We start from the raw sequence: 225983 nt of genomic DNA, 5'->3' as shown, positions 1-225983 counted from the left end.
TCTGGACGGCGGCGATCGGATGGACTTTGTGGGCGCGGCGGATCGTGGCGGCACTGGCTTCGGATAGCCCAAGAGCCTTCACCTTGCCCTGTTTGACGAGGTCAGCCATAGCGCCGACCGTATCCTCGATCGGTACGTTCGGATCGACGCGGTGCTGGTAGAACAGGTCGATCTGTTCGATGCCGAGCCGCCCAAGCGAAGACTCGGCGACAGCTTTCAGATGTTCCGGACGGCTGTCGACGCCGACCATGCGCGAGGGACCTTCGCCCTCATCGGCAATCTTGAATCCGAATTTGGTGGCGATCACAACCTTGTCACGGCGGCCTTTCATGGCCTTGCCGACGAGGATTTCATTGTCGAACGGCCCATAGACTTCGGCCGTATCGAAAAAGGTAACGCCAATGTCCACTGCACGGTGCAGCGTCCGGATCGCGTCGGCTTCATCCTGGCCGCCATAGGCAAATGTCATGCCCATGCAACCGAGTCCGACAGCCGAGACGCTGAGTTCCGTTCCGAGTTTGCGTTTTTCCATCACTGATCTCCTTCTGGTGTGGTGCAGCGAAGGTAGGTGGAGAAACGTTGTTCGATAATTGCCTTATATTTTCACAGCTTGTTCTATATGATAGATCAATGGATCGGTCCCGGCTTCCCCAATTGGCAATATTTGCCACCGTTGCTGCCTGCGGCGGCTTCCGTGGCGCGGCCAAGGAACTGGGCATTGCCCCTTCTGCCGTCAGTCATGCCATCTCCAGCCTCGAGCAAAGTCTCGGCGTGCGGCTTCTCGCCCGCACCACGCGAAGCGTTGCGGTGACAGAAGAGGGCGCGCTGCTGCTCAAGCGGCTTCGTCCCGCGCTCGGTGAGATCGACCTGGCGCTCGATGCGGTAAAGGAAGCGAACAACCGCATTGCCGGCAATCTGCGCCTGAGCGTTCCGCCCTTCGCGGCCCACTGGCTGCTGGCACCGCGCCTGGCTGACTTCAGTGAGATCTATCCCGGGGTCACGCTCGAATTGCGCGTCGAAGAACCCTTCAACGATATCGTCGCAGCGGGCGTCGATGCTGGCATGCGGCTTGGTGAAAGCCTTGAGCCCGACATGATCGCTGTGCCGATGAGCCAGCCCATCCGGGCCAGCATCGTGGCTGCGCCGGCCTATTTCGAAAGCCGTGCCGTGCCCTTGCATCCCCGCGACCTAGTGGAGCACCTTTGCATCCGCCGGCGCTTTTCCAGCGGCCAGGTCTACCGCTGGGAATTCGAAAAGGACGGCGAGGAGATCGTCATCGATGTGAATGGTCCGCTTATCCTTGGCGACGACCGGCTGGTTGTCGAGGCGGCGCTGGGCGGCGCAGGGATTGCGTTCCTCTTGCAATACATGGCGCTGGAAGCGATTGCGGAGGGCAGGCTGCGCCGCGTGCTCGAAGACTGGTGCGCGCCTTTCCCTGGAGTCTACCTTTATTATCCGAGCCGCCGCCAGATGCGCCCGGCCCTTCGCGCCTTCATTGATTTCTTCAGGTTTACGACCTAGGTTGCGCGGCGACGAGAAGGAGAAATCATCATGTTCCGTTGGGGCGTATTATCGACAGCAAAAATCGGGGTAACGGCGGTCATTCCTGCCATTTGTGACGCGGAGAATTCCGTGCTGTCCGGCATCGCCAGCCGCGATCTGATGAAGGCGCGGGCAGTGGCGGAACGCTTCGGCGCGCCGCATGCCTTTGGCTCATACGAAGCCATGCTGGCATCGAAGGACATTGACGGCGTCTACATCCCGCTACCCACCTCGCAGCACGTCGAATGGTCGCTGAAAGCGGCGGAAGCCGGCAAGCATGTCCTGTGCGAAAAGCCGATCTCGTTGCATGCAAGCGAGATCGCCGCACTGCAGCGTGCCCGAGACACCAATGGCGTGCTGATCTCGGAAGCCTTTATGGTTACCTATCATCCGCAATGGCTCAAAGTGCGTGAACTGATCGCGCAGGGTGCGATCGGCAAACTGCGCCGGGTGCAGGCCGCTTTCACCTATTTCAACAAGGATGCCGGCAATATGCGCAACCAGCTGTCGCTGGGCGGCGGTGCCTTGCCCGATATCGGCGTCTACCCGACCGTCGTCACCCGTTTCGTCACGGGCAAGGAGCCGGTCCGGGTAACAGCCACGGTGGAGCGCGATCCCGATTTCGGCACGGACCGCTATGCCAGCGTTCGTGCGGATTTCGATGGGTTCGAACTGACCTTCTACGTCGCAACGCAGCTTGCCGCCCGTCAGTCCATCGTGTTCCATGGCGATGAAGGCTATATCGAGGTACTCGCACCGTTCAACACCGGTAAATACGACCACGCCAAGATCACCCTGCACAACAGCAATCACAGCGGCGCCACGGAATACAACTTCAGTGACGTGAACCACTACCGGCTGCAGGTTGAAGCCTTTGCGCGCGCGGCCAAGGGCGAGGATGTGCCGGTTTTCACCCTGGAAAACTCTGTGCTCAACCAGAAGCTGATCGACGCCATCTATCGCGCCGATGAAACCGGTCAATGGGAAGCGGTCTGAGCCAGGGGCCTTACCAATACACGCCGCCGCGTGTGACATGCACGCGCGGCTTGCCGTCGGGCGTATAGAGGCTCTGGGCACAGGCCTCGCAATCCGCATCGGCGTCCGCCACCACCGGATGGGTGGCCTGGGTATTGATCAGCGACAGAATTTCCAGATTGTTGGAATTCCAGCGCCCATATTGCTGGCCAATCTGCGGAACCGACCTCGGCCGCGTGCGGATGTGCTCCTGCGGCTTGAGTGACAGCTCCGCGAGAATGTCGTCCGGCATCTCCTCGCCGCGCGCCGCAACAGCGCATGCCGCTTTCAACTCGTTCAGCCGTGCTACCCGGGCGTCTGTGAGTGGATGTGTCCGAAGAATCGAAGGGTCGGGAATGCGCCCTCCGGGCAGGATAAGGTTTTCCCAGACCCTGCCCTGCGCCTTTTCGAGTTTCACCAGTGCATGCGCCAGTCCATCCGGATCGCCGGTCAGCATCGCTGCGCCAAGATCGGCGTCGAATTCGCGGGTTCGCGACAATGCCATTTGCAAAAGACCGCCAATGGTTGGTGCAAACAGCAGTACGAGGACGCCAAGCCATGGAACCTGCGCAACGGAGCCACTGGCAAGCCAGGTGATATTGAACAATAGCGAAACAATGCCGATCGTCGACAACAGCGAGGTAAAGCGCGAGACCGTGTCGGCCAGTGCCATGACCTTGAGGTCTTCATTGCGGATATGGCTGATCTCATGCGCCAGCACGCCAGTGAGTTCGCGCGCCGTCAGGGCGCGAATCAGCTGGTCGGTGACGGCAACGACCGAGTCCTCCTTCCGCCCGACTGCAAAGGCGTTCATCATGCGCGAAGGGATGACATGCAGCTTCGGCGCCTTTGGCAGCCCGGCACGCCGGGCAAGTTCCTCGACGATCGCCAGTCCTTGCGGGAATTCGCCGCGCGTGACAGGCCTTGCCTTATACATAGTCAGCACCATTTGAGGGCTGATGCGTCTTATGGCAAAAAGGCTGATCCCGCCAAAGACGAAGGCATAGACGATGCCGGCGGGACCTGCGAGCGTCCAGGCACAGGCGATCAGCAGCACAAGACTGCCCGCCAGGAGCAGCCAGGTGTGCAGCATATTGATCAGCCGGCTTCGCCGGTGTCCGGGGATGTGGAGGTGAAGGCTGCTGTCGGTCATGGACGATATATGGGGCTAAAAAGGCCGTTTGCCGAGTCTTTTAAGGTGATTATGCATGCAAATGCTGCAGCTTCTGACTTGCATGGTAATTTCACCCTTCTTATATAGCCACCAACACTGTAAGTACCGTTCGCCTCGGCGGTCCTGAATTGTTGAAACCCCCTAGGGGCTGCTGAATGGAATGCTCGGCAGAGGTCCCAGCAGCCTGCTGAATGGAGATAGAGTAATGGCTAAAGTTATCGGTATTGATTTGGGAACGACCAATTCCTGCGTCTCTGTCATGGATGGCAAGAACGCGAAGGTCATCGAAAATGCGGAAGGTGCACGTACGACGCCTTCGATCATTGCTTTCACGGATAGCGATGAGCGCCTTGCGGGCCAGCCGGCCAAGCGCCAGGCCGTCACCAATCCGGAAGGAACCGTTTTCGCGGTCAAACGCCTTATCGGTCGCCGCTTTGACGACCCGACCGTGGAAAAGGACAAGAAGCTTGTTCCCTACCACATCGTCAAAGGCGACAATGGCGATGCATGGGTAGAGGTTCACAAGAAGAAATATTCCCCTTCGCAGATTTCCGCGATGATCCTGCAGAAGATGAAGGAAACGGCGGAAGCCTATCTTGGCGAAAAGGTCGAGAAGGCCGTCATCACCGTTCCGGCATACTTTAACGACGCCCAGCGTCAGGCAACCAAGGATGCCGGCAAGATCGCTGGTCTCGAGGTGCTGCGTATCATCAACGAGCCAACCGCTGCGGCGCTGGCCTATGGCCTCGACAAGAAGGAAGGCAAGACGATCGCCGTATACGATCTGGGCGGTGGTACGTTCGACGTGTCGATCCTCGAAATCGGCGATGGCGTTTTCGAAGTGAAGTCGACCAATGGCGATACGTTCCTTGGCGGTGAAGACTTCGACATGCGTCTGGTCGAGTACTTCGCGGCTGAGTTCAAGAAGGAACAGGGCATCGACCTGAAGAACGACAAGCTTGCCCTGCAGCGCCTCAAGGAAGCTGCGGAAAAGGCCAAGATCGAACTTTCGTCCTCGCAGCAGACTGAAATCAACCTGCCCTTCATCACCGCAGATGCTTCCGGTCCGAAGCACCTGACGATGAAGCTGTCGCGTGCCAAGTTTGAAAGCCTGGTCGACGATCTGGTTCAGCGCACTGTCGACCCCTGCAAGTCGGCGCTCAAGGATGCCGGCCTTAAGGCTGGCGAGATCGATGAAGTGGTTCTCGTCGGCGGCATGACCCGCATGCCGAAGATCCAGGAAATCGTGAAGGCGTTCTTCGGCAAGGAACCACACAAGGGTGTGAATCCGGACGAAGTGGTTGCCATGGGTGCTGCCATTCAGGCCGGCGTTCTGCAGGGCGACGTCAAGGATGTTCTCCTGCTCGACGTTACCCCGCTGTCGCTCGGCATCGAAACATTGGGCGGCGTATTCACCCGTTTGATCGAGCGCAACACGACGATCCCGACCAAGAAGTCACAGACCTTCTCCACGGCCGAAGACAATCAGTCCGCCGTGACGATCCGCGTCTTCCAGGGTGAGCGCGAAATGGCGGCCGATAACAAGGCGCTTGGCCAGTTCGATCTCGTCGGCATTCCGCCGGCACCGCGCGGCGTTCCGCAGATCGAGGTTACGTTCGATATCGATGCCAACGGTATCGTCAATGTTTCGGCGAAGGACAAGGGCACGGGCAAGGAGCATCAGATCCGCATCCAGGCATCCGGTGGTCTGTCCGACGCCGACATCGAGAAGATGGTCAAGGACGCTGAAGCCAATGCCGAGAGCGACAAGAAGCGCCGCGAGGCCGTCGAGTCGAAGAACCAGGCTGAAGCCCTGATCCATTCGACCGAGAAATCGCTGAAGGATTATGGCGATAAGGTCTCGGCCGAAGACAAGCAGGCGATCGAAACTGCTCTTGCCGAATTGAAGACGGCGGCGGAAGGCGACGACGCGGAAAGCATCAAGGCGAAGACGCAGACGCTTGCCGAAGTTTCGATGAAGCTTGGTCAGGCCATGTATGAAGCCTCTCAGGCTGCTGAAGCAGCTGAAGGCGGCGAGGCCGATGCAACCGCGAAGGCCGATGATGATGTTGTCGATGCCGATTTCGAAGAAATCGACGAAGACGGCAAGAAGAAGTCAGCCTAACGGCACACTCGATCTGCTGAAAAAAGCCCGGCCATGCGCCGGGCTTTTTTGTTTTCCGATTTTCTGCTCAGCATTCAACGAGACACATGGTCAGACTTTCGGATAATTGACGCTTGCACTGATAGAACATAAGAAGAACATGCATTGACGTTTTCAGGCTGGCATGGAAATGCAATATTTAGACTTGAGAGATTTTATCTTTATTTTTCAAAGGAATAGATTATGAGTATGGAATTCCACGTGCATGTGAACGAAATTTCCGACGATATTATCCCGGCAATGATCGCCGAGTTGAACAAGTTCGAAATGACCTGTGAGGTTTATCCGGGTTTTTCGTTCGTCACGCAATCCGGGTTTCTCCCCTTCAAGTTTCGATTGTCCCACCCGAAGATTGCAGTTCTGAAAGACAAGGACTTGATGAGTGGATTCGAGCTCGATGTCTATGACTTCGATCCGGAAGAGGCCGACTGGTTTAGTGAAGACGATCTGGCCAACTTGGCGAAATACACGAAGACAGTAACGATCAGATTCGGCGCGTTCGACAGCTTTCAACTCCGTTTTGCCGATCTGACGAGTGCGGTGATAGCAAAACTTACGGGCGGGCCTCGTTCATTTGACGAACAGGTCTGGTACGACAGTTCGTCGATCGTTGACGAGGCATGGGAAGGCGTAAAAAACTGGGAAAATTCGATCGCCGATGCCGATTGGAACTATCACGAGTTTGATGGTTGGCACTGAATCACGTGGCAAGCCAACACCACAATCGTGGAAGACTTGCCACACAATCGCAATAATGCGCAAATATGCGCCATTTCGAGCGAATCAATGTAAGTTGGCTATGGCATTCATGGCGACGAACACCTAAATACCGCCTTTAAACAGGCTTCTGAAGAAGCATTTGCGATTTTCTAGGAACGAGTGTCTGGATGAAGGCTGACTATTACGAAACCCTCGGCGTAGCGAGAAGCGCTGATGAGAAAGAGCTCAAGAGCGCTTTCCGTAAACTGGCGATGCAATTTCACCCAGACAAGAATCCGGGCGACGCTGATGCCGAGCACAGGTTCAAGGAAATCGGCGAGGCCTATGAAACGCTGAAGGATCCGCAGAAGCGTGCGGCCTATGACCGGTTCGGTCATGCTGCCTTCGAGAACGGCGGCATGAATGGCGGCGGCGGTGGATTTGGCGGTGCCGGCGGGTTTGCCGATATTTTCGAAGACATTTTTGGCGAGATGATGGGTGGTGGCCGCCAGCGCCGTTCCGGTGGCCGCGAACGCGGTGCGGACCTGCGCTACAACATGGAAATCACGCTGGAAGAAGCCTATACCGGCAAGACGGCGCAAATCCGGGTACCAACCTCGATTACCTGTGACGAATGCTCGGGAAGCGGGGCCAAGATTGGCACCTCCCCTGTCACCTGCACCACCTGTAGCGGCTCGGGCCGCGTGCGCGCCGCGCAGGGCTTCTTCTCGATCGAACGTACCTGCCCGACCTGCCATGGCCGGGGCCAGATCATCAAGGACCCCTGCTCGAAGTGCAGCGGCCAAGGCCGGATCACCGAAGAGCGCGCGCTTTCTGTCAACATTCCAGCCGGCATCGAAGACGGTACCCGCATTCGTTTGACTGGCGAAGGCGAAGCAGGCCTGCGTGGCGGACCGTCAGGTGATCTGTATATTTTCCTGTCACTGAAGCCGCATGAGTTCTTCCAGCGCGATGGTGCGGACCTCTATTGCAAGGTTCCGATCTCGATGACGACAGCCGCCCTGGGCGGACAATTCGAAGTGGCGACGCTCGATGGCACGCAGACGCGGGTTAAAATCCCCGATGGCACCCAGAACGCCAAGCAATTCCGCCTGAAGGGCAAGGGCATGCCAGTATTGCGCCAGCCCGCCATGGGCGACCTCTATATTCAGATCGCTATCGAAACACCGCAGAATCTGAACAAGCGTCAGCGTGAACTTCTCGAGGAGTTCGAACGCATGTCGTCGCAGGATAACAGCCCGCAATCGTCAGGTTTCTTTGCCCGCATGAAGGACTTCTTCGAGGGGCTAAGCGAGTAATTTTATTGAGGCTTTCGGAACGGTCGGCCTTGCTTCCGCCACTACTTGCGGCATAGACTTGTCTGGATGCGACGGAGGATGAGCATGTCACGACCATTGGGGAAGAAACTGGCCGAGAAGTTTGGCGAGGAAATTCGATTCTTCAAGGGATGGATGCATGGCCCGAAGGCTGTCGGCTCGATTCTGCCGACAAGTTCCATCACCGCGCGCCGCATGGCCAGCGTCGTCAATCCGCATTCAGGCCTCCCGGTCCTTGAGCTTGGACCTGGTACCGGCGTCATTACCCGCGCAATTCTGGGTCGCGGCGTTGCTCCCTCCGATCTTTACAGCGTCGAGTATTCCTCGGATTTTGCCGAGCATTTGCGCGAGGATTTCCCCGGCGTGAATATCATCGAGGGCGACGCCTTCAATCTGGATGCGACGCTTGGTGACAAGCGCGACCAGAAGTTCGATTCGGTCGTCTCTGCGGTTCCGCTTCTGAATTTTCCCGTCGGCGAGCGCGTCAAGATCATTGAGGACCTGCTCCGCCGCATTCCGCATGGCCGGCCCATCGTCCAGATCACCTATGGACCCATGTCACCGGTTCCGGCAGGTCGCGGTAATTACAAGATCGAACACCTCGATTTCATCATTCGCAACGTCCCGCCAGCCCGGTTGTGGGTCTACCGCCGGGTCGATTGAGCGCCTATAGTCCCCTCCAACGTTCCAAGTGTCGCAGAAGGGGCCTTAATGCTGCCGAAGATTCTCGTTTTTGCAGGTTCAAATCGCACCGGTGCCTATAGCAAACAGGTGGCCAATGTGGCTGCAAAGACCTTGGCGGATCTTGGCGCGGAGGTGACGCGCATTGCACTGATCGATTATCCGCTGCCGATCATGGATCAGGATCACGAAAAGGAAAAAGGCATCCCGGAGAATGCCATGAAGCTGGGCCGGTTGTTTGCTGCCCACAACGCCATTCTGATCGCATCACCGGAATATAACTCCTCCATCCCACCGCTGCTGAAGAACACCATCGACTGGGTCAGCCGCATCTCGAAGGATGGCGAGAAGCCTTTGAAGCCCTATGCCGGCAAGGTTGTCGCGCTGTGTTCCTCATCGGAAGGCAATTTCGGCGGGGCTCGGGGCCTCTATCATTTGCGCTCCGTGCTGATGAATGTCGGAACCCAGATCATCACCGAGCAATGCTCGGTCATCCACGCCCATGAGGCTTTTGCGGAGGATGGCTCCTTCCGGGACGAGCGCACCGCGAAATCGATGCAGCGGGTCTGCCAGTCGTTGATTGACCATGCCCGAGTGTCGATACTCCCCGCCTAATTGCGATTTCTGCCTCCGTTCCACCAATTGGTTATTTCCTAATGCGCCCTTCTGTGCGATTGGGGAACGATCAACAAAAAAAGGTGGTTTGTCATGACGGATGCGGCTTTGCGCGAGCGCCTGATCGTCGGCCTTGATGTGCCGACACTCAAGGCTGCGGAACAGGTTGTCAGCGAACTCGGCGATACGGTGTCGTTCTACAAGATCGGCTATCAGCTGGCATTCGCCGGGGGCCTTGGGTTTGCCAGCGAGCTCGCCAGCTCAGGCAAGAAAGTCTTTCTCGACATGAAGCTGCTCGATATCGACAACACTGTCGCCAAGGGCGTTGAGAACATCGTCAAGATGGGCGTTTCCATGCTGACCCTGCATGCCTATCCCAAGGCGATGAAGGCCGCGGTCGAAGCGGCGCGAGGGTCGGACCTTTGCCTGCTTGGCGTGACAGTCCTGACCTCGATGGACCAGCAGGACATGATCGATGCGGGCTATGAGCACGACCCGCATACCCTGGTCCTGATCCGGGCCGAACAGGCGCTTCATGCGGGGATGGGCGGGATCGTCTGTGCGGCAACCGAAGCCGCTGCGGTGCGCAAGATCGTTGGCCCAAGCCTGGCTATCGTCACTCCTGGCATTCGACCAATCGGTGCCGATGCCGGCGATCAGAAGCGTGTCATGACACCCGCCGATGCGCTGCGTTCGGGCGCCAGCCACCTGGTGGTCGGGCGGCCGGTCGTCGGTGCTTCAGATCGCAAGGCTTCCGCCGAGGCGATCCTCGCGGAAATGACAAACGCCTGAAGCCATATATCTGAAAGAAACAGCACGACTTTCGACGAAACTTGACGCGAATCGTTGAATCTCATGCAAGAATTGGCTGAAATGGGACAAGTTTTTCAACCTTGTCGGGTAATTTGGTTGTGAAAGGGTGAGTAGAATGGCCAAGGGATATTGGATTGCACGCGTCGATGTGAGGGATGCGGAACGCTACAAGGACTATGTATCGACGGCCAAACCTGCCTTCGAAAAGTACGGTGCCAACTTTCTCGCCCGGGGCGGGTCGTACCATGTGCTCGAAGGTCAGGCGCGCGCCCGCAACGTCGTCATCGAATTTCCATCGGTGCAAGCCGCGGTCGATTGCTACAACTCGCCCGAATATCAGGCGGCAAAGGCGATCCGCATCACTGTTGCTGATGCGGAAATGCTGGTTGTCGAAGGGGTCTGAATAGAGTCTCGATCAACTCAACCGCAATGCAACTAAAAATAGTGAACATTTTTCTGTTCTCTTAATCTTTTGTTGCATTGCAATATCGGTAGAACCCAGTAGGGTCACTGACCAATCAAGAATATTTTCACCTGTAAGGGTAATGTTCCTTGGATTGCTGTTGTGTTGATCGATCGGAAAATGGAATGTTCTACCAGCTTTATGAACTCAACCATGCCGCCCTCCAGCCATACCGGGCCTTCGCCGACGCAACCAAGTTGTTCTACGATAACCCACTGAATCCATTGTCTCAAACGGTGGTCGGGCGCTCGATCACTGCCATGTGCGAGCTGTTCGAACGCACCACGCGCGCCTATGGCAAGCCTGTCTTCGACCTGCCGACAACATTGGTTGACGGGGTCGAAACCGATGTGAAGGAAAAGATCGTCTGGTCGAAACCCTTCTGCAAGGTGATTCATTTCAAACGTTCTCTGGCTGCCAAACGCCCTGCCGATCCGAAGATTCTGGTGATCGCGCCGATGTCAGGTCACTATGCGACGCTGCTGCGCGGCACGGTAGAAGCGCTGCTGCCGCATGCGGAAGTCTATATCACCGACTGGGTCGATGCGCGCACTGTGCCGCTCAGTGACGGCGATTTCGATCTTGACGACTATATCGACTATGTCATTGAAATGTTTCATGCATTGGGCGAGGACACCCATGTTGTGGCTGTTTGCCAGCCCTCGGTTCCCGTGCTTGCCGCAGTTTCCATCATGGAGGCCAATGGCGATCATTTCGCACCCTCCAGCATGACGCTTATGGGTGGTCCGATCGATACCCGCAAGAATCCGACCGCCGTCAACAAACTGGCTGAGGAAAAGGGTATCAACTGGTTCCGCGACAATGTGATCATGTCGGTTCCCTGGCCGCATGCCGGTTTCATGCGGGATGTCTATCCCGGCTTTTTGCAGCTTTCCGGCTTCATGAGCATGAATCTGGATCGCCACATCACGGCGCATAAAGAGTTCTTCGGGCATCTGGTGGCGGAAGATGGGGATTCGGCCGACAAGCACCGCGAATTCTATGATGAATATCTGGCAGTGATGGATTTGACGGCGGAATTCTACCTGCAGACCGTCGATACGGTGTTCGTCCGGCAAGCACTGCCCAAGGGCGAAATGACCCATCGCGGCGCGCCGGTTGACCCCTCTGCCATCCGCAATGTCGCGCTTCTGACCGTTGAAGGCGAGAACGACGACATTTCCGGCGTCGGTCAGACCAAGGCTGCCCAGACGCTCTGCGTCAATATTCCGAAAGAGATGCGGATGCATTATCTGCAGCCAAAGGTCGGCCACTATGGCGTATTCAATGGGTCGCGTTTCCGCTCTGAGATTGCCCCGCGTATCGTCCAGTTTGTTAACGATCACGCACAGGTGAACCGCAGGAGCAACGTCACGCCCATCGGAAAACGCGCGCAAGGCTAAGCCTTGGGCCAGGTTAACGGGTTCCTTTGGCCTAAGCCATTCAATGTAGGTGTGTTAAAGGGTCGAACGGCCGGCTCACGCGGTCTTCCATCATCTTCCCTACCGGTATTTTTTCAAAAAAATATAATACAATCAATGATATGAGCGCCTTTTGAAGAAAGCGCTACGAGCCTGTTACTCATTGATTGGAAACACAGAATCGTCTGGCAGTCGACGGGTTCGAACTCTCAATAATATTGGGAAATCGCGAAACTTCAAATTTTAACCATATATTAACAATGGCGGGATCGTGGCGCCATTGTGATTGACTCATGTCCCCTCGCGCCGTTAACGTTTTGTTAACGATGGCTGATCGGGTTTGGAGTGGGGCATGTTCGGAGTGGCAAGGGTTTGGAAGTCCATGGGGATTGCCATGACGATCTTCGTGGTGGCGCTTGGCGCAAACTCCGCTTCGGCGTCCGAGGCATTCATGACCACCGGCGGCCTGACATCTCAGCCCATCGGCCACTACGAATTCTGCAAACGGCAGCCGGATGAATGCTCGATCCGCAGCCGCAATGTGATGCCGGAAAAGATGAACCATGATTTCTGGCAGCTGATTGTCAACGTCAACAGCAATGACAACCAGAAGATCAAGCCGTTGACGGACATGGAAATTTACGGCGTCGAGGAAAATTGGGCCTATCCGGACAAGGTTGGCGATTGTGAGGACTACGTTCTCTTAAAGCGCCGCGACCTCATGCAGGCGGGCATTTCTCCAGCCAATCTCCTGATCACCGTTGTTCGCAAGCCCGATGGCGAAGGCCATGCAGTCCTGACCGTACGTACCGACAAGGGCGATTTCATCCTCGACAATCTGGTTGATGGCGTGAAGAACTGGTCGGAAACCGAATACACCTACCTCAAGCGCCAGGCGACCAACAATACGGGCCGCTGGGTCAGCATCGAGGCTCCAACCAACATTCTGGTTGGCTCGGTTCAGTAGAAATTTCAACCTGAGCAGCTATGCCGGATCGAAGGATCCGGCCATAGCCTTTTCACGCCGCCTGGCTGGTTGTGTCCGCTGCCATGCGGTAGGAAATTGCTTCTGCGAGATGAATGCGTCCCACGGTTTCCTGCCCGTCGAGATCGGCGAGCGTCCGCGCCACCTTCAACACGCGATGATAGGCTCGGGCTGAAAAGCGCATCTGCTCGCTGGCTTGCTGCAGGAGCGAAAGACCGGGGCCATCCGGCTGCGCCACCTGTTCAATCAGGGAAACCGAGCATTGCGCGTTGGTGGTAATCGACGGAACGCCCAATTGTTCAAACCGCCATTTCTGGATGGTGCGCGCCCGCGCCACCCGTTCTGCAACGGATGCGCTACTCTCAGAAACAGAAGGACGAATGAGGTCGGTGGCGCTGACAGATGGCACGTCGATCCTGATATCAATGCGATCGAGCAATGGTCCGGATATCCGCGCCTGATAATCCTGCCGGCAGCGCGGTCCGCGGGCGCAAGTGTGGCCGGGTTCGCCTGCCATGCCGCAACGGCAAGGGTTCATGGCGGCGACAAGCTGGATCTGTGCCGGATAGGAAATGCGGTGATTGGCCCGCGCGATCATGCACTCCCCTGTCTCCAGCGGCTGACGCAGGGAATCGAGGACCTGCGGCGTGAATTCGGGAAACTCATCGAGAAACAGTACGCCGTGATGGGCGAGCGAGACCTCCCCCGGTTTGGCCCGGATACCGCCGCCCACCATCGCCGCCATGGAAGCTGAATGATGTGGGGCGCGAAAGGGGCGCCTGTCTGTCAGCTTGCCGCCCATCAGTTCCCCGGCGATCGAGGCAATCATTGAGACATCCAGGAGTTCGCGTGGCAGCAGCGGCGGCAGGATCGAGGGTAACCGCTGCGCCAGCATGGATTTGCCCGATCCGGGCGGCCCCATCATGAGCAAATTGTGTCCGCCCGCCGCTGCGACTTCCAGCGCCCGGCGGGCGCTCTCCTGCCCCCGTATGTCCGCCAGATCCGGCAGCCCAGTCGCACTGGCCTGCATGGCGGGCTCCGGGCGCGACAGGACCTGTGTGCCGCGGAAATGATTGGCGAGCCCGATCAGGCTGCGCGGCGCCAGAATATCGATCTCGGCACCAGCCCATGCCGCCTCGGGACCACAGGGAGCGGGACAGATCAATCCCTTCTCCTGCCGGTTGGCGGCAATTGCTGCAGGCAGCACTCCTGCGACGTGGGTAATCGTTCCGTCGAGGGAAAGCTCGCCAAGCACCACGTAGGATTGCAGGGCGTCGGCTGGCATGGCGCCGAGACCCGCCATCAGCCCGACCGCGATCGGCAGATCGTAATGACTGCCTTCTTTGGGTAAATCAGCGGGTGCCAGATTGACGGTGACCTTTTTCACCGGCATCGACAGACCTGAAGCATGCAGAGCGGCCTGAACGCGTTCGCGGCTTTCCGCCACGGCCTTGTCGGGTAGCCCGACAATGTGCATTCTCATTTTCCCTGGAGCGATCATTACCTGCACATCGACAGGCTGGGCTTCAATACCCTGAAAGGCGACCGTACGGACGCGGGTGACCATGAAATCTTCCTTGAAAATACGGACGTTTAAAATGAATAAGTGCCAATGACGCTACATCAGCACAATTCACACCGCATGACAAGAACATTAAGGGAACATGTCAGAGGGGAAGAGGGTCAGCTGCGCTTGGCTTCCACAGCATCCCAGAACAGGGCGGCGATGTCGGCACCACCAAAGCGCTTGACCTCGCGAATACCAGTCGGCGAGGTGACATTGATTTCGGTCATGTAGTCGCCGATCACGTCAATGCCGACGAGAATGAAGCCGCGCTCGCGCAAGGAAGGCCCGATACGCGCACAGATTTCACGCTCGCGCTCCGTGAGTTCGGTTTTCTCGGCGCGTCCACCGACATGCATGTTGGAACGGGCATCGGTTTCGGAGGGCACGCGGTTGATGGCGCCGACCGGTTCGCCATCGATCAGGATGATGCGCTTGTCGCCGGCACGCACATCCTTCAGATAACGCTGGGCAATGAAGGGTTCACGGAACATCTGGCCGAACATTTCCAGCAGCGATGTCAGGTTGCGGTCGCCATCGGCCAGATGGAAGACACCCGCACCGCCATTGCCGTATAGCGGCTTCAGAATGATGTCGCCGAATTCCTTGCGGAAGGCCGCGATTTCTTGGCTGTCCTTGGTGATCAGCGTTTCAGGCATCAGATCCGGAAATTCCGTGACGAAGATCTTTTCGGGGCTGTTGCGCACCCATGCCGGATCGTTGACGACCAGCGTCTTGGGATGAATACGCTCCAGAATATGGGTGGTCGTGATGTAGTTCATGTCGAACGGCGGATCCTGGCGCAGCAGCACCACGTCCATCTCGGACAAATCACGTGAAATCGGTTTGCCAAGCGTGAAGTGATCGCCTTCGATGTCACGAACGCTAAGTTCTTCCACGCGCGCCGAAACGACGCCATCGCGCATGCTCAGCCGGTCAGGCGTGTAGTGGTAAAGGTTGTGGCCGCGTTTCTGTGCTTCGAGGCAGAGCGCGAAGGTGGTGTCGCCACCGATCCGGATCGAATTGATATGGTCCATCTGGACCGCGACTTTCAGTGCCATGGAACGTTCCCCGACAGGATTAGGAATGCTCACATGGCGATGTCACGTTCAACGGTCAAGGTCAATGCTGTGACAATATCAAGATGGTACGAGGATTAGAGCCGGGCCATGCAAATGTTGGTGTGGCCTGCGCCAACAAAGCCGAGGCGGTTAGCTGCGCCCTTGGAGAGATCGATCACACGGCCCTTGATGAATGGCCCGCGATCATTGATGCGCACGACGATTGACTTGCCATTGCGCTGGTTTGTGACCTTGACTTTGGAGCCGAAAGGCAGAGTGCGATGCGCAGCGGTCAGAGCGGATGGGTTCATTCTTTCGCCCGATGCGGTTTTCGAATGAAGTGCGTACCAGGAAGCACCGCCACAGGCTGAACCGGCATTTGCCGATACTGCACCAAGCATCAGAAAGAGAATTGATGCAGAAAGTACCGTACGGATACTTGCAAGAGAGACCATATTGAAATTCGCACTTTTGATGGCCCGTGGCAGGACTGCCAGACTGAAGACACACGCGTCGGATTGATCCTGGGCAAGTAGATCGTAGCGTGGGCGAGTAGCCTCTTCTATTTTGGAGAAATGTGGCCTTGAGGTGTCTCGCCTTGAAAACACAGTCTGAATCAACGGGAAAGATGAGCCAAGTTACTCAAAAAACTTGTCTTAATATGATTCAAAATGTGATCTGAGATGCTTCAATGTCCGTAAGATATGCCTGTAGCAACGATGAACTATGGCGACAATGTGATCAATACTCATCGAATTACTGATGGCTGTCAGGCGTGACCGGAAAATCGACCGCTATATAGTTAATATGAGTTAATACTTTTGACGTAGAAAACCCCGTCCGCAGGGGAGCCGGGGTTCGTAAATTGGAAAAAGTGATCGGGGTTATGCGAGCGCGCGCGCATCCAGGGCATGGATGATACCACGCAGCTCTGCCAGGCCGCGCAGGCGGCCAATTGCAGGGTAGCCGGGGGTAACTTCCTTGTTCAGGTCGTCAAGCATGCGATGCCCGTGGTCCGAGCGGAAAAGAATGCTGTTTGCCTTGTCGCGCTTGCGGTCTTCAGCAAGAAGCTCGCGCAGCACGGCGACCATGTCGACATCCCCTTCCAGATGCGCTGCCTCATGGAAGCTGCGGCCATCGCCCTCGCGTGTCGTGGCGCGCAAATGTGAGAAGTGGATGCGTTCAGCGAAGCGGCGGGCAATCTTCGGCAGGTCGTTGTCGGCACGCACACCAAGGCTGCCGGTACAAAAGCACATGCCATTGGCGGGCGATGGCACGGCATCGAAAAGCGCCGCATAGTCTGCCTCCGTCGAGGCAATGCGCGGCAGGCCGAACAGCGAGCGCGGCGGATCATCTGGGTGCAAGGTCAGTTTGACGCCAAGATCCTCGACAACAGGTGTCACGGCTTCGAGGAATTCGATCAGATGCTGGCGCAGCCGGTTTGCATCAATGCCCGAATAGGCCTCGAGCTTGTCGCGGAATGCCGGAATAGTCAGCGGCTCGGTTGCCGAACCGGGGAGTGCACTGGCGATGTTGCGCGTAAGATCCGCAATTTCCTGGGCACCCATGGCGGCATAGCGATCGCCGGCGATTTCCCTGTCCGCTTCGGAATAGTCGTTCTCCGCGCCCTTGCGCTGCAGGATGTGCAGATCGAACACGGCGAATGTATTGTGGTCGAAACGCATGGCTGTCGAGCCGGTAGGCGTAACATAGTCGAGATCGGTGCGGCACCAGTCGACAACGGGCATGAAATTGTAGCAGATGACGCGGATATCGTTGGCCGCGAGCGCTTCCATACTGGCGATCCAGGCGGCGATCTCGTGTTTTGCCGCCCCACCAAGGCGCTTGACCGCATCCGGTATCGGGATGCTCTCGACAACGGACCATGTCAGCGGGGTGCGGCCCGCAGGTGTCGTTTCGATCAGGGATTTGCGTTCCCGCACCTGCGCTTCGGTCCAGGCCTCACCGATAGGCACCTCGTGCAGGGCCGATACAATATCGGTTGCCCCAGCCTGTCGTACATTATCGAGTGACACCCCGGCTCTCGGGCCAAACCATCGCCACGCCTGACGCATTCATTCCTCCGTCAATCTTTTCATTTCATCCCAGGATCAGACAAATGACTTGGGATGGCTCTTTCTCAACTCATCAATATCGGGAATGACGGCATTCAGATGCTGTTTCATCGCTGCGCAGGCGGCAGGCACGTCATGGGCTTCGATGGCGTTGCGAATGATCCTGTGCTCGGACAGAACATGTTCCATGCGGCCAAGCGCCGGCAATGTCATGCGGCGGGCACGATCGATCTGCACCTTCACCGGTTTCAGGTAATTCCAGATGCCCGGATGGCCGGAGATTCCGGCTATCGCCTCGTGGAAAGTCTCATCGGCCTCGTGGAATGCACTCATGTTCTGCCGGTCGGCAAAGAAATGCTGGCGCGCCAGGATTTCGTCCAGCAGTTCGATGTCTTTCGCTGTCGCTTTCGCCGCGGCGCGCTCGACCGTTGCACCCTCGAGCGCCTGCCGGATCACGACAGCTTCCGGGATCAGCGCGACCGGGATGCGGGCGACAAAGGTTCCCGATTGCGGAAAGACGTCGACCAGGCCATCCTCCACCAGACGGATAAGCGCTTCGCGCACCGGGGTACGACTGACGCCAAAGCGTTCGGTCAGGACTTTTTCGTTAAGCGGCGTTCCGGGAGTCATCTCCATGGACACGATGGCGGCATGAAGTTCGCGGTAGATGGCGGTGGCAGTGGTCACCCGTGCGACAGGAGTACCACGGGATACAGATCCGGCAGCGCGCACATCGCTGCCGCCTCCCAAAGTCTGCGCTTCACGCGGTGCCGCGACGGCCAAACTCTTTTCTCCCCGGTCTTGTGCTGTCATTCCAGCGCTCCATTTCCCCATGTCGGATATTGTCATCCTGAATGATGGAATTTTATACAAATTCAGAGTCCAAAGCCCTGCGCGATGCGATGATTCTAGACGCATTCAGATGCAGTTGACATACTAATATATTATTATCTACTCTTCGCCAAGATCATCGATGCCCAATCTTCACAGGCGGTAAAAATTGCCTGGCCAGCGGGTTCGCTTCCACTATCCGAAGCAGGTGATAACGATCAGTAACGCAGCAAGGACGCATGATGGCGCTTCATCCTGACCGACTTTTTCCCATCGAAGCCGATGCCCGCGGGATAGCTCGGCGTCTGTTCAGCGCGGTCGAAAGTTTGCCGATTGTCTCGCCGCACGGCCATACCGACCCGCTTTGGTACGCCAATGACGAGGCTTTTCCCGATCCTGCCAGACTGTTCGTGAAGCCCGATCATTATATTTTCCGGATGCTTTACTCGCAAGGTGTGAAGCTGGAAGAGCTTGGCGTACCGCGCCGGGATGGTGGGTCGGTCGAGATCGATGGGCGCAAGATCTGGCGGCTTTTCGCCAAGCACTGGTATCTGTTTCGTGGGACGCCATCGCGCCTGTGGTTCGAGCATGCGCTGGAGACCGTGTTTGGCATTGAGGAGCGCCTGAGCGAGAAGAATGCCGACGCTATCTACGACCGGATCGCGGAGCGCCTGACAGAACCGTCCATGCGGCCGCGTGCCCTCTACAAGCAGTTTGGCATTGAAGTCATTTCCACGACGGATGCGGCAACTGACGATCTGGCCGCTCATGACGCAATTCTGAAATCCGGCTGGAGCGGACGCGTCGTTCCGGCCTATCGTCCGGATGCCGTGGTAGACGCCTCGCGTGCGGATTTCGGTGCCAACGTCGAACAGTTCGTCGCGCTCGCCGGAACCAAACTGGAATATCAGGGCTATCTTGAAGCGCATCGCGTGCGCCGTGCCTATTTCAAGGCACGGGGCGCGACCTCCACCGATCATGGTCATCCCAATGCACGCACCGCCAATCTGTCTGCCTCGGAGGCATCAGCGCTGTTCGAACGTGTCCTGAAAGATCCCTCGGCTGAGGACGCTGATCTCTTTCGTGCGCAGATGCTGACGGAAATGGCACGCATGAGCGTTGAGGATGGCCTGGTCATGCAGATCCATCCCGGTTCATTCCGCAATCATAATCCTGCGCTCTTCGACTGGTTCGGAACGGACAAAGGCGCCGATATCCCGCGCGCGACGAACTACGTCGAGGAATTGAAGCCCTTGCTCGACGCCTTTGGCAACGATCCTCGTCTGACCCTTATTCTCTTCACACTTGATGAGACGAGCTATAGCCGCGAACTGGCGCCACTGGCGGGGCACTATCCGGCCTTGCGTCTGGGGCCGGCTTGGTGGTTCCATGACAGTCCGGAAGGCATGCGACGCTTTCGTGAGCTGACCACGGAGACGGCCGGTTTCTACAACACGGTCGGCTTCAATGACGATACGCGCGCCTATCTTTCGATACCGGCCCGTCATGATATGGCCCGGCGTGTCGATTGCGCATTCCTGGCGCGGCTTGTTGCCGACTATAGGATGGACGAGGACGAAGCGCATGAAATTGCGCATGACCTTGCCTACCGACTGGCAAAAGAAGCCTACAAATTTTGATAACAATTGCGGGCATATAGCATGACATCGACTGAACATGACCGTCTATCCACCGCGACGCTCCATCGTCTGGCAAAGAGCGTGGATCAACCGAAATATGATCGCGGCCGGGTCCGGCTCGGCATTGTACATCTGGGTATTGGCGCGTTCCATCGCGCGCATCAGGCGGTTTATACGGACAGCGTCCTCGCCAGCGGTGATAATCGCTGGGGCATTCTTGGTGTTTCGCTGCGCAGCAGCGACACGCGCGACGCACTGGAGCCACAGGACGGGCTCTATACGGTTGCCACACGCGATGGCAGCGGCGACAGCTTCCGCGTGATCGGCAGCATCGGAAAGGTGCTTGTCGCACCTGAAAATCCCGAAACCGTGCTTGCTGCGATGATTGATCCCGAGGTCAGGATTGTCTCTCTGACCGTGACGGAGAAGGGTTATTGCTACTCCCCCGCTTCGGCGTCGCTGGACGAAAACCACGTGGACATTGTCCATGACCTTGCCAACCCCGCTACGCCGCGCTCGGCTATAGGCTTCATCGTCGAGGCACTGGCCCGTCGCCATGCCAATGGTACGGAGCCCTTCACGTTGCTGTCCTGTGATAATCTTCCGGCCAATGGCGAAACCCTGAAGAGGGTCGTCACCCGCTTCGCCGAGCTGCGGGATGCCGGATTGGGGCAATTTATTCGCGCCACGGTCGCCTTCCCTTCAACCATGGTCGACCGGATCGTCCCGGCCACAACCGACGCAGATCGTACTGCAGTGGCCGATGCGACGGGACTGGCGGATGCATGGCCGATCATGACCGAGCCCTTTACGCAATGGGTGGTGGAGGACCATTTCCCTTCCGGCCGGCCGGAGTGGGAGAAGTTTGGGGTTACGTTCGTCGAAAATGTCGATGCCTTCGAGCTGATGAAGCTGCGGCTGCTCAACGGCAGTCACTCGACACTGGCCTATCTTGGCTACCTTGCCGGCCATGAGACCGTTTCCGATGTGATGAAAGCCGAGGGCTTCAATGCGCTTATCGAAGCGATGATGGACGAGGAGATATCGCCGACACTTCCGCCGCTGCCGGGCTTCGATCTCGATGCATACAAGGCCCAACTGCGCGAACGCTTCCGCAATCCGGCACTGCGCCATCGCACCTGGCAGATCGCCATGGATGGCTCACAAAAACTGCCGCAGCGCCTGTTGAACACGATCCGCAAGCGGCTGGAGCAGAAACAACCTTTCGACCGTCTTGCTCTCGGCGTGGCCGGCTGGATGCGGTACGCAACCGCCCTGGATGAGAACGGCAAGCCCATCGATGTGCGCGATCCGCTCGCCAATGAATTCAAACAGCGCACCGAAGGAAAGACATCTGCCGGCGAGCTGCTCGATGCCTATCTTGGCCTCGGGCAAATATTCGGCCAGGACCTACCCGGAAATATCGAATTCCGCCGGACTGTCGGCGATGCCCTGGAGAGGCTTCTAAAGGAAGGGGCGGCGCGAACCGTTGCCGGGACAAAGCTGTAGGGTGAAAGACCTTGCTATCTCGATCTGATAGATTAATATATTAAATCTCAATAGCGATCGGATATGGGAACCCGGTCATGCCTGAAAACAGGATATTGAGAATCAACAGGGAGGAAATCATGATCCGCATTACACGCAGACAAGCCATTGGCGGTCTGGCAGCTGTCGCCACGCTGCCGGCAACGCGTCTTTTTGCTCAATCCAGGCTGGCACTGCCGACGTCGCCTGTGGCGTTGAACGTGGCCGACGTGGCCGGCAATCTCGCCCTGACGCAGATGGCTATCGAAAACTACGCCAAGGCTAAGCCAGAACTCGTGTCGAAGATCACTTTCACCAAGGCGCCGGCGCCGGAACTTCCAGGCAAGTTGAAAGCCCAGCAGGCTGCGAACAGGCTTGATATCGACCTTGTTCTCACCGGCACCGACGCATTGTCCGCCGGCCTCGAGCAGGACCTTTGGGTCAAGCTGCTCCCCGACCACTCAGCTTCCCTGCCGGATCTTGCTGCAATCTATCAGGAGCCCGCGCATCGCATGCTGGCGCTTGGCAAGGACCATGGTGTCATCGTCACCTATTACCCGTCCGGTCCGCTCCTCGAGTACATGCCGGATCGCGTGAAAAAGGTTCCGACCACGGCAGAAGAGCTTCTTGCCTGGGCCAAGGAAAATCCGAACAAGTTCCTTTATGCACGTCCAGCCAACTCCGGCCCCGGACGTACCTTCCTGATGGGCCTGCCCTACCTTCTCGGCGACAGCGATCCGCATGATCCGGTGAAGGGCTGGGACAAGACCTGGGCCTACCTCAAGGAATTGCACAAATATATCGAGTACTATCCGACCGGTACCGGCGCGCTGATGAAGGAGCTCGGCGAAGGGACGCGCGACATGACGGTCTCGACGACTGGATGGGACATTAATCCGCGTGTGCTGGGCGTGGTTCCGAAGGAAGCAGCGGTAGCGACGCTCAAGGGTTTCCATTGGGTGGCCGACGCCCATTACATGTGTGTGCCGAAAGGCATCGCCGACGAAAAGCTTGCGGTTCTTCTCGACCTGATGAGCTTCCTGCTGACACCGGAACAGCAGGCCTTTACCTACGACAAGGGCTATTTCTATCCGGGTCCTGCCGTAAAGGATGTACCTCTCTCCATGGCACCGCAGGAAAGCCAGGATGCAATCGCCGAGTTCGGCCGCAAGGAATATGCGGACTGGATCGCCAACAACCCGGTGGAAATTCCGCTCGAGCCGTCTTCGATGGTCGTCGCGTTCCGCCGTTGGGATGAAGAAGTCGCGGGCAAGAAGTCCTGATTGGTGCTTGATATAACGCTATCCGGGATTGCCCCGGATGCGCTCAGCTATGAGGTTGCCAGATGCTGCTTGCGTCATCGCCATTCCATGAAATCCGCCTTGATCATATGAGTCGCGCCTTCGGCTCACATAATGCATTGAAGGATGTCTCGCTAAATATCCGCAAGGGCGAGTTCATCGCTCTGCTCGGACCATCCGGCTGCGGCAAGTCTACCGCGCTCAACTGCATTGCCGGACTGCTCTCGACGACGGGCGGCGGTATTTTCATCGACGACAAGCGTATCGACACGTTGAAGCCGGAGGATCGCGGCTTTGGCATGGTCTTTCAGAATTATGCGCTGTTCCCGCATATGACCGTGCGCCAGAACATCGGCTTTGGCCTGAAAATGCGCAAAGTGGCGAAGGCGGAGATCGACAGGCGCGTTGAAGAAGCATTGAGCCTTGTGCGTCTCCAGGGACAGGGTCACAAGCTGCCAGGTCAACTATCCGGCGGCCAACAGCAACGCGTGGCCATCGCCCGTGCCATCGTCATCGAGCCGCCGCTGGTGCTCATGGATGAGCCGCTGTCGAACCTCGACGCAAAGCTGCGTCTGGAAATGCGTGCCGAAATTCGCCGCATCCACAATCAGCTCGGCGCCACCACTGTCTACGTCACCCATGATCAGGACGAAGCCCTGTCTCTGGCCGATCGTGTCGTGGTGCTGCGGGACGGTGAAATCCGCCAGGTGGGCAAGCCCAGCGATCTCTACGAGCGTCCCGATCATTTGGACGTGGCCGAATTCATGGGGTATCGCAATCGTCTCACAGGCAAGGTCATTGCCAAGGAGGGCGACCGAACCACCGTTGCCGTCGGCAATGCCACATTGACGGGAACCGCCCGTGCCTCGCTGAAAGTCGGGGACACGGCCGTTATTGCTGCTCGCGCCGACGATGTCGTTGCTGGCACGCGCTCCGACCAGGCGGTGGAAGCTGTCGTCGAAACGATCGAGTATCGCGGCCGCGAATTTGTTGGAACCGCGCGTACGGCGGAAGGTCTCGAACTCGTGTTTCATGCCCCGCAAACCGCTGAGCTCGGCAGTGCCATCTGGCTGTCTGTCGACCCTGCGCGTGCGCTAGCCTTTGCAGCGTGATGGACATGGCAAACGTTACCTCAACCTCGTACGATTACGGCATATCGCTGCGTCAGCGTCTGGCGCTGCGCGGCATTGACGGTGTCACGCTTCTGGTGCTGCCAGCGGTGCTTTTCCTGCTGGCAGTGTTCATCTATCCTTTCATCTATGGCTTGATCCTGTCCTTTACGCCCAAGGAGGGCGGAACCTTAGCCAACTATCAGAAGTTCTTCTCCGACCCGTTTTTGTACGACACGATACTGACAACGCTCTGGCTGGCCGTGCCCGTGACGATCATCAGCATCGCCATAGCGCTGCCGGTTGCTTTCCGGGTGCGACTGATGACGCATCAGAGACTGCTGACGACGATCCTTGTCCTGCCCGTAACGCTGGGGACCGTGCTGGTTGCAGAAGGCCTGTTGAACTATCTCGGGCCGCAAGGCTGGTTCAGCCGAACCCTGATGCTGATCGGAATGATCGACCGGCCAGTCAAGCTGACCAATAATTACTGGGGCGTTTTTTCATCGCTGATCATTACAGGCTTCCCGTTCACCTTCCTGCTGATCCTGTCTTACGTGTCAGGGGTAGACCCCGCGCTTGAGCAGGCTGCCGCGACCCATGGCGCTGGAAGCTGGCAGCGCTTCCGCCATGTCATGCTGCCTCTGTTGGTTCCAGGCCTTGCCATCGCCTTTTGCCTGTCCTTCGTCCAGGCCTTTGCCGTGTTCCCCTCAGCGGTTCTGCTCGGCGCACCCGCGGGACCAACGCGTGTCATCTCGATTGCTGCCTATCAGGCGGCGTTCGAGCAGTATGATTATTCGATGGCGTCGGCGATTGCGATGATCATGGCGGTTGTTCAGCTGCTCATCGTCGTAGCGGTCCTTGGCATACGCAACATGTTCTATCGCGGCTCGACCGCTGGCGGGAAGGGCTGACAATGATCCGCGATACAACCATTGGCGCAAAGCTCTGGATCACTGCAGTCTGGGTCGTCGTTGCCTTCTTCGTCATCAATCTCCTGGCAATGATCGCGACCGTGATCATCTCCTCCGTTGCGACGCGCTGGCTTGGCACATGGCTGCCGGCGGGCTGGACAACAAACTGGTATTTCACCGCTTGGTCGGAATTCCAGCTCAGTGATGTTCTCATCGTCACCTTCCAGATAGCGTTCACCGTGGTTGCGCTTTCTGGGCTTCTGGGCGTGACCGCAGCCTACGCCCTGGCGCGACGTGACTTTCCCGGCAAGAAGCTGGTCATGCTGCTTTTCCTGCTGCCGCTGCTGGTGCCGCCGATCACCTTCGGTATTCCGCTAGCGACAGTGCTGTATCAGGCGGGTGTCGGGGGTACATTCTGGGGCGTCGTTCTCGCCAATCTGGTGCCGACGGTTCCCTTCGTGATCCTCGTCATGATTCCCTTCATCGAACAGATCGACCCGAAGGTCGAGGCGGCGGCAAGGGTGTTCGGTGCGGGCACGTTCCAGCTGTTCGTGCATGTGCTGCTGCCCATGCTGCTGCCGGGCATCCTCGCGGCTTTACTGCTTGTTCTGGTACGTACTATTGCGATGTTCGAGCTGACCTTTCTGACCGCCGGTCCAACCAGCCAGACACTTGTCGTCGCGCTGTATTATTCGGTGTTTGCCTCTGGCGTCCGCGCCGTGCAATCGATCGATGCCATGGCGGTGGTCTATATGGTAACAACGCTCATATGGCTGCTGATTGCTCTGCGCTTCGTCAACCCGACGCAGATCGTTGCCCGTGCTAAGCAGCAGACCACTGCTTGAGGCACAACAAAAGCAAACGGGAGCCGTGGGCTCCCGTTTTTATGTAGCGGCTGACCTGGCCTACATCGTCGCGCCGATCTGCCAGGGCACGAATTCTGCGTCGCCATAGCCGAGCTCTTCCGACTTGCTGCGCTCGCCCGATGCGACCTTCAGGATGCGCTCGAAGATCTCGCGGCCCTTGTCTTCGATCGACACGCCATCGAGAACGTCGCCGCAATTGATGTCCATGTCTTCGATCATCTGGTTGTACATCGGCGTGTTGGTGGCGAGCTTGATCGATGGAGTCGGCTTGCAGCCATAGGCCGAGCCGCGCCCTGTGGTGAAGGCGAGAACATTGGCACCGCCTGCGACCTGGCCCGTCGCCGAAACGGGATCATAGCCCGGCGTGTCCATGAAGACGAGGCCGTGGGCGGTCACCGGTTCGGCATAGCCATAGACCGCTTCGAGCGGCGTTGTACCGGATTTGGCGACAGCGCCCAGTGATTTTTCGAGGATGGTGGTCAAGCCGCCGGCCTTGTTGCCTGGCGAAGGATTGTTGTTCATCTCCATCTTGTTGCGGGCGGTATAATCCTCCCACCAGGCGATAACGGCCTGCAGCCGTTGCACCGCTTCGGGATTGGACGCCCGTTCGATGAGAAGGTGCTCCGCGCCGTAGATTTCCGGGGTTTCGGAGAGAATGGCCGTGCCACCTTGCTGCACCAGCAGATCGACGGCAGCGCCCAGCGCCGGGTTTGCCGTAATGCCGGAGTAACCATCGGATCCGCCGCATTGCAACGCAAGCATCAACTCGGATGCGGGAATGGTCTCGCGCTTCACATTGGCAGCCACCGGCAGCATGTCCCGCACGGCAGCGACGCCTGCTTCCATCGTCTTGCGTGTACCGCCCACCTCCTGGATTGTCAGGCTGCGGAATGTGTCGCTCTCGACAATGTTGTAGGCTTCTTTCCAGCGGCCGATCTGGAAGCCTTCGCAACCGAGACCGACCATCAGCACAGCGGCGATGTTCGGATTGGTTGCATAGCCCCACTGGGTCCGCTTCAGGACTTCGTAGCCCTCGCCCTTTACATCGAGCGCGCAGCCGCCGCCATGGACGAGGGGAATGATGCCATCGACCATCGGATAGTCATCGAGCAGCCCCGATTTCTGCACGGCTTCGGCGATGAAGCGGGCAACGGAAGCGGAACAATTCACCGAAGTCAGAACGCCGATATAGTTGCGTGTCCCAGCGCGGCCATTGGCACGGCGGAACCCTTCGAAGGTCGCACGCTCATGGGCCGGCAGAATGCCGTTGGCATAGATCGCATGGGCCGCATCCGGCTCGCGCACAAAATCACTATAGTTGAGATTGTGCTCATGTACCCACTCGCCCGGCTCGATCCGCTTCGAAGCAGAGCCGATGATCTGGCCAAACTTGCGGACGGGCTCGCCTGCGGCAATCAATCGGGATGCGAGTTTGTGCCCGCGCGGTACGCGATCCGTGACGGCCACCCCTTCAATGCTCTGGCCAATTTGAAATGTATCAACTGCCACAACGACATTGTCGCTGGCGTGAAGGCGCAGGTGCCTGGGTGGGTTAAGGGTGTCCATGGTGTCTCCAATTCGAATTAATATATTAGTTGACCGGAGCCAGGGTTGCAACGACGAACATGAACTCGATTTGTGGCAGCCTGGAACTCACTGGGGCTCCGGCGCAAAACTACCCGATCAACCGGCCCTCGGCAGGAAGCGCACATTCCTGTATGCAATCATAGATTGTATAACTTACGAATAATGCTAAGAGTTATACAACTAAAGTTGCGGATTGACTACAACTCTTGGGTTAATGTATTCAAATTGACAGCATAAGTTGCATATGTGTCAGTGATTCGTGTTCGTTTCTCTTTTTAATCGCGTCGTATTTCTGAAATAACTACCTGAAGTTGCATTTTTCGAATTTCGATTATGAATTTTCAGACTGGGTATTTTCAAAATGAAGACTTATTGCGCACGACCTGAAAGCACAGGCATATCCCGTTTCCAGAACATCCTTGCGCTCTTCCTTTTGCTGCTTCTGTCAGTCCTGGACGTTGCGCCGGCAGCGGCTGGCAAACTTGTTCTGGTAAATTTGCCTGATATCGTAGAAACGACAACCGTCGGCACTGGACAGGGCAAGCGAGCGATCTTCAAGAACGCCGGCTCTGTCGATGGGGCTGGCATCGATCTCGTCGCCAAACTCGTCATCGCAAACCTAGATCATACGTTTGGAGTCTCAGCTGGGAAGCCCAGCGAGTTCTCGGCCGGTCCCGACACGGCCTGGGTCGATTGGTATATCTACAAGGCGGGTACCTATAACCTCACCACCGATTCGGGCGGCGTCGCAGTTGGCATGCGTTTTGGCGAGGTGCGGCAACGACTGGATGAGGATCGCGGGGCCTTTTCCGACTGGGAAACCTCCACGGCCCACCTCGGAATCATCCGGGCGGATGTCAGTTTCATCAAGAGCTGGGATGCGCTGGTCGAAGGCCGGGTCCTCGCCATGCCGGAGGCCAAGACGACCGACTACGGCGCGCTCGTCGCGCTCTACCGCAATGTCGGCGATAACTTCAAGATCGGCGTTGGCTATAATTTCGGCTGCTTCTCCGACGACCTCAGAGACCTCACCCTTAACGACGAAGGGGTCTTCCTCAACGTCGTTGGCAAGTTCTGACGAAAAGCCGAAAATTCAACCGCCTGCATCAAAATTTCGCGCACAGGTTGATAAACTCGTCCCATTTTCGCAGTTTTTAGTATGAGAATCGGCAGAATTTCTGAAAAATTGACCATTCGTGTTTGAAGTCGTCCAAGAACCGGCATGCCCGTGTCGGATTTTCCCGCGAGGGCAGCCGCAATTGCCCTTGCAGCCATCGGTCCCGACAGCGAGACGATTGCACCGTACCATGCGGTACGGTAGGCCGCCGCACTTTGGCTTGCAGGAATGCCCCAAGCCCATTTTTGGCCCTCCGCCACGTCTGGTGGGAATTCGCTTCCATTGAAAAGTAACAATAATTTCAAGAAGAAAATAATTCAAATTTTGAAGTACATTGGCATTACATTTAAAGAATACTACGTAATCAAAATTTCATTTGGCTTGATGATTGTTTTGTAGTTCATTGCCGAACTATAGACAAATAAACAGTCCCGAATCTGTCCGAAATGGAGGCCTAAAATGGCGCTGACCGAAACCCTGCTTGAGCTCGTCGATATTCATCCAGGCAATGGCGTCGACCAGGTAATTATCGCCAGCGACGATGACGACCGGATCTTTGGCAGCAGCGCCAATGACTACATCGAGGGCAAGGGCGGTTCCGATCTGCTGTTCGGCGGCGATGGTGTCGACACGCTGGGTTACGAGAGTTCGCCCGAGGCGGTGTTCGTTCATCTTGGCGGTCTCAACGGGCTGGGTGTTCTCGGTACCTGGGGCGGCGACGCGGAAGGCGACCGGCTTGCCACCGGCTTCGAGAATCTCGTGGGTTCGGCCTTCGGCGACAGGCTGTCGGGCGACAGCGGCGACAATGTACTGGTGGGTCTTGCCGGCGATGACGGCCTGGCGGGAGGCGATGGCAACGACACATTGTCAGGCGGCGCTGGCACCGATTGGCTCGATGGCGGCGCGGGTGATGACACGCTCCTCGGTGGCGAGGGCGAGGACTGGCTCCATGGCGGCGACGGCAACGATACGCTTGACGGCGGTGCGGGCGAGGATCGGCTGAGCGGCGACGAGGGAGACGACAAGCTCCTTGGCGGCGCGGGCACGGATTGGCTGGATGGCGGAGCAGGCGCCGACTATCTCAATGGTGGTGCAGGCGATGATTGGCTGCGTGGCGGCGAGGGCAATGACACGCTCATCGGCGGTGAAGGCGAGGACCGGCTGAACGGCGGCGAAGGTGACGACCGGTTGAACGGCGGCGCGGGTGCTGACTATGTCGCCGGTGGTGCCGGCAGCGACTGGATGGATGGCGGCGACGGCGATGACCGTCTGGAAGGCGGAGATGGTGAAGACTGGCTCTACGGTGGCAACGGCAATGACACGGTTATCGGCGATGACGGTGACGACCGCTTGAACGGCGGTGCCGGCAACGATTCGCTCATTGGCGGCACGGGCACCGACTGGCTCGACGGCGGCGCAGGCGCGGATCAGCTGCTTGGCGACGACGGCGATGACTGGCTGCGCGGTGGCGATGGCAACGACACGCTCTGGGGCGGCAGAGGCGACGACAGGTTGAACGGCGGCACCGGCGATGACCATCTCCTTGGTGGTGATGGCAACGACTGGCTGGCTGGCGGTGCAGACGGCAATGGCGCTGACACTCTCGAAGGCGGCGCGGGCGATGACCACCTCGATGGCGGAGCCGGCGACGACATTCTCCTCGGTGGCGACGGCAATGATACGCTGTTGGGCGGTGCCGGGGATGACGTTCTGGCCGGTGGCAACGGCGATGACCTTCTGGTCGGTGGTGACGGTGCCGATATCATCGTTGGTGGTGCAGGTACCGACACGGTCGATTACACAACATTCGCAAGCGGGCTCACCATCGATCTTTCCACGGGCGAGAATTCGACTGGCGATACACTGGTCGAAGTCGAGAATCTGACCGGCAGTCAGTATGCCGACTTCCTTACCGGCAATGCGGGCAACAATGTCCTCGCTGGCGGATTCGGCTTCGATGTGCTGGCGGGCGGCGCTGGCTCCGACATCTTCCGCTTCGATCATGCCGAGCGGGGTGACCAGCAACACGATGGCCAGGCCTATGCCGATAGTATCGTCGATTTCAGCTCGGACGAAGGAGACAAGATCGATCTGAGCAGGATCGATGCCGATACCAGCGCGGCGGGCAATCAGGACTTTCACTTCATCGGCGGTGGCGACTTCACCGGTGCGGCCGGTGAATTGCGAGTCGTTGTTCCGGACAATGCCTCGCCCCAGGATTATGTGCACATCGAGGCCGACATCAATGGTGACGGCACGGCCGACCTTGTCATCCAGGTCAGCGGCGATTTCGATCATGATTGGTCGGCTAACGACTTTATGATGTGAGGAGAAAGCCCAGGAGGAGGAGATGGTTGATCAGGCTCGTTTCGAGCAGGACGACAGGCATTGGCATTTTGCCATGACCAGCAATGATACGCTCGCGGTTCCCGGAGACAATATTGCCGGCACCTCCGGCGACGATACGCTCCTGGGCGGTCCCGGTGACGACTGGATTTCCGGCTATGCCGGCAATGACATACTTGATGGCGCTGCCGGTATCGACCGCATGAACGGTGGCGACGGTGACGACCAGCTGCATGGCGGTGCCGATGGGGACTATATCATTGGTGCCGCGGGAAGTGACTGGATCGACGGCGGTCTTGGCGACGACCATCTCGATGGCGGTAACGGCGCCGAAGTCGGCGACAAGGGTGACTGGATCTATGGCGGCGATGGCAATGATGCGATTGCTGGAGGGGAAGGCGAGAACCGCCTGAGCGGCGGTGAGGGCAACGACACTATCACCGGCGGTTCGGGCGGGCGTCTGACAAATTGGATTAATGCGGGCGCGGGTTCCGATAACGTCTTTACCGGCGACGGCGATGATTGGGTACATGGCGGCGAAGGCCATGACTTCCTGCGCAGCGGTGCTGGCGTCGACCGTATGAGCGGCGGTGCGGGTAACGACAGAGTCAGCGGTGGTGCCGGCAATGACTGGCTATCCGGCGGTGATGGCAATGATACGATTACCGGGGGCGCCGGCAGTGACGTCATGGATGGGGGCAGCGGTATCAATACGCTATCCTATGCCGATGCCAGAGCCGGGGTGAGCGTCAATCTCGCCACTGGCGAAAATTCAGATGGGGACACCCTGTCAAACTTTCAGAATCTGTCCGGCGGCATTTACAACGACGTCCTTACCGGTGATGCTGGCAACAACGTCCTCGATGGCTATTTAGGCTATGATATGCTGACGGGTGGAGCCGGGGCCGACACGTTCCGTTTTAGCAATGCCGTGCAAGGCATTCAGGGAGGTCGGGAACCGCCTGCCGACACGATCACTGATTTCAATTTCGCCGAGGGCGACAAGTTCGATCTGAGGCCCATCGACGCCGACACATCCGTGAATGGCGATCAGGCGTTCCACTTTATCGGCAGCGGTGATTTCACCGGTGCCGCCGGAGAATTGCGGGTTGTCGTGCCGGATAACGCTCCCTCCCAGGACTATGTGCATATCGAAGGCGATGTCGATGGTGATGGCAAGGCTGATCTGGTGATCCAGGTCCATGGCGACTTCGATCACGACTGGAACGTGAATGATTTCATGATGTGAGGGTGATATGCCGAGAATAGCTGATCGGATCTATTCAGGACTCCTGCTGCCGCTTGACAGCGGGGACCTGCTGGATGGCGAACGGCTGAAAGGCGGACCGGGTGCCGATCATCTCGTCGGTGCCGCGGGCACCGACTGGATAGATGGTGCTGCCGGTGACGATCACATCTATGGTCAGGATGGCGATGACTGGCTCTATGGCGGCGATGGCAGCGATACGCTTGACGGCGGCACCGGCGATGACCGGTTGAATGGTGGCGCTGGGGCCGACACTCTGATTGGCGGCCTTGGCAATGACTGGCTCGATGGTGGTATCGGCCCCGATCACCTTCTCGGCGGCGACGGGGACGACTGGCTGCGTGGCGGCGACAACAACGATACCCTCGACGGCGGCACCGGCATCGACCGGCTGAGCGGCGGTGCTGGCGATGACCATCTTCTCGGCGGGGCGGGGAATGACTGGATCGATGGCGGCGACGGCCGGGACATCATCGACGGCGGTGAAGGCGACGATACGCTGCATGGCGCAGGCGGTTACGACCGGTTCATCGGTGTTCCGGGCCGCGATATTATCGACGGCGGCGACGGTATCGATTCTGTGGACTATTCGGCCAGTGCAGAGTCAGTCAATGCCAGCATCGACCGGATAAACCTTGCCGGCGACACACTGATATCCGTCGAGAGCATTTTCGGGAGCGCCTTTGCCGACATCTTCGACGGCAGCGCCAGCCTGACGCGGGTTTCCATCAACGGCGGCGACGGCTATGACACGATAAAAGGCGGTGACGCGGATGACACGCTGAACGGCGGTGACGGCCGGGACTGGCTGGAGGGCGGCGACGGCAACGACACGCTCATTGGTGGTCTGGACGTCGATTTTCTGCTCGGAGGCGCGGGAGATGATACATTCATTGCCAGCAGGGATGACTATTTTTGGGGCGGGGGTGGCAGGGACACTTTTGTCTATAACTCCGCGGCTGAGATCGGCACCACCATCGATGGTGTTGGCGCTGATGACATTATTGACCTCAGTACCATAGACGCGAATTCCGCTATCAATGGCGATCAGGCATTCCACTATGTCGGAGAGGCGCCGTTTTCAGGTGTTGCCGGTGAACTGCGGTTTGAATATTTCCTCGATCAATATTACGGATTTGTCGAAGGCGATCTGGACGGCGATGGCTGGACGGACTTTTCCATCCAGGTGTTGAATGTCATAGGCGCTGACTTGCCATCCGAATTTATTTTGTAAACCCGCTCAGAAATCGATGGGAATATCCTTTCAATCAGACTTTCGATCGCCGCTGCGCGCGATCCATGCGCTATCGGGCCAACCGCAATCAAGAGTTGCAACTGCTTTTGCCTGACGCAGTAAATGCAAGGTGAGCAAATTCCCTCCAATTGCCCACGTGGTGCCTCCATTAGAACACCATTGTCTTAGACTTTTGGCATGCCGTGCTTAGGCCGGCTCTCTGATCCGCCCCCGGGATGAGGATAAGCAGATGCATGATTTTACCCTGGTTCTGGCATTCTTTGCCATCATCGTTCTGGCCTACCAAGCGGAGGTTGATGACCGGCCCGCCGTCCGGGATGAAAATTGGGAGCTTACGGATTACGTCGATGCGGACTGACGGCGGACAGCCGGGGGCGATGAAAGCGGCAATCGTCCGTGAGACCGTTCGTCATGCCCGCGAAAAGGTTCTTCAATACAGGGTTGAAGCGCGAACGGCACCTGCCGAAAACCTCGGCCAGTTTCACTTTCGCAGCCCGCATATGCATTTATGATCGGCTCTAAATAGGCAAAACTTACGCTAGAATTGCTCGCTCGCGTAGCGCCAGTTGACAAGGTTGTCGAGAACAGCGCCCACATGTTCGGTACGGCGGTTTTCGTAGTCGAGATAATAGGCGTGCTCCCACACATCGATTCCAATGATAGGGACCTTGCCGACCGCGAGGGGAGTGCCTGCGTCCGGCAATCCAAGGACATCAAGTTTCTCATTGTCTTTGACGAGCCAGACCCAACCGGTGCCAAAAACCGTATCCGAGGTCTCAACGACTTTCTTCTTCAAGCCGTCCATCCCGCCAAAATCACGCTCGACGGCTTCTTTGAAACTGCCGGTTGGCGCCGCGGGCCCACCGTTGAATTGTGCCCAGTAGAAATCATGATTCCAGGCTTGTGCCGCCTGATTGAAAATCGGCTGGTCTTTCGCCGCGCTGGATTTTGTGACGATCTCCTCAAGCGACAAATCGGCATAGGCTGTGTTTTGCACCAGCGTGTTCAGTTTCTTGAAATAGCCGGCGTGATGTTTGCCATAGTGCAGGCCTACCGTCCGGGCAGAAATCGTCGGCGAAAGCGCATTCTCGTCGTAAGGGAGCTTTGTTTGTACAAGGGCGGTGGCGGCGAACGCGGATATTGCCGGTGAAAGAACAGTACCGGCAAGCGCCGCACCGGACGCTGCAATCAACTGACGGCGATTGACGATCATCATTCAACTCCTCGAAGATAGAAAACTGACTTGTTCATCGAACAGGTTGGTTGGCACAAAACACATGCCTGGCAGCTCTTGCCGTTCCTCCGATTCAGGAAAGCACGTAGGTAGTGTATTTGCCGATCCCCCTTATCTCCATCACTTTCTGGTGAGCATCCATGGCGTTCGCCCCGAGCGCTTCGAACGTGCTCTGCGATACCTGAATTCGTCCCGGAATTCCGTAGGATTCCATCCGGCTGGCAACGTTGACCGTATGTCCCCACACGTCATAGACAAATCGTTTCCGGCCGATCAGACCGGCGATCACCGGCCCGGTGTTTATTCCAATGCGCAGGGTAAGAGGAGGCTTCGGCCCCATGCCACTGGACATTTCGGCCAGCAATGCCTTGCCAAAGGCAACTGCGGCCAGAGCATGATCCGGGCGAGGGTCGGGCAGTCCGGCTGCGGCCATATAAGCATCGCCGATGGTTTTGATCTTCTCGACACCATATTGATCGGCAAGTTCGTCGAAACGTGAAAACAGATTACCGAGCCGTTGCACCAATGCCGCTGCCGGTGTTCGCGCTGCATACTCTGTAAAATTGACAATATCTGCAAAAATGATCGTGGCCGTCTCGATACGGTCGGCGATTACCTCTTCACCGTCAGCCAGCCGCCTTATCACCTGCCTTGGAAGAATTGCGTGAAGCAGTTCATCGGCCCGTTTCTTTTCGAACTCGATTTGAGACAGATATCGCCTTTCCCGTTCGCGCCAGCGACTGCGTTCAAGACAGGCGGTAATGCGCGCCCGCAACAGGATCGGATCGATCGGTTTTTGGAGATAGTCTTCGGCCCCCGCTTCAATGCAACGGATGACTGCGTCATGATCCTTCAGGCCCGAAATCATGATGACACGAATCTCGCGCAAACGCGCATCCGACTTCAGGCGGCCGAGCAGCTCGATGCCGTTCATGTCGGGCATCAGGATGTCGGCCAGCGCAAGGTCGAATTCCTGGGTCTCCAGGATTTTGAGTGCTTCTTCGCCAGAGCTTGCCGCAACAACGGTATGTCCCTCACGACCAAGACGCCTCGCCAGCAGATCGCGGTTTGAGGCGGAGTCATCAACGACAAGGATGCGGCCTGTCTCCTCAGGCCGCGCGGATGGTCCAGCCGCTATCGTTCGTGCCAGGTTAGCCGCGATCGTTGCATCGGTCTGGTTTCCCGGTTCTTCACCGCGATCAAAAGAGGAAATGTCCAGCCCAGCATCGATCTGCTCAAGTAGATTTCGGCCTTCATTGATAACCCTCGATATGTCATCTGCGATGCGTTGCGACAGGCTGTCGGCAAAATCCTCCAGGATCATTTCCGAATAACCGATTATCGCATTCATCGGCGTACGCAAATCATGCCGCAACATGGCAAGTCCGGTGGGGATGCCGCTGGCGTCGGACACTTCCCGATCGAGAAGCCGCTTGATCATGGCGTTCAATTCACGGGCTGCATGGAGCACTGTCTCCAGATCCGGCAGCGTTTCGGCAGGGCCAACCTCGCGCACTTCCTCCACGACCAGCTCCTGATAGCTCAGGATTGCCTGCGCGGGATCAACGATTTTCTCGACGATTCTGGTGACATAGGCGCGATAACCGATGTCAGGAGCTTGCGTCATGACGATTATCCTCCGGTCAGGCGGATGATTTTGTCGAGCAATCCAGGCAATTCGACCGGCTTGGTATCATAATCATCGCAACCGGCGTCGATCGCTTTCTTGCGGTCATCGGCCATGGCGTGGGCAGTAAGAGCAATGACAGGGATTGCCGCGGTAGCGGGATTCTCCTTGATCCGCCTCGTTGCTTCCCAGCCATCGATCACCGGCAGGCTCATATCCATCAACACCAGATCAGGCTTCGCTTCCATCGCCGCCTCGACGCCGGCGAGCCCATCGGTCGCGATGATCACCTCATACCCCCGCCGTTCCAACCGGCGGGAAAGCATGTCGCGGTTCATCTCATTGTCCTCGACGAGAAGAATTTTGACCATCCTGTTTCGGCTCCTCAGGCTTCCTCATTGAGTGGCACATGTCGCTTCAGGGCAGCGATAAGATCTGCGCGCCCTCTCGTTCCCTTTCTGATGACCTCGCTCGCGTGCACGCCAAGCCATTCCAGTTCCTCGTGCGTCAAGTCTTTCGACGTGACAATGACAACGGGAATATCGGCGAGGTCCGGCCTTTCCTGGATAGCCCGGAGCAGCCCGAAACCATCCATGTTCGGCATCATGAGATCGAGCACCATGACTGTTGGCCGCCCTGCCTCAAGCTGTTCGAGACCGCGCCGACCGTCGGTAGCCTCCCGAACGCGCCAGCCTTCGCGAACCAGCACCCTGCGAAAAAGTTCACGCGTCGCAGGGTCGTCATCGACGACGAGGACATCGTGTCGATCATTGCCCGCAACGGCATTCAACGTTTCGATCAGCTGCTGGGGATCGACTGGCTTGATCAGGTGATCCGCGGCGCCGAAGGCAAGCCCCATCTCGCGATCTGCCACGACGGTGGCAAGGATTACTGGAATATCGCGAAGCGCCTCGTCCGATTTGATTTCGCGCAACACTGACCAGCCGTCCTGTCCGGGCATGATCACGTCCAGGATGATCGCATCGGGCCGTGATTTGCGCATGCTGGCCATGCCCTGTTCGCCGCCCGCTGCCTCGACCACGTCAAACCCAGCGCCACGGATGACATCCGACATGAACTTGCGTGCCCGGGATTCATCGTCGATGACGAGGACGGTTCTCCGTGTCCGAACGCTCGATGCATCTTCCGGCGGAGAAATATTCTGTGCAGCCTGCGTTGCGTCGCTCGCCGGAATCCGGAAGCGAAAGGTCGAGCCCTTGCCAAATTCACTCTCTACTTCGATGGTTCCGCCCATCATCCTGATAAAATGCTGGGTAATCGCAAGACCAAGACCTGTCCCGCCGTAATTTCGGGTTGTCGATGCATCGACCTGTACAAATGCCTGGAAGAGCTTTGCCTGCTGCTCCTTGGTCATGCCAATGCCGTTGTCGCTGACGGAAAATTCGAGCCAGTCACCATTCTTATCTGCACGACGCTCGACCGACAGGCGGATCTCATCGTTTTCTGTAAATTTGGCGGCATTGGAGAGGAGGTTGAACAGGTTCTGCCGCAGCTTGGTCCTGTCCGTCTCAATTTCATCCGGCTCGACCGATCCCGTAACCGTCAGCCGGTTGCGATTCTTCGCGATCAGCGGAGCAACCGTGTTTTCAACATCGACAAGCAGCTGCTTCAGGCTGAGACGCTCAACATAGAGCTCCATCTTGCCGGCCTCGATCTTCGAAAGATCGAGGATGTCATTGATCAGGGACAGCAGGTGGCGACCGGACCCCATTATCTTGTTCAGATCACCGACAAAACCGGTATTGCCAAGATCACTCGCATCTTCGATGAGCATCTCGCTGTAGCCGATGATCGCATTGAGGGGCGTGCGCAATTCATGACTCATGGAAGCAAGGAACCGGCTCTTTTCTTCACTCGCAACTTCCGCGCCGCGCCTCGCCTCCTCCAGTTCCGCCTGGCGGAGTTTCAAATCGGTGATGTCCGTATAGACTGCCACAGTACCCCCCTCGGGAGTCTTGCGCTTGGCAATGCGAAGCCACGTCCCATTGGCGAATAGCCGTTCGACCATGCCTTGCTGCTCCCGGTGACGACGCATCGCCTCGTTCACCCAATTCTCCACGCCAGCGCTGCCGATCTCCGCGGTGCCCCGTTCCGCTTGCGCGCGAATGATTTCCTCGAATGTCCGGCCAGGGGTCATCAGATCCGCAAGCTCCGGGAATATTTCCAGATAGCGCTGGTTGACCAGGACCAGCTGGTCCTTTGCGTCGAAGAATGCGAAGCCGTCGGGAATGGTCTCGATTGCGGTCAGCACGGTGTTTCGCTGGCGCTCGGCGGCAGCTTCCAGAGAGCGGCGCTCGGTCTGGCTGTCGCGAAGCAGCCGCAGCGTCTTCGCAAGCCTCCCGAATTCATCGCGGCCTTCCGGCGGCAGTTCGACATTTTCCTGTCCGGCTGTCAGTTGGACCATGGCTTTGTCGACGCGCCCAAGCGGTACCAGAATCGACCGAAGCACCAGTGCGGTCATGATTGCGCCGGCGATCGTAATGAGCCCCACCGCAATCAGGGCGCGTTTATAGGTCCTTTGCGCCATGGTTGCGGCCGCGTCGCGCGCCTGGTCCGCCTCCATCTCAAGGCGCTCCCCAAGCGCCGTGAGAACGCCATCGATCTCGTCGCTATGGTTTCTGGCAGCGGCCAGTAGTGTATTCCCGATGACGCGGTTGTCATCCGTATAGGCATCTACCGCCTGCATTGCCTTGTCGTAATAGGCCTTCGAACCCTGCTGGATGGTGTTGGCAGCATCGGGCGCGAACACTTTGATGCGCGCCAGATCCTCCTCCAATGCGGTGCGAGCCGCCTCGGCCCGTCGCTCGGACAAGGTCAGCAGGCTGACCGACAGATCCGTGAGCCAATAGCGCACCTCGCCAAAATGCCGGTGCGCCTTGGCGGCGTCGTCGAACATGTGAAAGCGGGTGTTGGCCTCCTCCACGCGCCGCTGGTTCTCAAGCAGATCGTGAGTCATGAAGGCAACGCTTACCAGCAGGGCCCCGAGCAGTGCAGCCGAAAGACAGACAAGACGGATCGGGATTTTCCGGTCCGCCAATTGGCCGATACGGGTCCGGATGGCGTTGAACGCGCTCATTTGAACAGCGTGATGCTGATTGCACCTGCCAAATCGCCTTCAGCCGCTCCCTCTTTTGGGTAGCCGGTGACGTCGACCTCGCCTTTGGGCATGCCATGGCATGTCAGGCACGACGCGGAATAGTATTCGGGAATGAGCATGCGGAACGATGGGTGGCCATTCACTTCGACGGCTTCAACGAAGGACTGGCCCTTCGGCCAACCGGCAGACAGGAATTTCTGCTCGATGACACTCTGCTCCCAATTGTCGGGACTGGCCTTGCGATTGCGAACCAGATCCACCGGGGCGGTCACTTTCATTTTGGCCCGGTCCCCTACTTTTTCCTCAAAGCGTTCGTTGACCAGGCGCGCGAAAGTGGCAGGAATAAAGCCCTTGAAGCCAACGCCCTTGGTGTCGATCATTTTCTGGTGCTCGTCGACAACCTCGCGCAATGCCTCGATCTGGGCGTCAAACAGCTGTTTGTCAGCCTCAGTGAAGTTTCCGGCCGCCGCCGATTTTCCTTGGCGCCCGAACGTTTCAAGGGCCTCGGCTACGACACGTTGACCGGTAAGGTTCTTGTTTCCGATCGCAGGGTCATTGATAAGGTTTTGATGACTTGAGATGACGCTGCGACCGGCACGCAAAAAAGCAGCAAGTCGCTCCCCAGTCGCGATGTCCTCATTGTCGTCCGCCGCAACAATTCCTGCAAGCAAGCAATAAGCAAGCGCTGCCAGAAAGACTCCGCATCTCAGTCCGCGATGCATGATAGTCCCCATATTGTTGTGATTTTGGCAGCATTGTATCAGACGTATCCATAATACAAAATGCGTTATATTGGGCTAACTTTATCATCGCTGGCGTGCACCGGGGTTCGGATAGCCAGGCTCTCGGAGCACCATTGTCTTGTCCCGGTCGCCGCCGTATGGTTTGCTCGCTAAAAGCGAGGGAGAAAGTCCATGCCTGATTTGACCTTGTGGGGCCTGTTCGTCGCGGCGTCGGTGGTGCTGCTGCTCACACCAGGCCCGGCAGTACTTTATATCGTCGCGCGCTCGGTCGAGCAGGGACGGGCAGCGGGGCTGGTCTCGGTGCTTGGTATTCATCTCGGCACCATCGTTCACATCACCGCGGCGGCGGTCGGGCTGTCGGCCCTGATCGTGTCGTCGGCACTCGCCTTCGCGATTGTCAAATATCTTGGCGCCGCCTATCTTGTCTGGATCGGCATCCGCACCCTGATGGCCAAAGACCCCGATCCACGGGCGCCCGTCGTACCGGCCGAGCCGCTGCGCCGCATCTTCCGCGACGGCTTCGTCGTCAACCTCTTCAATCCGAAGACGGCGATCTTCTTCCTCGCCTTCCTGCCGCAATTTGTCGATCCCGCCCGTGGCGCGCTGCATTGGCAGATACTTATACTCGGGCTGACCTTTATGGCCCTCGGCATCATCAGCGACGGAATGTTCGCGCTCGTCGCTGGCGCTGCAGGCGATTTCCTCCGCCGCAACCGGCGGTTCCTGCGCTTACAGCGCTGGTTCGCCGGCACCTCCTTCATCGGTCTTGGGGTCACCGCCGCCTTGGCGACGCGCAAATAGTGCACAAACCGTTATACTCACGGCTCCAGGATATCATCAATAACACCATCATTGGCGTTGGATGCCAGGAGCCCCACACACACGCAAGTACACTCCAGACAACAAAAAGCCCGGAAAACCGGGCTTTTTGTTGTGTCTCTGGACCGTATTGGACGGTGTGAACCGGGAATTTGGCGCCGGTGCCAGTATGTCGTTCTTGTAACCGCCTTTTCTGATTTTGAACCATCGATCAGTAATGGCAATATCGTAAATGTTTGGCAGATGCCGCTTGAGGATGTCGGACCATCGGGACCGGACTTGGGTCATGCTGCGCTTTTCGAGTCTAACTCGATGGCGAGGGCCGGCCTCTCCTCGATGAGATGAAGGGATTGAAGAACTCGCGATGCAGGTCAAGCACTTATGCTATTGCAAGTGTACCGATCTCGGCCCGGGCCGCCTTTAGCGATACCTCGCGCTGCTGGGCGCTGATATTGACGCCGTCGGCAGTGATGACTTCAGGATCAACGATTCCGACGAAGGCGAACACGCTCTTCAAATAACTCAGCGTGTGCTCGAAACTCTCGGCGGGAGAGCCCGGTCCGTAAAAGCCGCCGCGCGCCAGCGCTATGATGACGCGTTTGCTGCCAAGCAGGCCTTCGGGTCCTTTTTCTGTGTAACGGAAGGTCTTGCCAGGGACCGCGATACGATCGATCCATGCCTTCAGCTGGCTGGGCACGCTGAAATTGTACTGCGCGACGCCGAGAACGACCGTTTCTGCGGTCAAAAACTCCTCTAGAATGCTTGTCCCAAGCGCAAGGTCCGCCTTTAATGCAGCATCCTGGCCCACTTCCAGACCCACCCGGACCACGCTCACGTATTTGCCCGACAGGTGCGGGATCGGTTGGGCCGCAAGATCGCGATAAACCACTTCAGTCATCGGATCGAGAGCTTGGAGCCGTGCGACCACCGCCGCCGAAAGCGCCCGGCTCACCGAGTTTTCCCCGAGTATGCTGGAATCGAGATGAAGAAGGGATGGCATCAATAACCTCATACGTTTGTAGCAGCAGGATTTCATAACAAACGGGCAATCGTCCGTTTTATCTCAATTGAACTTTTATGTCATTTCGACTAAAAGGTCAATGTGAAATGTCGGAAAAGGATAGCTAATGGCGAAGATTGATCTGGCACGGCGGGCAAAAATCGGACGCGACCGGCGGGAGAGGACACGCGCCCAAATCGTCAAAGCGGGAGCGACGCTGCTTGCGGAAGGGGCGGCACTGACCTTGGATGCCGTGGCAGAGGCGGCGGGCCTCGCCAAGGGCACGTTTTACTATCACTTCGGCAACATCGAGGAGTTGATTGCGGCGGTGAATGTGCAGCTGGAACGGAGCTTTGACGAGGTGCTGACACCACCTCCTCATGCCGGGTTGCGCAATCCGGTCGCGCGCCTGTCCTTCGCATTTGCGCAATCCCTGGAAAAGGCGGTTTCCGATACTGCCTGGGCGCGGCTGGTAGTTCAAACCTTGCAAAAGCCGAACAAGTTCGGCCGCGGAGTTCGCAAAAAGCTCACGGCCGATATCGCCGAAGCCATAAGACAAGGGCACATGGCCGTGCTGGACCCGGAACTCGCCACTGACATCTTCGTCGGAATTTGGCTGCAGGTGACACGAGGCACTTTCGAGCGAGCCCCAACGCCTGATTTGACTTGCAAAGCCCTCGAGGCGGCGCTTCGAGCACTCGGGAGCGCTCCGCCTGAGGGGCTGTCCGCATCGACATGATGACTATGCCCGGCCGGGCTATTCCTGAGACCCTCTTCATACGGAGTTTGTCCGCTGGATACTTGTTAGCTCGCCGTGGTTCGCAAGGACTTCACCATACCAGCAGCTGGCAGGCGCTTGAGCACCGATCCGGCCTGCTGGGGACTGAGGCCGATCGCGCGCAAGATAGCGCTGACGACAGCGTCAGGGTCGAACGAGGACGGCCTGTCTACACCGAGCACGCGCAACATGTGGAGCATGATCCCGACGACAATCTCGAGTTTCAGCTCCGCGGACGGCGGTTCCTCCGATAAGTGTTGGAGGTCCTCGAGGAGACGGCGGCGGATGTTCTCGCCGCTTTGCGGATTGGACGCTGTCATTCTTGCGGCCACTGCGGCCCATCGGGAGTCATTGAGCGCCTTGTCGATGAATGCTCTGCAGCCGAAGGCAATGCGTAGAGCAGGGTCGGTAATGGAGGCCCGGCCCGGCTGCAGCAGTTCATCGAACGACTGGACCAATTCCTCCGCGACCGCCGCGGTCAATGCTTCCAGGCTATCAAAATGAGTGTAGAACGTCCCCTTCGCGACGCCAGCCTCCTGAACCACGTCATCTACCGTGACAGATTCCACGGCCCGCCCGGCAAACAGCGCATTGGCAGCTTCAACAAGCTGCGCACGAGTTCTCACGCGCTTTTCGCGTCCAATTTCGGCCCGGCGGATCAGGTTGACGTTTGCCATTGCGTGATTCCTCAAATTCTACACACGAGTAGGTCATATTGACCTAAAAGTCCAGTCCGAAACGGAGAGACTTGCATCCATTCTCCTGCATGGCACCTATGCGCGTATTTCATATTGACTAAAAGTTCGAAATGACTTAATAGTCACGCAAATGATGAGCCGCCAACGGCAAGCGCGGATTCCTCACCACCATAAAAACTCGAACCCTCTCGCGGAGGCTGAGCTGCATGCCTGGCTCATACCTCTTTGGTTGCAAACCGTAATGGAGCAAAAAATGCAGGCTATACGTCTTATTGGAATCGGTTTCGCCTGCGTCCAGCTCGTCGCTTGCGAAGACAAAGCAGAGGTCGCGCTACCGCCGCAGCATGTCCGCGCCATTCACGCCTCGCTCGCCGAATATCAGCCAAAGGCTGAGATCACCGGCGAGGTGAAGGCGCGGATCCAGTCTGAGCTGTCGTTCCGCGTCAGCGGCCGGGTGATCGAGCGCTTTGTCGACGTCAGTTCGCCCGTACACGCCGGCGACATTCTCGCCCGCCTCGATGACAGCGAACAGCGTGCCGATGTGGAAGTGGCTCAAGCTGGGCTGCAGTCGGCGCAGGCGATTGCCAGACAGAAAGCGCTGACTTACGAGCGGTACGAGGCGCTGCTGCGCTCGCGGTCCATCTCGCAGGCCACCTTTGATGGGGCGGATAAGGAGCTGCGCACGGCGCAAGCCTCCCTGGAGGCTGCCGAAGCGGCTCTTGGGACGGCGGAGGATGCTCTTTCCCACACCAAACTGAAGGCCGACGCCGACGGGATCATCACCGCGCGGGACATCGAGGTGGGCCGGGTCGTGTCGGCGGCACAGGCCGCTTTCACACTTGCCCATAATGGTCCTCGTGACGCCGTTTTCAATGTATTCGAAGCCTTTTTCCTCGAAGGTCAACCGCTCCCCGGTGTGAATGTTGCGCCGATTGCGGACCGCACACCCGAAACGCGGGCGACTGTCAGGGAGGTCTCTCCCTTCATAGACACGAGAACCGGAACGATCCGTATCAAGGTGGCGCTGCCCGAAGATGCGCAATGGCCGCTCGGCACGCCCGTTGTCGGTGAATTCCGTTCCCCGCCGCACAAGGGAATTGTCCTGCCCGCGGGCGCTATCGCCTCTGCCAAAGGCGAGCCCGCCGTGTGGCGCGTCGCTCCCGGCACCGGCTCTGTCTCACTCCGGACGATCGCAGTCGCAAGGTATCGCGACGGCGACGTCATCGCGTCCGGCGGCATCGCTCCGGAGGATTTGATCGTCACCGAGGGAGGAAAGTTTCTCAAAGAAGGTCAAACCGTGGCCTGGGAGGATAAATAAGATGGCCCGTTACCGCTTTCGTTACTCGCTTTCGGGCCTCGCGGCAGTCGCACTTCTTGCCGGCTGCGGTCAGGACGCTGGCTCTGGCGAGCTGGCCGGGCCGCGACCCGTCAAGTCCGTGGCCGCCAGTGCCGCGCAGGCGCAGACAGTGCGCTTTCCTGGCGTCGTCCAGGCGGGAGTGCAAACCGATCTTGCATTCCGCACTTTGGGGCGCGTCGTATCACGCAAAGCGGGTGTGGGTGATCTCGTGCGTGCGGGCGACATCGTGGCCGGGATTGATCCGCTCGCGCTTGAGCTCGCGGTCCGCAGCGCCGTAGCCGATATGCGCAATGCCCAAGCGCAGCTTGAGAACGCCCTGCTAACGGAGGATCGCAAACGGAGGCTTGCCTCGACGAGCGCCTCGAGCGTCGCGGATCTTGACCTTGCCGAGCAGGCGCTGAAGTCGGCGCGGGCCAATATGGGAAAGGCAAAAGCCAGCCTGGATAAGACGCGCGAGCAGCTTGGATATGCCGAGCTGAGAGCCGAGTTCGACGGTGTCGTCGCGGCCACTTGGGTGGAAGTCGGGCAGACGGCGACCGCCGGTCAGCCGGTCCTCACAATCGCTCGCCTTGATCGGCGTGACGTGATCGTCGACGTTCCGGAGGCGCGTCTCAAATCCTTGCGCGTGGGGGATCGATTCGACATCGCCCTGCAGCTAGATGACACGCTGCGGACCTCAGGCGTCCTGCGCGAGATCGGCCCGCAGGCCGATGCCGGCACCCGCACGCACAGGCTGAAAATCGCCATCGACAAGGCACCGGAAGTTTTTCGTCTTGGATCGGTGGTCACCGCTACGCCGCCAAAGACGCAGCAGGGGCTACCCATCGGGCTGCCTGCAACGGCGGTCGTCAAGAGGGATGGCGCTGACCATGTCTGGGTGGTCGACCCGGCATCCCACACCGTTTCATTCAGACCCGTACGGCTCGACATCTCCCCGACCGGCGTCCGCTCCGTCCAGGTTCTTTCCGGTCTCAAGGACGGAGAAGAAGTGGTCGTCGCCGGCGTCAACCAGCTGGCCGAGGGACAGAGCGTGAAAACAGAACAGGAGCAGCGCCCGTGAACAAATTCAACCTTTCAGACTGGGCACTCGAGCATCGCTCGCTCGTCTGGTATTTCATGATCATCTTCGCAGTCGCCGGCGGGTATGCCTACATGGCTCTCGGCCGCGAGGAAGACCCGTCATTCACAATTAAAACGATGGTGATCCAGGCCCAGTGGCCCGGGGCGTCTGCTCAGGAAGTGACGCAGCAGGTCACTGACCGCATCGAAAAGAAGCTGCAGGAACTCGACAATCTCGAGCATACCCGCAGTATCACCACCGCCGGTCAGACGATCGTTTTCGTCGATCTGCTGCCGAAGACAAACGCGCAGGACGTGAAGCCCACGTGGTCGCGGGTGCGCAACCTGATTGACGATATCCGGCACGAGTTCCCCCAAGGGGTGGCCGGTCCCTTCTTCGACGATCAGTTCGGCGACGTCTACGGCAATATCTTTGCCTTTAGCGGCGACGGGCTGAGTCAGCGGGAGTTGCGCGATTTCGCCGAGGATGCCCGAACTCAGATCCTCAAACTGCCAGATGTGGGCAAGGTCGACATCGTCGGCGCGCAGGACGAGGTCATTTATCTCGAGTTCTCCACGCGCAAGATCGCTGCCCTCGGCATCGACCGCGCCGCGATCATCTCGGCACTGCAGGCGCAAAACGCCGTGACGCAGTCCGGATTCGTCGAGGCGGGTCCGGAGCGCATCGCCTTGCGCGTCGGCGGCCGCTTTCTCTCCGAAGACACCTTGCGCGGCATCAATCTGAGGGTAAACGACCGCTTCTTTGCGCTGACCGACGTCGCCAGCATCAGTCGCGGTTATGTCGATCCGCCAAGCTCGCTCTTCCGCTTCAACGGGAAGCCGGCGATCGGGCTTGCGATTGGCATGAAGACAGGCGGCAACCTTTTGGCCTTCGGCGAAGCGCTGGAAAAGACCATCACCGGGATCATTCAGGAACTTCCGGTCGGCGTTTCGGTCGAACAGGTCTCCGATCAGCCGGAAGTGGTTCACGAGGCAGTCGGAGGCTTCACAAAAGCCCTGTTCGAGGCGGTTGCCATCGTGCTTGCGATCAGTTTCATAAGTCTCGGATTCCGTGCCGGGCTTGTCGTGGCGATCGCGATTCCCCTCGTCTTGGCCATCACCTTCATGGTGATGCTCTATTTTGGCATTTCGCTGCAACGGATCTCGCTCGGAGCGCTCATCATCGCGCTCGGCCTTCTCGTTGACGACGCCATGATCGCGGTCGAGATGATGGTGGCGCGGCTGGAATTGGGTGACAGCCTCACCAAGGCCGCCACCTATGTCTACACGTCCACAGCCTTCCCGATGCTCACCGGCACGCTCGTGACCGTCGCGGGCTTCATCCCGGTCGCGTTCAACAAGAGCAGCGCCGGCGAGTTCACCTTCACCCTCTTCGTCGTCATCGCCGTATCACTCATCGTATCCTGGATCGTTGCCGTCGTGTTCACGCCCCTCATCGGCGTGACCCTGCTGCCCAAGTCGATGAAGAAGCATGCAGAACACAAGGGCTGGTCCGCGAAGGTATTTTCGCACTTGCTGCAATTCTGCCTGCGCTGGCGCTGGATGACGATCATCGGCACGGTTCTCCTCTTCGCCGGATCAGTCGTCGGCCTGTCCATGGTGCAGCAGCAGTTCTTTCCGAGCTCCGACCGTCCGGAACTCATCATTGACTGGAACCTGCCGCAGAACAGTTCGATTGCCGAAACGGGCCGTCAGATGGGTCAATTCGAGCGTGAGGTGCTGGCCGGCAACCCTGCGGTCGAGCATTGGTCGACGTATGTCGGACGGGGCGCGCCGCGCTTCGTTCTTTCCTTCGACGTCCAGCCGGCCGACGTTGCCTTCGGGCAGACCGTCATCGTCACCAAAGGGCTCGATGTCCGAGACAAGCTAAAGAAGGACGTCGAAGCTTACCTTCAGAAGACCTTTCCCGGAACTGACGCCTATGTGAAGCTTCTGGAAATCGGACCCCCGGTCGGCAAGCCGATTCAGTACCGCGTGTCCGGCGAGGATCTTCAGACGGTGCGTGATCTGGCACAAAAACTGGGAACTGTCGTAGGCACCCATCCTTCCCTCAAGAACCTTGCCTTTGACTGGAATGAACCGGCGCGCGTCGTGAAGATCGACGTGATGCAGGACAAGGCGCGCCAGCTTGGCGTCTCGTCCCAGGACATCGCCATGGCGCTCAACACCGTCGTTCAAGGGGACTCGGTAACGCAGGTCCGCGACGACATCTATCTCGTCGATGTCGTCGGCCGCGCCGCGGAAAAGGAGCGCGGCTCGATCGACACGCTGCTTGACCTGCAACTGCAAGCCAGCAGCGGCCAGTCGGTGCCGCTGTCGTCGGTCGCAACGTTCCGCTACGAGCTCGAACAGCCGACGGTCTGGCGGCGCGACAGGCTCCCGACGATCACCGTCAAGGCCGGGATCAGCGACACGACGCAGCCGGCAACCATTGTCAAAGCGCTCGGCGAGAAGATTGCGACGTTCGAAAAGACGTTGCCGGCAGGCTATCACGTCGAAGTCGCCGGTGCGGTCGAGGAAAGCGCCAAATCGCAGGGTCCGATCGCGAACGTGATCCCGGCCATGCTCCTCGTCATGGCAACACTGCTGATGGTGCAGCTTCAAAGCTTCCACAGGCTGTTCCTGGTGTTCTCGGTTGCTCCGTTGGCCCTCATTGGCGTCGTCGCGGCCCTGTATCTGAGCAGTGCCCCGCTCGGCTTTGTCGCCCTCCTTGGCGTGCTCGCGCTTGTCGGCATCCTCATCCGCAACTCGGTGATCCTGATCGTGCAGATCGAGGAATTGCGCGCGGAGGGAATGTCGCCTTGGAAGGCGGTGGTCGAGGCGACCGAACATCGCATGCGGCCGATCATGCTGACCGCCGCTGCGGCGACGTTGGCGCTAATCCCCATCTCGCACGAGATCTTCTGGGGACCGATGGCCTACGCAATGATGGGCGGCATCGTCGTGGGAACTGCGCTGACGCTTCTCTTCCTGCCGGCGCTCTACGTTGCCTGGTTCCGGATACCGCGTGAGATCGGGGAGCACTGAGATGGACACCAGAATGTCTCCCAACCCCTTTCGAAGCATGTTCGCCCTGCAAGGGATCGGCCGCTCGTGGCCGGCCCCGGCGACAGACCGGAAAGGCGCTCGTCAGCTGCTTTCCGTGGCGGTGCTGATGTCCCTCGCCATGACCGGCTGCGCGACCCGGGTGGAAAACGTCCTTCAGCCTCAGGTGGCCGTGGCCGCAAGCGACGCCAGCCGGGTGAACATGCTGGTAGCAACGACGCGCAAGTCATCGGACGATCCCGGTCGACTCTATTCAGGCGAGCGCGGAACGGCGATCTCGCTTAACAACGTCTCCGTCTCCATTCCTCCAGATCGAAACCGCAAGATCGGCAAGGTGCAATGGCCCTCACGCGTGCCGCCGAATCCGCAAAAGGAGTTTGCAGTCCTTGAAACCGGCAAGGTTGCGACGGAAGAGCAGGCTTTCAAATGGTTTCGCAAGAATCGCAACGCCAAGCGGCAGGTGCTCATCTTTGTCCATGGGTTCAACAACACCTATGCCGACGCGGTCTTTCGCTTCGCCCAGATCGTTCACGACTCGGGTACCGATGCGGCACCGATTCTCTTCGCCTGGCCATCGCGGGCGCGCGTTTTCGATTACCTCTATGACAAGGAGAGCGCCAATTACTCGCGGCGCGCCCTGGAGGATCTGATCCTTCAGGCGACCAGGAGCCCTGATGTCGATGACGTGACCATTCTCGCGCATTCGATGGGGACCTGGCTCGCCGCCGAGGCATTGCGCGGTGTTGCCATGCGCGAAAAGTCGATTCCGGCCAAGGTCAAGAATGTCATCCTTGCATCGCCAGACATCGATATCGATGTGTTTCGCCGCCAGTTCATCGAAATGGGGCCAAAGCGGCCGCATTTCGCGATCCTGACGTCGACACACGACAAGGCTCTGGAGGTCTCTGGATGGCTCTCGGGCGGCGTCGACCGTGTCGGTGGCGCAGATCTCAAACCATATGGCTCTGTGCTTGAAGAACTTGGCGTTTCCGTCATCGACACGAGCGCCACCGCCTCGAACGATCCGCTCGGCCACAATGCCTTTGCCGACAATCCTGAGATCGTACGCCTGCTTGGGAGACGGTTGGCCGGGCAATCGCTCGCGGGCAAAGAGGCGTCATTCGCGGATCGCGCGGGGGTGGCGGCCGCCAATTTCGCTGGGTCAGCAGCACGTGTAGCCGTTGCGACTCCGGTATCGGTCATCAGCGGCAAGGCCCGCGACGTATTGAAACGCGAGCTTTCCCCATCGACTGGGCAACTCGTCGACGGTCAGGTCTCGTATTGAAGTCATGTCCGATCTAAAGCAGCAGAACACCCTGGAGGTGATATGAACATTGATCCAGCCTTTCTCAATCCTGTCTTCGCGCTGCTGGGAGCGCTCTTGGGTGCCGGCGCTTCGCTGATGGCGGCAATTTACACGCATCGCGGTCAATATCGACTGCAGCGTGTCGCCGAGGAAATCACAAAGCGGGAGGGAGTCTACGTCAACTTCGTGATGTACGCGTCCAATCTGCTTCTGCGCGCTTACACGCGAGACGACATCGAGCTCAGCGGCGATGAACAACATCTGATCGGGCTTATCAACCGAATGCGGTTCTTTGCTTCATCCGATGTCATCGCCGCAGCGGAGGCCGCGCTCAGGGCTATCCTCGAGATATCCCTGAAGCCGAGAGTGGAACTTCGGCAACTCGCCACGGAAGCGCTGACCAAGAGTCTGGATCCCGATCCCCTCCTGGAATTCAGTCTTGTCTGCGCTGCAGACCTGGCGAGCTTGCAACGATCCATGGTCTGACGCGAACGCCTTCGGCCGACAAACAACCAATCAAGAGTCATCAAGCTGCCGTCGCACCATTAGAAGACGGCGAGAGGAATTCATCATGAACGAACATGTTCTCACGGATCGCAATCCAGTGTCGAAGCATCCTCAGCAGAGCGGACGACCGCCCTTCGAACGCATTGCGCTCTTGCTGCAAGGCGGCGGTGCCCTCGGCGCATATCAGGCAGGCGTCTACCAAGGCCTGGCCGAGGCTGGTCTTCATCCCGACTGGACCGCCGGGATTTCCATCGGCGCGATCAACGCTGCCCTCATAGCGGGCAATCCGCCCGAGGACCGGGTCGCGAAGCTGCGGCAGTTCTGGGAGCTTGTCACTTCAACCGATCTACATTGGCAGTTTCCGCCCAGCTCGACAGCCGACGGCAACGATACTATCTCGACGTTATTGGCGCAGTTTGACCCATCAAAGGGCGATGTCGTCCGCGCCTTGTCTAACCAATGGAGCGCAGCCCGGGCTTTGTGCCTGGGCGCGCCAGGCTTTTTCATGCCCCGCCTGCTGACACCTTGGCTTTGGCCGCATGGTTCCACGGAAGCCACCAGTTACTACGACACGCGGCCGCTCAAGGCGACGCTGGAGCGGCTGGTTGACTTCGATCGCATCAATAGCGGGGCCATGCGTTTCAGCGTAGGCGCGGTCAATGTCCGCACCGGCAACTTCGTCTACTTCGATACCGCAACTCACCGGATCGGTCCCGAGCATGTGATGGCGAGCGGAGCTCTGCCGCCCGGTTTTCCCGCGGTCGAAATTGATGGCGAGCATTACTGGGACGGCGGACTGGTCTCCAACACACCGCTCAGCTGGGTCGTTGATAACCTGCCGCACCGTGACACACTCGCGTTCCAAGTCGATCTCTGGTCAGCCCAAGGCGAGCTGCCGCGCAAAATGGCACAAATTCAGGCGCGCCAGAAGGAAATCCAGTATTCGAGCCGCACCCGGGCCGAGTTGAACCGCTTCCGCGAAATACAATTCCTGCGCGGTGCCCTTTCACGCCTGATCGAGAAACTGCCGGCAGAACTGGCGGCGAGCCCTGAAGTTGACATCTTACGCCCTGCTTCCGAGCCGAAGGTCTGGAATCTTGTGCAGCTCGGCTATTACTCGAAGAAATACGAGGACGACACGAAGGACTACGAGTTTTCGCGTCGGAGCATGGAGGATCACTGGCAGGCGGGATATCACGACACCATCCGCACGCTACGCCATCCCGAGGTGCTCGAGCGCCCCCGTAGTCCCGACGGTGTCTTCACCTTCGATATCGCCGAGCAAGGGCGCGCATAAATCCATCCACCGTTCACAAGATACATGAAACATGGAGTCTATCATGAAGGAAGGCCACGTGCGTGAGCGCGCGTTCTCAATGCCGCTCACCAGCCCTGCATATCCGACAGGTCCCTATCGGTTCTGTCAGCGCGAATATCTCGTCATCACCTATCGCACTGACCCCGAGAGATTGCGCGAGCTCGTACCAGGACCCCTCGAAGTGATCGAGCCGCTCGTCAAGTATGAATTTATCCGTATGCCGGATTCGAGCGGATTTGGCGACTATACCGAAAGCGGCCAGGTGATCCCCGTCTCATTCCGGGGAAAACAAGGCAGCTACACCCATAGCATGTTCCTCAACGACGAATCGCCGATTGCCGCCGGACGGGAGCTTTGGGGCTTTCCGAAAAAGTTTGCTCAGCCAACGCTTCGCGCCGAGACCGACACACTCGTGGGTACCCTTGACTATGGGCCCGTGCGCGTAGCCACCGGCACCATGGGTTACAAGCACAAACCCGCTGATGCGGCGGCGGTGCTCGCCTCGCTTGCCGAGCCCAACTTCCTGCTCAAGATCATTCCACATGTCGACGGCAGTCCGCGCATTTGCGAACTGGTTGAATACCACCTCGAGGATATCGACCTCCGCGGTGCATGGACGGGGCCGGGCGCGCTCGATCTCCACGCACATGCGTTGGCACCTGTCGCCGACCTGCCGGTGCTTGAGGTGGTCTCGACAATGCATTTCATCGCCGACCTGACCCTCGGTCTCGGCAACGTCGTCCACGACTATCTGCGCTAACCCCGCAACACAGGAGAATAAATTATGCTTCTTGATAACAAGGTTGCCATTGTCACCGGAGCGGCGAGCGGCATCGGTATGGAAATTGCCGCACTCTTCGTGCGCGAAGGCGCGCGTGTGACAATCGCTGACCAAGACCAGGAGCGCGCGAACGCAGTGGCCAACGAGCTCGGCGGACATGAACACGCGATTGGGATTGCCGTCGACGTGACCAACGAAGCCGAGGTCGAAGCCTGCGTCGCCAAGACTGTCGCCGCCTTCGGCAAGGTCGACATTCTCGTTTCGAACGCCGGCATCCAGACCGTGGCCCCGCTCCACGAGTTCGAGTTCGATCGATGGAAACAGCTTCTCGCCGTTCATCTGGACGGGGCTTTTCTCACGACGCGGGCCTGTTTGCGCGAGATGTACAAGCACGGCCGTGGCGGGAGCATCATCTATATGGGCTCGGTGCATTCCAAGGAGGCATCGATATTGAAGGGACCCTATGTCACGGCCAAGCACGGCATCATGGGACTGGCCAAGGTCGTCGCCAAGGAGGGCGCTGCACACGGTGTTCGCGCCAACGTGATTTGCCCGGGCTTTGTGCGCACGCCGCTCGTTGACAAGCAGATCCCGGAGCAGGCAAAGAAACTCGGACTCTCCGAGCAGGACGTCGTCCGGAACGTCATGCTGAAGGACACTGTTGATGGCGAGTTCACCACGGTAGAGGATGTGGCGCAGACCACCCTTTTCCTGGCCGCATTCCGTTCAAACGCACTAACGGGACAGTCAATCGTCGTCAGTCACGGCTGGGGTATGCAGTAACGTGGCTGCGGGCTCCGTTGATACGCGGACCAAACAGAGGCCGCCCTAAAAAGTAGCCCGCCATGATGCGTTGCACCCAGGCCTGTGGTCGTTTGTCCAGGCAGTCCAGCTCAACGGCGGCAGCGAGTTCTCTATGGCTCGTTGACAGCCTCGGTGCAAATCAGCGCGATCACTCGGCCGGCATTTGTAACTGCATCGACGACACCGCCGAACGTAGCAAAAGGGTTTCCTTTTTCAGTGACGAAAATCGATCGACCAACGGAGAATTCACTTTCTGTTTTCGCTCTTTTTCGATCTCGCCTCGTCGTTGCGATGGGTCCGTGCGGCGCGGGTGTCATCGAACTGCATATCAACTTCAGCGAGATAGATATCTCGACGATCGTGGCATGAGTCGGCTTTTCTCGTGGACCCAAAGTCCGCTGTGGGGCCAACAGCGGACATACCCGCTCGGTTCAACGACGGACCAGCAGTCTGGCTAGCGCTTCCCTGACAAGGGAAGGAATACGCTTAGGATCATCCAGGTAGGCGCTTTCCAGTAGACCGTCCGAAAGGACGACGAGGAGCGAGGCCGTGCCCGAAGGGTTTGGATCGTCATCCGCTGCCAGAAGTTGCCCGAGGACGCCGTGATACCACGCGCGGCGTGCATCGACAGCTTGGCGTACGGAGCTAGTCGGGTCGGGGTACTCGGCCGCCGCGTTGAGGAACGGACACCCCCGCCAACCTCCCGCGACCACGGCCTCGCTGATACGCCCCATGATCGCTGCGATCATTTCCCGTGGAGGCTGCTTCGGCAGTGCTGCCACTGCCGCCCGCCCGAGCCGGTCCTGCTCTTCGATGTAAGCGACGACGAGTTCCTCCTTTGACGGGAAGTGATTGTAGAACGTCGCCTTAGCCACGCCGGCTTCCGCGATGATGCGGTCGATGCCGACGGCATGGATGCCTCCTGCGTAGAAGAGCCGGGTTGCAGTGTCGAGTAGGCGGCGACGCGCGGGACTGGTCGCGGGGCCGCTATGAGAAACGCTCTTTTTCATCCCTTGACTCTACCAGACAGGTCTGTATGTTACAAGATATAGACAGACCTGTCTGGATAGGAGGTTATCATGCAATCGGACGAAACAGCTGAAATCATGCGCCAGTTCAACCAGGCGTTTCTCGAGCACGAGCCCGCGATCCTCAAAGACCTGATCGCACCGGATTGCGTCATGGAGTCGATCCAGCCGGCGCCGGACGGAACGCGATACGAAGGTTACGATGCTTGCCTCGCGTTCTGGCAGGCTATTGCTTCCGACCGCGTTGCCTATTTCGAGGTCGAAGATACCGTTGCGATGGGCGACCGCGCCATCATCCGCTGGCGTTTCAATTTCGGCGACGGTGGGTCGGTTCGCGGTGTCAACCTGATGCGTGTCCGCGATGGCCGGATCGTCGAAGCACTAGGTTACTCGAAATCACCGGGTCAGGCGGCCCCGCTGCCGGAGGTGGCCACTGCGTAGTGGCTCGTCCCACTACACCTCCCTCACGTTGTTGCCGCGGAACTGATCTGCGGAAACGCGAACCTACGGATTAGTGCCTGAAAGGAGAAACGCTATGATCATCATAGCTGGTTACTCACGCACCAAGAACATCAATGAGCGCGACACTGCGGTAGCAGCGTTCGCGGACATGGTCAGAAGGGCAAGAAGGGCCGACGGCTGCCTTGACGTGGCGATCAGTGCCGACTCGGTCGATCCAGAACGCATCAACGTCTTCGAATGCTGGCGCGATCAGCAGTCATTGAACGCATGGCGCAAAGTCGCGAAACCGCCGAGATTCGTTGCGCGGGAAACCCAAGTAAAGCTGTACCGAAGCGACAAGGCCGAGGAGCCATTTTGAAGCTGCGCACGGGACTGCCTTTACTCGTTCTCATGCAACCGCCGCTGCGGTCGAAATCCTCCCCGGGAGGCGTGTCCGCTTTTGGCGCAAAGCCGACTCTAGATTTCGCTGAATGATTGGCCGCTTAGGGCCAACTGCAGCCATCCAGCATCATCCACGCTCGTCAGAAACGGACGACCTTCCCATAAACCGACTGCATGTCAGACGAATGAAAAACAGTCGCATTAAAGCGGCGCCTCCTTGTTTCCGCCGCCAAAGGTTCATGAAGCCGGTATTGATTGGGACAGGTATTTTACGGATATGTGACAGCAACAGTTGTGAAACCAACACCGGGAACCGCCATGCGCATTAGAGAACTGCACGAAATCAGATACGAAGAAGAGACCGCAAACCTCAAGCTTTCGGGTCTCAATCCCTTTAAGCAGGCCAAGAGCGTCAATATCTCCATCGACAATCCCGAAGAATTCCTCAACGCCATCAAGACCGCGCTGGCAGATGCCGAAGGCAAGAGAATCAGAATTGGCAAGGCCAAATAAGTCTCGATGCATTCAACAAGCCCGGCGACAGGCTTTATCAAACAGCTATCGGCACGGGATGCCGGCTTTACAAGCGCTATGGCGAACCGCATCCGCTGCGCGATGCCGAGTAAAAATTACATTCCTTGTTTAAGCAGGGCTGCTCAGCAGGGCCAGAACGGTGCCGTCCGTTTGAACTTGCACCACCTGTCGTGCAGCCGGCCCGCTCCCGCAAGCTCCAGATGGCCCTGCCAGCCGGTCACCGCGCCGATGGCGCGGTGCACATCGGGACTGTCCGCACTTTGCCGGATCGTGGACAGCAAGGTTCGCGCGGTAATGATGTCATTGGCTTCGCCCAATCCATCCTGCAGCCGGGACAGTTGCTTGAGATATTTCCTGGTCGGCGCCCGCCCGGCATACAGCGGCAGGAAAAACTCCGCAGAGTAGCGCAGCTTTTTCAGGAGGATCCGCAGCTTGTGGCGCGCCTCTGGACGCAGATGGCGGAAGTGCCGGCCGCGCTTGAATGCCTTGCGCTCGAGACGGGTAAGGACGCGCGCCGCAAACTTTGTCAATGGCTCGGCCAATATGCCAAGGTCCTCGCTGGCGATATCGTTGCGCCAGCTTCTCTGCTCGATGGCGAGCCCCAGTGATAATAGAAAGCGGTTGGTTTGCGGGTCGGCAATACTGTCGCGCACCGCATGATGGCCCTGTTCCCGCAAGGGAGCGCCCGCGCCGCGCAACACAAAGAAATCAATGTCCGGCAGATTGGCCTTCTCGATATCGGCAAGTGTCGAGTCGAGAAACACATCCCAATTGCGGGCCGGTCCCAAGGCGCGTGCAAAGCCCTGTGCCTCGGCGTCCAGCGCCTGCAGCGAAGGTGCCGCCAGTTCGCGCCGCAGGAAATACAGGGCCGTGCGCAGTCGCCGCAAGGCCACACGCAATTGGTGGATCCCTTCGGGTTCACGGCCAATTGCCGGTGTCAGATTGGCGAGGACCTGCTGCTGACAGCCCGATAACAGCTTGGCGATCCCCTCGTCGACGGTGTCGTCCCGGCCAAGGCTCGACGAACCAGCCTTCACAGCCGCCGGGTTGATCTTCAGCGCCAGCGCATAGCCGCGGGCAGATTTGCTCTGCGTTTCCAGGCACAGCGGCGCGACATCCAGCAAACCGAGCCCGAACTGGTAAAGCGCCGCGGCCTTGCCTTGTTTCAGTTCGAGTTCGATCTCGGACAACGGTTCCTGCTCTGCCCCGGCCTCGATCACACCAACGTCGAACGCAACCTCGATCTGCCCATCCGGCACATCGAGGGTGATCAAATGCCGGCGTACCCTGGTGACAAAGATCGGCGTCAGTTGATTGACGGCGATCTTGTTGAAAATACCGTCAATTTCGCCGGTTGGCAGCGCGCCAAGGTCAGGCGCAAGCGCCGCGACAGGCGCTTCCCATTCCTCCCGCGTCAGCGGACCGTTGACCGCCAACCGCTTGATCGTTTGCGTAAAATGCTTGCCGCTGCGCCGCACCCGCAACGACAAGCCGGCGTCATACAGCTGACGATCGGCTGTATCGTAATAGGTCGCTTCCAGCCGGCGGATTGTCCCCTTGTTGCGGGCCGACTGCAGAAAGGCGGGGGAGGCTCGAACCTGATCGAGCGTACCGGGCGGGGCAAGAAGTTTGAGTTCGGTTTCAACGGGAGCAGGCCGGGGCGAAGCAACGGCATCGGTATTGTTTTTCTGTTCTTGGATGTTGCCAACCGATATTGTCATCCCTGATACTCCAGCTGAAAGCGCAGCCGAACATTTGTGTCGCCCCCACATTCAAAGCGGGGATAGATGACCACTTTGTGCCAACAGTGGAAATTAGCTGCTTCCCATCCGTTCACCCGGACTAGATGGGATTTCGCGACTGCGCTGTCACTTCTTTTTCAGTTGAGGCGATTTTCCGCAAAGAACTCCGCCCCTCGGGCCATAGCCAAAATCTGGTTCGAGTACAATCGCTGCCCCGTGATTTCCCGGCCCACCCAAACGGGCAGTGGAAATTCGTCGCTTTCGTCTTGCAGCTCGATTTCTGCAACAACGAGGCCACGATGCGCACCATCATAGACGTCAATTTCCCAAACAAACCCTCCGTAAACTACATCGTAACGAGTCTTTTCCACAACGATACCAATCCGGTGTCTTATGAGTTCCAGGGCCTCGCAATATGGGAGATCGTACTCAAATTCGTCTCGCGTCAGCTGGCCCGTACAGATTTTGACGGTGAGCGTTGCGCGCGTCGCGTCGATGGTTCTAATTCGCACCGTTCGGTCACCGGCGGCCATCATATACGCCTGACGAAAAACCGATCGGGTGGTCGCGTGCTTTCTCCAACGGTCGTTAGCGACAAGGTATTTTCGCTCTATCTCTATCTTCATGTACTCCTCCCAAACAAAGCCCGACTTCGGTGCCAAGGTAGAGCCCTCAGGGATGACACCGGGCCAACGTTCAGAGTTTAATCTAGCGTCTTCGGTCTGAACGATTCTCCGTTCGCACTCCTCAGAGCATTCTTGATAGCATTAAGAAATTTCTCCGGATCTTTGATTGAAATGTGGACGCGCCTGTGCTGTTCCGAGGAATCCAGCCCGGAAATCGTCAGGTCACAAGAATCTTCTTGATACCTTATTTCATGAAGTTGCCTTAGGTGCATCCGCACTGTTCCAATGCTGTCCTTCGACCCAAATATTCCAGTCTCTGATGCTAGCCGAACCGCTAGTAACTTTGGTACCTCGGCGGACAGCCAACACCATCGGTTCTAGAGCCGTAAAGGCACGACCCCTCGCTGTGAGATCGCCTTCTCAATTTCGCCGGCAAGGCGATTTGCCATTTCCGCAAATTCAGCGCGTCGTTCGGTACGGATCGGATCGGGCAGCTCCTCCATGGTTTTGATCGCCCGTTCAGCGGCTACAAGATCACTGCACAATTCTCGAAAGGTTTCGTCGCCAACATAGAGCTGCTGAATCTGTAAGGAGCATGCTGGGTACCTGCGCAAAGCCGCAGTTAAGTCATCCTGATCGTTAATACTTCCGGTCCGCGTGTTCATTGCTTCCTCCATTGAGAGGCAACTAGCCAATAGTATATTGCGTTTTATCCGCTAAAGGACGTAAAATACTGTAGAATACGGCGTCCGGTAAATGTGCCGAAGGTTGCTGTTTTTGGGAGAACGACGTGTTAGACGTTGTTCAAAACCGGGCATCGGTAGATTCGCAACCTCTACCTACAAATGCCGAAATCCTTGCGCAGCTTGATCGAATCCGATCGAGCAGTGAATTTGACGTGCCAGACCGTGCCAGGCAATTCCTCACTTATGTTGTAGGGGAAGCGCTTGCCGGTCGCGCAAATCGAATAAAGGCCTATTCAATCGCAGTCGAGGTCTACGGCAGAAGCGGTTCGTTTGACCCACAGATGGATCCAGTAGTTCGGATCCAGGCCGGACTGATCCGGCGAGGGCTTGAGCACTACTACCTCGTTTCCGGCCAGGATGACTCTATAGTCGTAACCATGCCCAAAGGCGGCTACGTGCCGGTTTTTTCGCGACGAGATGAGGCAATTCCTTCCCCCGCCGACGGTTTTACGACAACTCCTCCAAAGCAGTTCGCAGCCGTTCGGGGACGTGCACCACCCTGGCTGTGGCTAATTTTCGCTGTAGCGACTTTCATGGGATTGGCCCTGTTCGCTGGGAGCTTACTCCGCTTTGGTTGGCCCGATAGCTTTAGCGTCACGGGCGGGCAGGCTGGTCCCGACATTCCGAGATTGGTGATTAAACCGTTCGAGGACCTCTCCGGCACCCAGGATTCGGCGATTATAGCCCAGGGTTTGACAGACGAGGTCATTGGTCAGCTGGCAAAATTCAAGGAGATTGTCGTTGTTGCCGGCAACCCAAATGGCGTTTCGAGTGTCGCGGGAGATTTCCAAGCACTCTTTGCTCTGGAAGGACGCGTCCGTGTTCACGGTGAAAAGGTCCGGCTGAACGCAAGACTCATTAACCGAACGGACGGAGCTGTCGTCTGGACAAACAATTTCGATAGCATTGTCCAAGTCCAGGACCTGCTTCAACTCGAAGCCGACATAGCGCGGGCGGTAGCCACAGCACTAGCACAGCCGTACGGAATAATTTTCCAGACGGATGCCGCCGACCTTGCGCAGTCGCCGCCCGATGACCTGGAGGCATATAAATGTACACTGGCCTACTACCGCTACCGGACTAATCTCAACCCTCAGACGCATATGTCCGTGCAGAGTTGCTTGCAACGCGCGGTCGAGCGTTACCCCAGCTTTGCGACCGCCTGGGCCCTGCTTTCTTTGACCTATCTCGACGAACTTCGCTTTCGATACCGTCTCAATTCGACGACCCCATCGCTTGACCTTGCAACTGACGCGGCAAGACGGGCGATCGAACTTGATCCGCAAAACGTTCGAGCGCTTCAGGCCGAAATGCTGAGTCGCTTTTTCCGCGGCGAAATTGCGGCGGCATTGGAAGTTGGCGCACGCGCGCATGCCCTCAATCCCAATGACACCGAACTGGCGGGGGAGTATGGCCATCGGCTCGCCTTGTCAGGGCAATGGAAGCCAGGTTGCGAACTGATCGCTTCGACCGTCACCCGCACTCCTGGGCCGTCAGGGTATTTCGAGTCCGCGCTTGCTGTCTGCGCTTACATCGACAAGGACTATATAACCGCCGAGCGATGGGCGAGATCAGCGGACGTTCGTGTCAACCCAATTTATCATGTCATATTGACAGCCATTCTCGGGCAGCTCGGCAAAACCGAGGAGGCCCGCACGGAACAGCAATGGTTCGAAACGCATGCTCCGACCTTCCTCGACAATATTCGAAACGAAATCGCAGTTCGGCTCCTTCGCCGCGAGGATCAAATGCATTTCATAGATGGGCTGAAGAAAGCGAGGCTTTCAATCCCTGACGAGTGACACGCTTTAGCCGCGCAGCCACGTACAGTTGCGCTCCATGTATATTACATGATGCTACGGGTGCTCCACATCGGTACAGACTATGGTTGCTTCGTTGAAACGGTCGTGAGGAAAATTCTGCTGCGAATAAGCAGTCAGATCAGAACGTTTCGTGGAGCACGGACAAATGATAGTCGCCACAAGCCAGAGGTCCAAGCCATGACCTTGTCTATCCCCGTTTTCAGGAGCCTGAGGGGATATCGAGCCAGTTGGCTGCCGAATGATATTTCGGCCGGGCTTGCCGTGGCCGCAGTTGGATTGCCAAGTGCCATCGCCTACCCGGCGATTGCGGGCCTGCCTCTGGAGACTGGCCTCTATGCAAGCATAGCGGCTCCAATAGCCTATGCCTTGTTCGGCCCTTCACGGATTCTTATTGTTGGCCCCGACGCTGCGACCATGACCGTGCTGGCAGCGGCCGTAGCATCGATCATGGCGTCCCTGCCAGCGGACGCATTGGTGGACCGGACCACGATCGCATCTCTAATAGCCCTCGTTGTCGGGGGAATATGCCTGGCGGCGCGCCTGTTGCGTCTCGGCGTAGTGGCAACCTTCCTTTCGCGACCTATTCTTGTTGGTTTCTTCGCCGGCGTTTCCGTATCGATTATCGTTGGACAGATTAGCCGCCTGACGGGGGTGGCGATTCAATCGGAGGGGCTCGTAGCGCCATTCCTGGAACTCATCAACAAGAGCGCGACCATCCATTGGCCTTCGCTTCTGCTTGGGTTGTCCATGTTCATTCTTTTGCAGGGTGTCAGAGCTTCGCGCCTGCCCATTCCAGGTCCAGTCATTGTTGTCGTGGTTTCGGCCATCCTTTCGGTCCTTCTCAATTTCCGGCAGATGGGCATCGCCGTTGTCGGCGACATCCCCTTTGCGCTGCCATCCCTTTCGATACCCTCTGCAGCCGGACTTCCACTGGATCAAATCGTGCTCGGCGCAGCAGCCGTCTTTCTGGTGAGTCTTGGATCAGGCATTGTCGCGGCCCGCAGTTTCGCAGCACGATCTGGTGAACATGTCGACGCCAATCAGGAATTGATCGGGCTGGGTGCCGGCAACATTGCCGCTGGCCTCTTTGGTGCATTTCCGATCAGCGCGTCGGACTCTCGGACGGCGATCTGTTTATCGGCAGGTGGAAAATCTCAGGTGGTCGGGCTTGTCTCGGCTGCAGCTCTGATAGCTACGCTACTTTACTTTAATGAAGCGCTGCGGATTCTCCCCATCCCTGCACTTGGTGCTGTTCTTTTAGCAGCGGCCATCAGCCTAATCGATATTGCAGAGTTGAGGCACATCTGGCGCATCAGCCGCGCCGAGTTCATTTTTGCGCTTATCACAATGTGGGGAGCCATAAGCTTCGGTGTGCTTGCCGGGGTCGTCGTTGCTATCGCCGCCACGCTGATCCACCTGGTGCGCCAGATGATGTATCCGCGCGACGCGCTACTCGGCCGCATTAATGGTCATGACGGCCTTTATAAACTGCACCGCTTTCCTGATGCCCGCCCAATCCCAGGTTTCGCCCTCTATATGATCCAGGGCAGCCTCTTGTTTTTCAATGCCGACTACGTTCGGGAGCGCATACAAACCATTGCCGCAAGTTTACCTGCCGGAACCCGCTGGTTCGTTATTGACGCAAGTGCCATTGCCCAGATCGACAGCACTGCCGTAGCCATGCTCGATGATATTAGAGTGGACCTTGCAGCGGACGGGATGACCCTAAGCATTGCCGAGTTGCACGCGGAGGTGAAAACCATTCTCGAACGGAGCGGCGTGATTGAGCGCATTGGCGCTCAGTATGTTTTCGAAGATGTCGAGGATGCGATACGCGGCTTTGGTGCCGAACAGAATGGACTTTGCCAGCGGGCGACAGCAACGTCGGCAGAACTTCAAGTGCAGACACCAGAGGGAGGATATGATGAACAAAAACAATGATACATTGCGAGAAGAGGATCATGTCGAGTACGAGAAGCTCGGCAAGGACCGCTATAATAAGCAAATGAAAAAGCTTCAGATCGAGCTGGCGCATTTGCAGGCGTGGGTGAAGAAATCGGGAACTCGCGTAGTAATCATATTCGAAGGCCGTGATGCAGCTGGAAAAGGCGGCATGATTAAGCGGATCACAGAGCGGGTGAGCCCGCGCGTGTTCCGTGTTGTTGCCCTTCCTTCGCCAAGTGACCGAGAGAAATCGCAGATATTCATCCAGCGCTACATTCAATATATGCCCGCTGCAGGCGAGATCGTGATCTTCGACAGGAGCTGGTACAACCGCGCAGGCGTTGAGCGGGTCATGGGATTCTGTTCCGAAAAGAAAGCGCGACGCTTTCTTGAGGTCGCCCCCCGCTTTGAGGCAGCGATCGTTGAAAGCGGCATCATATTGCTGAAGTATTTCCTTACCGTCAGTGAGGATGAGCAGGAGCGCCGATTTCGCCGTCGCATCGACGACCCCTTGCGCCAGTGGAAACTCAGTCCAATGGATGTCACATCGTATCAACGCTGGTGGGACTATTCACGCGCTTACGACGAGATGCTTAGGATGACCGACAGTCCCAATGCGCCCTGGTGGATTGTTCCGTCCGACGACAAAGAGCGAGCGCGCATCAACTGTATTTCGCACATCCTCAAGTCGATCCCTTACGAACGAGTGAAGTTTGACGAGCCGGACCTCGGCAAGCGGCAAAAGCGGCCCGCCGACTATGTTGCTTCGGAGATTACCCCAAACGTGGTTCCTGACGTGTCTTAAAGGAGATACTTGCCAAACGTAAATAGTCCAAGAGAAGGATCAAGCAGATGCCAGAGAAGAAAGAAGGCCTGGATTTGAACGCGATGCCCCCAAGCGCAGAGGAAATACGCAAGGAAGTCATTCGGCGTGCGAGGGAGGAAGATGAAAAGAAAGAGAAAGCAAAGAAAATTCAAGAGAGTAAGGCTGCCGACTTCGCAGAAGATTTTCTCAAGAATCATGTCAGCGAAGCGGACGTTTTGGCGGTTCGCCGACGTGTGGCGAACGCTGTCGAGGCGGGGAAATTCGAGGCTATGGTCTATAGCTTTTCATCGGACCTTTGCTCGGACAGCGGTCGCGCAATAAACAGCGGCGACAAGGACTGGCCGGAAACGCTGCAAGGCAAGGCAAAGGAGTTTTATGATCGCTATCAAAAACTTGCCAAGCCGCAGGGTTTCAAGCTCAAGGCAATGATCATTAGTTTCCCTGGCGGAATGCCCGGCGACGTCGGCTTCTTCCTGAACTGGGGTTCCGATCACGTTTGAGTTTGGCACCCGACAAACTTGTGGAAGGAGCGCGCTATGCGGGTATGGACGCTATTGATAGTCTTCTTCATCGCGTCGCCGGCGAGTGCAATGACCGCAGCAGACCTCTTGGCCGCGGAAAAGCGCTTTGCGACAGGATACATTTTCGGAGCCATCGAATATCAAGTTGGCATACCAGTTAACGACAATTTTGCCAAACGTCGTGAAGAAATCCGGAAGTGTCTGCTCGACGGAAAATTCATGTCCGATGCCCTCTATACCAAAGTGACCACATTCATTCGACGTCACCCCGGAACACTTCCAAACAGTGCGATCGGAGCGATATTACAGGCAGTGAACGATATTTGCCCAGAAGCCGGGAGGTAGAAAATGCTGACCGTTGCGCTTGAGAAAACCAGTAAGAGGGAAAGCTCGAATCTAATGGTTTGCTTGGTTGGGTTATCGGTGGAAATAATTTCCACAAGAAGCCTGCTCATTCGGATAATCACTGCCTTGACCCTCGTCCTTAGCGCGGGCTTCGGTAACCTTGCGTTGGCAGAAGAGCCGACCTTCGCCAAACTTCAGGCCATGTGCAGAGACAGGAAAGTTGAGCTGAACCACGGTTTTTGCATCGGGTTCGTTCAAGCTATCGCCCTGCGTGTTGCAAACGAAAACAAGAATTGCACACTTCTTCAGGAATACATTGACAGCCCAAACGCAAATTTTGTGTTTGCCGATTTGATAGCCGATCTCAATCCGCAGGAATATTCCGGTAGCGCACTCACATCCGTGGAAAAATTTTTGCTCAACAGGGGGTGCACCTAAGTGATGGGAGAGTTGCCGATACTCATTGAATGTCCGTTTTGCGCCTCGAAGAAGGTGTTCAGTTGATTGCGAGCTACGCCCGAAAGCCGTCGTTCGTTCAGCTAAGTGGTCGCGGCCATGCGCATTCAATTCAAACGGCTGGAACGCAGTCAGAAAGCGCCGGCCCGGCCGACACATAAATATGTTGTAGGCGCATCCGATCTGGACGCATCGCCAGCCTCGCTCCAGCGATCAACGAGTATGGCACCTCTCGGGCGCACGCCGACGGCTCGACCAAGCAGCCTGCTTGATCTTCTTCGAAAGCTGCGGTCATTGAGCTAGGACACGCATTGCGGGGTGGTCCAAAGACGTCGCTGAGGGACCTAGCCGTCGCCTTGGGCAATGAGCGCGGCATGTACGGACGCGCGATCTAACGGCCATCGACGTCCCTCCCTGCTACAGGACCGCATGTGTAAAGAGGGCCTCCTTGTCAAGGTCGGCTATGACCTGTATCGCCCAGCTGCTTGCCGGGAAGTTTAGGCGATGCCCCGTCGGCTCGCATCATGCTGACAAAATCTGTCACTGCCCTGCGCTATATGTGTTTCATCCACTCAACAAAGGAGAAACACGATGAGCAATAACACTAGCCCCGCACTCCAGGTCGCTTTGGCCTATCACAACGCTTGGAAGAATCTCGACCATGCGACGGCCATGAAAGTCGTCGCAGACAACGTGGTCTCTGAAACTCCATTCGGCCCCATCGAAGGCGGCGCCGCACTGCACAAATCGGAATCTGAGTTCGCCGGCATGCTCAAAGGAGCAACGATGGTTGCCGCGTTCGGCGACGAGAAGACGGCGCTCCTCATGTACTACACCCACACCCATCCCGTCCCCAGCGTCCTCTCCGCGAAGTACTTCACGGTCGAGAACGGGAAGATCACAGGGATCAAGGCGCTCTTCGACAAGAGTGTGTTCGGGGCTCAGTGAACTGGTCCATCCGCGCTGAACTACACCTTTGAAGGAGAGTACCCCATGATTACCATTACTGCTGCGACGGGCCGCTACGGGCGGCTCGTCGTGGATGCCTTGCTCGGTCGCGGCGTTCCGGCCAACGAGATCGTTGCCGCCGTGCGCAACCCGGCGAAGGCGGCTGACCTGGCCGCCAAGGGCGTTCAGGTCAGCGAGGCGGATTACGACAGGCCCGAAACCCTGAAGGCCGCCTTTGCCGGCGCCGACAAGCTTCTGCTGATCCCGTCCGCCGACTTCGCCGAGCGATATCCGCAGATGGTACGTGCGGTCGAAGCTGCGATCGACGCCGGCGTCGGACTCGTCGCCTATGCGAGCTTCGTCAACACCGACACCAGCACGCTGCGACTCGGCGAAGCGCACAAGGCTGACAGAGGCCTTCATCCGCGATTCCGGCCTGCCCTACCTGATGCTGCGCAACGGGGCCTATATCGAGGTCTACGCCGGCGATCTGGGCGGCATGGATTATGCCCTGAGCACCGGCACGCTTATCGGATCGGCGGGCACGGGGAAGATTTCCGGTGCGAGCCGTGATGATCTGGCCGAAGCGGCTGCCGTCGCGGTGACAAGCAAGGATCAAGCCGGAAAAGTGTACGAGCTGGGCGGGACGGTATGGACGAAAGCCGATCTGGCCGCAGCAGTTTCACAACTCACAGGCAAGCCGCTCGTGTACCAGGATTTGCCTGTTGGGGCTTACGTTCAGGCGCTCACGGGAAGCGGCCTCCCGCGTTTTCTAGCTGAAATCATTGCTGACGCGGGCTTCGCTACGACGGCGACTGGTACACCGACAGCACTGACTTGCCGCGTTTTCTGGGACGGTCGAGCACGCCGCTGATCGATGTCGTCGCCGCCACACTAAAAAGGAACGGCCTGCTATGAAGCGGATTCAGTATCATCAATATGGCGGCCCGGAGACTATGAAGCTCGAGGATTTCGAGCTTCGCTCGCCGGGCAAGGGCGAGGTTGCCGTGAAGGTCAATTTCGCCGCCATCAATCCAATCGACTGGAAAGTACTCAACGGTCACCTGAAGATGGTGACTGGGAAAAAGTTTCCTCGCGCCTTTGGCAGCGACTTTTCGGGCACGGTGATTTCGGTTGGTCCAGGCGTTACCCGCTTCCAGGTGGGTGACACCGTGTTCGGGTCCGCCCAAATCAAGGATGGTGGCGCGCTAGGCGAGGCTGTGATGGCGCCAGAGACCTTTCTTGCCAGGAAGCCGGCCTCTGTGTCCTTCGAGGAAGCTGCGTGCCTCGGAACCCCTGGAATAACGGCGTGGAATGGTCTCGTTGACAAGGCGCACCTGCAGGCAGGCGCTCAGGTCTTCATCAACGGCTGCACCGGCGGGGTCGGCGAATCCGCCGTCCAGATCGCGCGGATGCTTGGGGCTAAGGTCTCGGGAAGCTGCGGTGCGCAGCAGATGCAACGTGCCCAGGAGATGGGGCTGTCCCGCATTTACGACTACCGAACGACCGATGTCTCCAAGATCAACGAGAGGTTCGACGTCGTGTATGACACCGCCGGAACCATGACGGTCGCGACAGGGCTCGGCTTGCTCCGCAAGGGTGGGGTGTATCTGGACATCAATCCGACGCTGGGCAAGTTTATTCGCGCGATCTTCAACCGAAGGCTCAAGCCAATCGTCTGCACCGCGAGGGCGGACATCCTGGACGGCCTTGCCCGCGCGGCAGGCGAGGGGGCGCTTCGGCTCCCGATCGCCGAGACCGTTCCGCTCAAGGATACAATCGCGCTGGTCACCGCCCTCGAACAGGGGCGCAAACTGAACGGCAAAGCTGTCGTGTCGATGCCTTGAGCAAGCCCCTGCCAAAATTTGTCATTGGCTGGTAGAATAGTCTCATGTCCAAGAGCAATCGGCTTTTCGATCTGATGCAGATGTTGCGCCGGCACAATGGTCCTGTGCCGGGCATTGATCTTGCGCGTGAGGCCGGCGTTTCCTTGCGAACCATCTATCGCGACATCGCCACCCTTCAGGCGATGGGAGCAGATATCGAGGGAGAACCAGGCTTTGGCTACGTGCTGAAGCCTGGCTTTCTGCTTCCGCCGCTCATGTTCTCCCAGGAAGAGCTTCACGCGCTGACGCTCGGTGCGCAGTGGGTCGGTCGCCAGACGGACGACGGCCTGGCCTTCGCCGCCCAGAACGCGATCGCGAAGATTGGTGCGGTGCTGCCAACAGAATTGCGGCACCTACTGACCGACAACGCTTTTCATGTCGGCCGCAACAGGCCCGAGACACCGGCCGTAGATCTGCGGATCGTCCGTCAGGCCATGCGCGAACAGTTCAAGCTTCAGATTGGCTATCGCGATCCAAAGGGCAACGAGACGTTGCGTGTCATCTGGCCGATCATATTGGGCTTCATCGAGTCGAAGCGCTTCGTGGCCGGCTGGTGCGAGCTTCGGGAGGATTTTCGGACGTTCCGAGCGGATCGGATCGAGCGCGCTGAACTCCTTGAACAGCGCTATCCGGGTCGGCGACGTGACCTCGCCAAGCGGTGGCGAGCGCAAGTAGCCGAGGAAGCCGCAAGATCGCCAAGCGTCGCTAAACCGGTCGGCTAGCATGTGGCCTTTCGCAAGGAGCAACGTTGGATCGAGGTGGGAAAAAATCGCGCGCTGGCGCGCGCTGCATCGCACCTTAGCGTTGAAAAGGCGTCAGCTTATGCGGACCGGCAAGAAGCCAGTCAGCGACCGATATTGGGTCGTTTGCCGAATGTCCGCTTCAGACAACTGTGTTTCGAAAGCGGACATGCTGCTTTCGGCCCCATTTGGCCGGCGAGATGACTGTGCACAATGGCCGCTTCTGGCGCAAAGCGGACATTCATTTTGATTGATTGTTGGCAATCCAGCTTGGTATGCGCTACTAGCAGCGCGGGCGCGACTGCCATTGGATTTAGAATGGGGTCGGGCGGGCGATTGACGTCTACCTCGCTGCCACGAACGAACGTGACCGCCCTCTGTTGCCCTGCGCCTTGGTGAAAAACTCAAGCTGAAAGCATGTCCACGCCAACCTGCGTAGCTCGCGGTCGGTCCCAAAGAAACCCTGAGTTCGAGACCGCCAATTTCGACGCAAGCGAAAGGTCGCGCGCGACAACGCCTTCGACCCCAATCCGGCCCGGGCTGAGTAATTCGACTACTGGCGCATGATCCGACTATCACCCGCTGGAGCTTCCATCGCCTCACGAAATTTCGCGACAGAACCTTTAAATCGGATTACCTTAGTTTGCGTAGGATATGTCGCGCTCAACTGGATTGAAACATCCGCGAGCTGCCCCTCCTCCATTCAGCACGAGATCACGGGGCGTCAAGTCCGGCGCTGGGGTTAAACCCCAGTTCTCAATCAATTGGGCGCCCCGCATCCGCAGACAAGGGAGGAACCAATGAAACCCATAAACCTGATCATAATCGGTGCACCCGCCGCGGCGACGACACTGGTCAAAGCGGCACTTCTCTCCGGCGTTCTCATGGCCTTTGCCCCCGGAATCGTTCTCGGGCAGCCGATCGAAAAGAAGGGGACCACGCCCTACGTGACGCACTTCATTTTTCGGCCTTTGATGAACATTGACATTGCCGACCTCGGTACGGCCACTGCGCTGGAGGCGGTCGGCACCACCGAAAACATGAAGGGAGAGAAGATGTTCGACAAGATGTCAGCCCATTGCACAGCGCTGAGCGTTGCGTCGGGCGACAAGAAATATATCGACGGCGCCTGCGTGCTGGCCGATAACGACGGTGACAAGATTTTCTCGACCTTTGATACTCGCGACGTTGACAAGTCGCAGCCAGATATGGGTTGTGGCACCCATATCATCACCGGCGGCACCGGCAAGTACGCGGGAATTACTGGTAGCGAGCCATTTGCTTGCATAGCCATGCCGGCACTGTCTGGTCCCGGAGGCTACACTGCGATGGACATCCCGCATAACACGACCTGGGAAATCAAATGACAGGAAACGCTATACCAGCGACGGACCGACCGCTGATGGGGCAGCGGTCGGGGTGCCGTGACCGGTCGAGAACCCGTGAAGCTCTTCCCCTGCACTCGGCGAGTATTCCCTGTTCCTAGGTCCGCCAGACAGCTAGCGCTGCGTACCCACGCAACCAACATGCTAGTCGATGGGGTTTTGGCGGAAGAATTCGCCAACAAGCCAACTGTCCAGATAGGCTCGCACTTCCACGATCCGGTTACCGGCGAAGCGGCAGACCCAACAGTAGCGATTGTCGAACCGCATGCCATTTTGTGCCCTGGCCATTGATCGCAACTCGACGATAGCCCAATCGCCGTCCATCAGCACATTCTTCACGGTGAGCTGCGTGCCTTCGGGTAGGACCCTGCCGAGTTTGGTAAACGTCCCAGCCAAAAAGTCTTGCTTTGAGTTATAGTGACCGGCAAGCGGATGCGTCCCCTCGACCGTCCAGTCAACATCGTCCGCGACCTGCTCGAAAAATTTCTCACCATCACCTTGTTCCAAATGGGCAAACAGCGCCGTCACTTCTTGCTTGTTCATCATCGTTCCCTCCCCCTCAGCAAAATTGCTGCACTGGCGGCCGTTGCAAACATTGAAATCGGTGACCAATCGTATCTTATCTAGTCAGCAATGGCTGCGCCAGGGCGCGATTGGCTCACACGACCGTCGAACTCTTTGATCAGGACTTCCGCGTACGGATGTGCTCGTATTTTTCTCCATCCAGATTACAAGGTTTTGTGCGTTGAATTACCGCTATTGGCGGCGCGAAGCGGGCATTGCGTCGGTCTTATGCCGCAGGGGTGAGTTGTCTCGGCTCGAACTCAACTGGCGTCATGCGTCCGAAGATATCAATCAGTGTGGCGGCCTCAGTCTATCTCGTCAACGCTTTGCAGCCCCGACTGAACACCGCCAACAAAACTGTGATTTTGCCGAAATGGGATTAGCGGTTAGGCTGGCTGTGCATCACAAAATCTAGGAGTTGGACGATGAGAACAATTCTCATACTTGCCGCTGCTTTCGGTTTTACCGTGTCGGCCGCCTCGGCCGACTGTTCCGGACATACCGCCTCTGTTGACAAAGAGATGACAACAGCAAGTGTTTCGAAAGACCAGACACCCATTCCTTCTGATGCCCAATCAGTCGAGAAGGAACTGCCGCAACAGGAAGCGGAATAGCTCGAGCTCCAAGGAATGTGACCCATAGGATGCGGTCGGTAAAACCGCGAGTTGCTGCAACTCAGATCATCCGGGAATGGCGGCGCAAAGGGGACATTTATGGAGGTCTTAAGCCGCGGGCTTGATCTGTCTCGGCTCGAACTCAACTGCAGGCGTCTCTACAAGTCGACTCGCCTTTTGATGAGATGGTCTACGAGGCGGGCCGCCTCGTCGGCGATTGCCGGTATTGTCCCCGATTTCCGCGTCGATCCGAAATCGAGGCCGGCAAAATAGAGGCCTGGAAGGACGCCCAAGCCATCCTCGTGAATGGGCTGGCCTGCCTCATCGAGGACGCCCGGGAGCTGGATCCACCGGAAGTCGCCTACGAAGCCGGTGCACCAAATCACCGACGTGATGTTGCTCGCCGCCCAATCGATCGAACGGATCGGCGGACTTGGGCGCCGCGGCTCAACCGTCTCGGCCGGATCATCCTCTGCCACCGGTGCATCGAGTCCAGTGCGTTCGATGTATTGATCAAGAAAGCGCTTGACGTTCGCGGAGGCTTCGTCGGCAAAGCGAAGATGCTCGTCCAATTCATCGCCAAACATGAGGTGGCCGTTCTCGACACCTCGGAACCGGCCGAGCAATACGACTCCTTGAGCGCTAAGCGACTGCAGGCTGATCGTATGGGTTGCGCCGAGCACGGCGCGCGGCGGCACTTTGCCAGACGGCAGCATGACTTCCTTCCGGCGCACGTCAAGAAAGCCAGATATTGTGAGCCAATTGAAGGTATCGCCACCGCGGTAGCGCCGCACCAAGCGGCCGGTGCGGCTGGTCGCCAGAAAGACGGAACGCCCGGCCCAAGCCAGATCCTCGGCGATCTGAACGCCTGATTGGCCGCTGCCGACCACCAAAACGCCCCCATCATCGAGTTCGGCCGCATTGCGATATGCCGAGCAATCGATCTGCCGAAGGGCTGACGGCAGGTTGGCGGACCATGGCGGGCGCACCGGGCAATTCAGATCGCCAATCGCGATTATTAAATTGCGTGCCCTGAACGTGCCGCGGGCTGTCGTCAAACGATAGGCACCGTTCTCCCTCGTCAGTTCCTTCACCGGAGTGTCGGTGCTCACCGGCAAGCGATTCCGCTTGGCGTAGTCTTCCAGATAGGCGACGAATTCATGCTGCGTGAAGGCACCCCAGGGGTCCGATCCATCGTAGGAGTCTCCGGGCAGCATGGAACGCGCGTTCGGTGTATTCAGTTGAAACGAATCCCATCGCTGCGTGCGCCACGTCTCGCCGATCCGGGAGCGTTCGAGCACCTCATGCGTTACGCCGTGCCGTTGCAGGAAGTAGCTAACGCCAAGTCCGGCGTAACCTGCCCCTATGACAGCGGCGTCCAGAATTCCGCTCATGTGACCCCACCCTGTTGTCAACTCTATTCTGGCAAGCTCGTTGCATTTTGGCAATGTGACAACGTTCATGAACCGCTGAATGCCCGCAACAGGTCGAATCCGGCCATTTGTTGCACCTGCTGTCAACGACTGGAATTGGCGCGAAGCGGACATTCATGATTGTCCGCAGTGTCACAAGTAACTTTGGTGGCGGTTGCTATCTAGGGTCAGGACTCACTAATCAGAGCCAGAAGATGACGGCCGCCGCTATGCATATGCTTGAGAAGAACGTGTGGGCGCAGCGGTCGTATCGAGTGTGAATGCGACGCCAGTCTTTAAGTTTTCCGAACATGTTTTCGATTTTGTGGCGTTGCTTGTAAAGCACAGCATCATGCGGGATTTGGACCTTTCTGTTGGCCTTTGACGGAATGCAGGCGGTGATTCTGCGATCAGCCAGCGCCTTTCGAAACCAGTCGGCGTCGTATCCCTTATCTGCAAGCATTGCTTTGGCCTTCGGTAAGGCTTTGAGCATGAGAGCGGCCCCTCTGCAATCGCTCATCTGCCCTTCGCTCAGCAACATGATCAAAGGTCGGCCCCGGCTGTCGCAAACCGCGTGTAGGAATTCACACCACCTTTGGTCCGCCCGATACGTCGGGGGAATATCCCCTTTTTTAGCAGGCTCGCTGCCGTGCGATGTGCTTTTAAATGGGTAGCATCGATCATCAATTGTTCCCGTTTGCCGCATCTGGCCGTGTGTTCGGCCAAGATTCGACTGAAGATACCGAGCCTACTCCAGCGGATGAAGTGATTGTAAATCGTCTTGTGAGGACCGTATTCCTTTGGCGCGTCGCGCCAGCGCAATCCGTCGCGAATGACGAAGATCATGCCACTTATGATCTTACGGTCATCTACTCGCGGAAAACCGCGGGATAATGGAAAGGCTTGAAACTGTCGTTCTTGGTGCAGCAAGGATCCTGGGAGAAATCCGGAATATTTGCATACAACGCAAGAGCGTTTCACCTGCCCCACCAATTTCGCTGGAGCGGCCCGGATACCGGCAGTGTGAGGGGCGGCAACCGATACCAATTCTATGGCCCGAGAATTCTTTTCATGGTGGCTCGCTGCATCGAACGCGGCGTCAGGCGATTTGAAAACGCAACGACGTTGTTCATGAACCCGGCGATCACGGACGCTTTCCCTTGTGATAACGCTCTCAGACCGCTTTCAGCGACTGGACGGGGCTTCATTGTCAAAAGGCGCAGCATGGGCGAGACAGGAGCGCCGGCCGCTGCATCGAAACCCGTTTCGGTGTGCCCTGGGCAAAGACTGGTGACGACCACACCTTGCGGACGAAGTTCGTCATGCAGGGCTTCTCCAAAGGCCAGCACATAAGACTTCGTCGCCGCGTACGCAGCAAAGGTGGGAACGGGCTGGAACGCCAAGAGACTCGCAATAAGAAGGATCTGGCCGGATCCCCGGGCTGCCATGTCACGCCCGAAAACATAGCTAAGCTCGGTGAGCGCCGTGATGTTGAGCTGAATCATGTCGGTGGTGCGCTCGAGCGGCGTTTCCAGAAATGCGCCGTGCAACCCGTACCCGGCATTGTTCACCAGGATGTCGATCTGTAGCGACCTTTCGTCCAAGCTGCTTTTTAAACAGGCAGCAGCCCCAGGAGCGGCAAGATCGATTGGCTCGACAACGATATCGACGCCATGTTTCCGGCGAAGTGCATCGGCGAGCTTTTCCATTGGCTCCTGTCGCCGGGCTGCGAGCACGAGATTGACCTTCTGTGCCGCCAGCAGTTCAGCAAATTCGAGGCCAAGGCCGCTTGATGCGCCTGTGATCAGGGCACGTTTTACGGGGGTGCCATCTAACTTTTCAACAACGGAGATTTGTGTTCCCGTATCGGCAGTGTGTTGCATTTGTTTTCCTGTCAATTAACTGGACCTTACCCCGATGCTGGATCGCCTTAGGGGTTGATGGCGAGTGAAGATATTCGAGCGTTTCACCGCAGCACGACATTCAGAATGCGTTCGGCCAGCTTTCCGAATGGCGGGCGGAGCAGTTTGACAATATTCCATCGACGCTGCTCATAGACGCCTTTGGCATGGCGCAAACGCCTGAAGCCTTCCACGCCGTGATAAGCACCTATGCCGCTTGCGCCGACGCCGCCGAAAGGCAAATCGTCCTGCGCGACATGCATGATGCCCCTACTCTGCAGCCAGTGCCGTCGGCGGATTCAGGTCTTCAATCACCTCTCCGTGGTGGTCATCTTTCGTTGGCTTGATCCGGAACCACACCGCGTACAGAGCTGGAAGGAAGAGCAGGATCATGACGGTGCCTGCAGCCGTTCCGCCAATCAACGTATAGGCCATCGAGCCCCAGAACACCGAATGAGTTAAGGGTATGAAGGCGAGAATGGCAGCCAGTGCAGTCAGGATGACAGGGCGCGTCCGCTGCACCGTCGCTTCAATAACGGCGTGATAGTCATCGAGACCGGCAGCTTGATTTTCCTTGATTTGTTCTGTCAAGATCAACGTGTTGCGCATGAGGATACCTGCCAATCCTATCAATCCGAGAATGGCGTTGAAGCCGAAAGGCTGATTGAAGAGAAGCAACGTCGGGACCACCCCGGCAAGTCCGAGTGGCGCAGTCAACATGACCATCGTCATCGTTGACAGGCTGCGAACCTGGAGGATGATGACGATCAACATCGCTGCAATCATGGCCGGGAATATCTTGACGAGTGCGACATTGGCCTTGAGGGATTCCTCGATGTTGCCGCCCATTTCGATGCGGTACCCGACGGGAAGCGATGCGATCAGTGGCTGAAGGGCCTTCATGACCTGCTGTGAGACCTCTGGGGGTTGTGTCGCCTCGTTGATGTCAGAGCGTATCGTGATCACAGGGGTGCGGTCGCGGCGTTTCAGGATCGGCTCCTCAAATTGGATCTCGGAATGGCCGATCTGATCAAGGGGGACCTGTCGGCCATCCCTGCTCATTAGCGAGAAATCGCCCAGCCTTGAAGGATCAAGCCGGTTGTCACCTGCGCTACGTGCGACAACGGGGACGTTGCGGATGTTGTCGCGCACCTGGGTGACAGGGATGCCGCTAAGCAGCAACTGCATCTGCTGAGCTGCCTCAGAGGGCGAGAGACCGATCAGATTTAGCCGATCCTGGTCCGGGACAAACCGCAGCACCGGAGTTCGGTTACCCCAATCCCGGTTGGCCTGTCGGACATCTGGAACACTTTTCATGATAGCAAGAGCCTGCTCGGAGATTTTGTAAAGTTCATCCGGATCCGGTCCCATGACCCGAAACTCGACCGGAAACGGCGTGTAGGGCCCAAAGACAAGCTGCGTTACGCGCACGGATGCCTCAGGAACAAGCCCGTCCGAAACGGCGGCTCGTAGGCGGTGCTTCAAAGCCTCGCGTGCGTGAGCATCGGGGGTGAGCACGACGACCTTGGCGAAGGCAGGGTCGGGCAATTCAGGTGCCATGGCAAAGAAGAAGCGGGGCGCACCCTGCCCTACATAGCTGGTGACGATTTTTGCTTCGGGCTGAGTTTGCAGCCAGCCCTCGACTTTCTCCACTGCGACTGTTGTGGTCTCGATACTTGTGCCTTCGGGCATGCGAACTTCGACCAGCACTTCAGGCCGATCCGATGTCGGGAAGAACTGCTGCTTTACACCTCCCATCCCCAAGACCGAGACAGCCATCGTGATGCCGACCACGGCGCATACCATGAATTTATGGCGAACCGCGAACTCGATGAGGGAGCGCAGGCGACGATAGCTCGGCGTATCATAGATGGCATGATGTCCACCTTCGACCGGCTTGATGTCAGGCAGCAACTTGACGCCGAGGTACGGGGTAAAGATCACTGCAACAAACCACGAAACGATCAGTGCGAAGCCCACGACCCAGAAAATGTTGCCGGCATATTCACCTGCAGTCGATCTTGCAAAGCCCACGGGCATCAGCCCAATGATTGTGACGAGGGTGCCGGACAGCATCGGCGCTGCCGTATGGCTCCAGGCATAAGCAGCCGCCTTGATGCGGTCCATGCCCTCCTCCATCTTCACCACCATCACCTCAATGGCAATGATGGCATCGTCCACGAGGAGGCCCAGCGCAAGGATCAACGCGCCGAGTGTGATACGATCGAAGAATCGGCCGGTTTCCAGCATGATGAGGAAAACGACAGCGAGCGTCAGCGGTACGGCAAGCGCGACAACGATGCCGACGCGCCAGCCGAGGGCAACCAAGCTCACGAACAGTACTACACCAAGCGCCATTTCGAACTTGAGCATGAATTCGCTGACCGCCTCGTCGATATTAACGGCCTGATCGCTGACTTTGGTGAGCGTCATGCCCAGCGGAAGTGTCTGCGCGATCGCGGCGGATCGCGCTTCAAGCGCCTTGCCGAGATCAAGACCATTCCAGCCCTGTTGCATTACGGCACCCAGCATGATTGTGGGCTCGCCCTCATGGCGGATGACGTAGGTCGCCGGATCTTCATACCCGCGCCGAATATCCGCCAAGTCGGAAAGTTTTAGAGTGCGTCCAGCCGCTACGATCGGCGTATCGGCAATCGCCTGCACGCTGTTATAGGCTCCGTCGAAACGGATAAAGACCTGTGGCCCACGCGTATCGATGGAGCCGGCGGGCGTGACTGTATTCTGTCTCTGCAAAGCCGCGGCGATATCGGTTGCCGATATTCCAAGTGTCGCGAGCTTGGCATAGGAAAATTCGACGAAGATCTGTTCGGGGCGCTCTCCGAGGATATTGATTTTCTTGACACCCGGAACGTGCAGGAGATCCTGACGGATGACCTCCGCCTGTCGCACGAGGTCGCGCATCGGCATCCCCTTCGCCTTCAGTGCATAAAGACCGAAGCTCACATCGGAATATTCATCGTTGACGAAGGGACCAATGACGCCTGGAGGGAGATTTCGGGCTTCGTCGCTAAGCTTCTTGCGAGCCTGATAGAACTCTTCGTCGACGGCGGCCGGTGGCATGCTATCCTTCAAAGTCACGGTGAGGAAGGCGTAGCCAGGCCGCGTTATCGTTTCGACACGATCATACCAGGTGAGTTCCTGGATGCGCTTCTCAAGTGGCTCAGCGACAAGATCCTGCATTTCACGCGCAGTGGCGCCCGGCCAGACTGAAGTGACCGTCAGGGTCTTGATGGTGAAAGAAGGATCCTCGGCGCGTCCCAGCTTGACGAAGGCGTAGACGCCTGCAGCCGCCAACAGAACGATAAAGAATAAGGTAACGGCGCGTTCGCGAACCGCGAGAGCTGAGAGATTGAAACTCATTATTTGGTTACCTCTTGCTGCGAGGCAAATCTGACGGCTGCGCCATTTTCCAGAAGATGTGCGCCCAGAGCGACAACCTTCTGACCAATGCCAATACCGGTGATAAATGCCGTCTCCTCGCTGATCCGTTTAATTTCGACTGGCGTGAACTTCACGGTGGAAGTGGCACCGTTGACAACCCAAACACCTGTCCGGCTACCGTCGTCCAGGATGGAACCTACCGGAACAGCGACCTCCGACTGCCTGTGCGCGTCGAGGATTTTAATCGTCACCGTCGAACCGAGCGGGGCAGAGGCGGCGGCCCCATCGAGAACATAGCGCGCCTCGTAAGTACGGGTTTGCCGATCGGCGGCATCGGAGATCTGTCGCAAGCGGGCCTTTCCGCTGAGACCGCCGCCTCCGTAGACACTTGCCAGCGCTTCGGATCCTATATCGGGCCGCAAAGTCTCAGGGAGCCAAACAACGGCTTCACGAGGACCAGCCTGCGCGAGTTGAACGACCGTCTGGCCCGCTGCCACGACCTGTCCGGGGTCTCCAAGCGTCTCGACGACTGTTCCATCCGAATCTGCAAGAAGAACCGTATAGGTGGCCGCATTTTCTGCGACCTTGGCGTCAGCCTCAGCCGCGGCAAGCTGGGCCGAAGCCGTGTCGAGGGCCGCTTTCGCCTGTTCATATCGCTGTGGGGTGGCAGCCAATCCATTCTTCACCAGCGCCGCATAGCGTTTCTCATCTGCTTGTACCTGGATCAGGACAGCCCGCGTTGCGATGACCGTATTGCGCTTCGCTGTCAGCGCGAGTTGGAGATCGGTTTCATCGATGCGCATCAGGGCCTGGCCTTGTCTCACCTGCTGACCCACATCGACCATCCGCTGGACGATCTTGCCCGGAACCCGGAACCCGAGATTGCTCTGTACTCGCGAAGCGACATTTCCGGTAAACGACCGTTCCGCCGTTCCAGTCTTTTTCGCCTCGGCCACCCTTACGAGCGGTGCAACCGTCCTCGGATCTGCGGCTTCGGCTTTCCGTTCAGTGGTTTCGGACACCAGGAAAAAGGCAGCGGCTGCCGCCACTCCCAGGAGACCCACAAAAGTCAGGACGTATTTGCGTTTCATTTTACATTCTCTACTTGACGAGCGATCTGCACAAATTAGATTGCGATCTAACTCTATTTAAGATATAGATGTCAAACGAAATCTAACAGGAGGTCAAAATGAGAGTGAGCCGCGCACGGGCTGAGGAAAATCGGGAAACCGTAATCAACGTCGCGAGCCGTCTCTTTCGAGAGCATGGCTTCGATGGGATCGGCCTGAAGGATCTGATGAAGGGTGCCGGCCTGACGCAAGGCGCGTTCTACAAGCAGTTCGCATCCAAGGACGACCTTGCTGCGCAGGCCTCCAGGCGGGCAATGGAAAGCGCCACGCGCAGATGGTCGACAGCAGCAGCGAAAAGCTCCGATCCTCTCGAAGCAGTCCTGGAGTTCTACCTCTCCCCGGGTCATCGTGCGGAAAAGGCAGACGGCTGCCCATTGGTAGCGTTGGGAGCCGACGCGGCGCGGCAAAGTGAAGAGGTCAGGCGTCCATTTGAGGATGGAATACGGGCTCACTTTCAGGTCTTGGATGAACTGATGGACGAAGCCAAGAGGTTCAATCCCAGCGGCAAGGCAATGGCGATATTGTCTCTGATGGTGGGTGCTGTCACGCTATCGCGCCTCATTAAGGAAGAGAATTTATCGCGAGGGGTTCTGGAAGCAGCCGCCGGGGAAGTCAGGCGTATTGCAAGCGGTGAAGATGTCGCCTGATAGGCGCAGCCGATTCGTTTATCTAGCGGCGGTCGTCGGCCTGGCACCCCGGCTCAGGATGGACCGCCCCTTCTGGTTCGCAGGAGACTTTCGTTGCCGCTTGGTTGAAAACCGGGGCTGAATGTCCAAATTGATGTCAAAAAAGGCTATATTGAGTAGCAATATCGTAGTGGCCAACCACCAGCGTTGGGAACTCGTAAACTTATGATCCGCTTGTGGCGCAAACCTGCCGCAGGTGTCCCATTCCGGCACGGAACTTTATCGGCATCCAATTTTGACCTCTTTGTGTATGAGGTTTAGCACTTGCCGGCCCGACGCAGGTCGGGGTTGCAGGGGGTCGGCAAGCACCGCGTGCTCGGCGGAACTGCGAAGATTCAATCAACATTCACCTTGAACGGAGCAATCCGGCAATTTTTACGATTGGCGGACGGAGGCACAATCAGGAAGTGTTAGACTCCGTCGGATTCGCGCAGAACAGCTCATGAGGCCCAGAATTATGCAGGTAACCCTGCCATCTTTCCGATCTCATCGGCCCACCACGCGGCCATTTTCAAGCGTTCGTCCCAATATATAGCACGGTGATAAGCCCGCCGGACTTCGTCTGCGCCCATATGGCCGAGTTCTGCTTCGATAGCGTCCGGGTTCCACAATCCGCTCTCGTTCAGCAGGCTGGAGGCGCTAGCGCGGAAACCATGGCCGGTCGCTTCATCTTGGGCGTAGCCGAGACGCCGCAAGGCGGCATTGATCGTGTTTTCTCGCTGATGGGTCGCTCCGCTGATCGCAGGGAGGGAAAGGCGAGCCGGCGGTTGCCCGAGTGACCGCGCAACTCCTCCAACAATTCGATCGTCAGATGAGCTAGCGGCTTTTTGTGCTCACGGCGCATCTTCGTCCGGGACGCCGGTATCGTCCAAACACCCTTTGCCAGATCGCATTCGCTCCATTCCGACAGGCGTAGTTCGCCGGGTCGTGAAAAAAAGAGGGCAAGCAGCTTGAGGGCGATCTGGGTTTCGATCGTCCCTTCATAAAACCAGATTGCTCTGATCAGCCTCTCAAACGCTGGGCGTTCCGTAACAGCGGCGCGATGGGTCGGTTTTGGTGTTATCAGTGCGCCCCTAAGTCCGCCGGTTGGATCATTCTGCGCCCGGGCACCCCACGCAGACGCAGGTAGACACCAGACAACAAAAAAGCCCGGAAAACCGGGCCTTTTGTCTGATTTCAATACCGTATTGGACGGTGTGAAATAGGAATATGGTGCCCAGAAGAGGACTCGAACCTCCACGCCTTGCGGCACACGGACCTGAACCGTGCGCGTCTACCAATTCCGCCATCTGGGCAGCGGGGTTTCATGTAAGGGGCGCGCCTGAGTCTGTCAATCCATTTGTCGGGGAATTGTCACACAACAGATTTGCTGCCCACGCCCGCCGCTATCAGCCCTCGAGCACTTCCTTCGAAGCCACGGTCGAATCAGCGTTGAGCTTGTAGATGATCGGAACACCGGTCGCCAATTCCTGCGCAACGATCTCCTCGCCGGTCAGCCCGTCAAGCGCCATGATCAGGGCGCGCAGCGAATTGCCATGCGCCGCGACCAGTACCGTTTCGCCCCGCAGCACATGCGGCTGCACCTCGTGCAGGTAGTAAGGCCAGACGCGCGCGCCGGTGTCGCGCAGGCTCTCGCCGCCGGGCGGCGAAATATCATAGGAACGGCGCCAGATGTGAACCTGTTCCTCGCCCCATTTGGCGCGGGCATCGTCCTTGTTGAGGCCCGCCAGATCGCCATAGTCGCGCTCGTTCAGCGCCTGGTCGCGGATGGTTTCGAGGCCAGTCTGGTCAACCTCTTCGAGAATGTGCTGCAGCGTTGCCTGGGCACGGGAGAGGACGGATGTATAGGCGATATCGAATTTGAGGCCCTTGGCCTTCAGCCGCTTGCCCGCATCGATGGCTTCCTCGTGGCCGAGCTCCGTCAGCCCCGGATCGCGCCAGCCGGTGAAAAGGTTCTTCAAATTCCATTCGCTCTGGCCGTGGCGGACAAGGACGAGGGTTCCGGACATTGCAATACTCCTGTTGGATCGAAATTTATTGATTGAGCCCAAGCACGTCGAGCATGGAATAGAGGCCGGGCCTGGCGCGCCTGCCCCAAAGCGCGGCCTTGACGGCGCCGCGAGCGAAGATCGTGCGGTCTTCCGCGTGGTGGGAGAGGGTGATGCGCTCACCCTGACCGGCGAGGATGACCGAGTGATCGCCGACGACCGAGCCGCCGCGCAGCGTGGCAAAGCCGATGGTTCCGTCCTCGCGCGGGCCGGTATGACCGTCACGCACGCGGACGCTGTGTTGTCCAAGGCCGATATCGCGGCCATCGGCTGCGGCCTCGCCGAGCAGCAGCGCGGTGCCCGAAGGCGCGTCGACCTTGTGCTTGTGATGCATTTCAAGAATTTCGATATCGAAATCCCCGAGCGCCTTGGCGGCCTGCTTGACCAGAACGCCGAGCAGATTGACCCCGAGGCTCATATTGCCGGACTTGATGATGACCGCATGACGGGCGGCGGCGCGGATCTTGGCGTCATCCTCGGGCGAGCAGCCCGTGGTTCCGATGACATGGACGATACGCGCCTGCGCGGCAAGCTCGGCGAACTCCACAGTCGCAGCGGGGGCGGTGAAGTCAAGGACGCCTTCGACACCGACGAAGACCGAAAGCGCGTCATCGGTGATGGATACCCCGAGAGGGCCGATACCGGCGAGTTCGCCTGCATCACGGCCGATATGCGGCGAGCCGGGCCGTTCGACAGCGCCGGCTAGAATGACGCCGGGTGTATCGTGAATGATGCGGATCAGCGTCTGGCCCATGCGGCCGCCAGCGCCGACAACGGCAAGTTTCATCGGCGTTGCGGGCTGTTCGGCATTCATGCGACTGGACCTGTAACTGCTGTTGACTGTAATTCGGTGTCGTCGATGATGGGCGAGTCTTCTTTGCCTTGCAACTGGTAGAACCGCGCATAGACGCCGTTGGGGAGGGCAAGCAAAGTTTCGTGCACGCCTTCCTCGACGACGCGTCCGGCTTCCATGACGACAATATGGTCGGCATTGACGATGGTCGACAGGCGGTGGGCGATGACGATGGTCGTCCGCCCCTGCATCACATGCTCGAGCGCCTGCTGGACACGCTTTTCCGATTCATTGTCGAGGGCAGATGTTGCCTCGTCGAGCAGCAGGATGGAAGCGTTGCGCACGATGGCGCGGGCAATGGAAAGGCGCTGGCGCTGGCCGCCGGAAAGCGTGACGCCGTTCTCGCCGACTTCCGTGCCGTAGCTCTGCGGCTGCTGGCGGATGAATTCGTCGGCATTGGCAAGTTTCGCTGCCTCAATGACTTCCTCGTCGGTGGCGTCAGGACGGCCGTAGCGGATATTGTCGGCGATCGTGCCTTCGAAGAGATAGGGCTGCTGCGAGACATAGGCGATCGATTGGCGCAGCGAACGCTTGCTGACATAGGCGATATCCTGCCCGTCGATGAGGATGCGCCCGGCGTCGATGTCGTAGAAGCGCTGGACAAGGCCTATCAGCGTCGACTTGCCCGCGCCGGAAGCGCCGACAATGGCCGTGGTCTTCCCGGCCCTGGCGGTGAAGCTGATGCCGTGCAGCACCGGCACGCCGTTACCATAGCTGAAGCGAACCTTGTCGAACTCGACCTCGCCGGTCGGCACCGTGATCGGCACCGAGCCGATGCTGTCTGCCTGGCGCGGCTCTACATCGAGGATCTCGAAGAACATGCGTGCATTGACCAGCGAGCGCTCCAGCCCAACCTGCACGCGTGCCAGCCGGCGCACGGGATCATAGGCAAGCAGAACGGCGGTCATGAAGCCGAACATGGCGCCAGGCGGCTCCACATTGTAGACGGCACGATAGCCCGTATAGATGATCATCGATGCGATGGCGACGCCGGCAATCAATTCGGTGATCGGTGTCGTGCGCTCCGAAACCCTGGCGATCTTGTTGGCGCGTTCCTCGGCACGGTGGATCAACGCGCTGATCTTGGCGCGCAGCTGATCTTCCATGGTGAAGGCCTTGACGATTGCGATGCCCTGCGTCGCTTCCTGCATCGCGCCGAGCAGGTGCGAGTTCAACGTGACGGATTCACGATGGATACTGCGCAGGCGCTTCGCCAGGTAGCGCACCGTCAGAATGACAGGTGGCCCAATGAGCAAGGCAAAAAGCGACAGGATGGGGTCGAGGAGGACCATCGTCACAATCAAGGCAATGAGCGTGGGAATATCCTTGCCGATGGTCGTGATGGTAATGTCCATGAGTTCGCGAACCCCGGCGACATTCTGGTTGATCCGCGCCGCAAGCTGCGCCGAACGCGTATCGGTGTAGAAATCGAGGCCGAGTTTCATCAGGTGATCGAAGATGCGATGCTGGTAGCGCGCAACGATATTATTGCCGATCTTCGCCATCATCACAGATTGCACATAGGTGGCGACGCCGCGGATGACGAAGGCCGCAAGGATGCCCAGGCTGATTGGCACAATCAGATCTTCGCGGCGCTGGTAGTAGATCTTGTTGATCACATCCTTGAAGATATAGGCAACGAACGCGGTTGTGCAGGCAACGGCCAGCATGGCGACAAGGGCGATGGCATAGGACGAGCGGTATTCGCGCAGGTTCTCGCCCATAACCCTGCCGATGACGCGTCTTGCCTCCGTCGTATCGATCTTTTTCTTCTTGGGTACACCATTCATGACAGACGGCAACTCGCTGGTACAAGAGCAACGGGGCAAGGAGTCATCCTTGCCACTCGAATTGTCCCTATAACCTTATTGATCCTGCTTGCCTATGGGTTTCAGCCACAGACCCTGCAGGCCAGCACCCGAGTGTTGCAATGACGCCCCTAGGCCGCAGGCTAGTCCCGGCGCCAACGGCGGCCTTCGGTGGAAACGCCGAAGCGGGTGGGCGTGCGGGAGAAGGCCGAGAGGCCGCTCAGCGCCGCAAGCGGGTGGGTGATGATATAGACCGGCGTCTCGCGCAGGATTTCCCCATGTGGTGCCTTGTCCTCGAACGCCTGGCGGAAGGACGGGTCCTTCAGCGGTGCGACGATCTTCTGGACAATGCCGCCGGCGAGATAGACGCCGCCGCGCGCCATGAAAGTCAGGGCAAAATCGCCGGCAAGGCGGCCGAGATAGATGACGAAAAGCGCCAGAGTTTCCTTGGCCTCGGCCGACTCACCGGAAAGTCCGGCGGCCGTGATGTCTGCGGGCGTCTGCAGGCTGGCTTCGGTGCCGTTCACCTTGCAGATCGCGCGATATATGTTCTGCAGGCCACGGCCGCAAAGCAGCTGTTCGCCGGAAATGCGGCCCTCGATATGTTCGAGATGCGGGAAGATTTCGAAATCGCGGGCGGTACGCGGGCCCATGTCCACATGGCCGCCTTCGCCGGGTACGGGCACCCAGCTGTTGCGAGAACGAACCATGCCGGCAACGCCGAGACCGGTGCCGGGTCCTAGCACGGCGCGGCTGCCATGCGGATCGCCCGCGCCGCCGCCGAGCTTTTCGAGATGCTTCGGCTCGAGCGAGACGACGGCAAGCGCCTGTGCCTCGAAATCATTGAGTACGGTGATGTCGGACAGGCCGAGTGTTTCCATCATCTGGCGCGGCTTGACCACCCAGGCGCAGTTGGTCAGGTCGATCTCGTCGCCTTCGACCGGCCCGGCAATGGCAAGTACCGCCGAGCGCGGCTGGATGGAGGTGTGGTCGAGAATAGCGTTCTGGATCGCCTCGTCGATGGTCGGAAAATCCGCCGTCTGGATGATGGGGAATTCCTTGGGTTCCGCATAGGCGTCGACCAGAATGGCGAAACGCGCATTGGTGCCGCCGATGTCACCGACCAGGATCGGAAATTTCATGATGTGGTCGGTATCTGCCTGTGTCACCATTGTCGCTTCCCCATTTTACCTGTTACTGCGTCCTTTGCGCGTCCTGGCGAACGCGCGGTGCAGTAAGTGTGTTTTCCGCTGCGTCATCGCGCAGCAAACCTCGCTTTTGCACCAGAACCTCGGCGGTTGCCCGGTTCAGTGCCATCGGAATATCGTAGACGCTCGCGAGCCGCATCAGCGCCTTGACGTCCACATCATGCGGCATCGGCGACAGGGGGTCGACAAAGAAGATCAATCCGTCGATCCGGCCTTCTGCAATCAGTGCACCGATCTGCTGGTCGCCGCCGAGCGGTCCGCGCTTGACGCGCGCGATCGTCAGCGAAGGACATGCGTCCTGGATCAGTCCGCCGGTCGTGCCGGTCGCCACGATCTCGCAGGGTGCCAGCAGGCTTTCATAATTGCGCGCGAACGCCACCATGTCGTCCTTTTTCTGGTCATGGGCAATCAGCGCGAGGCGAAATGGCTGTGTCATAAAATCTCTGTTTCGGGTTTGGCCCTAAATCGATTGAAACCCTATACTCAATTCATCGCAGCATGAAAAGACCGCAGGCAAAAAAGACCGCCCGCCGGTCCTATGGCTTCTGTCCGGGCACCGGCACGTCCTCGGGAACATCGTTGCCTTCCGGGGCGTAAGCCGTTGCCGGAACATCCGCGGCCGCTGGCTGCGCGCCCTTCGTGCCCACACCAAAGGTTACTTCATCAACGGATTTCGGTCCCGGGGCGTTCAGGATCTGGACGCAGAGTTTTGGCAGATCCGAGAGCATCATCACTTTCGGCTTGACGGGCTTGGCCGGTTCGGGCGCCTTTTTCCATGGCTCGTCCGTAAACCACCAGGCAAGTGATTTGCCGCAACCGTCATCGGCACCGATCGGTTCCTGCGGTTTGCAATTGGGCGAACCGGGCTGGCATTTGATGCGCACATGGAAATGGTAGTAGTGCCCCCAATAGGGACGGATTTTCGCCATCCAGCTGCGATCACCCTGCACACTGTCGCACAGCTTCTTCTTGATGCCGGGATGGACAAAGATACGTTCCACTTCGGGATAGCTGGCGGCGCGCTTCAACAGCGCCGTGCGGGCCGGTGTCCACTTGTCCGGGTCGACATAGAGCGTATCGCCCTTGAGCATTGACGCGGCAGAGACCTTCTCGCGCTCCTCGTCGGTAAAGCGATGTTTCGGCATGGGTGTCAGCCAGATATCGGCATCGAGCCCGACCTGATGCGAGGCATGGCCGGTCAGCATCGGTCCGCCGCGCGGCTGCGATATGTCGCCGACGAGCAAACCGGGCCAGCCATCCTTGGCGGCGGCGTCGCGCGCCAGCCTTTCCAGAAGCGCGATCATGCGCGGATGACCCCAGCGCCGGTTGCGCGACAGGCGCATCACCTGCCAGGCCGGTCCATCCACGGGTAGCGCGACACCGCCGGCGAGGCAACCCTTGGCGTAAAAGCCGGCCGATTGCGGCGCGCTCACTGTCGGCAATGTCTGGGCGCCGAACAATTGCTTGGCTGGGCCGTCTTCGGCAATGGCCTCAAAGGTGCTGGTGAACGCAATGAGTGCGCCGAGCGCCAAGCGCAACAGGGTTTTCGGTATCATGATCGATGTCCCACAAGTGATCGCGGCAATTTGCAACGCTGAACCGGGCTTTATGATGGCCAGATTCGCGGGAAAGTCGCAATATGCCCATGAAGTCACAACCCGATTCGAATGGAAGCACCGCCATGAAAGCAGTCATTTTCGAACAATTCGGCCAGCCGCCGCGCATCCAGACCGTGGAGGACCCCGCGCCTGCGGCGACGGGCGTGGTCATCAAGGTCGAGGCGACGGGGCTTTGCCGCAGCGACTGGCACGGCTGGATGGGGCATGATCCGGATATTGTTCTGCCACATATTCCGGGCCATGAGCTGGCAGGAACCATCCAGGCTATTGGCCGGCACGTCACGCAGTGGAAGATCGGTCAGCGCGTCACCGTGCCATTCGTCGGCGGCTGCGGCCATTGTTTCGAGTGCAATTCCGGTAATCATCAGGTGTGCGAACACCAGTTCCAGCCGGGCTTCACCGCTTGGGGTTCCTTCGCGGAGTATGTCGCGGTGGATTTCGCCGACACCAATCTCGTCGCCCTGCCGGACTCGCTGGATTTCGCCACGGCTGCAAGCCTTGGCTGCCGCTTCGTCACCTCGTTCCGGGCCATTGTCGATCAGGCGAAGGTCAAGCCCGGCGAATGGGTGGCGGTGCATGGCTGCGGCGGTGTCGGCCTTTCGGCGATCATGATAGCAACGGCCATGGGTGCCAATGTCGTCGCCGTCGACCTGACGGAGGGGAAGCTCGCCTTCGCTCGCGAACTTGGCGCAGTGGCAATGGTCAATGGCGGGCAGACGAAGGACATCATCGGAGCGGTCCGGGAAATTACCAAAGGTGGCGCGCATGTCTCGATCGACGCACTCGGCCATCCCTCGACCTGTTTCAACTCAGTCGCCAATCTGCGCCGCCGCGGCCGCCACGTGCAGGTTGGGCTGATGCTGGGCGACCATGCCCACGCACCGATCCCGATGGACAAGGTCATCGCGCATGAGCTGGAGATCTATGGCAGCCACGGCATGCAGGCCTTCCGCTACAAGGCGCTGATGGACATGCTGGAAACCGGCAAGCTCAAGCCGCAACGGCTGATTGGCAAGGAGATCGCACTGGATGACGCACCGGCCGCGCTGATGGCGATGGACCGGTTCGAAGGAACGGGGATTAGTGTGATTACGCAATTTTAGAGGCGGACTACCACGCCCCCGCCTTAAGGCGGAGCGCTTAACGCCAACTGCCGTCGCGCCACATGGTTGCAAAGGCCGTCCCGTAATCCGGGTAGCGGAAGGAAAAGCCAAGCGACTTGATGCGCTTGTTGGAAACGCGCTTGTTCTCGCCATAGAAAGAGCGCGCCATCGGTGTGAGCGGCGCCGACTCGAAGTCGGATTCTTCCGGCGGTTCCACGCCCATCAGTTCTGCCGCATAGGCGACCACATCCTGCGGCGGCGCCGGTTCATCGTCGGTGATGTTGAAGATACCGGCTTCATTGCGGGTCGAGAGAAAACGCAATGCCCCGGCAATATCGTCGACATGGATGCGATTGAAGACCTGACCCGTCTTGTTGAGGCGGCGTGCCGTGCCATTGGAGAGATTGACGAAGGCGTTGCGGCCCGGCCCGTAAATGCCGGCAAGCCGCAGGATGGCAAGGGGGACATCGCGCGCATTCGCCAGTTTTTGCCAGCCCTGTTCCGCCTCGACGCGCTCCACGGAACGGGCGGATACCGGATGGCAGGCGGTCGTCTCATCGACCCAGGCGCCGGCATGGTTGCCATAGACGCCGACGGTGGACAGGTAGCCGATCCACTGCAGTTTCGGCATGGCGTTGCGGATGGTTTCGCCGAACTGCGCCAGCACCGGATCGCCGGACTGGCCGGGCGAGGTCGAGATGACGAGGTGGGTGACGCGGGCAAGTTCGTCAACGATCTCCTGCGAGGCATGCGTGCCGTGGAAAAGGAATGGTGTAATCCCATCCTTCTTGAGGGCGGGAAACTTGGAACTGTCGCGTGTCGTCCCGCCGATGAAATCCGCTTGACCGGCAATGGCTCTGGCAAAGGCGCGCGCCGAATATCCGGCACCGAAGAGAAAAACGTTCATGATTGATTTTTCACAGCATTGCGCCATTCGGTCAAGACGTCCGCGTGGTTCTCCTGTGCGGCGTAGCGCATATGCAGGGCGGCGAAGCGATCTTGATCCATCAATTCACTCAACGCCCAGATGGCGGCGCCGCGCACCAGCGGCGAGGGATCGGAAAGGTGATTTTGTACGGCGTCGATCAGCGCCGTCTCGCCCGAATTGCCGCAGGCGATCAGCACATTGCGCAGAAAGCGGTCGCGGCCGATCCGCTTGATCGGCGAACCTGAGAAAAGCGTGCGGAAGGCCGCATCATCAAGGGTCAGCAGTGATGCGAGCGAAGGCGACCGGAGATCGTCGCGCGCCTGCAGCTTCGTCTCTCGCGCTGTTTCGGCAAACTTGTTCCAGGGGCAGACCGCCAGGCAGTCGTCACAGCCATAGATGCGGTTGCCCATGGCCTTGCGGAATTCGAACGCGATGGGTTCCTTGTGCTCGATGGTCAGGTACGAGATGCAGCGCCGCGCATCGAGCTGGTAGGGAGCGGGAAAGGCGTTGGTCGGGCAGACGTCGAGGCAGGCCCGGCACGAGCCGCAATGATCCGCCTCCGGGCTGTCGGCCGGAAGTTCCGCCGTGGTGAAGATCGTGCCGAGAAACAGCCAGGAGCCATGGCTGCGGCTGACGAGATTGGTGTGCTTGCCCTGCCAGCCAAGGCCGGCAGCTTCCGCCAGCGGTTTTTCCATCACCGGTGCCGTGTCGACGAAGACTTTCAGGTCTTCGCCAGCGGCGCGCGAGGCGAAGCGGCTGGCAACGCCCTTGAGCTTGCCCTTGATAATGTCGTGATAGTCGCGGTTCTGCGCATAGACTGAAATCGCTGCCTTGTCGCGCTGTGACAGGACAGCAAGGGGATCGCTGTCGGGGCCATAATTCATGGCGAGCACGATGATCGAGCGCACCTGTGGCCAAAGGGCTTGTGGACTGGCACGGCGCTCTTCCGTTTCCTGCATCCAATCCATGCTGGCGTGGCGGCCGAGCGCCAGATATTGGCGCAGGCGCTCTTCAGCCAGCGGGATGGCATCCGGCCGGGTGATGGCAACGAGTTCGAAGCCCGCCGCGCGCGATTCCTCAAGGATGAATTGTTTCAGCCGTTGCTGTTGTGACTGCTCGATAGACTGAGTCTTCGATTGTCCAATCATCTGCATAAACCTTATGCGTGGTTCGACAGGCTCACCATGAGGGGGTTAGTGGTTGCAACGACAATCACTAACGTTCCCAGTTGTTAGCTGCCTGCAGCACTCTACCTCCCTCATGGTGAGCCTGTCGAACCACGCACTCACATGAGTTTAAAAATCCAGGTCGCCATAATGCGATGACGGTGGCAGGCCGCGCACCCGGTCGGCGAGCAGCGGACGGAACGACGGACGGGATTTCATCCGCGTGTACCAGTCACGCGCCGCTTTATATTCGGCCCATTTGATCTCGCCGAGATAATCGAGAATCGAGATGGATGCGGCTGCGGCCATGTCCGCATAGCTCGGCGTCGGTCCGGCCAGCCAGTTGCGCGTTGCCGTCAGCCAGTCGATATATTTCATGTGCTGGGTGATATTGGCGCGCGCGGCACGGATGGCGGTGGAATCCGGCGCGCCGCCGCCCTGTTCGGCGGTCATGTGCAGCTTGAAGATGCGCTCGCGCGCCATGTGACGTGTCACTTCGTTTTCGAGCTTGGCGAGGAACCAGTCGACCAGGCGCCGCACTTCGGCGCGGCTCAGCGAATCCTCCGGGAACAGTCTGCGGCTGCGTTTCAGCGCGCCGCGCGTCTCGTCGATATATTCGGCGATCACCGAGGCGCCGGAGACCGGCACGTCGCCTTCCGCCAGAAGGACCGGGAGTGTTCCGGCAGGATTGAGCGCCAGAAACTCCTTGCGCCGCGCCCAGCTGTTCTCCTCGATCAGCTCTACTTCAATATCGTACTCGTTGAGAATGAGCCGGGCATAGCGCGAACCGGTGGACATGGGGTGATGGAAGAGCGTCAACATGGCAGATATGTAATTCTTTCAAACTGGTATTTTATCAGGCGCCGTCGTATTGCTCGGCGGCCCCTCACGCCTGCGCCAAACCTATAGGCGTAACCTTAGCATGAGACAAGTAAACAGGATTTCACCAACAGCCGGTTACCGCCCGGGTCGGCAGCAGCACGAAAGCGATAATCATGGAATCACAGACGATTGTCGAAGCCCTTTTCCTTGGATTGCTGGAAGGGTTAACAGAGTTTATACCGGTCTCGTCCACCGGCCATCTGCTGCTCGCCGGGCATTTTCTCGGCTTCGAATCGAATGGCAAGACCTTCGAGGTTTTGATCCAGCTCGGGGCGATCCTTGCGATCCTTACCGTCTATTTCAGCCGCCTTTTGAAGATTGCGCGTGACCTGCCAAGCGACCCGAAGACGCGCCGTTTCGTCACCGGCATCCTTGTCGCTTTCTTGCCCGCCGTGGTCATCGGCATTCTCGCCCATGACGTCATCAAGACCGTGCTGTTCGAATCGCCCATGCTGATCTGCGTGATGCTGATCATCGGCGGGCTGATCCTGCTTTGGGTCGACCGGCTGAATCTGAAGCCGCGTTATACCAGTGTCATGGATTATCCTCTGTCGCTGTGCCTGAAGATCGGCCTGATCCAGTGCTTCGCCATGATTCCCGGCACATCGCGCTCGGGTGCAACCATCGTTGGCGCGCTGCTGCTTGGTACAGACAAGCGCTCCGCAGCGGAATTCTCATTCTTCCTTGCCATGCCGACCATGGCGGGCGCCTTCGCCTATGATCTGTTCAAGAACCGCCATATCCTGACCTTCAACGACGCGTCGCTGATCGGCGTCGGCTTCGTCGCGGCCTTCATTTCCGGTGTTTTCGTCGTGCGCTACCTGCTCGACTATGTCTCGCGCCACGGATTTGGCCTGTTCGCCTGGTGGCGGCTGGTTGTCGGCACGCTCGGGCTGGTGGCGCTGATCCTCATGCGGTGATCGCCAACCTTACCCTAGAGTAAGAACGGCGATGAAGGTGCTTAAGCTCAAGTGGGGGTCTGGCTGGAATATTGTCCGTGAGCACGGAAGCGCCAGAGATAGGATGGCAGGATGGTTTCGATCGTCTGCGGATGAATGCCGAGGCCCTCGAGCGTGCGCTCCTCTTTTTTGGCGCCTTCGGAGACCACATTGTCCTTCTGCAAAAGGATAACCTGGTCCTTGGTCAGGGGCGGCTTCGGCAGATAGCCGAGAATTGTCCCCTGAATCTTCGCAACCCAGAATGGTATCGGCACGAACAGGCGCTTGCGCCCGATGACGCGCAGTACGGCTTCAAGGCACTGCTTGAAGGTCAGCACCTCGCCACCGCCGAGTTCATAGATCTCGCCGGGCTTCAGGGCGCCGTCCACTGATCGCGCGAAGACTTCGGCGACATCGCCGACATAGACCGGCTGGAATTTGGTCGTGCCGCCACCAATCAGCGGCAGGAATGGCGACAGCCGTGCCATGCTTGCAAACTTGTTGAAGAAGGCATCTTCAGGGCCGAACACGATCGACGGTCTGACAATGACTGCGTCGGGCAAGACGCTACGCACGGCGGCTTCAGCGCGGCCCTTGGTGCTGGCATAGGCAGAATGGGAACGCGCATCGGCGCCGATCGCCGACATATGGGTCAGCGGTACGCCGGCCGCACGGGCGGCTTCGGCCACCGCACGAGCACCAGACTCATGAACAGTGCCAAATCTCTGCTTGCCGCTTTCGAACAGAAGTCCAACGAGGTTGATGACGTGGTCCGAACCGGCGACAGCGCGATCCACCGACTCGCGAAAACGCAGGTTTGCCTGAACGGCCTGGATCTGGCCGACGCCGCCGAGGGGCTGCAGATGGAAGGCGAGATCCGGACGGCGCACGGCAACGCGAACGCGGTAGCCGCGCTTGGCCAGCGCACGCACCACATGACGACCAATAAAGCCGGAGCCTCCGAAAACGGTGACGAGTTTTGGCTTTGTGATTGTCATTGAGCTCTCCTATGGATCCAGCCAGGCATCCGCATGTTCCCATGCTGTTTAATGCCTTTTGCGCTGGAGGCAAAGGGTTGTTGGAGAGCAAATCTCGCGGCGCGTTGCCGCGCTGCGACGATCCGGTCAAGCAGACATGCGCAACATGATTTCGGCGTTGAGCAGAATTCGCGAATCCCCCGGCAATTCGATTTTCGAATCCTGATCTTCACCCAGCTTGTCGAACAGAAGCCCGATCGCGAGGCGGCCGATTTCATTGTAGTTCTGCGCGACGGTCGTCAGCGGCGGACACATATAGCGGGACAGCGGCTGGTCGTCGTGCCCGGCGACACGCAAATCGCAATCTTCGCCCCGTCCCACTTTCAAACCCGCCTGGAAGGCGGCGGCCAGAACACCGTAGGCGAGACGGTCATTGGCACAAAGCACGGTCTTGGTAGGAAAACCGCCCTCCCTCAGTATCTGCGCCGTTGTATCGAATGCGAACTTCTCGAATTCCCAATTGGCATGGGCTTCGGGCACAATGAAGCGGGGCTCGAGATTGAGGTTCTGCATGGCCGCGCTATAGGCTTCGCGGCGTTCGACCGCGTTGCTGTTGACGGGAGTCATGCCGAAATAGCACGGCTGATCGCCGGAGCGGATCAAATAATCGACAATCAGTTTGAAGCTTTGCCGGTTGTTTGTACCCACAAACGGCGATGTCGCGTCAAGCGGCGAGTCGATATAGACGAGCGGAATGGACTCGCCGAGCTTGGCCAATTTTTCATGGTGCGACTGCACGCCAAGGGGGCCGATGATGGCACCCGCGACATTCATGGACTTGAATGTCTCGATTGCCCGCTCTTCAAGCTCCGGCTTGCCATCCGAACTCAGGACAAAGGCGAGAAAGCCGGCCTGTTCGGCAATGCCTTCGATACGCCGCGTCAGCGACATGTAAAACGGGTCGGTCGAATTGGGAACAATAAGCCCAAGAATGTTGGTGCGGCGCCGATTGAGGTTGACCGCGAAAATATTCGGGCGAAAGCCGGATTGCTTGACGGCGGCGTCGATGATTTCGCGCGTCTTCTTGCGGACAGACGTGGGGTCATTGAAATATTTCGACACTGTGGGACGTGACAGTCCTACAAATGCAGAGAAATCTTCCATTGTCTTGATCGGCTTTTTCACCGCATGCATTCCTTTTTTAAGATTGCTCTGAAAATTCAGAAAAAACCGTTGCACCGGCAAAAAACCATTAAAGGACCATGTGCAATCATTGCTGAAAATTACGCCGGCGCAATACATCTCCTGATTGACATACGCCACTCCTATCGGTTGAAAAATTTACAGGGTGGGTGACATGCGTCAAGATTTTATTTAATCCGCAGCAACTCGATAGGGCTAATATTGCGGAAATTGTGGCGTCTCAAGCTGTTGTAATCATGGAGATTTCCCTATCGCATCGTTTAACTTTACGTGCGGAAACTTATGCGAAGCTGAATTTCGGATAAGGAAGGGAAATTGGCATTGCTTCTACACTCAAGTAGCATGGCCGCCGATTCCAGCCGTCCGGCAACAACGATGAGGAGTATGCAATGGAAGGCGGTATTCCGAACCCCGAAGTCTTCACCCATGTCCGGGTGATCATCGGCATCATTCTGGGTTTGAGTGTCTCACGGCTTCTGACAGGCATTGCCCGGATCATTCAGCATCCGCAGCGCAAGAATGTCTATGCGGTGCATCTCGGCTGGGTCTTCTTCGCATTTCTGACCGTCGTGCATTTCTGGTGGTTCGAATTCTATCTGCACCAGCTGGTTCTGTGGAAATTCGAGGTCTATCTCTTTGTCATTTTCTTCGCCAGCCTGCACTTCCTTGCCTGCAGCCTGCTGTTTCCCGACAGTATGGAAGGCTATTCGGGTTATGAAGACTTCTTCATGTCGCGAAGGGCTTGGTTTTTCGGCATCGTCATATCGATCTTCGTTTTCGATTTTCTCGACACGATGATGAAGGGGAGCGAGCACTTCCGTTCGCTCGGTCCGGAATACCCGCTGCGCAACCTGTTCCTGGTCGTGCTCTGCGCGCTCGGCATTTACGTTCGCCGGCAAAGGATACAGCTGATCCTGGTTGGCCTGGCGCTCGTCACGCAGGTGGCCTTCATCCTGATCCAGTTCGATACGATCTAGTTAAAGAAAAACCCGCCGGCTTGCACCGGCAGGTTTCGTTTGTTCGAAGGTTGGAAAAGAAACTTAGCTCTTTTCGCGGCCCTTCAGAGCGGCACCGAGGATGTCGCCGAGCGAAGCACCCGAGTCGGTCGAACCGTACTGGGCAACAGCTTCCTTCTCTTCGGCGATTTCCAGCGCCTTGATCGAGACCTGCAGCTTGCGGGTCTTCTTGTCGAAGGCGATGACGCGTGCGTCAATCTTCTGACCGACTGTGAAGCGTTCCGGACGCTGTTCGTCGCGATCGCGGGACAGATCAGCGCGGCGGATGAAGGTGTCGAGGTCGTGATCGACCAGGCGCACTTCGAGGCCGCCATCGGTGATGGCCGTGACTTCAACGGTGACAACGGCGTTCTTGCGCAGTTCACCCGAAGTTGCGGCTTCACCGACCTTGTCGCCGGTCAGCTGCTTGATGCCGAGCGAGATGCGTTCCTTCTCGACGTCAACATCGAGAACCTGCGCCTTCACAACGTCACCCTTGTTGTACTCTTCGATGACCTGTTCGCCCGGACGGTTCCAGTCGAGGTCGGAGAGATGGACCATACCGTCCACATCGCCATCGAGGCCAATGAACAGGCCGAATTCGGTCTTGTTCTTGACTTCGCCTTCGACGATCGTGCCGACAGGGAACTTGTCTGCGAAGGTCGTCCATGGGTTGTCGAGTGTCTGCTTGAGACCGAGGGAGATGCGGCGCTTGACCGGATCCACTTCGAGAACAACGACTTCGACTTCCTGTGTGGTCGAGAGCAGCTTGCCCGGATGCACGTTCTTCTTTGTCCAGGACATTTCCGAAACGTGGATAAGGCCTTCGATGCCCGGCTCGATTTCGACGAACGCACCGTAGTCGGTGATGTTCGTAACCGTACCGGTGATCTTTTTGCCGATCGGGTACTTCGCACCAATGCCATCCCATGGATCGCTTTCGAGCTGCTTCATGCCGAGCGAAATACGATGTGTTTCCTGGTTGATGCGGATGATCTGAACCTTGACCGTCTGGCCGATGGAGAGGATTTCCGACGGATGGTTGACACGGCGCCATGCCATGTCGGTCACATGCAGAAGACCATCAATGCCGCCGAGGTCGACGAACGCACCGTAATCGGTGATGTTCTTGACAACGCCTTCAACGACCTGACCCTCTTCGAGGTTCTGGACGATTTCGGAACGCTGTTCAGCACGGCTCTCTTCAAGAACGGTACGGCGCGAGACAACGATGTTGCCGCGACGCTTGTCCATCTTGAGGATTTCGAAGGGCTGCGGGTTGTGCATCAGCGGGGTTACGTCGCGGATCGGACGGATGTCGACCTGCGAGCGCGGCAGGAAGGCTACGGCGCCGTCGAGATCGACGGTGAAACCGCCCTTGACCTGATTGAAGATGACACCGTCGACGCGTTCGCCGCGGTTGAACTTCTCTTCAAGACGGACCCAGCTCTCTTCGCGGCGTGCTTTTTCACGCGACAGAACAGCTTCGCCGAGGGCATTTTCGATGCGCTCGACATAGACTTCGACGAGGTCGCCTGGCTTGAGCGAGCCGTCCTTGGCTTTTGCGCCGAATTCCTTCAGCGGAACGCGGCCTTCAACCTTGAGGCCGGCGTCGATGATCGCCATGTCTTTTTCGATGGCGACGATACGGCCCTTGACGACATAACCTTCTGCAAGGTCATTGGTGGCAAAGGACTCGGCGAGAAGAGCTTCAAAATCTTCGCGCGTTGGATTGGCTTCAGACATACATACTCCTGGAGTGTCCGGAATAGACATCGGACACAGCACCGGTGGTTCGTGTTACGGTTCACCTGCATGTCAACCCGCCCTTTGAAGGGCAATCCGGTGCGAGGGCTGACGGCAGATGCTGGTTGGGCTTCTAATGCTTGCTCTTGGCCAAAGCCTGGTCAATCAGGGTTTTGGCATTAAGAAACGCGGTCTCTATATCCATTTCCGTCGTATCTAGCAAGTGCGCGTCGGCAGCAGGCTTCAGCGGCGAGTCCGTGCGGCCCATATCGCGGGCGTCTCGGCGGGTAAGATCCTCGAGAATCTCCTCATACTGGGCGCCGCCGCCGTTGGATTTGATTTCATCATAGCGCCGTCTGGCACGCGCTTCGGGCGACGCCGTTATATAGAGCTTTACCGGCGCGTCGGGGCAGACGACAGTACCGATGTCGCGGCCGTCTAGCACCGCGCCTGGCGAACGCATGGCAAAACCCTGCTGCGCGGCAACCAGCGCCCGGCGCACGGCCGGCATGACCGCAACCCTGGAAGCCGCCTCGCCGACATCATGGGCGGAAAGCAAGGTCCGGTCGAGTTTGGACAGGTCGACCGTCCGGGCGGCCTTCTCGGCCAGGAACTCATCGTCGAGCGGCATGTTCTGGTCCATCAGTGCCTTGGCGACGGCGCGGTAGGTCAGGCCCGTATCGAGATGGTGATAGCCGTAGGCCTCGGCGATGCGGCGGGCCAGCGTGCCCTTGCCCGAGGCGGCGGGACCGTCGATCGCGATGGTGAAATGCGTCGGCGCCGCGGCATGGTCCTTTTCGTCCTTGTCGAAAAACCATTGTCCGAGCGCGAAAAGCAGATAGGCGGCGGCTAGAACCAGCGTGATGATCGGCGTGATGCCGATGGTGACGAAGGCGAAACCGCCGAGCGTCGTCAGCATCGATTCCAGCCAGTCCGGCAGGATCGCGGCAAGGTTTTGCAACAGGGCATCGATGGCCAGGATCAGCACGAACTGGAAGACGAACAGCCAGAACAGCAGCGCAAACAGGCCGAAGCGGACGCGCAGACCGATACGTTCGATCGCGTAGGGGACGGCGACGATGGCAATTGACATCAGCAGGAAAAACATCAGATGACCCTTCTCTTGCCCATGACGAAGCCTATGCCGTAGCCGGCGATCGATCCAAGTGCCGGCGGCAGCAGCAGAAACTGATAGGGCATCCATTGGCTGGTGCCTACCGTCTCCGCGTTCGATACACCGGAATTTGCGCTTTCAGAGACATTCCACGCATAGAGGAAGATGAGCAGCAAAGGAAGAAGCACGCGCATGATGGTGCTGAGGACGCCCGGCCAGGGTCGCGGAGCCTTGCTTGCCACCGTGCCGTCATAGGCGCCCCGTCCCGCCCAGACGATGAACGGCACGCTGGACATCGCATAGAGGAAATACACGGTGAGAACGGAAAGCATGCCTGGTATCTGTTCGTTTCAGTTTGCCGTGGTGCGTTCGGAAATCTCTGCGCCCATGCCTGTCATCATATCCATAAATTCCGGGAAGCTGGTGGCGATCATGGTCGAATCGTCGACGCTGACCGGTTTTTCCGCGGCAAGACCCATGACGAGGAAACTCATGGCGATACGATGGTCGAGATGGGTTTCGACCGTGCCGCCGCCAATGCCCTTGCCGTCGGGGCGCCCGCGAACGCTCAGGGTTTCCGGGCCTTCCGTGCAGTCGACCCCATTGGCCTTCAGGCCATTGGCAACGGCGGAGAGGCGGTCGGATTCCTTGACGCGCAGCTCTTCGAGCCCGTTCATCACCGTTTCGCCGGCGGCAAAACAGGCAGCGACGGCAAGCACCGGATATTCGTCGATCATCGATGGCGCACGATCGGCGGGCACGTTCACGCCCGTGAGCTCGGAGGCACGCACGCGCAGGTCGGCGACATCCTCGCCGCCGGCAAGACGAGCGCCCAGAATTTCAATATCGGCACCCATTTCCTGCAATGTGAGGATGAGGCCAGTACGCGTCGGGTTCATCAGCACGTTGCGGATGGTGATGTCGGAGCCTGGCACCAGCAGTGCGGCAACCAGCGGGAAGGCCGTGGAGGAGGGGTCGCCCGGGACGTCGATGGTCTGGCCGGTAAGCTTGCCCTGACCCTCGATGCGGATATGGCGGACATTAGCCTTGTCCGTTTTGACGGAAAGATTGGCGCCGAAGCCCTGCAGCATCTTTTCCGTATGGTCGCGCGTCATCACCGGCTCGATCACCGTGGTGATGCCGGGCGTGTTGAGACCGGCAAGCAATACGGCGGATTTGACCTGCGCCGAGGCCATCGGCACGCGGTAGGTGATGGGTGCCGCGACTTTTGGCCCGCGCAGCGTCAGCGGCAGGCGGTCACCCTCGGCGGCGGTGACCTGTACGCCCATTTCCCGCAAGGGATTGAGCACGCGGCCCATCGGCCGCTTCGACAGTGAGGCATCACCGACAAATGTCGTCTCCATATCATAGGTGCCGACAAGCCCCATGGTCAGCCGCGCGCCGGTGCCGGCATTGCCGAAATCGAGTGGCGCTTCCGGCGCAAGCAGGCAGCCATTGCCGGTGCCCTGGATGATCCAGACATCGCCATCCTTGGCGATTTTGGCACCCATGGCCTGCATGGCGCGGCCGGTATTGATCACATCCTCGCCCTCGAGCAGGCCGGTGATGCGCGTTTCCCCGGAGGCAAGGCCGCCAAACATGAAGGAGCGATGCGAAATCGATTTATCGCCGGGAATGCGGATATCGCCGGAGAGAGCCTTCGAGCGGCGGGCGGTGGCAGGTTTTGGCAGCACGGAGTGGGACATGGGCAGGGTCAATCGCAATAAAAAGCTGTGTTGGGGATACTCTTGACAGATCGGGCTCCTCGTAACACAGCTTGCCGGTGCGGTCATCTTGCAAATGCGAGCTTTTTCGCTTTGACAAATGCGCTGAATTGCGTTTATGGGACCACAAATCCATTTTGATGAGCGCTTGCATAAACGGATGGTCGGTGAGAGACCTGAATAAGCCGAATGCAGGCGCGGCCAGAAGACGAGGCAAAACGTGGCAAATCCAAAACTTGGCACCAAGCGAGTTGACCCGGAAACCGGGCAGAAATTCTACGATCTGAACCGCGATCCGATCGTTTCACCCTATACGGGCAAGAGCTATCCGCTCAGCTACTTCGATTCGACCGCTGCATCGGCGCGCGAGGAAGAGGAAGAGGTCGAGACGGAAGAACTGGATGTTGCTCTGGAGAAGCCGGAATTCGTTGCGCTTGAAGAGGCCGATGGCGACGTCGACAGCGATGTGCCGGATATCGGCGACGACGATGTCGAGGTCGATGATGCCGACGATGACGACACCTTCCTCGCAACGGACGAAGAAGACGAAGACGACGACGTCACCGATATTCTCGGCGGCGGCATTGGCGACGACGACGAGAATTGAGCTCGAACAGCGCATGATCCCAGGGGGCATGTGCCGAATAATCCTGTTCGCTGAAAATAACCCGCGAACAGGACTTGATCTTCACGGCGGCGGGAGATAAGAACCCGCCAACTTCGTGAAAGAAGGGCAAGGTTCCAGACCTTGCCGGACAGTTTGCCGGTTTACCCGGTCCGGCCTTTGCGGCCGATTGGAATGGGGCCATAGCTCAGCTGGGAGAGCGCTTGCATGGCATGCAAGAGGTCAGCGGTTCGATCCCGCTTGGCTCCACCAAATTTCCTCTTATATTTCAGTTACTTAAGTTTGTGAGGTCAGCGCAGTTTTTCGCTTGAATAGCTACGGGCACGGGCACTCCCGACCACGGTTTGGGGCTCTTTCTAAATTGCGAATAATCGCGCTGGTCGCTCGCGGACATTGGAGCAAAATGCGTTATATGTTAGGCTGTTCTTAAATTCGCTTCTGACGAAAGAGTGTCGTTCACTCCCCGAAGAAAAGGGCGCCCATGTCCCGCCTGAAACTGTTGCAGATCGCTCTGATTGCATTCGGTGTCGTGTTCTGTCTGGTCTATCCGATTGCGATTATCTGGCCGTCCGGTTGGGCCTGGCATGATGGCCCGCCCATGGCTTCGCACTATTTCATGATGATCGTAGGTATATACGCAACGCTTGGGATATTTCTAATCCGTGCGTCGCGCGACCCCATAGCACATCGGTCGCTAATCGACTTTACGATCTGGTCGAGTGTCGTGCATGCGCTGATCATGGCGATCCAGTCTTACAGCCCCGGCGGCGCGCATATGGGTCATCTGCTGGGCGACGTGCCCGCCTTGCTACTCGTGGCGGCGGTGCTCGGTGGGTTGACCTATTCCGGCGGCGCAAAGAACGAAGGATAACGAACTGCGGGGGGGGGAAGGTTCACAGAACCTGACGGCGAAACGCTGGGGAAACAGCGGCAAGAAAAACCCGTGTCGCAGCCGGGTTCACACCTTATACCGTTCATGCCGCTCAAACCCCAAAGGCCGGGCAGTACCCGTTACCTTGTAAAGGCCATTCCCTTCATGGTCGCTTCCTATGAGCACCCGAAGCGATTTCCCGTCATCTATGCTGTCGATTACGTCGTCGATCGCCAGTTTGATCGCTCTCAGCGTCTTTTTGACATTGCGTCGAAAGTCGGGCTGGCTCCTGTCGCGTGCGTAGAGATCGATTATGACGGTATCGTCCGATACGCCAATATCGCGGACGAGGACCACGGTTTCCAAAGTCGTGTCCGCGGCGAAGACTGTCCAAGGGTTTTCATCGAGTTGCATGGCCGTTCCTCCTTCCTGAAAAGCTACTCCTGGGAGGAAGGAGCCGCAACTGGGGTGTGCGCAGAGCCTCGCCTACCGCAACAGCGATCTCCGCGTCGGCGCCAATCGTGCAATCACCGGCGGGGCGATGAGATACCGCGAAAGCGCCTTCTGGGCGGACAGCCATGCAGAATTGCTCGCGAGGACGCTGGTGAAATCGGCTTGGGCGGCGACGCTGTCGAACCGCGAAAAGGCAACCACGACATTCTCGCCAAGGCGCACGGGCAGGCGCGTGAAGGTGTTCTCGCTGTGCTCGGAGGCGAAGAGGCCGATGCGGTCCTCGCCAGCCGTGTGAAGAACCGGTGCAAGTGCCTCCCTGTAAAAGGCGAGGAACCCTGCTTCGGCGGGTGACGCGAGCTTGTAGGTCACCGCCTGGATGATAGCGCGGGGCAAATCGCTGGAACCGAGACCAGGCCGCTCGCCCGGCAGCGTAAAGCCGCCCGCATCTTCTACCGGATGCAGCAGCAGGACGTCGTCCGAATCGATCATCGTGCCGTTGGCGGTATTGCTGTGTGCACCCCAGACAGGCCCGTCGTAAAAACGGGTCAGCGCTGCGTGGCGGGCCTGCATGTCATCGAAGCCACGCAGCCAGACAAAGGCATCGGGATCGTCCAGATCCCTGAACTGGCCGATGATCTTCATGCCGCAGGATTCCTGGCCTTCCAGGAAATGCGTGTCGAACAGGGCAATCAGATCATCCCGGCGCCCGGGGTGCAGCGTGTAGCGGCGCAATTCCGCGATCGGGCTGTAGAGCCGGGTTTCGTCGACTGGTGCAAGGTGGGTTTGCGGGGCTTTAACAGACATCAGTTCCTCCTCTTTATATAAAACAAACAGGTTGTCCTGTTTTGAATAAGACCGGTTGTCCTGTTTTGTCAATTTGCTATTCTGTGGCGAGGCGAGGTGAATGATGACTGAGGACAATCCGGTTAAACCCAAACGCACCAACAATCCGCAGGCCATGCGTTCGCGGATTCTCGATGTGGCGGCCGTTCTCTTCCAGCGGCAGGGCTACAACGCCACCAGCATGCATGATGTTGTGCGCGGGGCGGCAACGACCGGCGGTGCACTGCATCACCATTTTGCCACCAAGAAAGCGCTCGGTCTCGCCGTCATTGCCGAAAGGGTGGCGCCGGAGGTCGATGCAACGGCCATACAGCCCATTGCCACCGCTTCATCGGCGGCGGCTGGCATTCGTGCCGTGTTCAATGGTGTTGCCGATACGCTGGAGCGCAACCGGGCCGTGTCTGGATGCCCGCTCAACAATCTGGCGCTGGAGCTTTCCCTGTCGGATGCGGATTTCCGCGAGGCGGTCAATGGGGTCTTTGACCGGTGGCGGTCGGCTTTGTCGCTAAGATTGCACTCCGACAGGCCGGACATGGATGCATCGCGGGCGCACGATCTCGCCACGCTGGTGGTCGCGAGTTATTCCGGCGCCATGGCGATGGCCAAGGCCAGCCAGAGCGCCGAGCCGCTGCGGGCCTGCGCGGTGCAATTGGAGACACTGTTGCGCTAGGTCGCCACTCGGCCCGGAGCCTGAGCAAAAATCTCGGTGAGCCAGTCGGCGAAGGCGCGCACGCGCGATGAAAGCTGGCGGTTCTGCGGGTAGAGCACCGAGACGCTCATCGGAAGTGGCGGGCAATCGGGCAGCACCACGCGCAACGTGCCTTCCGCCAGCTCCGCGGCAATGCGGTAGCGCGGTACCTGTATGAAGCCGAGGCCGGCGACCGCCGAAGCCGTATAGACGTCTGCTCCCGTCACCGCGACAGGCCCCGCCAGCGTCACCAGCTTCAGGCCTTCGCTGGTGTTGAATTCGAGCGGGTAGGGCCTGCCCGTGGTGCTCGACACATAATTGACCGCAAGATGTCCGGCAAAATCCTTCCAGTCCTTCGGTTCGCCGTGGCGAGCGAGATAGTCGGGACTGGCACAGGTAACTTGCTCCATTTGCGCAACCCGGCGGCCAACCATGGATGAATCCTGCAGATCTCCAGCCCGCAACACGCAATCGATGCCTTCGCGCACCAGATCAACCAGCCGGTCGCCCTCGCCGATGCTGAGTTCAAGCGCCGGATAGCGTGCAAGGAAGGCGGGCAGGGCGGGAATGACGAAATGCCGGGCAAGGGTGCCCTGCAGGTTGACGCGCAGCAGGCCCTTCGGCGCGGCATCGCGAAACGAGCCTTCCGCCTCGTCCATATCCGCAAGAAGACGCAGGCAGCGATCGTAATAGGCCTCGCCATCAAGCGTTGGGTTGACCCGGCGCGTCGTCCGGTCGAGCAGCCGTGCTCCGAGGCGGTCTTCCATGCGCTTCATGGCGTTGGTGAGGGTGGCGCGGGGTATGTGCAGATCGTCGGCGGCCTTGGTGAAGCTGCGCCGCTCGATGATACGCACAAAGATCTGCATCTCCTGAAAGCGATCCATTGGTGAGACCCGTCTGATCTATTGTTGCCGAAATTCGAATAGTGATGCCAAATATTGACTAATTATCCCGAATTTCGTTTGGGACATAGTGTGGTCATTGTCAACACGAACACGGAGTTCAAAAACAATGACACAGGTTCAGAAGCAAGTTGCCATCATTACTGGCGCAGCCCGCGGCATTGGCGCCGCTGTCGCCCAGCGCCTTGCCGCCGACGGTTTTGCCGTGGTGGTCAATTATGCCAGCAGCTCGGGGGAGGCTGATGCGCTTGTCGAAAAGCTCGAAAAGGCCGGCCATACGGCGATCGCAGTCAAGGCGGACGTGTCGAAGGCGGACGATGTCCGCGTGATGTTCGACACCACGGAAGCCAAACTCGGCAAGATCGATGTGCTCGTCAACAATGCCGGCATCATGAAAGTCATGCCGCTGGCGGAGACAAGCGATACGGTCTTCGAGCAGACCTTCGCCATCAATGTGCAGGGAACATTCAACACATTACGCGAGGCCGCAACGCGCATGAACAATGGCGGGCGGATCGTCAATTTCTCCACCTCGGTCATCGGCACGAACCTGCCCGGCTATGCGGTCTATGCCGGTACCAAGGCAGCTGTCGAGACCTTCACCCACGTCGTCGCCAAGGAATTGCGCGGCCGCAACATCACCGTCAATGCCGTGGCTCCCGGGCCGATTGCCACTGACCTCTTCCTCACCGGCAAGAGCGACGAGCTGATCCAGCAATTCAGCAAGGCGGCGCCGCTCGAACGTCTTGGCCAGCCCGAAGACATCGCCAGTGTCATCTCGTTCCTTGCCGGTCCGGATTGCGGCTGGGTCAACGGCCAGATCCTGCGCGCTAATGGCGGCCTCGTTTGATCCCGGTCATTCCCTGAAAGGAAAGTCAGATGACAACGAACCATAACGCGTCGTCCTCGTCGCAATCCCCGCTGATGTCCGTGGCCTTCACGGCGACGGCCGCAGCCACTGCCGCTCTCGCCATTGGCGCGAGCGTGGCGCTGACCCTCCCGGCCTGGGCGGTATTCATTGGCTGGGTCGCGTTCTACACCCGCGGCCTCAGTGCAAGGGACGGCGCAGCCAATCTCGCCTGCGTACTGATCGGCATCGGCTTTGGCATGACCGCGGCGCTGGCAATAGGCAGTCTCGCGCCCTCCCTCGGCTCGCTTGCGCTGCCGCTGGTGGTGTTCGGCGCCGCCATGGTCGTCGTCTCCCTGCGCGCCGTACCGCCACTCAACAATCTGCTCTGCTACTTCCTCGGGATGATCGCCTTCTTCGCAGCGCACCTCGAACCCTCGCTTGTCGCAGCAGGTGAACTTGGCGGTGCCAGTGCCCTCGGATCATTTGCCGGCTGGGTCTCCCACATCTCGCAACGGCGCCTGCTGCAATCCGCGAACTGACCCCCCATTTCGCCAAATCCAAACACTGAAACCTAGAAGGAACAGGATCATGCAATCAGTTGTTCTCGTTACCGGCGCCGGAAGCGGCATTGGCAAGCTCACCGCTGAATCCCTGGCCGAAGCCGGTCATATCGTCTACGCCAGCATGCGCGACGTGGATGGCCGCAACAAGCAGCGTGCCGACGACGTCCGCGCCTGGGCCAAAGCCAGGAATGCCGATCTTCGCCCACTCGAACTCGATGTCCTTTCGCAGGAATCGGCCGATGCCGCGGTCGCAACCATCGTCAGTGAGCAGGGCCATCTCGATGTCGTCATGCAAAATGCCGGTCATCTGGTCATCGGCCCGACCGAAGCCTTCACACCAGAGGAAATCGTCAAGGTCTTCGATACCAACTTCCTTGGCGCGCAGCGGGTCAACCGGGCAGCCCTGCCGCAGTTGCGGGCGCAGGAATCCGGCCTGATGCTGTGGATCAGCAGCACGACGACCAAGGGTGGCTTTCCTCCCTTCATGGGCCCCTACGCGGCGGCAAAGGCAGCGATGGATTCGCTTGCGATCACCTTGTCCTATGAAATTGCGCGCTTCGGCATTGAAACCTCGATTGTCGTTCCGGGTGCCTTCACCAGGGGAACATCGCATTTCCCGACCGCCGGCAAACCTGCCGACGCGTCGCGCGCTGCCGCCTATGACCGCTATGACGGGATCATGGATCAGGTCGGTGAAAGGCTGAGCGCCCTGACACCGGACGACGCCGATCCCAAGGCCGTAGCCGACGAGATTGTCCGCATTGTCGGTCTGCCTGCGGGTTCGCGCCCAGCCCGTTCGGTCATCGACTTCGTCGGCGATGGCGCAAAGGAAGTCATCGAACTTGCCGAAGAGGTGCGCACCGATTTCGCCCGCCGCATCGGGATCGCCGATCTGCTGCAGGCCAAGGTCGTGCGCAAGGCCTGAATGTCACCTGCCGCGATCGAGAAAACAGGGCTGCCCATGCGGCCCTGTTTTCTTGCATTGAAGAAAAAACGCAATGGACCGCCGGGTTTTTCGCTTTCCGGCTGGATTGGCGGCGGAAAATGGCTCAAAGCAGTCGAAAAATATGCAATTTCAGGAAACGACTCCATGTCCACCGCCCCGGCAACGATTTTCAGCGCATCCGTACCCTCCGCCGCCCGCCGCGGCGTATTGCTGATGCTGCTCGGCATGCTGATGTTTTCGTTGAATGACGTCATGGGCAAATGGCTGGTATCGACCTATTCGGTCGGGCAGGTGGTGTTCATCCGCAGTGTCGCTGCCTTGATCGTTCTTGCACCGTTTCTATGGTTTGGTGGAGTGAAAAAACTTGTGCAGGTGGAACGGCCCGCCATGCAGGCTGCACGCGTCTTCATGTCCACGGCTGAAGTCTTTGCCTTCTATTTTGCCGTCTCCTACCTGCCGCTGGCCGATGTGATGACCTACTGGCTGGCCGTGCCCATCTATGTGGCGGCGATCTCGCCCTTCGTACTGAAGGAACCGGTCGGCTGGCGGCGCTGGAGCGCCATTATTGTCGGCTTTATCGGCGTGGTCATTGCGCTCGAACCATCCGCGCAGGCTCTCACACCGCAAGCGCTGATTTCGATCCTCGGCAGCATGACATTTGCCGCGATGCTGCTGCTTGGCCGCACCCTGCGTGGCACGCCGGACACGACACTGGTGTTCTGGCAGATTGTCGGCGCCGGGCTCGCCGGACTGGTTTCGGTGAGCCTCGAATGGACGCCAGTGAGCCTGCGCGACCTTTTCCTGCTGGGACTGCTTGGTGTCGTCGCCATGCTCGCCCACGTGCTGGTCAACAGGGCGCTGAAGCTGGCGGATGCGGCAACGGTTGCACCGCTGCAATACACGCTGCTGCTATGGGCGATTCTCTTTGGCTGGCTGGTTTTTGGCGACATCCCCCGGTTGCCGATGCTGATCGGCGCAGGCTTCATCGTTGCCTCGGGCCTCTTCATCCTTTTCCGCGAACAGCAGCTGAAGCGCCAGGGACGCATCAAGACCGCGGCGGAAACAGTGGTCACAGGTTCGGGGGATTAACAGGTCCTGACCCTAGTGCTGCCGCAGCGCAACACCAAGGCGGTCGAGCAATGCGTTGGTACCACGCTCGCGGAATTTGGGCTTGTCCTCGCCGTCAAGATAGGCGCCGTGTTCCGTCAGGATCAGCCGCGTACCTTTGCGATCGGGGCGGAATTCGACCGTCGTCAACGAAACGGATAGGCGCCGGTTTTTCATGAACATGTCATAGGTGTAGACGATGCGCTGGTCGGGAACGATATCCTGATAGAGCGCTTCGTAAGTGCAGATCGCCCCGCCCTTCACGGCACCGCGATTGATCTCCTTGCCTCCGACGCGGAAGTCGAGCTGGTACTGGCTGCGCCGCCAGCCGTCGGACCCGACAAACCAGTGCGCCTTCGCTTCCGGATTGGCCCAGGCCGCGAAGACGCGGGCGCAAGGGGCTGCGTACACGCGGTCGAGGATGAAAGTGTTGTGCAGCACTGAACGCTGCGTCATCGTCGGTTTCCTCAAGCGTTGACGGGAGCACCTTTCAAGGATGCGCCCAGGGCGTCGAGCAGATCTTCAGTCCCCTGCCTGCGCAGCGATGGATCGTCGAAATCGTCGAGATAGGCACCCTGTTCGGTGAAGATCAGCCTGGTGCCGGTACCTTCCGGTTTCAGCTCCATTGTGGCCAGAGAAACCGAGATACGCTTGTCATCCAGGTGCATGTCGTAGCTGTAGACGATGCGCCGGTCCGGCACGATATCCTGGTAGATTGCGTCGAACCTGTGCTGCGGCCCGTCTTTCGGCCCGCCTGTGCTCGTTTCGCGACCCCCGACCCGGAAATCCATTTGGTGCCCCTCGGGACCCCATTCTACTGGGCCCCGGAACCACTTCGCTTTCGCTTGCGGGTCGCTCAAGGCAAAGAAGACCCTGGAAGGGGCCGCTGAATAGCTGCGTTCAATAACAAAGGTGTCGTGCTTCACGGACCGTTTGGTCATTGATCTATCCCTTTTCCTGTTCGGCGAGAAAGTCGCCCAGCCTGTCGAGGCGTCGCTCCCAATTCTTGCGCCGGTCCATCATCCAATCCTCGGCCGTCTGCAGGGCTGCCCAATCGATGTGGCAGGTGCGAACACGTCCGACCTTTTCCGAGCGAACCAGCCCGCTAGCCTCCAGCACCTGTAAATGCTGCACCACCGCCGGAAGCGACATGGTGAGCGGCCTGGCAAGCTCACTGACGGAGGCCGGTCCGCGGCTCAGCCGTTCGACCATGATGCGCCGCGAAGGATCCGCGAGAGCCTGGAACATGAGGTCTAGTGGGGTCGTTTGGTTAAGCATATACTTAAGTATATTTATCCGAGGGAATTGTCAATCATCTTCATGCTGCCTGCCATTCCTAAACGGCTTCGTGCCTCGCATGAACAAGCGCGGCCTCGAAATGATTGATCGCCTTTTCGAACTTGTCGCGGCAGCCGGGATTGCAGAAGCCGACGACGGCGCCGTTGTAAAGGGTGAGGCTGTCCTCCTTGATCGGATCACCCGACCATGGACAGGTGGTGTTGATTGCATCGCTGATCTTGAGTTCCGACAATGTGTATCCTCCGCAGTGAGCAGGTTTCAGACCGGTTCAACTTCGATATGGGTGAGAACAGAATTGGCGATGAAACACTCTTCATGCGCGTCGTGGTGCATGTGCTCCTCGGTCTCGCGATCAGGCGCCGCGCCGGCATAGATCACATGCGGTTTCAGCGTCACGCGGCGGACATAGAGCTTACCCCGGTCATTCTTGGCGAGCTCGCCTTCCGCTGCATCCCTGTATTCGTCGATGACAAAGCCTTTCTTCGCGGCGCCTGCGAGAAAGAACAGCATGTGGCAGCTCGAAATAGAGGCTACATAGGCCTCTTCCGGATCGACATTCTCCGGCGCGGAAAAAGGCACGCGGACAATATGCGGCGAAGAGGAGGCCGGCACTTCCGCACCGCCATCGAACTGCCAGACATGCGCCCGGCTATATTTGTTGTCGGTGAAGGCTGTGCCTTCCGTCCGGGTCCAAAGCACTGTTGCACCGAATGTGGTCATCTCTTGCGTTTCCTGATTCTGATTTGTTTGGCGCGAGCTTGTCAAAGCGTACCGGAATTGTCGATAAGGGATCATCAGGATCATCATACAGGAATCGGCGAGGACATCATGGATCTGGGTATCAAAGGCAAACGCGCCATCGTCTGTGCGAGCTCAAAAGGGCTTGGCCGCGGCGTTGCAGAAAAGCTGGCGGAAGCCGGGGTTGATCTCACACTGAACGCACGCACCGAGGAAACCCTGCGTGCGACGGCCAAGGAGATTGCCGGCAGATACGGCGTCAAGGTGCAGATCGTTGCCGAGGATGTGACGACGGAAGCAGGACGTCAGGCGCTTCTGAGGGTAGAACCGCAACCGGATATTCTGATCAACAATGCCGGTGGTCCTCCTGCCGGCGTCTGGTCGGAATGGGGCGAGGAAGAATGGCTGAAGGCGATCAACAACAACATGCTGACGCCGATCCTTTTGATGAACGCCATCCTTCCGGGCATGATCGAGCGAAAATGGGGACGGGTGGTCAACATCACCTCGGGTTCAGTCAAATCCCCGATTGCGCAACTCGGGCTTTCCAATGCGGCTCGCAGCGGCCTGACCGGCTTTGTCGCCGGAACCGCGCGGCAGGTCGCCAAGCACGGCGTCATCATCAACAATCTGTTGCCAGGTTCGCACGATACGGATCGCACCAAGGGATTCATCGAACGGACCGCCAAGGAGAAGGGGATTTCCATCGAGGAGGCGCGGGCCGAAGCCCATTCTGGCAATCCGACCGGACGTTATGGTACGGCGGAAGAATTTGGTGCAGCCGCGGCTTTCCTCTGCAGCCAGTTTTCGGGCTTTATTGTCGGCCAGAACCTGCTGCTCGATGGCGGCGCATTCAATTCGACGTTGGGGTAGGCGAGTCACCCGGGCGGCTGCCAGCACCCCTCACTCCGCGATAAAACGATAACCAACACCGGCCTCGGTGCGGATGAACTGCGGATTGTTGGCATCGTCCTCGATCTTCGCGCGCAACTGGCCGACGAAGACGCGCAGATATTGCAGGTCTTCCACATGGGCGCCGCCCCAGACCGAGGCGAGAAGCTGGCGATGCGTCACCACCAATCCGGCATGCAGGACGAGGTGGACCAGCAACTGGTATTCCTTGCGCGTCAGGTGCACCTCTTCGCCATTGCGCGTGACAATGCGCTTGGTCATGTCGACGACAAGTCCGTTGGCCTCGAAGCGTGACGGGACGCTGGTACCCGCCACTTGCCGGCGCAGTGCAGTACGTACCCGCGCCAGCAATTCACCGATGCCGAAGGGTTTCTCGACATAGTCATTGGCGCCGAGATCAAGCGAAGCAATCTTCTCGGTCTCGCGGTCACGCGCCGACAGGACGATAATCGGCACGTCGGAAAAAGCCCGTACTGTCTCGATCACGTCCTTGCCATCCTTGTCGGGAAGACCGAGGTCGAGAATGACTAGATCGGGTGCGCTGGTGGCGATCAGCCGCTCGGCTTCGGCACCGGTCGAGGCCATGATGACCTCGTAACCCGAAGCGGTCAGCGCCGGATTGAGAAAACGCTGGATCTGAGGCTCGTCATCGACAACGAGGATGCGGTGCTGGTTCATGCCGATTTTGCCTCATCGTCGGGCGTGGCGGGAAGCCGGACGATGAACCGGGTTCCACGCTTGCGGATGGCGGGGCTTTCCGCCTTGATCGTTCCACCCATGGATTCAACGAAGCCTCGGGCGATCGACAAGCCAAGCCCTGTCCCCGGCGCGCGGCCATCACCTTTGGCGCGCCGGTAGAACTTGTCGAAAATCTTGTCGAGGTCCTTGGGCGGAATGCCCTTGCCCTGATCAGTGACGCTGATTGCAACTTCCGATTCATCCTGCCTTGCATAGATGGCGATGGGCCCATCTCCGGCATATTTGGCAGCATTGTCCAGCAAATTGAACAGCACCTGGCCGAGCATGGAGGGGTCGCCGCTCACCGTGGGAAGATCAGGAGCGATGCTGATCTCGATGGCGATTTCCGGTTTCAGTTTCTTCATTCGCTCGATGGACGAGGCAATGACGTCCGCCGCATCGACAGGCACATTCTTGACCTTGAGCGTCCCGGCTTCGATCCGCGTCATGTCGAAGAGATTGGCGACAAAACGTGTGAGACGCGCGGCTTCTTCCTCAATGGACAACAGGAGATCGTCGCGTGTGTCGGCTTTGATGCGGCTGCCAAGCTGGCGCAGGGTGGTCACAGCACCGGTGATCGATGCGAGCGGCGTCTTCAGGTCATGGGAGAGCGACGAGAACAGCGCGGTGTGAAGTTTTTCACTTTCCTGCAGTGCCGTGGTCTTGGCATTTTCCCGAACGAGCTGCGCGCGGTCGATCGCAATTGCTGTCTGATCGAGGATCGCGGTGAGCATGCGGTCTTCGTTCTCGGTCAATGGCGGATGGCGCTGCAAGGAGAGGCCCACTACACCGGCCACCCCATGCGAGGTGAGGATGGGGAGAAATTGCCAGTCGATCAGCGGCAATGTCGCCGTGTCATGGCCGGCACGTTCGTTTTTCTCATAAGCCCAGCGTACGGCGGTCATGTCCGTACCATCCAAGGTCATGTCCGGCGGCCATACGGCCTGTATCGCCAGGTCTTCGTCGTTTGGCAGCAGGATGGCGACGCCGGTTCCAAAGGTCGAATGCAGGTGCGTGGCCGTGGAAACCAGGACATCGTCCAGCCGCGCCGTACCGGAGAGCTTGCGTGAGAATTCGTAAAGCGCCTGAGTGTTCTTCGCCTGATTGCGCGAGCGGTCGACCTGGTCGCGCAATCGACCGGCAAGATCACCGATCATCAGGGCGACCGCCAGGAATATGATCAGCGAAAACAACTGATGTGGCTTGGCGATGCTAAGATCATGCAGTGGCTCGAGGAAGAAAAAATTGTACAGAAAAAAGGAGAGGCCGGCGGCGATAACGGCAGAAAGCCGACCGCTGATCATTGCCGAGAGGATCACGGCGACAAGAAACAGCATGGAAAGATTTTGCGGATGGACAATATTGCTTGCGCCGAGGCCAAGCAACGTTGTCACGCCCGTTGTAACAGCGGGAATCGCGATGGCGACCGCAAGTTCGCGGCGGGATCGCTTGCGCATTTTTGGCGGCACGTAGGGCGTACCCTGTTCTTCGCCGGTGACGATATGCACACCGATATCGGTAAAGCGCTTGATGATCTCGTCGGGCAGGGAACGCCGGAAGGGATTGGCAAATCGCCGCGACTTGGGACGCCCGACGACAATCTGGGTGACGTTTTCACGCCGGGCGATACGGAAGATTTCCTCGACGAAATCCTGTGCGATGACACGCCGTGTTTCTGCACCAAGCCGCTCCGCGAGATCGAGCAGTTCGTCGATGCGCCTGCTGGTCTCTGCGCCCGCATCATTGGTCTGGGTGAGTGAAACTACCAGCCAGCGGGCATTGAGCCCTGAAGCCAGGCGGCTGGCGGTGCGCACGACCTTGTCGGACAGGCTGTCGGGGCCGACGCAGACGAGCAGGCGCTCGCCGGTCGCCCAAGGTCCCTCGATGGCGTTCTGCCGCAACAGGTCGATCATCTGATCATCGACACGGTCGGCGGTGCGCCGCAGCGCCAATTCGCGCAGGGCCGTCAGATTGGCCGGTTTGAAGAAGCCTTCGGCCGCCCGTTCGGCATTGCCGGGCAGATAGACCTTGCCCTCCTTCAACCGTTCGATCAGTTCCGCCGGCGGCAGATCGACAAGCAAGACCTCATCAGCCCGTTTAAGGACCGTGTCGGGAACGATCTCGCGAACGGTAACCCCGGTAATGCTGGTGACCAGATCGTTCAGGCTTTCCAGATGCTGGACGTTCATGGCGGTCCAGACATCGATGCCCTGCCAGAGCAGTTCCTCGATATCCTGATAGCGCTTGGGGTGACGGCTGCCCGGCACATTGGTGTGGGCGAGTTCGTCGACCACGAGAATTTTCGGCTTGCGAGTTATCGCTGCGTCGAGGTCGAATTCTTCCAGCGAGCGGTCGCGATAGGTGACCTGCCGGCGAGGCATGACCTCAAGACCCTCCAGCAATTCCGCCGTCTCGGCGCGGCCATGGGTTTCGGCGAGACCAATGACGATATCGTCGCCATCTTCCTTCAGTCGGCGGGCGCGCAAAAGCATGGCGTAAGTCTTGCCGACGCCGGGCGCCGCTCCCAGAAAAACAGTCAGCTTGCCGCGCGTTTCACGGGCGGCAAGTTCCAGCAATTTATCGGGATCTGGTCGATTTTTTTGACCGTGATCGGCCATTTACGCCTCAAATTAATCATGCCGCCCGTCGATAACCGGCCGGGCACCAGAACGTTTAGCCCAGCTTGGCCGCAAATGCCAAGGGCAGACCCGCATCGTCGCTGAATTCATGCCTCTCATCAAGCTGCGACAGCGCATCTATTGACGGAGGGGGACTTCCTATGAAAAGTCCAGCGCAGTCAAATACAGCAGGAAATCAGAACGTGATCCGTCATATTGTATTCTTCAGCGCTCGTAACCCGGAAGACGTCGAGGCAATCGCCGCTGGCCTGCGGCGGCTTGGCGAAATTCCGCATTCCACCGTCTTTGAAGTGATGACGAACACCAAGACCGATCCGATCTCCGGTGAGATCGACGTGGTCGTCTATGGCGAGTTCAAGGATGCCGAGGCACTGGCTGCCTACAAGGCGCATCCGATCTACAGCGAGACGACAGCCGTCGTCCGCCCCTTGCGTGAACTGCGCATCTCCGCCGACGTGGTATCGACCCTGAGCTAACGAAAAGCCCGACAATTTGCCGGGCTTTCGAGAGCATACCTGGGAAGATGCGGTGCGAACTCAGCCTGCCTGGCTCATATCTGCTCCAGCGCTCAACTGACCTGCTTCCCAGCCGAGAATTGCCCGCTTGCGGGTCAACCCCCAGTGGTAACCAGTGAGCGCTCCGGACTTGCCGACCGCGCGATGGCACGGCACGACGAAGGAAACCGGGTTGGCCCCGACCGCCGCCCCGACAGCGCGCGATGCATTGGGCGAGCCGATATCAGCAGCAATATCCGAATAGGCGACGCATTTGCCCATCGGGATCTTGAGCAAGGCCTCCCAGACACGCAGCTGGAAGTCCGTTCCGATGGTGACGACCTTGAGCGGTCTGTCGGCACGCCATTCGGCGGGGTTGAAGATTCGGGCCGCATAGGGAGCGGTTGCGGCAAGATCTTCCACATAGGTGGCATTGGGCCAGCGGGACGACATATCGGCGAGCGCTTCACGCTCCTTTCCGGCGTCGGCGAAGGCAAGGCCCGCCAGACCGCGATCCGTCACCATGATCAGCGCCAGTCCGAATGGCGAGATGAGGAAGCCATAGCGGATGGTAAGGCCAGCGCCACGGGTCTTGTAGTCGCCCGGCGACATGCCTTCATGGGTGACGAACAGATCGTGCAGGCGACTTGGACCTGAAAGGCCCGTTTCATAAGCCGTTTCGAGCAACGGCATGCCCTCGTCGAGCAAGCGGCGGGCATGGTCGATGGTCACAGCCTGCAGGAAGCCTTTCGGCGAAAGGCCGGCCCAGCGGGTGAAGAGCTTTTGCAACGCTGTCGGCGACAGTCCGGTATCGCGGGCCAGCGTCTCAAGCGACGGCTGATCGCGGTAATCCTTGCTGATACGCTCGATGATATGGCTGACGATCGCATAATCGTCGCCGGTGGGGGTGATGTCCTTCTGAAGTATGGCCTGTGGTTTCATAGCTTTTAACCTCTCTATTGAGGATATATGACCACTCCAGTGCCGCTTCTGCCACCCGATTCTTGCAGGTAGCGAAACTATCGGCCCTTGGCCGTCGCGAGCGCCAGCTGAAACGCCGAAGCGAAGCTTTCGCGATCATCGGGATTGAGGAAGGAGCCGATGGTCACGGTCTTGCCCTGTCCCTCGACACGCATCGACGTGATGCCGATTTCCGCGTGGCGGGCGACGCTGAAGCGTGTCCAGAACGGATTGAACTCGTGGAGTTTTGCCCGGCCGGAGGGAGCAACCTGGCGAATCTGCAGTGCGATGCGCGAAACGCTTACCTCTTCATGGACCTTTCCGGAAGCATAGTTCATGCGGAAGGCGATGTAGACGATCAGCACATCCAGGCCGAAAAAGCCGAAGACTGGCCATGCACCGAGCGACAGGAAAAACAATCCGGTGAAGAAGCTGCTGACGCCAAGCGTGCCCATCAGAATGAGGAAACCTGTCTGGCCAAGCGACCTGTGTGGCACCAGAAGCGCGCGAAAGATTTCTTGCTCGTTCATGGCCGCAGGGTCAACAGGGTTCATTGTTTGGCTCATAGCGTTTGAGTATAGAGGGAGGATGGAAAATCCCAAGCGCAAAATTGATCAGATCAAAGCAACTCCAGGAAAAGTGGAAGCCGGTTTTCCGTCCGGAATTGCGGAAACACAAAGCGTGAGCATTGCCAAGCCCGCCAAGGCCCGGAACGTCACCGGTACACGGTATACGGCAGCGGAAATCCACGAAATCTTCCGGCGATTTTCGGTCCAGCGTCCCGAACCGAAGGGCGAACTGGAGCACGTGAATCCCTTTACCCTGCTGGTCGCCGTGGTGCTCTCGGCCCAGGCAACCGACGTTGGCGTCAACAAGGCAACGCGAGCCTTGTTCAAGGTGGCGGATACGCCGGAAAAGATGCTTGCGCTGGGTGAGGGGCAAGTCGGCGATTACATCCGCACGATCGGCCTCTGGCGCAACAAGGCGAAGAACGTCATCGCCCTGTCAGAAGCGCTGATCGATCGATATGGCAGCGTGGTTCCGGACGATCGCGACGAGCTGGTCAAGTTGCCGGGTGTTGGCCGCAAGACCGCCAATGTGGTGCTCTCTATGGCGTTCGGCCAGTCGACCATGGCGGTCGACACGCATATTTTCCGCATCGGCAACCGGCTTGACCTCGCGCCCGGCAAGACGCCGGAAGAGGTGGAAGCCCGGCTGATGAAAGTCATTCCATCAGAATATCTCTACCACGCGCATCATTGGCTGATCCTGCACGGGCGTTATGTCTGCAAGGCGCGCAAGCCGGATTGCCCTGCCTGTGTCATCGCCGACATTTGCAAGGCGGCGGAAAAAACCTCGGAAATACCCGCGCCGCTCGTGCCATTGCCGCCTCAAATTGTCTAGCCTACCGCGGCGCCCAGTTCCGACCGCGCTACCGCCTTGTGCAGGTGCACCATCATCGCGGCGGCGAACAGGGGTGTCAGCAGGTTCAGGATCGGGACTGCCATGAAGGCCGCGATAATCAGGCCGGCCAGGAACACCGTCGTTGAATGTTTGGAGCGCAGCGCCTTGGCTTCCATCTCGGGACGAAAGCGCATGGCGGCAAATTCGAAGAACTCGCGCCCGAGTAGATAGCCGTTGACGACGAAAAAAGCGATGATATTGACGCCGGGAATGAGCAGCAACAGCAATGCGACGATGTTGCCGGCAATGACCACACCCATGAATTTGACCGAGAGAACGAAAGACCGGATAGCGGCGAGAGGTCTGCCCTTGGGATCGAGCGGATAGTCCTCCTTTTCCACGACTTCGGCGACATCGTCGAGAAACAGTCCCGCCACGATTGCCGTAACCGGTGCGATCAGCAGTGCCAAGCCCAGGGCAAGCCCCAAACTGGCAAGAATGCCGGCAATGAGGCCGATCCATCCGGTCCAGGAGGGCAAATCCGGTACCATCTGATCGAAAAAGGGCAAGGCCAGAACTTCGAACAGTTCGCGCAGGCCGAACCACACGCCGATAAGCAGCAGGATAGTCAGTCCGATCGATTTCCACAGCACCGCGCGGAACTCCGGACGGAACAGATGACTGGCCGCGGCGCGGGCACTTTCTACGATCATTTGTCAGCTCGCTCTCCAGTGATACGAGTAACCGACATAGGGGCACGCACCGGACGAGACAAGGCAACGTGCGAAAGAAGGGGTAGTCAATCGACCGCTTACGCGCTAGAGCAAAGGCAAAACAACTGCCAACAGGTATGCGACCAGTTCAATCCCGGAGTTTTCATGTCCAGCTATGACGTGCTTTGCATCGGCAACGCCATTGTCGATATCATTGCCCGCACCGACGACGATTTCATCGTCAAGAACGGCATCATCAAGAACGCAATGAACCTGATCGATGCCGATCGTGCGGAATTTCTCTATGAACGCATGGGACCGGCGATCGAGGCTTCGGGCGGAAGTGCCGGCAATACGGCAGCAGGCGTTGCCAGTCTGGGCGGGCGCGCCGCCTATTTCGGCAAGGTGGCGGACGATCAGCTCGGCCACGTCTTTACCCATGATATCCGTTCGCAGGGCGTTGCTTTCGACACGCGCGTCTTGAATGCACCACCGCCCACGGCCCGCTCGATGATCTTCGTGACGCCCGATGGCGAGCGTTCGATGAATACCTATCTCGGCGCCTGTGTCGAGCTTGGACCGGAAGATGTGGAAAGCTCCAAGGTTTCCGAAGCCAAGGTAACCTATTTCGAGGGCTATCTCTGGGATCCGCCGCGGGCCAAGGAGGCAATCCGCCTTTCGGCAAAGATCGCGCATGAGCACAAGCGCGAAGTGTCGATGACGCTCTCCGATCCGTTCTGCGTCGACCGTTACCGCGAGGAATTCCTCGAACTGATGCGCTCCGGCACGGTCGATATCGTCTTTGCCAATGAGGCCGAGCTGAAATCGCTGTATCAAACGCATGATTTCGAAAAGGGCCTCGATCTGATCCGCAAGGATTGCAAGCTTGCCGCGATTACCCGCTCTGAAAAGGGTTCGGTTGTCGTATCCAGGGACGAAACGGTCGCCGTTCCGGCGATCGAGATTGCCGAACTGGTGGATACGACCGGTGCAGGCGACCTTTATGCGGCGGGCTTCCTGTTCGGTTACACCAATGGCCGCACGCTGACCGATTGCGCCAGACTTGGCTCGCTCACCGCAGGTCTGGTCATCCAGCAGATCGGGCCGCGCCCGCAGCTGAACCTCAAGCTCGCAGCAGAACAGGCCGGATTGCTATAGCAAGGTTCATTTGATTTTGACCGCCATTGGATGGGCGACCAGCCCACGATCAATCGTGACAAGGCGCAAGTCTTCCACTTGACATTGCGCCAGCAAGAGGCGGTCAAAAGGATCGCGTGTCAGCGGTTCGGGCTCAACTGCAATCAGAGTGTGGTGCTCGTTGATCGGAACGAGTTCGATCCCCATACTCGTTAGCAGGCTTGGCAATGTTTTGAGACCGGGAGTAAGTCGAAGCTTTCCCAGACGCCATTTGATGGCGATTTCCCAAAGACTGGCCACGCTCACATGGAACTCCCCTGCCGGGTCTGCGAGCAAGCCCCGAATGCCGGGAGTAAATTTTTCCAGCTGCTGCTCGATAATAGCCAACAGAATATGAGTATCCAGCAACACTCTCATGCGTCTGGTGGCAGCGGGTTAAGAAGAAAATCTTCCGGCAATGGGTCGTCGAAATCGTCCGCGATAAAGGGGACGATAGTCGTGATCCCGTGTATTTTCTTGAATTCGTCAATCGCCTCCAACCGCAGCCCCTTTCGGGGCTTGTGCGGTACAAGATCAAAAGCCGGACGACCATTGCGTGTCACCACAATGGTCTCGCCTTTTTCCACCTGGCGGGCGAGCTCCGTGAGGCGGTTCTTTGCGTCTCGGATCGATACAGTTGTCATATGTAGATAGTGGCCACATGTAGCCATTTTGTCAAGATAGATCTGCTGGCGCCGACCTTCAAGCGCCCAAGAGCAGATGGTGCTCAGCAAGTTCTACTCCGACCTGATATAGCCTTCGCGCTTGAGTTCCTCCGTCGTGCGACCGGGCTTGTGATAGGTCGGCAGTGCCCAGCCGAAATAAAGCGCGCCGCCGCGCACCGCAAAGGCGGCAAGCGCGGCGGGAAGCGCCGATAGCTCCAGCCCAACGGACAGGCCGTGCAGCAGGATGTAGACCAGCGAACCGGCGAGGGCGGCGGTCACGTAAATCTCTCGTCGCATCAGCACGGACGGTTCTCCGGAAATGATATCGCGCAGGATGCCGCCGAAGGTGGCGGTCATGATGCCGGTGACGACGGCGATAGTCGAATCGAAGCCCAGTGCCAGGCTTTTGGCAGCGCCAATGACGCTGTAGGCGGCAAGACCGACTGCATCGAGCCACAGCAGCACGCGATAGCGCGATTCCAACAGATTAGCGGAAAAGTAGACGAGGATGGCTGCAGCGGCGCAGACCAGCAGGTTGCCCGGGTCCTTAACCCAGAATACCGGCACGCCAAGGATAAGATCGCGCAAGGTACCGCCGCCAATGCCGGTTACCGCCGCGAGAAAGATGAAGGCGATGATGTCGAGCTGGCGGCGCGATGCCGCCAGGGCGCCGGTTGCCGCAAAGACGAATATCCCGGCATAGTTGAACAGCTGGATCATGGTCATCGGCAATTCCCCCTGCGCCCGAATAAAGGCACGATAGAGCATCACCCGCCAAAATGAAAAGAGCCGCATTCCATTGGCGGAATGCGGCTCTCAAACTCGATCTGCCGACCGGATTAGGCGTCTTTTTCCGCCTGCGGATTGATCGGGCCGGGTTCGGGTTGACCTTCACCTGCTGCAAGCTTGGGACCGCCCTTGGAAACGCCGACAAGCGCCGGACGCAGCATGCGGTCGCCGATGACGAAGCCTGCCTGGGCAACCTGCAGCACGGTGTTGTGCGGTACGTCGGCGTTCGGAATTTCGAACATCGCCTGGTGGAAGTTGGGATCGAACTTCTGACCCAGGGGTTCGATTTTCTTGACGCCGTGGCGTTCCATCGCCGTCATCAGCGAACGTTCGGTCATCTCGACGCCTTCGGCAAGCGCCTTGAAACCCGCATCGCCATTGGCCAGTGCATCGGCCGGGATGGCTTCCAGCGCACGCTTCAGATTGTCGGAAACCGAAAGAACGTCGCGAGCGAAATTGGCGACCGAATAGGCGCGTGCATCGTGCACGTCGCGGGCGGTGCGCTTGCGCAGGTTTTCCATGTCAGCCGCAAGCCGCAGCAACTGGTCCTTCAGGTCGCCGTTCTCGGCGCGCAGCCTGTCGAGCTCGGCCCAGTTGTTGGCCTGTGCTTCGATTTCGTCATCCTGAGCCATCGCATATTCTTCGGCCTTGCGCGATTTGAGAAAATCATCGGCAGCGCGCTTCAGCGCATCGCGATCGCGCGGATTCTTCAGGTCGCGCTGGTCGTGATCGGGTGTGTCGTGATTCTTCTTGTCTTCAGCCATGTATCCTGTCCGTTCATTATTCGTAAGTTGCGCTGGATATCGAGGTTTAGACCATAAAAATCAAGTGCAAATGACGTAGAGCATCGCACCGCACACGGCGCTCTAACGAAGCAGGCGTGACACAAGCTGGGCCGTATAGTCCACCATTGGCACGATGCGCGCATAATTGAGCCGCGTCGGCCCGATGACGCCGAGCGCGCCAATCACCCGCTGCTCTGAATCACGATAGGGGGCAATGACCAGCGAGGAACCGGAAAGCGAGAACAGCTTGTTCTCGGAACCGATGAAGATGCGCACTCCCGGTCCGGCTTCCGCCAGATCGAGCAATTGCAGCGTGCCTTCCTTGGTTTCGAGATCATCGAAGAGATGGCGTAGCCGCTCCAAGTCGGCCTCGGCACTGACCGATTCGAGCAAATTGCCGCGCCCGCGAACGATCAATCGCGCTGGTTGGCCGCCTCCGGCCCCGCCCCAGATGGCAAGGCCTTGTTCGACCAGAAGCTGCGACAAGGCGTCGAGTGCCTGCTGGGTTTCTTCCTTGAGCCGCGCGATTTCCTGCCGCGCCTCGGTAATGGTACGGCCCTGAATATGCGCGTTGAGGAAGTTCGATGCCTCGATCAATTGCGATGGCGTGACGCCAAGCGGCAGGTCGATCACGCGGTTTTCGATATCGCCGCTCTGGGTGACGAGCACTGCCAATGCCTTTGTCGGCTCGAGGCGCACGAATTCGATATGCTTGAGCGCACCTTCCGCCTTGCTGGCGAGAACCAGCCCGGCACCCCGCGACATGCCGGAGAGAATCTGGCTCGCCTGCGTCAGCACGCTTTCCGCGGACTGGGATTCGCCAGAGGCCCGCACCTGCGCCTCGATGGAATTGCGCTCGGCGGAAGAGAGATCGCCCACCTCCATGAAGGCATCGACAAAGAAGCGTAGTCCAAGCTGTGTCGGCAGACGTCCCGCCGAGACATGCGGGGCGTAGACGAGGCCGAGATGTTCGAGATCGCTCATCACATTGCGGATCGTGGCCGGGGAGAGCGACACAGGCAGGATGCGTGACAGGTTGCGCGATCCAACCGGCTCGCCATCGCCAAGATAGCTCTCGACGATCCGCCGGAAAATATCCCGCGACCGCTGGTCAAGCGATTGCAATGTTTCCGGGACAACAGCCTTGTTCATCGTACCTCATGCTTTGTTTCTGCGACGGATAGTATAGGGCCAGATATAAGCATTGTCCGGACAATCATCAAAGCCTTTGCTTCATCAACCGATCACGGCTAAAAGGCCGGGAAACATATCAACAAGAGGTTAGTCCATGCGTCCTTCCAAACGAGCCCCCGATGAAATGCGCGCCATTTCCTTTGAGCGCGGCGTTTCCAAACATGCCGAGGGCTCGTGCCTGGTCAAATTCGGCGATACCCACGTGCTGTGCACCGCCAGCCTCGAGGAAAAAGTGCCGGGCTGGATGCGCAATACTGGCAAGGGCTGGGTCACGGCCGAATATGGCATGTTGCCGCGCTCGACCGGCGATCGCATGCGCCGCGAGGCCTCTTCCGGCAAGCAGGGCGGCCGCACGCTGGAAATCCAGCGGCTCATCGCCCGTTCGCTGCGCGCTGTGGTTGACCTGCAGGCGCTCGGCGAAGTGCAGATCACCGTCGACTGCGATGTCATCCAGGCTGATGGCGGAACGCGCACCGCGGCGATCACCGGCGGCTGGGTGGCCCTGCATGAATGCCTGAGCTGGATGGAAACACGCCAGATGCTCAAGGTGGAAAAGGTTCTGAAGGATCATGTCGCAGCCATTTCCTGCGGCATTTCCGATGGCACGCCGGTTATCGATCTCGACTATCAGGAGGATTCGACGGCCCAGACAGATGCCAATTTCGTTATGACTGGCAAGGGTGGTATCGTTGAGGTGCAGGGAACCGCAGAAGGCGAGCCCTTCTCTGAAGAAGAGCTGCTCGCGCTGATGGGGCTTGCCCGCAACGGCATCACACGGCTGGTCTCGTTGCAGAAAATGGCCGTCAGCTAGAAGACAACGATCATGCAGCCATCCGGAATATTGGAAACAGCGCTTTATGTGACCGATGTCAAAGTGGCTGCGGGGTTCTACGCGGATGTGCTCGGGATGGAAGTCATCCTGCGCGCCGGTAATGAATCGGTGTTCTTTCGTTGCGGCCCAGGCGTGCTTATCCTGTTCAACGTTGAAAAGTTGAAGGAACGGCCAAAAGGCGGCCTGCCGATACCGTCCCATGGTGCAATTGGGCCGGGTCATGTGTGTTTTAGCGCGACGCGGGCTGAAATTGCCGGTTGGAAATCCCATCTGGAAGCGAACGGTATCGCCATCGAGAGTGAATTCGACTGGCCGAATGGCGCGCACTCGTTGTATTTCCGCGATCCGTCGGGAAATTCGATCGAGTTTGCCGAACCACAATTATGGAATCTGAAATGAGAACGCTTCAAAAGGGTAAGCTGCTGGTCGCCAGCCACAACCAGGGCAAGATCAAGGAAATGATCGACCTGCTCGGGCCGTTCGGCTTCGAAGTCGTATCGGCTGGCGATCTCGGCCTGCCTGAACCGGACGAGACCGGCACTACCTTCGAGGAGAACGCCTATATCAAGGCCTTTGCCGCGGCTAAGGCGACGGGTCTTGTGGCGCTCTCCGATGATTCAGGCCTCTGCGTCGATGCGCTGGGCGGAAATCCCGGCGTCTACACTGCCAATTGGGCGGAGCTGCCGGATGGCAAGCGCGACTTCGCCCATGGCATGGAGAAGGTCGAGAAAGCTTTGCAGGAAAAGGGTGCGAGCGCACCAGAGGATCGCAGCGGCCGTTTCGTTTCGGTTATCTGCCTGGCCTGGCCCGATGGCGAAGCCAATTATTATCGCGGAGAAGTGGAAGGCGAGATCGTCTGGCCGCCACGCGGCACGGCCGGCTTCGGCTACGATCCGGTGTTCAAGCCGCAGGGCTACGATACGACCTTCGGTGAAATGACCGCGGAACAGAAGCATGGCTGGAAGCCCGGCGACGCCGATGCGCTGTCGCACCGGGCTCGTGCCTTCCAGCATTTTGCCCGAGACTGTCTGGATGCGTATGAACCATCCTGATAAAGGCGAATCCGGCTTCGGCGTCTACGTTCACTGGCCTTTCTGCATGGCCAAATGCCCTTACTGCGATTTCAATTCGCATGTCCGGCATCAACCGGTGGATCAGCCGCGCTTTGCCGCGGCCTTTGCGCGTGAAATGGCAACGATGCGCCAGCGGACCGGCCAACGCACGGTTTCCAGCATCTTCCTTGGCGGCGGTACGCCGTCATTGATGCAACCGGAGACCGTGGCGTCGATCCTTAATGAAATCGGACGCAACTGGCATGTGCCGGATGATATCGAGATCACGCTCGAGGCCAATCCGACCAGCGTCGAGGCAGACCGCTTTCGCGGTTATCGCGCCGCGGGGGTGAACCGCGTCTCCCTTGGTGTGCAGGCGCTGAACGATCCCGATCTGCGCCGGCTTGGCCGCATGCACAGCGTCGATGAGGCGCTGATTGCGATCGGACTGGCGCGCGAGATTTTTCCGCGGCTTTCCTTCGACCTGATCTATGCGCGGCCGGAACAGACCATCGAAGCCTGGCGCGACGAACTTGCCCGCGCCATTTCCTATGCCGCCGATCATTTGTCGCTCTATCAGCTGACGATCGAGGAAGGTACGCCATTCTACAATCTCTGGAAGGCGGGCAAACTGATAACGCCTGACGGCGATCATGCGGCAGCGCTTTATGCTGAAACACAGGATGTGACCGCGCGGCACGGCCTTCCAGCCTATGAGATTTCCAATCACGCGGCGCCCGGCGCGGAGTCGCAGCATAATCTGGTTTACTGGCGCTATGGCGAATATGTCGGTGTCGGTCCGGGCGCGCATGGGCGCTTCATTGAAAATGGGACGCGCGCTGTGACCATCACCGAGCGTCATCCCGAAACCTGGGTGCAGAAGGTCGAAGCCGTCGGCCACGGGGTTGTCGAGGAAGAGTTTCTGAACGGCGAGCAGGAAGGCGATGAATTCCTGCTGATGGGGTTGCGGCTGGTCGAGGGCATCGATCTTGCCCGCTACGAACGGCTGACCGGACACAGCGTCAAGGAAAGCAAAGTGATTTCCTTGGCCGAGCAGGGGCTTATCGAATATATCGGCAATAGCCGTATTCGCACGACGCCCGAGGGCGCTATTGTGCTGAACGCCGTCATCGCCGATCTGGCAGCATAAGGGAAAAGTTTTGTCCGAGGGAGAAGCGCCAAAATCTACCGATAAAGAGCGCGGCTATCAGATCGGCAGCGCTTCATATCGCGCCCGCCCGCTGGAGCCGGCGCTCTACATCGTGGCGACGCCCATCGGCAATCTTGGCGACATGACGATACGCGGCATCGAAACGCTGGCGGCGGCAGACATTATCGCCTGCGAGGATACGCGGGTGAGCCGCGTCCTGCTCGATCGCTACGGCATTTCCCGCCGTCCCTATGCCTATCACGAACACAATGCCGACATGGCGGGCCCCAAGCTGATCGAGGCGCTGCTGGCCGGCAAGAGCGTCGCGCTGGTCTCCGATGCGGGCACCCCGCTGGTTTCCGATCCGGGCGGACGGCTGGTACCGGAAGCCAGGGCGGCGGGTATAAGGGTCGTTCCAATTCCCGGTGCATCGTCGGTTCTGGCGGCCCTTACTGCGTCAGGATTGTTCAAGGATTCATTTTATTTTGCCGGCTTCCTATCGTCGAAACGGGGGCAGCGCCGCGCGAAGCTCGAGCAGCTGAAATCTCTTGATGCGGCGCTGGTGTTCTTCGAATCGCCAAACCGCGCTGCAACCACACTGGCCGATATGGTCGAGGTCTTCGGCCCGCAACGGCAGGCCTCGCTGTGCCGCGAACTGACAAAGACCTACGAGACCGTCGTCACCTTGTCACTGAAGGACCTTGCAGCGGAATTCGATGGCGAAGACCGCATTCGCGGCGAAGTGGTGCTGGTGATTGGTCCACCACAAGAGGATGAGAATGTGCCACGCTCCGATGACGATATCGATGCGCTCCTGCGCGCGCTCGTCCTCGAAATGTCACCGGCCAAGGCAGCGGGCGAAGCCTCGCGCATGACCGGTCGGGCCAAGGGAGAACTCTATCAACGGCTTTTGGCATTGAAATAGGATCCGCGGGAAATGAGCGAATTGGGCAAGCGTCACAAGGCTTACCGTCGCGGCCATTCCGCCGAACGCCTTGCTGCCCTCGCTCTCATGCTGAAGGGCTACCGCATCGTTGATCGCCGCTATCGGACGAAACTCGGTGAAATCGACCTGATCGCAAGACGCGGCAACACCGTACTCATCGTCGAGGTGAAGGCGTGGGCAACGCTTGAACAGGCGATGGACTCGGTCAATGCCCTGACCATGCGCCGGATCGAGGCAGCGGCGGATCAATGGCTTGCGCGCCAGCCAGATCATGCCAGTCTGTCGCTGCGCTTTGATCTCGTCGCTATCCTGCCCTGGCGCTGGCCCGTGCATGTGCCGGCCGTTTTCACAGCCTGAGGAGGAAATCCTGTGAGCACGCAACAACTCGACCTGGAAGGACTGCGGAAATCGGCGCGCGAGGGAAATGCAAAAACATTGCTGATACTCGGCCTGTTGATTCACGTTCCTGCGTGGACACTGTATTTTTGGCAGGGCTGGCTCTACCTGGTGATCTTCGGGATTTGCGCGCTCGTGATTACCCGTTACTTTCTCAAACATGATCCAGCACTCATCGCAAGCCGGCTGAAAGCCGGACCAGGTGCCGAACGCGAGAAGTCGCAGAAGTGGATTCAGGGCGCGGCCAGTATAATCGGCTGTGTTATGTTCGTCGTGCCCGGGATAGAGCGGCATTTCACCGGGCTGCCCTTGCCGGTTTGGCTTGTCATCTTCGCCGAATTCCTTGTTATCGTCGGCTTCTGGATCATGTTTTTGGCCTTCTGCGAGAATGGCCACGCCTCGAGTATAATCGAGGTGAAATCCGGCCAGAAGGTTATTTCGAGCGGTCCGTACGCATGGGTTCGGCATCCGATGTATTCTGGTGCCGTGGTGCTCTTTCTGGCAACGCCTTTGGCCCTCGGCTCGCTTTGGGCGTTACCTCTTGCAGTCGTCTTGAGCGCTGTCATCGCCGTACGCCTGCTCGAAGAGGAGCGGTATCTCAAGGCGAACCTTCCGGGTTATGAGGGCTATTGCGGGAAGGTGAAGTCGCACCTCATTCCTGGGGTCTGGTAGCGAGATCTGGCCGTCTCGCGCTGCCGCAGGACGACCAATCGTTTCCACGGTTATTCTGCGGGCATGTCCATATGCATGACTTCCCAGACATGGCCATCGAGGTCCTGGAAACTGCAGCCATACATGAAGCCCATGTCCATGATCGGCTTCCAGGCCTTGCCACCGGCAGCAAGTGCCTTTGCCAGAACGTCATCTACCTCGGCACGACTGCCAGCGGACAAGGCGATCAGAACCTCCTGTGCCTTTGTGGCGTCGTTGATATCGTTGTTGATGAACTCCCTGAAACGTTCCTCCACAAGCAGCATGGCATAAATGTTCTCGTCAATGATCATGCAGGCAGTCTTGTCGTCGGAGAAATCCGGGTTGAAACTGAAACCGAGAGCGGCGAAGAAGCCCTTCGATGCTTCCAGATTCTTGACCGGCAGATTTACAAAGATCATGCGCATTAGGGTGTCTCCTCTCCATGTGACGGAGCCGTCTATACCGGATCGAGCTTGTCTTCGCCACGGCCGGCAAGAAAGGGGCTTGCATTTTTCCGGTAACCCGATAAAAGTAGTCGTGTATTGATTTGGCTGCTTGTTCGGCCAGATGCGGATGATCGAGCATGTCTCGCTTTGCCTCAAGGGGCGACGGCAGGGCGTGTGTCTCTTTGTATGTGATAGAAAGAGAATCCGCTTGTTCCGGCTTTTTCAGAAATTCCATGCTCCTGGGCGAGATTCGGCGCACTTCTGTTCCTTATAAACAGGTGCCGGATCATGGATAATCCCCTGAACCATTGGGATTGTCTTATTCATGTCCATCCATGCCAACCAGCTATCTGTCTTTCCAGCCTTTTTCCGCGTGCGGAATGAAGTGCTTGTGGTTGTCGGCAATGGCGAGGAAGCGCTCAACAAGGCGCGGCTCTTGGCGCAGACCAACGCGACAATCCGTGTTGTTGCTGACGGGCCTGAACTCGAGTTGGCCGATTTTCTCCGTGATGGCGGCCACGAACACATCGTAGAAAAATTTGCTCCCAAGCATCTGACCGGCGCAAAACTGGTCTTCGTCGCGACCGGCGATGAAGACCAGGACGGGGCGATTGCCGCTGAGGCACGCCGCCAGGCCATTCCCGTCAACGTCGTTGACCGTCCAGATCTATGCGATTTCTTCACGCCCGCCATCGTCAACCGTGCACCGCTCGCCATTGCCATCGGCTCGGAAGGCACTGGTCCGGTGCTGACACAGATGATCCGTGCGCGCATCGACGCCGCCTTCTCGCCGCGCCTTGGCGATCTGGCCCGTCTCGCCAATGCCTATCGGCCGGTGGTCGAGAAGCTGGTGAATAAGGGCCTGCCGCGCCGCCTGTTCTGGCGCTCGTTCTTTTCAGGCGATGTCGCCAGCAATGTCTACAATAATGACCTGACTGGCGCGCATCAGGCTGCAGCCGGTCTGCTCGAAAGCCAGGATGAGCCAAAGGGCTATGTCTGGCTGGTCGGTGCCGGTCCCGGTGCCGAGGATCTCCTGACCCTGCGTGCTCACCGTGTCCTCATGGAAGCAGACGTCATCGTCTACGATGCATTGGTACCGGAAGCTGTGGTTGCGATGGGCCGCCGCGACGCGACCCGCCTTTCCGTCGGAAAGCGCAAGGGCTGCCACACCAAGAGCCAGAGCGAGATCAACGATCTGCTCGTCTCGCTCGGCCGCGAGGGCAAGCGCGTCGTTCGCCTGAAGTCCGGCGACCCGCTGGTCTATGGCCGCGCCGGCGAAGAAATGGCTGCGCTGCGCAATGCCGGCATTGCCTTCGAGATCGTTCCCGGCATCACCGCGGCCTTTGCCGCGGCTGCCGATATGCAACTGCCGCTGACCCTGCGCGGTGTCGCATCCTCCCTCGTCTTCACCACAGGTCATGACATGGCGGGTGAAGTGCTGCCCGATTGGGCGCGCCTTGCCATTTCGGGTGCAACGATCGCCGTCTATATGGGCCGCAGCGTTGCCGCTTCCGTCGCCGAACGGCTGATGCAGGCGGGTCTCCATGCCGATACAGGCGTCGGCGTCATCGAGAATGCCGGACGTCCCGAACGGCGTATGTTCCACGGCACGCTCAATGATCTGCCGGCGCTGGAGCAGCGCAATGATCTCGACGGTCCGGTCATGGTCGTCATCGGCGATGCTGTTGCGGGTGCCGCCATCGACAAGGCCGAGCCACTTGCCGCCCAGAACAAGAATTCCGTGGCGCCCCGCCACCTTGAAACCAATGCTGCCTGAACGCGAAGGATTAGGATCATGAGTGTCAAAGTTCTCACTGCAAACCGCCTGACCGATGGTGAAGCCGTATGGCTCGGCGCCAATGGCGATTGGCTGGAGCAGATCGACGGCGCGCTGATCGCGCGTCATGCTGAAGCGGTTAGCGCCCTCGAGGAAGCCGGGAAGGCAGCGATCAAGTCGAACCTCGTTATCGACGTCAATGTGATCGATGTTGAAGAGCGCGGCACAAACCTTTATCCGCTGCGCCTGCGTGAGCGCATCCGTCAGCTCGGCCCCACCATCCGTCTTGATCTCGGCAAGCAGGCTGAAAAGCCAAAAGCAACCGCCGCTTAATAGTTAAAGGCCTGCACAGAATGTATCGTTACGATGAGTTTGATCACGCGTTTGTTTCGGCCCGCGTTGACCAGTTCAAGGATCAGGTTGAGCGCCGCCTTGCCGGCGAATTGACGGAAGACCAGTTCCGCCCACTGCGGTTGATGAATGGCGTCTATCTGCAGTTGCATGCCTATATGCTGCGCGTGGCAATCCCCTACGGTACGCTGTCCAGCCGCCAGATGCGCAAGCTCGCCCATATCGCCCGCCACTATGATCGCGGTTACGGCCATTTCACCACGCGCCAGAACCTGCAGTACAACTGGCCGGCGCTTAAGGACATGCCGAAGGTTCTCGACGAACTCGCCTCGGTTGAAATGCACGCGCTGCAGACCTCGGGCAATTGCATTCGCAACGTCACTGCCGATCATTTCGCCGGTGCTGCCGCCGATGAGGTCGCAGACCCGCGCCCCTATGCGGAAATCCTGCGCCAGTGGTCGTCGATGCATCCGGAATTTTCCTACCTGCCGCGCAAGTTCAAGATTGCCGTCACCGGTGCCGAGCGCGATCGCGCCGCGATCCAGGTGCACGATATCGGCCTGCATCTGAAGAAGAACGAGGCGGGCGAACTCGGTTTCGCGGTTTATGTCGGTGGCGGTCAGGGCCGCACCCCGATGGTTGCCAAGAAGATCCGCGATTTCCTCCCCGTAGAAGACCTGCTGTCCTACACGACAGCGATCATGCGCGTTTACAATCTGAATGGCCGCCGCGACAACAAGTACAAGGCGCGCATCAAGATCCTCGTGCACGAAACCGGCACGGAAGAACTGACACGTCAGGTCGAGGCTGAATGGCGTGTGCTGAAGGAAACCGATCTGAAGCTGCCGCAGAAGGATGTCGACGCCATCGACAGCTATTTTGCCCCTCCGAGCCTGCCTGTCCGCCCGGAAGGCTGGTCGGGGCTTGCCGCTGCGCGCAAGGCCGATCATTCGTTCTCCACCTGGGTGGATCAGAATGTGACGCCGCACAAGAATCCCGACTACGGCGTCGTGACCATTTCGCTGAAGCCGATCGGCGGCATCCCTGGCGATGCGACCGACGCACAGATGGATCTGGTTGCCGATATCGCCGAGAAATTCTCGCAGGACGAGATCCGCGTCAGCCATGAGCAGAACCTGGTTCTGCCGCATGTGGCGATCGCGGATCTGCGGATCGTCTATGACCTGTTGCTGACCGATGGTCTCGCGACCGCCAATGCCGGGCTTATCACCGACATTATCGCCTGCCCCGGTATGGACTATTGCGCCCTTGCCACTGCGCGGTCGATCCCTGTGGCCCAGCGGATCTCGGAACGTTTCGGCAAGCCGGAGCGTCAGGCGGATATTGGCGAACTGAAGATCAAGATTTCCGGCTGCATCAATGCCTGCGGTCACCACCATGTCGGTCATATCGGCATTCTCGGTGTCGATAAGAAGGGCGAGGAACTCTATCAGATTTCCCTCGGCGGCTCCGGCGACGAAATCTGCACGATCGGTGACATCACCGGGCGCGGCTTCTCCTCGGAAGAGATCGTCGATGCGGTCGAAACCATCGTCGACCGTTATCTCGAAATCCGCACCGACAAGGAAGAGAATTTCCTTGCCACCTACCGGCGTGTGGGCGCTGCACCGTTCAAGGATGCGCTCTATAGCGAGGCTGCAAATGCTGCTTGAATTCAACGAGAAAACCGTAGCGGATGAGGCGCGTGCGCTCGAAGCCCGCTATGGCAATCTCGAACCGATGGATGTGATCGAGCTTGCTATCGACCACCTGTTCAACGAGGAAATCGCCGTGGTTTCGTCGTTTGGGGCGGAATCCTCGGTGCTGTTGCACATGATTGCGCAGATAGATCGGGCGACACCGGTACTGTTCCTCGAAACAGGCAAGCATTTTCCGGCAACCTTGCGCTATCGCGACCAACTCGTCGGTGATCTCGGTTTGACGGATGTGCATGATATTCACCCGCTGAAGCAGAGCCTCAAGGATGAAGATCCCTTCGGTGCATTGTCGATGACCAATAAGGACCGCTGCTGCTATATCCGCAAGGTCGAGCCGATGGCACGTGCCGTGGCCCCATACCGGGCCTGGATGACCGGTCGCAAGCAGTTCCAGGCTTCGACGCGGACGGCACTGCCAGTGTTTGAGTCGGTCGGTGAGCGTGTTCGTATCAATCCGCTGGCCCACTGGACCTCGGCGGACCTCAAGGCCTATATGACGGCGCATGAACTGCCGCCGCACCCGCTGGTTGCCGAAGGCTACCGGTCGATCGGCTGCATGCCCTGCACGCAACCGGTCAAGGATGGCGAGGATGACCGCGCCGGCCGCTGGGCAGGCACGGACAAGATCGAGTGCGGCATTCACCTGACTGGCCTTACTGATCAATTGAGCAATATTTCGCTGACGGATTCGAATTTATGAGTGACATTTCCGAAAAGCCCGCAGGAGAGCTCTGGGGCAGAGAAGGGTTCCGCGAGGATCCCTATATCACAGCCGGGACACTGGACGAGGCTGGCGATGCGCCCGCGGTCATCCTGCCCCTGGCCGTATGGCTTGGTCTTGAAGACGACGTGCGCAACGCCACCAATCGCAAGATCGGTGTGTCGGTCGCCCCGGGCGAAAGCGTCGATCCGCTTTTGCCGTTACTCGATACCATGCCGGTGATTGCGCTGCAGTTTCCAGCCTTCAATGACGGCCGGTCCTATTCGAAGGCAGAAATGCTCAAGAGCCAGCATCAGTTCAATGGTGAGCTGCGCGCGGTAGGTGATGTGCTGATTGATCAGGTTGCCTATATGCTGCGTACCGGCTTCGACACGTTGAAGGTTACCCACGCGGTGACGCTGACCCGTCTCGCTGACCATAATTTGCACGATACGCCGGTTTACTACCAGCCCGGCAGGGGTTCGCACTCGGCGCCCGGAACCTATAGCTGGCGCCGCGTTCCTGGCGCCTGACCCTCGATTGAATCTCACGACATTTACTGGAAAGCACCATATGTCCGACACTATTGAAACAGATGTGGTTATTGTTGGCGCAGGCCCTGTCGGCCTCTTTGCCGTCTTCGAACTTGGCCTGCTCGACCTGCGTGCGCATGTGATCGATATTCTCGACCGTCCAGGCGGCCAGTGCGCCGAACTCTATCCGGAAAAGCCGATTTACGATATTCCGGGCCTTCCCGAGGTTACAGGTCAGGACCTGACCAATAATCTCCTGAAGCAGATTGCGCCCTTCGATCCGCAGTTCCACTTCTCCACGATGGTTACAGCGCTCGAGAGACTTGAAGATGGCCGTTTCCGCGTCGAGACCGATGCGGACGAAGTTTTCATCACCAAGGTCATCGTCATTGCTGCCGGTGGCGGTTCTTTCCAGCCGAAGCGTCCACCCGTGCCCGAAATCGAACTCTACGAGGGCACCAGCGTTCACTACGCCGTGCGCAAGATCGAGGCGTTCCGCGGTCATGATGTGGTTATCGTCGGCGGCGGCGATTCGGCGCTCGACTGGACCCTTAACCTGGAGCCGGTGGCAAAGTCCGTCACCCTCGTGCATCGCCGCCCGGAATTCCGTGCGGCGCCCGATAGCGTCAACAAGATGTGGGCGCTGGAAAAGGAAGGCCGTGTCAAGTTCCGCATGGGCCAAGTCGGCAGTCTCGAAGGCGCCGATGGGCAATTGTCCAAGGTCATCCTCAAGGGTGCCGAGGGCGAGGAAGTTCTTGAAGCCGGGCGCCTGCTGCCATTCTTCGGCCTGACCATGAAGCTCGGTCCGATCGCCGATTGGGGTCTCAATCTCGACCAGAACCTGATCGCTGTCGATACCGAGAAATTCGAAACGTCGGAGCCGGGTATCTTCGCCATTGGCGATATCAACACCTATCCTGGCAAGCTGAAGCTGATCCTGTCCGGTTTCCATGAGGCGGCGCTGATGTCACAGGCGGCAAAACGCATCGTGGCCCCTGGCGAACGGATCATTTTCCAGTATACGACGTCCTCCACCTCCCTGCAGAAGAAACTGAAGGCGGCATAGGTATAACCTGATGAGCTCAGAATCCCTCTATATCCACGTCACCGATCAGCACGGCACGCGCCATACGCTGGAAGCCCTCGAGGGTTTCCGCGTCATGGAGGTCATTCGTGATTGGGGTCTCGACATCAAGGCGGAATGCGGCGGCGCTTGCGCCTGCGGCACCTGCCATGTCTATGTCGATCAGGATTGGACGGAAAAGCTCTACGAGCCGCAGGACGAGGAAATCGACCAGCTCGACGTGACCTTTCACGTCGAGGACAATTCCCGCCTTTCCTGCCAGTTGATCATGACCGAGGAGCTGAACGGTCTGGAAATTACGCTCGCGCCTGATACGCAGAAGGAAAGCGTAGCCGCCTGACCATCAGGGTGAATTCTCAAGGATCTCAGAAGTCTCAAATCACCACGACGCGTGCGCCGACCGGCACACGGGCGTATAGATCCATCACATGCTCGTTGACCATGCGGATGCAGCCGTTGGATACGGCGCGTCCGATGCTCCAGGGCTCTGTCGTCCCGTGGATGCGGTAGTAGGTGTCGCGCCCGTTGCGATAGAGGTAGAGCGCGCGAGCTCCGAGCGGATTGTGGCTGCCACCTGCCACGCCATCGGCATATCGCGCATATTTTTCCGGTTGGCGTCTGATCATGTTCTTCGTAGGCACCCAGCGCGGCCACTTTTCCTTGCGCCCGATCTTGGCGGCGCCATGGAAGGCACGGCCTGCACGTCCGACGCCAACCCCATAACGCCGTGCGGTGAACTCGTCTTCAACGAGATAGAGGAACCGGCCGCGAGGATCGATTACCACCGTTCCTGGCGCATAGGATGAATCGAATGGTACATATTGCGGCTGAAATACCGGATTGATGACGAAGGGTTTCTTTCTGGGCTTTGCCAGCGCCGCTTTTGGCGCCAGCGCGGCGAAAAGCAGACCTGTCAAAACAACACGCCGTGTCAGCATAGTAACCCCCAAGTTTCCTGCTGTCCGTCCATCAGACACTACTCTCCTGGGGTGATTTTGTCCGGGAATTACTGATTGATGGTTTACGCGGGCTCAACTTTTCGTGATGAAACAAGGGGATAGGTCCGGCGATGTACCCCGCCGGACCATGGTGCAACTCAGGGCAGGTGCGAGATGCGATCGATCAAAAGGTCAAAGAAACCTTTATCGTCCACATCGCGAATATAGAAGGCGTTCTTCGAACGATCGGTAACGCCCCACCAGTCGACCACGGTCATGCCCAGCGTCAACTCATTGGCAGCATCGACGATTACATTGCAATGCCTCCCGCCATAGAGCTCTGGCTTCAGCAGCCAGGCGATCACATTCGGATCGTGCAGCGGGCCGCCATCGCTGCCATATTTCTCTTCGTCGAATCGCTCGAAGAACTCGAGCAGGGCAACGGAGGCGTCGCCTGATCGTGTTCCCATGGCGCGGAAGCGATCGACACGCTTGGCGGTAGTCAGCACCTTGTGGGTCACGTCCAGTGGCAGGATGACGACGGGGACACCCGACTGCAGCACGATTTGTGCCGCCTGCGGATCGACATAGATGTTGAACTCCGCTGTTGGCGTGATATTGCCGCCTTCGAAGAATCCGCCACCCATGAGGACGATCTCGCGGATACGGGGCGCCAGTTCCGGCGCGCGGATCAGTACATGGGCAATGTTGGTGAGAGGCCCGAGCGCGCAAAGGGTGACGCTCCCGGGTTCTTCGTCGCGCAGAGTCTCGATAATGAAATCGACTGCATGCTGCTTTTGCAACGGCATTGCCGGTTCCCGCAGATCAGGACCGTCAAGCCCGGTCTTGCCGTGCACATGTTCGGCCGTAATAAGAGGGCGCATCAGCGGACGGTCGGCACCGGCAAAGACTTTTGCATCGGGGCGGCCTGCCAGTTCGCAGATTTTCCGGGCATTCACCTCGGTCAGGGCGAGCGGCACATTGCCGGCCACCGCCGTAATTCCCAGGACGTCCAGCTCCGGGCTGGCAAAGGCGAGAAGGATTGCGAGCGCGTCGTCCTGCCCCGGATCGGTGTCGATGATGATTTTACGCGTCATTTCTTACTTTCTGTTGGCCTAAATCCGGCACTCTCTTGAACTCTGAGATTCTATCGACCATATCAAAGGACAGAAGTGAAATGCCATCATTGATCAGACGAGATCACGGGTTTTGCTTTTAGGTCGCTTTTCTCAAGGACTGCACAAATGACACGAATGACACCGTTTTCAAGCCCCTTGCTGCTTGGTTTCGATACGATGGAAAAGACGCTGGAGCGAATTGCCAAATCCGGCGATGGCTACCCGCCTTACAACATCGAGCGTATTCGCGGCAGCAATGATTGCGAACAGCTCAGGATTACTCTCGCGGTGGCCGGGTTCGCCAATGACGATCTCGAAGTCACCACGGAAGACAACCAGCTGATCATTCGTGGCAGGCAGGCCGATGAAGAGACGCGCGAATATTTGCATCGTGGCATAGCGGCGCGCCAGTTCCAGCGCATTTTCGTTCTTGCCGATGGAATGCGCGTCAGCGCCGCCACTTTGAAGAATGGGCTTCTGTCGATCGATCTCGACCGGCCGGAACCCGAACGATTGGTCAAACGCATCAACATTGCGGTACAGGACTGATCGTAGCTCTAACAGGACAGGGCCTGGAATGGACTGTCCGAATACGGAGGCTAGCATGCAAAACTCTGTTCACAAGAATCTCCTGAGCGAACTCGAATTCGCGCGTCTTGGCGCCGGACAGGTAGCCTATATGCGCAAGGTCAAAACCGATGACCTCGCCCACAGTTTTCCAGCGCTTCCGCCGATGACTCCGGGTGTGGAACTCTGGGCGCTCTTTGCCGCCAATGGCGATCCTATCGTGCTTTCCGATGAACGCGACAACGTCCTTGTCGGCGCGCAGGAACACGAACTGCGCACCGTAATGCTGCAGTAAGAATCGATCAAGACGCGTGGTTCAGACCTTGACGGCCTGTTCCACGCGGTCTTCCGCTCCAAACAACTCCAAATAGCGTTTGATTTCCGCCGGATCGCCTGTGGCCTTCTTGGGGTTGTCGGAAAGCTTGACTGCCGGACGGCCATTCGCCTCACTGACCTTGCATACCAGTGAAATCGCATTCAGCTGATCATTGTAGCGCGGCGCACAATCCTCGAAATCATTGGTGAGGTTGGTACCCCAACCGAAGCTCATGCGTACCTTGCCCTTGAAGTGGTGGTAGGTCTCCTCGATCGTTTCCACATCGAGCCCGTCGGAAAACACCAGCAGCTTCTGGCGCGGGTCCTTGCCCTTCAAAGTCCACCAGGCAAGGATTTTCTCCCCGCCCTCGATCGGAGGCGCACTGTCGGGACGGAAGCCCGTCCAATCGGCCACCCAGTCCGGCGCATCGCGCAGAAACGCCGACGTACCGAATGCGTCGGGCAGGACGATCAGCAGGTTGCCGCCATAATAGCGGTTCCAGTCCTGCAACACCTTGTAGGGTGATTTCAGCAGTTCAGCCTTGGTCGTGCTCAGTGCAGCCAGCACCATTGGCAGTTCATGCGCATTGGTGCCGAGCGCCTCCAGGTCATTGTCCATGGCCATCAGCACATTACTTGTGCCGGTGAAGGCTTCGCGTATGCCTTCTTTCAGTGCTTCGACGCACCAGCGCTGCCAGAGGAAGGAATGGCGGCGGCGCGTGCCGAAATCGGAAATGCGAATATCGGGCAGCGCGCGCAGGCGTTCCACCTTTGACCACATCTTGGCCTTGGCACGCGCATAGAGAACGTCAAGCTCGAAGCGGCCCATCTTCTTCATGGCAGCACGCGAGCGCAACTCGTTGATGATTGTCAGCGCCGGGATCTCCCACATGGTGGTGTACATCCACGGCCCATAGAAATTCAGCTCATACTGGCCGTCACGCCTGGTCAGCTCATATTCCGGCAGCTGGAAATTCGACAGCCATTCGAGAAAGTCCGGTTCGAAAATCTGCCGCTTGCCATAGAATGTGTTACCGCCGAGCCAGATCATCTCCTTCTTGGAAAAACGGATCGTGCGCGCGTGATCGAGTTGCTCGCGCAGCTCCTGTTCGTCGATTTCATCGGCAAGCCGCACTCTGGTCGTGCGGTTGATCAGGGTGAACGTCGCATCCACCTTCGGGTAGACGCCCCAGATCATCTGCAACATCAGCAATTTGTAGAAATCCGTATCGAGCAGGCTGCGGACGATCGGATCCAGCTTCCACGTGTGATTGAACACGCGCCGTGCGATATCGGTCCTGGTCGCCATTAACTGCTTTCCTTGCGAATTCTTCGTCCGCCATGTTGCACGGCAGAAACGCACCATCAAGCAGAGACCGGCGAATCCGGCTAAATTTGGCCGCCCGCACGATCCTCTTCGCTTCCATTAAATCTTTGTAACCTCACCGAATTGTCATTAACGGTGGCATCAAAGCCCTTTATCCTGAACTCCAACGACATGTTCGCGCTGTAACGCGCGTTGAAGTATAATCAAAGTGACGCTGGCTCTGCTTTGTGTGCGGAACCGGCGTTTTGGAGTGATACATGAAGGTCTGGAAGCAATTGGCTTTGACGTTGGTAATCCTGGCTGCCGCCGGGGCTGGCTGGCTGCATTTCTTTCCAGGCGCGAACGATCTTCTGAAGAAGGCAGGCATAGACCGAAATTCGACCGCAGCGACAGAACCTGCCAGCCGTCAGGGCCAAAGGCGCAGCGGACAGGCACTGCCGCTGGTCGTCGTGCGTGCGGCGGCAGAGGCCAAGATCAATGACAGGCTGACGGCGATCGGTACAGGCAAGGCGAAGAGTTCCGTTGCTGTCACCCCGTTCACAGCTGGGCGTCTGACCGAGATTCTTGTGACATCAGGAACCAAGGTGCAAGGCGGCGATGTGATTGCCCGGCTCGATTCGGAAGCCGAAGTCATCGTCGTCGACAAAGCGCGGGTGGCACTGAAAGACGCGCAGACCAAGCTCAACCGCGCGGAAAGCTTGCGCTTGAGCAACACAGTGTCTGCCGTTCAGCTTTCCGAAGCTGCGCTGGCAGTCGATAATGCTGCCCTCAACGTTCGTGAAGCCGAACTCGCGCTGGATCGCCGTGCCATCAAAGCACCAATCGGCGGTATTGTCGGCATCTTGCCGATCAATGCGGGTAACTACATCACGACATCGACGACGGTCGCAATGATTGATGACCGCTCCGACCTGCTGGTCGATTTCTGGGTGCCGGAACGCTTTGCGCCGGCTATCACCATCGATCTGCCGGTGACAGCGACATCGATCGCCCGTCCGGGTGAAACGTTCAAGGGCGCGATCAGCGCCATCGACAACCGCGTCGATCCGGCGAGCCGCACGCTGCACGTTCAGGCAAAAATCACCAATCCCAACGATGCCTTGCGCGAAGGCATGGCGTTTCAGATGTCAGTAGGATTTCCCGGAGACACCTATCCAACGGTTGATCCCCTGGCCATCCAGTGGGGCACCGAAGGCGCCTATGTCTGGAGGATCGCTGACAACAAGGCCGAGCGCGTGCCCGTGCGAATCGTGCAGCGCAACACGGCCACTGTACTGGTCGATGCCGCAATAAAGCCCGGCGATCAGATCGTGGCTGAAGGCGTACAATCGGTCCGGCAGGGCGGTCTTGTGCAGATTCAAGGTCAGCCAGCGCCTGAGGAAACCGAGGCGAGGCCGCTGGCGTCCGTTGGCGAGCAGGGTTGAGGTTCCGCTGATGAGTGCACGCGGTCAAGCTGATTTCACCGCCCTATTTATTCGCCGGCCCGTCATGGCGCTGGTGCTCAATGCCTTGATCGTCGTTGCGGGCCTTGCTGCCTATTACGGGGTCGATGTGCGCGAGCTGCCGGATGTCGACCGCCCCGTGGTCACGGTCTCCACGGATTTCGAGTCGGCCGCCGCCGAGACGGTCGATCGCGAATTGACGTCTGCCATCGAAGGCGCCGTTTCGCGCGTTTCCGGCGTCAAATCCATTTCTTCCAGTTCCTCGTTCGGCAACAGTCGCGTTACCGTCGAATTCAATGACGACGTGGATCTCAATGTCGCTGCCGCCGACATGCGCGACGCGATCAGCCGCATCGCCAACACGCTGCCCGACGACGCCGATCCGCCACGCATCGTAAAGGCAGACGCGAACTCAGACGCGGTCATGCGTCTTGCCGTCACCTCCGACACCATGGCGGTGGAGGACATGACGGTTCTCGTCGAGGACCAGATCGAGGACGTGCTTGCTTCGGTACCGGGCGTTGCCGATGTGCAGATCAATGGCAATCGCAGCAAGATTTTCCGTATCGACATCAATCAGGGTAAAGTCGCCAGCCTCGGCATGAACATTGCCGATATCCGCAATGCGCTGAACACGATGGCCTTCGACACACCGGCTGGACAGCTCAACAGCAACGATCAGAGCATCGTGGTGCGAGCCCAGGCACCGGTAGCGACGCCGGAGGATTTCGAGAACATCATCATCAAGGGGCAGACCAAGATCCGCGATGTGGCAACGGTGACGATGGGTCCCGACATCGGCACCTCGACTCTCCGTGCCAATGGCAAGACCGGCATCGGTCTCGGCATTATCCGCCAGGCGCAGTCGAACACGCTGGATATTTCGACGGGGGTTCGCGCTGCCGTCGAGCAGCTGCAGAAGACCTTGCCCGAGGGCGTCGATATCCGTGTCACCAGCGACGACGCCGACTTCGTCAATGGTGCGGTACATGAGGTCGAGATCGCGCTCGGCGCATCAGTAATCATCATCATCCTGATCATCTATCTGTTCCTGTGGGACATTCGAGCCACACTGATCCCCGCCGTCAGCCTGCCGGTCGCGTTGATCGGCACGATCTCGGCCATCTATCTCGCCGGGTTTTCGATCAATATCCTGACGCTGCTCGCGCTGGTGCTGGCGACGGGCCTGGTGGTCGACGATGCGATCGTCGTGCTCGAGAATATCGTGCGCCGGCGCAACCAGGGTATGGGTCCACGCGCCGCAGCAGTGCTCGGCACGCAGGAAGTGTTCTTCGCGGTCGTTGCGACCACTGTCACGCTTGCAGCCGTCTTTGTGCCGCTCTCCTTCCTGCCGGGGCAGACTGGCGGTCTTTTCCGCGAGTTCGGCTTCGTGCTTGCAATCTGCGTGCTTCTGTCCGCGGTGGTTGCACTGACCCTTTGCCCCATGCTTGCCTCGCGGCTCCTGAGCGTGAGCGAAGCCAAGCATGAGGACGTTACCCACGCACCGGGGCTGGTGAGTCGCATCGGCGGATCGTTAGGCGGGCTCTATCGCCGCCTGCTGCATGCCTGCCTGGCAGGTCCATGGATTGTCGTCTTGATTTCGCTGCTGTTTGCCGGCGGGGCATTTGGCGCCTTTTCCCTGCTCAAGCAGGAATTGACGCCGCCTGAGGACCGGGCATCGGCCTTCCTGCGCATTACTGCTCCGCAGGGCGTCAGCCTTGAATATCTCGGTGATGAGATGCGGAAGATCGAGACCCTGATCCAGCCCTTGCGCGATTCCGGTGAAATCCAGAACACCTTCTCCATCGCCGGACAGAACGGCAATACCAACCGCGGCTTCATGGTGCTCAGCCTCGCGACGTGGAAGGAACGCGCGAGAAGCCAGCAGGAAATCATCACGGATGTATCCAGGCGGGTCCGCAATATTCCCGGCATCCAGGTTTTCGCCGCGCAGCCGAACTCACTCGGGATTCGCGGTGCCGGCAATGGCCTGCAATTTGCCGTCGTCGGCACGAGCTATGCTGAACTCGGCACAACGGCCGCCAAGATCGTATCCGAGCTTGAAAAGGACAGCCGCTTCGATCGCCCGCGCCTGACCAACGAGCCAACGCAACCGCAATTGGCCGTGTCGATCGACCGCGAACGGGCTTCGGATCTCGGGATTGATATCACCGGCCTTGCTCAGGCGCTGCAGTCGGTGCTCGACGGCTACAAAATCGGTTCCGTCTATATCGAAGACCGCAGTTTCGACGTCAAGCTCGTCTCGACCACCAATCCGATCAACGATCCCACGGACCTGGAAAACGTCTTCCTGCGGACCGGAGACGGACGTTTTGTACCGATGTCGACCATCGCCAAACTGACCGAGGTTGCGGTTCCCCCGGCACTGACCCGCGAACAACAAATGCGCTCCGTCGCCATTACGTCTGGCCTGAGCCCTGACTTCGCCCTCGGCGATGCCTACAGGGTCGTGCAGGAGGTCGCGGCGCCATTGCTGCCGCCAGGATATCGCATCATCCCGCTCGCCGAAGCGGCAACGCTCGGCGAAAACTCCTCCAGCATGGCAATCACGTTCGGCTTCGCCCTTCTCATCATCCTTCTCGTTCTGGCAGCCCAGTTCGAGAGTTTTCTCAGTGCCGTCATCGTCATGGCCACTGTGCCGCTCGGCCTTGCCTGCGCGGTCTATGCGATGCTGCTGACGGGCACGAGCATGAACGTATACAGCCAGATCGGGCTGGTACTGCTTGTCGGTATCATGGCCAAGAATGGCATTCTCATCGTTGAATTCGCCAATCATCTGCGCGATCAGGGCAGGAACGTTCGGCAGGCGATCGAGGAAGCATCGAACATCCGCCTGCGGCCCGTCGTGATGACAATGCTCTGCGCCATCCTTGGCGGCGTCCCGCTGGTACTCGCCAGTGGTGCAGGCGCCGAAGCCCGTATCGCACTCGGCTGGGTCATCGTCGGCGGCCTTGGCATGGCAACCGCCTCGACGCTGTTCCTCACGCCGGTCGCTTATCTGCTGCTGGCCGGGTTCTCCAAGCCCAAGGCGGAAGAGGAGGCGCGGCTCAACCGCGAATTGCTGGAGGTCAGCTCGCAGCCGCCACTCGCGGCAGAGTAAACGCCTCCAAAGACGGTTGCGCCTGTTCGCCCGTTCGCCCCGGGGCGATCCTGATTCCTTAGACGATTGTCGAATTGACGCGTCTGCGGCTGACCTGATAGCCGCAGATGAGGAGGTCTTGCAGCAAGGCGATCTTCCCCCTGGGTTGCATTTCGCGCTTGAGCGAAGATGTTTTTGCAGGCGATACCGCCCGCTGCTCGATGAAATTTTCATAAGCGATATTTGATTTATTGGGAGGAATTCATGGCATTGTACAGGCTGCATTTGGCGGCCGCCCTGCTTGGCGGCTTGTTTCTTACCGGTTGCAACGGATCATCTGAGGAAGCTGGCAGCAAGGGCGGAGTTAGCCCTGAGGTCGCCACCGAATGCAGCGGCGGTACCTTTACCGATGGCCAATGCAAACCCGACACACGGGTGATCGCGGAGCCTGAGGTTGTGTGCAAGGATGGCACGGTCGTCGATGGCAAATGCGTGCCGAACACGCTTGTGACGAAAGAGCCTGAGGTTGTGTGCGAGAACGGCACCGTCGTTGACGGCCAGTGCGTGCCGAACACGCTTGTGACGATAGAGCCTGAGATTGTGTGCGAGGATGGCACGGTCGTCGAAGGCCAGTGCGTGCCCGATCCCGATCCCGAGCCCAGTCATGGCATGAGCAGCATCAACGGCCGCAGCTTTGAAGCTGGAGTAACGATAACGGATGCTGCTGCTCCCTTCCGCACCTATCAACTGACATCGTCGCAGCCAGGACGTCCGGCCAAGAATGGGCAGCCGGCTGCCAAGAAGACTGGGCCCAACGGCGGAACCTTGACCGTTACAGAAACAGCGGGTCGCCCGGTTGTCCGCACGAGCAGCCCGCTGTTCGACGCGCTCTTTGCGCTTTCGCTTCAGGAAGCAGCGGATCTGACGGTGACCTCCATCTCAAATGATGCCTACAGTCAGGGAAATCCGATCCCTTGCGGCGGGACAGTGGGCTGCTTCAAGACCGGTGATCTATGGACCTATGTGTGGACGCGCGACACCGCCTATGCGATTGATCTTGGCCTCGCCCAGATCAATCCGCAGGCTGCCAGGAACAGCCTCTTGTTCAAGACCTCGGTCCGCCGCGATGCTGCCGGGACGAAAGGCCCGGAAACGAGAGAAATCATACAGGATACGGGCAGCGGCGGCAGCTGGCCGGTCAGCACCGACCGGGTGGTGTGGGCGCGCGCCGCGTGGGAAGTGTTGAAATATCTCGACGGCGACGAGCGTACCACCTTTCTGAACGATGCGTACACTGCGATCCGCAACACGATCGAAAATGACCGTTTTGCGGTCCATGACGTACGCGACGGTCTCTATCGCGGCGAATCCTCCTTCACCGACTGGCGCGAGCAGACCTATCCCGCCTGGGTTGCGAACGAAGTGGTGGACATCGCCATGTCAAAGACCCTGTCGACCAACGTCAACTTCTATAAAATTCTCGACGTTGCGTCGAAGCTGGCGAAGGAGCTGAAGAAGGACGACGACGCCAAGAATTACGAAAGCTGGGCAAACGCGCTGAAAACTGCGATCAACAACGAACTGTGGCTGCAGGACGCCGGGCTCTACAGCTTCATGAAGACGACTGAGCTCGATCAGGTTCCGGTGCGCCGCTTCGAACTGCTCGGGGAAACCTTGGCCATTCTCGACGGCGTTGCCGATCAGGACAAGTCGGAAAAAATTCTGGCCCTCTATCCTCACGCCCAGGCGGGAGCGCCAGTGGTCTGGCCGCAAATGCGCGATATATCCGTATATCATAACCGGGCCATCTGGCCATTCGTGTCCAGTTATCTGATCAAGGCAGCGGCCAAGGGCGGCAATGCTGCCGTGGTGAACAAGAACTTCACGATGCTGATGATGGGCGCAGCACTCAATCTCTCCAATATGGAAAACTTTGACTTCGTCACCCTTTCGCCGAACGACCCCGAGATCAATTCGGAAGCCCAGTTATGGTCCGTGGGCGGCTATATCGGGGTGGTGCTGGATACGGTGTTCGGCCGCGAGGTGGAAATGGATGCCGGCATTCGCTTCCGGCCGTTTATCACCAAGCAGATGCATGGCGACGTCTTTGACGGAGCGCGCGAACTGACCTTGAGCAATCTCGACTACCGTGGCCGCAAGATCGACGTGAAGGTCAAGCTGCCGGCAAAGGCTGTATCAAACGTTGGGGCCTATCAGGTGAGCACCGCATCGCTCAACGGTGCGACGATCGACCCCTACCGCTTCACACCGGCCTCCGATCTCAAGACCGACGCGCGCAATATCTTCGAAATCGGCCTGATCGATACGACGAATGTCGAGGACAAAATCACGATCGCATCTGAAGCCAACGATCTGTACGGTCCGGATCCGGTGAATATAAACAGCTTCGTGACGGCGAGAGGCCCCGATGCTCAGGTGAGGCTGAACTTCGATTCTGTTGCTGGAACCGCCGTCAATATTTACCGTAACGACAAACTGGTCGCATCCAATGTGACAGGCAATAATTGGCAGGATACCGGAAGCCGCGGGCTCGAACAACGCTTGTGTTATACGACCGAGCGGTACTACCTGACAGGTTTGGGCAATGTGTCGCAGCGCACCTCTCCAAGGTGCTCTTTTATAGCGGGCAGGAATCCGGTGATCACTCTTCAAGCGGATGCGGCGAGCAACAACTCGGTCAGCGGGTCAGCCGCGCAGCTCAAGACTGATCACAGTCGGCGGTCATGGTCTGATTGGGGCGTGCCAGGCGAGGAACTGACGTTCACCGTCACCCCAAACAAGAGCGGTCCACACCATGTGCTGGTGTCATATGGCAACGCGTTTGGCCGGATCAACACCGGCATAACCGCGGCTGTCAAGCAGGTGGAAATCAGCACCGCCAGTCAACCCCCAATAAAGGGCGTTGTGGTGATGCCGCATCGGTCGAGCTGGCCTGATTGGGGCGCGTCCAGCCTGCTTCCGGTAAACTGACCGCTGGCACACAATATACGGTCAAGCTCAGCGACTACTACAACATGTCCTACCTTTACTCGAACAGGCTTTACAATGACGAGGGCGGAGTTGGAGGGCCCAAGAATCGAGCAAACATAACCGAACTCTTACTGCAATACGCTGCAAAATAGGCAGTCCCGATTGGATTGTGCCTTCGGATCCATCCGAACAAAACGAGAGCCTTTCCGCGAGACAATACGGAAAGGCTCTCGGCTTTTGCGGGAAATGGTATCGGAGCATGCCGGGTCAACCGGCCTTGCCAACTTGCCCTTCGACGGAATTTCTTGACCGTTTGATAAAAAATTTGACCTTTTATGAAAATCTGCCATTCTTTTCCTTGAGAGGTGCCGGACGAACCGGCCCATCATGAAAATGACTGCGATCCATAGGGAACCGGACGCAAGTCAATAGAGGAGATGCGATTTCATGGGATCGATCGATTCTGGAATCCGGGACGTCAGAGCCGGGCGGCTCGCTTCCGACGCCTACGCGGATGTGTTTTCCGATCTTCACCCGCCGCTCACCCGGCATGAAGCCTTTGTCGAATCGGACCGGTGCTATTTCTGCTACGACGCGCCATGCATGAATGCCTGCCCGACGGGCATCGACATTCCGCTGTTCATTCGCGAGATCAATGCGGACAATCCGACCGGGTCGGCCAAGACCATTCTTTCGGAGAACATCCTTGGCGGCATGTGCGCCCGGGTCTGTCCGACGGAAACCCTGTGCGAACAGGCCTGCGTCCGTGAAGTTGCCGAAGGCAAACCGGTGAAGATCGGCCTGTTGCAGCGTTATGCCACCGACCATTTGATGGCGAACGGCCAGCATCCATTCAAGCGCGCCGAGCCAACCGGAAAATCGGTCGCCGTTATCGGTGCCGGACCAGCGGGTCTGTCCGCCGCACACCGCCTGGCCATGCATGGCCACGACGTGACGATCTTCGAGGCGCGCCCCAAGGCCGGCGGTCTCAATGAATATGGTATCGCCTCCTATAAGAGCGTCGATGATTTCGCCCAGAAGGAAGTCGACTTCATTCTCGAGATTGGCGGCATCACGATCCAGAACGACAAGGCACTTGGCCGCGATATCAGCCTCGATGCATTGAGGGCGGGTTTCGACGCAGTCTTCCTTGGTATGGGTCTGCCGGGCGTCAACGAACTCGGCCTGGAAGGTGAGGATGCCGCGGGCTGCATCGATGCGGTGGACTACATCTCGGTCCTGCGTCAGAGCAACGATCTTTCCGAGATCGCCGTCGGCCGCGATGTGGTTGTCATCGGCGGCGGCATGACCGCGATTGATGTTGCGGTGCAGACGAAGCTGCTGGGCGCTGAGAACGTCATCATCGCCTACCGCCGCGGTCCGGAAAACATGAACGCCAGCGCATATGAGCAGGAACTTGCGCTGAAGAACGGTGTGATCATCCGCCATTGGTTGCAGCCGCGCGCCCTGACCCGCAACGCGCACGGTGAGGTCTGCGGCATCACGCTGGACTATACCGTCATGGCCGACGGCCGTCTCACGACCTCGGGTGAGAGCATCACGCTTGCCAGCGACCAGATATTCAAGGCGATTGGCCAGACCCCGGCCGAAGCCGTTCTGACGGAAGCGGGTATCGCGCTCTCCAAGGGCCGCATCAGTGTTGATGATGAAGGCCGCACCTCGATCCCGGGCATCTGGGCGGGCGGCGATTGCATTGCCGGCGGCGAAGACCTGACGGTCGCTGCGGTGCAGGACGGCAAGCTTGCCGCTGAATCCATTCACCGCACCCTGATGCAGCAACCGGACAAGGTCAGCGGCTTCGTCGAAGCCGTCATAGCCGAGAATTCCGACGGCGCATCGGCACCGGCGCAGCACCCCAATCATCCAAGCCAGATTGCTGGCTGAAGGAGATCGACATGGCTGATCTTTCATCGAATTTCCTTGGCATCAAATCGCCAAACCCATTCTGGCTGGCCTCTGCACCGCCTACCGACAAGGCATACAATGTGGAGCGTGCCTTCAAGGCGGGCTGGGGCGGTGTCGTGTGGAAGACCCTCGGCGAAGAGGGCCCGCCCGTCGTCAATGTCAACGGTCCGCGCTATGGCGCGATCCATGGTCCGGACCGGCGCTTGCTCGGCTTCAACAATATCGAGCTCATCACCGACCGCCCGCTCGAGGTGAACCTGCGGGAAATGACCGAGGTGAAGAAGAAGTGGCCGGATCGCGCCCTGATCGCCTCGATCATGGTGCCCTGCGAGGAGGAATCCTGGAAAGCCATCCTGCCGCTGGTCGAGGCCACTGGTTCCGACGGCATCGAGCTGAATTTCGGCTGTCCGCACGGCATGTCCGAGCGCGGCATGGGTGCCGCCGTCGGCCAGGTGCCGGAATATATCGAGATGGTCGTACGCTGGTGCAAGCAATATACCCGCATGCCGGTCATCACCAAGCTGACTCCGAACATCACCGACATCCGCAAGCCCGCGCGGGCGGCGAAATCAGGCGGAACAGACGCTGTCTCGTTGATCAATACCATCAACTCGATCGTCTCCGTCGATCTCGACAATTTCGCGCCGGTTCCTTCCATCGACGGTCGCGGCTCCCATGGCGGCTATTGCGGCCCAGCCGTGAAGCCGATTGCGCTGAACATGGTAGCGGAAATTGCCCGCGATCCCGATACCCGCGACCTGCCGATTTCAGGTATTGGCGGTATCACCACCTGGCGCGATGCGGCGGAATTCATCGCGCTCGGCTGCGGCAATGTGCAGGTCTGCACCGCGGCGATGACCTACGGCTTCAAGATCGTGCAGGAGATGATTTCCGGCCTCTCCGACTGGATGGATTCGCGCGGCTTCAGAACCATCGAGGATTTCCAGGGACTCGCCGTACCGAATGTTTCGGACTGGCAGTATCTCAACCTCAACTACATTACCAAGGCGCAGATCGATCAGGACCTGTGCATCAAATGCGGCCGCTGCCACATAGTCTGCGAGGACACGTCACATCAGGCGATTACGTCCATGGTCGACGGCGCGCGTCACTTCGAGGTGATCGACGAGGAATGTGTAGGCTGCAATCTCTGCGTCAATGTCTGCCCGGTCGATAATTGCATCAGCATGGTGCCAATGACGTCTGGGGTCGATCCACGCACCAAGCTGCCGATCCAGCCGGAATATGCCAACTGGACGACGCACCCGAATAATCCGATGGCAAAGGTGGCGGCAGAGTAGGATTTTCTTTTAGACAGCGCGCGGGCGGATGCCGTTGAGAATAATGCTCAGCACCGCCTGTGCGGTCTGCTCGCGAAAGCCGGGGCGTCCAACCTGGCTGCCCATGATCGCCCGCACCTGCACGTCGAAATCCGCATAATGCTGCGTTGTTGCCCAGATCATGAAAATCAGGTGGTAAGGATCGACCGGGGCAAGCTTGCCTTCGCCAACCCAGCGGCGAATGACAGCGGCCTTTTCATCCACAAGCGGCTTCAGGTGCTTGGAGAGAAAGTCGCTGATCGCCGGTGCACCATGCAGCACTTCGTTGGCAAACAACCGCGATGCCTCCGGATGGCTCTCCGACATGTTGATCTTCAGCGTGATGTATTTGCGCAATTGCTCGATCGGATCGCCCTCTGGATCGATCTCGGCGAGTGGTGCCAGCCATTCCGCCAGCGTCTCTTCAAGCAGCGTCACATAGATGTTCTGCTTGCGCGGAAAATAATAGAGGAGGTTCGGCTTGGACATGCCGGCTTTGTCGGCGATCTGGTCGATCGTGGTGCCGCGAAACCCGTAGGTGGAGAAAACATCGAGTGCCGCATCCAGAATGAGGCGACGATTGATCTCCTGTATCCGGGTTGTCTTTTCCGGGGTTTCGTTCGCCTTCTTCTTCGCCGCCCTTGCCATTCCCTCGACCTCTCCTGTGCCCGCGACAAAATGGCAATTCCGCCGCTGCCGGCAACGACCGGAAAAACCTACAAAGCGCTTGACCGCTTTCCTATGCTCTTCTAGCCTGCATTTTGACCAAGTAGTCAAGTTTTTGATTGTGCCAGAGGTTCAATCATTCGGGAACATAAAACAAGCGGTAACATCCGCAATCAGGAGGCTTAGTCACATGTCGAAATCGGCATTGGGGACCAACAATCTCGACGCGTTCTGGATGCCGTTCACGGCTAACCGGCAGTTCAAGCAGAATCCCCGTCTCCTGGTCAGCGCCAAGGACATGCATTTCAAGTCGCATGATGGCCGCGAGATCCTCGATGGCACCGCTGGACTCTGGTGCTGCAACGCCGGTCACGCCCGCCCGAAGATTGTCGAGGCCGTGCAGAAGCAGGTTGCCGAACTCGACTACGCGCCCGCCTTCCAGATGGGCCATCCCAAAGTATTCGAGCTTGCCGCCCGGCTTGCTGCCATGCTGCCATCGCCGATCGACCATGTATTCTTCACCAATTCCGGTTCGGAATCGGTCGACACGGCGCTGAAGATTGCGCTTGCCTATCACCGCGCCAAGGGTAACGGCACCAAGACCAAGCTGATCGGCCGTGAGCGCGGCTATCACGGCGTCGGCTTCGGCGGCATTTCCGTCGGTGGCATTTCCGGCAATCGCAAGACTTTCGGCAATGCGCTTGGCGGCATCGATCACATTCGCCATACGCACGATCCGGCGCGCAACGCATTCACGCGCGGCGAACCGGAATATGGCGTCGAGTTCGCCGACGATCTGGAGAAGGTCATCGCCCTGCACGATGCCTCCAACATCGCTGCGGTCATCGTCGAGCCGGTGGCTGGATCGACCGGCGTGCTCATCCCGCCGAAGGGTTACCTGACGCGCCTGCGCGAGATCTGCACCAAGCACGACATTTTGCTGATCTTCGACGAGGTCATCACCGGTTTCGGTCGTCTTGGCACACCCTTTGCGGTCGATTATTTCGGCGTCATTCCCGATCTCGTCACCACGGCCAAGGGCATCACCAGCGGCGTGATCCCCATGGGCGCGGTCTTCGCTACGAAGGATATCTATGAAGCGTTCATGACCGGTCCGGAAAACATGATCGAGCTGTTCCACGGCTATACTTATTCGGGCCATCCGATCGCCTGCGCCGCGGCGCTGGCAACGCTCGATACCTATGAAGACGAAGGCCTGATGACCAGAGCCGCCGAGCTTTCGGACTACTGGGCCGATGCACTCCACGCGCTCAAGGGCCTGCCGCATGTCATCGACATCCGCAATCTCGGCCTGATAGGTGCCATTGAACTGCAGCCGATCGACGGCGCACCGACCAAACGCGCGTTCCAGGCCTTTCTCGATGCCTATGAAAAAGGTGTGCTCATCCGCACGACCGGCGATATCATCGCGCTATCGCCGCCGCTCATCATCAGCAAGGGCCAGATCGAGCACCTTTTTGATACGCTGGCCGACGTTCTGAAGAACCTCGCATAAGTTGAAAGGCGCTAACATGACGCTCACGGGAAATCTCAGGATCAACGGCGACCGTCTCTGGGACAGCCTGATGGAGATGGCGAAGATCGGGCCGGGCGTGCGCGGCGGCAACAACCGCCAGACGCTGACCGATGAAGACGGCGAAGGCCGCCGCCTGTTCCAGTCCTGGTGCGAAAAGGCGGGCCTCTCCATGGGCGTCGACACCATGGGCAACATGTTCTTTACCCGCAAGGGGACAGACCCGGATGCACTGCCTGTCTATGTCGGCAGCCATCTCGATACGCAGCCGACCGGCGGCAAGTATGACGGCGTCCTCGGCGTCCTTGGCGGGCTCGAACTGATCCGTACGCTGAACGACCTCAACATCCAGACCAAGCATCCCATCGTCGTGGTCAACTGGACCAATGAGGAAGGCACGCGCTTTGCACCGGCGATGCTGGCCTCCGGTGTTTTTGCCGGCATCCACGAACAGGATTGGGCCTACGACCGGGTAGACGCCAAGGGCAAGAAGTTCGGCGACGAACTGGAGCGTATCGGCTGGAAGGGTGATGAGCAGGTTGGAGCGCGCAAGATGCATGCGCTGTTCGAGCTGCACATCGAGCAAGGTCCTATCCTCGAAGCCGAAGGCAAGGATATCGGCGTCGTCACCCATGGCCAGGGCCTGTGGTGGCTGCAGATCACACTGACGGGCAAGGAAAGCCATACCGGTTCGACGCCGATGCCAATGCGCAAGAACGCCGGGCTCGGCATGGCGCGGATCACCGAGCTCGTCCACACCGTCGCCATGGCGCATCAGCCAAGCGCCGTCGGGGCGATCGGCCACGTGGATGTCTACCCGAACTCGCGCAACGTCATTCCGGGCAAGGTGGTTTTCACCGTCGATATCCGCTCGCCAGACCTTGCAACGCTCAGTGCTATGAAGGCGGAAATCGAGGACAAGGCGCCAAGGATCGCCAAGGAGCTTGGCCTTGAGATTGCAATCGAAGAGGCCGGTCATTTCGACCCGGTCACCTTCAATGAAGGCTGCGTGGCCGCCGTTCGTAGCGCCGCTGAACGGCTGGGCTACACACACCGCAATATTGTTTCAGGTGCGGGTCATGACGCCTGCTGGATCAATCGCGTTGCGCCGACCGCCATGGTCATGTGCCCATGCGTCGACGGGCTCAGCCACAATGAGGATGAGGATATTTCGAAGGAATGGGCTGCCGCGGGCGCAGACGTCCTGCTGCATGCGGTTCTGGAGACGGCGGAGATCGTGGCGTGAGGACCCCTTACCCTCCCACTTGTGGGGAGGGGCGGAGCGAAGGTCCGGGGAGGGGTCTTCCCTACAATCTGAAGAGATCAACGCCATAGCAAGACTGGGTTTCAAAATACCCCTCCCCACAAGTGGGAGGGTAAGGGGAGACCAAAAAGGGGAACGGACATATGGCTACGAAAGTGATCAAGGGCGGCACCATCATCGCCGCCGACCGCACCTACAAGGCGGATGTTCTGATCGACGGCGAAACCATCGCCGCCATCGGTGCTGATCTTTCCGGCGATGAGACTATCGACGCGACGGGCTGCTATCTGATGCCGGGGGGCATAGATCCGCATACCCATCTCGAGATGCCTTTCATGGGCACCCATTCCTCCGACGATTTCGATACGGGCACGGCTGCCGCTCTCGCGGGCGGCACGACCATGGTGGTCGACTTCGTTCTGCCAGGCGCCGATGGCCTGCTCGTTGCCCTGCAGGACTGGTTCCAGAAGGCGGGCAAGGCTCGCACCGACTATTCCTTCCACATGGCGATCACCAGCTGGAACAAGCAGGTTTTTGACGAGATGCCGAAAGTGGTCGAGCGCGGCATCAACACCTTCAAGCACTTCATGGCCTATAAGGGCGCGCTTATGGTGGATGATGACGAGATGTTCGCCTCGTTCATGCGCTGCGCCGAGATCGGCGCCATGCCGCTGGTGCACGCTGAGAATGGCGATGTCGTTGCGCATCTCCAGCAGAAGCTCTTGGCTGAAGGCAATACCGGTCCGGAAGCCCATGGCTATTCGCGCCCGCCGGAAGTCGAAGGCGAGGCGGCCAACCGCGCCATCATGATCGCCGACCAGGCGGGGGTGCCGCTCTACATCGTGCATGTCTCCTGCGAACAGGCGCATGAAGCCATTCGCCGTGCCAGGGCAAAGGGCATGCGGGTCTATGGCGAGCCGCTGGTCCAGCACCTGACGCTCGATGAGAGCGAATACAAGAACGAGGACTGGGACTATGCGGCACGCCGGGTGATGTCGCCGCCCTTCCGCGACAAGATCCATCAGGATGGTCTGTGGGCCGGCCTTGCCTCGGGCAGCCTGCAGGTCGTCGCCACCGACCATTGCGCCTTCACCACGCAGCAAAAGCGTTTCGGCGTCGGCGATTTCACCAAGATCCCGAATGGTACGGGCGGGCTTGAGGATCGCTTGCCGGTGCTATGGACCAAGGGTGTGCGTACCGGCCGCCTGACGCCGAATGAGTTCGTAGCAGTCACCTCCACCAATATTGCCCGCATTCTCAATATCTACCCGCGCAAGGGGGCGATCCTCCCGGGTTCCGATGCGGATATCGTCATCTGGGATCCGAACGCATCGAAGGTTATTTCGGCCAAGACGCAGAAATCCGCCATCGACTACAATGTCTTCGAGGGTATCGAAGTAACCGGCCTGCCGCGCATGACCCTGTCACGCGGCCAGATCGCTTTCAAGGATGGCGAGGTGCTGGCGCCGACGGGCAGTGGCCGCTTTGTCGAACGCGAAGCCAATGCGCCGGCAAATCGTGCACTTTCCACTTGGAAGGAATTGACGGCACCGCGTAGAGTAGAGCGCGATCCGAAGAATATTCCGGCAGGCGTCTGATGACAGTCGTCGCGCTCCGACCCAAGGCGAAGACGATGGCAGATGCGGCGCCGAAAAATGTGATTGATGTGAAGGACCTATCGCTGGTCTTCCAGACCAATGATGGGCCGGTCAACGCTCTGGCCAATATCAATCTTTCGGTCAATGGCGGCGAGTTCGTCTCCTTCATCGGCCCGTCCGGCTGCGGCAAGACCACGCTGCTGCGTGTGATCGCCGATCTCGAACAGCCGACCTCGGGCACGATCTCCGTCAATGGCATCACACCCTCCGAGGCGCGGCAGAAGCGTGCCTACGGCTACGTGTTCCAGGCGGCCGCGCTCTATCCATGGCGCACGATCGGCGGGAATATTTCCCTGCCGCTGGAAGTGATGGGTGTGCCCAAGGCGGAGCGCAAGGAGCGCATTGCCAGGAACCTGGAGCTGGTCAATCTTTCCGGTTTCGAGAAGAAGTTTCCGTGGCAATTGTCCGGAGGCATGCAGCAGCGCGCCTCCATTGCCCGCGCGCTTTCCTTCGACCCCGATTTGCTGTTGATGGACGAGCCCTTCGGCGCGCTCGACGAGATTGTCCGCGATCATCTCAATGAGGAACTGCTGAAGCTTTGGGCGAAGACGCAGAAGACTGTGATTTTTGTCACCCACTCCATTCCGGAGGCGGTGTTCCTTTCCACCAAGATCGTGGTCATGAGCCCGCGGCCCGGCCGGATTCACGAGATCATCGATTGCGATCTCGGCCCGGAACGCACGCTCGATATCCGCGAAACGCCGAAGTTTCTGGAGATTGCCCACCGGGTGCGTGAGGGGCTGCGCCACGGTCATTCCTACGACGAGGCGCATCTATGACGCCGGAGCGGGGCGCAGAATGATCATCCGTGCCGCCAAACTGCGCGACATGTCCGAATGCGCGGAGATCGTCAACGCCTGGATTGATGCCACGAAATGGATGCCGCGCGTCCACCCCAAGGGAGATGTGGCCGAATTCTATCGCGACACCGTCTTTTCGCGGTTTCAGGTCTTTGTGGCCGAGAATGACAATCACATCGCCGGCATGATCGCCCTGTCCCCGGACAATACTGTGAGTGCGCTCTACGTGCATGGCGATCATCGCCACAGGGGTGTTGGCAAAGCGCTGCTCGATCACGCGAAACATGAAGCCGATGGGCCGGTTGAACTCTGGACATTCGTCGCCAACCGCGATGCGCAGGCGTTCTATAAGCGCGAGGGATTCAAGGAAATTGGGCGAACAGACGGCGACAATGAAGAGAAGCTGCCGGATATTCTCTACCGCTGGCAACCGGGTAGCGCTGAGGTGGAGCCATGAACTTCATCCGCAACAACGTCATTCCGGTGGGCACCGTTCTCCTTGCAATTATTGGGCTCTGGTATGTCTTCGCCGTCATTCTCAATGCACCTTTCGAACGCGATCAGGCGGCGCGTGCCAACACGACGATTTCGACGCGCCATTTGATCGCCAATACCATGGCGCAGGAGCGTCCGGTCCTGCCTGCTCCGCACCAGGTCGCGGCGGAGATACGCAAGACCGTCTTCGATATCAGCCCCACGTCGAAGCGCAGTCTTGTCTACCACGGCTGGGTGACACTCTCCTCGACGCTGCTTGGCTTTGGCCTCGGTACGCTTCTGGGCGTTTTGCTGGCGATCGCCATCGTTCATTCGCGCACGCTCGACAAGAGCCTTATGCCGTGGATCATCACCTCGCAGACCGTGCCGATTCTTGCCATCGCGCCGATGATCATCGTGGTGCTCAACACGGTCAACATCACCGGGCTCCTGCCCAAGGCGATGATCTCGACCTATCTGTCGTTCTTCCCCGTCGCCGTCGGCATGGTGAAGGGCCTGCGCTCGCCGGAGATCATGCAGCTCGATCTGATGCGCACCTATAATGCCTCGAAGGCACAGGTGTTATGGAAGCTGCGCTGGCCGGCATCCATGCCCTATCTCTTCACCTCCATGAAGATCGCTGTTGCCATCAGCCTTGTCGGCGCCATTGTCGGTGAATTGCCGACAGGCGCTGTGGCGGGCATTGGCGCGCGTCTGCTCGCCGGTTCCTATTATGGCCAGACTGTGCAGATCTGGGCGGCACTGATTGCGGCGGCCTTGATGGCGGCTGTTCTCGTCAGCCTGATCGGGTTGATAGCCAACATGGTCAACCGGCGCATGGGAGTGCGGCCATGAAGCGCTCACCCCTTGCAATCATCGCCTTCATCCTCGCAGCGGCTTCCCTGGTACTGCCGACAGGCGCCGACGTGCCCGGGCTCTTCTTCTTTTCCGCACCCGCCATTCTCTTTGCTGCGGCGGCTGTGGCGTTGTTTGTGCCAGCTTCAAATACGTCATTGGTCGCCCTGCTTGTGCTGGTTCACACCGCAGCGTTCTGCCTGATAGGCCTGCTTGGCTCCTTTACGATAACCGGCCCTGCGATTGGCTACTGGTGTCTTGTGGTCGCCGCGTGGCTTCTGGCCTGGCTCAGCGTGCAAAGACTTGCCGCACTGAGACTGGCCTCCCCCGACGCACAACGCCTGGTCAATCTCGCTCTGCCCGTGCTGTTCGGGGCATGGCTCTTGATCCTGTGGGAAATCGTCGTGCGCGGCTTCTGCGTCCCGACAATCCTCCTGCCGCCGCCTTCTATGATTGCATCGCGCATCGCGTCGTCGGTGCCGACGCTGTGGGCGGACTTCCAGCAAACCTTCCTGAAGGCCGCGATTGCCGGTTATGTCATCGGCTGCGGCTCCGGCTTTCTGGCGGCGATCATCGTCGACCGCGTGCCCTTTCTGCGCAAGGGCCTGCTCCCGATCGGCAATCTCGTTGCTGCGCTCCCCGTCGTCGGTATCGCCCCGATCATGGTCATGTGGTTCGGCTCCTACTGGGAATCGAAAGCCGCTGTGGTGGTCATCATGACGTTCTTCCCCATGCTGGTGAACACGGTGGCGGGGCTTGCCGCATCGGGAGCGATGGAGCGCGATCTGATGCGCACCTATGGCTCGAGTTACGGCCAGACGCTGCTGAAGCTGCGGCTGCCCGCGGCAATGCCGTTCATCTTCAATGCGCTGAAGATCAATTCGACGCTGGCGCTGATCGGTGCCATCGTCGCCGAGTTCTTCGGCTCGCCCATCGTTGGCATGGGCTTTCGCATATCGGCCGAGGTCGGACGCATGAATGTCGACATGGTCTGGGCTGAGATCTTTGTCGCAGCGCTTGCCGGTTCACTGTCCTATGGACTGATTACCCTTGTCGAACGGGCTGTCACGTTCTGGCATCCGTCGTATAGATCATAACAAACAAGAACAGAGGAGAACTAAAACATGAAGAAAACGATCGCACTGTCACTCGGCCTTGCCATGACCTTGATGGCAAGCTCGGCACTGGCTGCCGACAAGCTTGTCCTGCAGCTAAAATGGGTCACGCAGGGCCAGTTTGCCGGCTACTACGTGGCAAAGGACAAGGGCTTCTACGAGGAAGCCGGACTCGATGTCGAGATCAAGCCGGGCGGTCCGGACGTGGCTCCGCCACAGGTGATCGCCGGTGGCGGCGCTGACGTGGTCATCGACTGGATGCCCTCGGCGCTGGCAACGCGCGAAAAGGGCCTGCCGCTGGTCAATATCGCCCAGCCCTTCAAGCGCTCGGGCATGATGCTGACCTGCCGCAAGGAAACCGGCATCACCAAGCCGGAGGACTTCAAGGGCAAGACGCTCGGTGTCTGGTTCGGCGGCAATGAGTATCCGTTCCTGTCCTGGATGAACCATCTCGGTCTCAAGACCGATGGCGGGCCGGAGGGCGTGACCGTTCTCAAGCAGGGCTTCAACGTCGATCCGCTGATCCAGAAGCAGGCCGATTGCATCTCCACGATGACCTACAATGAATATTGGCAGGTCATCGATGCGGGGATTCCAGAAGACCAACTGGTGACGTTCAAATATGAGGACGAGAAGGTCGCCACGCTGGAAGACGGGTTGTACGTGCTGCAGAAGAGCCTGGATGATCCGAAGATGGTCGACAAGCTGGCTCGTTTCGTCAAGGCCTCGATGAAGGGCTGGGAATATACCCGTGCCAATCCGGATGAAGCCGCAACGATCGTGCTCGACAATGATGCCAGCGGTGCCCAGACCGAAAAGCACCAGAAGCGCATGGTTGGCGAGATCAACAAGCTGACGGAAGGCTCAACAGGCGTGCTGGACGTGGCGGCAGCTGATCGCACCGTGGAAACGCTGCTTGGCGGCGGTTCCGATCCGGTCATCACCAAGAAGCCGGAAGGCGCCTGGACGACGAAGATCACTGACGCCGCGAAATAAGGTTCGCTCTAGCCTCTTTGCTAAATCCTTAGAAAATCCAAGAGAGGGGATACTACCATGATTGCAAATCCCCTCTCTTGCGATTTCTAGCACTTAGCAAGAGCTAAGATGCTGAAATCGCTTTCTCTCCCACAAGGGGAGAGATAATTGGCACCCTACTCAGTTCCACTCATCCGGGATCTGCCGCACCGCACCCCTAGCCGCACTCGTCGCCATGGCGCCATAGGCGCGCAACGCAGTGGTGATCTTGCGCTTGCGCTTCTCCTCCGGCTTCCAGGCGGCATTGCCCTTGGCTTCCATCTGCGCGCGCCGGTCGGCGAGAACTGCATCATCGACGGCAAGATGGATCTTGCGGTTGGGGATGTCGATATCGATGATATCGCCTTCCTCGACGAGGCCGATCAAGCCGCCTTCCGCCGCTTCCGGCGAAACGTGGCCGATGGAGAGGCCCGAGGAACCGCCTGAAAACCGGCCATCGGTGATCAGGGCGCAGGCCTTGCCAAGGCCTTTGGATTTCAGATAGCTGGTCGGATAGAGCATTTCCTGCATACCGGGTCCGCCGCGTGGGCCCTCGTAGCGGATCAGCACGATATCGCCCGGTTTGATGCCGCCATTGAGGATGCCGAGCACGGCACTGTCCTGGCTTTCGAAGATGCGGGCAGGGCCGGAGAATTTGAGGATCGAGTCGTCGACACCTGCTGTTTTGACAATGCAGCCGTCTTCGGCGAGATTCCCATAAAGCACTGCCAGTCCGCCATCCTTGGAATAGGCATGTTCCGCATTGCGGATGACGCCCTTCTCGCGATCGAGATCGACATCGGCGAAGCGGCGTTCCTGGCTGAAGGCGACCTGCGTCGGCACGCCGCCTGGTGCTGCCATGAAGAAATCATGCACGGACTTGTTCTTGGTGCGAACCACATCCCAGCGATCGAGCGCCGCGCCCAGATTGGCCGCATGTACCGAATAGACCGACGTATCGAGCAGACCGGCGCGGTCGAGTTCGCCGAGAATGCCCATGACGCCACCGGCATGGTGAACGTCTTCCATGTGCACATTGGCGACCGCAGGCGCCACTTTGCAAAGCACTGGAACGCGACGTGAAAGCCGGTCGATATCGCTCATGGTGAAATCGACCTCGCCCTCATGGGCTGCGGCCAGCAGATGCAGGACCGTATTGGTCGAGCCGCCCATGGCGATATCGAGGGTCATGGCGTTTTCGAATGCCGCAAAGGATGCGATCGAGCGCGGCAGCACCGTTTCGTCGTCCTGCTCGTAATAACGGCGGGCAAGATCGACGACCAGATGACCGGCCTCGACGAAGAGGCGGCGACGATCCGCGTGGGTTGCCAGCGTCGAGCCATTGCCCGGCAGCGACAGTCCGAGTGCCTCGGTCAGGCAGTTCATCGAGTTAGCCGTGAACATGCCGGAGCAGGAACCGCAGGTCGGGCAGGCCGAACGCTCGATGGCCTTGACTTCCTCGTCTGATATATGGTCATCCGCAGCCGCGACCATGGCATCGACCAGGTCGAGCTTCTTTTCCTTGTCTTCCCAGACAACCTTGCCGGCCTCCATCGGGCCGCCGGAAACGAACACAACCGGGATGTTGAGGCGTAGCGCTGCCATTAGCATGCCAGGGGTAATCTTGTCGCAATTGGAAATGCACACCATCGCATCGGCGCAATGGGCGTTGACCATATATTCGACGCTGTCCGCGATGATCTCGCGGCTCGGCAGCGAATAGAGCATGCCGTCATGGCCCATGGCGATGCCGTCATCGACCGCGATCGTGTTGAATTCCTTGGCGACACCGCCTGCGCTTTCGATTTCACGCGCCACGAGCTGGCCAAGATCCTTCAGATGCACGTGGCCGGGTACGAACTGGGTGAACGAGTTGACCACAGCGATAATCGGCTTGCCGAAATCCTCGTCCTTCATGCCGGTCGCGCGCCAGAGCCCGCGGGCACCAGCCATGTTGCGACCATGTGTGGTTGTGCGTGAACGATAGGGAGGCATTTGTGAAAATCCTGATGGTGAATTGCGAGAGAGCAGCATCTCTACAGAAAAACCGCTTCCATGGCAAAGAATGGAATTTTGTTACCCGGATGAGAGCTTTTTATTGCGATGATTACATAGGGGAGTTCATTGCCGCATGAAACGGGACGTAATGTCTCGGTCCAAAATACTGCGTGCCCTTAAAACGCGGTGAAGGTCATTGTCGTTAGCGAGCGGGCAATGCCCTGGATGTCGAGCACATTGTCATTGATGAACTTGCCGATATCCTGGTCCTCGGGAATGTAGATCTTCATCAGGAGATCGTAGTCGCCGCTGGTCGAATAGAGTTCCGAGACGATTTCGCGTTCGAAAAGCGCAGCCGCGACTTCATAGGTTTTGCCGGGGAAGCATTGCAGCTGCAGGAAGACGGGTTTCATGAATTTACTCCGGAAGGACAGGTTTGTGCTTCGCCAACATAATGGGTTGGCTCGCTCTTAGCCAGTTGTTCTCGTCTCGCAACTGCGATATAAGCGGCACCGTTCGCACAGGCTATCTGGGAGAGACCGGTAAAACCGGCGCCGATGGAGCAACCGCCCCGGAAACTCTCAGGCAAAAGGACCAGACTAGCGTCGGACATCTGGAGAGAGGCGAAATCGACAAAGGTTTCGCCCACCGAAGGAGAAAGCCCTGCCCGGTGATGCACCGGTTACGCTGCCAACGACATGGGTGACAAACACCCGGCGGGCGCGTGAGGGCCAAACTCTCAGGTTCCGTGACAGATGGGGTTTCGTGCCGTTTTGAACGGCGAAACTGAAACCATGTGTTGCTGAAGGACCTCGTCTGTCATGACCAATATTGCCATTATCGGCGCCGGTATCACCGGCGTTACGACCGCTTATGCGCTTGCCCGTCAGGGTTATTCCGTCACCGTTTTCGACCGCAACCGCTATGCCGCGATGGAAACCTCCTTCGCCAATGGCGGGCAGCTTTCGGCGTCCAACGCTGAAGTGTGGAACAGCTGGTCAACCGTTCTCAAGGGCATGAAGTGGATGCTGCGCAAGGATGCCCCGCTGCTGATGAACCCGAAACCATCCTGGCATAAATATTCCTGGATGGCGGAGTTCGTGATGAATATTCCGCACTACGAGAAGAACACGATCGCGACGACGAAGCTCGCCATCGAAGCGCGCAAGCGTATGTTCGAGATCGCTGCCGAAGAGAAGATCGATTTTGATCTCGAAAAGCGCGGCATCCTGCATATTTATCGCTCGAAATACGGCTATGACCACGCCGTTAAGGTCAACAAACTGCTGGAGGCTGGCGGCCTTGATCGTCGTGCTGTGACCAATGAGGAAATCAGCTCGATCGAGCCAGCTCTTAATGGGTCGTTCTATGGCGGCTTCTTCACTCCATCGGATTCCACTGGCGACATCCACAAATTTACCCGCGGCCTTGCCGATGCATCGGTGCGGCGCGGCGTCCGCTTTGTCGGCGATGCCAATGTGCAAACGCTAGCGCACGGTGCGGACGGCGTCGTTGTTTCCTGGAACAAGGCTTCCGTCACACCCTCGGAAGTCGAGACGGAACGCTTCGATGCGATCGTCATTTGTGCAGGCATTGCCAGCCGAAAGTTCGCGGCGCAGCTCGGCGACCGGGTCAATATCTATCCGGTCAAGGGTTACTCGATCACCATTAATCTCAATGATGATGAAAGCCAGGCGTCGGCGCCCTGGGTCAGCCTGCTCGACGATGATGCGAAGATCGTCACGAGCCGCCTCGGCGCCGGACGCCTGCGCGTTGCCGGTACCGCCGAGTATAATGGCGAGAACCGCGACATCCGTCACGACCGCGTCAAGCCGCTGGTCGATTGGAGCCGCGATCTTTTCCCGGGGATGGACACGTCCAACGTCGTGCCATGGGCGGGCCTGCGTCCGATGATGCCGAACATGCTGCCGCGGGTTGGCAGTGGCAAGCGTCCCGGCGTTTTTTACAATACCGGTCATGGTCATCTGGGCTGGACATTGTCAGCGGCGACGGCGGAGATCGTTGCAGGTCACATCAGCGCCGCGATGCCGGTTGATCAGCAGCCGCAAACCGAATGGCTGGCGGCTGCTGAGTAACAAGATGCGAGTGCCTGAGGATTCAGGCGCTCTTGTTGCTGTTACGCAGCCTCAATATCTGTCTTGGAAAAATCATTGCCCTTGTAGAGCAGGGGCAGGCGGTAGTGGCGCGCGCACGCATAGGCAAAACAGTCACCGAAATTCAAATCGGCGGGATGGCGTTTCTTGCCATAACGATCAAACGCCGTGATGGCCACGAATGCTGCCTCCGGCGGTATTGAAACCAGCTGGATATTCACTGCAGTGAGAAACGCCTGTACGGCACTCGACGCCTCGGTGATCTCAATTCCAAGAATATGAGCAACATTGATCGCGGTTTCCCAGACTGCCGATGGCGAGGTCATACGATTGTTGGAAGATTGTAAGCGCGCTGCGAGTGTACGTGCATCATCCTCGTCGGTCATCATGGCCACCATGGCCGAAGCATCTATGAACATCAGCTGCCCTGTGCGTTAGTCGTAAAGACTGTCTCGAAATGCCTTGTCTGCGGGCAGGCCCTTATTGAGATTAGCCTTAGACCTAAGGTTCCGGCAAAAGCCCGCGGCTACCTCGGCCAGCGTAGGCTGACCAAGCTGTTCGTCGAGTGCGCGTTGCAAGGCAAGCCTCACGGCCTCGGTTTTGGAGGGCGCCTTGACTGCGGCCTGATATCGGCGTGCTAGGTCGTCTATCCTGTCGTCTTTGATATAGAGCGGCATAAGTATATCCTTTATGGTATATCACGTATATAAGTAAGGGATATCCTTTGTCAGGGCAAGAGGGAATGAAATTACATGTGAATAACAAAAAGTGATCCGTAATTGAGGCAGGGAACAGGCGGTTCTGTGGCCATATGGTCACAAGTCGCCCCTTGCGGGACCGCCTCAAGGCCGATACGGGTTGGCCTGCCTGCACCACCATGTTATCGTTTTCTTAAGCTCGGGAGGCGAATTTTATCGATCGCAGGATATGGTTCTCCGTTTTCTGCGGCGTGTTTGTGTGTTCAGTGAGTGGGGAATTTGCTGGTTGATGGACTTCAGGCGCCCACAGGCCAGTTTTTTTGGCGCCGCTCTGCTGGCTTGCACAGCTCTTGTCTCGCCCGCCCACGCGTTCGATCTGTTCGGGATTCATCTCTGGGGTGAAAAGAAGGACGCCGATGCCGATGCGGTGATCGCCGATCCGCACAAATACACCGTAGAAATTTCAGCCACCGAAAATAAAGAAACGAAAAAGCTCATCGAGGGCGCCTCTGGCCTTGTCGCCGACAAGGACAAGCCGGCGTCCGGCGCCGCTGGTCTGCTTGCCAAGGCAAGAGGTGACTATCGCCGCATTCTCGGCGCTCTCTATGCCGATGGCCGTTATGGCGGCACGATCAGCATCAAGGTAGATGGGCGGGAAGCCAGCGATATTCCGCCGGATGCAACGCTGCCGAACCCTGCCCCTGTGACGATCTCCGTCGATCCGGGTCCCCAGTTCCTGTTCGCCACTGCGCGCGTCGAGCATATGGCGCCGCCGCCGGTCGATCCGAAGGACGTCGTGGATCGGCCGGAAAATCAAGGTTTTGCCCCCGGTGATATCGCCAGATCCACGACCATCGTCAAGGCTGAACGGCTCGCTGTCGATGCGTGGCGTGAACAGGGCCATCCCAAGGCAAAAATCATCTCGCGCGAAGTGCTTGCCGACCACGACAACAACAAGGTTGACGCCACGATCGATGTCGATCCGGATCGGCGCGCATCTTTCGGTCCGGTCCGGGTGACGGGGACGGAGCGTATGGATCCGGAATTCGTCGCCTTCATTACCGGCTTGCAGCCCGGGGTGGAGTATGACCCCGATGAGATCGAACGCGCCAGGAAGCGTCTGTCGCGTCTGGAGGTCTTCCGGTCGGCCCGCATCGAGGAGGCCGATGCCATCACCAACGACGGCCTCCTGCCGATTACTGTCGCCGTGCAGGAACAGAAGCTGCGGCGTTTCGGCTTGGGCGGTTCGTATTCGACGCTCGACGGTGCCGGTTTCGATGCATACTGGCTGCACCGCAATCTGTTCGGCCGGGCGGAGCGTTTGCGCTTCGACGCCAAGATCGGCGGTATCGGCGCACAGTCCTACAGCCCGCAGGATTATAATTATCTTCTCGGCGTGAGCTTTACCAAGCCAGGTGTCTATACGCCCGATACGGATTTCATCGCGTCGCTCATCGGGGAACGCAAGGTTCTCGACGCCTATACGCAGACATCGATCACCGCCGATGCCGGTTTCACCCAAATCTTCTCGGATGAATTGACCGGAAAGCTGACGGCGAACATATCCAAGTCGCGTTTCGACGATGATTTCTTCGGCAAACGTGATTTTCTGACCGTCGGCGTCGTTGGCGGTCTTACTTACGATAGCCGCGACAGCAAGGTCGATCCGGCCAGCGGCTATTTTCTCGAAGGCCTGCTGTCGCCGTTCTACGAAATCGAATACGGCAATTTCGCCACCAAGTTCACCGCGGAAGGCCGCACCTATTACGGGTTCGGTGCCGACAATCGCTTTATTCTGGCCGGGCGCCTGAAACTTGGAACCATCGTTGGGGCCGAAGTGGCCGAATTGCCGCCGGACCAGCTGTTCTTCGCTGGTGGCGGTGGTTCGATACGCGGCTATGCCTACCGCAATGTCGGCGTCAATGTGACAAGAGATGGCGAGAATTTCGTCATTGGCGGCCGTTCGTTGATCGAAAGCTCAGTGGAGGCACGTGTCCGCATGACGGATACGATCGGTGTCGTCGGCTTCGTCGATGCGGGCTATGTGGGCGAGGAATCCTTCCCGGACTTCGCCGAACAGCTGAGGGTCGGCGTCGGCGCGGGTCTGCGCTATAATACCGGCCTCGGTCCCATCCGGCTTGATTTCGCCGTACCGCTCGACCGGACCGATGATGATCCAGATTTTGCTTTCTACGTTGGCATAGGACAGGCGTTTTGACCCGGATTCTTGCAACCCTCTTCCTCCTGCTCTTTGCTGCCCCTGCCTTGGCGCAGGACAGCGCCGAGGCTGAGAAGTCCTACTTCCTGAGCTTTGTCCAGAATCAGCTTTCAACGCCCAATCGTCAGATCGTCATTTCCAACATTCAGGGCGTCCTCTCCTCCGAGGCCAGCATCGGCAGCATTACCGTTGCAGACCGCGAAGGCGTCTGGCTCAGGGTCACCAATGCGAAAATCGTCTGGAGCCGTCTCGCCTTGCTGCGGGGTCGCCTTGACGTCAACACGCTGGCTGCCGAACGTATTGACATTCTACGCAAGCCGCTGCCGGATGAAAGCCTGCCTTCGCCCGAAGCCAAGGGATTCAGCCTGCCGGAACTGCCGTTGGCGGTGATCCTTCAGGACTTGCAGATTGGGCGCATAGCTTTCGGGGATGGCGTTTTCGGCCTCATGTCCGAAATATCGCTGGCAGGCAATTTGAGGCTGGAAGGAGGATCGCTCGATTTCAGCCTGCAGGTGCGTCGCCTCGATGGTCCGGGCGGAGAATTCCAGATCAAGGCGGCCTATGCCAATGAAAGCCAGCAGCTCGACCTCGACCTGACATTGAATGAGCCGGAAAACGGTATTGTCGCCAATCTTCTCAGTATCGAGGGCAGGCCGCCGGTAGCGCTGGCGCTGAAAGGCTCCGGTCCCCTGAGCGATCTCGCCTTGCAGCTGACGCTCGATGCGGCGGGCAAGCGCGTGCTCACTGGCGAAACCAAGCTCGACCGCCAGAGCGACGGCCTCGGTTTCAACACCACGCTCAATGGCGAGATCGCTGCGTTGATCCCGCCGGTTTTCCGTGACTTCTTCGGCAATGAAACGGCGCTCATCGTCAATGGTGTGTTGCGCGATGCCGGCGGCGTGGCACTTGACCGATTGAACATCAAGAGCAATGCGCTCGCGCTTGATGCGACCGGCGAGACCACCAATGATGGCTTCCTCCGCCGTTTGAAGGTCGATGCGACGATTGCGGATCCTACTGGAAAGAAGGTTATCCTGCCGGTGAAGGGTGGGCAGACGACCGTCGACAAGGCGGTGCTGGCGGTGGCTTTCGGCACCAGCACCAATAGTGACTGGACCAGCAGCCTTGAGGTAACGAATCTCACGACCGACAGCTTCGCCGCAAAATCCGTCAATCTCATCGGCAAGGGCCTTGCCGAGAACATCGACAATCCGGCCGCTCGCTCGCTGACCTATGATGTGACCGGCGACGTCTCGGGCATCACCGCCAAGCGCGCGGATATTGCCGAGGCGCTCGGCGAACTCATTCAGCTCAAGATCAATGGCGACTGGAAGGCCGGAACGCCGGTCAACCTCAAGCAGGCGCTGATCGCCGCCAACGGCCTCAGCGCGTCGCTTGCCGGTACCATCAACGAATTCGCCTATCGCGGTGACATTCTAGTCAAGGCATCGAGCATCGCGCCGTTCTCCGCCCTGGCGGGTCGCGATCTCGCCGGCTCGATCGATCTGAAGGCCAATGGCCTTGTCGAGGCATTGACGGGCGGCTTCGACCTGATGCTGGACGGGTACGCTACCGGCATGCAGTTCGGCATTGATGCCGCCGACAAGGTGCTTGCGGGTGAGACACGCATCACCGGCGGGCTGGCACGCAACGCGAACGGCCTCACTGCCAGGGATTTCAAAATTGTAAACCCGCAGACGCTGGTCACTGCCAACGGCACTTTCGCCAGCGGCGCGGCAAACTTTGATTTCGGCGTCGATCTCACCGATCTCGCGCTGCTTTCCGAGAAGGCCGGCGGTGCACTCAAGGTCAAGGGCAGCGCACGCGGCCAGGATAATATCATCGCGCTCGCCTTCAACGCTGGTGTAGCCGAAGGCACCTTGTCCGGCCGCAAGCTGACTGAGGGCGACCTGACCTTCAACGGCACGCTGTACAAGGGTATTGTCGACGGCAAGGTATCCGGTCTTGCCTTCCTCGATGGGATACGCGCCGACCTTGCAACGGAGATCGCCATCCACAAGGATGATAAGCGACTCACCAACATCCAGTTCATCGCAGGCGGCACCCGGCTTCGCGGCGATGTCATGCAAGACAAGAAGGGTTTGCTTCAGGGTAATCTGACACTCGCCTCCAGCGATGTGTCGACTGCTGCGGCGCTGTTCCTCGTCGAAGCGACGGGCAGGGCCGATGCAACCATTGCGCTTTCCCACGACGAGGAAAAGCAGAACGTCGATATCAAAGGTCAGATCGACGGGCTGAAAGCCAACGACATCATTATCGGCAAGGCTGCAATCGCGCTGGCAGCGCAGGATATTTTCAAGGTGCCCTCCGCCAATGGTTCAGTGACGGCGTCCGATGTATCGGCAGCGGGCATCGACATTACCAGCCTCGACGCGCAGGCGGCGCAGGACGGCAAGACCACCAACTTCAAGATGAATGCCGGCCTGAAGAACGGTGCCAGGACGTCTGTTGGCGGCTCGTTGCAGCCGACGGACACGGGTTATCTCCTGTCGTTGGCCAATGCAGATTTGACGCGCGGGACGCTTGCAGCCCGGCTGGTCCAGCCTGCCGCGATCAATGTGGCGGGCAGCAATGTCTCCTTCGGTGACATTATTCTCGACGTCGGCAAGGGCAAGGTGACGGTCAGCGGCGAAGTTGCCGAAACGCTGAACCTCGCGGTTGCCATCCAGAAATTGCCGCTCGACATCGCCAACACCATCAAGCCGGACCTTGGGCTCGGCGGAGAAATCAACGGCACGGCAAAGATCGGCGGCACACGCGTGAAGCCGGATGTCAATTTCGACATGCAGGCCCGTGGCATCACCGCTGCCGCGTTGAAAAAAGCCGGCCTTGACGCACTCAACCTCGATGCGAAGGGTACTTCCACCACGGACCAGCTCAATGTCGATGCGCATTTGACCGGAGCCGGTGGGCTCGATGCCTCCGCCAGGGGTTCCGTGCCGCTAGCGCAGGGCCAGCTCGGCGTGGATTTCGATCTCAGGAGTTTCCCACTCAACGCTTTGAACGGCGTTGTGAAGGGCCAGAACCTGGCTGGCAATATCTCCGGCAGGGGCCGCGTCACCGGCACGCTGCAGAGGCCCAATGCCGAGTTCGATCTGAAGGGTACTGGTCTTTCTGCCAAGCCCTTGCAGGAGGCCGGGCTTGCACCATTGCAACTCACAGCGGCCGGACGCTTCGCCAACAACATGCTGACACTCGCCTCTGCCAAGGCAGACGGGCCCCAGGGCTTTACCGTCTCTGCCAGCGGCAAGGTTCCCCTGAGCGGGTCGGGGCTTGGCATCAACGTCACCGGCAATATTCCCCTTTCGCTTGCCAACCGCTTCCTTGCCGATCGTGGCACCCAGGCAAAAGGCGTGATCGACGTGACGGCGTCGATTACGGGGAGCTTCGCGCGACCGCAGATCCGCGGCATGTTCTCTACCAACGGAGCCGAGGTCCTCGATCCGGAAGCCAATATAAGGCTGCAGCGCATCACGCTCCTCGGCAGCATGGAAGGCACGACCGTTACCATCCGCACCCTGAATGCGGCGCTCTCGACCGGCGGCACGATCAGTGCGACCGGGACGATTTCAACGGATGCGGCCGCCAATTTCCCGGCGAATATCGATATCAGGCTCGACAAGGCGCGCTATGCCGACGGCAATCTTGTGGTTGCTACCGTTACCGGTGCACTCGCCGTCAAGGGTCCACTTACCCGCGATCCCGTTATCTCGGGCAACATCAATATCGACCGCGCCGAAATCACCGTTCCGGAAAGTTTTGGCGGCTCCTCGGCGGTCATCGATGTCAAACACAAGGATCCGTCAAAGGCTGTTGCGCAGACTTTGAAGCGCGCCAGGGCGGATCAACCCAAGGTGGCGACGCCGACGGCCCGCCCAAGCGTTGTTCGGCTTGATATCAACGTCACCGCACCCAACAGGATTTTCGTGCGCGGTCGTGGGCTCGACGCGGAAATCGGCGGCTCCGTGCGCCTTACGGGTCCGGCCACCAATATTCAGCCGGTCGGTGCGTTCGATCTGATCCGCGGCCGTCTCGGCATTCTTGGACAACGTATCACCTTCACCGAAGGTCAGGTTACGCTGGTCGGGGATCTCGACCCCGAACTCAATTTCGTCGCCAGCACGCAAGGCACTGATATCACCGTAAACGTCACAGTCAGAGGCCGTGTTTCGGACCTGCAGATCAGCTTCTCGTCGCAGCCGGAACTGCCGCAGGACGAGGTCATGGCGCGGCTGATCTTCAACCGCTCGATCAGCGAATTGTCACCGTTGCAGGTTGCACGGCTGGCCGCTGCTGCGGCGGAACTTGCAGGCGGGTCGAACTCCTCGCTGCTCGACAGTTTGCGCAAGAACACGGGCCTGGACGATCTCGATGTGGTCACCGACAGCCAGGGCAATGCCGGCGTGCGTGCCGGCCGTTATATCCGTGACAATGTCTATCTGGGTGTCGAAGCCGGCGCTGGGGGCAAGACCAAAGGCACGATCAATCTCGATATCACGCCGAACCTGAAGGCCAAGGGCGCGGTCGGCAGCGATGGCGATTCCGGCGCGGGCCTGTTCTTCGAGAAGGATTATTGAGTCTCACGCCGGCTACCTTCCCCCCTTGCGGGAAGACGCGGAGCGCAGCAACGGGAAACAGCCCTTCTTGAATTGCTACCCAAGAAGAGTGTTTTCCTCGCGGCCGCTCGCAGGCACCCTCCCCACAAGCGGGAGGTCAAGTCCGGCATCATCTCGCTAAAGTGGAATGAAAAACCTTACCCCTGCACAACGTCCTGCCGTTGCTCGCCCAGACCTTCGATGCCGAGCGTAACTACATCGCCGGCCTTTAGGAAGACATTTGGCTTTTGGCCAAGTCCGACGCCAGGCGGTGTTCCGGTCGAAATGATGTCGCCCGGATGCAGGCTCATGAACTGTGACAGGTATGACACCAGATATTTGACGCCGTAGACCATCGTTGCGGATGAGCCGTTCTGGTAGCGGTGGCCATTGACCTCCAGCCACATCTTCAGGTCTTGCGGATCCTTGATTTCGTCCTTGGTTACCAGCCAGGGTCCGGTCGGGCCAAAGGTGTCGCAGCTTTTGCCCTTGGTCCACTGGCCCTGACGCTCCGCCTGGAAAGCGCGCTCCGACACGTCGTTGATCAGGCAATAGCCGGCGACATAATCCAGCGCCTCGTCTTCGCTGACATATTTCGCATGTTTGCCGATGACGATGCCGAGCTCGACTTCCCAGTCGGTCTTCTCCGAACCACGCGGGATTTCGACATTGTCGTTCGGCCCGACGATTGCCGACGTTGCCTTCATGAAGATGATCGGCTCCGGCGGCACCTTGGCGCCCGTTTCCGCCGCATGATCGGAATAGTTGAGGCCGATGCAGATGAACTTGCCCGTTCCCGCAACACAAGGGCCATAGCGAGTGACTTCGACCACAGGCAGCGATGCCGGGTCGAGCGCCGCGAGCCTCGATAGGCCCTCTGGCGAAATTGCGTCACCGGCAATGTCTTTCACATGGCCGGACAGGTCGCGGACCTTGCCATCCTTGTCGACAAGACCGGGCTTTTCCTGACCGGCAGGACCATAGCGCAACAGTTTCATGGGATAACCTTCTCTATCTTGGGGGCTCAGTAAGTGGCGCGGCCACCGGAAATGTCGAAGACAGCGCCGGTCGTGAACGAGCATTCCTCGCTGGCGATCCAGGTAATCAGCGACGCCAGCTCTTCGACCTTGCCGAAGCGCTGCATGGGAATCTTCGACAGCATGTAGTCGATGAACGAGGGCTGCAGCTGTTGAAGGATCGGCGTATCGACAGTCGCCGGGGTGATGGCATTGACGGTGATCCCATCACCGACAAGCTCCTTGCCGAGCGATTTGGTCAGCCCGATCACCGCTGCCTTCGATGCGCTATAGGCGGAGGCATTGGGATTGCCCTCCTTGCCGGCAATGGACGCGACATTGACGATGCGTCCATAGCCACTTTTCTGCATGAACGGCACGACGAAGCGGTTGCAATAGAACAGTCCATTCAAATTGATATCGAAGACGCGCTTCCATTGGTCGATCGGGTAGTCGGTAACTTTGGCGTTCGGACCGGTGATACCGGCGGAACAGATCAGCACGTCGATCTTGCCGAATGCCTTGGCCGTTTCCTGCGCTGCCTTTTCCACCTGGTCCGGGTCGGAAACATCGAGCCTCACTCCATGCGCCGCACCGCCAAGTGTGCCCTTCGCCTCATCGATCTTGGCGGCATCGACATCCCAGAGACTGACCGTGCCACCTTCCGACACGATCCGCTCCGCCGTCTTGAAGCCGATACCCGAGGCGCCACCGGTAATGACCGCATGCCGCCCCTCATAGCGCCTGATGGAATTCGCCATGATTCCTCCCGAATGTCTGGCTTCAGTGATTGTCGCGCGGCAATCCCTTCGTCTGGGCGATGCGCTGGTAGCTGACGGCCGGCTTCAGAACCATGCCTTCGTCCAGCTGGCCGACCATGCCGCGCTGGATTTCCTGCCATGGCGTCTGGCTGGCCGGGTATTTATAGCCGCCTGCCGCAATCAGGTCTTCCTTGCGCTTTTGCAGTTCCTCATCGTCGATCAGGATATTGGCCGTACCTTTTTTCAGGTCGATGCGCAGGTGGTCACCGGACTTCACGAGTGCCAGCCCGCCATTGACCGCCGCTTCCGGCGAAGCATTAAGGATGGAAGGCGATCCGGAGGTGCCGGACTGCCGCCCGTCGCCGAGACAGGGCAGGGCATGAATGCCTTTTTTGAGGAGATATGCCGGAGGCTGCATGTTGACGACTTCCGCAGCGCCCGGATAGCCGATCGGGCCGGTACCGCGCATGATCAGAATGCTGTTCTCGTCGAGCGCAAGCTTCGGGTCGTCGATGCGGTGATGATAATCCTCCGGTCCGTCGAAGACTTCGGCAATGCCTTCGAAAGCCTCGGGATCATCCGGATTGGAAAGATAGCGTTCGCGGAACTCTTCAGAGATCACGCTCGTCTTCATGATGGCGCTGTCGAAAAGATTGCCCTTCAAATTGATGAACCCGGCCTTCTTCTTCAGCGGCGCATCGTAAGGCTTGATGACGTCGGTGTTGAGATTTTCCGCATTCTCGCAGTTCGTGCCGATGCTCTTGCCATTGACAGTCAAGGCACCGGGATGCGGCAGCTTGCGCGCCTTCATCAGTTCGGCAACGACGGCAGGCACGCCGCCAGCGCGGTGATAGTCCTCGCCAAGATATTCGCCTGCCGGCTGCAGATTGACCAGCAGCGGCACGTCGTGGCCGATCGTCTGCCAATCATCATTGTCGAGCGGGATGTCGAGGTGGCGGGCTATGGCGTTCAGATGGATCGGAGCGTTCGTCGAGCCGCCGATGGCGGAGTTGATGACGATGGCGTTCTCGAAGGCCGCGCGCGTCATGATATCCGATGGCTTCAGGTCTTCGCGTACCATGTCGACGATGCGCTTGCCGGTGTCGTAGGCGGTCTGTCCGCGCTCGCGGTAGGGTGCAGGGATCGCGGCGCCGCCGGGGAGTTCCATGCCGAGCGCTTCGGCCAGGGAATTCATCGTCGTTGCCGTGCCCATCGTGTTGCAATAGCCGACCGATGGCGCGGAGGAGGCGACGATATCCATGAACTGGTCATAGTTGATTTCGCCGGAGGAAAGCTTCTCGCGCGATTTCCACACAATGGTGCCGGAACCGGTGCGTTCGCCGCGATGCCAGCCATTGAGCATTGGGCCGACCGAGAGTGCGATGGCCGGTATATTGACGGTCGCCGCGCCCATCAGCATGGCGGGCGTGGTCTTGTCGCAGCCGATGGTCAGCACCACGCCGTCGAGCGGGTAGCCGAACAGCACTTCCACAAGGCCAAGATAGGCGAGGTTGCGGTCGAGCGCAGCGCCGGGGCGCTTGCCGGTCTCCTGGATGGGATGCACTGGAAACTCGAAGGGAATGCCGCCCGCCGCAATGATGCCATCGCGCACGCGCTTGGCGAGCTCGATATGGTGACGGTTGCACGGCGAGAGATCGGAGCCGGTCTGGGCGATGCCGATGATCGGCTTGCCCGACTGCAGTTCTTCGCGAGTGAGGCCGTAATTCAGGTAGCGTTCCAGATAGAGTGCCGTCATCCCCGGATTGTCAGGATTGTCGAACCATTCCTGCGAGCGAAGCCTTTTGGTTATTTTTGCGGTAGTCATAATGTGCTCCTGGAGTGGCTATTCCTTGACCGCGCCGGTCATGGAAGAGACGTAATAATCGACAAAGAACGAGTAGAGAATGACGACGGGCAGCGACCCGAACAGTGCGCCTGCCATCAGCGAACCCCACTCGAAAACATCCCCTCGCACCAGCTCCGTCAGGACACCGACCGGGACAGTCTTGTTCTCCGAGGATTGGATGAAGGTCAGCGCATAGATGAACTCATTCCACGACAAAGTGAAGGCAAAAATGCCCGCCGATATCAATCCCGGCACCGCCAGCGGCAATATGACCCTGACGAGGATTTGCCAGCGCGACGCGCCGTCGACGAGGGCGCTCTCTTCGAGTTCGAAAGGGATCGAACGGAAATAACCCATCAGCAGCCAGGTGCAAAACGGAATGAGGAAGGTCGGGTAGGTGAAGATCAGCGCCAGCCTCGTGTCGTAAATCCCGAATTTGAACACGATCACAGCAAGGGGAATGAACAGAATCGAGGGCGGCACGAGATAGGCGAGGAAGATCATCAGCCCGACCGAGCGCGATCCGGTAAAGCGGACGCGCTCGATGGCATAGGCGGCAAAGACCGACGCGGCCAGCGACAGCACAGTCGCGCAGACCGAGACGACCAGCGTATTCCACAGCCAGCCGGGATAGGAGGTCTCGAACAACAGGTACTTGATATGGTCGAGTGTCGGACCCACCACCCAGAACGGGCTGTAATTGTTGTAGTCGGTCAGCTGTGAATTGGGCTTCACCGCCGTGATTGCCATCCAGTAGAACGGAAACAGCAGCACGAAGATGAAGACAGCGAGCGGCAGGTAAAGCACCATGATCCGCCGCGGCAGCCGGTTGAGATAGCTCATGCCCTGCACGTCGTCCGTGAGCGGCTGGCTGTTGGTCTGTTCGGATATGGTCATGATTGCGCTCCTCCTTGCCGCACTCAGTCCTGGCCGCCCTGCTGCCATTTACGGCGCTGCAGGCCGAAAAATGAGAACAGGATCGAGGCAAGCAGGAAGGGGATCATGGCGACGGCAATCGCCGCGCCTTCGCCGAGCTGGCCGCCGGGAATGCCGCGCTGGAACGAGAGTGTCGCCATCAGATGGGTGGCGTTAACCGGTCCGCCCTTGGTCAGGACGTAGATCAGCTGGAAATCGGTGAAGGTGAACAGCACCGAGAACGTCATCACCACGGCGATGATCGGCGTCAGCATCGGCAGCGTGATGAAGCGAAAACGCTGCCAGCCCGTGGCGCCGTCGAGCGAGGCGGCTTCATGCAGCGACTGCGGAATGGTCTGCAGACCGGCGAGCAGCGAGATGGCGACGAAGGGGATGCCGCGCCAGACATTGGCAGCGATCACCGAAGCGCGCGCATTGTTTGGATCGCCGAGGAAATTGATCGGGCTATCGATCCAGCCGAGTTGCATCAGCGACCAGGAAATGATCGAGAATTGCGCATCGAAGATCCACCAGAAAGCCAGCGCCGAAAGCACGGTCGGAACGACCCAGGGCAGCAGGATGATCGCGCGGAAGAAGGATTTGAAAGGCAGATGCTCGTTGAGGATCAGCGCCAGCCAGAGACCGAAGGCGAATTTCAGGACCGATGCGATGAATGTGTAGAGCACCGTATTGTAGACGGCCATCCAGAAAACGGAATCGCGGGCCAGCGCCTGATAGTTTTCGAGGCCGATGAAAATGCCATCCCGGCCGATCTTCGCGTCGGTGAAGCCGAGCCATACACCGAGACCGAGCGGATAGGTCAGGAAGCACAGGAGAAAGGCGGCCGCCGGCAGCATGAACAGTGCGCCGATCGCCGTGTTGCTCCGGGCTATGGAGCCGAAGGCGGATACCTGCTTAGCGGATGCCGTCATTGTCATCGAATGTCCCTTCTTCCTCGTCAGCGCTTGATTGACTTTCCGCCGTCCAGAGAACGGCGGAAAGCCTCTCGACTTGCCTAGACGCTGTAGTAGCGGTTTGCGCGCTTCTCAGCCTGGGCGATGGCGTCTTCCGGCGTCATCTGGCCGGTCACGGCCGTGGCATACATGTCGACCAGCACATAATCGGCCATGACACCGGCGGAAGCCGTTCCGAGCGGGCCTGCATAGCCGTTCGGCCGCAGGGTTCCCGAAGCCTTGGCGTAGGCAGCGTGGATGGGATTCGACGTCCACACCGGGTTGGATGCGAACTCCTTCAGCGGCTGGCAGCAATAGGCGCTGGCGCCTTGGATCCACGCATTCATGTTTTCGGCCTGGTACATGAATTGCAGATAGGCTTTCGCTGCTTCCGGATATTTGGTGTGCTTGAAGATGGAGATCGTCGAGGTCTGGTGCAGTTCGACCGACTCGCCGACAGGCCCGATCGGCAGGTTGGTCGAGCGCATGTCGTCGGCGATGGCTTTCATGGCCGGATCCTTCACGGCGGCATAGTAGACCGAGACGCCGTTGGCCGTCAGCGACACCTGTCCGGCGAGGAAGGCACGGTTGTTGTTGACGTCCTGCCAGCTTTCCGTGCCAGGAATGAAGGTCTTGTAGAGTTCCTGCGCATATTTGACCGATGCCAGCGTCTCGGGGCTGTTGATTACCACCTTGCCGCCCTCATCGACTATCTTGCCGCCATGGCTCCACAGCAGCCAATGCGCGTAATTGTTGCCGTCGCCGACCGCCTTGCCATGCGGGAAGCCTGCTGGTGTGCCCTTGGCATGCATTGCCTTGCAAAGCTCCAGGAAGCCTGCCGTATCCTTCGGAAACTCGCTGAAGCCGGCAGCCTTCATGTGGCTGTCGCGATAGACCACCGCATTGCCGATAGCACAAAGCGGCAGGGCGATGAACTTGCCGTCGCGCTTGGCATAGCCTTCGAGACCCGGATACCAGCCACCATGCGCCTTGCCGAGATATTCGCCAAGCTCGGACACCTCGATCAGCTTGTCCGGATATTGCTGCGGATCGTCGAACCAGCTCATGACCATGTCCGGTCCTGAGCCGACATTGGCGGCAACTGCAGCCTTCGGGCGGACGTCTTCCCAACTTTCCTTGTCGATGCGCACCTGCACGCCGGTGGCCTCGGTGAACTTCTTGGTATTTGCGAGCCATGCCGCCTCTTCGGCCGGCACGAACGGCACCCAGCGCAGCAGGCGAAGGGTTGCACCTTCCTCGGGCTTGTAGGCGGGGGCGGCTTGCGCGAAAGCAGGGCTGAGGCCGAACCGGTTCAGTCCGGCGGCAGCGACGAGCCCGGCAGATGCGCCGAGAAGATGTCTTCTGTTGATAGTCATTGATACTCCTCCTGGGTTTCCATGGACATACGGCCTTGTTCAAAACGCTCCCACATTCTGGGCCATGCTGTTCTCGGGTATATTATGACCAGCATCTGCTCCCCGACTGGCGGATGCGGCTTAGACAACTCTCAGACCAGCCGCTTGCCCGTCTCCGCGTCGAACAGGTAGGTCGCCTCCGCATGGATCGACAGGCCGACGATTTCGCCCGGGTGGGCATTGATGCGCTGGTGGAAAACGCCGGTAACCAGATCACCGCCAACCCGCATGATCATCTGCGTTTCCGAGCCGGTCGGCTCGATCACCACGACCTCGGCCGGGATGCCGTCAGGAGCGATGGTCATATGTTCCGGGCGCAACCCGTAGATGAGCGTGCGGCCCTTGGCGCTTTCCGGCGCCTTGGCCACCGGTAGCACCACACCCTTTTCGGTGACGAATTTCAGCGCGTCGTTCGGGTCCATCGTCCCCTTGATCATGTTCATCGCAGGTGAGCCGATAAAGCTCGCGACAAAGAGATTAGCCGGCTGATCGTAAAGCTCGAGCGGCGCACCGATCTGCTCCACGATGCCGTCATGCATAACCACGATCTTGTCGGCCATGGTCATGGCCTCGATCTGGTCGTGCGTCACGTAGACGGTCGTGGTTTTCAGCCGCTGGTGCAGTTCCTTGATTTCCGCCCGCATGGCAACGCGCAGCTTGGCATCCAGATTGGAAAGGGGTTCATCGAAGAGGAAGACCTGGGGATCACGCACGATGGCGCGGCCCATGGCGACACGCTGGCGCTGGCCGCCGGAAAGCTGGCGCGGAAACCGGTCGAGAAGATGCGTGAGACCGAGAATTTCCGCTGCCGGTTTGACCCGTTTGTCGATTTCGGATTTGGGCGCACCCTTCAACGTCAGCGAGAAGGCCATGTTGTCGGCGACAGTCATGTGCGGATAAAGCGCATAGTTCTGGAACACCATGGCGATGTCGCGCTCTTTCGGTGCAAGGCCATTGACCACCTGCCCGCCAATGCGGATTTCGCCGGCGGAGATATTCTCCAGCCCTGCCAGCATGCGCAACAGCGTTGACTTGCCGCAGCCGGACGGCCCGACCAGAATGACGAATTCGCCATCGGCAATCTCGATATCAACGCCCTTGATAACCGGATGCGTCCCGAATGATTTTCGTACATTGGCGAATTCGACTGATGCCATGCCTTTTCCTCCCAAATTATCCTAGATCCTGAACGGCGCTGCTCCCGAATCGCCGTCGCTTCGTTCCTATCCGCGTCCGACAAGCGGCATTTTCGTCGCCATGATCGTCATGGTCAGAACATTTGCCTCGAGCGGCAGGCTGGCCATATGAACCACCGCGTCGCCGATATGGTGCGCCGGTATTGTCGGCTCGCTGGCCGTCTCGCCATTGGCCTGCATCACCCCGCTTGCCATCTTCGATGTCATCTCGGTTGTCGCATTGCCAATGTCGATCTGCCCGCAGGCAATGTCGAACGGTCTGCCATCCAGCGCCGTCGACTTGGTCAAGCCGGTGACTGCATGTTTCGTTGCCGTATAGGGTGCGGAATTTGGACGCGGTGTCTGCGCCGAGATAGAGCCATTGTTGATGATGCGCCCGCCGCGGGGCGACTGCGCTTTCATCAGTTTCATAGCCTGCTGGGTGCAAAGGAAAACACCGGTCAGATTGGCGCCAACGATGGCATTCCAGTGCTCGAAGCTGAGCTCTTCCATCGCGATGTTCGGCACATTGATCCCGGCATTGTTGACGAGAAGGTCGAGCCGTCCGAATTCAGATTTGATTGCATCGAACAGCGCGGCAACCGATTTGGGGTCACTGACATCGGCCGTGATCGCCTTTACATTGCCTTTGGTCTCGGCGCCCAGCGATTTGGCGGCGTCATCGAGAACATCCTTGCGCCGGCCGGAGATGATGACCGTATAGCCCGCGTCAAGCAGCGCGGTGGAAATCGCCTTGCCAACGCCAGTACCGCCACCTGTCACCAGTGCGATTTTGCCTTTGCCTGAATCCTCTTTGAAAGCCATGACTTAGATATTCCCGCCCAATTCGTCTTCGATATGTGCCTTGATGATTTCGTCGAAAGCCGTCTCCGCCCGGAAGCCGAGCTCCGTTGCTCGCTTTGTATCGAAGTCTGTGGCCCAGCCGGCAACGATCTTCTGGATTGTTGCGTCCGGTTCACGCCGGATCAGCTTTACCGCCTTGTCGCCGGCGACACGCTTCAGTGCGGCGATCTCCTCGCCGACCAATGCCGAGAGGCCCGGCATGGACAGATTACGCCGGGAGCCAACTTTGTCCAGATCGAGCGTCGCTGCGTGAACGAAGAATCCGACTGCCGAGCGCGGGCTGGCAAACCAGTGGCGGACATTTTCATCGACCGGCAAAACGGCTTCGTGCCCGACCAGGGGTTCGCGCAGGATATTGGAGAAGAAGCCCGACGCAGCTTTGTTCGGCTTGCCGGGACGAATGCAGATCGTCGGCAGGCGAATGCCGATCCCGTCGAAAAAGCCGCGGCGGCTGTAGTCGGACAGGAGAAGCTCGGAAATCGCTTTCTGCGTCCCGTAGCTGGTTAGCGGCGTCGTGAAGAACTCATCGCCGATCTTGTCAGGAAAGGGTGTGCCGAACACGGCGATCGACGAGGCAAACACCACGCGCGGCCGGTATGGAGCCTTCTTGCCTTCGAGCCGGATTGCTTCGAACAATTCGCGTGTGCCGTCGAGATTGACCTTGTAGCCTTTTTCGAAATCGGCTTCCGCTTCACCAGAGACGATGGCTGCCAGATGGAAGATCATATCGGGGCGGCTGGCGATCAGCGCTTCCGCAACGCCAGCATCCGAAAGGTCCGCAGCCTTGGTTATGGAAATACCGGCGAGAGCGGCGGGCGCGACAGGCTCGATCACGTCGACAAGCGTCAGCCTGTCGATTTCTCCACCCAATGCACCCGGTTCGGATGCGATTCTGTCAAGCAATTTACGGCCAACCATTCCGGCTGCACCGATAACAAGCACATGCATAGGCGATGAACCTCCCTGTAAGCCTCTCCCGGGCTTATGGCAGCAATGTCAGAAATAGACGGATGACAGCGCTGTCATAAAGTTATGCATACTGACTAGCGTTCATCAAGCCTTTTATGGTAGCGCTGTCATTATTCTTGTCAGATGCACTGGATGGGGGTCCATGCCGCGCAAACGCAACGCTAACCGAAGTCCGGACATGCCGACCCTGGCCGATGTCGCACGGCTGGCTGGCGTGAGCGAAATTACTGCTTCACGCGTCGTTCGCGCCCAGGGGCCGATTGCTGATACGACCCGTGAACGCGTGCTTAACGCCATTGCCGAGCTTGGCTATATTCCCAACCGCGCCGCAGGCAGTCTTGCTTCTGCCGGATCGACATTGATGAGCGTCCTCCTGCCATCGCTCTCCAACATTGTCTTTCCCGATGTCCTGCGCGGTATCCACACAGCTCTCACAGAAACGGCGTTTCAGCCAGTGATCGGCGTGACGGATTATGATCCGCTGATCGAGGAGCGCATTCTTGTCTCGTTCCTTGCCTGGCAACCGGCAGCGGTGATACTCGCCGGTCTGCACCATACACCGACAGCGCGCCGGCATCTGGAGCATGGAAGGTTTCGCGTCGCCGAGCTCATGGACATCGATGGCGACCCCGTCGATATTGCCGTTGGCATGTCGCATCGGCAGGCTGGCTATGACACCGGGCGGCATCTTATCCAGCGTGGTTATCGACGCTTCGGTTATGCCGGGCATAATGTGGTCACCGATGATCGAGCCAGCGCCCGCTATGAGGGGCTCTGCACCTCGCTGCGAGAGGCGGGGCTGTCGTTGACGGCCGAGCATCGGTATCCCGGACCAAGCTCGACCAAAGCCGGACGTGATTCGCTGGAGATTCTTCTTGCCGCCCACCCCGAGCTCGATGTGGTGGTCTTTCCCAATGATGACATGGCGATGGGCGGTATCTTCCATTGCATGCATGCGGGAATCGCCGTGAAGCAGCAGCTCGGAATATTCGGCTTCAATGGACTGGATATCGGTCAGGCCATGCCCCTGCCGCTTTCGACGATCCTCTCGAAACGGTTCCTGATCGGCAAGACGGCCGCGGAAAAACTGCTCGAAAGCCGCGATCGGCCTGCCGAAAAGACCATCATCAATACCGGCTATGAGGTCATCGAAGGGGCCACGGCCTAGGTCGAAATCGGCCGTTTTCGCTTTCCTGCCAATTGACATAAGTTCATTTTCGTTTTCGTATGATGGAACAGAAAACGAAAATGAAGGCTTGCGCGATGTTCCTGCCGCCCAGACACACCGAAATTCTGGAAATGGCCAAGGAGCATGGCCGCGTCCTGGTGGATGATCTCGCCGTCCATTTCAACCTGACGCCGCAGACCATCCGCAAGGATCTCAACGATCTGTGCGACCAGCGTCTGCTCACCCGAATTCACGGCGGCGCGCTGTTTCCTTCCGGCGTGCAAAATCTCGAATACGAGGCGCGAAGACTGATTGCCGCAAGCGAGAAGGAAGCAATCGGCCGGGCGGCCGCCAATCTCATTCCTGACAATGCCTCGCTCTTCGTCAATATCGGCACGACCACTGAAGCGGTGGGCCAGGCACTGCTTGATCGCAAAGGTTTGATGATAATTACAAATAATATCAATGTTGCCAATAAGTTGCGCATTTACCCGGACATTGAGGTGGTCATCGCCGGCGGTGTGGTTCGTGGTTCCGATGGCGGTATCGTCGGCGAGGCGGCCGTCGATTTCATCCGCCAGTTCAAGGTGGATTTTGCCGTCATCGGCACCTCGGCCATCGACAGCGACGGGGCGCTGCTTGATTTCGACTTTCGCGAGGTCAAGGTGGCGCAGGCCATCATGGCCAATGCCCGCCATGTGATTCTTGTTTCTGATTCGACCAAGTTCGAGCGCACGGCGCCGGTGCGCATTGGCCACCTGTCGCAGGTCAACACCTTCATTACCGATCGCTGCGAAAGCGAAGCAATCCGCCGAATCTGTGCGGACGCTGACGTTCGATTGATCGAAACATCCGTCTGAAGACCCACTTGTGCGGGATTGTGAAGCGCGTTATAGTTCTTTTTAGTTTCGTATTGCTTTCGTAATTAGTCCGTGTATCTTTCGCAATTGCGAAGAAATGGTGCGTTGCGAAATGGGGAGGATGGGATTGCCGGGTTTGGCTGAACAGATCTACGACATCTTCGTTATCGGTGGCGGCATCAATGGATGCGGCATCGCACGTGATGCCGTTGGCCGTGGCTATTCGGTGTTCCTTGCCGAGATGAACGATCTTGCCAGCGGCACCTCTTCCGGTTCGACCAAGCTGATCCATGGCGGGCTGCGCTATCTCGAATATTACGAATTCCGCCTGGTGCGCGAATCGCTGATGGAGCGCGAAGTGCTGTGGGCCAATGCACCGCATATCATCTGGCCGATGCGTTTCGTCCTGCCGCATCATGCGGGCCTGCGTCCGGCCTGGCTCCTGCGGCTCGGTCTCTTCCTCTATGACCACATCGGCGGACGCAAGAAACTCCCGGCAACGAAGACGCTCGACATGACCCGCGATCCGGCTGCCAAGCCGCTGAAGTCGCTCTATACGAAGGCCTTCGAATATTCCGATTGCTGGGTCAACGATGCGCGCTTCGTCGCGCTGAATGCCCGCGATGCGGCAGACCGCGGCGCGGTCATCCGCACCCGCACCAAGGTCATCAGCGCCCGCCGCGACGCCAATGCCTGGACGCTGATCCTGCAGGATGGCCTGACCGGTGCCACCGAGGAAGTCCGATCACGCCTCGTGGTCAATGCCGCTGGTCCCTGGGTGGATGAAGTGCTGACCGGCGTGGTCGGTAGCAACAACGCGCATAATGTGCGCCTCGTTCAGGGCAGCCATATCGTGGTGAAGAAGAAGTTCGACGATCCACGTGCGTACTTCTTCCAGAACACCGACGGCCGCATTATTTTCGCCATTCCCTATGAGCAGGATTTCACCCTGATCGGCACCACCGATCAGGATTATCACGGCAATCCAGCAGAGGTGAAAATCACCGATGCCGAGATTGACTATCTTTGTGCGGCGGCCAGCGAGTATTTCGTCGAGCCGGTCAAGCGTGAGCACGTTGTCTGGACCTATTCGGGCGTGCGTCCGCTTTATGACGATGGGGCCTCGAAAGCGCAGGAAGCCACGCGCGATTACGTGCTGAAGGCCGACGCGCCGGAAGGCCAGGCGCCGCTGCTGAATATTTTCGGCGGCAAGATCACCACCTACCGGCGCCTGTCCGAGCACATGCTGGAAAAGATCGAGGACCAGCTTGGCAAACGCGGCAAGCCGTGGACCGCCAGCGGTACGCTGCCGGGCGGTGATTTCGCCGCGACTGCCTTCGATGCAGAATTGCAAAAATTGAAAGCGGACTACCCGTTTCTCGAGGCACGCCATGCGCACCGCCTCTTCCGGCTTTACGGCACCAAGGCGCGCGTCCTTTTGGGCAAGGCGGCGTCGATCGACGATCTCGGCAAGCATTTCGGTTCCGATCTCTACGAGGCCGAAGTGCGCTACCAGATCGAACATGAATGGGCGGTGACAGCGCAGGACGTGTTGTGGCGCCGCACCAAGAAGGGTTTGCATTTGACCGCTGACGAGGCAGTCGCACTTGATCGCTTCATGGAAGATGCGGTCGACCGGCGGCGCAAGCTTGCGGCCGAATAGATTGAATTGAAGGAGAGGCGGTGTGGGCGGAGGGTCCACATTGTCTCAGGGAGGAGTTGGAATGCTGGAATTGCGGAATGTATCCAAAGTTGTGGGTGGCAAGCCCCATCTCAGCGATATTTCGCTGACTTTGGAACATGCGACGCTGAATGTCCTGCTTGGGCCTACCCTGTCCGGCAAGACCAGTCTCATGCGTATCATGGCGGGGCTCGATGTGCCCACCTCCGGTTCGGTCTGGTTCGACGGCAAGGACGTGACCGGCGTGCCGGTGCAAAAGCGCTCCGTCGCCATGGTCTACCAGCAGTTCATCAATTATCCGGCTTTCACCGTCTATGAGAACATTGCCTCGCCGATGCGCGTTGCCGGTGCCGACAGCGCGACCATCGACCGCGAGGTGCGCAAGGCTGCCGAACTGCTGAAGCTCACGCCCTTCCTTGGCCGCACGCCGCTCAACCTCTCCGGCGGCCAGCAGCAGCGCACCGCGCTGGCGCGCGCCATCGTCAAGAACGCCAAGCTGGTGCTGCTTGACGAACCGCTGGCCAATCTCGACTACAAGCTGCGCGAGGAATTGCGGCAGGAACTGCCGAAGATCTTTGCCGAATCCGGCACGATCTTCGTCTATGCCACCACCGAACCGCATGAGGCATTGCTGCTCAGCGGCAATACAGCGACATTGTCCGAGGGCCGGATTACCCAGTTCGGGCCGACCATCGATGTATTCCGCAAGCCGGACGACCTGATCACCGCGCAGACTTTTGCCGATCCGCCGCTCAACACCATTGCGCTGGCCAAGTTCGGTAAGGCGTTCCAGCTGGAGGGCGGCGTCGCCCTGCCGGTCCCGGCGCATCTCGCCGATATTGCCGACGGCACCTACACGATCGGCTTCCAGCCGCATCATGTGGCCACAGTTCGCACCAATCCTGATGAAATCGGCCTGAAGGCCACTGTCACCGCGACGGAGATCACCGGTTCGGAAAGTTATGTGCATCTCTCCTTTGCCGATGCACGCTGGACCATGCTGACGCACGGCATCCATATCTATTCGCCCGACGAGTCGATCGACATCTTCATCGATCCACGCAATCTGATGATTTTCGACGCGGGCGGCAATTCCGTCACCCGCCGCCAGAAACTGGCGGCATAGGGGGAACCATGGCACGCATCGACCTCAACCATATCCGCCACGCCTACGGTCCCAATCCGAAATCGGACAAGGACTATGCGCTGAAGGAAGTGCATCACAGCTGGGAGGATGGCGGCGCCTATGCGCTGCTCGGGCCATCCGGCTGCGGCAAGACCACACTGCTCAATATTATCTCCGGACTTATCCATCCCTCGCACGGTCAATTGCTGTTCAATGGCGAGGATGTAACGAACCTCTCCACCCAGGAACGCAACATCGCGCAGGTGTTCCAGTTCCCGGTCATCTACGACACGATGACCGTCTACGACAATCTTGCCTTTCCGCTGCGCAATCGCGGCGTGCCGGAAGCGGAGATCGACCGCAAGGTGCGCGAGACGCTTGAAATGATCGATCTGGCCAGTTGGGCCAAGAAGAAGGCGCGCGGCCTCACCGCCGATCAGAAGCAGAAGATCTCGCTCGGTCGCGGGCTGGTGCGCTCTGACGTCAACGCCATCCTGTTCGACGAGCCGCTAACCGTCATCGATCCGCATATGAAATGGGTACTGCGCTCGCAGCTGAAGCAGCTCCATCAGCGCTTCGGCTACACCATGGTCTATGTAACGCACGACCAGACGGAAGCGCTGACTTTCGCCCAGAAGGTCGTCGTCATGTATGATGGCGAGATCGTGCAGATCGGCACGCCCGAAGAACTGTTCGAGCGGCCAAAACATACATTCGTCGGCTACTTCATTGGCTCGCCCGGCATGAACGTCATGCCGGTGAAGCTTTCCGGTGGTATGGCCCAGATCGGCAGCCACCAGATCCAGCTGCCTGCGCCGGTGATGCCCGCTGGGGCCAAGACCGTCGAACTCGGTATTCGTCCGGAATACGTGCGGCTTGGGCGTTCCGGCATGCCGGTGGTTATCGCCAAGGTCGAGGACATCGGCCGCCACAAGATCGTGCGTACCCGTCTTGAAAACCAGGATATCGCCGTCATCGTCGGCGAGGGGGGCGACATCCCGGCCGAACCGCACATCGCCTTCGATCCAAAGGGTATCAACATTTACGCCGATAGCTGGCGCGTGGGAGGGCTATAGCTGTGGAAAAAACCTGGAACAACAAAGCCTGGTTCATGGTCCTGCCCGTGCTGCTGCTGGTGGCATTTTCGGCCGTCATCCCGCTGATGACCGTGGTCAACTATTCGGTGCAGGACACCTTCGGCAACAACCAGTTCTTCTGGGCCGGAACAGATTGGTTCGATGAAATTCTGCATTCCGAACGCTTCCATGCCGCTCTCGGGCGCAACCTGATCTTTTCGGCGATCATTCTGCTGATCGAAATTCCGCTTGGCATCATCATCGCCCTCAATATGCCGCGCAAGGGCTGGGGTGTTCCGGTCTGCCTGGTGTTGATGGCGCTGCCATTGCTCATTCCGTGGAATGTGGTCGGCACGATATGGCAGGTTTTTGGCCGTACCGACATCGGTCTGCTTGGCCATACACTGGCGGGGCTGGGTTTTCACTACAATTACGTCCAGAACCCAATGCACGCCTGGTTTACTGTCATTCTCATGGATGTCTGGCACTGGACGAGCCTTGTTGTGCTGCTTAGCTACGCCGGTCTCGTATCGATCCCCGATGCTTTCTATCAGGCTGCAAAAATCGATGGTGCCTCTCGCTGGGCCGTGTTCCGCTACATCCAGCTGCCCAAGATGAATCGCGTCCTTTTGATCGCCGTTCTGTTGCGCTTTATGGACTCGTTTATGATTTACACTGAACCCTTCGTCGTCACGGGCGGCGGTCCGGGCAATTCGACGACGTTCCTTTCCATTGATCTCGTCAAGATCGCCGTCGGTCAGTTCGACCTCGGGCCAGCAGCGGCAATGTCGATCGTCTACTTCCTGATCATCCTGCTGATGTCATGGGTGTTCTATACGATCATGACCAATTACGATGCGGAGCGCTGAAATGAGTGTGAGACAAGAAACGCTTGCACGCACGAGCGAACGGCCGGGAGCCGAACAGCGCCAGATCGACAAGGCGCTGGCCCGCAAGATGCGTAAGCGCGGCGACGAGTCGAAGTTCTGGTGGTTGATCCCGACGGTTTATATCATCTTCCTGATGCTGCCGATCTACTGGCTCATCAATATGAGCTTCAAGACCAATCAGGAAATTCTTGGTGCCTTCTCGCTCTGGCCGCAGAACCCGACGCTGCAAAATTACGCGGTCATTTTTACCGATCCGTCCTGGTACAAGGGCTACATAAATTCCATCATCTATGTGGTGATGAATACGGTGATCTCGGTGCTGGTGGCATTACCAGCTGCCTATGCATTCTCGCGCTACCGGTTCCTCGGCGACAAGCACCTATTCTTCTGGCTGCTGACCAACCGTATGGCGCCACCCGCCGTGTTTGCTCTGCCGTTCTTCCAGCTCTATTCGGCATTCGGGCTGATTGACACACACATCGCTGTGGCGCTGGCGCACTGCCTCTTCAACGTGCCGCTTGCCGTGTGGATCCTGGAGGGCTTCATGTCTGGCGTTCCGAAGGAAATCGATGAAACCGCCTATATCGACGGTTATTCCTTCCCGCGCTTCTTCGTGAAGATCTTCATTCCGCTGATCGCGAGCGGCATTGGTGTTGCCGCGTTCTTCTGCTTCATGTTCTCCTGGGTGGAATTGTTGATCGCCCGCACGCTGACGACGACAGCTGCAAAGCCGATCGCCGCCATCATGACCCGCACGGTTTCCGCCTCGGGTCTGGACTGGGGCGTACTGGCGGCAGCCGGCGTTCTGACTATCATTCCGGGCGCAATCGTCATTTACTTTGTCCGCAACTACATCGCCAAGGGCTTCGCCCTGGGGAGGGTATAATGGAAACGACCCGTCGTTGGCCCGTGGTGTTGGCGGTCGTCGCCGTCGCTTTCGCAATCATGGTTGGGCTTCTTGTTGCGGCTGTTCCTGTGAAGGATGGCGCGCGTGACTGGTTCGCGCCTTTGGTTGCCGGCGGTTGGATGGCTTGGACGTTCCCGACCGCGCTGTTCTTCCTCACCATCTTCGCGCTCATGTCGCTTATGGCCGTGTGGGAATATGCCTCTCCGGGTGGCAACCCAAGGGTTGGCATTCTGCGCTTCGAGACCACGCGCGGCGACCGGTTGTTCGTGTCGCTGCTCGGCAGTGCATTCATTCACCTCGCCTGGCTGGGACTTGTGGGTCCCAATCTGTGGTGGGCTCTGGCTCTCTCTGTGGTCTACGCAATCGGCGTATTCCGCTTTGTCTAGAAACAATGTGTCCGGCACCCGCCGGCACTTGACGATGCAATCGCAACTCTGGGAGGACTAAAATGCGAACGCGAATATTGACGACAACGACAGCTCTCGTACTGCTGTTCGGCGCAGGCAGTGCCTATGCCGGCATGGACGAGGCCAAGGCTTTCCTCGACAAGGAAATCGGCGACATGTCGGCGCTCGATCGAGCGGCGCAAGAAAAGGAAATGCAGTGGTTTGTCGATGCGGCAAAGCCTTTTGCCGGCTTGGACATCAAGGTGGTTTCCGAGACCATCACCACGCATGAATACGAGTCGAAGACCCTCGCCAAGGCGTTCACAGATATTACCGGCATCAAGATCACACACGATCTGATCGGTGAAGGTGACGTCGTGGAAAAGCTGCAGACACAGATGCAGTCTGGTGAAAACGTCTATGACGCCTACATCAACGACTCGGACTTGATCGGCACGCACTGGCGCTATCAGCAGGCGCGCAGCCTGACCGACTGGATGGCGAATGAAGGCAAGGATGTCACCAATCCGGATCTCGACATCGACGACTTCATCGGCAAGTCCTTCACCACCGCACCGGACGGCAAGCTTTATCAGCTGCCCGACCAGCAGTTCGCAAACCTCTACTGGTTCCGTTACGACTGGTTCAACGACGAGAAGAACAAGGCAGACTTCAAGGCAAAGTACGGCTACGACCTCGGCGTGCCGGTCAACTGGTCGGCCTATGAGGATATTGCGGAATTCTTCACCGGCCGCGATGTGGACGGTAAGAAGGTCTACGGCCATATGGACTACGGCAAGAAGGACCCGTCGCTGGGCTGGCGCTTCACGGATGCCTGGCTCTCCATGGCTGGCAATGGTGACAAGGGCATTCCGAACGGCAAGCCGGTCGACGAATGGGGCATCAAGGTCGACGAGAATTCGCGCCCGGTCGGCTCCTGCGTTGCGCGCGGCGGCGACACCAACGGCCCGGCTGCGGTCTATTCCATCCAGAAATATCTGGATTGGATGAAGGCCTACGCTCCGGCCGCAGCTCAAGGCATGACCTTCTCCGAGTCGGGCCCGGTACCATCGCAGGGCGAGGTCGCCCAGCAGATGTTCACCTATACGGCGTTCACCGCCGACTTCGTCAAGCCAGGCTTGCCGGTGGTCAATGAGGACGGCACGCCGAAGTGGCGTTTCGCCCCGTCGCCGCATGGCGTCTACTGGAAGGACGGCATGAAGCTCGGCTACCAGGACGCCGGCTCGTGGACGTTGCTCAAATCCACCCCGGACGATCGCGCCAAGGCCGCATGGCTCTATGCGCAGTTTGTGACGTCCAAGACTGTCGACGTGAAGAAGAGCCATGTCGGCCTGACCTTCATCCGCCAGTCGACGCTCGACCACAAGTCCTTTACCGACCGCGCGCCAAAACTTGGGGGCTTGATCGAGTTCTATCGCTCGCCGGCTCGCCTGCAATGGTCGCCGACGGGAACCAATGTTCCTGACTATCCGAAGCTGGCTCAGCTCTGGTGGCAGGCGATCGGTGATGCGTCTTCAGGTGCCAAGACTGCACAGGAAGCCATGGACTCGCTGTGCGAGGAACAGGAAAAGGTACTTGGACGCCTCGAGAAATCCGGCGTTCAGGGCGACATCGGCCCGAAACTGGCCGAAGAGCATGACCTCGCTTACTGGAATGCCGAAGCTGTGAAGGCAGGCAATCTGGCACCACAGCTCAAGGTCGAGAACGAAAAGGAAAAGCCGCAGACCATCAACTATGATGAGCTGGTCAAGAGCTGGGTAAAGTAAGCTGCATACAATTGGAGCGGGGAAGGGGTGGCGTTTCGGCGCCGCCCCTTTTGCTTTTCAAAGGCCGTAGACCTGCAACAGGCTGTTCATCCGCTGCGTCGCAAGCTCGGGCTTGTCCAGGACGTTTGCCTGATCCGCCAGCCGGAAAATATCCGCGTAGTGAACGATGCCGCGTGCCGACTGCATCCCGGCCGGCATGGTGAAATGGGTCTGGTGCCCGTTGAGCCAGGCCAGAAAAACGACGCCGGCTTTGTAGTATTGCGTTGGAGCTTCGAAAATCTTGCGCGACAGCGGAACGGTCGGCTCAATGACGTCGCGGAAGGCTTGTGTTTCGCCTCTCGCGAGATGGCTCAGCGCCTTCGAGGCGGACGGCGCAACAGCGTCAAAAATGCCAAGCAGCGCATGGCTGTAGCGTTCGCTATCGCCTTCGATCAGTTCGGCGTAGTTGAAATCATCACCCGTGAAGCAGAGCACGCCCTCCGGCAACCGCTTGCGCAACTCGACTTCCTTCCGGTTGTCGAGCAGTGAAATCTTGATGCCTTCGACCTTGTTCTTATTGTCGTTGATAATGGCAAGGACGGTTTCCAGCGCCTTGTCAAATGAGGACGACCCCCAATAGCCGGCTAATTGCGGGTCGAACATGTCGCCAAGCCAGTGCAGGACGACCTTCTCCCTTGTCTGGCTCAGAATGTCTCCATAGACGGTTCGATAGTCGTCAGCGGAGCGGGCAACGCGTGCAAGTGCGCGGCTCGCCATCATCACTGCCCGTCCTCCTTCCGCTTCCACGAACCCGATCTGCGTTTCATAGGCTTCAATGACATCCTGGAGAATCTTGGTGTCGTCCGGCGCCAGCTGGTCGGTGCCCGCGCCGCAGGCGAGGTCGGCGCCCGGAACGGTCCGCGACTCCGCCAGCGACCGGCGGATCAGTTCACGCGCTCCGGCCCAGTCGACGCCCATGCCGCGCTGTGCGGTATCCATGGCTTCGGCGATCTTGAAACCGAGCGACCAGAGGTGATGGCGGAAGGCCATGGTCGCATCCCAGTCGATAGCCGGTGCTGTCCAGGGATTGGTGTCGCGCATGGGGTCGGAGACGACATGGGCAGCTGCATAGGCAATGCGGTTGAAGACCGGCGGGCTGGATGGCTTGCCGATGGGCCCGCCTGTCAGGCTGTAATCGGAAATTGTCCCGTTTGCGCTCGGCAATTTCAGAGTGAGGGTCATTCGCATCGCTCCCAATCGAATGATATGGTTTTTATTTTGGAACGTTCCAAAAAACAAGAGATAAAACGTAAACCGACCAAAATCATATGAAAAATGCCGAGAATGAAATGAGAAATGCCAAATTCGGACCGGAAATATCAATCAATACGCGCATTTACGGTGTCTCCGGTTGTGCAGAAGAAAACACTTGACTAATTTGGAACGTTCCAATTAAGTAGGCGACAACTTGGGAGAGAAGCAATTGAACCGGACCCGGACAAGCATTGTGGACATTGCGCGCGCCGCTGGCGTGTCGAAATCCACAGTGTCTCTCGTTCTTCAGGGTAGCCCTCTCGTCAATGAAAAGACCCGCGAAAAGGTCAATGCCCTCATCAGCGATCTCGGCTATGTCTACAATCGCGGTGCGGCCAACCTGCGCCAGGCAAAGTCGAAAATCGTCGGCATTGTCGTCAATGACCTGACCAACAGCTTCTTCGCCGAACTCGCTGTCGGTATGGACATGGTGGTTCAGTCGGCGGGCTATGTGCAGTTCCTTGCCCATAGCGGCGAGAGTGTCGACCGGCAGCGTGAAGTCATTGCGTCGATGCGTGAAAACGGCATTGCCGGACTGATCCTGTCACCGGCGCGCGGTACGCAAGCCAATGATATCAAGCCTTTGGCAGATAGCGGCATCCCCGTTGTGGTCGTCGTTCGCAACCTTCCGGGCGCCAAGGTTTCGACGTTGCTGTCGGACAATTATGCCGGCGCCAAGGCAGCCGTCCGGCATCTCATCGGTCTCGGTCATCGCCGCATCGCCTTCATGGGCGGCTTCCTCGATACGGCTGTCTTCGCTGACCGGGTTCGCGGTTACCGCGATGCGTTGACGGAAGCGGGTATTCCGCCCAACGGCGATTTCATCATCCATTCGGCGCCTTCGCGTGCCGGCGGAGTTGCGGTCGTCGAGCGGATGATGGTCTTTGCGGAGCGCCCAACAGCTGGCCTGTGCTTCAATGATGCGGTGGCCTTTGGCGTCTGTGACGGTCTGCGTGCAAACAATATCGAGCCGGGCAAAGGCTTTGGGGTCATCGGCTTCGACGATGTTATCGAGGCCAAGACCGCCGTCCCGGCCCTCACCACCGTTTCAGTGGATCCGCAGGGTATGGGCCAGCGGGCGGCACAACTGCTTCTGAAACAGATCAATGCGGGACAAATAGATCAGGAATCGATCGTGACGTCGGTACGGCTTGTCGTGCGGCAAAGCTGCGGCACACCCGTGAAACAACCGGAGGAAATGGCATGACACGCTGGGGTTTGATCGGGGCGAGCACCATTGCGCATGAATGGGTGATCGATGCGATCCGCGCAAATGGCGGCGAGATCGTTTCGGTGATGAGCACGAATGCCGAGCGCGGCGCGAAATACGCGGCAGATCACGATATTCCCCATTCAGTGACGAGTGTCGATGAACTCCTGAGCGGCCAACCCATTGATGCGGTTTACATTTCCACCACCAATGAACTGCACAAGGATCAGGTTCTGGCGGCTGCAAAAGCTGGAAAACATGTGCTCTGCGAGAAGCCGCTGGCCACCAGTCTTACCGATGCGCGCGCCATGGTCGAGGCGTGCCGCGCTGCTGATGTCGTATTCGCGACCAACCATCATCTGCGCAATGCGGCAAGTCACACGGCGATGCGCGATGCGATTGCGGCCGGCAAGATCGGCACCCCGCTTGCTGCCAAGGTCTTCCATGCGGTCTATCTGCCGCCGCATCTGCAGGGTTGGCGCCTCGACCGTCCGGAAGCGGGCGGCGGGGTTATCCTCGATATCACGGTGCACGACACAGACACGTTGCGCTACGTGCTGGGCGAAGATCCCGTTGAAGCCATTGCTGCCACTCAAAAAAGCGGGCTTGCCAAGGCTGGCCTCGAGGATGCGGTGATGGGCGTCATGCGGTTCAAGTCCGGACTTATCGCCATGTTCCATGATGGCTTTACCACCAAATATTCCGAAACCGGCTTCGAAGTGCATGGCACGGAAGGCTCGCTCGTTGGCCGCAATGTGATGACCCAGAAGCCGGCCGGTACCGTTAAGCTGCGCAATGCCGATGGCGAGACGGAACTGAAGCTCGATCACAAGAACCTCTATGGGACCGGTGTTGCCAAGTTCCATGCCGCCGTCGCCGGAAACGGTAAGCCATCGGCGAGCGGCGAGGATGGCGTGTGGTCGCTGGCCGCTGGCATCGCTGTTGCCGAGGCGGCAAAGACCGGAACCGTGCAACAAATCAATCCAGGCCTTTGAGAAATAGAAAATACAAGCATGAACAAGCAACTAACCCCCGAAGAGGCCGCGAACCTCATCCCTGACGAAGCCACCATATCGGTGTCTTCATCGAGCGGTCTTGGCTGTCCGGATCTGATGCTGAAGGCGATTGGCGCGCGGTTCGACGCGACCGGTCATCCGCGCGATCTGACCACATTGCACCCTATTGCTGCCGGGGATATGAGCGGGATCAAGGGCGTCGATTACATCGCCAAGAAGGGGCTTCTCAAGAAAATTATCGGCGGCTCCTACCCGTCCGGTCCCTCCACTGCCGAGCCGCCATTGATCTGGCAGATGATCGGCAATGATGAGGTTGTTGCCTACAATATTCCGTCCGGTATTCTCTTCGACATGCACCGCGAGGCGGCCGCGAAGCGCCCGGGCGTGCTGACCAAGGTCGGGCTTGACACTTTTGTCGATCCGGACCGGCAGGGTTGCGCCATGAACGCTTCGGCGGCCAAAGAGCCGGTTGTTCGCAAGATCGAATTCGAGGGTGAGGAATGGCTGTTCTTCAAGCCCATCATACCTCAGGTTGCCATCATTCGCGCCACCACGGCCGACGAGCGTGGTAACCTCACCTATGAGCATGAAGGCGCCTACCTTGGCGGCTTCGATCAGGCGCTCGCGGTGCGCAACAATGGCGGGATCGTTATTGCGCAGGTCAAGCGCATCACCAAGAGCGGCTCGATGAAGCCGCATGATGTGCGCGTTCCGGGAATTCTTGTCGACTATGTCGTTGTCGATCCTGACCAGAAACAGACGACGCAAACTGTCTATGACCCTGCCATTTCCGGTGAAATTTTCCATCCATTGGAAGATTTTGCCCTGCCAGATTTCAATATCCAGAAAGTCATCGCGCGCCGTGTCGCCATGGAACTCGAGGCGGCAAGTGCCGTCAATCTCGGTTTCGGCATCTCGGCCAATGTGCCGCGCATTCTTCTCGAAGAGGGGCTGCACGGCGCGGTCACCTGGGTGATCGAACAGGGTCCTGTCGGCGGGATCCCGCTGCTGGACTTTGCCTTTGGCTGCGCTTCCAATGCCGAAGCCTTTGTACCGTCACCGCACCAGTTCACTTATTTCCAGGGTGCGGGCTTCGATGCCTCGCTCCTGTCCTTCCTCGAGATCGACAGGACTGGCTCCGTCAACGTGTCGAAGCTGAGTTTCCGTCCGCATGTGACGGCCGGGGCCGGTGGTTTCGTCGACATTACCGCGCGAGCCCGCAAGATCGTCTTTTCAGGCATGTTCAATGCCGGGGCCAAAGTCCATGTCGAAGGTGGAAAGCTGGTGATCGAGAAGGAAGGCAAGCTGAAGAAGCTGGTCAATGAGGTCGAGCATGTCACTTTCTCCGGCCGCCGCGCCATCGAGCAGGGTCAGGACATCACCTATGTTACCGAGCGCTGCGTCATGGTCCTGCGCCCCGAGGGTCTTGTGCTGACTGAAATTGCGCCGGGCGTTGATTTGCAAACGCACATTCTCGATCAATCGGAATTCCCGCTGGTCGTTGCCCGCGATCTGAAGCTGATGGACGCTCACCTGTTTGCGCCGCAGCCTTTTGGTTTGAAATTGCCACAGAAACCGCAGAGGACGCTCCATGGCTGACCCGCGCATCGAAGTGACCTTCGTCGGCCCCATCGCCACGATCACCGTGTCGCGGCCGGAGAAGCTCAACGCTTTCGACCTCGACATGTTGAAGGAATTAAGCGCTGCCTGCGATGCTGTCGAAGCCAACGGGGAGATACGTGTTGCGATCCTGACCGGCGCGGGCAAGGCTTTTTCCGCGGGCGGCGACATCAATGCCTGGGCGGCGATGACGCCGAATGAATTTGGCCATGCCTGGGTCCGCTTTGGCCATCGTGTGTTTGAGCGTTTGGCTACATTGAGAGTCCCCCTCATTGCAGCGCTCAATGGCCATGCACTTGGCGGTGGGCTGGAGCTTGCTGCGGCCGCCGATATCAGAATTGCGGAAACCCAGATCAAGCTTGGCTTGCCGGAGACTGGTCTTGGCATGGTGCCTGGCTGGTCCGGTACGCAACGTCTTGTCCGCCGGTTTGGCGCGCAGGTTGTACGCCGCATGGCTTTGGGCGGCGAAATCTTCAGTGCGAATGAGGGGCAAGCTCTTGGTTTGGTCGATCATGTTGTCGAAACGGGTGCCGCGGTTGCCGCGGCGCAGGCCTACGCTGAGCGGATCGCCAAGCGTGGCCCGGCAGCCGTTGAAGTGGCGAAACTGATGATCGCCTCGGCCAATGGCGAAGACAATGGAACGGCGATCGAGGCCCTGGGCTCGATCCTCGTCGCAAAAACAGCGGACCTGAAAGAAGGTGTTTCGGCCTTTGCCGAAAAGCGTGAGCCCGTGTTCAAGGGAGAGTGGTAATGACAGTTCTGGTGCGCCCGAAGGCACTCGACAATTTGAAGGTGCGTGAATTCCAGATGCTGATCGACGGCAGGTGGACCAATGGCGCGGAAGGCGGCGTGATCGAGCGCAAGAGCCCCGGACATGGCGTTGTCGTTTCGCGCTATCAAGCGGGAACCAGGGTCGATGCCGAGCGGGCAATCGCTGCGGCGCGGAATGCTTTCGACAACGGTCCCTGGTCGCATATGACCGGTGCCGAAAGATCAAACATCATTTTGAAGGCAGCAGATCTGATTGCGGTGCGGTCCGATGAACTCGCCTATCTCGACTGCATCGAGTCCGGCAAGCCGATTTCGCAGGCGAAAGCTGAACTTGGCGGTGCTGTCGATATCTGGCGGTATGCCGCAGCTCTCGGGCGCGACCTGCACGGTGAAAGCTATAACACGCTTGGTGAAGGAACATTGGGTGTTGTGCTGCGCGAGGCGATCGGTGTCGTCTCGATCATCACACCGTGGAATTTCCCCTTCCTAATCGTAAGCCAGAAATTACCCTTTGCGCTGGCAGCCGGCTGTACGGCCGTCGTCAAACCGTCGGAACTTACATCCGGCTCGACACTGTTGCTTGGTGAAATCCTGATGGAAACTGGCGTTCCAGCCGGTGTAGTTAATATTATCGTCGGTACCGGCGCCGAAGTCGGTGCACCGATGACGACACACCCTGATGTCGATATGATATCGTTCACCGGTTCGACGCTGGTCGGCAAGCTCACCATGGCCAATGCCGCGCAGACCCTGAAAAAGGTATCGCTCGAACTCGGCGGCAAAAACCCGCAGATTGTATTTCCTGATGCGGAGCTTGATGATTTCATTGATGCCGCTGTGTTTGGGGCTTATTTCAATGCCGGCGAATGCTGCAATGCTGGATCGCGCTTGATCGTCCACCGCGATATCGCAGACGAGGTCGTCCAGCGTGTTGCGGCGCTGTCCGCCAAGGTCAAGGTCGGCGATCCTCTGGATCCGCAAACCAAGGTCGGCGCGATCATTACGCCAGAACATCTTGCCAAGATCGATACCTATGTGCGCAACGCCGCTTCAGCTGGCGCCAATCTCAGCCATGGCGGTTCGGCGCTTGATCTCGGGATGGGGCAGTTCATGTCGCCAACAATCCTTTCTGCCGTTCAGCCGGAAATGGCTGTGGCGCGGGAAGAAGTATTCGGACCTGTGCTGTCTGTGCTAACATTCGAAACCTTGGAAGACGCCGTCCGGATTGCCAATTCCATTGACTATGGCTTGTCTGCCGGTGTGTGGAGCCGCGACTTCGACACATGCCTGAAGATCGGCAGGCGGGTGCGTGCCGGAACGGTGTGGATGAATACATTCATGGACGGCGCGTCGGAGTTGCCATTCGGCGGATACAAGCAGTCCGGACTGGGCCGGGAGCTCGGCAGGCATGCAGTGGAGGACTATACCGAGACCAAGACCTTGAACATGCATATAGGTAGGAGGAAAGTAGTATGGTCAGGGAATTAAATCGATTGTAATAGCCATTCTGCATATTGTAAGAATGCTCCGGACTTGGGGAAACTTCGGTCGGATTTGTCAAATTTTTCTCTTTTTTCACGTGGGAGGCCTGAAATGAAAAAGTGGATGAATACAGTTGCAGCAGCTGCAATGCTGCTCAGTACGGCAACAATGGCTCGCGCAGCCGAAAACGTCGAAGTCCTGCATTGGTGGACGTCCGGCGGTGAAGCGACGGCGCTCGAAGTGCTGAAGAAGGATCTGGAAACCAAGGGTATAACCTGGTCCGACATGCCGGTATCCGGTGGTGGCGGTACGGAAGCAATGACCGTTCTTCGTGCTCGTGTAACCGCCGGCAATCCGCCGACGGCTGTACAGATGCTTGGTTTCGACATTCTCGATTGGGCGAAGCAGGGCGCCCTCGGCAATCTCGATGACATTGCGTCAAAAGAAGGATGGGATGCTGTGATCCCGACGGCCCTTCAGGGCTTCTCCAAATATGACGGTCACTGGATCGCAGCTCCGGTCAATGTTCACTCGACCAACTGGATCTGGATCAACAAGGCGGCCCTCGACAAGGCTGGCGGCAAGGAACCTGCGAACTGGGACGAGCTGATCGCTCTTCTCGACAACTTCAAGGCGCAGGGCATCACGCCGATTGCCCATGGTGGCCAGCCCTGGCAGGATGCGACGATTTTCGACGCTGTCGTCCTGTCTCTCGGCAATGACTTCTACAAGGCGGCTTTCATCGATCTCGATCCCAAGGCTTTGGGCAGCGACAAGATGAAGGAAGCCTTCGATCGCATGACAAAGCTGCGTGGCTATGTGGACGACAATTTCTCCGGTCGTGACTGGAATCTTGCCTCCGCGATGGTCATCGAGAACAAGGCGGGTCTGCAGTTCATGGGCGACTGGGCCAAGGGCGAATTCGTCAAGGCCAAGAAGGAGCCAGGCAAGGACTTCGTCTGCATGCGCTTCCCGGGCACCCAGGGCTCCGTCACGTTCAACTCTGACCAGTTCGCCATGTTCAAGGTCAGCGATGCACAGCGCGCACCGCAGCTGGTTATGGCATCGGCCATCGAAAGCCCGACCTTCCAGTCGGCCTTCAATGTCGTGAAGGGTTCCGCTCCGGCACGCACCGATGTTCCGGACACGGCTTTCGATGCTTGCGGCAAGAAGGCCATCAAGGACCTTGCCGAAGCCAACAAGGCCGGCACGCTCTATGGATCCATGGCTCATGGCCATGCCAATCCAGCAGCTGTCAAGAACGCGATCTATGACGTCGTCACTCGCGAGTTCAACGGTGATTTGACATCTGACGAAGCAGTCAAGGAACTCGTTTCCGCCGTTGCTGCCGCGCAGTAGGTTCAATGTTCTGTCCGGGGCAACATTGCCCCGGACAGGTTCTCTGCGACGCTTCGCGGCAACCAAAAGAAAATATTTGAAGGGGTGAGGCTATGGATACCCGCAGCCGCATACAGGACCTGATACCCAAACTGGTATTGGGACCGAGCTTTCTGATCGTGCTGATTTTCGTTTATGGCTTCATTGCCTATACGGGCATCCTGTCCTTCACGGACAGTAAGATGCTCCCGTCTTACGGCTTTATCGGTTTGGAAAATTACCGCAAACTCTGGGCATTGCCGCACTGGTGGCGTGCAATCACCAATCTCGGTATTTTCGCCTCGCTCTATATTATTATCTGCACAGTTATCGGTCTTGGTCTTGCAATCCTGCTTGATCAGAAGATCCGTATCGAAGGGTTTTTGCGCCCGATCTACCTCTATCCGATGGCGCTCTCCTTCATCGTGACCGGCGTCGCATGGAAATGGTTTCTTGATCCTGGCATCGGCCTTGAAAATACCATGCACCAATGGGGTTGGGAGAGCTTCGCCTTCAATTGGATCAAGGACTCGAAGATGGCGATTTACACGGTCGTCATTGCCGCCGTATGGCAATCGTCCGGTTTCGTCATGGCCATGTTCCTGGCCGGCCTGCGCGGCGTCGATAATGAAATCATCAAGGCGGCTCAGATCGACGGCGCCTCGACCGGGATGATCTATCGTCGCATCATCATTCCGCTGATGCGGCCCGTTTTCCTTTCGGCTTTTGTTGTCCTCGCGCACCTTGCCATCAAGGCTTATGACCTTGTGATTGCGCTGACCGGCGGTGGACCAGGCCAGGCTACCGAATTGCCTGCGACCTTCATGTATTCCTATACCTTTACCCGCAATTCCATGGGCATCGGCGCTTCGTCAGCCATCATCATGCTGATCATGATCTTCTCGATCATCATCCCCTACCTCTATTCTGAAATAAGGGGAGGCAGCAAATGAGTGGCCAAAGTCCCGATAATGCGATTTCCAGCGGCAAGCTGACCCGCGTTCTGATCTACACCGCGCTGCTGCTGTTCGCGTTCTACTATCTGCTGCCGCTCTATGTGATGGTGGTGAACTCGCTGAAAACACTGGATGAAATCCGTCAGGGCGGCATGCTTTCACCGCCACATGAGTGGACCATCGAGCCTTGGCTCTCGGCTTGGTCGACCGCGCAGATCGGTGTGCAACCGACGGGCCTCAAGCCCTATTTCATCAATTCGATCATCATGGTCGTTCCGGCAGTTGCCATTTCGACCATCGTCGGCGCTCTCAATGGTTACGTGCTGACCAAATGGAAATTCCGCGGCTCCAACGTGATGTTCGGCATGCTGCTGCTCGGCTGTTTCATACCGTTCCAGATCGTGCTCATTCCCATGGCGCGCATGCTCGGATTGCTCGGCATGGCTGGCACAATCCAGGGCCTGATCTTCGTTCATGTCATCTACGGCCTCGGCTTCACCACCCTGTATTTTCGCAACTACTACGAGGCGTTCCCTACCGAGCTGGTGCGTGCGGCGCAGATCGACGGTGCGAGCTTCTTCCAGATATTCCGCCGCATCCTTTTACCGTCGTCGGGGCCGATCATCGTGGTTTCAGTCATCTGGCAATTTACCAATATCTGGAACGACTTCCTGTTCGGTGCCTCCTTCTCGGGATTCTCGAGTACGCCCATGACGGTCGCGCTCAACAACCTCGTCAACTCGTCAACAGGGGTGAAGGAATACAACGTGCATTTCGCCGGCGCGATCCTGGCCGCGCTGCCAACTCTCATCGTCTACATCGTTTCCGGACGCTATTTCGTCCGCGGCCTCATGTCCGGCGCCGTGAAGGGATAAATCAATGTCATTTCTCCAGATCAAAGACCTGCATAAATCCTACGGCAACGTGCCGATCCTCAAGGATATCAACATCGAGATCGACGAGGGCGGGTTCCTTGTACTCGTTGGGCCTTCCGGCTGCGGCAAGTCCACCTTGCTCAACACGATCGCCGGACTGGAGCCGATCACCTCCGGTGATATCTCTATCAAGGGCAAGTCGATCAGTGGGCTGCATCCTTCCAAGCGCGACATCGCCATGGTGTTCCAGTCCTATGCGCTCTACCCGAACATGACCGTTGGCGGGAATATTGCCTTCGGCATGGAAATCCGCGGTGTTCCGAAACCCGAGCGCGACAAGGCGATCAAACAGGTCGCCGACATGCTGCAGATCGGCCATCTGCTTGATCGCAAGCCGAGCCAGCTCTCCGGCGGCCAGCGTCAGCGCGTCGCCATGGGCCGCGCGCTTGTGCGCAACCCGCAGGTGTTCCTGTTTGACGAGCCGCTGTCCAATCTCGACGCCAAGTTGCGCGTCGACATGCGAACGGAAATCAAACGCCTGCATCAACGTATGAAGACGACCATCGTCTATGTGACGCACGATCAGATTGAAGCGATGACGCTGGCCAGCAAGATCGCGGTGCTCAAGGATGGTGTGCTTCAGCAATTCGGCACACCTGCGGAGATTTATAACAATCCGACCAATCTCTTCGTCGCTGATTTCATGGGCTCGCCCGCGATGAACCTGTTGAAAGCCAAGATTGAAAGCGGTCCGTCCGATCTGCACGTTGTGCTCGAACGGCCCGACGCAACGCCTCTGCGCTTGCCGATCAAGAAAACCAACAGTGCGCTTGCCGGGTATGCGGGCAAGGACGTGATTTTTGGCATTCGCCCCGAGGCCCTAACCGATCCCGATGGCGCGGACCGCAATGCGGGATCACTTGTGGAAGGCGAATGCCTGATCGAAGTGGTTGAACCGGCGGGATCCGACACTTTTGCCGTGACCAAGCTGGGAGGCAAGGAAGTCGTTGCCCGTCTGCGTGCGGATGCACCTATCGTTGCGGGACAGAAGACGCAGCTTGCCTTCAATCTGGACAAGGCCGTGTTCTTCGATACGCAATCGCAATTGCGCATCGACGCCTGAACGATCGACCATCATGAACCCCAACCTGCAACCGCGTACAGCCGCAGATATCGTCATCATTGGCTCGGGGATAGGGGGCTCTGCCATGGCCGCCGGGCTTGCGGCATCGGAAGCAGATATTCTTATCCTCGAGGCGGGCGACCATCTGGCCGATCGTCCCGAAAATCGTGATCCGCGCGCAATCTTTCAGCAGGGTTTCTTCCGCCCCAAGGAAAGCTGGTACGACGAGACTGGGGCACCCTTCAATCCTGGCAATTATTACAATGTCGGCGGCAATTCGAAATTTTACGGGGCGGTGTTGACACGCTACCGCGCCGAGGATTTTGAGGAGATGCAGCATCTGGAGGGTGTGTCTCCTGCGTGGCCCTTTGCCTATGAGGAACTTGAGCCGTGGTATGGCAAGGCGGAGAGGCTGTTTCAGGTTCGCGGGACATTGGGCGAAGATCCAACGGAACCGCACCACTCGACACCATATGAGTTTCCGGCTGTTCCCGATGAAGCGCCCATTGGCGCTTTGCGTAAGCGGCTGAACGCCGTCGGCGTCCACCCTTCCTCCTTGCCGCTGGGCGTCGACATCGACACGTGGCTGCTGCACGGCCAAACGCCATGGGATGCGCATCCCAATAGCTTCAATGGCAAGATGGATGCCGAGACCACCGCGCTCGCAGCGGCGCTGAAACACAGGAATGTCCAGCTCCAGACCAATTCGCGCGTTACACGGCTCGAAACCGCGCCCGATGGCAAGACCATTACAGCGGTGCATTACGAGAAAGACGGCACACGCTTTGTTATAAAACCGAAACTTGTCATTCTTTCCGCTGGCGCAGTTCAGTCTGCGGTTTTGCTGCTGCGCTCGGCCAATGGTGCCAATCCCGGCGGGCTTGCCAATCGTTCCGATCAGGTCGGGCGCAATTTCATGAACCATAACCTGTCGGCGGTTATCGGCTTCGATCACCGCTTCAGGAACGATTCCATCTACCAGAAGACCTTTGGCTTCAATGACTTTTACCTGTCCGATGGAAAGGGCGGTGCACCGCTTGGCAACGTTCAACTGCTCGGACGTATCAGTGGACCGGTCCTGAAATCCGACCTCAAGCTCGTTCCGGAATGGGTGCTTGATCGGTTCTGCGCCCACACCGTGGATTTCCTGGCGATTAGCGAAGACGTGCCAAAGCCGGAAAGTCGCGTTCGCGTCGATGGCGACAAAATCATTCTACAATGGATTCGCAGCAACTGGCCGGCACACCAGAAGCTGGTGGCGCAGATCAAGTCTGTGTTGCGTGCGGCAGGATTTCCGCTGGTTCTCTCCAAGGCTTTCGATCGCAAGACACCATCCCATCAATGCGGCACGGTCCGCATGGGGATTGATCCTGCGCAGGCACCACTCGATATCTATTGCCGTGCCTTTGATCACCCCAATCTGTTCGTCGTCGATGCCGCTTTCCTGCCAACGTCCGCGGCCGTCAATCCGGCACTTACTATCGCAGCGCAGGCACTACGAGTAGCCGATCACATTGTGTCAAAGGATCTTGCTCAATGAAGCCCGTCGCCCTCGTCACAGGAGCCCGGCGTGGCATCGGGCTTGGTATCGCCAGAGCATTGGCCGCCAAGGGGTTTGACCTGGCGATTACCGATATCGTCCGCGATGAAGCAAGCGACGCCGCCGTCCGGACACTTGAAGCCCTGGGAGCAAAGGTATTGTTCCTGGCCGCGGATATTGCTGACCTTACAGGACATGAACAGACCATCCAGGCAGTCGTGGATGCCTTCGGCCGGATTGATTGCCTCGTAAACAATGCCGGTATAGGCTCTAAAGTGCGCGGCGATTTTCTTGATCTTAAGCCAGCTAACTATGATGTTATCTTTTCTATCAACCTGCGGGGCACGGTGTTTTTCACGCAAGCTGCGCTGCGAGCGATGTTGACGCACAAGAACGAAACGGCACCCCGCTCGATCATCAATGTCACGTCAGTATCCGCCGAAATGACCTCGCCGGAGCGGCTCGATTACTGCATGACCAAAGCGGCGCTGGCTGCCTTCGCGCAAGGCCTGGCATTGCGATTGGCAGATCAGGGCATCAGTGTTTTCGATGTGCGCCCTGGCATCATTCGCTCCGATATGACGTCGGCTGCCGCCGCAAAATATGACAAGCTGATCGCTGAGGGTCTTGTGCCGATGAAGCGCTGGGGGGAACCAGACGATCTCGGCCGCATTGTTGCAGCTCTCGCCAGCGGTGATTTCAATTTTGCCACGGGCTCCGTCATCAATGCCGACGGCGCTCTCTCAATCAGCAGGCTATAGACATGACGTATGATTATATCATCACTGGCGCTGGACCCGCGGGCTGCGTTCTTGCCAACCGTCTGAGTGAAGACCCAGCGGTTTCGGTCCTCTTGCTTGAGGCAGGCGGCGGCGACTGGAATCCACTGTTCCACATGCCAGCCGGCTTTGCCAAGATGACCAAGGGCGTGGCGAGCTGGGGCTGGTCAACCTTGCCGCAGAAACATATGAAAAATCGCGTTCTTCGCTATACGCAAGCCAAGGTGATCGGCGGCGGGTCAAGCATCAATGCGCAGCTTTATACGCGCGGAAATGCAACCGATTACGATTTGTGGGCGCGAGAGGAAGGTTGTGCGGGGTGGAGCTATCGCGATGTCCTGCCCTATTTCAAACGCGCCGAAGACAATCAGCGTTTCGCTGATGACTATCATTCCTATGGCGGGCCTCTCGGCGTTTCGATGCCTGCAGCCACATTGCCGATCTGCGACGCCTATATCAGAGCGGGGCAGGAACTTGGAATTCCCTACAACCATGATTTCAACGGCCAGCAGCAGGCGGGCGTTGGTTTTTACCAGCTGACCCAGCGCAACCACCGCCGTTCTTCGGCGTCGATGGCCTATCTCGCACCGATCAGGGGTCGGAAAAATCTGACGGTCCGCATGGGCGCGCAGGTGTCGAAAATCGTCGTGGAGGGCAAGTGCGCCGCCGGGGTAGAGATTATCAACGGCAGTTCGCGGGAGATTGTTCGGGCGAACCGCGAAGTTCTGGTGAGTTCCGGAGCGATCGGCTCACCAAAGCTTCTGCTGCAATCTGGCATCGGTCCTGCCGATCATCTGAAAAGTGTCGGCGTGCCGGTTATGCACGATCTGCCGGGGGTCGGCGAAAACATGCAGGATCACCTCGACTTGTTCGTCATTTGCGAATGCACGGGCGACCACACCTACGATGGCGTCGCCAAGTTGCATCGGACCTTGTGGGCTGGCCTGCAATATGTGCTATTCCGTTCCGGTCCTGTGGCATCGAGCTTGTTCGAAACGGGCGGCTTCTGGTACGCCGATCCAGAAGCGCGTTCGCCGGATATCCAGTTTCATCTGGGGCTTGGCTCCGGCATCGAGGCTGGCGTCGAACGGTTGAAAAATGCCGGCGTAACGCTGAATTCCGCCTATCTCCACCCGCGCTCCCGCGGCACGGTCCGTCTCCAGTCGAATGATCCTGCCGCGGCGCCGCTGATCGATCCCAATTACTGGAGCGACCCGCACGACCGCAAAATGTCGATAGAGGGTTTGAAAATTGCCCGCGAGATCATGAGTCAGGCGGCATTGAAGCCTTTCGTCATGGCCGAGCGCCTGCCAGGACCGAAGTACAATTCCGATGAAGAACTCTTCGATTATGGCTGCGCAAATGCCAAGACAGACCACCATCCAGTTGGAACATGCAAGATGGGTACGGACGCCATGGCTGTCGTGGACCTGGAGCTGAAAGTTCGGGGGCTTGAGGGCTTGCGTGTTTGCGATAGCTCGGTGATGCCGCGTGTCCCGTCATGCAATACGAATGCCCCGACGGTGATGATGGGCGAAAAGGGCGCGGATATCATTCGTCAGCTGGCACCCTTGCCACCGGCGATCTTCAGTCATGAAATGAATGAAAGGCGGCCGCGGGCACGCGCCTATGTCCGCTGATCGGAAGGAAAAGGGCGGCTAAAACAGCCGCCCGGTTCCTGTTAATGCAATCTTGTATCGAGAAAGACACCCGCTTCACGTGCGGCGCTGATAAAGGCATGACGCGCCTTGTGCGCGGGCTTCCAGCCATCGAGCGCATCGAGGCAAGCCTGCAGGGCTCGTCGGTAGCTTGGGCCTTTCTTGGAAGGCCAGTACGTTCGCAGGCATTCTATCGCTTCCCAAACGCTGGAGACCGCTCGTTGACCGGCAGCTCCAAGAGTAACCATAACCGGGATGGGAAAACGTTTGTCGTTCATTACTTCCTCCATGAATGTCGGACAGTTCAGCTTCGCTCGGTTGCTCTGCTGAGCTGATCATAGTAATGCGTCGGGAGTCAGTCTGGTTCCATGACAATTTGGCGAAATATTCGCGACTACAGTCGCTACGAATCACACCGTGTTTCGAAAGGATATCACCGATCTTGCGGGCGTACCAACCAGCCATAGGCGGCGCCACCGGCGAGCAGCACGCAGGTCCCGAGAAACACTGCCCGCATGCCGAAATGTCCACCGACGAAGCCGCCGGCAAGCGGCCCGACAACCTGTCCGACATATTGGGACGATGTTGCATAGCCGAGAATATTCCCCGCGACATTGTCCGGAACATTGTGGCGGATGACGGCGGTAATGCAGGGAAGGAGTCCGCCGAGCGAAAGTCCCATCAGGAAACGCAGGACGATCAACTGCCAGCCTTGCGTCACAAAGGCTTGCGGGATCAGCAACAATGCTGAAATTGAAAGTGCGGCGACGATGACGTTCCAGTGGCCGATGCGATCGGCAAGCTTGCCGAGGCGTGACGCCGAAAGGATGCTGCCAAGCGCTGCCGCGGACATGACGATTCCTGCGACAAGCGTAATCTGCGCTGGATCGCTGACCAGCTGCGCGACATAGACGGTGATAATCGGCTCGATCGACATGTTGGCGAGCATCAGCAGCTTACCAGCAAGCAGCATGACGATAACCGGACGCTTGTCGGGAATGGAAGCCCATCCGCCCCCTTGCCTGTCCGCCTTCGTCTTCGGCGCACGCCGCTCCTCCTTGATGAAAAAGCTTGTTGCCAGAAATGTCATGAAAATAACGCCGCCCGCGAGCCAAAAGGTTTGGCGAATGCCAATCAAGGGCGGCAATGCTCCACCAATCAGCGGGCCAACGAGATTGCCTGCCATGATACCGGAAGAGAGCGTTCCGAGCGCCCAGCCGGTGCGCGCCTTCGGGGTCTGGGTCGCGACGAGAAGCGTGGAGCCGGATGCGTAGCCGCCGAGCAGGCCTGTCAGCAGGCGCAGGGACACGAGTTGCCAGATGTCAGTCGCCATGCCCATGAGCGACATCGCGACAGCCATTCCGAGGCTGGCGCGGATTAGCATCAGTTTCCGCCCATAAAGATCAGCGAGGCGGCCCCAGAGCGGCGCGACAAGTGCTGCGGTCAAAAATGTGGCGCCATAGGCAACGCCTGACCATTGCACAATCGCTGCGTGCTCTTTCACGCCCAGTTGCTCGATGTAGAGTGGCAGGAAGGGCAGGATCAGCGTCATGGCGACGATGGTGGTGAATGATCCAAGCAGGCAGACGATCAGGTTCTGCCGCCAATAGGGCGATTCCGCCGCGTCTTCAGCTTGAAGAATGCCGGTCATGATCGTGTTACCGGGCTCGGTCCTTGATGTATACTGGTCATGGAGATTGGATGCTCACATCGGGAGAACCCGGTGCGCCTCTCATTGCAAGAGTGCGAATATGGCGATAGTTTTTCACCAGTCTGCGGCAATAGCAATGTCGCAGGGCGAGGAAAGCGGCAACGAGTCGCGGCGCGCCCTTGTCCGGCCGGCAAAGACCGGTGCCCTATCTGTTCGCGCGCTTCCTGCTCCACGCACGTCGTGCCCGAGGAGAACACGTATGTTCAGAGCTCTTTCTTATGGATTGGCAATAGGCGCATTGCTGATATTTGCGGGATTGGGACGCGCCGAAGAACCGGTCGACACCGCGCAATCAATCATCAGGAAACAGATCACGGCTTTCCTCAACGATGATGCAGCAACCGCCTATTCCTTCGCGTCACCGGCGATACAGGGCAAATTCCTCAACCAGAATCTGTTCTTCGAGATGGTCAAGCGAGCTTATCAGCCAGTTTACAGGCCCGGCAACTTTGCCTTTGGCCGCAACAAGGTGGTCGGCGATCAGGTGGTCCAGGAAGTGTTGATTACCGGCCCGGACGGCAAGGACTGGACCGCTATCTATCAACTGGTAAGGCAACCGGACGGCGCCTACAAGATCAACGGAGTGCAGATACTTCAGTCAGCCCCGGGTCCGGCAATCTGACGCTGGCTGTGCGAGCAGCCGCATTCTTCAGCTTGGCGGTGTTGGTGACCGGAATGGCTTTGCCGATACGGTCCCAGCCGGAGGAATTCTGTGATTGTCGCGCATAGTAGCGATAGGAGGTGCTGGACCAGTCCTTGACCGAATTGCTGCGGCTGTCGAGAATAAGATCTCCAGCCGATGTGCGGGCGGTAAGCACGACATGTCCCTCATTACTGAACGGCAGACGCGCTACCGTGAGCAAAAGTGATGCCGCCGGCCAGCCGCGCTTCATAAGCTCGCGCTTTTTCAGGATGGCAAAGTCTTCACAGTCGCCGGCTTTGGTCGGGATGGTCCAGAGATCTTCGACGCCATTCGTCTGCATGTCGCTTTGCTGCTTGATGCTCGAATTGACCGCCATATTGACGGATTGTAGCTGCTTCCTTTTGTCGTCCGTCAGTTGCACCACCTTGGCACCGGAGTGCGTGTTGCAAAGGCTCGCCAAGCGTCCGCAAAACGAACGAAAGGCTGGTGGCCCAAAGCCCTTGCCCTTGAGCTGCATCTCAGTGCCGGCCGCCAATGCTGAGCCCGGTGCCGTGGCTGCTACGGACAATGTCGTCAAAATTAGCAGTGAATATTTGCGAATCATGCGTGCTCTCCAACAAATGGCAGGACGAACTTGCGCTTTAATTCGTTAAAATCGTGTTCAAGACAGTGAACTTATGAATCAACTGTTAACATGCTGTTACGGCATGGCTTTTCACGACTTCGACGACGCGGTTTTTGTTTGCCGTCACTATTGAGGGGTATGAAAGTATCCACTGGAACAAAATGCGCCTCGTTACCCCGGCGCTTACTCTCGACTTAGATCATAGGGTATACCCAGGAATATTGCATCAATCTTTTTATACCAATTATAAGCACCATTGCTAAGTAGTAAGTAAATAATATTGACGTTACATATTTCACAAGCAATAAAGCCATCAATGGCTAAGTGAAAAACAAAACATTTTCCTAGTGTGGTGAGTTGCTTAATAAAGTAAACTCTTGGGGAAATGTAAAATGCGTAAAATAACAAACAACAAAATTGGGGGAAGGCGCAGTGGTTTATTCGCCATCATGGCGATTTCTACCTTGGGTCTAGTTGCAACAACAATTCAGAGCGAGCCGGCCTACGCTCAAACCAAACGCACATTGTTTGCCAGTGTCGCCCAATGCCGGAAGCTGACGGAAGACAATGCTGCACAATGCTGCTTCGCGTTGAACAAAAGATCAGTCCTCACGCAAAAACAGCTCGAAATGTGCCCGCCGTTGACCACAGCGGCAATCAGTACGGTGTTTAGCAAAGATAGCGACCATGAAGGGAGCAGGGCGGGTCGCAACGGAGGCCGCTCAAGAAATGGAAATTCGGGTGGAAACGCTGCTGCCGGAAATCCTAGCACCGGCGGCGGCTCAAGCAACCCCGGCGGTGGCGGTAGCAATCCCGGCGGTGGTGGAAATCCCGGCGGTGGTGAGAATCCCGGTGGCGGTAGCAATCCCGGCGGTGGTGGAAATCCCGGCGGTGGTGAGAATCCCGGCGGTGGTGAGAATCCCGGCGGTGGTGGAAATCCCGGCGGTGGTGAGAATCCCGGCGGCGGTGGCAATCACGGTGGCGGCGGCAACCATGGCGGCGGCGGCAATCACGGTGGCGGCGGCAACCATGGCGGCGGCGGCAACCATGGCGGCGGCGGCAACCACGGCGGCGGCGGCAATCATGGCGGCGGCGATAACCACGGCGGTGGCGGCAATCACGGCGGCGGTGGCAATCATGGCGGCGGCGATAACCACGGCGGTGGCGGCAATCACGGCGGCGGTGGCAACCACGGCGGCGGCGGCAATCACGGCGGTGGTGACAACCATGGCGGTGGTGACAACCATGGTGGCGGCGGCAATCACGGCGGTGGCGACAACCATGGCGGTGGCGGCAACCAGGGCGGTGGCGGCAACCAGGGCGGTGGCAATGGAAACAATGGCCATGGCAACGACCCAGATGGTAATGACAGCTCCAACCCCGGCAACAGCAATAACGGGGATGGAACCGACGCTGACGGCTCCAACAACGGAAGCGACGGAAACGGCGGTCAGGGTGGCGGTAATCAGGGTGGCGGCAACCAGGGTGGCGGCAACCAGGGCGGCGGCAACCAGGGTGGTCCAGGAGGCAAGAACAAGTAGGCTGGTTGCCTAATCATCACACGAAAACGACAACAGGCTTCGCTTCAAAGGCGAAGCCTGTTTCCATTTGGTATTTGGGGGTTATCGGCTGAACAACCAGCCCGCAAAAAGCACCAGTACAGTTATCACGACAAAAAGAACCACATAGGGCCGCATCGGAGTGAGGTACGGTTCATATTCTGTTTTGGGTGGGGTGCGGTCGTCCGAGTCCATTTTGTGATCATAAGCCGGTGGGAGGGGGAGAGGCCCGGCCGGGCTTGGGGGTCGATGGGCACCGGGCCTCTGCTGGGGTCAATCAGCATCCCAAGTTTGCACGGATGTAACAGCCGCTTCAATAACCGCTTTCTCGCTATAATTTCTTAGGCGGAGCTAGCAGCCAATGCTATTCCGTTTGACATGCGTTGTGCGCACATGGCGTGGTGTGGAGTCATGGATGAGTAAGCAGCGGGTTACTCTCTCTTCGCGGTGAACAAAACCGGCCAATCGTTGGCGGTCGCGCCGCCGCAAATATCAATTCCGCTGTAGCTGACCAATTTGAGGTTCTGGCCGTCCCTGTTATAAAGAGCGCGTTCTCGTAGGGTAAGCGCCCCGGAAGGGAGAACTGATGCCGCAAAAAGATCTCTTCGACCTTGAACGTTTCGTTGTCGCGCAGGCGCCCGTCTTCGAGATCGCGCTGAAGGAACTGCAAGGCGGCCGAAAACAAAGCCATTGGATGTGGTTTGTCTTCCCGCAATTGCGTGGCCTCGGCCATTCGCCGACAGCCGAGTTCTACGGCATTGCCTCACTGGACGAGGCGCGTGCATACCTCGCACATCCACTCCTCGGATCAAGGCTCTATCTGTGTACAGATACCGTTTTGCAGATCGAGGCACATTCGCTGCAATCTATCTTCGGCTCACCCGATGACATCAAGTTCAGATCGTGCATGACGCTGTTCACGATGGCGGTGGGGGGAGCAGACGACCCATTCTTCCAGGCATTGAAACGCTGGTGCGAAGGGCGGCCCGACGAAAAGACGCTCACATTGATTTCACCCTAAACGGTGGATTGCAGCTGTTGCGTTGAACGTACGGGTTCGTCCATTATGTGGATTGGATCAATATAACGCGGACAGAATCAAGCATGTCAATTTCAACGCCCTCCCGGAAACGTGTATCAAATGAGCGGAGCCGGACCAATGATCCGGACCGGACCAAGGCGGACATACTTGCGGTGGCAACCGAAGAATTTGCTGCTTATGGCCTCAGTGGCGCCCGGGTTGATGCCATTGCCGAGCGGACGCGCACGTCAAAGCGCATGATCTACTATTATTTCGGCGGCAAGGACGGGCTTTATCTCGCCGTTCTCGAAAAGGCCTATGCCGATATCCGGGCGATCGAGTCCGCGCTGGAACTTGATATGCTCGACCCGGTCGAGGCGTTGCGCCGGGTCATCGATCAGACGTTTGAGAATGACGACAGTCATACCGATTTTGTTCGGCTCGTCACCATCGAAAACATAAATCAGGGCAAGCATCTCGCCGAGGCGTCGTCCATCCGCGAAATCAATCTGCGGATTATCCAGATCATCGAAGCAATCCTGGAACGCGGCCGCGCCTCGGGCCTGTTTCGTTCGGACCTTGAGCCGGTCGATGTCCACATGATGATCAGCGCCTTCTGCTTCTTCCGCGTTGCGAACCGCCACACCTTCGGCGCGATACACCGTGTCGATTTGTCGGAACCCGGACGGCGTCAGAAACACAAGCAGATGATTGCGGACGCGGTGATCGCTCTTCTCCAAAAGAAGTAATGGGCGGGAATGCATTCTCCCGCCCATGCCGGAGGTCAAGCCGCGATGTTGACCGGTTTTTTGCCCAGTTCAAGCATTGGCGTTCGGTAAGTCTCGAAAGCGGTCGCGGCGGAGATCGCAGCGACGATCGCAGTCACCGACGTGAACGCCGCGACGGGAACCCAGCCGTTCGGTCCTGTGCCAAGAAGAGCCGCACTGATTGTCGGCGCGAAGCCGCCCAGGGCAAAGCCGATCTGCGTCCCGATCGCCATCCCGGAGAGACGGACACGCGTATCGAACATTTCACCATAGAGTGCGGGCCAGACCCCATTCGACGCACTATAGACCACGCCCGATAGCAGAATACCAAGGACAAAGATCAGCGTGAGATTGCCTTGGCTGATTGCCCAGATATAGGGCCAGATCAGGACCGCGCAACCGAGCGCACCGAAAATGAAGACCGGCTTGCGCCCGATGCGGTCAGCGAGCGAAGCCCACAGGGGGATTGCGCCAAGAGCGACAATATTGGCGAGGACAAGAACCGTCAGCATGGTCGATCGGTCAATCTGCATCGTGTTGACCGCGTAGGAAAGCGTGAACACGCTGAAGATGGTGCTGACGACCGAGATCAGTGCGGCGAAAATGATACGCAACACATCGGCCCAATAATTGCTGAACAGTGTGACCAAGGGTACCTTGGCTTTCTCGTGTTTCCTCGCTTCTTCGAGGAATACCGGCGTTTCCGGCGAGGTGCGGCGCACCCAGAACCCGACAATGACCACGACAAGGCTGAGAAAGAAGGGAATGCGCCAGGCCCACGACAACAGGTCGGCCTCTGGCAGTTTCGAAATGGGAATGAAGACAAGAGTTGCCAGGATGAGTCCCGCCTGCGTCCCACTCAGCGTAAAGCTGGTAAAGAACGCTCGGCGGTTGGGCGGTGCGTGCTCCCGCGTCATCGAATTGGCCCCGGCCTGTTCGCCGGCCGCAGAAATACCCTGCAGAAGACGTGCGATCACCAGAAGAATTGGTGCGAGAATGCCGACATGATCATAGGTCGGCAGGCAACCGATGATGAAGGTCGAGAAACCCATCAAGAGCAGGGTAAAGGTCAGAACCTTTTTCCGGCCGAATTTATCACCGACGTGACCAAGGATGACCGCGCCGAAGGGGCGTGCGATATAGGCGACGCCAAAGGTTGCGAATGAAGCGATGGCGGCCGCCTGCGGATTGGCTGCCGAGAAGAAAATCTTCGGAAAGATCAGAGCTGCGGCGGTGCCGTAGATAAAGAAATCATAATATTCGACAGCGCTTCCGATCCAACTCGCTAGCGCCGCTTTTCCGGGTGCTTTCACCCCTACTGATTGATGCATGGACGTCTCCTCCTCGTTAAGGCATCAATGATGGACCCCGGATCAGGCGGCTGCGTCCTTCGCGCCTGAACCGAGTTGAACAAAGTGGCGCAACATGCGCTCGTGATCGGGTATTACGCCCGTAAACAGTCGGAAAGCTTCAACGGCCTGAAAGACCGCCATTCCACCGCCATCAAGCGTGCGGCAGCCAATGCGGCGCGCAGTGCGAAGGAGCTCGGTTTCAAGCGGAAAATAGACGATCTCGGCGACCCACAATTTCTGGTGGAGCAATTCGACGGGCAGCGGCAAGCCGGGGTATTTCTCCATTCCCGTCGGGGTGCAATGGACCAGACCGTTGGCCTTCGCCATATCGGTTGCGAGATCTTGCGAGACACGAACGCAGCCGGCGCCGAAACGCTCGAAACGCTCATTGAGCGCCGCAGCCACCCCTTCTGCCCGATGCTTATCCCTATCCGACAGGACGAGTTCACGAACGCCCAGCGTCATGAGCGCATGGGCTACCGCCGCGCCAGCTCCACCAGCACCGAGTTGCACGACGGAAGACAGCCCGGCACCAGGAAGGCCGCGCTTGAAGCTCTCCGAAAACCCCCACCAATCGGTATTGTGACCGATGCGGCGGCCATTACTCAGGCCGACTGTATTGACTGCGCCGAGCGCCGCCGCATCTGGCGAAAGCTCGTCGAGACAGGGAATGATGGCCTGCTTGCAGGGGTGCGTGACATTCAACCCGGTAAAACCCATGCGCTCCGCGGCGATCAGCAGTTCCGGAAGAGCCTCGGGGCCAACTTCAAGCTGCTCAAGGTCGATGCTCTGATACAGCAGGCGAAAGCCCTGCTCGTCGCCCTCGCGCTCATGCATCGGTGGGGTGCGCGATGCCTGGATTCCCGCACCGACGAGGCCGAGGAGAAAGCGGGAACGTTCCGGATGGATCATGGAGTGACCTTCTCGAGTAGAACAGAAAGGCGGCGCAGTGCCAGCGTATAACCTTGCGTGCCGCAGCCGCAGATCACGCCCGTTGCGACATGCGACACGTAGCTGTGGTGGCGGAATGCCTCGCGGCGATGGATATTGGAAATGTGCACTTCGATGATCGGGCAGGGACATGCCGCAAGCGCGTCCATGATCGCGACGGAAGTATGCGAGTAACCTGCGGGATTTATGACAATGCCAGCAACGGTCTCGCGAGCCTCATGGAGCCAGGAGATCAACTCGTGTTCGGCGTTGCTCTGTCGAAAATCCACTGAAAACCCAAGTTCAGCAGCGATGGACCGGCATTCCGCCTCTACATCGCCAAGCGTCTCATGACCGTAGATTTCCGGCTGGCGCTTTCCGAGCAGGTTCAAATTGGGGCCATTGAGCACGAGGATCTTGCGAGCGGTCAACATGCTGCTGAATTCCGGTTCAGCGGTAGGCAAAGCCCCGTGCTGCCACAATGCATTTGGATGTCTCCTCCCGACACTTCCTGTTGACTAAGGCGGTAGCTCCTCAGCCGCCTGTATTGACGCATAATGTACGAACTGGTACGTTCATGTCAATAGGTCGCAAAGTTGCCCGTTGAGGTGACCACAGGACGGTCTTCTGCGATGGTATCCAGCACAGCCAGGGGAGAGGCCCGGATGAACCCAGTCGTCATTGCAGTCGCGATCACCGGATCGGTGCCACGCAAGAGGGACAACCCGGCTGTTCCGATCAGCCCGGCAGAGCAAATTGAATCGACACACGAGGCCTATGAGGCCGGGGCATCGCTTGTGCACATTCACGTTCGCAATGACGACGAAAGCCCCTCGTCAGACCCCGAGCGCTTTGCAGCCGTTCAAGCCGGTATCGTCAGCCATTGCCCTGGAATCATCGTGCAGTTCTCGACAGGCGGCCGGGGCCGAGATCCCGGTCAGCGCGGATCATCGCTTTACCTCAAGCCCGATATGGCCTCGCTGTCGACAGGGTCGGTGAACTTCCCGACCATCGTCTACGAGAACCACACAACGCTCGTCACTGACCTTGCAACCAAGATGCGCGAGAACGGGATCCGGCCGGAGATCGAAATCTTTGATCTGTCGCATCTGCATGGTGCGCGCCGACTGGTAGAGGCCGGATTAATGGACGACCATCCGCATATCCAGTTCGTCATGGGAGTCGAGAACGCCCTACCTGCTGACGAACATCTTCTTGACGTTCTACGCGGGGAACTCCGGCGGATATTGCCTAAGGCAACGTGGACTGCGGCTGGCATCGGCCGCCATCAGGCACCGGTGATGGAATGGGCTCTGTTACGGGGAGCGAATGCTGTACGCACTGGCCTCGAGGACAATATTCGCGTGATCAAGGAGCGGCTGGCCCGAAGCAATGCAGAACTGGTCGAGATCGCGGCGGAGATAGTCGTACGCCATGGACGACGAGTTGCGACCTGTGACGAGGCGCGCACCATCCTGACCCTCCCAACAACACCGGCAGGTGCGGCATGAAAACGTCGATAGCAACGGTTTCGCTCAGCGGGGAACTTCCGGAAAAGCTGGATGCAATTGCCCGAGCCGGATTCAATGGCGTCGAAATATTCGAGAACGATTTTCTGGCCTTCGACGGCAGCGCGCGCGATGTGGGCAAGATGGTCCGTGATCATGGGCTGGAGATTACGCTCTTCCAGCCCTTCCGTGATTTTGAAGGCATGCCCGAGCCGCAGCGATCCCGCGCCTTTGACCGGGCCGAACGCAAATTCGATGTGATGCAGGACCTCGGCACGGATCTCGTTCTGGTCTGCTCCAATGTTTCCCCGATCGCGCTGGGCGGTGTTGACCGCGCTGCAGCAGATTTCCATGAACTCGGTGAACGCGCGGCCAAACGGGGTCTTCGCGTTGGCTATCAGGCACTCGCCTGGGGACGGCATATCAACGACCATCGTGACGCCTGGGAAATCGTCCGGCGTGCCGATCACCCCAGTATCGGCCTGATTCTCGACAGCTTCCATACACTTGCGCGAAAGATCGACGTCAATTCCATCCGCTCGATCCCCAAGGAAAAGATCTTCATCATCCAGCTGGCGGACGCACCGCTGATCGACATGGATCTGCTCTACTGGAGTCGCCACTACCGGAACATGCCGGGCGAGGGCGATCTACCCGTTCTCGATTTCATGCGCTCTGTCGCTGCCACGGGCTACGATGGCTATCTATCGCTGGAGATCTTCAATGACCAGTTTCGTGGCGGTTCGCCAAAACCGATTGCAACAGACGGTCACCGCTCGCTGATCTATCTCGGCGATCAGGTGAAACAAAGTGAGCCGGACGTCGCAATGACGGTTCCGGCAATGCCGGGGCCTATCGAGGTCAACGGCGTTGAATTCGTTGAATTCGCGGCCAATGAGGACGAAGCCAGAGAGCTTGCCTCGCTTCTGAATACGTTGGGTTTCCGCAAAACCGGTACCCACAAGACCAAACAGGTGAGCCGTTACAGTCAGGGCGGCATCAATCTTGTTATCAACACCGAACGGGAAGGTTTCGCCCACTCTTCCTATGCGGTCCATGGCACGTCGGCTTACGCGCTCGGCCTCAATGTGGCGGATGCCCGCGCGACTGTCGAACGCGCCCGGGCACTCGGGGCGGAACCCTTCGAACAGGGCGTCGGACCGTCCGAGGTCACGATGCCCGCCATACGCGGTGTGGGCGGGGGGGTTCTCTATTTTGTCGATGGCAAATCGGAGCTCAGGAACATCTGGGAGATTGAATTCGACCCCGTCGAGGACGATGCCACGACACGGGATGCCGGACTGCTGCAATTCGACCATGTGGCGCAGACGATGAATTTCGATGAAATGCTGACCTGGCTTCTCTTTTACACATCAATCCTCAAGGCGAGGAAGACGCCGATGGTTGATATCATCGATCCGTCTGGCATCGTGCGCAGCCAGGTCGTCGAAAACGAGGCCGGTTCGCTGCGCATCACGATGAACGGTGCAGAGAACCGGCGCACCCTGGCCGGTCATTTCCTTGCCGAGAAATTCGGATCGAGTGTCCAGCACCTGGCCTTCAGGACGGACGATATCTTTGAGACAGCCAAGGTGTTGAAAGCCAACGGCTTTGTGCCGTTACAGATTTCGCCGAACTATTACGATGACGTTGAAGCACGCTTCGGTCTTGACCCTGATCTTGCCGACAGGCTCAAGGAGGCCAATATTCTCTATGATCGCGATGAGAATGGCGAGTATTTCCAACTCTATAGCCCGAACTACGGCGAGGGGTTCTTCTTCGAGATCGTCCAACGCAGGGGCTACAAGGGTTACGGCGCCCCCAATGCCATCTTCCGCATAGCGGCGCAAAAACGCTTCATGCGGCCGCAGGGAATGCCAAAAAAGCGTTAGCGGTCAATCCTATCAGGTCACTGAAGCCCGCCGCTTTACGCGACGGGCTTTGCAGTAAGAGCCCAGGGGGCTGGGCTGGGCTTAGGCGTGAGCGTGGGGGTGGCGGAAATCCCAAACCGCCCAAGCCGACACGGCGGCGACGAGCAGCCCAAGGACCACGTGAGTCCACATCGCGTTCACATTGGCCGTAAAACCAAGCACCCAGGGAGACGCGACCAGCCAGAGCCCGAGTACCATGTTTGCCCACTCCTCCCATTCGGCGAATGCTGAAATCGCTGCGACAGTCAGTGCACCGAGTACGATGCCGACGACCCATGCGTTCCATGTCGGCGTGGTTTCGGCCATGAAGCCGAAGAACCAAGGGGAGATGAACAAGCATACCGCCAGGACCAGGTTGGCCCAATCCTGTGTTTTCTTTCCTTCCATCAGCGCGTTTGCCATGACAACCTCCATATATGAAGCTTAAGCAAAGCATTATTGTCCGCGTGCACCGCACGCTTAAGAATAAAATAATCTCGGATAAGACCGCATTCAAGAGGCTTCGCTGAAAGCGCCGATAATGTTTTTAAACGAACATTTGTCGAAATCTTGAATTCCCACAAATCAAGACCGTCCACTTGAAATTTTTACTCACATTGAATCAGACACGCAAATGACCGCAAGAAGATAGGAGCTTCGTTGACTCTTGCGTACTAGCCTGTTTACGCCGAAATCTTGAGTTTTGTTTTGCCTGGGAATGGTATTTGGGTGTCGACCCGGAACATCCCCGGCCCTCAGTTCAACGCCGCAACCATGCCTCAATCCCTCGAGCCGCCGCCCGGCCGGTAGCAAAACAGGCGGTGAGGAGATAACCCCCGGTAGGTGCTTCCCAGTCAAGCATTTCCCCGGCAACGAAAATTCCGGGGATTGCCTTGAGCATATAACGGTCGTCAACGCCGCTCCAGCTAACGCCGCCGGCCGAAGAGATAGCCTCCTCGATGGGCCGTGGTTTGAGGACAGGAAGCGGCAGGGCCTTGATGAGCCTGGAGAGACGTTGCGGATCGGCCAGATCGCCTTCTTGAGCGACTTCCCGCACCAGGGCTGCCTTGACGCCCTCGATACCCGCTCCCTTGCGAAGCCGATTGGAGAGGCTTGCCTTCCTGTCTTGTTGCGCGATATCCCGTGCCACCCGCTCCGTTGTTCTGCCGGGCGAAAGGTCGAGCACGAGGGTGGCTGTGCCGTCCCTTTCAAGTCGGTCGCGCAAACTGGCCGCATGCGCGTAGACGAGACTACCCTCGATGCCGTTCGCCGTTATCACGAACTCACCGGGAAACGTGCCCGCGTCCGATGTGGCAATCACAGATTTTACCGGTTCGCCAGCGAAACGTTCCCGGAACATCTCGCTCCAGCCGACATCGAAACCGCAATTTGCGGGTTGAAAGTCGCGGACCTCCACCCCCTTACCGCGTAGCCACGATGTCCAGGATCCATCGGATCCAAGCCGCGGCCAGCTTGCACCGCCAAGCGCCAGCAACGCGGCATCGCAGTGAACGATTGTGGGACCAGATGGAGTATCGAACGCATAACCGCTTTCGACAAAACCCGTCCAGCGATGACGGGTCAGGATTTTGACGCCTTGCGTGTTCAGTCTGCTAAGCCAGGCGCGCAGAAGTGGCGAGGCCTTCATTGCCTTCGGAAAGACGCGCCCGGAGGAGCCGACGAAAGTCTCCGTGCCAAGCGCTGCTGCCCAGGATCGCACATCGTTCGGCGTGAAGGCATCAAGGGCAGGGCGCAATCGATCGGACGCAAGGCCATAACGGTTGGCGAAATGCGTATATTCCTCGGCATGTGTAATGTTAAGGCCGGACTTTCCCGCGAGGAGAAATTTGCGACTAACCGTTGGCATGCTGTCATAGACAGTTACTGAATGACCAGAGAGGGACAGCACCTCCGCAGCCATAAGTCCGGCAGGTCCCCCGCCAATTATTGCGATCTGTTTTCCTTGCATATGCTAGCCCGACGCCCCGAATCCTTAGGCGCAGTTTTGATCCGCTCGGACGCCAAGCGCAAGTCAATGATACTTTTCGCGCTCACGCCCAAGGATTGCCCTGGCGTTGAGGCTACCGATCGGCTGGGAAAGGTTCGCAGGGATGTCGCCAGAAAGCTGGAGGTCGAGATAACGAGCACAGCATACTCTCAAGAATGAGGTGAAATTGCCGAGGTCGTGACCAGCGTCGATCGATTCATGGTGCAGCCTGGTAATGAGCTGGACTACATTCATGCTGTCGCGCCGGGCGATCTCTTCGAGCTTCGACCAAAAGAAGTTCTCTAGCCTGACGCTCGTGACCATGCCTCGATGCGCAGCGACCTCGTCGTGCTTTCCCACAGACGCGCATCAGCTTTGATGAACAGTTCACACATTTCATCTCTCCCGGTGCCGTCATCGAGGCGGCCCTTAGCAGTGCTCAGGCAGCCAGCACAGTCATGAACTGCTTCAGCCAGGCAGGGTGCGCTGGCCACGCGGGCGCAGTAACGAGGTTGCCGTCTGTCACCGCATCGCTGATGGCAATCTCGGCGTAAGTTCCGCCAGCAAGCTCAACTTCTGGCCGGCAGGCCGGATAGGCTGAACATGTGCGACCCGAGAACACCTGCTGCGGCAAGCACTTGCGCCCCGTGGCAGATTGCTGCGACGGGCTTGCCGGCGTCGAAGAAATGTCGGACGGCCTTGAGCACATTAGGGTCGAGCCGAAGATATTCGGGCGCTCGGCCGCCGGGAATGACGAGCGCATCGTAATCCTCGGCGCGGAGGTCATTGAACGTCGCATTCAGCGCGAAATTGTGCCCGCGCTTCTCAGAGTAGGTCTGGTCGCCTTCAAAATCGTGGATCGCTGTCGCAACCGTCTCGCCCGCCTTTTTTCCTGGGCAAGCGGCGTGAACCGTATATCCGCAGGCGAGCAGGGTTTGGAACGGAACCATGGTCTCGTAGTCTTCTGTGTAGTCCCCCGTGATCATTAGGATCTTGGCGCTTGGCATGCTTGTTTCCTCCCTTGGAATCCGATCGGTTGGAACATAGCAAACGGCAAGCGCCCACTGGTACTAACGGATTACTACCGCGAAATTTTGCTGGGTGATTTCAGGCGATACCGCCGAGGGTGTCTGAGGGCGGGTTTTAGGACCACAGCGCATCTCGCCGCCTGGGCGACCTTTGCCCATCTCGATCGCTCGCCTTGTCTCAAGTTTTCCGTACGGGCGAGTTGCTGCTGTTCAGCTGTTCGAAGAGTAGATCGCGTCGACCACTGCCTCGGTAACCTCCTTTGTCGTCGCGGTTCCACCGATATCGGGTGTGAGGATGCCAGCGCCGGTAACGCGCTCGACGGCGCGCATCAGCCGCGCGGATGCATCCGTCTCTCCGAGATGGTCGAGCATCTGTACAGCGGTCCAGAACGTAGCGACCGGATTGGCGATGCCTTTCCCGGTGATATCAAAGGCCGAGCCATGGATTGGCTCGAACATTGACGGGTAGCGACGTTCTGGATCGATATTGGCAGTGGGTGCAACGCCGAGGCTGCCGGCCAATGCGCCCGCAAGGTCGGACAGAATGTCAGCATGCAGATTTGTGGCAACGATGGTGTCGAGGCTTCTCGGATTAAGCGTCATGCGGACCGTCATGGCATCCACCAGCATCTTGTCCCACGTGACGTCGGGGAATTCTTCCGCGACTTCCGCGGCAATTTCATCCCACATCACCATACCGTGGCGCTGGGCGTTGGATTTGGTGACGACAGTCAGGAATTTGCGCGGTCGCGCCTGTGCCAGCTTGAAGGCATAGCGCATGATGCGTGTAACGCCGACGCGGGTGAAGATGGCGACCTCGGTTCCCACCTCTTCCGGCAGCCCCTTGTGAGCGCGCCCCCCATGGCCGGAGTATTCACCTTCCGAATTCTCACGCACAATAACCCAGTCGAGATCCCCGGGGCCGCAATTACGCAGAGGCGGCGTGATGCCCGGCAGGATTCTGGTGGGGCGGACATTGGCATACTGGTCGAAGCCCTGACAGATCGGCAGACGCAGACCCCAGAGCGTAATGTGATCGGGCACGTCTGGCGCGCCCACTGCGCCGAAATAGATAGCATCGAATTTCTTGAGCTGGTTCAGCCCATCCGAGGGCATCATCACCCCGTACTTCTTGTAATAATCCGAACCCCAATCGAAATTCTCGATGTTGAATTTGATGTCGCCGAGCCGTTTCTCAAGACTGGCCAGTACTGTTATTCCGGCTGCGATCACTTCCGGGCCGATGCCATCAGCGGGAATCGCGGCGATTGCATATTCACGCATCTAGATGCTCCGTTTCTGCGCGAATGCGGCAAAACAGGCCATGCCTCGGCGGCATCGGCATTTGGCCACCAACAGGGACGAACGAACGAAGGAGCGCCCGTTGGCGGGCGCCCCCAATTCAGAATTACTTCTGAATGCAGGTATCAACCGTGTCCTTTGTGCATTCATCAAGACCGGTGAAAACCGGGTCCTCGACGGGCTTGCCTTCGATCAGGTCGATCATGACCGAGGGAGCCTTGTAGCCCATCTCGAAAGGGCGCTGACCGACGAGCGCGGTGACCAGGCCCTCTTTGGCAATGGCAACTTCATCACCGATAGTGTCAGCAGCCCCGATGACGAAGTCGTTGCTGGCGATCCTTTCGGCCATCGGTTTGAACAGATCACGGTAAGGCTGCGGTGCGCCGAACAGCGGCCAGCCACCCATGATCCCGAAAGCGTCCAGTTTCGGATTGGCAGCAAGGATGTCGGTCATCGCCTGGACACCTTTCGCACCGTCGTCATTGGTGAAGACGGGGCAGCCTGCAACTTCTGTCCAGCCGCCTTCGCCCTTGAGTTCGGTCAGACCCTTTTGACCGGTCAGCGCATCGCGCATGCCCTGGGCACGGCGTAAGATGTTATCTGCACCCGGATTGCCTTCGATCGTGCAGATCGTGCCCCCCTTAGGCTTGCCTTTCTTGATGTACTCGCCGATCTTGAAACCCATCAGATAGTTGTCGGTTCCGAGGTAGGTCTTGCGGAGCGCCGAGTCTTCAGCGGCGAGGTCGGCGTCAAGCGTCATCACCGGGACCGTCGGATTGGCAGTCTTGATGGTCTGGGCAATCAGCTTGGCATTCGATGGCGAGATGGCGATCGCGGCGGTGTCGGCCTTGCCCAGCACATCCTGCACGATCTGCGCTTCACCGGCCTCATCCGAGGTCGATGCCGGGCCGGTGTAGAAGCACTCATACTCCGAGCTAGCATTCTCTTTGTTCCATTTCTCGCAACCCTGATGAATTGCTTCGAAGAACGGATTGTCGAGGCCCTTTACAACGATGACGACCTGCTTTTTGGCCATAGCAGGTCCGGCGCCGAGCGCCAGAGCGGCCGCGGCAACGAGTAATAGTGATTTTCTCATTTGTTCCTCCCTTGAAACAGACGGACACGGCGTGCCCGCGACACAGGATCAACCAGGATACCAAACAGTACGAGTCCTTCCGCAAACGCTCATAATGCAGGGCCGAGTCGATAGCATTTCCAAACCATAGTCGGGCTGCCAGCCCAAGAGGTACATGGCCTTGCTGTTGTCCATCCAATTCGAGATGGAACTCTCGGCAGAGCGTGCGGATGTAAGCCTTGGAAAATCGCGATCAGGCTCCCCCGACCTTGCCTGCCCTTGGTGACAAGGATCTTCCTCCCATGGCTAGCTAATATCGGCGCAGTTCGCCCGTCAACGGGTATTTGTCATATAAAACGATTTTTGACGAATGCGGGACTTGAATTCATCCGAAAGTTAATTGATCCTCGGCTCAGGGTATGCGCAAATGCGCCTCATCACTTTCCTTGGGAGGAGCTCGGAAAGCGGTAGCGCGATAGCGTCCGCATTCAACTGTGACGATGGCGGACGACAGCGGGCATGCAACGGACGGGAGGTACGTGATTAGTGGCAGTTCTCGAACTCGCGAACATTTCAAAACATTTCGGCGCCATCCAGGCTGTCAGTGACGTTTCGCTTTCAATCGAAGCAGGCGAGGTGGTCGGTCTCATGGGCGATAACGGCGCCGGAAAATCGACGCTCGTCAAAATGATCGCTGGCAACTTTCGCCCGAGCCACGGCACCATGCGCATGGATGGAGCTGAACTCAATCTTCACAAGCCGGTAGAAGCGCGCCAGCACGGCATCGAGATCGTTTACCAGGATCTGGCGCTGTGCAACAATCTCACCGCGGCAGCGAATGTCTTCCTCGGTCGCGAACTCCGCCGGGGCTTCGGACCTTTTCGCATTCTCGACTACGCGACAATGTACCGGCGTGCTGGCCAGATTTTTGCCGAGCTGAAATCGGAGACCCGCCCGCGCGATCTCGTCAAGCAGATGTCGGGTGGCCAGAGGCAGGCGGTAGCGATCGCCCGCACCAGGCTCTCCGAGGCCAAGATCGTGCTCATGGATGAACCGACCGCGGCAATTTCTGTACGTCAGATCGCTGAGGTGCTGAATCTGATCCGCCACCTTCGCGACCAAGGTATTGCCGTCGTCCTCATCAGCCACCGCATGCCTGATGTCTTCGACGTTGCGGACCGCGTCATCGTGATGCGGCGAGGCAGAAAAGTCGCCGACAAACGGATTGCAGCAAGTTCACCTGAAGAAGTCACCGGGCTCATTACCGGAGCCATCGAACAGGTAGTATAATCGGCGTTGTTCGTCGGAATTTGAAAGAATCGAAGGTCGACAATGGCAATCACCCTTGATCAGACGATCGGACAGAAGCAGCAAAGCTGGCTTTCGGCAAAACTGGGCAGCCAGACATTCTGGGTTCTGGTTGCCGTCATTCTCGCGTGCATTTTCCTGTCATTCGCTACCGACTCGTTTGCTACGACGAAGAATCTCTACAACATCACCCGCAACGTCACCTTCGTTGCGATCATAGCACTAGGCATGACCCTCGTGATCATCACCGGCGGCATCGACCTTTCGGTCGGCTCGGTACTTTGCCTGTGCAGTATGATTCTCGGCGTTGTAATGCATGCCGGTTACAGCATCGAGGTCGGTATCGCCGCCTCGATCGGCACGGCGCTCCTTATTGGGGCCTTCCACGGTGTGCTGATCGCCTATGTCGGTATGCCGCCATTCGTAGTGACACTTGGTATGTTGTCGATCGCGCGAAGCCTGGCGATGGTCGCGTCTGGCAACACGGTGGTATTCGAGTTCGGGCCCGACCATAATAAGCTTCTATCGCTCGGCGGCGGTGCCTGGCTTTTCGGCATCGCCAATCCCGTGCTCTACATGATCGTGCTGGCGTTACTCACCGGGTTTGTCCTGCGTTGGACCAAGTTCGGCCGCCATGTTTACGCGATCGGCGGCAACGAGCATGCGGCGACTCTCACGGGCGTTCCGGTTCGCCCAATCAAGGTTGCGGTTTACATGATCTCTTCCCTTTCAGCGGGTATTGCCGGTATCATTCAAACCGGCTGGCTCGGAGCGATCACCACCAATATCGGGGCCGGTCTGGAACTCCAGGTCATCGCAGCAGCTGTTATCGGCGGGGCTGCCCTCGCCGGCGGCGTCGGTACGGCTTTCGGTGCACTCGTCGGTGCGGCGCTGATCGAAGTGATCCGCAACAGCCTCGGCCTGCTCGGCATCAATGCCTTCTGGCAAGGCTGCTTCATTGGCGGCGCAATCCTGCTGGCTGTGTTGTTCGACCGGCTGCGCAAGTTTCGCCAGAGCGACTGAGCCGGTAGATACCGCGTTGCTGTTCGCAAAGTTTGTTCCAAGGAGATACCCATGAAAAAGCGGATCGTATTCACCGGCGGCGCCGGCAAGGCTGGGCGCCATGTCGTTACCTATCTCGTTGATAAAGGCTACGATATCCTGAACATCGATCTCGTTCCGCTCGATCATCCCGGTGTCAACACGCTCATTGCTGACATTGCCGATAGCGGCGAGATGTTCAATGCCCTGTCCAGCCATTTCGGCTTCGAAGGTTTCGAGACAGGTAAGGGGCCAGCACCTGTTGATGCGGTCGTGCATTTCGCAGCGGTTCCGCGCGTGCTGATTAAGCCTGATAATGAGACGTTCCGGGTCAATACGATGGGAACCTATAATGTCATTGAGGCCGCCGTTAAGCTCGGGATCAAAAAGATCATTATCGCCTCGAGCGAAACGACCTACGGTGTCTGTTTTGCCGAGGGTGATAAGGATTTTCACCATTTTCCACTCGAGGAAGATTACGATATCGATCCCATGGACAGTTATGGCCTGTCGAAGCTCGTAAACGAAAAAACCGCTCGTGCTTTTGCCATGCGGACCGGTGCCGACATCTACGCGCTGCGCATCGGCAATGTGATCGAACCCCATGAGTATGATCGCTTTCCAG

At 58.5% G+C, this 225983-nt stretch carries 216 protein-coding genes, 2 tRNA genes, 3 pseudogenes and 1 riboswitch (2 of these 222 only partly in view); of the genes and pseudogenes, 126 read left to right on the top strand and 95 right to left on the bottom strand.

The genetic code is table 11. From position 1 onward, the window contains the following. Nucleotides 1-532, bottom strand: the 5' portion of a protein-coding gene (locus tag BLM14_RS18875) for an aldo/keto reductase (RefSeq protein ID WP_100000789.1). It extends 464 nt beyond the left edge of the window; 532 of the gene's 996 nt are visible here — the first part of the coding sequence; the start codon lies at nt 530-532; the stop codon falls past the left edge of the window. 98 nt (nt 533-630) lie between these two features. Here BLM14_RS18875 and BLM14_RS18870 point away from each other — a divergent pair, with 98 nt between their 5' ends. Next, nucleotides 631-1521, top strand: a complete 891-nt coding sequence (locus BLM14_RS18870) for a LysR family transcriptional regulator (protein WP_100000788.1) — start codon at nt 631-633, stop codon at nt 1519-1521. A gap of 30 nt (nt 1522-1551) precedes the next feature. Beyond that, nucleotides 1552-2538, top strand: a complete 987-nt coding sequence (locus BLM14_RS18865) for a Gfo/Idh/MocA family protein (protein ID WP_100000787.1) — start codon at nt 1552-1554, stop codon at nt 2536-2538. Between the two features lie 10 nt (nt 2539-2548). Here the strand turns inward: BLM14_RS18865 and BLM14_RS18860 are convergent, their stop codons facing one another. After that, nucleotides 2549-3709, bottom strand: a complete 1161-nt coding sequence (locus tag BLM14_RS18860) for a zinc metalloprotease HtpX (protein WP_100000786.1) — start codon at nt 3707-3709, stop codon at nt 2549-2551. A 226-nt stretch (nt 3710-3935) separates the two neighbouring features. On the opposite strand from BLM14_RS18860, the gene dnaK reads away from it, so the two are divergent. From dnaK to BLM14_RS18815, 9 genes are all read left to right on the top strand, one after another. Then, nucleotides 3936-5855, top strand: coding sequence for a molecular chaperone DnaK (gene dnaK, locus BLM14_RS18855; RefSeq protein ID WP_100000785.1), 1920 nt, complete (start codon nt 3936-3938; stop codon nt 5853-5855). 222 nt (nt 5856-6077) lie between these two features. Beyond that, on the top strand, nt 6078-6593 hold the full coding sequence (locus BLM14_RS18850; RefSeq protein WP_133123916.1) for a hypothetical protein: 516 nt from the start codon (nt 6078-6080) through the stop codon (nt 6591-6593). A gap of 188 nt (nt 6594-6781) precedes the next feature. After that, nucleotides 6782-7912: a molecular chaperone DnaJ gene (gene dnaJ, locus BLM14_RS18845; protein WP_100000783.1), complete on the top strand. Its 1131-nt coding sequence runs from the start codon at nt 6782-6784 to the stop codon at nt 7910-7912. Between the two features lie 84 nt (nt 7913-7996). After that, nucleotides 7997-8593: a phospholipid N-methyltransferase PmtA gene (gene pmtA / locus BLM14_RS18840; RefSeq protein ID WP_100000782.1), complete on the top strand. Its 597-nt coding sequence runs from the start codon at nt 7997-7999 to the stop codon at nt 8591-8593. Between the two features lie 48 nt (nt 8594-8641). Next, nucleotides 8642-9226: an NADPH-dependent FMN reductase gene (locus BLM14_RS18835; protein ID WP_100000781.1), complete on the top strand. Its 585-nt coding sequence runs from the start codon at nt 8642-8644 to the stop codon at nt 9224-9226. Nucleotides 9227-9319: 93 nt separating this feature from the next. Continuing rightward, complete coding sequence (pyrF, locus tag BLM14_RS18830) at nt 9320-10018, top strand: orotidine-5'-phosphate decarboxylase (RefSeq protein ID WP_100000780.1); 699 nt, start codon at nt 9320-9322, stop codon at nt 10016-10018. A gap of 136 nt (nt 10019-10154) precedes the next feature. Beyond that, complete coding sequence (locus BLM14_RS18825) at nt 10155-10442, top strand: DUF1330 domain-containing protein (protein ID WP_100000779.1); 288 nt, start codon at nt 10155-10157, stop codon at nt 10440-10442. A 185-nt stretch (nt 10443-10627) separates the two neighbouring features. Next, a complete protein-coding gene (locus BLM14_RS18820; RefSeq protein ID WP_100000778.1) occupies nt 10628-11905 on the top strand; it encodes a polyhydroxyalkanoate depolymerase in 1278 nt (425 codons plus the stop codon). Nucleotides 11906-12305: 400 nt separating this feature from the next. Further along, a complete protein-coding gene (locus BLM14_RS18815; RefSeq protein WP_418314243.1) occupies nt 12306-12890 on the top strand; it encodes a transglutaminase-like cysteine peptidase in 585 nt (194 codons plus the stop codon). A 52-nt stretch (nt 12891-12942) separates the two neighbouring features. Here BLM14_RS18815 and BLM14_RS18810 read toward each other — a convergent pair whose 3' ends face one another. The 5 genes from BLM14_RS18810 to BLM14_RS18790 all read right to left on the bottom strand — a co-directional run bounded on the left by BLM14_RS18810 (nt 12943) and on the right by BLM14_RS18790 (nt 18442). Next, the gene (locus BLM14_RS18810; RefSeq protein ID WP_100000776.1) at nt 12943-14475 is read right to left on the bottom strand and encodes a YifB family Mg chelatase-like AAA ATPase; all 1533 of its coding nucleotides are present in this window, start codon (nt 14473-14475) and stop codon (nt 12943-12945) included. 116 nt (nt 14476-14591) lie between these two features. Next, nucleotides 14592-15533 carry a glutathione synthase gene (gene gshB / locus BLM14_RS18805; protein ID WP_100000775.1) on the bottom strand — a complete coding sequence of 314 codons (942 nt, stop codon included), beginning with the start codon at nt 15531-15533 and terminating at the stop codon, nt 14592-14594. 95 nt (nt 15534-15628) lie between these two features. Continuing rightward, complete coding sequence (locus tag BLM14_RS18800) at nt 15629-15988, bottom strand: septal ring lytic transglycosylase RlpA family protein (RefSeq protein ID WP_100000774.1); 360 nt, start codon at nt 15986-15988, stop codon at nt 15629-15631. A 429-nt stretch (nt 15989-16417) separates the two neighbouring features. After that, a complete protein-coding gene (gene uxuA, locus BLM14_RS18795; protein WP_100000773.1) occupies nt 16418-17608 on the bottom strand; it encodes a mannonate dehydratase in 1191 nt (396 codons plus the stop codon). 36 nt (nt 17609-17644) lie between these two features. Then, the gene (locus BLM14_RS18790) at nt 17645-18442 is read right to left on the bottom strand and encodes a GntR family transcriptional regulator (RefSeq protein WP_165788409.1); all 798 of its coding nucleotides are present in this window, start codon (nt 18440-18442) and stop codon (nt 17645-17647) included. Between the two features lie 239 nt (nt 18443-18681). Between BLM14_RS18790 and uxaC the strand changes: the two genes are divergently transcribed. The 6 genes from uxaC to BLM14_RS18760 all read left to right on the top strand — a co-directional run bounded on the left by uxaC (nt 18682) and on the right by BLM14_RS18760 (nt 25775). Continuing rightward, nucleotides 18682-20079: a glucuronate isomerase gene (gene uxaC / locus BLM14_RS18785; RefSeq protein ID WP_100001510.1), complete on the top strand. Its 1398-nt coding sequence runs from the start codon at nt 18682-18684 to the stop codon at nt 20077-20079. Between the two features lie 21 nt (nt 20080-20100). Then, complete coding sequence (locus BLM14_RS18780; protein WP_100000771.1) at nt 20101-21588, top strand: mannitol dehydrogenase family protein; 1488 nt, start codon at nt 20101-20103, stop codon at nt 21586-21588. Between the two features lie 122 nt (nt 21589-21710). Then, nucleotides 21711-22889 carry an ABC transporter substrate-binding protein gene (locus tag BLM14_RS18775; protein ID WP_100001508.1) on the top strand — a complete coding sequence of 393 codons (1179 nt, stop codon included), beginning with the start codon at nt 21711-21713 and terminating at the stop codon, nt 22887-22889. A gap of 62 nt (nt 22890-22951) precedes the next feature. After that, nucleotides 22952-24019, top strand: a complete 1068-nt coding sequence (locus tag BLM14_RS18770) for an ABC transporter ATP-binding protein (RefSeq protein WP_100000770.1) — start codon at nt 22952-22954, stop codon at nt 24017-24019. A gap of 5 nt (nt 24020-24024) precedes the next feature. Continuing rightward, nucleotides 24025-24930 carry an ABC transporter permease gene (locus tag BLM14_RS18765; RefSeq protein ID WP_100001506.1) on the top strand — a complete coding sequence of 302 codons (906 nt, stop codon included), beginning with the start codon at nt 24025-24027 and terminating at the stop codon, nt 24928-24930. Nucleotides 24931-24932: 2 nt separating this feature from the next. Further along, a complete protein-coding gene (locus BLM14_RS18760) occupies nt 24933-25775 on the top strand; it encodes an ABC transporter permease (protein WP_100000769.1) in 843 nt (280 codons plus the stop codon). A 60-nt stretch (nt 25776-25835) separates the two neighbouring features. On the opposite strand, the gene BLM14_RS18755 is transcribed toward BLM14_RS18760, so the two are convergent. After that, nucleotides 25836-27362 (bottom strand): UxaA family hydrolase, encoded by a 1527-nt coding sequence (locus BLM14_RS18755; protein WP_100000768.1) that lies wholly within the window; start codon nt 27360-27362, stop codon nt 25836-25838. Nucleotides 27363-27744: 382 nt separating this feature from the next. On the opposite strand from BLM14_RS18755, the gene BLM14_RS32540 reads away from it, so the two are divergent. The 5 genes from BLM14_RS32540 to BLM14_RS32455 all read left to right on the top strand — a co-directional run bounded on the left by BLM14_RS32540 (nt 27745) and on the right by BLM14_RS32455 (nt 33726). Then, entirely contained in the window at nt 27745-28461 is a 717-nt protein-coding gene (locus BLM14_RS32540) for a hypothetical protein (protein WP_335672070.1), read from the top strand. A 498-nt stretch (nt 28462-28959) separates the two neighbouring features. Then, on the top strand, nt 28960-30828 hold the full coding sequence (locus tag BLM14_RS18745) for a calcium-binding protein (protein WP_100000767.1): 1869 nt from the start codon (nt 28960-28962) through the stop codon (nt 30826-30828). 22 nt (nt 30829-30850) lie between these two features. Next, entirely contained in the window at nt 30851-32095 is a 1245-nt protein-coding gene (locus BLM14_RS18740) for a calcium-binding protein (protein WP_100000766.1), read from the top strand. 7 nt (nt 32096-32102) lie between these two features. After that, nucleotides 32103-33347, top strand: a complete 1245-nt coding sequence (locus BLM14_RS18735) for a calcium-binding protein (protein WP_100000765.1) — start codon at nt 32103-32105, stop codon at nt 33345-33347. A gap of 250 nt (nt 33348-33597) precedes the next feature. Next, nucleotides 33598-33726: a hypothetical protein gene (locus BLM14_RS32455; RefSeq protein WP_257791418.1), complete on the top strand. Its 129-nt coding sequence runs from the start codon at nt 33598-33600 to the stop codon at nt 33724-33726. A 180-nt stretch (nt 33727-33906) separates the two neighbouring features. Here BLM14_RS32455 and BLM14_RS18730 read toward each other — a convergent pair whose 3' ends face one another. The 5 genes from BLM14_RS18730 to BLM14_RS18710 form a co-directional block, all read right to left on the bottom strand. Beyond that, nucleotides 33907-34584 (bottom strand): superoxide dismutase, encoded by a 678-nt coding sequence (locus BLM14_RS18730; protein ID WP_418314190.1) that lies wholly within the window; start codon nt 34582-34584, stop codon nt 33907-33909. A gap of 91 nt (nt 34585-34675) precedes the next feature. After that, entirely contained in the window at nt 34676-36229 is a 1554-nt protein-coding gene (locus tag BLM14_RS18725) for an adenylate/guanylate cyclase domain-containing protein (RefSeq protein ID WP_100000764.1), read from the bottom strand. A gap of 5 nt (nt 36230-36234) precedes the next feature. Further along, nucleotides 36235-36600, bottom strand: coding sequence for a response regulator (locus BLM14_RS18720; RefSeq protein ID WP_100000763.1), 366 nt, complete (start codon nt 36598-36600; stop codon nt 36235-36237). Between the two features lie 14 nt (nt 36601-36614). After that, nucleotides 36615-39326, bottom strand: a complete 2712-nt coding sequence (locus BLM14_RS18715; RefSeq protein WP_100000762.1) for a response regulator — start codon at nt 39324-39326, stop codon at nt 36615-36617. Further along, nucleotides 39323-40069: a Tll0287-like domain-containing protein gene (locus tag BLM14_RS18710; RefSeq protein WP_100001502.1), complete on the bottom strand. Its 747-nt coding sequence runs from the start codon at nt 40067-40069 to the stop codon at nt 39323-39325. Before BLM14_RS18710 ends, BLM14_RS18715 begins: the two co-directional genes overlap by 4 nt. 192 nt (nt 40070-40261) lie before the next feature. Between BLM14_RS18710 and BLM14_RS18705 the strand changes: the two genes are divergently transcribed. Further along, nucleotides 40262-40891: a LysE family translocator gene (locus tag BLM14_RS18705; RefSeq protein WP_100000761.1), complete on the top strand. Its 630-nt coding sequence runs from the start codon at nt 40262-40264 to the stop codon at nt 40889-40891. A gap of 397 nt (nt 40892-41288) precedes the next feature. Here the strand turns inward: BLM14_RS18705 and BLM14_RS18700 are convergent, their stop codons facing one another. Next, nucleotides 41289-41909 carry an FMN-dependent NADH-azoreductase gene (locus BLM14_RS18700; RefSeq protein ID WP_100000760.1) on the bottom strand — a complete coding sequence of 207 codons (621 nt, stop codon included), beginning with the start codon at nt 41907-41909 and terminating at the stop codon, nt 41289-41291. Between the two features lie 127 nt (nt 41910-42036). Between BLM14_RS18700 and BLM14_RS18695 the strand changes: the two genes are divergently transcribed. Continuing rightward, a complete protein-coding gene (locus BLM14_RS18695) occupies nt 42037-42648 on the top strand; it encodes a TetR/AcrR family transcriptional regulator (RefSeq protein ID WP_100000759.1) in 612 nt (203 codons plus the stop codon). Nucleotides 42649-42713: 65 nt separating this feature from the next. Here the strand turns inward: BLM14_RS18695 and BLM14_RS18690 are convergent, their stop codons facing one another. Then, nucleotides 42714-43364: a TetR/AcrR family transcriptional regulator gene (locus BLM14_RS18690; RefSeq protein ID WP_100000758.1), complete on the bottom strand. Its 651-nt coding sequence runs from the start codon at nt 43362-43364 to the stop codon at nt 42714-42716. Nucleotides 43365-43638: 274 nt separating this feature from the next. Between BLM14_RS18690 and BLM14_RS18685 the strand changes: the two genes are divergently transcribed. The 8 genes from BLM14_RS18685 to BLM14_RS18650 all read left to right on the top strand — a co-directional run bounded on the left by BLM14_RS18685 (nt 43639) and on the right by BLM14_RS18650 (nt 53562). After that, entirely contained in the window at nt 43639-44703 is a 1065-nt protein-coding gene (locus tag BLM14_RS18685; RefSeq protein ID WP_100000757.1) for an efflux RND transporter periplasmic adaptor subunit, read from the top strand. 1 nt (nt 44704) lies between these two features. Beyond that, nucleotides 44705-45802 (top strand): efflux RND transporter periplasmic adaptor subunit, encoded by a 1098-nt coding sequence (locus BLM14_RS18680; RefSeq protein ID WP_100000756.1) that lies wholly within the window; start codon nt 44705-44707, stop codon nt 45800-45802. Continuing rightward, nucleotides 45799-48849, top strand: coding sequence for an efflux RND transporter permease subunit (locus BLM14_RS18675; protein ID WP_100000755.1), 3051 nt, complete (start codon nt 45799-45801; stop codon nt 48847-48849). The genes BLM14_RS18680 and BLM14_RS18675 overlap by 4 nt, the downstream gene beginning before the upstream one ends. A 1-nt stretch (nt 48850) precedes the next feature. Continuing rightward, nucleotides 48851-50152, top strand: coding sequence for an alpha/beta hydrolase (locus BLM14_RS18670; RefSeq protein WP_237143411.1), 1302 nt, complete (start codon nt 48851-48853; stop codon nt 50150-50152). A gap of 42 nt (nt 50153-50194) precedes the next feature. Then, complete coding sequence (locus BLM14_RS18665; RefSeq protein ID WP_100000754.1) at nt 50195-50659, top strand: hypothetical protein; 465 nt, start codon at nt 50195-50197, stop codon at nt 50657-50659. Nucleotides 50660-50744: 85 nt separating this feature from the next. Beyond that, nucleotides 50745-51977: a patatin-like phospholipase family protein gene (locus tag BLM14_RS18660; protein ID WP_100000753.1), complete on the top strand. Its 1233-nt coding sequence runs from the start codon at nt 50745-50747 to the stop codon at nt 51975-51977. A 43-nt stretch (nt 51978-52020) separates the two neighbouring features. Beyond that, nucleotides 52021-52758 (top strand): acetoacetate decarboxylase, encoded by a 738-nt coding sequence (locus BLM14_RS18655; RefSeq protein WP_100000752.1) that lies wholly within the window; start codon nt 52021-52023, stop codon nt 52756-52758. A gap of 24 nt (nt 52759-52782) precedes the next feature. Further along, nucleotides 52783-53562, top strand: a complete 780-nt coding sequence (locus tag BLM14_RS18650; RefSeq protein ID WP_100000751.1) for a 3-hydroxybutyrate dehydrogenase — start codon at nt 52783-52785, stop codon at nt 53560-53562. A gap of 452 nt (nt 53563-54014) precedes the next feature. Here the strand turns inward: BLM14_RS18650 and BLM14_RS18645 are convergent, their stop codons facing one another. Next, the gene (locus BLM14_RS18645) at nt 54015-54593 is read right to left on the bottom strand and encodes a TetR/AcrR family transcriptional regulator (protein WP_100000750.1); all 579 of its coding nucleotides are present in this window, start codon (nt 54591-54593) and stop codon (nt 54015-54017) included. 69 nt (nt 54594-54662) lie between these two features. On the opposite strand from BLM14_RS18645, the gene BLM14_RS18640 reads away from it, so the two are divergent. The 3 genes from BLM14_RS18640 (at nt 54663) to BLM14_RS18630 (ending at nt 55967) form a co-directional block, all read left to right on the top strand. Then, the gene (locus BLM14_RS18640; protein WP_100000749.1) at nt 54663-55052 is read left to right on the top strand and encodes a nuclear transport factor 2 family protein; all 390 of its coding nucleotides are present in this window, start codon (nt 54663-54665) and stop codon (nt 55050-55052) included. 94 nt (nt 55053-55146) lie between these two features. Continuing rightward, complete coding sequence (locus BLM14_RS18635) at nt 55147-55431, top strand: putative quinol monooxygenase (protein WP_100000748.1); 285 nt, start codon at nt 55147-55149, stop codon at nt 55429-55431. A 341-nt stretch (nt 55432-55772) separates the two neighbouring features. Continuing rightward, the gene (locus BLM14_RS18630) at nt 55773-55967 is read left to right on the top strand and encodes a hypothetical protein (protein ID WP_100000747.1); all 195 of its coding nucleotides are present in this window, start codon (nt 55773-55775) and stop codon (nt 55965-55967) included. 143 nt (nt 55968-56110) lie between these two features. On the opposite strand, the gene BLM14_RS18625 is transcribed toward BLM14_RS18630, so the two are convergent. The 3 genes from BLM14_RS18625 to BLM14_RS18610 all read right to left on the bottom strand — a co-directional run bounded on the left by BLM14_RS18625 (nt 56111) and on the right by BLM14_RS18610 (nt 59021). Continuing rightward, the gene (locus BLM14_RS18625; protein ID WP_162293171.1) at nt 56111-57709 is read right to left on the bottom strand and encodes a CYTH and CHAD domain-containing protein; all 1599 of its coding nucleotides are present in this window, start codon (nt 57707-57709) and stop codon (nt 56111-56113) included. A gap of 158 nt (nt 57710-57867) precedes the next feature. Beyond that, nucleotides 57868-58356, bottom strand: coding sequence for a CYTH domain-containing protein (locus BLM14_RS18620; protein ID WP_100000745.1), 489 nt, complete (start codon nt 58354-58356; stop codon nt 57868-57870). A gap of 377 nt (nt 58357-58733) precedes the next feature. Then, nucleotides 58734-59021: a hypothetical protein gene (locus BLM14_RS18610; protein ID WP_100000743.1), complete on the bottom strand. Its 288-nt coding sequence runs from the start codon at nt 59019-59021 to the stop codon at nt 58734-58736. 125 nt (nt 59022-59146) lie between these two features. On the opposite strand from BLM14_RS18610, the gene BLM14_RS18605 reads away from it, so the two are divergent. The 12 genes from BLM14_RS18605 (at nt 59147) to BLM14_RS18555 (ending at nt 69958) form a co-directional block, all read left to right on the top strand. Further along, a complete protein-coding gene (locus tag BLM14_RS18605; RefSeq protein WP_100000742.1) occupies nt 59147-60904 on the top strand; it encodes a hypothetical protein in 1758 nt (585 codons plus the stop codon). Nucleotides 60905-61102: 198 nt separating this feature from the next. After that, on the top strand, nt 61103-62866 hold the full coding sequence (locus BLM14_RS18600) for a SulP family inorganic anion transporter (protein WP_100000741.1): 1764 nt from the start codon (nt 61103-61105) through the stop codon (nt 62864-62866). Beyond that, on the top strand, nt 62850-63674 hold the full coding sequence (ppk2, locus tag BLM14_RS18595; protein WP_100000740.1) for a polyphosphate kinase 2: 825 nt from the start codon (nt 62850-62852) through the stop codon (nt 63672-63674). The genes BLM14_RS18600 and ppk2 overlap by 17 nt, the downstream gene beginning before the upstream one ends. A 47-nt stretch (nt 63675-63721) precedes the next feature. Next, nucleotides 63722-64195 carry a histidine kinase gene (locus BLM14_RS18590; protein WP_100000739.1) on the top strand — a complete coding sequence of 158 codons (474 nt, stop codon included), beginning with the start codon at nt 63722-63724 and terminating at the stop codon, nt 64193-64195. A 90-nt stretch (nt 64196-64285) separates the two neighbouring features. Continuing rightward, nucleotides 64286-64561 (top strand): hypothetical protein, encoded by a 276-nt coding sequence (locus BLM14_RS18585; RefSeq protein WP_133123934.1) that lies wholly within the window; start codon nt 64286-64288, stop codon nt 64559-64561. 3 nt (nt 64562-64564) lie between these two features. Continuing rightward, nucleotides 64565-64999, top strand: a complete 435-nt coding sequence (locus tag BLM14_RS31890; protein ID WP_237143409.1) for a hypothetical protein — start codon at nt 64565-64567, stop codon at nt 64997-64999. Nucleotides 65000-65608: 609 nt separating this feature from the next. Beyond that, nucleotides 65609-65965, top strand: coding sequence for a nuclear transport factor 2-like protein (locus BLM14_RS18575; RefSeq protein WP_064245432.1), 357 nt, complete (start codon nt 65609-65611; stop codon nt 65963-65965). Nucleotides 65966-66010: 45 nt separating this feature from the next. Next, nucleotides 66011-66538 (top strand): NAD(P)H-binding protein, encoded by a 528-nt coding sequence (locus tag BLM14_RS31885; protein WP_237143408.1) that lies wholly within the window; start codon nt 66011-66013, stop codon nt 66536-66538. Further along, nucleotides 66465-66839 carry a Rossmann-fold NAD(P)-binding domain-containing protein gene (locus BLM14_RS31880; RefSeq protein WP_237143407.1) on the top strand — a complete coding sequence of 125 codons (375 nt, stop codon included), beginning with the start codon at nt 66465-66467 and terminating at the stop codon, nt 66837-66839. Before BLM14_RS31885 ends, BLM14_RS31880 begins: the two co-directional genes overlap by 74 nt. 40 nt (nt 66840-66879) lie before the next feature. Further along, complete coding sequence (locus tag BLM14_RS18565; protein ID WP_100000737.1) at nt 66880-67812, top strand: NAD(P)-dependent alcohol dehydrogenase; 933 nt, start codon at nt 66880-66882, stop codon at nt 67810-67812. 44 nt (nt 67813-67856) lie between these two features. Then, nucleotides 67857-68573, top strand: coding sequence for a helix-turn-helix transcriptional regulator (locus BLM14_RS18560; protein ID WP_100000736.1), 717 nt, complete (start codon nt 67857-67859; stop codon nt 68571-68573). A gap of 818 nt (nt 68574-69391) precedes the next feature. Further along, entirely contained in the window at nt 69392-69958 is a 567-nt protein-coding gene (locus BLM14_RS18555) for a hypothetical protein (RefSeq protein ID WP_100000735.1), read from the top strand. A gap of 162 nt (nt 69959-70120) precedes the next feature. Here BLM14_RS18555 and BLM14_RS18550 read toward each other — a convergent pair whose 3' ends face one another. Beyond that, a complete protein-coding gene (locus tag BLM14_RS18550; RefSeq protein WP_237143406.1) occupies nt 70121-70588 on the bottom strand; it encodes a nuclear transport factor 2 family protein in 468 nt (155 codons plus the stop codon). A gap of 377 nt (nt 70589-70965) precedes the next feature. Between BLM14_RS18550 and BLM14_RS18545 the strand changes: the two genes are divergently transcribed. Beyond that, the gene (locus BLM14_RS18545) at nt 70966-71154 is read left to right on the top strand and encodes a hypothetical protein (RefSeq protein ID WP_100000734.1); all 189 of its coding nucleotides are present in this window, start codon (nt 70966-70968) and stop codon (nt 71152-71154) included. A 158-nt stretch (nt 71155-71312) separates the two neighbouring features. Here the strand turns inward: BLM14_RS18545 and BLM14_RS18540 are convergent, their stop codons facing one another. The 7 genes from BLM14_RS18540 to BLM14_RS18515 all read right to left on the bottom strand — a co-directional run bounded on the left by BLM14_RS18540 (nt 71313) and on the right by BLM14_RS18515 (nt 78960). Continuing rightward, nucleotides 71313-72548, bottom strand: a complete 1236-nt coding sequence (locus tag BLM14_RS18540; RefSeq protein ID WP_100001495.1) for a flavin-containing monooxygenase — start codon at nt 72546-72548, stop codon at nt 71313-71315. A gap of 220 nt (nt 72549-72768) precedes the next feature. Further along, the gene (locus BLM14_RS31875; protein WP_237143569.1) at nt 72769-73188 is read right to left on the bottom strand and encodes an IS5 family transposase; all 420 of its coding nucleotides are present in this window, start codon (nt 73186-73188) and stop codon (nt 72769-72771) included. Beyond that, nucleotides 73110-73412, bottom strand: a complete 303-nt coding sequence (locus BLM14_RS31870; protein WP_237143568.1) for a transposase — start codon at nt 73410-73412, stop codon at nt 73110-73112. The genes BLM14_RS31875 and BLM14_RS31870 overlap by 79 nt, the downstream gene beginning before the upstream one ends. Nucleotides 73413-73615: 203 nt before the next feature. After that, nucleotides 73616-74449 (bottom strand): SDR family NAD(P)-dependent oxidoreductase, encoded by an 834-nt coding sequence (locus tag BLM14_RS18530; protein ID WP_100000733.1) that lies wholly within the window; start codon nt 74447-74449, stop codon nt 73616-73618. Nucleotides 74450-74532: 83 nt separating this feature from the next. Then, the gene (locus BLM14_RS18525) at nt 74533-74730 is read right to left on the bottom strand and encodes a hypothetical protein (protein ID WP_335672069.1); all 198 of its coding nucleotides are present in this window, start codon (nt 74728-74730) and stop codon (nt 74533-74535) included. Nucleotides 74731-74737: 7 nt separating this feature from the next. Then, nucleotides 74738-77848, bottom strand: a complete 3111-nt coding sequence (locus BLM14_RS18520; protein ID WP_100000732.1) for an efflux RND transporter permease subunit — start codon at nt 77846-77848, stop codon at nt 74738-74740. Further along, the gene (locus BLM14_RS18515) at nt 77848-78960 is read right to left on the bottom strand and encodes an efflux RND transporter periplasmic adaptor subunit (RefSeq protein ID WP_100000731.1); all 1113 of its coding nucleotides are present in this window, start codon (nt 78958-78960) and stop codon (nt 77848-77850) included. Before BLM14_RS18515 ends, BLM14_RS18520 begins: the two co-directional genes overlap by 1 nt. 98 nt (nt 78961-79058) lie before the next feature. Between BLM14_RS18515 and BLM14_RS18510 the strand changes: the two genes are divergently transcribed. After that, a complete protein-coding gene (locus tag BLM14_RS18510; RefSeq protein ID WP_100000730.1) occupies nt 79059-79646 on the top strand; it encodes a TetR/AcrR family transcriptional regulator in 588 nt (195 codons plus the stop codon). Between the two features lie 494 nt (nt 79647-80140). On the opposite strand, the gene BLM14_RS31120 is transcribed toward BLM14_RS18510, so the two are convergent. From BLM14_RS31120 to mepA, 8 genes are all read right to left on the bottom strand, one after another. After that, the gene (locus BLM14_RS31120; RefSeq protein ID WP_157929554.1) at nt 80141-80380 is read right to left on the bottom strand and encodes a tyrosine-type recombinase/integrase; all 240 of its coding nucleotides are present in this window, start codon (nt 80378-80380) and stop codon (nt 80141-80143) included. A gap of 515 nt (nt 80381-80895) precedes the next feature. Continuing rightward, nucleotides 80896-80980: transfer RNA gene (locus BLM14_RS18500), tRNA-Leu, on the bottom strand. A 93-nt stretch (nt 80981-81073) separates the two neighbouring features. Then, nucleotides 81074-81694, bottom strand: a complete 621-nt coding sequence (locus BLM14_RS18495) for a 2,3-bisphosphoglycerate-dependent phosphoglycerate mutase (protein ID WP_100000728.1) — start codon at nt 81692-81694, stop codon at nt 81074-81076. 25 nt (nt 81695-81719) lie between these two features. After that, a complete protein-coding gene (dapB, locus tag BLM14_RS18490; RefSeq protein WP_418314242.1) occupies nt 81720-82520 on the bottom strand; it encodes a 4-hydroxy-tetrahydrodipicolinate reductase in 801 nt (266 codons plus the stop codon). Between the two features lie 23 nt (nt 82521-82543). Further along, on the bottom strand, nt 82544-84376 hold the full coding sequence (locus tag BLM14_RS18485; protein WP_100000726.1) for an ABC transporter ATP-binding protein: 1833 nt from the start codon (nt 84374-84376) through the stop codon (nt 82544-82546). Nucleotides 84377-84537: 161 nt separating this feature from the next. After that, nucleotides 84538-85566 (bottom strand): glucokinase, encoded by a 1029-nt coding sequence (locus tag BLM14_RS18480; protein ID WP_100000725.1) that lies wholly within the window; start codon nt 85564-85566, stop codon nt 84538-84540. A gap of 22 nt (nt 85567-85588) precedes the next feature. Further along, entirely contained in the window at nt 85589-86038 is a 450-nt protein-coding gene (locus tag BLM14_RS18475) for a methylglyoxal synthase (protein WP_100000724.1), read from the bottom strand. Between the two features lie 100 nt (nt 86039-86138). Next, nucleotides 86139-87158, bottom strand: a complete 1020-nt coding sequence (gene mepA / locus BLM14_RS18470) for a penicillin-insensitive murein endopeptidase (protein ID WP_100000723.1) — start codon at nt 87156-87158, stop codon at nt 86139-86141. A 125-nt stretch (nt 87159-87283) separates the two neighbouring features. Between mepA and BLM14_RS18465 the strand changes: the two genes are divergently transcribed. Next, on the top strand, nt 87284-88324 hold the full coding sequence (locus tag BLM14_RS18465; RefSeq protein ID WP_100001493.1) for a zinc-dependent alcohol dehydrogenase family protein: 1041 nt from the start codon (nt 87284-87286) through the stop codon (nt 88322-88324). A 37-nt stretch (nt 88325-88361) separates the two neighbouring features. Here BLM14_RS18465 and BLM14_RS18460 read toward each other — a convergent pair whose 3' ends face one another. The 3 genes from BLM14_RS18460 to BLM14_RS18450 form a co-directional block, all read right to left on the bottom strand. Continuing rightward, a complete protein-coding gene (locus BLM14_RS18460; RefSeq protein ID WP_100000722.1) occupies nt 88362-89231 on the bottom strand; it encodes an SDR family oxidoreductase in 870 nt (289 codons plus the stop codon). Next, nucleotides 89228-90400 (bottom strand): tRNA epoxyqueuosine(34) reductase QueG, encoded by a 1173-nt coding sequence (gene queG / locus BLM14_RS18455; RefSeq protein ID WP_237143405.1) that lies wholly within the window; start codon nt 90398-90400, stop codon nt 89228-89230. Before queG ends, BLM14_RS18460 begins: the two co-directional genes overlap by 4 nt. Before the next feature lie 147 nt (nt 90401-90547). After that, the gene (locus BLM14_RS18450; RefSeq protein WP_100000720.1) at nt 90548-91240 is read right to left on the bottom strand and encodes a glutathione S-transferase family protein; all 693 of its coding nucleotides are present in this window, start codon (nt 91238-91240) and stop codon (nt 90548-90550) included. A gap of 173 nt (nt 91241-91413) precedes the next feature. On the opposite strand from BLM14_RS18450, the gene BLM14_RS18445 reads away from it, so the two are divergent. Continuing rightward, complete coding sequence (locus tag BLM14_RS18445; protein ID WP_100000719.1) at nt 91414-92220, top strand: undecaprenyl-diphosphate phosphatase; 807 nt, start codon at nt 91414-91416, stop codon at nt 92218-92220. A gap of 47 nt (nt 92221-92267) precedes the next feature. Here BLM14_RS18445 and BLM14_RS18440 read toward each other — a convergent pair whose 3' ends face one another. Together BLM14_RS18440 and BLM14_RS18435 are read right to left on the bottom strand one after the other, a co-directional pair. After that, nucleotides 92268-93236: a complex I NDUFA9 subunit family protein gene (locus tag BLM14_RS18440; RefSeq protein ID WP_100000718.1), complete on the bottom strand. Its 969-nt coding sequence runs from the start codon at nt 93234-93236 to the stop codon at nt 92268-92270. 126 nt (nt 93237-93362) lie between these two features. Next, nucleotides 93363-94409 (bottom strand): LacI family DNA-binding transcriptional regulator, encoded by a 1047-nt coding sequence (locus BLM14_RS18435; protein ID WP_237143404.1) that lies wholly within the window; start codon nt 94407-94409, stop codon nt 93363-93365. A 398-nt stretch (nt 94410-94807) separates the two neighbouring features. Between BLM14_RS18435 and BLM14_RS18430 the strand changes: the two genes are divergently transcribed. After that, complete coding sequence (locus BLM14_RS18430; RefSeq protein WP_100000717.1) at nt 94808-95395, top strand: hypothetical protein; 588 nt, start codon at nt 94808-94810, stop codon at nt 95393-95395. A 63-nt stretch (nt 95396-95458) separates the two neighbouring features. On the opposite strand, the gene rpsA is transcribed toward BLM14_RS18430, so the two are convergent. From rpsA to aroA, 4 genes are all read right to left on the bottom strand, one after another. Beyond that, nucleotides 95459-97159, bottom strand: a complete 1701-nt coding sequence (gene rpsA / locus BLM14_RS18425) for a 30S ribosomal protein S1 (protein ID WP_100000716.1) — start codon at nt 97157-97159, stop codon at nt 95459-95461. Nucleotides 97160-97292: 133 nt separating this feature from the next. After that, nucleotides 97293-97922 carry a (d)CMP kinase gene (gene cmk / locus BLM14_RS18420; RefSeq protein WP_237143567.1) on the bottom strand — a complete coding sequence of 210 codons (630 nt, stop codon included), beginning with the start codon at nt 97920-97922 and terminating at the stop codon, nt 97293-97295. 344 nt (nt 97923-98266) lie between these two features. Continuing rightward, nucleotides 98267-98605: a hypothetical protein gene (locus BLM14_RS18415; RefSeq protein ID WP_100000715.1), complete on the bottom strand. Its 339-nt coding sequence runs from the start codon at nt 98603-98605 to the stop codon at nt 98267-98269. An 18-nt stretch (nt 98606-98623) separates the two neighbouring features. Further along, a complete protein-coding gene (gene aroA / locus BLM14_RS18410) occupies nt 98624-99979 on the bottom strand; it encodes a 3-phosphoshikimate 1-carboxyvinyltransferase (RefSeq protein WP_100000714.1) in 1356 nt (451 codons plus the stop codon). 238 nt (nt 99980-100217) lie between these two features. On the opposite strand from aroA, the gene BLM14_RS18405 reads away from it, so the two are divergent. The 3 genes from BLM14_RS18405 (at nt 100218) to BLM14_RS18395 (ending at nt 101493) form a co-directional block, all read left to right on the top strand. Continuing rightward, a complete protein-coding gene (locus BLM14_RS18405; protein ID WP_100000713.1) occupies nt 100218-100604 on the top strand; it encodes a TIGR02300 family protein in 387 nt (128 codons plus the stop codon). A gap of 194 nt (nt 100605-100798) precedes the next feature. Next, a tRNA-Ala gene (locus tag BLM14_RS18400) sits at nt 100799-100874 on the top strand. A gap of 229 nt (nt 100875-101103) precedes the next feature. Then, complete coding sequence (locus tag BLM14_RS18395) at nt 101104-101493, top strand: DUF6632 domain-containing protein (RefSeq protein ID WP_100000712.1); 390 nt, start codon at nt 101104-101106, stop codon at nt 101491-101493. Nucleotides 101494-101580: 87 nt separating this feature from the next. Here BLM14_RS18395 and BLM14_RS18390 read toward each other — a convergent pair whose 3' ends face one another. Then, the gene (locus BLM14_RS18390) at nt 101581-101907 is read right to left on the bottom strand and encodes a hypothetical protein (protein ID WP_100000711.1); all 327 of its coding nucleotides are present in this window, start codon (nt 101905-101907) and stop codon (nt 101581-101583) included. Between the two features lie 72 nt (nt 101908-101979). Next, nucleotides 101980-102750 carry an NIPSNAP family protein gene (locus BLM14_RS18385; RefSeq protein ID WP_100000710.1) on the bottom strand — a complete coding sequence of 257 codons (771 nt, stop codon included), beginning with the start codon at nt 102748-102750 and terminating at the stop codon, nt 101980-101982. A gap of 100 nt (nt 102751-102850) precedes the next feature. Here BLM14_RS18385 and BLM14_RS18380 point away from each other — a divergent pair, with 100 nt between their 5' ends. Beyond that, the gene (locus BLM14_RS18380) at nt 102851-103459 is read left to right on the top strand and encodes a TetR/AcrR family transcriptional regulator (protein ID WP_237143403.1); all 609 of its coding nucleotides are present in this window, start codon (nt 102851-102853) and stop codon (nt 103457-103459) included. On the opposite strand, the gene BLM14_RS18375 is transcribed toward BLM14_RS18380, so the two are convergent. Then, nucleotides 103456-104361, bottom strand: coding sequence for a LysR family transcriptional regulator (locus BLM14_RS18375; RefSeq protein ID WP_100000709.1), 906 nt, complete (start codon nt 104359-104361; stop codon nt 103456-103458). The genes BLM14_RS18380 and BLM14_RS18375 overlap by 4 nt on opposite strands. 127 nt (nt 104362-104488) lie before the next feature. Here BLM14_RS18375 and BLM14_RS18370 point away from each other — a divergent pair, with 127 nt between their 5' ends. From BLM14_RS18370 to BLM14_RS18355, 4 genes are all read left to right on the top strand, one after another. Further along, nucleotides 104489-105229 carry an SDR family oxidoreductase gene (locus BLM14_RS18370; protein ID WP_100000708.1) on the top strand — a complete coding sequence of 247 codons (741 nt, stop codon included), beginning with the start codon at nt 104489-104491 and terminating at the stop codon, nt 105227-105229. Between the two features lie 29 nt (nt 105230-105258). After that, the gene (locus BLM14_RS18365) at nt 105259-105768 is read left to right on the top strand and encodes a DUF1097 domain-containing protein (protein ID WP_100000707.1); all 510 of its coding nucleotides are present in this window, start codon (nt 105259-105261) and stop codon (nt 105766-105768) included. A 46-nt stretch (nt 105769-105814) separates the two neighbouring features. Continuing rightward, a complete protein-coding gene (locus BLM14_RS18360; RefSeq protein WP_204252032.1) occupies nt 105815-106717 on the top strand; it encodes an SDR family oxidoreductase in 903 nt (300 codons plus the stop codon). Nucleotides 106718-106882: 165 nt separating this feature from the next. After that, entirely contained in the window at nt 106883-107827 is a 945-nt protein-coding gene (locus tag BLM14_RS18355; RefSeq protein WP_100001485.1) for a DMT family transporter, read from the top strand. A 12-nt stretch (nt 107828-107839) separates the two neighbouring features. Here BLM14_RS18355 and BLM14_RS18350 read toward each other — a convergent pair whose 3' ends face one another. Genes BLM14_RS18350 through BLM14_RS18330 form a run of 5 tightly spaced genes read right to left on the bottom strand, consistent with a single transcriptional unit; the run spans nt 107840 to nt 109864 of the window. After that, nucleotides 107840-108301, bottom strand: a complete 462-nt coding sequence (locus tag BLM14_RS18350) for an SRPBCC family protein (protein WP_100000705.1) — start codon at nt 108299-108301, stop codon at nt 107840-107842. A gap of 11 nt (nt 108302-108312) precedes the next feature. Further along, nucleotides 108313-108786, bottom strand: coding sequence for an SRPBCC family protein (locus tag BLM14_RS18345; RefSeq protein WP_100000704.1), 474 nt, complete (start codon nt 108784-108786; stop codon nt 108313-108315). Nucleotides 108787-108790: 4 nt separating this feature from the next. Then, complete coding sequence (locus BLM14_RS18340; RefSeq protein ID WP_100000703.1) at nt 108791-109123, bottom strand: ArsR/SmtB family transcription factor; 333 nt, start codon at nt 109121-109123, stop codon at nt 108791-108793. A gap of 58 nt (nt 109124-109181) precedes the next feature. Further along, entirely contained in the window at nt 109182-109376 is a 195-nt protein-coding gene (locus BLM14_RS18335) for an eL24 family ribosomal protein (protein ID WP_100000702.1), read from the bottom strand. Between the two features lie 26 nt (nt 109377-109402). Next, nucleotides 109403-109864, bottom strand: a complete 462-nt coding sequence (locus tag BLM14_RS18330; protein WP_100001483.1) for an OsmC family protein — start codon at nt 109862-109864, stop codon at nt 109403-109405. A gap of 108 nt (nt 109865-109972) precedes the next feature. Between BLM14_RS18330 and BLM14_RS18325 the strand changes: the two genes are divergently transcribed. Then, nucleotides 109973-110755 (top strand): SDR family oxidoreductase, encoded by a 783-nt coding sequence (locus BLM14_RS18325; protein ID WP_100000701.1) that lies wholly within the window; start codon nt 109973-109975, stop codon nt 110753-110755. A 30-nt stretch (nt 110756-110785) separates the two neighbouring features. Here BLM14_RS18325 and BLM14_RS18320 read toward each other — a convergent pair whose 3' ends face one another. Continuing rightward, nucleotides 110786-111472, bottom strand: coding sequence for a response regulator (locus BLM14_RS18320; protein ID WP_100000700.1), 687 nt, complete (start codon nt 111470-111472; stop codon nt 110786-110788). Further along, the gene (locus tag BLM14_RS18315; protein ID WP_100000699.1) at nt 111469-114150 is read right to left on the bottom strand and encodes a sensor histidine kinase; all 2682 of its coding nucleotides are present in this window, start codon (nt 114148-114150) and stop codon (nt 111469-111471) included. Before BLM14_RS18315 ends, BLM14_RS18320 begins: the two co-directional genes overlap by 4 nt. A 203-nt stretch (nt 114151-114353) precedes the next feature. On the opposite strand from BLM14_RS18315, the gene BLM14_RS18310 reads away from it, so the two are divergent. After that, on the top strand, nt 114354-114647 hold the full coding sequence (locus BLM14_RS18310; RefSeq protein ID WP_100001482.1) for a Dabb family protein: 294 nt from the start codon (nt 114354-114356) through the stop codon (nt 114645-114647). Nucleotides 114648-114707: 60 nt separating this feature from the next. On the opposite strand, the gene BLM14_RS18305 is transcribed toward BLM14_RS18310, so the two are convergent. Next, nucleotides 114708-115607 (bottom strand): methylated-DNA--[protein]-cysteine S-methyltransferase, encoded by a 900-nt coding sequence (locus BLM14_RS18305; RefSeq protein ID WP_100000698.1) that lies wholly within the window; start codon nt 115605-115607, stop codon nt 114708-114710. A gap of 77 nt (nt 115608-115684) precedes the next feature. Next, complete coding sequence (locus BLM14_RS18300) at nt 115685-116179, bottom strand: DUF2244 domain-containing protein (RefSeq protein ID WP_100000697.1); 495 nt, start codon at nt 116177-116179, stop codon at nt 115685-115687. 34 nt (nt 116180-116213) lie between these two features. Here BLM14_RS18300 and nth point away from each other — a divergent pair, with 34 nt between their 5' ends. Beyond that, the gene (nth, locus tag BLM14_RS18295; protein ID WP_100000696.1) at nt 116214-117029 is read left to right on the top strand and encodes an endonuclease III; all 816 of its coding nucleotides are present in this window, start codon (nt 116214-116216) and stop codon (nt 117027-117029) included. Here nth and BLM14_RS18290 read toward each other — a convergent pair. Then, nucleotides 117026-117742, bottom strand: coding sequence for a sulfate transporter family protein (locus BLM14_RS18290; RefSeq protein WP_100000695.1), 717 nt, complete (start codon nt 117740-117742; stop codon nt 117026-117028). The two genes, nth and BLM14_RS18290, sit on opposite strands and share 4 nt — an antisense overlap. Before the next feature lie 165 nt (nt 117743-117907). Here BLM14_RS18290 and BLM14_RS18285 point away from each other — a divergent pair, with 165 nt between their 5' ends. Continuing rightward, nucleotides 117908-118900, top strand: coding sequence for an adenosine kinase (locus BLM14_RS18285; RefSeq protein ID WP_100000694.1), 993 nt, complete (start codon nt 117908-117910; stop codon nt 118898-118900). 6 nt (nt 118901-118906) lie between these two features. On the opposite strand, the gene BLM14_RS18280 is transcribed toward BLM14_RS18285, so the two are convergent. The 5 genes from BLM14_RS18280 to hrcA all read right to left on the bottom strand — a co-directional run bounded on the left by BLM14_RS18280 (nt 118907) and on the right by hrcA (nt 122309). Next, nucleotides 118907-119296 carry a type II toxin-antitoxin system VapC family toxin gene (locus BLM14_RS18280; RefSeq protein WP_100000693.1) on the bottom strand — a complete coding sequence of 130 codons (390 nt, stop codon included), beginning with the start codon at nt 119294-119296 and terminating at the stop codon, nt 118907-118909. Next, complete coding sequence (locus BLM14_RS18275) at nt 119293-119562, bottom strand: type II toxin-antitoxin system Phd/YefM family antitoxin (RefSeq protein WP_100001480.1); 270 nt, start codon at nt 119560-119562, stop codon at nt 119293-119295. Before BLM14_RS18275 ends, BLM14_RS18280 begins: the two co-directional genes overlap by 4 nt. Nucleotides 119563-119655: 93 nt before the next feature. Further along, complete coding sequence (locus BLM14_RS18270; protein ID WP_100001478.1) at nt 119656-120309, bottom strand: trimeric intracellular cation channel family protein; 654 nt, start codon at nt 120307-120309, stop codon at nt 119656-119658. A gap of 113 nt (nt 120310-120422) precedes the next feature. Next, nucleotides 120423-121136 (bottom strand): nucleotide exchange factor GrpE, encoded by a 714-nt coding sequence (gene grpE / locus BLM14_RS18265; RefSeq protein ID WP_100000692.1) that lies wholly within the window; start codon nt 121134-121136, stop codon nt 120423-120425. A gap of 102 nt (nt 121137-121238) precedes the next feature. Beyond that, nucleotides 121239-122309, bottom strand: a complete 1071-nt coding sequence (gene hrcA / locus BLM14_RS18260; protein WP_100000691.1) for a heat-inducible transcriptional repressor HrcA — start codon at nt 122307-122309, stop codon at nt 121239-121241. 136 nt (nt 122310-122445) lie between these two features. Between hrcA and rph the strand changes: the two genes are divergently transcribed. The 7 genes from rph to BLM14_RS18225 are packed head-to-tail and all read left to right on the top strand — an operon-like array spanning nt 122446 to nt 127399. After that, nucleotides 122446-123162: a ribonuclease PH gene (gene rph, locus BLM14_RS18255; RefSeq protein WP_100000690.1), complete on the top strand. Its 717-nt coding sequence runs from the start codon at nt 122446-122448 to the stop codon at nt 123160-123162. A 12-nt stretch (nt 123163-123174) separates the two neighbouring features. Continuing rightward, entirely contained in the window at nt 123175-123582 is a 408-nt protein-coding gene (locus BLM14_RS18250) for a VOC family protein (RefSeq protein ID WP_100000689.1), read from the top strand. Continuing rightward, complete coding sequence (gene rdgB, locus BLM14_RS18245; protein ID WP_100000688.1) at nt 123579-124235, top strand: RdgB/HAM1 family non-canonical purine NTP pyrophosphatase; 657 nt, start codon at nt 123579-123581, stop codon at nt 124233-124235. Before BLM14_RS18250 ends, rdgB begins: the two co-directional genes overlap by 4 nt. Then, complete coding sequence (hemW, locus tag BLM14_RS18240) at nt 124222-125385, top strand: radical SAM family heme chaperone HemW (protein WP_100001476.1); 1164 nt, start codon at nt 124222-124224, stop codon at nt 125383-125385. Before rdgB ends, hemW begins: the two co-directional genes overlap by 14 nt. Before the next feature lie 10 nt (nt 125386-125395). After that, a complete protein-coding gene (gene rsmI / locus BLM14_RS18235) occupies nt 125396-126310 on the top strand; it encodes a 16S rRNA (cytidine(1402)-2'-O)-methyltransferase (protein WP_418314189.1) in 915 nt (304 codons plus the stop codon). 12 nt (nt 126311-126322) lie between these two features. Next, nucleotides 126323-126688 (top strand): YraN family protein, encoded by a 366-nt coding sequence (locus BLM14_RS18230; protein ID WP_100000687.1) that lies wholly within the window; start codon nt 126323-126325, stop codon nt 126686-126688. Nucleotides 126689-126700: 12 nt separating this feature from the next. After that, on the top strand, nt 126701-127399 hold the full coding sequence (locus BLM14_RS18225; RefSeq protein WP_237143401.1) for a methyltransferase family protein: 699 nt from the start codon (nt 126701-126703) through the stop codon (nt 127397-127399). A 50-nt stretch (nt 127400-127449) separates the two neighbouring features. Here the strand turns inward: BLM14_RS18225 and BLM14_RS18220 are convergent, their stop codons facing one another. Beyond that, entirely contained in the window at nt 127450-127845 is a 396-nt protein-coding gene (locus BLM14_RS18220) for a VOC family protein (RefSeq protein ID WP_100000686.1), read from the bottom strand. A gap of 346 nt (nt 127846-128191) precedes the next feature. On the opposite strand from BLM14_RS18220, the gene cysG reads away from it, so the two are divergent. From cysG to BLM14_RS18185, 7 genes are read left to right on the top strand one after another with little or no spacing between them, the layout of a single operon-like run. Beyond that, complete coding sequence (cysG, locus tag BLM14_RS18215) at nt 128192-129643, top strand: siroheme synthase CysG (RefSeq protein ID WP_100000685.1); 1452 nt, start codon at nt 128192-128194, stop codon at nt 129641-129643. Nucleotides 129644-129661: 18 nt separating this feature from the next. Continuing rightward, entirely contained in the window at nt 129662-129976 is a 315-nt protein-coding gene (locus BLM14_RS18210; RefSeq protein WP_100000684.1) for a DUF2849 domain-containing protein, read from the top strand. Nucleotides 129977-129996: 20 nt separating this feature from the next. After that, a complete protein-coding gene (locus BLM14_RS18205; RefSeq protein WP_100000683.1) occupies nt 129997-131667 on the top strand; it encodes a nitrite/sulfite reductase in 1671 nt (556 codons plus the stop codon). Continuing rightward, nucleotides 131657-132412, top strand: coding sequence for a phosphoadenylyl-sulfate reductase (locus BLM14_RS18200; protein WP_100000682.1), 756 nt, complete (start codon nt 131657-131659; stop codon nt 132410-132412). The genes BLM14_RS18205 and BLM14_RS18200 overlap by 11 nt, the downstream gene beginning before the upstream one ends. Nucleotides 132413-132417: 5 nt before the next feature. Beyond that, complete coding sequence (locus tag BLM14_RS18195; RefSeq protein ID WP_418314241.1) at nt 132418-132945, top strand: DUF934 domain-containing protein; 528 nt, start codon at nt 132418-132420, stop codon at nt 132943-132945. Between the two features lie 40 nt (nt 132946-132985). After that, a complete protein-coding gene (locus BLM14_RS18190) occupies nt 132986-134011 on the top strand; it encodes an NAD(P)/FAD-dependent oxidoreductase (protein ID WP_100000680.1) in 1026 nt (341 codons plus the stop codon). A 10-nt stretch (nt 134012-134021) separates the two neighbouring features. Then, nucleotides 134022-134369 (top strand): 2Fe-2S iron-sulfur cluster-binding protein, encoded by a 348-nt coding sequence (locus BLM14_RS18185; RefSeq protein ID WP_100000679.1) that lies wholly within the window; start codon nt 134022-134024, stop codon nt 134367-134369. Nucleotides 134370-134403: 34 nt separating this feature from the next. Here the strand turns inward: BLM14_RS18185 and BLM14_RS18180 are convergent, their stop codons facing one another. Both BLM14_RS18180 and BLM14_RS18175 read right to left on the bottom strand, forming a co-directional pair. Next, nucleotides 134404-134967, bottom strand: coding sequence for a L,D-transpeptidase (locus BLM14_RS18180; RefSeq protein WP_204251972.1), 564 nt, complete (start codon nt 134965-134967; stop codon nt 134404-134406). A 158-nt stretch (nt 134968-135125) separates the two neighbouring features. Continuing rightward, nucleotides 135126-136064, bottom strand: a complete 939-nt coding sequence (locus BLM14_RS18175) for a nucleoside hydrolase (RefSeq protein WP_100000678.1) — start codon at nt 136062-136064, stop codon at nt 135126-135128. 147 nt (nt 136065-136211) lie between these two features. On the opposite strand from BLM14_RS18175, the gene BLM14_RS18170 reads away from it, so the two are divergent. Next, complete coding sequence (locus tag BLM14_RS18170; RefSeq protein ID WP_100000677.1) at nt 136212-136634, top strand: Hsp20 family protein; 423 nt, start codon at nt 136212-136214, stop codon at nt 136632-136634. A gap of 55 nt (nt 136635-136689) precedes the next feature. Continuing rightward, the gene (locus BLM14_RS18165) at nt 136690-136947 is read left to right on the top strand and encodes a BQ00720 family protein (RefSeq protein ID WP_100000676.1); all 258 of its coding nucleotides are present in this window, start codon (nt 136690-136692) and stop codon (nt 136945-136947) included. Nucleotides 136948-136968: 21 nt separating this feature from the next. On the opposite strand, the gene pncB is transcribed toward BLM14_RS18165, so the two are convergent. Next, nucleotides 136969-138276 carry a nicotinate phosphoribosyltransferase gene (gene pncB / locus BLM14_RS18160; protein ID WP_100000675.1) on the bottom strand — a complete coding sequence of 436 codons (1308 nt, stop codon included), beginning with the start codon at nt 138274-138276 and terminating at the stop codon, nt 136969-136971. 275 nt (nt 138277-138551) lie between these two features. Here pncB and BLM14_RS18155 point away from each other — a divergent pair, with 275 nt between their 5' ends. The 5 genes from BLM14_RS18155 (at nt 138552) to preA (ending at nt 149054) form a co-directional block, all read left to right on the top strand. Continuing rightward, nucleotides 138552-139718 (top strand): efflux RND transporter periplasmic adaptor subunit, encoded by a 1167-nt coding sequence (locus BLM14_RS18155; RefSeq protein WP_100000674.1) that lies wholly within the window; start codon nt 138552-138554, stop codon nt 139716-139718. A 10-nt stretch (nt 139719-139728) separates the two neighbouring features. Further along, complete coding sequence (locus tag BLM14_RS18150) at nt 139729-142857, top strand: efflux RND transporter permease subunit (protein ID WP_100000673.1); 3129 nt, start codon at nt 139729-139731, stop codon at nt 142855-142857. 243 nt (nt 142858-143100) lie between these two features. After that, complete coding sequence (locus BLM14_RS18145) at nt 143101-145827, top strand: alpha-L-rhamnosidase-related protein (protein WP_100000672.1); 2727 nt, start codon at nt 143101-143103, stop codon at nt 145825-145827. Nucleotides 145828-146274: 447 nt separating this feature from the next. Continuing rightward, on the top strand, nt 146275-147732 hold the full coding sequence (locus BLM14_RS18140; RefSeq protein WP_100000671.1) for an NAD(P)-dependent oxidoreductase: 1458 nt from the start codon (nt 146275-146277) through the stop codon (nt 147730-147732). Nucleotides 147733-147743: 11 nt separating this feature from the next. Beyond that, complete coding sequence (preA, locus tag BLM14_RS18135; protein WP_100000670.1) at nt 147744-149054, top strand: NAD-dependent dihydropyrimidine dehydrogenase subunit PreA; 1311 nt, start codon at nt 147744-147746, stop codon at nt 149052-149054. Between the two features lie 9 nt (nt 149055-149063). Here preA and rutR read toward each other — a convergent pair whose 3' ends face one another. Next, complete coding sequence (gene rutR / locus BLM14_RS18130; protein ID WP_100000669.1) at nt 149064-149720, bottom strand: HTH-type transcriptional regulator RutR; 657 nt, start codon at nt 149718-149720, stop codon at nt 149064-149066. 208 nt (nt 149721-149928) lie between these two features. Between rutR and aptA the strand changes: the two genes are divergently transcribed. The 8 genes from aptA to BLM14_RS18090 all read left to right on the top strand — a co-directional run bounded on the left by aptA (nt 149929) and on the right by BLM14_RS18090 (nt 158434). Beyond that, nucleotides 149929-151254 (top strand): omega-aminotransferase AptA, encoded by a 1326-nt coding sequence (aptA, locus tag BLM14_RS18125; protein WP_100000668.1) that lies wholly within the window; start codon nt 149929-149931, stop codon nt 151252-151254. Nucleotides 151255-151270: 16 nt separating this feature from the next. Further along, on the top strand, nt 151271-152518 hold the full coding sequence (locus BLM14_RS18120; RefSeq protein ID WP_100000667.1) for a Zn-dependent hydrolase: 1248 nt from the start codon (nt 151271-151273) through the stop codon (nt 152516-152518). Nucleotides 152519-152679: 161 nt separating this feature from the next. Further along, entirely contained in the window at nt 152680-154134 is a 1455-nt protein-coding gene (gene hydA / locus BLM14_RS18115; RefSeq protein ID WP_100000666.1) for a dihydropyrimidinase, read from the top strand. After that, nucleotides 154134-154973, top strand: a complete 840-nt coding sequence (locus BLM14_RS18110; protein WP_100000665.1) for an ABC transporter ATP-binding protein — start codon at nt 154134-154136, stop codon at nt 154971-154973. The genes hydA and BLM14_RS18110 overlap by 1 nt, the downstream gene beginning before the upstream one ends. A gap of 19 nt (nt 154974-154992) precedes the next feature. Next, nucleotides 154993-155451, top strand: a complete 459-nt coding sequence (locus BLM14_RS18105) for a GNAT family N-acetyltransferase (RefSeq protein WP_100000664.1) — start codon at nt 154993-154995, stop codon at nt 155449-155451. Further along, nucleotides 155448-156323: an ABC transporter permease gene (locus tag BLM14_RS18100; RefSeq protein WP_100000663.1), complete on the top strand. Its 876-nt coding sequence runs from the start codon at nt 155448-155450 to the stop codon at nt 156321-156323. The genes BLM14_RS18105 and BLM14_RS18100 overlap by 4 nt, the downstream gene beginning before the upstream one ends. After that, complete coding sequence (locus BLM14_RS18095) at nt 156320-157420, top strand: ABC transporter permease (RefSeq protein ID WP_237143400.1); 1101 nt, start codon at nt 156320-156322, stop codon at nt 157418-157420. Before BLM14_RS18100 ends, BLM14_RS18095 begins: the two co-directional genes overlap by 4 nt. Nucleotides 157421-157447: 27 nt before the next feature. Further along, nucleotides 157448-158434 carry an ABC transporter substrate-binding protein gene (locus BLM14_RS18090; protein ID WP_100000662.1) on the top strand — a complete coding sequence of 329 codons (987 nt, stop codon included), beginning with the start codon at nt 157448-157450 and terminating at the stop codon, nt 158432-158434. Between the two features lie 159 nt (nt 158435-158593). Here BLM14_RS18090 and ilvD read toward each other — a convergent pair whose 3' ends face one another. Together ilvD and BLM14_RS18080 are read right to left on the bottom strand one after the other, a co-directional pair. Continuing rightward, a complete protein-coding gene (gene ilvD / locus BLM14_RS18085) occupies nt 158594-160447 on the bottom strand; it encodes a dihydroxy-acid dehydratase (protein ID WP_100000661.1) in 1854 nt (617 codons plus the stop codon). A 179-nt stretch (nt 160448-160626) separates the two neighbouring features. Next, complete coding sequence (locus BLM14_RS18080) at nt 160627-160863, bottom strand: Lrp/AsnC ligand binding domain-containing protein (protein ID WP_100000660.1); 237 nt, start codon at nt 160861-160863, stop codon at nt 160627-160629. Nucleotides 160864-160970: 107 nt separating this feature from the next. Further along, nucleotides 160971-161057: riboswitch (glycine riboswitch) on the top strand. A gap of 214 nt (nt 161058-161271) precedes the next feature. Between BLM14_RS18080 and BLM14_RS18075 the strand changes: the two genes are divergently transcribed. Further along, the gene (locus tag BLM14_RS18075) at nt 161272-162546 is read left to right on the top strand and encodes a D-amino acid dehydrogenase (protein WP_100000659.1); all 1275 of its coding nucleotides are present in this window, start codon (nt 161272-161274) and stop codon (nt 162544-162546) included. Nucleotides 162547-162587: 41 nt separating this feature from the next. Here BLM14_RS18075 and BLM14_RS18070 read toward each other — a convergent pair whose 3' ends face one another. Further along, nucleotides 162588-162983, bottom strand: coding sequence for a type II toxin-antitoxin system VapC family toxin (locus tag BLM14_RS18070; protein WP_100000658.1), 396 nt, complete (start codon nt 162981-162983; stop codon nt 162588-162590). A 15-nt stretch (nt 162984-162998) separates the two neighbouring features. Beyond that, nucleotides 162999-163241, bottom strand: a complete 243-nt coding sequence (locus BLM14_RS18065) for a type II toxin-antitoxin system VapB family antitoxin (RefSeq protein ID WP_100000657.1) — start codon at nt 163239-163241, stop codon at nt 162999-163001. Nucleotides 163242-163551: 310 nt separating this feature from the next. Here BLM14_RS18065 and BLM14_RS18060 point away from each other — a divergent pair, with 310 nt between their 5' ends. After that, entirely contained in the window at nt 163552-165480 is a 1929-nt protein-coding gene (locus tag BLM14_RS18060; protein WP_100000656.1) for an autotransporter assembly complex protein TamA, read from the top strand. Then, the gene (locus BLM14_RS18055; protein ID WP_100000655.1) at nt 165477-170078 is read left to right on the top strand and encodes a translocation/assembly module TamB domain-containing protein; all 4602 of its coding nucleotides are present in this window, start codon (nt 165477-165479) and stop codon (nt 170076-170078) included. Before BLM14_RS18060 ends, BLM14_RS18055 begins: the two co-directional genes overlap by 4 nt. Nucleotides 170079-170254: 176 nt before the next feature. Here the strand turns inward: BLM14_RS18055 and BLM14_RS18050 are convergent, their stop codons facing one another. The 9 genes from BLM14_RS18050 to denD form a co-directional block, all read right to left on the bottom strand. After that, complete coding sequence (locus BLM14_RS18050) at nt 170255-171094, bottom strand: fumarylacetoacetate hydrolase family protein (RefSeq protein ID WP_100000654.1); 840 nt, start codon at nt 171092-171094, stop codon at nt 170255-170257. A gap of 26 nt (nt 171095-171120) precedes the next feature. Next, on the bottom strand, nt 171121-171873 hold the full coding sequence (locus BLM14_RS18045) for an SDR family NAD(P)-dependent oxidoreductase (RefSeq protein WP_100000653.1): 753 nt from the start codon (nt 171871-171873) through the stop codon (nt 171121-171123). Between the two features lie 22 nt (nt 171874-171895). After that, nucleotides 171896-173698: an IlvD/Edd family dehydratase gene (locus BLM14_RS18040; RefSeq protein WP_100000652.1), complete on the bottom strand. Its 1803-nt coding sequence runs from the start codon at nt 173696-173698 to the stop codon at nt 171896-171898. Between the two features lie 18 nt (nt 173699-173716). Then, nucleotides 173717-174616, bottom strand: a complete 900-nt coding sequence (locus tag BLM14_RS18035; RefSeq protein ID WP_100000651.1) for a carbohydrate ABC transporter permease — start codon at nt 174614-174616, stop codon at nt 173717-173719. A gap of 23 nt (nt 174617-174639) precedes the next feature. Beyond that, the gene (locus BLM14_RS18030) at nt 174640-175566 is read right to left on the bottom strand and encodes a carbohydrate ABC transporter permease (protein ID WP_418314240.1); all 927 of its coding nucleotides are present in this window, start codon (nt 175564-175566) and stop codon (nt 174640-174642) included. An 83-nt stretch (nt 175567-175649) separates the two neighbouring features. Continuing rightward, the gene (locus BLM14_RS18025; protein WP_100000649.1) at nt 175650-176963 is read right to left on the bottom strand and encodes an ABC transporter substrate-binding protein; all 1314 of its coding nucleotides are present in this window, start codon (nt 176961-176963) and stop codon (nt 175650-175652) included. Nucleotides 176964-177094: 131 nt separating this feature from the next. After that, entirely contained in the window at nt 177095-178159 is a 1065-nt protein-coding gene (locus tag BLM14_RS18020; protein WP_100000648.1) for an ABC transporter ATP-binding protein, read from the bottom strand. A gap of 66 nt (nt 178160-178225) precedes the next feature. Next, nucleotides 178226-179002, bottom strand: a complete 777-nt coding sequence (locus BLM14_RS18015) for an SDR family oxidoreductase (protein WP_100000647.1) — start codon at nt 179000-179002, stop codon at nt 178226-178228. A 3-nt stretch (nt 179003-179005) separates the two neighbouring features. Continuing rightward, nucleotides 179006-179989 carry a D-erythronate dehydrogenase gene (gene denD, locus BLM14_RS18010; RefSeq protein WP_100000646.1) on the bottom strand — a complete coding sequence of 328 codons (984 nt, stop codon included), beginning with the start codon at nt 179987-179989 and terminating at the stop codon, nt 179006-179008. 163 nt (nt 179990-180152) lie between these two features. On the opposite strand from denD, the gene BLM14_RS18005 reads away from it, so the two are divergent. The 9 genes from BLM14_RS18005 to BLM14_RS17965 all read left to right on the top strand — a co-directional run bounded on the left by BLM14_RS18005 (nt 180153) and on the right by BLM14_RS17965 (nt 189891). Then, the gene (locus BLM14_RS18005; protein ID WP_100000645.1) at nt 180153-181178 is read left to right on the top strand and encodes a LacI family DNA-binding transcriptional regulator; all 1026 of its coding nucleotides are present in this window, start codon (nt 180153-180155) and stop codon (nt 181176-181178) included. A 95-nt stretch (nt 181179-181273) separates the two neighbouring features. Then, entirely contained in the window at nt 181274-182038 is a 765-nt protein-coding gene (locus BLM14_RS18000) for a DeoR/GlpR family DNA-binding transcription regulator (protein WP_100001467.1), read from the top strand. Between the two features lie 121 nt (nt 182039-182159). After that, nucleotides 182160-183701, top strand: coding sequence for a glycerol-3-phosphate dehydrogenase (locus tag BLM14_RS17995; RefSeq protein WP_100000644.1), 1542 nt, complete (start codon nt 182160-182162; stop codon nt 183699-183701). 61 nt (nt 183702-183762) lie between these two features. Next, nucleotides 183763-184845: an ABC transporter ATP-binding protein gene (locus tag BLM14_RS17990; RefSeq protein ID WP_100000643.1), complete on the top strand. Its 1083-nt coding sequence runs from the start codon at nt 183763-183765 to the stop codon at nt 184843-184845. A gap of 8 nt (nt 184846-184853) precedes the next feature. Further along, entirely contained in the window at nt 184854-185921 is a 1068-nt protein-coding gene (locus BLM14_RS17985; protein ID WP_100000642.1) for an ABC transporter ATP-binding protein, read from the top strand. 2 nt (nt 185922-185923) lie between these two features. Further along, nucleotides 185924-186790, top strand: a complete 867-nt coding sequence (locus tag BLM14_RS17980) for a carbohydrate ABC transporter permease (RefSeq protein WP_100000641.1) — start codon at nt 185924-185926, stop codon at nt 186788-186790. Nucleotides 186791-186878: 88 nt separating this feature from the next. Continuing rightward, on the top strand, nt 186879-187697 hold the full coding sequence (locus BLM14_RS17975; protein WP_100001465.1) for a carbohydrate ABC transporter permease: 819 nt from the start codon (nt 186879-186881) through the stop codon (nt 187695-187697). Then, nucleotides 187697-188104: a DUF2160 domain-containing protein gene (locus tag BLM14_RS17970; protein WP_100000640.1), complete on the top strand. Its 408-nt coding sequence runs from the start codon at nt 187697-187699 to the stop codon at nt 188102-188104. Before BLM14_RS17975 ends, BLM14_RS17970 begins: the two co-directional genes overlap by 1 nt. Before the next feature lie 62 nt (nt 188105-188166). Continuing rightward, nucleotides 188167-189891 carry an ABC transporter substrate-binding protein gene (locus tag BLM14_RS17965; protein WP_100000639.1) on the top strand — a complete coding sequence of 575 codons (1725 nt, stop codon included), beginning with the start codon at nt 188167-188169 and terminating at the stop codon, nt 189889-189891. Nucleotides 189892-189948: 57 nt separating this feature from the next. Here BLM14_RS17965 and BLM14_RS17960 read toward each other — a convergent pair whose 3' ends face one another. Next, a complete protein-coding gene (locus BLM14_RS17960; RefSeq protein ID WP_100000638.1) occupies nt 189949-191112 on the bottom strand; it encodes a dihydrodipicolinate synthase family protein in 1164 nt (387 codons plus the stop codon). Nucleotides 191113-191353: 241 nt separating this feature from the next. On the opposite strand from BLM14_RS17960, the gene BLM14_RS17955 reads away from it, so the two are divergent. From BLM14_RS17955 to BLM14_RS17900, 12 genes are all read left to right on the top strand, one after another. Then, nucleotides 191354-192391: a LacI family DNA-binding transcriptional regulator gene (locus BLM14_RS17955; protein ID WP_100000637.1), complete on the top strand. Its 1038-nt coding sequence runs from the start codon at nt 191354-191356 to the stop codon at nt 192389-192391. Then, nucleotides 192388-193389: a Gfo/Idh/MocA family protein gene (locus BLM14_RS17950; RefSeq protein WP_100000636.1), complete on the top strand. Its 1002-nt coding sequence runs from the start codon at nt 192388-192390 to the stop codon at nt 193387-193389. Before BLM14_RS17955 ends, BLM14_RS17950 begins: the two co-directional genes overlap by 4 nt. 18 nt (nt 193390-193407) lie before the next feature. Next, complete coding sequence (locus BLM14_RS17945) at nt 193408-195009, top strand: acyl CoA:acetate/3-ketoacid CoA transferase (RefSeq protein ID WP_100000635.1); 1602 nt, start codon at nt 193408-193410, stop codon at nt 195007-195009. Beyond that, nucleotides 195002-195781 (top strand): enoyl-CoA hydratase/isomerase family protein, encoded by a 780-nt coding sequence (locus BLM14_RS17940; protein ID WP_100000634.1) that lies wholly within the window; start codon nt 195002-195004, stop codon nt 195779-195781. The genes BLM14_RS17945 and BLM14_RS17940 overlap by 8 nt, the downstream gene beginning before the upstream one ends. Then, on the top strand, nt 195781-197289 hold the full coding sequence (locus BLM14_RS17935) for an aldehyde dehydrogenase family protein (RefSeq protein ID WP_100000633.1): 1509 nt from the start codon (nt 195781-195783) through the stop codon (nt 197287-197289). Before BLM14_RS17940 ends, BLM14_RS17935 begins: the two co-directional genes overlap by 1 nt. Before the next feature lie 105 nt (nt 197290-197394). Beyond that, nucleotides 197395-198642, top strand: coding sequence for an ABC transporter substrate-binding protein (locus BLM14_RS17930; protein WP_100000632.1), 1248 nt, complete (start codon nt 197395-197397; stop codon nt 198640-198642). A gap of 92 nt (nt 198643-198734) precedes the next feature. Then, nucleotides 198735-199613, top strand: a complete 879-nt coding sequence (locus BLM14_RS17925; RefSeq protein WP_100000631.1) for a carbohydrate ABC transporter permease — start codon at nt 198735-198737, stop codon at nt 199611-199613. After that, the gene (locus tag BLM14_RS17920) at nt 199610-200491 is read left to right on the top strand and encodes a carbohydrate ABC transporter permease (RefSeq protein ID WP_100000630.1); all 882 of its coding nucleotides are present in this window, start codon (nt 199610-199612) and stop codon (nt 200489-200491) included. The genes BLM14_RS17925 and BLM14_RS17920 overlap by 4 nt, the downstream gene beginning before the upstream one ends. A 4-nt stretch (nt 200492-200495) precedes the next feature. After that, nucleotides 200496-201614 carry an ABC transporter ATP-binding protein gene (locus tag BLM14_RS17915; protein WP_100000629.1) on the top strand — a complete coding sequence of 373 codons (1119 nt, stop codon included), beginning with the start codon at nt 200496-200498 and terminating at the stop codon, nt 201612-201614. Between the two features lie 13 nt (nt 201615-201627). Further along, complete coding sequence (locus BLM14_RS17910) at nt 201628-203154, top strand: GMC oxidoreductase (RefSeq protein ID WP_100000628.1); 1527 nt, start codon at nt 201628-201630, stop codon at nt 203152-203154. Beyond that, a complete protein-coding gene (locus BLM14_RS17905) occupies nt 203151-203915 on the top strand; it encodes a 3-ketoacyl-ACP reductase (protein ID WP_100000627.1) in 765 nt (254 codons plus the stop codon). The genes BLM14_RS17910 and BLM14_RS17905 overlap by 4 nt, the downstream gene beginning before the upstream one ends. A 2-nt stretch (nt 203916-203917) precedes the next feature. Continuing rightward, nucleotides 203918-205573, top strand: a complete 1656-nt coding sequence (locus tag BLM14_RS17900; RefSeq protein WP_100000626.1) for a GMC family oxidoreductase — start codon at nt 203918-203920, stop codon at nt 205571-205573. 41 nt (nt 205574-205614) lie between these two features. On the opposite strand, the gene BLM14_RS17895 is transcribed toward BLM14_RS17900, so the two are convergent. Next, nucleotides 205615-205869 carry a DUF982 domain-containing protein gene (locus BLM14_RS17895; RefSeq protein WP_100000625.1) on the bottom strand — a complete coding sequence of 85 codons (255 nt, stop codon included), beginning with the start codon at nt 205867-205869 and terminating at the stop codon, nt 205615-205617. 155 nt (nt 205870-206024) lie between these two features. Next, on the bottom strand, nt 206025-207242 hold the full coding sequence (locus BLM14_RS17890; protein ID WP_100000624.1) for an MFS transporter: 1218 nt from the start codon (nt 207240-207242) through the stop codon (nt 206025-206027). A gap of 259 nt (nt 207243-207501) precedes the next feature. Between BLM14_RS17890 and BLM14_RS17885 the strand changes: the two genes are divergently transcribed. Next, nucleotides 207502-207924, top strand: coding sequence for a DUF4864 domain-containing protein (locus tag BLM14_RS17885; RefSeq protein ID WP_100000623.1), 423 nt, complete (start codon nt 207502-207504; stop codon nt 207922-207924). Here the strand turns inward: BLM14_RS17885 and BLM14_RS17880 are convergent. Both BLM14_RS17880 and BLM14_RS31115 read right to left on the bottom strand, forming a co-directional pair. After that, nucleotides 207878-208549 carry a transglutaminase-like cysteine peptidase gene (locus BLM14_RS17880; RefSeq protein WP_100000622.1) on the bottom strand — a complete coding sequence of 224 codons (672 nt, stop codon included), beginning with the start codon at nt 208547-208549 and terminating at the stop codon, nt 207878-207880. The two genes, BLM14_RS17885 and BLM14_RS17880, sit on opposite strands and share 47 nt — an antisense overlap. An 803-nt stretch (nt 208550-209352) precedes the next feature. Beyond that, nucleotides 209353-209916 carry a hypothetical protein gene (locus BLM14_RS31115; protein WP_157929553.1) on the bottom strand — a complete coding sequence of 188 codons (564 nt, stop codon included), beginning with the start codon at nt 209914-209916 and terminating at the stop codon, nt 209353-209355. Between BLM14_RS31115 and BLM14_RS17860 the strand changes: the two genes are divergently transcribed. From BLM14_RS17860 to BLM14_RS17850, 3 genes are all read left to right on the top strand, one after another. Beyond that, nucleotides 209915-210124 (top strand): hypothetical protein, encoded by a 210-nt coding sequence (locus tag BLM14_RS17860; RefSeq protein ID WP_133123935.1) that lies wholly within the window; start codon nt 209915-209917, stop codon nt 210122-210124. The two genes, BLM14_RS31115 and BLM14_RS17860, sit on opposite strands and share 2 nt — an antisense overlap. A 591-nt stretch (nt 210125-210715) precedes the next feature. After that, entirely contained in the window at nt 210716-211150 is a 435-nt protein-coding gene (locus BLM14_RS17855) for a DUF1810 domain-containing protein (RefSeq protein ID WP_100000619.1), read from the top strand. An 83-nt stretch (nt 211151-211233) separates the two neighbouring features. Next, nucleotides 211234-211899: a TetR/AcrR family transcriptional regulator gene (locus tag BLM14_RS17850; protein ID WP_100000618.1), complete on the top strand. Its 666-nt coding sequence runs from the start codon at nt 211234-211236 to the stop codon at nt 211897-211899. Nucleotides 211900-211934: 35 nt separating this feature from the next. On the opposite strand, the gene BLM14_RS17845 is transcribed toward BLM14_RS17850, so the two are convergent. From BLM14_RS17845 to aroQ, 3 genes are read right to left on the bottom strand one after another with little or no spacing between them, the layout of a single operon-like run. Then, nucleotides 211935-213248 (bottom strand): MFS transporter, encoded by a 1314-nt coding sequence (locus BLM14_RS17845; RefSeq protein WP_100000617.1) that lies wholly within the window; start codon nt 213246-213248, stop codon nt 211935-211937. 42 nt (nt 213249-213290) lie between these two features. Further along, complete coding sequence (locus BLM14_RS17840; protein ID WP_100000616.1) at nt 213291-214181, bottom strand: shikimate dehydrogenase; 891 nt, start codon at nt 214179-214181, stop codon at nt 213291-213293. Beyond that, on the bottom strand, nt 214178-214633 hold the full coding sequence (gene aroQ, locus BLM14_RS17835; protein ID WP_100000615.1) for a type II 3-dehydroquinate dehydratase: 456 nt from the start codon (nt 214631-214633) through the stop codon (nt 214178-214180). The genes BLM14_RS17840 and aroQ overlap by 4 nt, the downstream gene beginning before the upstream one ends. 231 nt (nt 214634-214864) lie before the next feature. Here aroQ and BLM14_RS17830 point away from each other — a divergent pair, with 231 nt between their 5' ends. Both BLM14_RS17830 and BLM14_RS17825 read left to right on the top strand, forming a co-directional pair. Then, a complete protein-coding gene (locus BLM14_RS17830) occupies nt 214865-215710 on the top strand; it encodes a 3-oxoadipate:acetyl-CoA acetyltransferase (protein WP_100000614.1) in 846 nt (281 codons plus the stop codon). Beyond that, a complete protein-coding gene (locus BLM14_RS17825; protein ID WP_100000613.1) occupies nt 215707-217599 on the top strand; it encodes a bifunctional sugar phosphate isomerase/epimerase/4-hydroxyphenylpyruvate dioxygenase family protein in 1893 nt (630 codons plus the stop codon). Before BLM14_RS17830 ends, BLM14_RS17825 begins: the two co-directional genes overlap by 4 nt. A gap of 81 nt (nt 217600-217680) precedes the next feature. Here BLM14_RS17825 and BLM14_RS17820 read toward each other — a convergent pair whose 3' ends face one another. The 7 genes and pseudogenes from BLM14_RS17820 to BLM14_RS32700 form a co-directional block, all read right to left on the bottom strand. Next, nucleotides 217681-218040 (bottom strand): SPW repeat protein, encoded by a 360-nt coding sequence (locus BLM14_RS17820; protein ID WP_100000612.1) that lies wholly within the window; start codon nt 218038-218040, stop codon nt 217681-217683. A 337-nt stretch (nt 218041-218377) separates the two neighbouring features. Then, nucleotides 218378-219586 (bottom strand): TIGR03862 family flavoprotein, encoded by a 1209-nt coding sequence (locus BLM14_RS17815; protein WP_100000611.1) that lies wholly within the window; start codon nt 219584-219586, stop codon nt 218378-218380. Between the two features lie 63 nt (nt 219587-219649). Continuing rightward, nucleotides 219650-219999 (bottom strand): annotated as a pseudogene (locus tag BLM14_RS17810) (ribbon-helix-helix domain-containing protein). Nucleotides 220000-220043: 44 nt separating this feature from the next. Continuing rightward, nucleotides 220044-220611, bottom strand: a pseudogene (locus tag BLM14_RS17805) (DJ-1/PfpI family protein). A gap of 231 nt (nt 220612-220842) precedes the next feature. Continuing rightward, nucleotides 220843-221916, bottom strand: coding sequence for a tartrate dehydrogenase (locus tag BLM14_RS17800; RefSeq protein WP_100000610.1), 1074 nt, complete (start codon nt 221914-221916; stop codon nt 220843-220845). Nucleotides 221917-222040: 124 nt separating this feature from the next. Then, a complete protein-coding gene (locus tag BLM14_RS17795) occupies nt 222041-223030 on the bottom strand; it encodes a sugar-binding protein (protein ID WP_100000609.1) in 990 nt (329 codons plus the stop codon). Nucleotides 223031-223078: 48 nt separating this feature from the next. Continuing rightward, nucleotides 223079-223213, bottom strand: a pseudogene (locus BLM14_RS32700) (NAD-dependent epimerase/dehydratase family protein); the annotation flags it as partial. Nucleotides 223214-223555: 342 nt separating this feature from the next. Between BLM14_RS32700 and BLM14_RS17790 the strand changes: the two are divergent. The 3 genes in view from BLM14_RS17790 to BLM14_RS17780 are tightly spaced (at most 51 nt apart) and all read left to right on the top strand, a layout consistent with a single transcriptional unit that may run on beyond the window. Next, nucleotides 223556-224299: an ATP-binding cassette domain-containing protein gene (locus tag BLM14_RS17790; RefSeq protein WP_100000608.1), complete on the top strand. Its 744-nt coding sequence runs from the start codon at nt 223556-223558 to the stop codon at nt 224297-224299. A 42-nt stretch (nt 224300-224341) separates the two neighbouring features. Next, nucleotides 224342-225340 carry an ABC transporter permease gene (locus BLM14_RS17785; protein WP_100000607.1) on the top strand — a complete coding sequence of 333 codons (999 nt, stop codon included), beginning with the start codon at nt 224342-224344 and terminating at the stop codon, nt 225338-225340. 51 nt (nt 225341-225391) lie between these two features. Then, nucleotides 225392-225983 carry the 5' portion of an NAD-dependent epimerase/dehydratase family protein gene (locus tag BLM14_RS17780; RefSeq protein WP_100000606.1) on the top strand. It continues 305 nt past the right edge of the window, so 592 of the gene's 897 nt are visible here — the first part of the coding sequence; it begins with the start codon at nt 225392-225394; the stop codon falls past the right edge of the window.

The organism is Phyllobacterium zundukense (assembly GCF_002764115.1).
Classification (GTDB): Bacteria; Pseudomonadota; Alphaproteobacteria; order Rhizobiales; family Rhizobiaceae; genus Phyllobacterium; species Phyllobacterium zundukense.
This window is presented reverse-complemented; position numbering and strand designations above follow the sequence as displayed.

What these genes read in the sequence shown, in the direction of transcription:
- BLM14_RS18555 (WP_100000735.1), top strand. Translation starts at nt 69,392, where the DNA reads ATGAAACCCATAAACCTGATCATAATCGGTGCACCCGCCGCGGCGACG.
- BLM14_RS18200 (WP_100000682.1), top strand. Translation starts at nt 131,657, where the DNA reads ATGCTGCTTGAATTCAACGAGAAAACCGTAGCGGATGAGGCGCGTGCG.
- BLM14_RS18695 (WP_100000759.1), top strand. Translation starts at nt 42,037, where the DNA reads ATGGCGAAGATTGATCTGGCACGGCGGGCAAAAATCGGACGCGACCGG.
- BLM14_RS31115 (WP_157929553.1), bottom strand. Translation starts at nt 209,916, where the DNA reads ATGGCCATTGTTTCCATTGCCACCGCCCTGGTTGCCGCCACCGCCCTG.
- BLM14_RS18155 (WP_100000674.1), top strand. Translation starts at nt 138,552, where the DNA reads ATGAAGGTCTGGAAGCAATTGGCTTTGACGTTGGTAATCCTGGCTGCC.
- BLM14_RS18355 (WP_100001485.1), top strand. Translation starts at nt 106,883, where the DNA reads ATGTCCACCGCCCCGGCAACGATTTTCAGCGCATCCGTACCCTCCGCC.
- BLM14_RS18005 (WP_100000645.1), top strand. Translation starts at nt 180,153, where the DNA reads ATGCCGCGCAAACGCAACGCTAACCGAAGTCCGGACATGCCGACCCTG.
- BLM14_RS18065 (WP_100000657.1), bottom strand. Translation starts at nt 163,241, where the DNA reads ATGCCGCTCTATATCAAAGACGACAGGATAGACGACCTAGCACGCCGA.
- BLM14_RS18430 (WP_100000717.1), top strand. Translation starts at nt 94,808, where the DNA reads ATGGAAGGCGGTATTCCGAACCCCGAAGTCTTCACCCATGTCCGGGTG.
- BLM14_RS18680 (WP_100000756.1), top strand. Translation starts at nt 44,705, where the DNA reads ATGGCCCGTTACCGCTTTCGTTACTCGCTTTCGGGCCTCGCGGCAGTC.
- BLM14_RS17795 (WP_100000609.1), bottom strand. Translation starts at nt 223,030, where the DNA reads ATGAGAAAATCACTATTACTCGTTGCCGCGGCCGCTCTGGCGCTCGGC.
- BLM14_RS18760 (WP_100000769.1), top strand. Translation starts at nt 24,933, where the DNA reads ATGATCCGCGATACAACCATTGGCGCAAAGCTCTGGATCACTGCAGTC.
- mepA (WP_100000723.1), bottom strand. Translation starts at nt 87,158, where the DNA reads ATGATACCGAAAACCCTGTTGCGCTTGGCGCTCGGCGCACTCATTGCG.
- BLM14_RS18835 (WP_100000781.1), top strand. Translation starts at nt 8,642, where the DNA reads ATGCTGCCGAAGATTCTCGTTTTTGCAGGTTCAAATCGCACCGGTGCC.
- BLM14_RS18670 (WP_237143411.1), top strand. Translation starts at nt 48,851, where the DNA reads ATGGACACCAGAATGTCTCCCAACCCCTTTCGAAGCATGTTCGCCCTG.
- BLM14_RS17815 (WP_100000611.1), bottom strand. Translation starts at nt 219,586, where the DNA reads ATGCAAGGAAAACAGATCGCAATAATTGGCGGGGGACCTGCCGGACTT.
- BLM14_RS18700 (WP_100000760.1), bottom strand. Translation starts at nt 41,909, where the DNA reads ATGCCATCCCTTCTTCATCTCGATTCCAGCATACTCGGGGAAAACTCG.
- BLM14_RS18870 (WP_100000788.1), top strand. Translation starts at nt 631, where the DNA reads ATGGATCGGTCCCGGCTTCCCCAATTGGCAATATTTGCCACCGTTGCT.
- BLM14_RS17990 (WP_100000643.1), top strand. Translation starts at nt 183,763, where the DNA reads ATGCTGGAATTGCGGAATGTATCCAAAGTTGTGGGTGGCAAGCCCCAT.
- BLM14_RS18395 (WP_100000712.1), top strand. Translation starts at nt 101,104, where the DNA reads ATGTCCCGCCTGAAACTGTTGCAGATCGCTCTGATTGCATTCGGTGTC.
- aroA (WP_100000714.1), bottom strand. Translation starts at nt 99,979, where the DNA reads ATGTCCCACTCCGTGCTGCCAAAACCTGCCACCGCCCGCCGCTCGAAG.
- BLM14_RS18480 (WP_100000725.1), bottom strand. Translation starts at nt 85,566, where the DNA reads ATGGTGACACAGGCAGATACCGACCACATCATGAAATTTCCGATCCTG.
- BLM14_RS17820 (WP_100000612.1), bottom strand. Translation starts at nt 218,040, where the DNA reads ATGGCAAACGCGCTGATGGAAGGAAAGAAAACACAGGATTGGGCCAAC.
- BLM14_RS17880 (WP_100000622.1), bottom strand. Translation starts at nt 208,549, where the DNA reads ATGATTCGCAAATATTCACTGCTAATTTTGACGACATTGTCCGTAGCA.
- BLM14_RS18105 (WP_100000664.1), top strand. Translation starts at nt 154,993, where the DNA reads ATGATCATCCGTGCCGCCAAACTGCGCGACATGTCCGAATGCGCGGAG.
- BLM14_RS18275 (WP_100001480.1), bottom strand. Translation starts at nt 119,562, where the DNA reads ATGACAACTGTATCGATCCGAGACGCAAAGAACCGCCTCACGGAGCTC.
- BLM14_RS18800 (WP_100000774.1), bottom strand. Translation starts at nt 15,988, where the DNA reads ATGGTCTCTCTTGCAAGTATCCGTACGGTACTTTCTGCATCAATTCTC.
- BLM14_RS18650 (WP_100000751.1), top strand. Translation starts at nt 52,783, where the DNA reads ATGCTTCTTGATAACAAGGTTGCCATTGTCACCGGAGCGGCGAGCGGC.
- BLM14_RS18690 (WP_100000758.1), bottom strand. Translation starts at nt 43,364, where the DNA reads ATGGCAAACGTCAACCTGATCCGCCGGGCCGAAATTGGACGCGAAAAG.
- BLM14_RS18620 (WP_100000745.1), bottom strand. Translation starts at nt 58,356, where the DNA reads ATGAAGATAGAGATAGAGCGAAAATACCTTGTCGCTAACGACCGTTGG.
- BLM14_RS18645 (WP_100000750.1), bottom strand. Translation starts at nt 54,593, where the DNA reads ATGAAAAAGAGCGTTTCTCATAGCGGCCCCGCGACCAGTCCCGCGCGT.
- BLM14_RS18660 (WP_100000753.1), top strand. Translation starts at nt 50,745, where the DNA reads ATGAACGAACATGTTCTCACGGATCGCAATCCAGTGTCGAAGCATCCT.
- rph (WP_100000690.1), top strand. Translation starts at nt 122,446, where the DNA reads ATGCGTCCTTCCAAACGAGCCCCCGATGAAATGCGCGCCATTTCCTTT.
- BLM14_RS18045 (WP_100000653.1), bottom strand. Translation starts at nt 171,873, where the DNA reads ATGGCGAATTCCATCAGGCGCTATGAGGGGCGGCATGCGGTCATTACC.
- BLM14_RS18030 (WP_418314240.1), bottom strand. Translation starts at nt 175,566, where the DNA reads ATGACGGCATCCGCTAAGCAGGTATCCGCCTTCGGCTCCATAGCCCGG.
- BLM14_RS18725 (WP_100000764.1), bottom strand. Translation starts at nt 36,229, where the DNA reads ATGACGCAAGCTCCTGACATCGGTTATCGCGCCTATGTCACCAGAATC.
- BLM14_RS17840 (WP_100000616.1), bottom strand. Translation starts at nt 214,181, where the DNA reads ATGATCCATCCGGAACGTTCCCGCTTTCTCCTCGGCCTCGTCGGTGCG.
- BLM14_RS18175 (WP_100000678.1), bottom strand. Translation starts at nt 136,064, where the DNA reads ATGACGCGTAAAATCATCATCGACACCGATCCGGGGCAGGACGACGCG.
- BLM14_RS17855 (WP_100000619.1), top strand. Translation starts at nt 210,716, where the DNA reads ATGCCGCAAAAAGATCTCTTCGACCTTGAACGTTTCGTTGTCGCGCAG.
- BLM14_RS18340 (WP_100000703.1), bottom strand. Translation starts at nt 109,123, where the DNA reads ATGCTTAACCAAACGACCCCACTAGACCTCATGTTCCAGGCTCTCGCG.
- BLM14_RS18630 (WP_100000747.1), top strand. Translation starts at nt 55,773, where the DNA reads ATGCGCATTAGAGAACTGCACGAAATCAGATACGAAGAAGAGACCGCA.
- BLM14_RS18080 (WP_100000660.1), bottom strand. Translation starts at nt 160,863, where the DNA reads ATGAAACCCGTCTTCCTGCAGCTGCAATGCTTCCCCGGCAAAACCTAT.
- rpsA (WP_100000716.1), bottom strand. Translation starts at nt 97,159, where the DNA reads ATGTCTGAAGCCAATCCAACGCGCGAAGATTTTGAAGCTCTTCTCGCC.
- BLM14_RS18270 (WP_100001478.1), bottom strand. Translation starts at nt 120,309, where the DNA reads ATGACCATGATCCAGCTGTTCAACTATGCCGGGATATTCGTCTTTGCG.
- denD (WP_100000646.1), bottom strand. Translation starts at nt 179,989, where the DNA reads ATGCATGTGCTTGTTATCGGTGCAGCCGGAATGGTTGGCCGTAAATTG.
- BLM14_RS18415 (WP_100000715.1), bottom strand. Translation starts at nt 98,605, where the DNA reads ATGCTTTCCGTTCTCACCGTGTATTTCCTCTATGCGATGTCCAGCGTG.
- BLM14_RS18565 (WP_100000737.1), top strand. Translation starts at nt 66,880, where the DNA reads ATGAAGCGGATTCAGTATCATCAATATGGCGGCCCGGAGACTATGAAG.
- BLM14_RS18745 (WP_100000767.1), top strand. Translation starts at nt 28,960, where the DNA reads ATGGCGCTGACCGAAACCCTGCTTGAGCTCGTCGATATTCATCCAGGC.
- BLM14_RS18590 (WP_100000739.1), top strand. Translation starts at nt 63,722, where the DNA reads ATGCCAGAGAAGAAAGAAGGCCTGGATTTGAACGCGATGCCCCCAAGC.
- BLM14_RS18150 (WP_100000673.1), top strand. Translation starts at nt 139,729, where the DNA reads ATGAGTGCACGCGGTCAAGCTGATTTCACCGCCCTATTTATTCGCCGG.
- BLM14_RS18585 (WP_133123934.1), top strand. Translation starts at nt 64,286, where the DNA reads ATGACCGCAGCAGACCTCTTGGCCGCGGAAAAGCGCTTTGCGACAGGA.
- BLM14_RS18815 (WP_418314243.1), top strand. Translation starts at nt 12,306, where the DNA reads ATGGGGATTGCCATGACGATCTTCGTGGTGGCGCTTGGCGCAAACTCC.
- BLM14_RS18170 (WP_100000677.1), top strand. Translation starts at nt 136,212, where the DNA reads ATGACACGAATGACACCGTTTTCAAGCCCCTTGCTGCTTGGTTTCGAT.
- BLM14_RS18320 (WP_100000700.1), bottom strand. Translation starts at nt 111,472, where the DNA reads ATGAACCAGCACCGCATCCTCGTTGTCGATGACGAGCCTCAGATCCAG.
- BLM14_RS18655 (WP_100000752.1), top strand. Translation starts at nt 52,021, where the DNA reads ATGAAGGAAGGCCACGTGCGTGAGCGCGCGTTCTCAATGCCGCTCACC.
- rutR (WP_100000669.1), bottom strand. Translation starts at nt 149,720, where the DNA reads ATGGCAAGGGCGGCGAAGAAGAAGGCGAACGAAACCCCGGAAAAGACA.
- BLM14_RS18350 (WP_100000705.1), bottom strand. Translation starts at nt 108,301, where the DNA reads ATGACGCAGCGTTCAGTGCTGCACAACACTTTCATCCTCGACCGCGTG.
- preA (WP_100000670.1), top strand. Translation starts at nt 147,744, where the DNA reads ATGGCTGATCTTTCATCGAATTTCCTTGGCATCAAATCGCCAAACCCA.
- BLM14_RS18100 (WP_100000663.1), top strand. Translation starts at nt 155,448, where the DNA reads ATGAACTTCATCCGCAACAACGTCATTCCGGTGGGCACCGTTCTCCTT.
- BLM14_RS18305 (WP_100000698.1), bottom strand. Translation starts at nt 115,607, where the DNA reads ATGAAACCACAGGCCATACTTCAGAAGGACATCACCCCCACCGGCGAC.
- pyrF (WP_100000780.1), top strand. Translation starts at nt 9,320, where the DNA reads ATGACGGATGCGGCTTTGCGCGAGCGCCTGATCGTCGGCCTTGATGTG.
- BLM14_RS18050 (WP_100000654.1), bottom strand. Translation starts at nt 171,094, where the DNA reads ATGAAACTGTTGCGCTATGGTCCTGCCGGTCAGGAAAAGCCCGGTCTT.
- BLM14_RS18035 (WP_100000651.1), bottom strand. Translation starts at nt 174,616, where the DNA reads ATGACCATATCCGAACAGACCAACAGCCAGCCGCTCACGGACGACGTG.
- uxaC (WP_100001510.1), top strand. Translation starts at nt 18,682, where the DNA reads ATGGCGCTTCATCCTGACCGACTTTTTCCCATCGAAGCCGATGCCCGC.
- hrcA (WP_100000691.1), bottom strand. Translation starts at nt 122,309, where the DNA reads ATGAACAAGGCTGTTGTCCCGGAAACATTGCAATCGCTTGACCAGCGG.
- BLM14_RS17940 (WP_100000634.1), top strand. Translation starts at nt 195,002, where the DNA reads ATGGCTGACCCGCGCATCGAAGTGACCTTCGTCGGCCCCATCGCCACG.
- BLM14_RS18315 (WP_100000699.1), bottom strand. Translation starts at nt 114,150, where the DNA reads ATGGCCGATCACGGTCAAAAAAATCGACCAGATCCCGATAAATTGCTG.
- BLM14_RS18000 (WP_100001467.1), top strand. Translation starts at nt 181,274, where the DNA reads ATGTTCCTGCCGCCCAGACACACCGAAATTCTGGAAATGGCCAAGGAG.
- BLM14_RS18515 (WP_100000731.1), bottom strand. Translation starts at nt 78,960, where the DNA reads ATGAAACGCAAATACGTCCTGACTTTTGTGGGTCTCCTGGGAGTGGCG.
- BLM14_RS18735 (WP_100000765.1), top strand. Translation starts at nt 32,103, where the DNA reads ATGCCGAGAATAGCTGATCGGATCTATTCAGGACTCCTGCTGCCGCTT.
- BLM14_RS18370 (WP_100000708.1), top strand. Translation starts at nt 104,489, where the DNA reads ATGACACAGGTTCAGAAGCAAGTTGCCATCATTACTGGCGCAGCCCGC.
- BLM14_RS18095 (WP_237143400.1), top strand. Translation starts at nt 156,320, where the DNA reads ATGAAGCGCTCACCCCTTGCAATCATCGCCTTCATCCTCGCAGCGGCT.
- BLM14_RS18635 (WP_100000748.1), top strand. Translation starts at nt 55,147, where the DNA reads ATGATCATCATAGCTGGTTACTCACGCACCAAGAACATCAATGAGCGC.
- BLM14_RS18460 (WP_100000722.1), bottom strand. Translation starts at nt 89,231, where the DNA reads ATGAACGTTTTTCTCTTCGGTGCCGGATATTCGGCGCGCGCCTTTGCC.
- BLM14_RS18300 (WP_100000697.1), bottom strand. Translation starts at nt 116,179, where the DNA reads ATGAACCCTGTTGACCCTGCGGCCATGAACGAGCAAGAAATCTTTCGC.
- BLM14_RS17900 (WP_100000626.1), top strand. Translation starts at nt 203,918, where the DNA reads ATGACGTATGATTATATCATCACTGGCGCTGGACCCGCGGGCTGCGTT.
- uxuA (WP_100000773.1), bottom strand. Translation starts at nt 17,608, where the DNA reads ATGCGTCAGGCGTGGCGATGGTTTGGCCCGAGAGCCGGGGTGTCACTC.
- BLM14_RS18575 (WP_064245432.1), top strand. Translation starts at nt 65,609, where the DNA reads ATGAGCAATAACACTAGCCCCGCACTCCAGGTCGCTTTGGCCTATCAC.
- BLM14_RS17935 (WP_100000633.1), top strand. Translation starts at nt 195,781, where the DNA reads ATGACAGTTCTGGTGCGCCCGAAGGCACTCGACAATTTGAAGGTGCGT.
- BLM14_RS18330 (WP_100001483.1), bottom strand. Translation starts at nt 109,864, where the DNA reads ATGACCACATTCGGTGCAACAGTGCTTTGGACCCGGACGGAAGGCACA.
- BLM14_RS18465 (WP_100001493.1), top strand. Translation starts at nt 87,284, where the DNA reads ATGAAAGCAGTCATTTTCGAACAATTCGGCCAGCCGCCGCGCATCCAG.
- BLM14_RS17925 (WP_100000631.1), top strand. Translation starts at nt 198,735, where the DNA reads ATGGATACCCGCAGCCGCATACAGGACCTGATACCCAAACTGGTATTG.
- BLM14_RS18090 (WP_100000662.1), top strand. Translation starts at nt 157,448, where the DNA reads ATGAAGAAAACGATCGCACTGTCACTCGGCCTTGCCATGACCTTGATG.
- BLM14_RS18145 (WP_100000672.1), top strand. Translation starts at nt 143,101, where the DNA reads ATGGCATTGTACAGGCTGCATTTGGCGGCCGCCCTGCTTGGCGGCTTG.
- BLM14_RS18705 (WP_100000761.1), top strand. Translation starts at nt 40,262, where the DNA reads ATGCCTGATTTGACCTTGTGGGGCCTGTTCGTCGCGGCGTCGGTGGTG.
- BLM14_RS18860 (WP_100000786.1), bottom strand. Translation starts at nt 3,709, where the DNA reads ATGACCGACAGCAGCCTTCACCTCCACATCCCCGGACACCGGCGAAGC.
- pmtA (WP_100000782.1), top strand. Translation starts at nt 7,997, where the DNA reads ATGTCACGACCATTGGGGAAGAAACTGGCCGAGAAGTTTGGCGAGGAA.
- BLM14_RS18185 (WP_100000679.1), top strand. Translation starts at nt 134,022, where the DNA reads ATGAGCTCAGAATCCCTCTATATCCACGTCACCGATCAGCACGGCACG.
- BLM14_RS17910 (WP_100000628.1), top strand. Translation starts at nt 201,628, where the DNA reads ATGAACCCCAACCTGCAACCGCGTACAGCCGCAGATATCGTCATCATT.
- BLM14_RS18435 (WP_237143404.1), bottom strand. Translation starts at nt 94,409, where the DNA reads ATGCATGCGGTGAAAAAGCCGATCAAGACAATGGAAGATTTCTCTGCA.
- BLM14_RS18765 (WP_100001506.1), top strand. Translation starts at nt 24,025, where the DNA reads ATGGCAAACGTTACCTCAACCTCGTACGATTACGGCATATCGCTGCGT.
- BLM14_RS18440 (WP_100000718.1), bottom strand. Translation starts at nt 93,236, where the DNA reads ATGACAATCACAAAGCCAAAACTCGTCACCGTTTTCGGAGGCTCCGGC.
- BLM14_RS18540 (WP_100001495.1), bottom strand. Translation starts at nt 72,548, where the DNA reads ATGAGCGGAATTCTGGACGCCGCTGTCATAGGGGCAGGTTACGCCGGA.
- BLM14_RS18520 (WP_100000732.1), bottom strand. Translation starts at nt 77,848, where the DNA reads ATGAGTTTCAATCTCTCAGCTCTCGCGGTTCGCGAACGCGCCGTTACC.
- BLM14_RS18545 (WP_100000734.1), top strand. Translation starts at nt 70,966, where the DNA reads ATGAGAACAATTCTCATACTTGCCGCTGCTTTCGGTTTTACCGTGTCG.
- cysG (WP_100000685.1), top strand. Translation starts at nt 128,192, where the DNA reads ATGTCCATCCATGCCAACCAGCTATCTGTCTTTCCAGCCTTTTTCCGC.
- dapB (WP_418314242.1), bottom strand. Translation starts at nt 82,520, where the DNA reads ATGAAACTTGCCGTTGTCGGCGCTGGCGGCCGCATGGGCCAGACGCTG.
- BLM14_RS17970 (WP_100000640.1), top strand. Translation starts at nt 187,697, where the DNA reads ATGGAAACGACCCGTCGTTGGCCCGTGGTGTTGGCGGTCGTCGCCGTC.
- BLM14_RS17860 (WP_133123935.1), top strand. Translation starts at nt 209,915, where the DNA reads ATGGCAACGACCCAGATGGTAATGACAGCTCCAACCCCGGCAACAGCA.
- BLM14_RS18640 (WP_100000749.1), top strand. Translation starts at nt 54,663, where the DNA reads ATGCAATCGGACGAAACAGCTGAAATCATGCGCCAGTTCAACCAGGCG.
- queG (WP_237143405.1), bottom strand. Translation starts at nt 90,400, where the DNA reads ATGATTGGACAATCGAAGACTCAGTCTATCGAGCAGTCACAACAGCAA.
- BLM14_RS31890 (WP_237143409.1), top strand. Translation starts at nt 64,565, where the DNA reads ATGCTGACCGTTGCGCTTGAGAAAACCAGTAAGAGGGAAAGCTCGAAT.
- BLM14_RS18510 (WP_100000730.1), top strand. Translation starts at nt 79,059, where the DNA reads ATGAGAGTGAGCCGCGCACGGGCTGAGGAAAATCGGGAAACCGTAATC.
- rdgB (WP_100000688.1), top strand. Translation starts at nt 123,579, where the DNA reads ATGAGAACGCTTCAAAAGGGTAAGCTGCTGGTCGCCAGCCACAACCAG.
- BLM14_RS17975 (WP_100001465.1), top strand. Translation starts at nt 186,879, where the DNA reads ATGCGTAAGCGCGGCGACGAGTCGAAGTTCTGGTGGTTGATCCCGACG.
- BLM14_RS18230 (WP_100000687.1), top strand. Translation starts at nt 126,323, where the DNA reads ATGAGCGAATTGGGCAAGCGTCACAAGGCTTACCGTCGCGGCCATTCC.
- BLM14_RS18770 (WP_100000770.1), top strand. Translation starts at nt 22,952, where the DNA reads ATGCTGCTTGCGTCATCGCCATTCCATGAAATCCGCCTTGATCATATG.
- BLM14_RS17905 (WP_100000627.1), top strand. Translation starts at nt 203,151, where the DNA reads ATGAAGCCCGTCGCCCTCGTCACAGGAGCCCGGCGTGGCATCGGGCTT.
- BLM14_RS32540 (WP_335672070.1), top strand. Translation starts at nt 27,745, where the DNA reads ATGAAGACTTATTGCGCACGACCTGAAAGCACAGGCATATCCCGTTTC.
- BLM14_RS18720 (WP_100000763.1), bottom strand. Translation starts at nt 36,600, where the DNA reads ATGGTCAAAATTCTTCTCGTCGAGGACAATGAGATGAACCGCGACATG.
- BLM14_RS18110 (WP_100000665.1), top strand. Translation starts at nt 154,134, where the DNA reads ATGACAGTCGTCGCGCTCCGACCCAAGGCGAAGACGATGGCAGATGCG.
- BLM14_RS18755 (WP_100000768.1), bottom strand. Translation starts at nt 27,362, where the DNA reads ATGGACACCCTTAACCCACCCAGGCACCTGCGCCTTCACGCCAGCGAC.
- BLM14_RS31870 (WP_237143568.1), bottom strand. Translation starts at nt 73,412, where the DNA reads ATGATCTTCGTCATTCGCGACGGATTGCGCTGGCGCGACGCGCCAAAG.
- grpE (WP_100000692.1), bottom strand. Translation starts at nt 121,136, where the DNA reads ATGGCTGAAGACAAGAAGAATCACGACACACCCGATCACGACCAGCGC.
- BLM14_RS18865 (WP_100000787.1), top strand. Translation starts at nt 1,552, where the DNA reads ATGTTCCGTTGGGGCGTATTATCGACAGCAAAAATCGGGGTAACGGCG.
- nth (WP_100000696.1), top strand. Translation starts at nt 116,214, where the DNA reads ATGGAAAATCCCAAGCGCAAAATTGATCAGATCAAAGCAACTCCAGGA.
- BLM14_RS17960 (WP_100000638.1), bottom strand. Translation starts at nt 191,112, where the DNA reads ATGACCCTCACTCTGAAATTGCCGAGCGCAAACGGGACAATTTCCGAT.
- BLM14_RS17850 (WP_100000618.1), top strand. Translation starts at nt 211,234, where the DNA reads ATGTCAATTTCAACGCCCTCCCGGAAACGTGTATCAAATGAGCGGAGC.
- BLM14_RS18325 (WP_100000701.1), top strand. Translation starts at nt 109,973, where the DNA reads ATGGATCTGGGTATCAAAGGCAAACGCGCCATCGTCTGTGCGAGCTCA.
- BLM14_RS18625 (WP_162293171.1), bottom strand. Translation starts at nt 57,709, where the DNA reads ATGACAATATCGGTTGGCAACATCCAAGAACAGAAAAACAATACCGAT.
- BLM14_RS17985 (WP_100000642.1), top strand. Translation starts at nt 184,854, where the DNA reads ATGGCACGCATCGACCTCAACCATATCCGCCACGCCTACGGTCCCAAT.
- BLM14_RS18485 (WP_100000726.1), bottom strand. Translation starts at nt 84,376, where the DNA reads ATGAATGGTGTACCCAAGAAGAAAAAGATCGATACGACGGAGGCAAGA.
- BLM14_RS17785 (WP_100000607.1), top strand. Translation starts at nt 224,342, where the DNA reads ATGGCAATCACCCTTGATCAGACGATCGGACAGAAGCAGCAAAGCTGG.
- BLM14_RS18820 (WP_100000778.1), top strand. Translation starts at nt 10,628, where the DNA reads ATGTTCTACCAGCTTTATGAACTCAACCATGCCGCCCTCCAGCCATAC.
- gshB (WP_100000775.1), bottom strand. Translation starts at nt 15,533, where the DNA reads ATGGCACTGAAAGTCGCGGTCCAGATGGACCATATCAATTCGATCCGG.
- BLM14_RS17950 (WP_100000636.1), top strand. Translation starts at nt 192,388, where the DNA reads ATGACACGCTGGGGTTTGATCGGGGCGAGCACCATTGCGCATGAATGG.
- hydA (WP_100000666.1), top strand. Translation starts at nt 152,680, where the DNA reads ATGGCTACGAAAGTGATCAAGGGCGGCACCATCATCGCCGCCGACCGC.
- dnaK (WP_100000785.1), top strand. Translation starts at nt 3,936, where the DNA reads ATGGCTAAAGTTATCGGTATTGATTTGGGAACGACCAATTCCTGCGTC.
- BLM14_RS18285 (WP_100000694.1), top strand. Translation starts at nt 117,908, where the DNA reads ATGTCCAGCTATGACGTGCTTTGCATCGGCAACGCCATTGTCGATATC.
- BLM14_RS18025 (WP_100000649.1), bottom strand. Translation starts at nt 176,963, where the DNA reads ATGACTATCAACAGAAGACATCTTCTCGGCGCATCTGCCGGGCTCGTC.
- aptA (WP_100000668.1), top strand. Translation starts at nt 149,929, where the DNA reads ATGTCGAAATCGGCATTGGGGACCAACAATCTCGACGCGTTCTGGATG.
- BLM14_RS17965 (WP_100000639.1), top strand. Translation starts at nt 188,167, where the DNA reads ATGCGAACGCGAATATTGACGACAACGACAGCTCTCGTACTGCTGTTC.
- BLM14_RS18020 (WP_100000648.1), bottom strand. Translation starts at nt 178,159, where the DNA reads ATGGCATCAGTCGAATTCGCCAATGTACGAAAATCATTCGGGACGCAT.
- aroQ (WP_100000615.1), bottom strand. Translation starts at nt 214,633, where the DNA reads ATGTTGACCGCTCGCAAGATCCTCGTGCTCAATGGCCCCAATTTGAAC.
- BLM14_RS18385 (WP_100000710.1), bottom strand. Translation starts at nt 102,750, where the DNA reads ATGTCTGTTAAAGCCCCGCAAACCCACCTTGCACCAGTCGACGAAACC.
- BLM14_RS18180 (WP_204251972.1), bottom strand. Translation starts at nt 134,967, where the DNA reads ATGCTGACACGGCGTGTTGTTTTGACAGGTCTGCTTTTCGCCGCGCTG.
- BLM14_RS18390 (WP_100000711.1), bottom strand. Translation starts at nt 101,907, where the DNA reads ATGCAACTCGATGAAAACCCTTGGACAGTCTTCGCCGCGGACACGACT.
- BLM14_RS18280 (WP_100000693.1), bottom strand. Translation starts at nt 119,296, where the DNA reads ATGAGAGTGTTGCTGGATACTCATATTCTGTTGGCTATTATCGAGCAG.
- BLM14_RS32455 (WP_257791418.1), top strand. Translation starts at nt 33,598, where the DNA reads ATGCATGATTTTACCCTGGTTCTGGCATTCTTTGCCATCATCGTTCTG.
- BLM14_RS18120 (WP_100000667.1), top strand. Translation starts at nt 151,271, where the DNA reads ATGACGCTCACGGGAAATCTCAGGATCAACGGCGACCGTCTCTGGGAC.
- BLM14_RS18140 (WP_100000671.1), top strand. Translation starts at nt 146,275, where the DNA reads ATGGGATCGATCGATTCTGGAATCCGGGACGTCAGAGCCGGGCGGCTC.
- BLM14_RS18610 (WP_100000743.1), bottom strand. Translation starts at nt 59,021, where the DNA reads ATGAACACGCGGACCGGAAGTATTAACGATCAGGATGACTTAACTGCG.
- BLM14_RS17895 (WP_100000625.1), bottom strand. Translation starts at nt 205,869, where the DNA reads ATGAACGACAAACGTTTTCCCATCCCGGTTATGGTTACTCTTGGAGCT.
- BLM14_RS17885 (WP_100000623.1), top strand. Translation starts at nt 207,502, where the DNA reads ATGTTCAGAGCTCTTTCTTATGGATTGGCAATAGGCGCATTGCTGATA.
- BLM14_RS17830 (WP_100000614.1), top strand. Translation starts at nt 214,865, where the DNA reads ATGAACCCAGTCGTCATTGCAGTCGCGATCACCGGATCGGTGCCACGC.
- BLM14_RS18530 (WP_100000733.1), bottom strand. Translation starts at nt 74,449, where the DNA reads ATGCAACACACTGCCGATACGGGAACACAAATCTCCGTTGTTGAAAAG.
- BLM14_RS18685 (WP_100000757.1), top strand. Translation starts at nt 43,639, where the DNA reads ATGCAGGCTATACGTCTTATTGGAATCGGTTTCGCCTGCGTCCAGCTC.
- BLM14_RS18850 (WP_133123916.1), top strand. Translation starts at nt 6,078, where the DNA reads ATGAGTATGGAATTCCACGTGCATGTGAACGAAATTTCCGACGATATT.
- BLM14_RS18165 (WP_100000676.1), top strand. Translation starts at nt 136,690, where the DNA reads ATGCAAAACTCTGTTCACAAGAATCTCCTGAGCGAACTCGAATTCGCG.
- BLM14_RS31880 (WP_237143407.1), top strand. Translation starts at nt 66,465, where the DNA reads ATGGATTATGCCCTGAGCACCGGCACGCTTATCGGATCGGCGGGCACG.
- BLM14_RS18210 (WP_100000684.1), top strand. Translation starts at nt 129,662, where the DNA reads ATGAGTGTCAAAGTTCTCACTGCAAACCGCCTGACCGATGGTGAAGCC.
- BLM14_RS17945 (WP_100000635.1), top strand. Translation starts at nt 193,408, where the DNA reads ATGAACAAGCAACTAACCCCCGAAGAGGCCGCGAACCTCATCCCTGAC.
- BLM14_RS18015 (WP_100000647.1), bottom strand. Translation starts at nt 179,002, where the DNA reads ATGGCTTTCAAAGAGGATTCAGGCAAAGGCAAAATCGCACTGGTGACA.
- pncB (WP_100000675.1), bottom strand. Translation starts at nt 138,276, where the DNA reads ATGGCGACCAGGACCGATATCGCACGGCGCGTGTTCAATCACACGTGG.
- BLM14_RS18345 (WP_100000704.1), bottom strand. Translation starts at nt 108,786, where the DNA reads ATGACCAAACGGTCCGTGAAGCACGACACCTTTGTTATTGAACGCAGC.
- BLM14_RS18560 (WP_100000736.1), top strand. Translation starts at nt 67,857, where the DNA reads ATGTCCAAGAGCAATCGGCTTTTCGATCTGATGCAGATGTTGCGCCGG.
- BLM14_RS18060 (WP_100000656.1), top strand. Translation starts at nt 163,552, where the DNA reads ATGGACTTCAGGCGCCCACAGGCCAGTTTTTTTGGCGCCGCTCTGCTG.
- BLM14_RS18475 (WP_100000724.1), bottom strand. Translation starts at nt 86,038, where the DNA reads ATGACACAGCCATTTCGCCTCGCGCTGATTGCCCATGACCAGAAAAAG.
- dnaJ (WP_100000783.1), top strand. Translation starts at nt 6,782, where the DNA reads ATGAAGGCTGACTATTACGAAACCCTCGGCGTAGCGAGAAGCGCTGAT.
- BLM14_RS18665 (WP_100000754.1), top strand. Translation starts at nt 50,195, where the DNA reads ATGAACATTGATCCAGCCTTTCTCAATCCTGTCTTCGCGCTGCTGGGA.
- ppk2 (WP_100000740.1), top strand. Translation starts at nt 62,850, where the DNA reads ATGAACAAAAACAATGATACATTGCGAGAAGAGGATCATGTCGAGTAC.
- BLM14_RS17995 (WP_100000644.1), top strand. Translation starts at nt 182,160, where the DNA reads ATGGGATTGCCGGGTTTGGCTGAACAGATCTACGACATCTTCGTTATC.
- ilvD (WP_100000661.1), bottom strand. Translation starts at nt 160,447, where the DNA reads ATGCCTCCCTATCGTTCACGCACAACCACACATGGTCGCAACATGGCT.
- BLM14_RS18525 (WP_335672069.1), bottom strand. Translation starts at nt 74,730, where the DNA reads ATGCATGTCGCGCAGGACGATTTGCCTTTCGGCGGCGTCGGCGCAAGC.
- BLM14_RS31885 (WP_237143408.1), top strand. Translation starts at nt 66,011, where the DNA reads ATGATTACCATTACTGCTGCGACGGGCCGCTACGGGCGGCTCGTCGTG.
- BLM14_RS18040 (WP_100000652.1), bottom strand. Translation starts at nt 173,698, where the DNA reads ATGACTACCGCAAAAATAACCAAAAGGCTTCGCTCGCAGGAATGGTTC.
- BLM14_RS17890 (WP_100000624.1), bottom strand. Translation starts at nt 207,242, where the DNA reads ATGACCGGCATTCTTCAAGCTGAAGACGCGGCGGAATCGCCCTATTGG.
- BLM14_RS18825 (WP_100000779.1), top strand. Translation starts at nt 10,155, where the DNA reads ATGGCCAAGGGATATTGGATTGCACGCGTCGATGTGAGGGATGCGGAA.
- BLM14_RS17845 (WP_100000617.1), bottom strand. Translation starts at nt 213,248, where the DNA reads ATGCATCAATCAGTAGGGGTGAAAGCACCCGGAAAAGCGGCGCTAGCG.
- BLM14_RS17920 (WP_100000630.1), top strand. Translation starts at nt 199,610, where the DNA reads ATGAGTGGCCAAAGTCCCGATAATGCGATTTCCAGCGGCAAGCTGACC.
- BLM14_RS18365 (WP_100000707.1), top strand. Translation starts at nt 105,259, where the DNA reads ATGACAACGAACCATAACGCGTCGTCCTCGTCGCAATCCCCGCTGATG.
- BLM14_RS18450 (WP_100000720.1), bottom strand. Translation starts at nt 91,240, where the DNA reads ATGTTGACGCTCTTCCATCACCCCATGTCCACCGGTTCGCGCTATGCC.
- BLM14_RS18445 (WP_100000719.1), top strand. Translation starts at nt 91,414, where the DNA reads ATGGAATCACAGACGATTGTCGAAGCCCTTTTCCTTGGATTGCTGGAA.
- BLM14_RS18250 (WP_100000689.1), top strand. Translation starts at nt 123,175, where the DNA reads ATGCAGCCATCCGGAATATTGGAAACAGCGCTTTATGTGACCGATGTC.
- BLM14_RS17915 (WP_100000629.1), top strand. Translation starts at nt 200,496, where the DNA reads ATGTCATTTCTCCAGATCAAAGACCTGCATAAATCCTACGGCAACGTG.
- BLM14_RS18715 (WP_100000762.1), bottom strand. Translation starts at nt 39,326, where the DNA reads ATGAGCGCGTTCAACGCCATCCGGACCCGTATCGGCCAATTGGCGGAC.
- BLM14_RS18070 (WP_100000658.1), bottom strand. Translation starts at nt 162,983, where the DNA reads ATGTTCATAGATGCTTCGGCCATGGTGGCCATGATGACCGACGAGGAT.
- hemW (WP_100001476.1), top strand. Translation starts at nt 124,222, where the DNA reads ATGAACCATCCTGATAAAGGCGAATCCGGCTTCGGCGTCTACGTTCAC.
- BLM14_RS18730 (WP_418314190.1), bottom strand. Translation starts at nt 34,584, where the DNA reads ATGATGATCGTCAATCGCCGTCAGTTGATTGCAGCGTCCGGTGCGGCG.
- BLM14_RS18190 (WP_100000680.1), top strand. Translation starts at nt 132,986, where the DNA reads ATGTCCGACACTATTGAAACAGATGTGGTTATTGTTGGCGCAGGCCCT.
- BLM14_RS18740 (WP_100000766.1), top strand. Translation starts at nt 30,851, where the DNA reads ATGGTTGATCAGGCTCGTTTCGAGCAGGACGACAGGCATTGGCATTTT.
- BLM14_RS18790 (WP_165788409.1), bottom strand. Translation starts at nt 18,442, where the DNA reads ATGGGGAAATGGAGCGCTGGAATGACAGCACAAGACCGGGGAGAAAAG.
- BLM14_RS18375 (WP_100000709.1), bottom strand. Translation starts at nt 104,361, where the DNA reads ATGGATCGCTTTCAGGAGATGCAGATCTTTGTGCGTATCATCGAGCGG.
- BLM14_RS18380 (WP_237143403.1), top strand. Translation starts at nt 102,851, where the DNA reads ATGATGACTGAGGACAATCCGGTTAAACCCAAACGCACCAACAATCCG.
- BLM14_RS18075 (WP_100000659.1), top strand. Translation starts at nt 161,272, where the DNA reads ATGACCAATATTGCCATTATCGGCGCCGGTATCACCGGCGTTACGACC.
- BLM14_RS18710 (WP_100001502.1), bottom strand. Translation starts at nt 40,069, where the DNA reads ATGCATCGCGGACTGAGATGCGGAGTCTTTCTGGCAGCGCTTGCTTAT.
- BLM14_RS18290 (WP_100000695.1), bottom strand. Translation starts at nt 117,742, where the DNA reads ATGATCGTAGAAAGTGCCCGCGCCGCGGCCAGTCATCTGTTCCGTCCG.
- BLM14_RS18600 (WP_100000741.1), top strand. Translation starts at nt 61,103, where the DNA reads ATGACCTTGTCTATCCCCGTTTTCAGGAGCCTGAGGGGATATCGAGCC.
- BLM14_RS17930 (WP_100000632.1), top strand. Translation starts at nt 197,395, where the DNA reads ATGAAAAAGTGGATGAATACAGTTGCAGCAGCTGCAATGCTGCTCAGT.
- BLM14_RS17800 (WP_100000610.1), bottom strand. Translation starts at nt 221,916, where the DNA reads ATGCGTGAATATGCAATCGCCGCGATTCCCGCTGATGGCATCGGCCCG.
- BLM14_RS18780 (WP_100000771.1), top strand. Translation starts at nt 20,101, where the DNA reads ATGACATCGACTGAACATGACCGTCTATCCACCGCGACGCTCCATCGT.
- BLM14_RS18220 (WP_100000686.1), bottom strand. Translation starts at nt 127,845, where the DNA reads ATGCGCATGATCTTTGTAAATCTGCCGGTCAAGAATCTGGAAGCATCG.
- BLM14_RS18205 (WP_100000683.1), top strand. Translation starts at nt 129,997, where the DNA reads ATGTATCGTTACGATGAGTTTGATCACGCGTTTGTTTCGGCCCGCGTT.
- BLM14_RS18495 (WP_100000728.1), bottom strand. Translation starts at nt 81,694, where the DNA reads ATGTCCGGAACCCTCGTCCTTGTCCGCCACGGCCAGAGCGAATGGAAT.
- BLM14_RS17825 (WP_100000613.1), top strand. Translation starts at nt 215,707, where the DNA reads ATGAAAACGTCGATAGCAACGGTTTCGCTCAGCGGGGAACTTCCGGAA.
- BLM14_RS18810 (WP_100000776.1), bottom strand. Translation starts at nt 14,475, where the DNA reads ATGGTCACCCGCGTCCGTACGGTCGCCTTTCAGGGTATTGAAGCCCAG.